This is a genomic window from Actinacidiphila guanduensis (assembly GCF_900103985.1).
Lineage (GTDB): Bacteria > Actinomycetota > Actinomycetes > Streptomycetales > Streptomycetaceae > Actinacidiphila > Actinacidiphila guanduensis.
Genome location: NZ_FNIE01000001.1, coordinates 568448 through 793581 on the forward strand (window position 1 = coordinate 568448; position 225134 = coordinate 793581).

The 225134-nt window shown below is 72.0% G+C and carries 171 protein-coding genes, 5 pseudogenes and 1 CRISPR repeat array (1 of these 177 cut by a window edge); of the genes and pseudogenes, 85 read left to right on the forward strand and 91 right to left on the reverse strand.

Going from position 1 to position 225134, the window contains the following annotated elements:
• Positions 1 to 329, reverse strand: partial view of a hypothetical protein gene (locus tag BLR33_RS02445; protein WP_093782524.1) — the start only. It extends 331 nt beyond the left edge of the window; only the first 329 of its 660 coding nucleotides appear in the window; the start codon lies at positions 327 to 329; its stop codon lies beyond the left edge, outside the window.
• On the opposite strand from BLR33_RS02445, the gene BLR33_RS34965 reads away from it, so the two are divergent.
• A complete protein-coding gene (locus BLR33_RS34965) occupies positions 328 to 495 on the forward strand; it encodes a hypothetical protein (RefSeq protein ID WP_176930079.1) in 168 nt (55 codons plus the stop codon). The genes BLR33_RS02445 and BLR33_RS34965 overlap by 2 nt on opposite strands.
• Before the next feature lie 106 nt (positions 496 to 601).
• On the opposite strand, the gene BLR33_RS02450 is transcribed toward BLR33_RS34965, so the two are convergent.
• Positions 602 to 1195, reverse strand: coding sequence for a YdeI/OmpD-associated family protein (locus tag BLR33_RS02450; protein WP_093782525.1), 594 nt, complete (start codon positions 1193 to 1195; stop codon positions 602 to 604).
• 886 nt (positions 1196 to 2081) lie between these two features.
• Positions 2082 to 3161 carry a Gfo/Idh/MocA family protein gene (locus tag BLR33_RS02455; protein ID WP_093782526.1) on the reverse strand — a complete coding sequence of 360 codons (1080 nt, stop codon included), beginning with the start codon at positions 3159 to 3161 and terminating at the stop codon, positions 2082 to 2084.
• Between the two features lie 330 nt (positions 3162 to 3491).
• Between BLR33_RS02455 and BLR33_RS02460 the strand changes: the two genes are divergently transcribed.
• A complete protein-coding gene (locus tag BLR33_RS02460) occupies positions 3492 to 3995 on the forward strand; it encodes a winged helix-turn-helix transcriptional regulator (protein WP_093782527.1) in 504 nt (167 codons plus the stop codon).
• Positions 3996 to 4023: 28 nt separating this feature from the next.
• Here the strand turns inward: BLR33_RS02460 and BLR33_RS02465 are convergent, their stop codons facing one another.
• Complete coding sequence (locus tag BLR33_RS02465) at positions 4024 to 4713, reverse strand: NADPH-dependent F420 reductase (protein WP_093782528.1); 690 nt, start codon at positions 4711 to 4713, stop codon at positions 4024 to 4026.
• 11 nt (positions 4714 to 4724) lie between these two features.
• Entirely contained in the window at positions 4725 to 5195 is a 471-nt protein-coding gene (locus BLR33_RS02470) for a VOC family protein (RefSeq protein ID WP_176930080.1), read from the reverse strand.
• 229 nt (positions 5196 to 5424) lie between these two features.
• Between BLR33_RS02470 and BLR33_RS36655 the strand changes: the two genes are divergently transcribed.
• Positions 5425 to 5982, forward strand: coding sequence for a TetR/AcrR family transcriptional regulator (locus tag BLR33_RS36655; RefSeq protein WP_093782530.1), 558 nt, complete (start codon positions 5425 to 5427; stop codon positions 5980 to 5982).
• A gap of 188 nt (positions 5983 to 6170) precedes the next feature.
• On the opposite strand, the gene BLR33_RS02480 is transcribed toward BLR33_RS36655, so the two are convergent.
• Entirely contained in the window at positions 6171 to 7766 is a 1596-nt protein-coding gene (locus BLR33_RS02480) for a GMC family oxidoreductase (protein WP_245771098.1), read from the reverse strand.
• Positions 7767 to 8162: 396 nt separating this feature from the next.
• Here BLR33_RS02480 and BLR33_RS02485 point away from each other — a divergent pair, with 396 nt between their 5' ends.
• On the forward strand, positions 8163 to 8861 hold the full coding sequence (locus BLR33_RS02485) for a TetR family transcriptional regulator (protein ID WP_176930081.1): 699 nt from the start codon (positions 8163 to 8165) through the stop codon (positions 8859 to 8861).
• Positions 8862 to 9348: 487 nt separating this feature from the next.
• On the forward strand, positions 9349 to 10881 hold the full coding sequence (locus BLR33_RS02490; protein WP_093782533.1) for an MFS transporter: 1533 nt from the start codon (positions 9349 to 9351) through the stop codon (positions 10879 to 10881).
• A 222-nt stretch (positions 10882 to 11103) separates the two neighbouring features.
• Here BLR33_RS02490 and BLR33_RS02495 read toward each other — a convergent pair whose 3' ends face one another.
• Both BLR33_RS02495 and BLR33_RS02500 read right to left on the reverse strand, forming a co-directional pair.
• Positions 11104 to 13515 (reverse strand): SpoIIE family protein phosphatase, encoded by a 2412-nt coding sequence (locus BLR33_RS02495; protein ID WP_093782534.1) that lies wholly within the window; start codon positions 13513 to 13515, stop codon positions 11104 to 11106.
• A gap of 238 nt (positions 13516 to 13753) precedes the next feature.
• Positions 13754 to 14803 carry an aldo/keto reductase gene (locus BLR33_RS02500; protein WP_093782535.1) on the reverse strand — a complete coding sequence of 350 codons (1050 nt, stop codon included), beginning with the start codon at positions 14801 to 14803 and terminating at the stop codon, positions 13754 to 13756.
• Between the two features lie 122 nt (positions 14804 to 14925).
• Between BLR33_RS02500 and BLR33_RS02505 the strand changes: the two genes are divergently transcribed.
• From BLR33_RS02505 to BLR33_RS02520, 4 genes are all read left to right on the forward strand, one after another.
• Complete coding sequence (locus BLR33_RS02505; RefSeq protein WP_093782536.1) at positions 14926 to 15477, forward strand: TetR/AcrR family transcriptional regulator; 552 nt, start codon at positions 14926 to 14928, stop codon at positions 15475 to 15477.
• A 117-nt stretch (positions 15478 to 15594) separates the two neighbouring features.
• Positions 15595 to 15993, forward strand: a complete 399-nt coding sequence (locus BLR33_RS02510; RefSeq protein ID WP_143031609.1) for a nuclear transport factor 2 family protein — start codon at positions 15595 to 15597, stop codon at positions 15991 to 15993.
• Positions 15994 to 16005: 12 nt separating this feature from the next.
• A complete protein-coding gene (locus tag BLR33_RS02515; protein ID WP_093782538.1) occupies positions 16006 to 16584 on the forward strand; it encodes a TetR/AcrR family transcriptional regulator in 579 nt (192 codons plus the stop codon).
• A 330-nt stretch (positions 16585 to 16914) separates the two neighbouring features.
• A complete protein-coding gene (locus tag BLR33_RS02520; RefSeq protein WP_245771099.1) occupies positions 16915 to 18393 on the forward strand; it encodes a dihydrolipoyl dehydrogenase family protein in 1479 nt (492 codons plus the stop codon).
• A gap of 197 nt (positions 18394 to 18590) precedes the next feature.
• Here the strand turns inward: BLR33_RS02520 and BLR33_RS02525 are convergent, their stop codons facing one another.
• Entirely contained in the window at positions 18591 to 19820 is a 1230-nt protein-coding gene (locus BLR33_RS02525; RefSeq protein ID WP_176930082.1) for an MFS transporter, read from the reverse strand.
• A 343-nt stretch (positions 19821 to 20163) separates the two neighbouring features.
• Between BLR33_RS02525 and BLR33_RS02530 the strand changes: the two genes are divergently transcribed.
• From BLR33_RS02530 to BLR33_RS02540, 3 genes are all read left to right on the forward strand, one after another.
• Positions 20164 to 20694 carry a TerD family protein gene (locus tag BLR33_RS02530; RefSeq protein ID WP_093782540.1) on the forward strand — a complete coding sequence of 177 codons (531 nt, stop codon included), beginning with the start codon at positions 20164 to 20166 and terminating at the stop codon, positions 20692 to 20694.
• Between the two features lie 615 nt (positions 20695 to 21309).
• The gene (locus BLR33_RS02535) at positions 21310 to 21783 is read left to right on the forward strand and encodes a nuclear transport factor 2 family protein (RefSeq protein WP_093782541.1); all 474 of its coding nucleotides are present in this window, start codon (positions 21310 to 21312) and stop codon (positions 21781 to 21783) included.
• Between the two features lie 16 nt (positions 21784 to 21799).
• The gene (locus tag BLR33_RS02540; RefSeq protein ID WP_093782542.1) at positions 21800 to 23017 is read left to right on the forward strand and encodes an epoxide hydrolase family protein; all 1218 of its coding nucleotides are present in this window, start codon (positions 21800 to 21802) and stop codon (positions 23015 to 23017) included.
• A 196-nt stretch (positions 23018 to 23213) separates the two neighbouring features.
• Here BLR33_RS02540 and BLR33_RS02545 read toward each other — a convergent pair whose 3' ends face one another.
• On the reverse strand, positions 23214 to 24260 hold the full coding sequence (locus BLR33_RS02545) for an SDR family oxidoreductase (RefSeq protein ID WP_093782543.1): 1047 nt from the start codon (positions 24258 to 24260) through the stop codon (positions 23214 to 23216).
• 139 nt (positions 24261 to 24399) lie between these two features.
• Here BLR33_RS02545 and BLR33_RS02550 point away from each other — a divergent pair, with 139 nt between their 5' ends.
• Positions 24400 to 24858, forward strand: coding sequence for a MarR family winged helix-turn-helix transcriptional regulator (locus tag BLR33_RS02550; protein WP_093782544.1), 459 nt, complete (start codon positions 24400 to 24402; stop codon positions 24856 to 24858).
• A gap of 92 nt (positions 24859 to 24950) precedes the next feature.
• A CRISPR array of direct repeats spans positions 24951 to 25220; the repeat unit is 27 nt; unit sequence GACCAACCCCGCGCGTGCGGGGAGCAC.
• 547 nt (positions 25221 to 25767) lie between these two features.
• Here the strand turns inward: BLR33_RS02550 and BLR33_RS02555 are convergent.
• The 4 genes from BLR33_RS02555 to BLR33_RS34970 form a co-directional block, all read right to left on the reverse strand.
• Positions 25768 to 27654, reverse strand: coding sequence for a sialidase family protein (locus BLR33_RS02555; protein WP_093782545.1), 1887 nt, complete (start codon positions 27652 to 27654; stop codon positions 25768 to 25770).
• Between the two features lie 968 nt (positions 27655 to 28622).
• A complete protein-coding gene (locus tag BLR33_RS02560) occupies positions 28623 to 29393 on the reverse strand; it encodes a helix-turn-helix transcriptional regulator (protein ID WP_093782546.1) in 771 nt (256 codons plus the stop codon).
• Positions 29390 to 29941 (reverse strand): RNA polymerase sigma factor, encoded by a 552-nt coding sequence (locus BLR33_RS02565; protein WP_176930083.1) that lies wholly within the window; start codon positions 29939 to 29941, stop codon positions 29390 to 29392. Before BLR33_RS02565 ends, BLR33_RS02560 begins: the two co-directional genes overlap by 4 nt.
• Positions 29934 to 30218: a hypothetical protein gene (locus tag BLR33_RS34970; RefSeq protein WP_176930084.1), complete on the reverse strand. Its 285-nt coding sequence runs from the start codon at positions 30216 to 30218 to the stop codon at positions 29934 to 29936. Before BLR33_RS34970 ends, BLR33_RS02565 begins: the two co-directional genes overlap by 8 nt.
• A gap of 339 nt (positions 30219 to 30557) precedes the next feature.
• Here BLR33_RS34970 and BLR33_RS02570 point away from each other — a divergent pair, with 339 nt between their 5' ends.
• Entirely contained in the window at positions 30558 to 30956 is a 399-nt protein-coding gene (locus tag BLR33_RS02570) for an effector-associated constant component EACC1 (RefSeq protein ID WP_093782548.1), read from the forward strand.
• Positions 30957 to 30961: 5 nt separating this feature from the next.
• Positions 30962 to 33640: a caspase, EACC1-associated type gene (locus tag BLR33_RS02575; protein WP_093782549.1), complete on the forward strand. Its 2679-nt coding sequence runs from the start codon at positions 30962 to 30964 to the stop codon at positions 33638 to 33640.
• A gap of 119 nt (positions 33641 to 33759) precedes the next feature.
• Here the strand turns inward: BLR33_RS02575 and BLR33_RS02580 are convergent, their stop codons facing one another.
• A complete protein-coding gene (locus BLR33_RS02580) occupies positions 33760 to 34608 on the reverse strand; it encodes an SMP-30/gluconolactonase/LRE family protein (protein WP_093782550.1) in 849 nt (282 codons plus the stop codon).
• A 440-nt stretch (positions 34609 to 35048) separates the two neighbouring features.
• Between BLR33_RS02580 and BLR33_RS02585 the strand changes: the two genes are divergently transcribed.
• Complete coding sequence (locus BLR33_RS02585) at positions 35049 to 35951, forward strand: universal stress protein (protein ID WP_093782551.1); 903 nt, start codon at positions 35049 to 35051, stop codon at positions 35949 to 35951.
• A 137-nt stretch (positions 35952 to 36088) separates the two neighbouring features.
• Here the strand turns inward: BLR33_RS02585 and BLR33_RS02590 are convergent, their stop codons facing one another.
• The 3 genes from BLR33_RS02590 to BLR33_RS02600 form a co-directional block, all read right to left on the reverse strand.
• Positions 36089 to 36751, reverse strand: coding sequence for a CBS domain-containing protein (locus BLR33_RS02590; protein WP_245771100.1), 663 nt, complete (start codon positions 36749 to 36751; stop codon positions 36089 to 36091).
• 45 nt (positions 36752 to 36796) lie between these two features.
• The gene (locus tag BLR33_RS02595) at positions 36797 to 37699 is read right to left on the reverse strand and encodes a universal stress protein (RefSeq protein ID WP_176930085.1); all 903 of its coding nucleotides are present in this window, start codon (positions 37697 to 37699) and stop codon (positions 36797 to 36799) included.
• Between the two features lie 406 nt (positions 37700 to 38105).
• Positions 38106 to 38975, reverse strand: a complete 870-nt coding sequence (locus BLR33_RS02600; RefSeq protein WP_093782554.1) for a universal stress protein — start codon at positions 38973 to 38975, stop codon at positions 38106 to 38108.
• Positions 38976 to 39676: 701 nt separating this feature from the next.
• Between BLR33_RS02600 and BLR33_RS02605 the strand changes: the two genes are divergently transcribed.
• Together BLR33_RS02605 and BLR33_RS02610 are read left to right on the forward strand one after the other, a co-directional pair.
• Entirely contained in the window at positions 39677 to 40663 is a 987-nt protein-coding gene (locus tag BLR33_RS02605) for a terpene synthase family protein (protein WP_093782555.1), read from the forward strand.
• Positions 40664 to 40787: 124 nt separating this feature from the next.
• Entirely contained in the window at positions 40788 to 41213 is a 426-nt protein-coding gene (locus tag BLR33_RS02610; protein ID WP_093782556.1) for a winged helix-turn-helix transcriptional regulator, read from the forward strand.
• A gap of 307 nt (positions 41214 to 41520) precedes the next feature.
• On the opposite strand, the gene BLR33_RS02615 is transcribed toward BLR33_RS02610, so the two are convergent.
• Positions 41521 to 42804, reverse strand: coding sequence for a nucleotide disphospho-sugar-binding domain-containing protein (locus BLR33_RS02615; RefSeq protein WP_143031610.1), 1284 nt, complete (start codon positions 42802 to 42804; stop codon positions 41521 to 41523).
• Positions 42805 to 43047: 243 nt separating this feature from the next.
• Here BLR33_RS02615 and BLR33_RS02620 point away from each other — a divergent pair, with 243 nt between their 5' ends.
• The 3 genes from BLR33_RS02620 (at position 43048) to BLR33_RS02630 (ending at position 46977) form a co-directional block, all read left to right on the forward strand.
• Complete coding sequence (locus BLR33_RS02620) at positions 43048 to 44052, forward strand: AraC family transcriptional regulator (RefSeq protein WP_176930086.1); 1005 nt, start codon at positions 43048 to 43050, stop codon at positions 44050 to 44052.
• A gap of 201 nt (positions 44053 to 44253) precedes the next feature.
• Positions 44254 to 45366 carry an FAD-dependent monooxygenase gene (locus BLR33_RS02625; protein WP_093782559.1) on the forward strand — a complete coding sequence of 371 codons (1113 nt, stop codon included), beginning with the start codon at positions 44254 to 44256 and terminating at the stop codon, positions 45364 to 45366.
• Between the two features lie 231 nt (positions 45367 to 45597).
• Positions 45598 to 46977 (forward strand): amidohydrolase family protein, encoded by a 1380-nt coding sequence (locus BLR33_RS02630; RefSeq protein ID WP_176930087.1) that lies wholly within the window; start codon positions 45598 to 45600, stop codon positions 46975 to 46977.
• Positions 46978 to 47162: 185 nt separating this feature from the next.
• On the opposite strand, the gene BLR33_RS02635 is transcribed toward BLR33_RS02630, so the two are convergent.
• Positions 47163 to 47927, reverse strand: coding sequence for a DUF72 domain-containing protein (locus BLR33_RS02635; RefSeq protein WP_093782561.1), 765 nt, complete (start codon positions 47925 to 47927; stop codon positions 47163 to 47165).
• 182 nt (positions 47928 to 48109) lie between these two features.
• On the opposite strand from BLR33_RS02635, the gene BLR33_RS02640 reads away from it, so the two are divergent.
• Entirely contained in the window at positions 48110 to 48826 is a 717-nt protein-coding gene (locus BLR33_RS02640; RefSeq protein ID WP_093782562.1) for a G1 family glutamic endopeptidase, read from the forward strand.
• A gap of 83 nt (positions 48827 to 48909) precedes the next feature.
• On the opposite strand, the gene BLR33_RS02645 is transcribed toward BLR33_RS02640, so the two are convergent.
• Positions 48910 to 50382, reverse strand: coding sequence for a glycoside hydrolase family 6 protein (locus tag BLR33_RS02645; RefSeq protein ID WP_245771101.1), 1473 nt, complete (start codon positions 50380 to 50382; stop codon positions 48910 to 48912).
• A 317-nt stretch (positions 50383 to 50699) separates the two neighbouring features.
• A complete protein-coding gene (locus tag BLR33_RS02650) occupies positions 50700 to 51839 on the reverse strand; it encodes a glycoside hydrolase family 99 protein (protein ID WP_093782563.1) in 1140 nt (379 codons plus the stop codon).
• Positions 51840 to 52059: 220 nt separating this feature from the next.
• On the opposite strand from BLR33_RS02650, the pseudogene BLR33_RS02655 reads away from it, so the two are divergent.
• The 3 genes and pseudogenes from BLR33_RS02655 to BLR33_RS02665 all read left to right on the forward strand — a co-directional run.
• Positions 52060 to 52378, forward strand: a pseudogene (locus tag BLR33_RS02655) (transposase family protein); the annotation flags it as partial.
• A gap of 261 nt (positions 52379 to 52639) precedes the next feature.
• Entirely contained in the window at positions 52640 to 53464 is an 825-nt protein-coding gene (locus BLR33_RS02660) for an LLM class F420-dependent oxidoreductase (RefSeq protein WP_093782564.1), read from the forward strand.
• Positions 53464 to 53895: a TIGR03668 family PPOX class F420-dependent oxidoreductase gene (locus BLR33_RS02665; RefSeq protein ID WP_093782565.1), complete on the forward strand. Its 432-nt coding sequence runs from the start codon at positions 53464 to 53466 to the stop codon at positions 53893 to 53895. The genes BLR33_RS02660 and BLR33_RS02665 overlap by 1 nt, the downstream gene beginning before the upstream one ends.
• A gap of 103 nt (positions 53896 to 53998) precedes the next feature.
• Here BLR33_RS02665 and BLR33_RS34110 read toward each other — a convergent pair.
• Positions 53999 to 54079, reverse strand: a pseudogene (locus BLR33_RS34110) (IS5/IS1182 family transposase); the annotation flags it as partial.
• A gap of 350 nt (positions 54080 to 54429) precedes the next feature.
• Here BLR33_RS34110 and BLR33_RS02675 point away from each other — a divergent pair.
• A complete protein-coding gene (locus tag BLR33_RS02675) occupies positions 54430 to 55245 on the forward strand; it encodes a S1 RNA-binding domain-containing protein (protein ID WP_245771102.1) in 816 nt (271 codons plus the stop codon).
• Positions 55246 to 55511: 266 nt separating this feature from the next.
• Here the strand turns inward: BLR33_RS02675 and BLR33_RS02680 are convergent, their stop codons facing one another.
• The gene (locus tag BLR33_RS02680; RefSeq protein ID WP_245771103.1) at positions 55512 to 56810 is read right to left on the reverse strand and encodes an MFS transporter; all 1299 of its coding nucleotides are present in this window, start codon (positions 56808 to 56810) and stop codon (positions 55512 to 55514) included.
• A gap of 172 nt (positions 56811 to 56982) precedes the next feature.
• Complete coding sequence (locus BLR33_RS34975; protein WP_176930088.1) at positions 56983 to 57147, reverse strand: hypothetical protein; 165 nt, start codon at positions 57145 to 57147, stop codon at positions 56983 to 56985.
• 442 nt (positions 57148 to 57589) lie between these two features.
• Here BLR33_RS34975 and BLR33_RS36880 point away from each other — a divergent pair, with 442 nt between their 5' ends.
• A complete protein-coding gene (locus BLR33_RS36880) occupies positions 57590 to 58147 on the forward strand; it encodes an ATP-dependent DNA ligase (protein ID WP_322987087.1) in 558 nt (185 codons plus the stop codon).
• Positions 58148 to 58272: 125 nt separating this feature from the next.
• Here BLR33_RS36880 and BLR33_RS02695 read toward each other — a convergent pair whose 3' ends face one another.
• Positions 58273 to 58686 (reverse strand): arsenate reductase ArsC, encoded by a 414-nt coding sequence (locus BLR33_RS02695; RefSeq protein WP_093782568.1) that lies wholly within the window; start codon positions 58684 to 58686, stop codon positions 58273 to 58275.
• Positions 58687 to 58797: 111 nt separating this feature from the next.
• On the opposite strand from BLR33_RS02695, the gene BLR33_RS02700 reads away from it, so the two are divergent.
• From BLR33_RS02700 to BLR33_RS35800, 4 genes are all read left to right on the forward strand, one after another.
• Positions 58798 to 59112: an ArsR/SmtB family transcription factor gene (locus BLR33_RS02700; protein ID WP_093782569.1), complete on the forward strand. Its 315-nt coding sequence runs from the start codon at positions 58798 to 58800 to the stop codon at positions 59110 to 59112.
• Positions 59113 to 59174: 62 nt separating this feature from the next.
• Complete coding sequence (locus BLR33_RS02705) at positions 59175 to 59948, forward strand: aquaporin (protein ID WP_093782570.1); 774 nt, start codon at positions 59175 to 59177, stop codon at positions 59946 to 59948.
• Between the two features lie 42 nt (positions 59949 to 59990).
• Complete coding sequence (locus BLR33_RS02710; RefSeq protein ID WP_245771104.1) at positions 59991 to 60413, forward strand: hypothetical protein; 423 nt, start codon at positions 59991 to 59993, stop codon at positions 60411 to 60413.
• On the forward strand, positions 60407 to 60583 hold the full coding sequence (locus tag BLR33_RS35800) for a hypothetical protein (RefSeq protein ID WP_245771105.1): 177 nt from the start codon (positions 60407 to 60409) through the stop codon (positions 60581 to 60583). Before BLR33_RS02710 ends, BLR33_RS35800 begins: the two co-directional genes overlap by 7 nt.
• Positions 60584 to 60774: 191 nt before the next feature.
• Here BLR33_RS35800 and BLR33_RS02715 read toward each other — a convergent pair whose 3' ends face one another.
• From BLR33_RS02715 to BLR33_RS02735, 5 genes are all read right to left on the reverse strand, one after another.
• The gene (locus BLR33_RS02715) at positions 60775 to 61653 is read right to left on the reverse strand and encodes a metal ABC transporter permease (protein ID WP_093782571.1); all 879 of its coding nucleotides are present in this window, start codon (positions 61651 to 61653) and stop codon (positions 60775 to 60777) included.
• Entirely contained in the window at positions 61650 to 62573 is a 924-nt protein-coding gene (locus tag BLR33_RS02720) for a metal ABC transporter permease (RefSeq protein WP_245771106.1), read from the reverse strand. The genes BLR33_RS02715 and BLR33_RS02720 overlap by 4 nt, the downstream gene beginning before the upstream one ends.
• The gene (locus BLR33_RS02725) at positions 62570 to 63451 is read right to left on the reverse strand and encodes a metal ABC transporter ATP-binding protein (RefSeq protein WP_245771107.1); all 882 of its coding nucleotides are present in this window, start codon (positions 63449 to 63451) and stop codon (positions 62570 to 62572) included. The genes BLR33_RS02720 and BLR33_RS02725 overlap by 4 nt, the downstream gene beginning before the upstream one ends.
• A 32-nt stretch (positions 63452 to 63483) precedes the next feature.
• Positions 63484 to 64476, reverse strand: a complete 993-nt coding sequence (locus BLR33_RS02730) for a metal ABC transporter solute-binding protein, Zn/Mn family (protein ID WP_093782572.1) — start codon at positions 64474 to 64476, stop codon at positions 63484 to 63486.
• A 262-nt stretch (positions 64477 to 64738) separates the two neighbouring features.
• Entirely contained in the window at positions 64739 to 66838 is a 2100-nt protein-coding gene (locus BLR33_RS02735) for a hypothetical protein (RefSeq protein WP_093782573.1), read from the reverse strand.
• Positions 66839 to 67449: 611 nt separating this feature from the next.
• Between BLR33_RS02735 and BLR33_RS02740 the strand changes: the two genes are divergently transcribed.
• A complete protein-coding gene (locus tag BLR33_RS02740) occupies positions 67450 to 70911 on the forward strand; it encodes an NEW3 domain-containing protein (RefSeq protein ID WP_176930089.1) in 3462 nt (1153 codons plus the stop codon).
• Positions 70912 to 71579: 668 nt separating this feature from the next.
• Positions 71580 to 72449: an alpha/beta hydrolase gene (locus BLR33_RS02745; protein ID WP_218136590.1), complete on the forward strand. Its 870-nt coding sequence runs from the start codon at positions 71580 to 71582 to the stop codon at positions 72447 to 72449.
• Positions 72450 to 72484: 35 nt separating this feature from the next.
• Here the strand turns inward: BLR33_RS02745 and BLR33_RS02750 are convergent, their stop codons facing one another.
• Both BLR33_RS02750 and BLR33_RS02755 read right to left on the reverse strand, forming a co-directional pair.
• A complete protein-coding gene (locus BLR33_RS02750) occupies positions 72485 to 72862 on the reverse strand; it encodes a winged helix-turn-helix transcriptional regulator (RefSeq protein WP_245771108.1) in 378 nt (125 codons plus the stop codon).
• A gap of 93 nt (positions 72863 to 72955) precedes the next feature.
• Positions 72956 to 73501: a MarR family winged helix-turn-helix transcriptional regulator gene (locus BLR33_RS02755; RefSeq protein WP_218136591.1), complete on the reverse strand. Its 546-nt coding sequence runs from the start codon at positions 73499 to 73501 to the stop codon at positions 72956 to 72958.
• Positions 73502 to 73606: 105 nt separating this feature from the next.
• Here BLR33_RS02755 and BLR33_RS02760 point away from each other — a divergent pair, with 105 nt between their 5' ends.
• The 5 genes from BLR33_RS02760 to BLR33_RS02780 all read left to right on the forward strand — a co-directional run bounded on the left by BLR33_RS02760 (position 73607) and on the right by BLR33_RS02780 (position 80273).
• Entirely contained in the window at positions 73607 to 74170 is a 564-nt protein-coding gene (locus tag BLR33_RS02760; protein ID WP_093782578.1) for an NADPH-dependent FMN reductase, read from the forward strand.
• A gap of 6 nt (positions 74171 to 74176) precedes the next feature.
• The gene (locus BLR33_RS02765) at positions 74177 to 75166 is read left to right on the forward strand and encodes an amidohydrolase family protein (protein ID WP_093782579.1); all 990 of its coding nucleotides are present in this window, start codon (positions 74177 to 74179) and stop codon (positions 75164 to 75166) included.
• A 55-nt stretch (positions 75167 to 75221) separates the two neighbouring features.
• Positions 75222 to 76094, forward strand: a complete 873-nt coding sequence (locus BLR33_RS02770) for a dioxygenase family protein (RefSeq protein ID WP_093782580.1) — start codon at positions 75222 to 75224, stop codon at positions 76092 to 76094.
• Positions 76095 to 76357: 263 nt separating this feature from the next.
• Positions 76358 to 77071, forward strand: a complete 714-nt coding sequence (locus BLR33_RS02775; protein ID WP_245771109.1) for a dioxygenase family protein — start codon at positions 76358 to 76360, stop codon at positions 77069 to 77071.
• Between the two features lie 202 nt (positions 77072 to 77273).
• Positions 77274 to 80273, forward strand: a complete 3000-nt coding sequence (locus BLR33_RS02780; protein ID WP_093782582.1) for a SpoIIE family protein phosphatase — start codon at positions 77274 to 77276, stop codon at positions 80271 to 80273.
• 97 nt (positions 80274 to 80370) lie between these two features.
• On the opposite strand, the gene BLR33_RS02785 is transcribed toward BLR33_RS02780, so the two are convergent.
• Positions 80371 to 81294 carry an alpha/beta hydrolase gene (locus BLR33_RS02785; protein ID WP_093782583.1) on the reverse strand — a complete coding sequence of 308 codons (924 nt, stop codon included), beginning with the start codon at positions 81292 to 81294 and terminating at the stop codon, positions 80371 to 80373.
• 249 nt (positions 81295 to 81543) lie between these two features.
• Complete coding sequence (locus BLR33_RS02790) at positions 81544 to 83067, reverse strand: MFS transporter (RefSeq protein WP_093782584.1); 1524 nt, start codon at positions 83065 to 83067, stop codon at positions 81544 to 81546.
• A 105-nt stretch (positions 83068 to 83172) separates the two neighbouring features.
• On the opposite strand from BLR33_RS02790, the gene BLR33_RS02795 reads away from it, so the two are divergent.
• From BLR33_RS02795 to BLR33_RS35805, 4 genes and pseudogenes are all read left to right on the forward strand, one after another.
• Complete coding sequence (locus BLR33_RS02795) at positions 83173 to 83628, forward strand: MarR family winged helix-turn-helix transcriptional regulator (RefSeq protein WP_176930091.1); 456 nt, start codon at positions 83173 to 83175, stop codon at positions 83626 to 83628.
• Positions 83625 to 83780: a hypothetical protein gene (locus tag BLR33_RS34980; protein WP_176930092.1), complete on the forward strand. Its 156-nt coding sequence runs from the start codon at positions 83625 to 83627 to the stop codon at positions 83778 to 83780. Before BLR33_RS02795 ends, BLR33_RS34980 begins: the two co-directional genes overlap by 4 nt.
• A 229-nt stretch (positions 83781 to 84009) precedes the next feature.
• A pseudogene (locus BLR33_RS02800) lies at positions 84010 to 84387 on the forward strand (transposase); the annotation flags it as partial.
• 32 nt (positions 84388 to 84419) lie between these two features.
• On the forward strand, positions 84420 to 84593 hold the full coding sequence (locus tag BLR33_RS35805) for an ATP-binding protein (RefSeq protein WP_322987088.1): 174 nt from the start codon (positions 84420 to 84422) through the stop codon (positions 84591 to 84593).
• A gap of 70 nt (positions 84594 to 84663) precedes the next feature.
• Here the strand turns inward: BLR33_RS35805 and BLR33_RS02805 are convergent, their stop codons facing one another.
• Complete coding sequence (locus tag BLR33_RS02805) at positions 84664 to 85086, reverse strand: nuclear transport factor 2 family protein (RefSeq protein ID WP_093782585.1); 423 nt, start codon at positions 85084 to 85086, stop codon at positions 84664 to 84666.
• 118 nt (positions 85087 to 85204) lie between these two features.
• On the opposite strand from BLR33_RS02805, the gene BLR33_RS02810 reads away from it, so the two are divergent.
• The gene (locus tag BLR33_RS02810) at positions 85205 to 85825 is read left to right on the forward strand and encodes a TetR/AcrR family transcriptional regulator (protein ID WP_218136592.1); all 621 of its coding nucleotides are present in this window, start codon (positions 85205 to 85207) and stop codon (positions 85823 to 85825) included.
• On the opposite strand, the pseudogene BLR33_RS37265 reads toward BLR33_RS02810, so the two are convergent.
• Positions 85811 to 85930, reverse strand: a pseudogene (locus BLR33_RS37265) (IS630 family transposase); the annotation flags it as partial. The gene BLR33_RS02810 and the pseudogene BLR33_RS37265 sit on opposite strands and share 15 nt — an antisense overlap.
• Positions 85931 to 86195: 265 nt before the next feature.
• Complete coding sequence (locus BLR33_RS34985) at positions 86196 to 86357, reverse strand: Rossmann-fold NAD(P)-binding domain-containing protein (RefSeq protein ID WP_176930093.1); 162 nt, start codon at positions 86355 to 86357, stop codon at positions 86196 to 86198.
• A 76-nt stretch (positions 86358 to 86433) separates the two neighbouring features.
• Here BLR33_RS34985 and BLR33_RS37080 point away from each other — a divergent pair.
• Both BLR33_RS37080 and BLR33_RS02830 read left to right on the forward strand, forming a co-directional pair.
• A pseudogene (locus BLR33_RS37080) lies at positions 86434 to 86760 on the forward strand (XdhC family protein); the annotation flags it as partial.
• 319 nt (positions 86761 to 87079) lie between these two features.
• Entirely contained in the window at positions 87080 to 88699 is a 1620-nt protein-coding gene (locus tag BLR33_RS02830) for a GMC family oxidoreductase (RefSeq protein WP_218136593.1), read from the forward strand.
• 42 nt (positions 88700 to 88741) lie between these two features.
• Here the strand turns inward: BLR33_RS02830 and BLR33_RS02835 are convergent, their stop codons facing one another.
• Complete coding sequence (locus BLR33_RS02835) at positions 88742 to 98656, reverse strand: WXG100-like domain-containing protein (RefSeq protein WP_143031612.1); 9915 nt, start codon at positions 98654 to 98656, stop codon at positions 88742 to 88744.
• Between the two features lie 378 nt (positions 98657 to 99034).
• Here BLR33_RS02835 and BLR33_RS02845 point away from each other — a divergent pair, with 378 nt between their 5' ends.
• On the forward strand, positions 99035 to 100453 hold the full coding sequence (locus BLR33_RS02845; RefSeq protein WP_093782592.1) for a dienelactone hydrolase family protein: 1419 nt from the start codon (positions 99035 to 99037) through the stop codon (positions 100451 to 100453).
• Between the two features lie 105 nt (positions 100454 to 100558).
• Here BLR33_RS02845 and BLR33_RS02850 read toward each other — a convergent pair whose 3' ends face one another.
• The 5 genes from BLR33_RS02850 to BLR33_RS02870 all read right to left on the reverse strand — a co-directional run bounded on the left by BLR33_RS02850 (position 100559) and on the right by BLR33_RS02870 (position 107811).
• Positions 100559 to 102733 carry a carbohydrate-binding protein gene (locus BLR33_RS02850; protein ID WP_093782593.1) on the reverse strand — a complete coding sequence of 725 codons (2175 nt, stop codon included), beginning with the start codon at positions 102731 to 102733 and terminating at the stop codon, positions 100559 to 100561.
• A gap of 108 nt (positions 102734 to 102841) precedes the next feature.
• On the reverse strand, positions 102842 to 104575 hold the full coding sequence (locus BLR33_RS02855; protein ID WP_093782594.1) for an amylo-alpha-1,6-glucosidase: 1734 nt from the start codon (positions 104573 to 104575) through the stop codon (positions 102842 to 102844).
• 59 nt (positions 104576 to 104634) lie between these two features.
• On the reverse strand, positions 104635 to 105396 hold the full coding sequence (locus BLR33_RS02860; RefSeq protein WP_245771124.1) for a carbohydrate ABC transporter permease: 762 nt from the start codon (positions 105394 to 105396) through the stop codon (positions 104635 to 104637).
• Positions 105397 to 105512: 116 nt separating this feature from the next.
• On the reverse strand, positions 105513 to 106502 hold the full coding sequence (locus BLR33_RS02865) for a carbohydrate ABC transporter permease (RefSeq protein ID WP_093782596.1): 990 nt from the start codon (positions 106500 to 106502) through the stop codon (positions 105513 to 105515).
• Between the two features lie 64 nt (positions 106503 to 106566).
• On the reverse strand, positions 106567 to 107811 hold the full coding sequence (locus tag BLR33_RS02870) for a sugar ABC transporter substrate-binding protein (protein WP_093782597.1): 1245 nt from the start codon (positions 107809 to 107811) through the stop codon (positions 106567 to 106569).
• Between the two features lie 283 nt (positions 107812 to 108094).
• Between BLR33_RS02870 and BLR33_RS02875 the strand changes: the two genes are divergently transcribed.
• Both BLR33_RS02875 and BLR33_RS02880 read left to right on the forward strand, forming a co-directional pair.
• Positions 108095 to 109147, forward strand: a complete 1053-nt coding sequence (locus BLR33_RS02875; RefSeq protein ID WP_093782598.1) for a LacI family DNA-binding transcriptional regulator — start codon at positions 108095 to 108097, stop codon at positions 109145 to 109147.
• A gap of 524 nt (positions 109148 to 109671) precedes the next feature.
• Positions 109672 to 111921: an alpha-L-fucosidase gene (locus BLR33_RS02880; protein ID WP_093782599.1), complete on the forward strand. Its 2250-nt coding sequence runs from the start codon at positions 109672 to 109674 to the stop codon at positions 111919 to 111921.
• Between the two features lie 133 nt (positions 111922 to 112054).
• Here BLR33_RS02880 and BLR33_RS02885 read toward each other — a convergent pair whose 3' ends face one another.
• Complete coding sequence (locus tag BLR33_RS02885) at positions 112055 to 112816, reverse strand: FadR/GntR family transcriptional regulator (RefSeq protein WP_218136606.1); 762 nt, start codon at positions 112814 to 112816, stop codon at positions 112055 to 112057.
• Between the two features lie 394 nt (positions 112817 to 113210).
• Here BLR33_RS02885 and BLR33_RS35820 point away from each other — a divergent pair, with 394 nt between their 5' ends.
• The 10 genes from BLR33_RS35820 (at position 113211) to BLR33_RS02935 (ending at position 126625) form a co-directional block, all read left to right on the forward strand.
• On the forward strand, positions 113211 to 114578 hold the full coding sequence (locus tag BLR33_RS35820) for an ABC transporter substrate-binding protein (RefSeq protein ID WP_093782600.1): 1368 nt from the start codon (positions 113211 to 113213) through the stop codon (positions 114576 to 114578).
• Complete coding sequence (locus tag BLR33_RS02895) at positions 114575 to 115492, forward strand: carbohydrate ABC transporter permease (RefSeq protein ID WP_407639623.1); 918 nt, start codon at positions 114575 to 114577, stop codon at positions 115490 to 115492. The genes BLR33_RS35820 and BLR33_RS02895 overlap by 4 nt, the downstream gene beginning before the upstream one ends.
• Positions 115482 to 116435, forward strand: coding sequence for a carbohydrate ABC transporter permease (locus tag BLR33_RS02900; RefSeq protein WP_218136594.1), 954 nt, complete (start codon positions 115482 to 115484; stop codon positions 116433 to 116435). The genes BLR33_RS02895 and BLR33_RS02900 overlap by 11 nt, the downstream gene beginning before the upstream one ends.
• 89 nt (positions 116436 to 116524) lie before the next feature.
• Complete coding sequence (locus BLR33_RS02905) at positions 116525 to 118453, forward strand: hypothetical protein (protein WP_093782602.1); 1929 nt, start codon at positions 116525 to 116527, stop codon at positions 118451 to 118453.
• A 79-nt stretch (positions 118454 to 118532) separates the two neighbouring features.
• Positions 118533 to 119450 carry an amidohydrolase family protein gene (locus BLR33_RS02910; protein WP_093782603.1) on the forward strand — a complete coding sequence of 306 codons (918 nt, stop codon included), beginning with the start codon at positions 118533 to 118535 and terminating at the stop codon, positions 119448 to 119450.
• The gene (locus tag BLR33_RS02915; RefSeq protein ID WP_093782604.1) at positions 119447 to 119785 is read left to right on the forward strand and encodes an L-rhamnose mutarotase; all 339 of its coding nucleotides are present in this window, start codon (positions 119447 to 119449) and stop codon (positions 119783 to 119785) included. Before BLR33_RS02910 ends, BLR33_RS02915 begins: the two co-directional genes overlap by 4 nt.
• Positions 119782 to 120837, forward strand: a complete 1056-nt coding sequence (locus tag BLR33_RS02920) for a zinc-dependent alcohol dehydrogenase (protein WP_176930094.1) — start codon at positions 119782 to 119784, stop codon at positions 120835 to 120837. Before BLR33_RS02915 ends, BLR33_RS02920 begins: the two co-directional genes overlap by 4 nt.
• Positions 120834 to 121610, forward strand: a complete 777-nt coding sequence (locus tag BLR33_RS02925; protein WP_093782605.1) for an SDR family oxidoreductase — start codon at positions 120834 to 120836, stop codon at positions 121608 to 121610. Before BLR33_RS02920 ends, BLR33_RS02925 begins: the two co-directional genes overlap by 4 nt.
• 213 nt (positions 121611 to 121823) lie before the next feature.
• On the forward strand, positions 121824 to 124154 hold the full coding sequence (locus BLR33_RS02930; protein ID WP_093782606.1) for an NEW3 domain-containing protein: 2331 nt from the start codon (positions 121824 to 121826) through the stop codon (positions 124152 to 124154).
• A 638-nt stretch (positions 124155 to 124792) separates the two neighbouring features.
• Complete coding sequence (locus BLR33_RS02935; RefSeq protein WP_093782607.1) at positions 124793 to 126625, forward strand: RICIN domain-containing protein; 1833 nt, start codon at positions 124793 to 124795, stop codon at positions 126623 to 126625.
• Positions 126626 to 126718: 93 nt separating this feature from the next.
• On the opposite strand, the gene BLR33_RS02940 is transcribed toward BLR33_RS02935, so the two are convergent.
• The 14 genes from BLR33_RS02940 to BLR33_RS03005 all read right to left on the reverse strand — a co-directional run bounded on the left by BLR33_RS02940 (position 126719) and on the right by BLR33_RS03005 (position 150911).
• A complete protein-coding gene (locus tag BLR33_RS02940; protein ID WP_093782608.1) occupies positions 126719 to 130354 on the reverse strand; it encodes a glycoside hydrolase family 3 C-terminal domain-containing protein in 3636 nt (1211 codons plus the stop codon).
• A gap of 179 nt (positions 130355 to 130533) precedes the next feature.
• On the reverse strand, positions 130534 to 132015 hold the full coding sequence (locus tag BLR33_RS02945) for an arabinofuranosidase catalytic domain-containing protein (RefSeq protein ID WP_093782609.1): 1482 nt from the start codon (positions 132013 to 132015) through the stop codon (positions 130534 to 130536).
• Positions 132016 to 132155: 140 nt separating this feature from the next.
• Positions 132156 to 134561 carry a ricin-type beta-trefoil lectin domain protein gene (locus tag BLR33_RS02950; protein WP_093782610.1) on the reverse strand — a complete coding sequence of 802 codons (2406 nt, stop codon included), beginning with the start codon at positions 134559 to 134561 and terminating at the stop codon, positions 132156 to 132158.
• Between the two features lie 125 nt (positions 134562 to 134686).
• The gene (locus BLR33_RS02955; protein WP_245771110.1) at positions 134687 to 136162 is read right to left on the reverse strand and encodes an endo-1,4-beta-xylanase; all 1476 of its coding nucleotides are present in this window, start codon (positions 136160 to 136162) and stop codon (positions 134687 to 134689) included.
• Between the two features lie 117 nt (positions 136163 to 136279).
• Positions 136280 to 137431, reverse strand: a complete 1152-nt coding sequence (locus tag BLR33_RS02960; protein WP_093782611.1) for an SGNH/GDSL hydrolase family protein — start codon at positions 137429 to 137431, stop codon at positions 136280 to 136282.
• Positions 137432 to 137538: 107 nt separating this feature from the next.
• Positions 137539 to 138957, reverse strand: coding sequence for an arabinofuranosidase catalytic domain-containing protein (locus tag BLR33_RS02965; protein WP_245771127.1), 1419 nt, complete (start codon positions 138955 to 138957; stop codon positions 137539 to 137541).
• A 475-nt stretch (positions 138958 to 139432) separates the two neighbouring features.
• Positions 139433 to 141844 carry a ricin-type beta-trefoil lectin domain protein gene (locus BLR33_RS02970; protein ID WP_093782613.1) on the reverse strand — a complete coding sequence of 804 codons (2412 nt, stop codon included), beginning with the start codon at positions 141842 to 141844 and terminating at the stop codon, positions 139433 to 139435.
• 109 nt (positions 141845 to 141953) lie between these two features.
• Positions 141954 to 143474, reverse strand: a complete 1521-nt coding sequence (locus BLR33_RS02975; RefSeq protein ID WP_093782614.1) for an arabinofuranosidase catalytic domain-containing protein — start codon at positions 143472 to 143474, stop codon at positions 141954 to 141956.
• Positions 143475 to 144099: 625 nt separating this feature from the next.
• On the reverse strand, positions 144100 to 145593 hold the full coding sequence (gtfA, locus tag BLR33_RS02980; RefSeq protein ID WP_093782615.1) for a sucrose phosphorylase: 1494 nt from the start codon (positions 145591 to 145593) through the stop codon (positions 144100 to 144102).
• A gap of 104 nt (positions 145594 to 145697) precedes the next feature.
• Positions 145698 to 146717 carry an aldo/keto reductase gene (locus BLR33_RS02985; protein WP_093782616.1) on the reverse strand — a complete coding sequence of 340 codons (1020 nt, stop codon included), beginning with the start codon at positions 146715 to 146717 and terminating at the stop codon, positions 145698 to 145700.
• A 51-nt stretch (positions 146718 to 146768) separates the two neighbouring features.
• Positions 146769 to 147767 (reverse strand): NAD-dependent epimerase/dehydratase family protein, encoded by a 999-nt coding sequence (locus BLR33_RS02990; RefSeq protein WP_093782617.1) that lies wholly within the window; start codon positions 147765 to 147767, stop codon positions 146769 to 146771.
• Complete coding sequence (locus tag BLR33_RS02995) at positions 147767 to 148651, reverse strand: carbohydrate ABC transporter permease (protein ID WP_407639624.1); 885 nt, start codon at positions 148649 to 148651, stop codon at positions 147767 to 147769. Before BLR33_RS02995 ends, BLR33_RS02990 begins: the two co-directional genes overlap by 1 nt.
• Positions 148648 to 149619: a carbohydrate ABC transporter permease gene (locus BLR33_RS03000; RefSeq protein ID WP_093782618.1), complete on the reverse strand. Its 972-nt coding sequence runs from the start codon at positions 149617 to 149619 to the stop codon at positions 148648 to 148650. Before BLR33_RS03000 ends, BLR33_RS02995 begins: the two co-directional genes overlap by 4 nt.
• A gap of 32 nt (positions 149620 to 149651) precedes the next feature.
• The gene (locus tag BLR33_RS03005) at positions 149652 to 150911 is read right to left on the reverse strand and encodes an ABC transporter substrate-binding protein (RefSeq protein ID WP_245771111.1); all 1260 of its coding nucleotides are present in this window, start codon (positions 150909 to 150911) and stop codon (positions 149652 to 149654) included.
• Between the two features lie 311 nt (positions 150912 to 151222).
• Between BLR33_RS03005 and BLR33_RS03010 the strand changes: the two genes are divergently transcribed.
• Positions 151223 to 152239 (forward strand): LacI family DNA-binding transcriptional regulator, encoded by a 1017-nt coding sequence (locus BLR33_RS03010; RefSeq protein WP_093782620.1) that lies wholly within the window; start codon positions 151223 to 151225, stop codon positions 152237 to 152239.
• Positions 152240 to 152430: 191 nt separating this feature from the next.
• Complete coding sequence (locus BLR33_RS03015; protein ID WP_407639625.1) at positions 152431 to 154074, forward strand: glycoside hydrolase family 27 protein; 1644 nt, start codon at positions 152431 to 152433, stop codon at positions 154072 to 154074.
• Positions 154075 to 154360: 286 nt separating this feature from the next.
• Here BLR33_RS03015 and BLR33_RS03020 read toward each other — a convergent pair whose 3' ends face one another.
• On the reverse strand, positions 154361 to 154963 hold the full coding sequence (locus tag BLR33_RS03020; RefSeq protein WP_093782621.1) for a COG4315 family predicted lipoprotein: 603 nt from the start codon (positions 154961 to 154963) through the stop codon (positions 154361 to 154363).
• Between the two features lie 1203 nt (positions 154964 to 156166).
• Between BLR33_RS03020 and BLR33_RS03025 the strand changes: the two genes are divergently transcribed.
• Together BLR33_RS03025 and BLR33_RS03030 are read left to right on the forward strand one after the other, a co-directional pair.
• Positions 156167 to 157597 (forward strand): non-reducing end alpha-L-arabinofuranosidase family hydrolase, encoded by a 1431-nt coding sequence (locus BLR33_RS03025; RefSeq protein WP_093782622.1) that lies wholly within the window; start codon positions 156167 to 156169, stop codon positions 157595 to 157597.
• Positions 157598 to 158014: 417 nt separating this feature from the next.
• On the forward strand, positions 158015 to 159025 hold the full coding sequence (locus tag BLR33_RS03030) for a hypothetical protein (protein ID WP_093782623.1): 1011 nt from the start codon (positions 158015 to 158017) through the stop codon (positions 159023 to 159025).
• 148 nt (positions 159026 to 159173) lie between these two features.
• Here the strand turns inward: BLR33_RS03030 and BLR33_RS03035 are convergent, their stop codons facing one another.
• From BLR33_RS03035 to BLR33_RS03065, 7 genes are all read right to left on the reverse strand, one after another.
• Positions 159174 to 160193, reverse strand: coding sequence for an ABC transporter permease (locus BLR33_RS03035; protein WP_093782624.1), 1020 nt, complete (start codon positions 160191 to 160193; stop codon positions 159174 to 159176).
• A complete protein-coding gene (locus tag BLR33_RS03040) occupies positions 160190 to 161749 on the reverse strand; it encodes a sugar ABC transporter ATP-binding protein (protein WP_093782625.1) in 1560 nt (519 codons plus the stop codon). The genes BLR33_RS03035 and BLR33_RS03040 overlap by 4 nt, the downstream gene beginning before the upstream one ends.
• The gene (locus BLR33_RS03045) at positions 161749 to 162873 is read right to left on the reverse strand and encodes a substrate-binding domain-containing protein (RefSeq protein ID WP_245771112.1); all 1125 of its coding nucleotides are present in this window, start codon (positions 162871 to 162873) and stop codon (positions 161749 to 161751) included. The genes BLR33_RS03040 and BLR33_RS03045 overlap by 1 nt, the downstream gene beginning before the upstream one ends.
• A 467-nt stretch (positions 162874 to 163340) precedes the next feature.
• A complete protein-coding gene (araA, locus tag BLR33_RS03050) occupies positions 163341 to 164846 on the reverse strand; it encodes an L-arabinose isomerase (RefSeq protein WP_093782627.1) in 1506 nt (501 codons plus the stop codon).
• Positions 164847 to 164860: 14 nt separating this feature from the next.
• A complete protein-coding gene (locus BLR33_RS03055; protein ID WP_093782628.1) occupies positions 164861 to 165574 on the reverse strand; it encodes an L-ribulose-5-phosphate 4-epimerase in 714 nt (237 codons plus the stop codon).
• Between the two features lie 90 nt (positions 165575 to 165664).
• Positions 165665 to 167353 carry a ribulokinase gene (araB, locus tag BLR33_RS03060; protein ID WP_093782629.1) on the reverse strand — a complete coding sequence of 563 codons (1689 nt, stop codon included), beginning with the start codon at positions 167351 to 167353 and terminating at the stop codon, positions 165665 to 165667.
• A gap of 62 nt (positions 167354 to 167415) precedes the next feature.
• On the reverse strand, positions 167416 to 168474 hold the full coding sequence (locus tag BLR33_RS03065) for a LacI family DNA-binding transcriptional regulator (RefSeq protein ID WP_093782630.1): 1059 nt from the start codon (positions 168472 to 168474) through the stop codon (positions 167416 to 167418).
• A gap of 374 nt (positions 168475 to 168848) precedes the next feature.
• Between BLR33_RS03065 and BLR33_RS03070 the strand changes: the two genes are divergently transcribed.
• Entirely contained in the window at positions 168849 to 170516 is a 1668-nt protein-coding gene (locus BLR33_RS03070) for an RICIN domain-containing protein (RefSeq protein ID WP_093782631.1), read from the forward strand.
• A 114-nt stretch (positions 170517 to 170630) separates the two neighbouring features.
• Here the strand turns inward: BLR33_RS03070 and BLR33_RS03075 are convergent, their stop codons facing one another.
• Complete coding sequence (locus BLR33_RS03075; RefSeq protein ID WP_093782632.1) at positions 170631 to 171650, reverse strand: LacI family DNA-binding transcriptional regulator; 1020 nt, start codon at positions 171648 to 171650, stop codon at positions 170631 to 170633.
• Between the two features lie 271 nt (positions 171651 to 171921).
• Between BLR33_RS03075 and BLR33_RS03080 the strand changes: the two genes are divergently transcribed.
• The 4 genes from BLR33_RS03080 to BLR33_RS03095 all read left to right on the forward strand — a co-directional run bounded on the left by BLR33_RS03080 (position 171922) and on the right by BLR33_RS03095 (position 177196).
• Positions 171922 to 173868 (forward strand): glycoside hydrolase family 127 protein, encoded by a 1947-nt coding sequence (locus BLR33_RS03080; RefSeq protein WP_093782633.1) that lies wholly within the window; start codon positions 171922 to 171924, stop codon positions 173866 to 173868.
• A gap of 70 nt (positions 173869 to 173938) precedes the next feature.
• The gene (locus BLR33_RS03085) at positions 173939 to 175177 is read left to right on the forward strand and encodes a sugar ABC transporter substrate-binding protein (protein ID WP_093782634.1); all 1239 of its coding nucleotides are present in this window, start codon (positions 173939 to 173941) and stop codon (positions 175175 to 175177) included.
• A 205-nt stretch (positions 175178 to 175382) separates the two neighbouring features.
• Entirely contained in the window at positions 175383 to 176375 is a 993-nt protein-coding gene (locus BLR33_RS03090; RefSeq protein ID WP_093782635.1) for a carbohydrate ABC transporter permease, read from the forward strand.
• Positions 176372 to 177196 carry a carbohydrate ABC transporter permease gene (locus tag BLR33_RS03095; protein WP_093782636.1) on the forward strand — a complete coding sequence of 275 codons (825 nt, stop codon included), beginning with the start codon at positions 176372 to 176374 and terminating at the stop codon, positions 177194 to 177196. Before BLR33_RS03090 ends, BLR33_RS03095 begins: the two co-directional genes overlap by 4 nt.
• Before the next feature lie 157 nt (positions 177197 to 177353).
• Here BLR33_RS03095 and BLR33_RS03100 read toward each other — a convergent pair whose 3' ends face one another.
• Together BLR33_RS03100 and BLR33_RS03105 are read right to left on the reverse strand one after the other, a co-directional pair.
• The gene (locus tag BLR33_RS03100) at positions 177354 to 178211 is read right to left on the reverse strand and encodes an NmrA family NAD(P)-binding protein (RefSeq protein WP_093782637.1); all 858 of its coding nucleotides are present in this window, start codon (positions 178209 to 178211) and stop codon (positions 177354 to 177356) included.
• Between the two features lie 49 nt (positions 178212 to 178260).
• Positions 178261 to 178881 (reverse strand): TetR/AcrR family transcriptional regulator, encoded by a 621-nt coding sequence (locus BLR33_RS03105; RefSeq protein ID WP_093782638.1) that lies wholly within the window; start codon positions 178879 to 178881, stop codon positions 178261 to 178263.
• A gap of 153 nt (positions 178882 to 179034) precedes the next feature.
• On the opposite strand from BLR33_RS03105, the gene BLR33_RS03110 reads away from it, so the two are divergent.
• Both BLR33_RS03110 and BLR33_RS03115 read left to right on the forward strand, forming a co-directional pair.
• Entirely contained in the window at positions 179035 to 179637 is a 603-nt protein-coding gene (locus BLR33_RS03110; RefSeq protein ID WP_093782639.1) for a TetR/AcrR family transcriptional regulator, read from the forward strand.
• A gap of 54 nt (positions 179638 to 179691) precedes the next feature.
• Positions 179692 to 180825 carry an epoxide hydrolase family protein gene (locus BLR33_RS03115; RefSeq protein ID WP_093782640.1) on the forward strand — a complete coding sequence of 378 codons (1134 nt, stop codon included), beginning with the start codon at positions 179692 to 179694 and terminating at the stop codon, positions 180823 to 180825.
• Positions 180826 to 180904: 79 nt separating this feature from the next.
• On the opposite strand, the gene BLR33_RS03120 is transcribed toward BLR33_RS03115, so the two are convergent.
• Positions 180905 to 181492, reverse strand: coding sequence for a hypothetical protein (locus tag BLR33_RS03120; RefSeq protein ID WP_093782641.1), 588 nt, complete (start codon positions 181490 to 181492; stop codon positions 180905 to 180907).
• 170 nt (positions 181493 to 181662) lie between these two features.
• On the opposite strand from BLR33_RS03120, the gene BLR33_RS03125 reads away from it, so the two are divergent.
• From BLR33_RS03125 to BLR33_RS34995, 6 genes are all read left to right on the forward strand, one after another.
• Positions 181663 to 182523 (forward strand): MmyB family transcriptional regulator, encoded by an 861-nt coding sequence (locus BLR33_RS03125; RefSeq protein ID WP_093782642.1) that lies wholly within the window; start codon positions 181663 to 181665, stop codon positions 182521 to 182523.
• A gap of 173 nt (positions 182524 to 182696) precedes the next feature.
• Positions 182697 to 183815, forward strand: a complete 1119-nt coding sequence (locus tag BLR33_RS03130) for a beta-ketoacyl-[acyl-carrier-protein] synthase family protein (protein WP_093782643.1) — start codon at positions 182697 to 182699, stop codon at positions 183813 to 183815.
• A gap of 525 nt (positions 183816 to 184340) precedes the next feature.
• Positions 184341 to 187337 (forward strand): ATP-binding protein, encoded by a 2997-nt coding sequence (locus BLR33_RS03135; RefSeq protein WP_093782644.1) that lies wholly within the window; start codon positions 184341 to 184343, stop codon positions 187335 to 187337.
• Positions 187338 to 187588: 251 nt separating this feature from the next.
• A complete protein-coding gene (locus BLR33_RS34990; protein ID WP_176930095.1) occupies positions 187589 to 187759 on the forward strand; it encodes a hypothetical protein in 171 nt (56 codons plus the stop codon).
• Between the two features lie 112 nt (positions 187760 to 187871).
• Positions 187872 to 189860, forward strand: a complete 1989-nt coding sequence (locus BLR33_RS03140; protein WP_093782645.1) for a hypothetical protein — start codon at positions 187872 to 187874, stop codon at positions 189858 to 189860.
• 44 nt (positions 189861 to 189904) lie between these two features.
• Complete coding sequence (locus BLR33_RS34995; RefSeq protein WP_245771113.1) at positions 189905 to 191281, forward strand: S53 family peptidase; 1377 nt, start codon at positions 189905 to 189907, stop codon at positions 191279 to 191281.
• Between the two features lie 92 nt (positions 191282 to 191373).
• On the opposite strand, the gene def is transcribed toward BLR33_RS34995, so the two are convergent.
• The 5 genes from def to BLR33_RS03170 form a co-directional block, all read right to left on the reverse strand.
• Positions 191374 to 191988, reverse strand: a complete 615-nt coding sequence (gene def, locus BLR33_RS03150) for a peptide deformylase (RefSeq protein WP_322987085.1) — start codon at positions 191986 to 191988, stop codon at positions 191374 to 191376.
• Positions 191989 to 192265: 277 nt separating this feature from the next.
• On the reverse strand, positions 192266 to 192538 hold the full coding sequence (locus BLR33_RS03155) for a hypothetical protein (RefSeq protein ID WP_093782647.1): 273 nt from the start codon (positions 192536 to 192538) through the stop codon (positions 192266 to 192268).
• Positions 192539 to 192595: 57 nt separating this feature from the next.
• Positions 192596 to 193957: a serine/threonine-protein kinase gene (locus BLR33_RS03160; protein WP_245771114.1), complete on the reverse strand. Its 1362-nt coding sequence runs from the start codon at positions 193955 to 193957 to the stop codon at positions 192596 to 192598.
• A gap of 675 nt (positions 193958 to 194632) precedes the next feature.
• Positions 194633 to 195733: a glycosyltransferase gene (locus BLR33_RS03165; protein ID WP_143031613.1), complete on the reverse strand. Its 1101-nt coding sequence runs from the start codon at positions 195731 to 195733 to the stop codon at positions 194633 to 194635.
• A 1204-nt stretch (positions 195734 to 196937) separates the two neighbouring features.
• Positions 196938 to 197930, reverse strand: coding sequence for a substrate-binding domain-containing protein (locus BLR33_RS03170; RefSeq protein WP_093782650.1), 993 nt, complete (start codon positions 197928 to 197930; stop codon positions 196938 to 196940).
• 99 nt (positions 197931 to 198029) lie between these two features.
• Between BLR33_RS03170 and BLR33_RS03175 the strand changes: the two genes are divergently transcribed.
• Positions 198030 to 198671: a TetR/AcrR family transcriptional regulator gene (locus BLR33_RS03175; protein ID WP_093782651.1), complete on the forward strand. Its 642-nt coding sequence runs from the start codon at positions 198030 to 198032 to the stop codon at positions 198669 to 198671.
• A gap of 132 nt (positions 198672 to 198803) precedes the next feature.
• Here the strand turns inward: BLR33_RS03175 and BLR33_RS03180 are convergent, their stop codons facing one another.
• Positions 198804 to 199781 carry a YihY/virulence factor BrkB family protein gene (locus BLR33_RS03180; protein WP_093782652.1) on the reverse strand — a complete coding sequence of 326 codons (978 nt, stop codon included), beginning with the start codon at positions 199779 to 199781 and terminating at the stop codon, positions 198804 to 198806.
• A gap of 103 nt (positions 199782 to 199884) precedes the next feature.
• Positions 199885 to 200442, reverse strand: coding sequence for a hypothetical protein (locus BLR33_RS03185; protein WP_093782653.1), 558 nt, complete (start codon positions 200440 to 200442; stop codon positions 199885 to 199887).
• A gap of 103 nt (positions 200443 to 200545) precedes the next feature.
• Between BLR33_RS03185 and BLR33_RS03190 the strand changes: the two genes are divergently transcribed.
• Positions 200546 to 201262, forward strand: a complete 717-nt coding sequence (locus BLR33_RS03190; RefSeq protein WP_093782654.1) for a TetR/AcrR family transcriptional regulator — start codon at positions 200546 to 200548, stop codon at positions 201260 to 201262.
• Between the two features lie 60 nt (positions 201263 to 201322).
• Here BLR33_RS03190 and BLR33_RS03195 read toward each other — a convergent pair whose 3' ends face one another.
• Positions 201323 to 204622 carry a discoidin domain-containing protein gene (locus BLR33_RS03195; RefSeq protein WP_093782655.1) on the reverse strand — a complete coding sequence of 1100 codons (3300 nt, stop codon included), beginning with the start codon at positions 204620 to 204622 and terminating at the stop codon, positions 201323 to 201325.
• 411 nt (positions 204623 to 205033) lie between these two features.
• Between BLR33_RS03195 and BLR33_RS03200 the strand changes: the two genes are divergently transcribed.
• Positions 205034 to 205531, forward strand: a complete 498-nt coding sequence (locus tag BLR33_RS03200; protein WP_093782656.1) for an NUDIX domain-containing protein — start codon at positions 205034 to 205036, stop codon at positions 205529 to 205531.
• A gap of 70 nt (positions 205532 to 205601) precedes the next feature.
• On the opposite strand, the gene BLR33_RS03205 is transcribed toward BLR33_RS03200, so the two are convergent.
• A complete protein-coding gene (locus BLR33_RS03205) occupies positions 205602 to 206357 on the reverse strand; it encodes an AraC family transcriptional regulator (RefSeq protein WP_093782657.1) in 756 nt (251 codons plus the stop codon).
• Positions 206358 to 206411: 54 nt separating this feature from the next.
• Between BLR33_RS03205 and BLR33_RS03210 the strand changes: the two genes are divergently transcribed.
• Entirely contained in the window at positions 206412 to 207809 is a 1398-nt protein-coding gene (locus BLR33_RS03210; RefSeq protein WP_093782658.1) for a CynX/NimT family MFS transporter, read from the forward strand.
• Between the two features lie 201 nt (positions 207810 to 208010).
• Here BLR33_RS03210 and BLR33_RS03215 read toward each other — a convergent pair whose 3' ends face one another.
• Entirely contained in the window at positions 208011 to 208544 is a 534-nt protein-coding gene (locus BLR33_RS03215) for a DUF2231 domain-containing protein (RefSeq protein WP_093782659.1), read from the reverse strand.
• Between the two features lie 484 nt (positions 208545 to 209028).
• On the opposite strand from BLR33_RS03215, the gene BLR33_RS35565 reads away from it, so the two are divergent.
• Together BLR33_RS35565 and BLR33_RS03225 are read left to right on the forward strand one after the other, a co-directional pair.
• Positions 209029 to 209835, forward strand: a complete 807-nt coding sequence (locus tag BLR33_RS35565) for a class I SAM-dependent methyltransferase (RefSeq protein ID WP_093782660.1) — start codon at positions 209029 to 209031, stop codon at positions 209833 to 209835.
• Between the two features lie 77 nt (positions 209836 to 209912).
• Positions 209913 to 210908 (forward strand): aldo/keto reductase, encoded by a 996-nt coding sequence (locus tag BLR33_RS03225; RefSeq protein WP_093782661.1) that lies wholly within the window; start codon positions 209913 to 209915, stop codon positions 210906 to 210908.
• Between the two features lie 57 nt (positions 210909 to 210965).
• On the opposite strand, the gene BLR33_RS03230 is transcribed toward BLR33_RS03225, so the two are convergent.
• Positions 210966 to 211283 (reverse strand): hypothetical protein, encoded by a 318-nt coding sequence (locus tag BLR33_RS03230; protein WP_093782662.1) that lies wholly within the window; start codon positions 211281 to 211283, stop codon positions 210966 to 210968.
• A gap of 70 nt (positions 211284 to 211353) precedes the next feature.
• Between BLR33_RS03230 and BLR33_RS03235 the strand changes: the two genes are divergently transcribed.
• A complete protein-coding gene (locus BLR33_RS03235) occupies positions 211354 to 212241 on the forward strand; it encodes a LysR family transcriptional regulator (protein ID WP_093782663.1) in 888 nt (295 codons plus the stop codon).
• Positions 212242 to 212363: 122 nt separating this feature from the next.
• Here BLR33_RS03235 and BLR33_RS03240 read toward each other — a convergent pair whose 3' ends face one another.
• From BLR33_RS03240 to BLR33_RS03250, 3 genes are all read right to left on the reverse strand, one after another.
• Positions 212364 to 213521 carry an alpha/beta fold hydrolase gene (locus BLR33_RS03240; RefSeq protein ID WP_093782664.1) on the reverse strand — a complete coding sequence of 386 codons (1158 nt, stop codon included), beginning with the start codon at positions 213519 to 213521 and terminating at the stop codon, positions 212364 to 212366.
• 306 nt (positions 213522 to 213827) lie between these two features.
• Entirely contained in the window at positions 213828 to 214709 is an 882-nt protein-coding gene (locus BLR33_RS03245; protein ID WP_093782665.1) for an SDR family NAD(P)-dependent oxidoreductase, read from the reverse strand.
• A 67-nt stretch (positions 214710 to 214776) separates the two neighbouring features.
• The gene (locus BLR33_RS03250) at positions 214777 to 215205 is read right to left on the reverse strand and encodes a MarR family winged helix-turn-helix transcriptional regulator (protein ID WP_093782666.1); all 429 of its coding nucleotides are present in this window, start codon (positions 215203 to 215205) and stop codon (positions 214777 to 214779) included.
• Between the two features lie 242 nt (positions 215206 to 215447).
• Here BLR33_RS03250 and BLR33_RS03255 point away from each other — a divergent pair, with 242 nt between their 5' ends.
• Positions 215448 to 215948, forward strand: coding sequence for a hypothetical protein (locus BLR33_RS03255; protein ID WP_093782667.1), 501 nt, complete (start codon positions 215448 to 215450; stop codon positions 215946 to 215948).
• A gap of 565 nt (positions 215949 to 216513) precedes the next feature.
• Here the strand turns inward: BLR33_RS03255 and BLR33_RS03260 are convergent.
• Positions 216514 to 217728 carry a lactonase family protein gene (locus tag BLR33_RS03260; RefSeq protein ID WP_093782668.1) on the reverse strand — a complete coding sequence of 405 codons (1215 nt, stop codon included), beginning with the start codon at positions 217726 to 217728 and terminating at the stop codon, positions 216514 to 216516.
• A 647-nt stretch (positions 217729 to 218375) separates the two neighbouring features.
• On the opposite strand from BLR33_RS03260, the gene BLR33_RS03270 reads away from it, so the two are divergent.
• Positions 218376 to 218636, forward strand: a complete 261-nt coding sequence (locus tag BLR33_RS03270) for a DUF2630 family protein (protein WP_093782670.1) — start codon at positions 218376 to 218378, stop codon at positions 218634 to 218636.
• A gap of 315 nt (positions 218637 to 218951) precedes the next feature.
• On the opposite strand, the gene BLR33_RS03275 is transcribed toward BLR33_RS03270, so the two are convergent.
• Both BLR33_RS03275 and BLR33_RS03280 read right to left on the reverse strand, forming a co-directional pair.
• Entirely contained in the window at positions 218952 to 219662 is a 711-nt protein-coding gene (locus BLR33_RS03275; protein WP_218136597.1) for a GNAT family N-acetyltransferase, read from the reverse strand.
• 256 nt (positions 219663 to 219918) lie between these two features.
• Entirely contained in the window at positions 219919 to 220494 is a 576-nt protein-coding gene (locus BLR33_RS03280; protein ID WP_093782672.1) for a TetR/AcrR family transcriptional regulator, read from the reverse strand.
• A 521-nt stretch (positions 220495 to 221015) separates the two neighbouring features.
• Between BLR33_RS03280 and BLR33_RS03290 the strand changes: the two genes are divergently transcribed.
• On the forward strand, positions 221016 to 221795 hold the full coding sequence (locus tag BLR33_RS03290; protein ID WP_093782674.1) for an SDR family oxidoreductase: 780 nt from the start codon (positions 221016 to 221018) through the stop codon (positions 221793 to 221795).
• Positions 221796 to 221863: 68 nt separating this feature from the next.
• Here BLR33_RS03290 and BLR33_RS03295 read toward each other — a convergent pair whose 3' ends face one another.
• From BLR33_RS03295 to BLR33_RS36660, 3 genes are all read right to left on the reverse strand, one after another.
• A complete protein-coding gene (locus tag BLR33_RS03295) occupies positions 221864 to 223282 on the reverse strand; it encodes an amidase (RefSeq protein WP_093782675.1) in 1419 nt (472 codons plus the stop codon).
• A 159-nt stretch (positions 223283 to 223441) separates the two neighbouring features.
• Entirely contained in the window at positions 223442 to 224029 is a 588-nt protein-coding gene (locus BLR33_RS03300; RefSeq protein ID WP_093782676.1) for a TetR/AcrR family transcriptional regulator, read from the reverse strand.
• A 357-nt stretch (positions 224030 to 224386) separates the two neighbouring features.
• Positions 224387 to 225134 (reverse strand): MFS transporter (locus tag BLR33_RS36660; protein WP_143031614.1); only part of this gene is annotated, 748 nt, incomplete at its 5' end.

Consider the following 225134-nt stretch of genomic DNA (forward strand, 5'->3'; position numbering starts at 1 on the left):
GGGGCGGTGGAGCCGAACAGCTGGTCGTCCAGCCGCCTGACGCCGGCCGGTTCGCGGTAGACGGAGTCCACCCGGGCGAGGTGCGCCGGGTCGAAGTGCCACGTGTGGCCGTTCGGCAGGGCGGTGTTCACGGCGTCGAACAGCAGGTAGAGCGAGGGCGCGGCGGGCCGGCCGACGACGTGGACCTGATCGTCGCCCGCGGTGATCCGGTCGCGCAGGCCCTGGTTGCCAGTGGCCGAGAAGAGCTGGAAAACTGGGAGGACGCCGGTGTCCTCGATGTAGTCGTAGCTGAGCACCAGTTGGACGCCGTGGGCCTTGAGTGCGGTCATGAGGGCGGTCAAGTCGTCCTGGGACGGCGGGTCCTGGGTCGGCGGTGGTGACGTCCGGGGCGAGCAGCACCACTCTGCCCGCGACGTCGCCGATGGCTGCCGGGTCGGTCCGCTCGCCGAGGTCGACCAACTTTCCTGTGACGTCGCCCTCGAAGCCGCCGGGTGAGGTGTCGGTCACGTCGCCGACTTCGTAGGGGTGCGGGCCCGTGGTCGTCACCTGGTTCTGCGGCCTGGCCCACGCCGCCTCACCCGCCCAGGACGCGCTGGCCGGGCTACGGGTGCAGTTTCTCGCCCTTCGCCAGCATCGCCACGTACTTCTCGATCCGGCGCGCCCGGGTCTCGGGCTTCTTGGCGTCCTGGACTCGGTACAGGATGGCGTAGCGGTTCTGCCGGTCCAGTGTCTCGAAGAACTCCGCGGCGGCCGGGTCGGCGGCGAGGGCTGCCGCGAGGTCGTCCGGCACCGTGGCGGTCCTCGCCCCGTCGTATGCCGCCTCCCAGCGGCCGTCCGCCTTGGCGCGGTCGACCTCGGCCTGTCCCGGCGGACGCATCCGGCCCTGCTCGATCAGCGCGGCCGCCTTGTCCCGGTTGATCTTGGACCACTTGCTGCGCGGCGTGCGCGGAGTGAACCGCTGGAGCCACCACTGGTCGTCGAGCGCGGCCTTCTGGCCGTCGATCCAGCCGTAGCAGAGCGCCACGTCGAGCGCCTGGGCATAATCCAGAGCGACGATGCCGGCGCCCTTCTTACGAAGCTTGAGCCAGATACCGGGCGAGACGGCGTGGTTCTCGCCGAGCCACGCCTCGAAGTCTTCGGCGAATTCGAATGCGACGATCTCCAAGTCCTGAGTCACCCGGGTAGCGAACCACACCCGACCGACAGCCACGACGCACGCAGACGCCGGCGCCGAGGCCAGCGCCGGCGCCCGCCGCAGGATGCCCGTGGACTCTTGCTCACGACAAGAAGAAAGCACGCTCACCCTGGACCGCCACGTCGTCCGCGAGGAAGGCCCGGGGATCGACCCTGCGGCGGCGGGGAGGACGGCTTGACCGCCTGCCCCTCGAGGGTCGCGACGGGCCCAAACCCCGCTGGCGCGGGGAGCACTCCAGAGGCAGAAGCGACCAGGACTTGATCACGGGACCAACCCCGCGCGGGCGGGGAGCACACTACGGCCGTGAGCTGTAGGGCGCTTTCGTCGGGACCAACCCCGCGCGGGCGGGGAGCACCCTGCGGTGGGCCCGCGGTGCTCGATGTTGCCGGGACCAACCCCGCGCGGGCGGGAAGCGCACCTCCCGCCCCTGGAGACCGAGGATGCCCACGGGACCAACCCCGCGCGGGCGGGGAGCGCGGAGATCGTCAACCCGCCGCTGCCGGAGGCCTGGGACCAACCCCGCGCCGGCGGGGAGCGCTGTCGGGCAGCATGGGTAATGCTCCTGTTCCTGGGACCAACCCCGCACCGGCGGGGAGCACAGGAGCTGACCTGCGTGTTTGGCGAGGCCTATTGCCGTTTTTGCTCACTTTACTCAACGGCGCACCCTCGGCAGCCCCGACTCGGGAAACCGTGTCGGCGTCATCCGAGGCGGGCCCGTCGGGTGCGTCGAGCGAGTCGAGCTGACCGACGCGTCCTGGCGTGCCCGTGCGGACGGTGGCCGAGGTCCGTGCCTGCTGTGCCCTGCCGAAGTTCCGCACACGACTCGCCAAGCGCTGACTCCCAGCCTCCGCTGCTCCGCCCCAGGGCCACGGCGCCTGCGCGTTCCTTACCCTTCGCTCCCCCTCCGCGCGATCGCGTCGACTGACTCGAGTGAACGGTGAAGCTCCACCGCGTAGTCGAAGCCGGGAGCCTCGGAGGCCCGGCCCGACAGCGCCTCGGCCACCTCCGCGTACAGATGGGCGACGTTGTGGGCCGGCGTTCCGGCCAGCTCCGGGAACCGGTCGTACCCGGCGGGAGGCTTGAGCGGGGACAAGGTCTCCTGGTCGCGCGCCCCTTCGACGGCCAGCGCCGCGCTCATGGGCAGGCCGACATCTCCGGTGATCCGCAGGGATCCCCGTGTCCCGTCGATCTCCCAGACGTACGGCGTCGTCCTCAGCGCGCCGCCCCGGAAGTGCATGCCGGCGACGGCCCCGCCCGGCAGCCGGCCGGTGACGGCGATCTGGTCCGGCGCGGTCTTCACGATCGCCTCTCCGGTGTCGGTGTTGACGGCCTGGGGGCGCACGGTCGCGACCGTCGCTGTGACCGCGGACAGCTCGCCCAGCACGACCGCCTGCATGTCGAGCGCGTGGGCGAAGGGGATGGTCATCATCGTGGCCCCGTTGGCGGCGTCCGCGGTATAGGCGGACCCCGACGTGAACGTCGCCCCGCCGCCGGGGAACGAGCAGATCATCGACGAGGAGAGGACCTCGCCGACATAGCCGTCGGCGACCAGGTCGCGGACCCACCTCGTCGTCGGCGACACGTGTCCCTGCAGGCCGGTGAACCGCGGTCCGGGGCGGCCCGAGTCCCGCAGGAACTCCGCCTCGGCGAGGTCGCGCGCCAGCGGCCACTCGCACAGGACGGCCTTGCCGGACGCGAGCACCGGCTCCAGCAGCCTGCGGTGCTCGGGCACCCGCACCGTGATCGCGATCAGGTCGATCTCCTCACGGCTCGCCATTTCCGCCACCGAGTCGTACCCCGGCACTCCGTAGCGCTGCGCGGCGGCCGCGGTCGACTCCGGCGAGCCGGCCGTCAGTCCCCGCAGCTGCACCCCGGGAACCGCCTCGATGGCCGGCCAGTGGGCCACGGCCCCCCAGTTGCCCTTGGCGCTGAGGCCGACGACGCCGACCCCGATCGTTGTGCCCATGGTTCCGTCCTCCGGAGTCGGTGAGGTGTCTTCGGGCCCGGGGCGGGGACTCCTTCCCGCCTCCTGCCCGTGGTCTCCGATCGCCGTGGCGGGACGCGCTGCGGGCGTGACGCCCGGCCGGGCGGCATGGCGCAGCACCGCTCTCATTTGAGTTGGTTCGGCGAAGCCAGGAGACGCGGTCCACCGTATCAGAGCTGGATTGGCTCAGCAGACCCAAAACGCGCCGGGGCGGCACGCAAAGCCGCGGAACGGCACCTTTGGCGGCACCCGACCCGGCGGCGCCCCGCATCTCACTTCGGGCAGCAGAGCCAGATCGACTAGACTGCCCGCATGAGTCGGAAGGCAGCTGCGTCGGACCCCCTCTGCGCCATCGCCCGCAGCCTCGATGTCATCGGGGAGCGCTGGTCGCTGCTGATCATCCGGGACGCCTTCTACGGCCGGACCACCTTCAGCGAGTTCCGCGCCTCGCTCGGCATCTCCACCGACGTCCTGACCGCCAGGCTCAACACACTCGTCGAGGAGGGGATCCTGGAGCGCCGCCCCTACCGCCCCGAGGCCGGCGGCCGCGGCTCCCGGGAGCGCCACGCCTACCACCTGACGCCGGACGGCCGTCAGCTGCGGCCCGTGCTGGGCGCCCTCCTCCAGTGGGGCAACGCGCACCGCCCCAACGACTACGGCCCCTCCTCGGTGCTGGTCGACACCAGGACCGACCGGCCCGTGCGCCTCGCCTTCGTCGGCGAGGACGGCGAGGAGGTCGACGTGGCGCAGGTGGACAGCGTCCTCGGGCCCGGGTACTACGCGTGGAGGGCCCAGAACCCCGAGGGCGACAGCTGACCGCGTCACGGTCGGGGCGTGGACGGACCTACGCCGTCCGTCCCGCCGCCTGGGCGATGCGCGACCGCCACTCGGCCGTGTGCTGCGGGGTGGCCGCATCCAGGGCCGCGCGGACGCCGGCCGCGTCCAGGTCGGCCGTGTAGACCGGAGTGCCGGGCTGCTGGCGCCAGGAGTCCGCGAGGGGACCGGCGTCCACGGGGTCGAAGCCGGCCGCGTCGACGAGGGCGCGGACGCGGGCGGTGGCCGCCGGGTCGTCCCCGGCGACGGGAAGCGCGATGCGGTCCGCAGCGCCGGCCGGCCGGCCCAGGGAAGCCAGGTGGGTGGCGGTGATCGTGTTGAACGCCTTGATCACGGGCCGCCCCAACTGCCGTGCGGCCCAGGCGCTTTCGGTGCCTCCGTCGTCCAGTTCGCCGATCGCGGCGTCGCGCAGCACGGGCACGTAGTTGCCCGCGTCGACCACGACCGTCTGCTCCGGCAGCTTCGCCAGCGCGCCGGCCAGGTCCGGGATCGCGCCGAAGGGCACGGCGAGCACGAGGACTTCGGCGTCCTCGACTGCGTCGGCGACCGTGCGGGCCGTCGCGCCGGTCTGCGCCGCGAGGTCCGAAAGGGTCTGCGGGCCGCGGGAGTTGGCGACGGTGACGCGGTGTCCTGCGGCGGTCAGCAGGCGGGTGAGAGCGGCGCCGACGTTGCCGGCCCCGATGATGGCGATGTCCTCCATGGGATTTCCTTTCAGTTCGTGGGGAGTTGGGGCGTGCCGAAGTACGGGGAGTCCGGCGGGTACAGGTCCCGCAGGTAGGGCTGGTCGCGGCCGAGGTCGCACGGCTCGACCCGCACGTTGCCCGGGCCACGGGCGATGAGCAGCCCGGGTTCGGAGCGCAGGAAGTCGGGATAGCCGAGGTCGGCCAGGCGCTGCTTCTCGGCGGCGTGGTCGTCGGTCCAGTAGCCGACGTGGTGGAAGTAGCCGCCCGGAGGGGTGGCGAGCGGCGTGCCGGGCAGTGCCTGCCACAGTTCGACGGCGAACGGGCCGCCGAGCGAGAAGGTGACGTGGCAGTCGACGTCGTGGGCGGCTCCGTGCTCGTCCGTCATGGTCATCGACCGGACGACGACGGGCCGCCAGGTCAGGCCGAACAGGGTGCCGAACTCCGCCATCCCCCGTTCCAGGTCGGGTACGGCCAGTCCGATGTGCCAGATCCTGCTCATGCGTGGGTTCCTCTCGTCGGGTGGGGTGCCGGGCTGCCGAAGGGCTCGTCCGGGATATGGGTCGGACCGCGGCCCGTAGCGCGTCCGCGCGCGGCAGCCGGTCTGTTCCATCGCGCGCTTCCTTGTCCTGGACGCGGCTGAAGTGCGCGAAAGCGAAACGGGCACGATGTCCGTTTAACTCCGCCGACGATATGGACACCGTGTCCGGTTGTCAACTAGGGTCGGGTCCATGACCGCGAGATCCGACGCCGAGACCCGCCGCGCCGACGCCGTACGCAACCGCGGGGCCCTGCTTGCCGCCGGCGAACGCGTCTTCGCCCGCTCCGGCGCCGAGGTCCCGATGGAGGAGGTCGCCCGCGAGGCCGGCGTCGGCCGGGGCACCCTCTACCGGCACTTCCCCAGCCGCGAACACCTCCTGGCCGCTCTGATGGAAGGGCAGGCCGCCCAGCTCGACGCCGAGGCCCGCCGCCTGCGCGCGGAAGCTCCCCCGTGGGAGGCGGTCACCGCCTGGCTCCGCCGCTACGACGAAGCGCTCGCCCGCTTCCGGGGCGCCGCCGCCCACGTCGGCGCGGGCTTCGCCGGCGGCACCCCCGTCGCCGCCGCCTGCCACCCCATGCGGACCGCCTTCGCCGGGCTCCTCGACCACGCCCGCAGCTGCGGACAGGTGCGGCCGGACATCACGGCCGAGCAGGTCCTCGCCCTCGTCGCCGGGCTCCCCAAGGACGCGGCCACCGGACGCGCGCAGAGCCAGTGCCTGGACATCGTGCTGCGGGGGCTGCGCGCCTGAACGCCCCCGCCGAGGAGGCCGCCTGCTGACGGGTCGGGCCTGCGGAACGTGTCCGCATGGGGACGGCGCGGTCCGCTTGTGGCGCTCTGCGCGCGGGACTTGCGACGAACGGCCGGCCGCCGCGCCGGCGCCGACCGTTCGGTGCGGCACCGGCGCGGCAGGGCCGGCCGGAGGGGGTCAGCGCGTCGTCACGGCGCGGTGATGAGCTCGGCGGCCCGCTCGCCGATCATCACGGACGGGGCGTGGGTGTTGCCGCGGGGCAGGGCCGGCATGACGGAGGCGTCCACGACGCGCAGTCCGGTGATGCCGTGCACGCGCAGCGCGGGATCGACGACGGATTCCTCGTCGAGTCCCGCACGGCAGGTTCCGACGGGGTGGTTGGTGGAGATGGTGGACGTGCGGGCGGACTCCAGCAGCGAGGCGTCGTCCGTCGCGGCCGGGAACGACGCCGGTCCGATGAGCGCCCGCAGGATCGGGCTGTCGGCGATCTCCAGGGTGCGGCGCAGTCCCTCGACGACCAGCCGCCGGTCGGCTGAGTCGCTGTAGTAGCGGGGGTCGATGACCGGGGCCGCCGCCGGGTCGGTGGAGGCGAGGCGGACGCTGCCCCGGCTTTCCGGGGTGAGGACCGTCACCAGGCACGAGATGCCGGGCATGCTGTTCCCGAGCAGGTCGATGAGCATGGGGGTGAGCTCGATGTCGGGGGCCTCGGCGCCCTCGGCGCAGCGCAGGAAGGCGCCGGCCTGGCCCATGGATGCCTGCAGCCCGCGGCGCTGCTGCGCGTAGAGGGCCTCGTGGTGTTCGTTGCGCGCGTCGAGCCAGGTCTCCCCGCGGTGCACCGGCCAGCCGATCAGGGCCGAGGGGTGGTCCTGGAGGTGCGCCCCGACACCGGGCAGGTGCTGGACCACGTCGATGCCGTGCCGCGCCAGCTCGTCGGCGGGTCCGATGCCGGACAGCATCAACAGCTGCGGCGTGCGTATGGCTCCCGCCGACAGGACCACCGAGTCCGCGTGGACCCGGTGCGTGCCCGTCGGGTCGCTGTATTCCACGCCGGTGGCGCGCGTGCCGGTGAGCAGGACGCGCCGCACGAGCGCGCCGGTGCGCACGACCAGGTTGGGGCGGCCCTCAGCCGGGCGCAGGTAGCCGCGCGCCGCGCTGTACCGCTCCCCTTCGCGGACGTTGCTGTAGAGCAGACCGACGCCGTCCAGCTCTGCGCCGTTGAAGTCGCGGTTCAAGGGCAGGCCGGCCTCGACCCCCGCCGCGATGAACGCGAGGGAGAGCGGGCTGACGTCCTTGGGGGTGGTGACGGGGATGGGGCCGCCGGTCCCGTGGAACCGCGAGGAGCCCAGCTCGTGGTCCTCGCTGCGGCGGAAGGCGGGCAGCACCTCCTCGAAGCTCCAGCCCTTCATCCCGCGCTCGGCCCAGCCGTCGTAGTCGAGCCGGTGACCCCGGTACCAGGCCTGGTAGTTGATGGACCCGCCGCCGCCCAGGACCCGGCCGGCCGACAGGGGGACGGTCCTGCCGCCGAGCTGCTCCTGCGGCGCGGTGTCGTAGCTCCAGTCGTGGTCACCGCGCAGCAGGCCCGCGAACGGACCGTGGGGAGGGGCGATGCGCGGGTCGGTGTCGGCCGGCCCCGCCTCCAGCAGCAGCACCCGGCAGCCCGGGTCGGCGCTGAGCCGGGCCGCCAGCACGCTGCCCGCGGCGCCTCCACCCACGACGATGTGGTCGAACGGAGCCTCGGTTGTGCCGTGGGAGGCTGGTGTGGTCTGTGTGTCGGGAAGGGACACGTGGAACTCCATCACTTCGTCGGGTATTTCGGCGCGCGGCCGCTCCACGCCCGTCGGGCGGAGCCGGGCAGCGCGAGGTGAGCGCGAACGGCAGTGCCGCGTCCACCGTGGCGGCGAGCCTAGCATGAAACGGAGAGTTCTCCGATTCTGTTGTGGCGGCCCATCACGAAGGCGCGCGGTCGCCTCGCTCTCCTTCCTCTACGGACAGCCGGGCCGGTTGACTCACCTGGACCACAGGTTCGCCGCGGCGCAGGTCCTCGTGGCGACGCGAGGGCAGGCGCATACGATGGACGGCACATAGAAGAACAGTGGTCTCTTGTGTACGCTTGTGGCCGGACGGCGATCCTGCCCGCGGGCGCGGGTGGAGGTACGGATCGCCGGAGAGGGAGGACCACGGTGGCCGGCAGTGTCGCGGAGGGGTTCCAGCGGGCCCGGCGCCCGGAGCAGCGCGAGGTGCGCCGCCAGGCGATCCTGGACGCCACGCGGGTCCTGCTCGACCGCGCCGAGGTCGCGGAGGTGAGCCTGCGGGAGATCGCGCGCGAGGTCGGCTGCGCCAACTCCAATGTGCTGCGCTACTTCGGCACCCGGGAAGGGGTGCTGCTCGCCCTCCTCGATCACGAGTGGGGCGACTGGCTCGCCGACCTGGAGCGGGCGCTGCCCGCGGCGGGCACCGGCGCGCCGGTCCACGTGGTCGCGCGCACCGCGGCCGAGACGGTCGCCGCGCATCCGCGCATGTGCAAGCTGATGAGCGCGCTGAGCGGGCTGCTCAGGACCGAGGCGCCGGAGTCGGTCGCAGCCCCGTTCCACCAGGCGTCCGCGACCCGCAACCTCCAGGCCGCCCGGCTGCTCGCCGAGCGCGTCCCCGGCCTGAGCACTCCGCTGGCCTCCGAACTGATGATGATGGCCAGCGCCTACGTGGCGGGCTGGTGGCCCCTCGCACAGTCCGGACAGGACGCACCCGAGCCGCCGCTGGAGGACCCGGATCTCGTCCGCCCGCACACCTTCGTCGACGGGCTCGCGCGCGGCCTGCACCTGATGCTGGCGGGTCTGCTGGTGGAGTCCGCGTTCGTCCCCGGGGCGCCGACGGCACCGTAGAGCGCCGGAACACGCCGACGTTCGCCGGTTCGTCGGTTCGCCGGACCCCGCGTTCATCGGCCCGTCGGTTCGTTCACTCGCCCGTTCGTCGGTCCGTCCGTCCTTCGGTTCACCCGTCCCTCGGTCCGTCCTCCCGGTCGCCGGCGCCGAGGCGTTCCCGTCCGCTTCGGGCGGTCGGGACCGCGGTGGGCTGCCCCGCCGCTTCGGTCCACCGCGCGGTGAAGTCGCCCGCACCTGAGCCGACCGACCTCTCCCCTGTCGCGCCCACGTGACCCTCGGCTGCGCGCCGGCCCGCGGCCGGGATCGCGTTCCGGCCCCGTGCGGGATGCGCCCTCGCGCTCGGCCCCCTTCCCGACACGCCTGACCACTGGGCGGCACGGACCGCCGACCCAGGGCAGGCCCACGACCACCCGGGAAGACAAGAGAGCAGTGGTCCGCTATATTGGAGAGGTCTCCACTTCTCATCCCACCTCTCGAGGAACCGGCCATGACCGCACACGACCTTGAGCCCGCCCCCACGTCGGCGGCGCCCCCTGCCGCCTCCCCCGCCGACCGCCGCTGGTGGGTCCTGGCGGTGCTCGGCCTGGCGCAGCTGGTGGTGGTGCTCGACGCCACCGTCATGAACATCGCCCTGCCGACCGCCCAGCGGGACCTCGGTTTCACCGACGCCCAGCGGCCGTGGGTCCTGACGGCCTACACGCTCGCCTTCGGCAGCCTGCTGCTGCTGTCCGGCCGCCTGGCCGACCGGCTCGGGCGCCGCAGGCTGTTCATGACCGGCCTGATCGGATTCGCGGCCGCCTCGGCGGTCGGCGGCGCCTCCACCGGGTTCACCATGCTGGTCGCCAGCCGCGCGGTGCAGGGCGGCTTCGCCGCGCTGCTCGCCCCGGCGGCGCTGTCCCTGCTGACCCTCACCTTCCCCGACGGTCCCGAACGCGCCCGCGCCTTCGGGGTGTTCGGCGCCGTCGGCGTCTCCGGCTCCACTCTGGGCCTGGTCCTGGGCGGGGCGCTGACCGAGTACCTGTCGTGGCGCTGGACCATGTACATCAACGTCGTCATCGCCATACCCGCCCTGATCGGCGCCCTGAGCATCATCGCCCGCGACACCCGGACCGCTGTGCGCCCGCGCCTGGACCTGGCCGGCACCCTCACCGTCTGCGCCGGTCTGTTCACCCTGGTCTACGGCTTCTCGAACGTCGCGGACCACGGCTGGAGCGCGCCCAGCACCCTGGCCCTCCTCGCCGCCGGCGTGGTCCTGCTGGCCGCCTTCGTCGCCGTCGAGACCCGGGTCCCGGCGCCGCTGCTGCCGCTGCGGGTCCTGGCCGACCGCAACCGGGCCGGCGGCCTGCTCGGGATGTTCGTCGGGATCGGCGCACTGCTCGGCGTCATCCTCTTCGGCGCCTACTACGTGCAGGGCACCATGCACTACAGCGCCGTCAAGACCGGCCTGGCGTTCCTGCCCCAGCCCTTCGCGCTGCTGGTGACGGCCGCCGTGATCGGCCCACGGCTGAACCGGCGGGTGAGCCCCAAGGTCACCGTCCCGGTCGGCATGCTGCTCGGCGCGGTCGGCGTGGCCCTGTTCACCCGCGTCGGCGTCCACGGCGACTACGCCACCGATGTCCTGCCGACCCTGGTCGTCCTCGGTGTCGGGCTCGGGCTCATCTTCGCCACCAGCACCAGCATCGCCACCCACGGCCTGGCCCGCGAGGACACCGGGGTCGGCTCGGCGCTCGTGTCGACCTCGCAGCAGATCGGCGGCTCCATCGGCGTGGCCGTGCTCAACACCATCGCCACCACCGCGGGAGTGCACTACTTCCGCCACCACACTCCCGGCGCCCTCACCCTCGCCCGGGCCACCGTCCACGGTTACACCACCGCCTTCTGGTGGGCCTCGGGCTTCTTCCTGCTCGGCGCGGTCATCACCGCCGTGCTGCTGCGCCCCGGCGTCCCGGAGCACCTGACCGCCTCCGCGCCGTCCGCGGACGACGAGACCACGCCGAAGGCGGCGGCCCCGGCCCACTGAGGCCGTCCCCCGACAACCGCCCGCCGAAGCCTCCTTCGAAGCCCCGCCCGCCGTGCACCGCCACGGCGGGCGGGTCCGTTTCCCGGCCGGCGCCTGTCCTCGTACGGCGTCGCGCGGAACAGCCCTTCAGGCGCCCGCCGTCGTCGGCTTCGGCACGGTGGCCCGGGCCGGGTGGACGATGCTGACGAACCGTCATGTGAACCCGTTACGACGGGTGGCCGGTCAGCTCGGGACGAGGTGCGGGGCGCGGTCCTCCTCACCGCTCAGCGGCAGCTCGGTCCAGATCGTCTTCCCCTTCTGCCCGTAGCGGCAGCCCCAGCGCGAGGTGCACTGGGCGACGATGTACAGCCCACGGCCGCCCTCGTCCGTCTCCGCCGCCCTGATCAGCCGCGGTTGGGTGTTGCTGTCGTCGCCGACCTCGCAGATCAGCGCCCGGCCGCGGATGAGGCGCAAGGACACGGGTCCCTCCGCGTACCGGATCGCGTTGGTGATGAGTTCGCTGATCACCAGTTCCGCCGTGAACGCGAGATGCTCCAGGTGCCAGTCGGCCAGCTGGCGTTCCGCCAGCGTGCGGGCGTCGGCCACGGATGCCGGATCGGCGCGGAACTCCCAGTGCGACACATCCCCGGGATCGACACGGCGAGTTCGCGCGAGCAGGATCGCCACGTCGTCACTCAAGGTGGCCTCGGTCGGCGCCGGCATGAGGCCGTCGCACCACTTCCGCAGCGGCCGGTGCTCCCTCATGCCTGCCCCCAGCTCGTCCTGCACCCGCTGCCAGTCCCACCCGCTGCGGAACTCCGGGGTGCGCAGCAGGCCGTCGGTGTACATGGCGAGGACGCTGCCCGGAGCCATGTCGACCGTCGCCGACAGGAAGGGCGTCCCGCCCGCGCTCAGCGGCGGGTTGTGCGGCAGGTCGAGGATGCGGGTGGTGCCGTCGGGGCCGATGAGCAGCGGTGACGGGTGTCCGGCGGAGGCGAGGACGCACGTGCACGTGGTGGGGTCGTAGACCGCGCACAGGCAGGTGGCACCCACGGTGTCCCATTGCTCCGGACCGGCCTCCGCGGCCATCCGGGCCACCAGCTGTTCCGCCCGGGCGAGGATCTCCGAGGGCTCCAGTTCCAGGTCGGCGTAGGTCTGGATCGCGGTGCGCAGGCGCCCCATGGTGGCCGCGGCCGCCAGGTCGTGCCCGATGACGTCGCCGATGACGAAGGCGGTGCGCATCGAGGGGAGTTCGATGACGTCGAACCAGTCGCCGCTCACGCCGGTCCCGCTGTCGGCCGACCGGTAGGCGCCCGCGGTCTCCGCCGCGGGGGTGTCGGTGAGGGTGGGGGGCAGGAGCCGTTCCCGCAGGACGGCCGCGGCCTGGTGCTCGCGGGTGAAGCGGCGCGCGTTCTCGACGCCGATCGCCGCGCGGGAGGCGATCTCGGTGAGCAGCTCTCCTTCGCCGGCGTCGAACCGGTCCGAGTCCGCGGTGCGCCACGCCGAGACGGAGCCGAGCACACCGCCACCGGCGATCAGGGGCGCGACCGCCAGCGAGGTGGCCGCGGCGGGGACCATTGTGCGCGTCAGGCCCGGGTCCCCCAGGGCGCTCTCCACCTGTCCGCGGTCCAGGACGAGGGTCTCCCCGTGCTGCAGGCGGCGCAGTGCCGGACTGTCGGGCAGCGCGGGGTAGGGCGCGCCCACCTGCAGTAGCTGTTCCGGCCAGGGACCGGCGGCGCGGGCGGCCGCGGCCCTGACGAACCGGGTCCGTCCGCCCTGCCGGTCGGTGGGCGCGCTGTCGCCCAGCAGGACGGGCTCGTAGAGATCGACCGAGGCGTAGTCGGCGAACCCCTCGACGATCACGTCGGCCAGGGCCCGGGCTATCCGGTCCGGGCGCAGGGACGGGCCGATGCGCAGGGCGGCGCGGTGCAGCAGCTCCCGGTCGCGCTGGACGCGTTCCTCCTCGGTGATGTCCCGCACCATCGCCGCGACCCCGGTGGGCCGGCCGTCCGCGTCCTCCAGGCGGAAGGCCGACAGGGAGAACACCCAGTGGTGCTCCGGGGTCACGCGGGAACGGGTCCGCTGCCGGTGCCTGAGCACGGGTTCGCCGGTGCGCAGGACCTCGGAGAAGACCGCCTCGACGGCGGCGGCGTCGGGCGCCGGCAGGTAGTCCTGGAGGCGGTCGCCGGGAGCCACGGGCGCGGTGTGCGGGCCGCCGGCCGTGAGATTGGTCAGCTGCACCCGCAGGTCGTCGCCGTGGATCCCGAAGCCGAGGGATTCCTGGCGCATGATGGCGCGCAGCAGCGACACCGCGTGCCCCCACTCGCGGGCCGCCCCGGCGGGCGCGAGCAGCAGGACGGAGCCGCGGGCCGGGGGCTCCAGCGCGATCAGCCGCAGGCACACCGCCACCTCCCCCGCCGCGCCCTGCCGGAGCCGGACGATCCCCGACGCGGGGAGGGCGGAGGGGGCCGGGTCGCCGGGCGTCGCGATCAGGAGCCGTAGGAACGGGTGGCCGAGCACCGATGCGGCCGGCTGTTCCAGCAGGGCTGCCGCCTCGTCGGACCACGAGGTGACCGTGCCCTCGGCGTCCAGGCCGACCGCGGCGAGCCGGCCGAGACAGTAACCCTGGTCGCCGGGATCGTCTTGGTGGTTCATGCGAACCCCCGCGTTGCCGAAGAACCGGGCAGACCCATCGTGACCTGCCATGGCCTGTCACTTCAGTCTACGTGGCCCGGTCGGCCCGGCGGCCGCCCGCACGGGCCCCGGCGCCCGGCGTCCCCGGCAAGAGATCTCGCCGACGTGCTCCCCCACCGCGGGCCCGGCATCGCGGGGCCCGCGCCAGCGATCCCGGCCGGCCCCGCCCGGTCGGTGACGGCGGCTCCGCTTGTCCGGGTCAGTGGTTGCCGTAGCCGGGGATGCTCGCCTTGATGCGCTCGAGTTCGCGCGTGTCGGAGACGCCCTGGAAGTCGTAGCGGGGTGTGTAGGGGGCTTCCAGGCGGCGGGCCTCCTCGTCGGTGAGGTCGAGGTCCACGGAGGCGACCGCGTCGTCGATCTGCTGGAGCGTGCGGGCGCCGACGACCGGGGCGGCGACGACGGGGTTGCGGTGCAGCCAGGCCAGCGCGATCTGGGCGCGGCTGACCCCGCGGGCCTCGGCGAGGGCGCCGACCTCGTCGACGATGAGGCGGTCGCTGTCGGCGGTTGCCTGGTAGAGCATGTCCGCGTAGGCGCCGTCGGTCGCGGCGCGTTCGCCTGTGTTCGCCTGGTCGAAGGGGCGGGCGAGCCGGCCGCGGGCCAGCGGGCTCCAGATGGAGGTGGCCACGCCCTCGTCCGCGCACAGCGGCAGCATTTCGCGCTCCTCCTCGCGGGCGAGGAGGTTGTAGTGGTCCTGCAGGGTGACGAAGCGGGCCCACCCGTGGCGCTCCTGCAGGTGCAGGAGTTTGGCGAACTGCCAGGCGTGCATGGAGGACGCGCCGAGGTAGCGGGCCTTGCCCGACCTGACGACCTCGTCCAGCGCCTCCAGGGTCTCCTCGAAAGGCGTCTCGTTGTCGAGGCGGTGGATCATGAGGATGTCGACGTAGTCGGTGCCCAGGCGGCGCAGGCTGTGCTCCACCTCGCTCATGATCGCCTTGCGCGACAGGCCGCCGCCGTTCGGGCGGCCGGGTCGCATGACGTGCCGGATCTTGGTCTGGATGACGACGTCGTCGCGGTCCGCGTAGTCCTTCAGGGCCCGGCCGAGGATCTCCTCGCTGGAGCCGTAGGAGTACAGGTTGGCGGTGTCGAAGAAGTTGATGCCCGCTTCGAGGGCGTGCTTGATCAGCGGGCGGCTCGCCTCCTCGTCCAGCGACCAGACCGGGTGGCCGCGGTCGGGTTCGCCGTAGGTCATGGCGCCGACGGCGACCGGGGAGACATCGAGGCCGGTGCGGCCGAGCTTGGTGTAGCGCACAGCGGGGCTCCTACAATGGTGGGGACAAGTAACGGAGAACTCTCCGGGTGACTCTTGCGACGCTAGCGGACACCTCTCCGTTTCGCAACACGAGGATCGCCCCACCCGACCAGGAGGCACCCTTGCCCGACGCCGCACCCCAGCGCTCGGACGCGCTCAGGAACCGGGAGACGATCCTGCAGGCCGCGCACGACGCCTTCGCCGAGTCGCCGGACGCCTCGCTCAACTCGATCGCCAAGCGGGCGGGCGTCGGCCCGGGCACGCTCTACCGGCACTTCCCGACCCGCGAAGCGCTCATCCTGGCGGTCTACGAGCACGACGTCGGCCGCCTCGTCGACTCGGTGCCCGAACTGCTCGCCGCCCACGCCCCGCTGGACGCGCTGCGGTCCTGGTTCACCACGCTCGCGTCCTACGCGCGCATCAAGCACGGCCTCGGCGAGGCGCTGAACTCCGCGGCCGCCCAGGAGGTCACCAGTGCCACCTGGCCTCCGGTCAGCGCCGCCGTCCGCCGGCTCCTCGACGCGTGCGCGGACACGGGAGAGGTGCAGCCCGGGCTCGACCCGACCGACGTCGTCATGCTCCTGAGCTGCCTGTGGCGCACCGCGGACACCCCGGAGGGCGCGCTGCAGGCCGAGCGCCTGCTGGACCTGGCGATCCACGGCTTCCGCCCCTGAGCCCGGGACGCCCGCGGTAAGGCCACGAGGCGAACCCGCCCTCCCGCACCCCTCGATCCACCGGCTTGACGTCGAGGGGTGCAGGCCGCACTGTAGTAAGTAGATATTTACTTACGGATGGGAGCCCTCCTCATGGCCGTCGCCACCACCTTCTTCGACCGCCTCGGCGCGGGGGACGTGCCCGGTGCGCTCGCGCTCACCACGCCCGACTTCACCTGGACCGTCGCCGGCAAGCCCGGGCAGTTCGGCCTCGCCGGCGTCTACGACCGCGACAGCTACGTCGCCATGCTCCAGCGCGTCGGCGCCTCCCTGCCGGCCGGGCCGCGCGTCGAGGTCACCTCGGTCACCGCGGACCAGGACCACGAGGTGATCGAGGCGCATGTCACCGCCGTGTCGGCCTCCGGCGCCGACTACGACAACGCGCTCGTCTACGTCTTCGACCTCGACGGCGGCCGGATCAGGGCCGTCCGCGAGTACCTGGACACCATCCACGCCGCCGAGATCTTCGTCGCGTAGCGGGGCCCGCCCATGACGCAGCCGCCGCCCGGAGCGGCGCCGCGGGACGCGACCGCCACCCGGCAGCGCATCCTCGCCGCCGCGACCGAGGAGTTCGCCGCCCGCGGTCCCGCCGGTGCGCGCGTGGCAACCATCGCCGCCCGCGCACCGGCCAACCCCCGGATGATCTACGCCTATTTCGGCAGCAAGGAAGGGCTGTTCGCCGCAGTCGTCGAGCAGGTGGTGCTGCAGATGCAGGACGCGGTGACCCTCGACGCGGCCGATCTGCCCGGCTACGCGCTGGCGGTCTTCGACGCCTGCAAGGCCCGCCCCCACCTGGTGCGCCTCGCCCTGTGGCAGGGCCTGGAGCTGCCGGGGCTCGCCGAGCGGATCGCCCCCGTCCGGCGGGCCAACGAGGAGAAGGCCGCCGCCATCCGCCGGGCCCAGTCCGAGGGCTTGGTGAACGACGCCCTGCCCGCCGAGCAGTTGCTCGACGCCATCCTCACCCTGGTCTACGGCAACTTCGTGCTGGCGCGGGGCATCGACGACTACAGCAGTACGCGCCGGGAGGCCGTCGCCCGAGCCGTCGAACTGCTCACCGCCCCTCGGTGAATCCCCACCGCGCTCCTGTCCGACCCCGCCCCATCCGGCCGGTCCCGGGCGGGGCGGACGTGGGTGCGGACACCTCGCCCCCGACCTGCGCGGCATGGGCGATTCCGACCCGGCCGGGAGCGACACGTTCGCCAAGACCGGCATCGGGCCGTCCCCGTACGGTCTCGGTGGCACCGCGTCCGGCCGGACCGGCGAGGAGGCGGCCTCCCGCCGATGACTGCCTGCTGCCCGCGTGGTCCGGACGGGGAGCGGCCCCGGGCACGTGGAGGCGGCACGGCAGGGCCCCGGCTGGCTCCTTCGGGAAGGCGCATCCGCCCGGCGGAGGAAACCATGGAGGACATGGACACCTCGCAGCAGACCTCCCGGGACGGCGCCGCCGCGGACACCTACGACGTCATCGTCATCGGCGCGGGCCCGGTCGGGCAGAACGCCGCCGACCGGGCCCGCGCCGCCGGCCTGAGCGTCGCGGTGGTGGAGCGCGAGCTGGTCGGCGGGGAGTGCTCGTACTGGGCCTGCGTGCCGAGCAAGGCGCTGCTGCGTCCCGTCCTCGCCCTCGCGGACGCCCGCCGGGTGGACGGCGCCCACCAGGCCGTGACCGGCACCATCGACACCGGCGGCGTCTTCGCCCGGCGCGACCGCTACGTCACCGACTGGGACGACTCCGGACAGGCCGGCTGGGTCGCCTCCATCGGCGCCGACCTGGTGCGCGGGCAGGGCCGCCTCGACGGTCCGCGGCGGGTGACCGTGACCCCGCCCGGCGAGGAGCAGGGCCGCGCGCGGACGCTGACCGCCCGGCACGCCGTCGCCGTCGCCACCGGCAGCAGCCCGCTCCTGCCCGACCTGCCGGGCATCGACGAGGCCCGCCCGTGGACCAACCGGCAGGGCACCGACTCCAGCCGGGTCCCCGGCCGGCTCGCCATCGTCGGCGGCGGCGGAGTCGCGGTGGAGATGGCCACGCTCTGGCAGGGCCTCGGCGCCCGCACCACGCTGCTGGCCCGCCGCCCGCTCCTGCCCCGGATGGAGCCGTTCGCCGGCGAGATGGTGGCGCGGGGCCTCTCCGAGGCGGGCGTCGATGTGCGCATCGGCGTCTCGGTGACGGGCCTGCGCCGACCCGACCCGGACGGCCCGGTCACCCTGACCCTGGACGACGGCGGCACCTTGGAGGCCGACGAGGTCATGTTCGCCACCGGGCGCACCCCCCGGACCGCCGACATCGGCCTGGAGACCGTGGGCCTGACCCCCGGCTCCTGGCTCGACGTGGACGAGACCTGCCTGGTCAGGGGGGTCGAAGGCGGCTGGCTCTACGGCCTCGGGGACGTCAACCACCGGGCCCTGCTCACCCACCAGGGCAAGTACCAGGCGCGCACTGCAGGCGACGCGATCGGGGCGCGGGCCAAGGGACTGCCCCTGGACGACGGGGCATGGGGCGACCACGCCACTACCGCCGACCACCACGCCGTGCCGCAGGTCTTCTTCACCGACCCGGAAGCCGCCGCAGTGGGCCTGTCCGCCGAGCAGGCCACCCGGGCCGGACACCGGACCAGGACGGTCGACGTCGACTTCGCCCAGGTGCAGGGCGCCAACCTCCACGCGGACGGCTACCGCGGGCAGGCCCGCATGGTGATCGACCTCGACCGCGAGGTCCTGCTCGGCGTGACCTTCGTCGGCCCCGGCGTCAGCGAACTTCTGCACTCCGCCACCGTCGCCGTCGCCGGCGAGGTCCCCCTCAAGCGGCTGCGGCACGCGGTGGCCTGCTTCCCCACCGTCAGCGAGATCTGGCTGTTCCTGCTGAAAGCGGCCCGCGAATGATCCACCTCTGAGCCCCGAGGACACCGCCAGCGGGTCACCGGGCCGCCGACGTTCCGGCAGTGCCACTGGCAGCAGGCACACGGCAGGCACGGCCCGGTGAGCCCGACATCGGCCACGGCTGCGAGCGCGTTGAACGGTCCCGCTGCGGGGCACCGCCGTGCGGTCACGTCGCGCACCTGGCGCCGAGTTCCCCCGGGTCACTCACCCTGGCGGTGGATCTCGATCCGCCGGAGGGCGGGCACCAGCAGCGGCAGGAGCATCGCCACCGCGGCTGTCGCGCCGCCGAGGACCGCGACCGACGCGGTGCCGAAAGCGGCGGCGAGGAAGGGCGTGGACAGCTGGCTGACGGGGATGGGCACGAAGGACCAGAACTCGTCGTGGGCGCCGACCCGGGACAGCAGCCGTTCCGGGATGTGGGTGGTGTTGACGGTCTCCCACACGACGGTGAAGAACTCGGTTGCCACTCCCGCCACGAATGACGCCGCTGCGAGCCAGAGGGTGTCCGCGCCGGCGCCGAGCAGGATCAGGGGGACCGCGGCCAGCGACATCGAGGCCAGCGCCGGCCCCATCGGCCGTCGCACGGTCAGCTTCACCATGACCACGCTGGCCAGCAGCGCCCCGGCACCGCGCGCGCTCAGCACCAGGCCCCACCCCCGGGCCCCGATCGTGCCGTTGGCGACCACCGGGCCGAGGATCTGCCAGACCCCCAGGTTGAAGCCGTTGTTGACGGCGAAGGCCAGCGTCACCGCCCAGATCCACGGCTGGGAGCTGAAGTAACCCCAGCCCTCCCGCAGGGCGCCGAGCATCGTCGGATCGTCCGCGGTGCGCTGCGGCCGGTCCGGCAGCGACATGCGGGCGAAGCACACGGCCGCCAGGAGGAAGGACACGGCGTCCGCGGCGATCGCCCAGCCGCCGCCCACGGAAGCGGTGAGCAGACCCGCCGTTGTCGGACCGATGATCTTCGTGGTGTTCCTGACCGACGCCAGCAGGGAGCTGGCCCGCTGGATGCCGCGTCCTGCCGCGAGATTCGCGACGATGCCGCGCAGCGCGGGCTTGGTGAGCCCCTGGAACACGCCGCTGAATGCGCACAGCGGCAGCAGGAACGCCGGGTGCTGGTGCGTGAGGAGGACGCAGGCGACACCGGCCTGGGTGAGGCCGGCGCCCACGCTGGTCAGGCGGAGGACGCTGTCGCGCCGATGGCGGTCGGCGACACCGCCGCCGAGCAGGAGCGCCGCGACCATCGGGACCAAGGCCGCAGTGGTCACCGCGGCCAGCCAGGCCGCACTGCCGGTGGCCTCCAGGACGGCGAAGGCCAGGGCGACAGGCGACATGGCGCTGCCCAGCAGGGAGATCGACTGCCCGCCCAGAAACCACCGGAAGGAAGCAGAACGAAGCGGCCGCTCGGACGCGAGGCCGGTATCGGCCACCCGCAACTCCCCATCGCCGCCGGACGGTTCGCGCTCTCGGCTCGCGGGCGCATCTGGGGCAGGCACGAGGGGCCACCATGCCAGTGCGGGCAGGGCGCCTCAAGTGGTTTTCACCCAGCGGCGGCGCCGCTTCGAGGCGTGGCCGCAGGCGGTACCGCCCCGTATGCAACCCGGCCCTGATCACCCCGAGGCGGGTACGGCGGACCCTGACGTCACAGGCCAAAAGGCGCCGCTCCACGGGAAGTTCGGCCGGATCGGTGTGGACATCGCCCGCCGCGAGGTGATTAATCGAACTGACAGCCCTGCTCACCGGGGGCGGGACGACCCAGGGGGGCGAGAGCTGGTGTACGGCTTCAGCAAGGGGACCGGCAAGGTCGAGGTGCAACTCAAGTGGGACCCGAGCCCCTTGGGCACGCCGCCGAGCGATCTGGATCTCATCGCCGCGACCTACTTCGCGGCCGATCCGAGCGGGGAACCCGCCTACCTGGTGCACTTCAACAGCAGGTCGCCGGACGGCACCATCATCTACGAACGGGACAGCCGGGACGGCAAAGGGTTTGGTGTCGACGAGCTGATGACGCTGGAACTGGACCGGATCAGCGACGCCTACGGCCGGGTGCTCGTTGGAGTCGCCATCCAGCAGCACGACGGACGACGGGTGTTCGGCGAGGTGCTCAACCCGGAATTCCGCATCCTGGAGGGGTACACGGAGCTGGCGGCAGGCGACTTCTCCGACGTGGCCGGTGCCACGGCCGCAACGGTGGCCGAGTTCACCCGGAACGCGTCCGGCACGTGGGACTTCCACGAACTCGTCCGCGGCTTCGACACCGACCTGAACTCTTTCGCCCGGACGATGGGTAGCGCGCACCGCTGAGGCCCGGCGCCGGGCGGGTCCGGCCCGCACGCGCCCGGCGATGGGACGCCAGGGCCTGGAGCGGGTGCGAGCGCCCTGGCGTCCAAGGAACCAACCCCGCGAGCGCGGGGAGCATCTGACCCACAGCGCCGGGCTCGCCACCGACACGGGACCAACCCCGCGGGAGCGGGGAGCATACGGACATCCTCGCGCAGCTCGACGGGATGCCGGGACCAACCCCGCAGGCGCGGGGAGCACGGCGACCTCCACCGTAGCGAGGTCGGCGAAACTGCCGCTGCTGCCGCTGAACCACCCCACACGTTCGCGGGCCTGTGAGCCGGTGGCGTCCGCTCCGGCCCCGCCACCACGCGGACGCCCCCGACGCCCCCGACGCCCAGGGTGAACGGCGTCTTCCGCGGCACGGCGCCGGCAACGACTACCTCGCACGATGTCTCACTTCGCTCGGTGCCTTCCCGTGAGCCGGATTGCTCATCGTGCGCGGACCATGCCGTGCGGGCAAGCACCAGAACTCCACGGCGGACGTGCAGAAACGCACATCACTTTCTGGGCTTGCCGGTCCATTTTCTTCTCGGCACGATGAAGTGGACCCGCTGGTCCAGTGCACAGGGGAGACCGATGAACGACATCGCCCGGCTGACAGCCACGGAGGAGGTGCGCCGCGTGATGGCCCGCTACGTCTACTGCGCCGATCACCACCGATGGGACGAACTGGCCGCGCTGTTCGCCCCGGACGCCCCCTTCACCGCCTACACCGTGGACGGCTCGGTCCAGGCGCAGATGAAGGGGCGGGACGACATCGCCCGCCAGCTCGCCGAACGCAACCACCCCGACACCGTGCTGGTGCACCACCTGTTCTCCAGCGAGATCGACTTCGACGCCGAGGACTCCGCCTCCGGCGTGTGGGCGATGGAGGACCTCATCAGCATTCCGCCGGGCGGAGAGGGCGGGAAGGGCGACGAAGGCCCCCGCCCCCGGCCCACGGGCATGCACGGCTACGGCCACTACCGCGTGCGTCTCGCCCGGCCGGACGAGCGCTGGCTCATCACCGAACTCCGCATCACCAGGCTCCGCCTGGACTGGACCTACTGAAGCAAGGAGCGACCCCATGGCGGAAAACCTCGAGCCCTTCGTCATCCATGTGGAACAGGAGGTGCTGGACGACCTGCGAGCGCGCCTGGAGGCGACCCGGTTCGCACCCGACCTCGACAACGAGGACGAGGGATACGGCCTCAGCACCGCCTACCTCAAGCCGATCGTGGAGTACTGGGCGGACGGCTTCGACTGGCGGTCCGTCGAAGCGCGGATCAACCGGTACACCCACCACCGCCTCGACGTCGGCGGCACCCCGGTGCACTTCATCCGCCGGCCGGGCAACGGGCCGGCGCCCGTCCCGCTGCTGCTGATGCACGGCTGGCCGTGGACGTTCTGGGACTGGAGCAAGGTCATCGACCCGCTCGCCGACCCGGCGGCCTTCGGTGGCGACCCGGCCGACGCCTTCGACGTCGTCGTCCCCTCCCTGCCCGGGTTCGCCTTCTCCACGCCGGTCACCAACGGCAAGGAAAACTCCGTCAGCATGGCCGACCGGTTCCACACCCTGATGACGGACACGCTCGGCTACGAGCGCTTCGCCGTCGGCGCCGCCGACTACGGAGCCCTGGTCGGCGCCCAGTTGGGCCACAAGTACGCCGACTCCCTGTACGGGCTGCACCTCGGGAACGAGATGCTGCTCACCATCTTCCAGGGCGACCGCTACTGGGACCTGACCGGCGGCGCCCCCATCGACACGATGCCGGCCGACCAGCGGGCCGGCATGGTGAACTTCGTCAACACCTATGTGTCGCACGTGGCGGCGCACATGCTCGACGCCCAGACCCTCACCCACGGGCTGAACGACTCCCCGGTCGGCATGCTCGCCTGGATCCTCAAGCGGTGGAAGAAGTGGAGCGACCAGAACGGCGTGTTCGAGGACGCCTTCCCGGTCGACCACATCCTCACCAACGCGACCATCTACTGGGTCAACCAGGCCATCGGCTCCTCGATCCGCTCCTACCGGAACGTCCATCGCACCCCCTGGCAGCCCTCGCACGACCGCACCCCGCCGATCGAGGCCCCCACCGGTTTCACCTTCCTGCTCGGCGACGCCGCACCCCCCGCGGTCCACAACCGCGAGCAGCGGATCGCCGCCTTCCAGCAGGGAGCGGGCCACTTCTACGCCGACGTCCGCCAGGTCAACGTCCACGACAAGGGCGGCCACTTCGGCCCGTGGGAGAACCCCGAGGCATGGATCGGCGACCTGCGCGCCACGTTCCGCCCCCTGCGCTGACCCCTCCCCGCCGGTCACACCCCCGGGCGGGCGCGCCCCCGACGCGCCCGCCCCGCCGACCACCCGGTGGCACGGGGGCGCCCGCCGGATCCAGACCGCGGCCGGCCGTGCCTGTCGCTGAGCACCTGCCGACGAGTCGGGGGTGTGCGCTCGGGTCCGGCGGACGGGTCGGCGCGGGTGCGAGGCCGGAGCGGGACTACAGGACCGGCTCGTACAGGGTCGGCGGGACCGGGGGCTTGGCGAGGAGGGCGGCGATCCTCGGGATCTGGTCGGCCACGCTCGCGCTGTGCTGCGTGAATGCCTCGATCGAGGCGAACTTCTGGATGATCAGCAGCGGTCCGTCGGCGGCTCCGCGCGGGCCGTGCACCGAGTAGTGCAGGCACCCCGGTTCGGCCCGGATCTGCGGGGCGAGTTCGGCCAGCACCGCGAGAAGGTCCTTGCGGCGCCCGTCCTTGGGCTCCATCGTGGACGCGGCAACGACCGCGCCGGTCGTGGCCGGCTGGTCGCCCTGGAGCATGGCCAGCGCCTCGTCCGCGTCGGCCTCGCTGCGCAGCCGGATCTCCAGGCCGCTCACCGCCGCTGCGGCCGAAGCGGCGACGGCGACCGCGCCGACCTGCTCGGCACTGACCAGTTCCGGATCGCCGGAGTCGGCCAGGCGGGTCCTGACCGGTCCGAGGACCAGGGCGAAGACCCGCTGCTGTCCTGCCGTCTCGGCCGCGGCCACCTGCCGCATCATCAGCAATGCGGCCTGCTCCATGCTGACCAGGCCGCTGCCGGGCACCGGCGTGACCGCGGAATCCCCGACGATCACCGTGTAGGCGCCGCGGGCATTCAGCCTCGGCAGGAAAGCTCGCAGGACAGCGACGTGTGCGGCCGCGAGCCCGACGAAGGCACTCTGCCAGTCGCTCTCGTCGATCTCCCAGAGCCGCTTGCCGCCCCACCACCCACCGATCGGGGCCACCACGTCGTCGACACCACCGAGCCTGCGCTCCATCTCCTCGGCAAGCTGCTCGGCGCCGGCGAACGTCGTGTAGTCGTGCACCACCAGGTGCAGGCGGTCGGTCGCCGCGTCACCGAGCACGCGGCGGAACTCCTCCGCCCGCTCCTGGGTGCGGGTCGGGACGACGACGTCCGCACCCGCGGCGAGGTAGCTGCGGACGACACCCTCCCCCACTGCTCCCGTGCCGCCCGGAACGACGACCCTGCGACCGGACAGATCGGGAAGTGCCTTGCTGCTGTGCATGAGATGACTCCTCGGGAGCGGTGCGGGGACAGTCGGACGGCGGTCCTCCACTGACCTCGCTCACATGTTGGCCAGGCCAACGTTGGTTATCCCAACATAGCAGCTGCGTGTTGGGATGGCCAACGGTTAGGATGGGGACATGGCGGACACGGATCACGCGTTGCAACCACCGGCCCGGCTGCGTGAGCTCGCCAGCTGGCAGGCGAACAAGGTGTCGACGCTCGGCGCCCGGCTGACCGCGCAGCGCATGCCGCTGAGTGCGCGCGCCGATTTCGCCGTCCTGGCGGCACTGGAGGAGTACGGGGCGCTCAGCCAGGCCGAGATCGGCCGCCGCCTCGGCCTCGACCGCAACGACGTCAGCGGCATCCTCACCCGCCTGGAGGGCGGCCGCCAGGTCGACCGGCAGGCCGACCCCGCCAATCGACGCCGCAATGTCGTCACCCTCACCGCGGCCGGACAGCAGCACCTCGAAGAACTCCAGCGGCACGCCGACGCGGTCCAAGCCGAACTGCTCGCCGGCCTGGACGCCGCCGAACGACAACAGCTCCAGTCCCTGCTGGCCAAGCTGCTCGACAGCCACAATCCGCAACCGGCTTGAGAGCCGCCCGAAGAGCGGCGCCCGGGCCGAGGCGCCGGCGCTTCGGCGGCGCGGCGAAGTCCGCCCGCACGGCCGCGCGGCTTCGGCTGCAGGACCACCCCCGCGGGCACGGGGAGCACGAGCCGCCCGGCGGCGTACGGCGTGCCTCCGAAGACCAACCCCGCGCGTGCGGGGAGCACTGGTGTTGCGGTCGGCCAAGTCCGAGGCGACGAGGACCAACCCCGCGCGTGCGGGGAGCACGCGTGGCGCCAGTGCCCATGGGACGCGCAGGGGGGACCAACCCCGCGCGTGCGGGGAGCACACGAAGCCGGCGGAGAGTGGCCGTACGAGGATGGGACCAACCCCGCGCGTGCGGGGAGCACAGGAGATGAGCTGGGGTTTTGGCGGAGCCAGTCGCCGATTTTACTCACTTTGCTCGGGCCGTACACGCCGCTTCGAGGGCGCTGGCTCGGCTGAGGCCGTGAGTGGAGGCTCTGCCACGTCGAGTTGGGCAAGTGCGGCTGCGCGGCACGAGAACCCTCGCCACCTCAGCCCTGCGCCCAGCCCCATTCCGATGGGCCCCGCGGCAGCGGTGCTCGACAGCCGTGGGTTCCACCGCCGGCTACTCGGCTTCCGGGTAGCTGGGGCGCTCGGTGGTGAAGCGCCGGGTCGGCTCCACCTCGGACAGGGCATGGGACAGGTCGGCGGCTTCCCGGGGCCGCGTGATCACGGGAAGGTGCTGGTGATACGCGGCGCAACGGATGGCCACGGCAGCGCACGCAAGGGCTGGAGAGGCCGGTGCAGCCATCTGCACGCAGCCGCCCGTACGCACGCGGACGCTGGAGAAGCCGTGCAGCCGCCCGTACCCAACGCACCGCCGAGGGCCGTACAGGCGCTCAAGAAGTCGTCCTTCGGTGTCGGCCACCCCCGTCAGGCCCGTAGCGCCACATAGTCGAGCTCGATGCCGAGCCCCGCCGACGTTCCGCCCGGCGCGGCACGCACCCCCGCTCCCCCTCCCACCGGTGCCACGGTCAGCGACAGCGTGTGCGGGCCGGGGCCCGCGAATCGGTAACCCCCGCACGGGAGTTCGGTGTACCCCGTGCCGTCCGGGAGCGCCGCGGCGACCGCTGGGCCCACCGCCTCGCCGTCCACGGCAACGCTCAATGGGGGCGTGGAAGGGCTGGCCTTGCAGCGCAGCACCAGCTCGTAGCGACCGGGGCGCTCGACGTCGAGGCGGAAGTCGGCGCTCGCGCCGGGGGTCGAGGCACGCAGGAGGAGGCCGTGGCCCGAGGCGGTGTACGGGTCGGCGACGCGTGCGGTGCACAGGCTTCGGCGCCGTAGGACGGGCAGGGCTGCCGCGTCGAAGCGCTGCTGGTGCCAGGCGGGGCCGGTGCGCAGGCTGTCCCGGCCGCCGGTCAGCCAGGCGAGGTCGAAGCGAGCCAGGGCGACGTGGTCGACGGAGTGACCCGTCGAGGTGTCCTTGCCGTAGAGGAGAAGCGCGGTGCCGTCGGGGAGGTGGGCGAGGTCGGAGTACGTCGACACCCCCGCGTACACGACCCGCTCGTACGGGAAGCTGCGGCCCTCGTCGTAGCTGACGGCCACGGTCATGTTCTCGCGGGCGGTGGTGCTGTCGGGGCGGCTGAACAGCAGGCGGGACACGCCGGGGCGGCCGTGCCCGCCGGTCAGGCGCACCAGCCCGGAGTCGACCGCGGTGTAGCTGCGCACGGCCGTGTCGAACACCGGCGGGGCCCAGCTGCGGCCGCGATCCGTGCTGACCGCCCTGATCCGCGGGTGCACGCCGCCGCTGGAGTAGCGGCCGTCGAGGACCAGGGCGCCGTCCGCGCGCTCGAACAGCCGCGCCTCGTTCACCGGGTGGACCGGGTCGACGGGGATGCGCCCGCCTGCCTGCCAGGTCGCTCCGTGGTCGTCGCTGACCAGCACGCTCGCCCCGTACTGCCGCTGTTCGGCGGGGTGGTCGATGGACTGCCGGTGCCAGACCTGCAGCACGAGGCGGCCGTCCCGCAGCGCGATGCCGTGTCCGGGGCCGGGCAGGTGAAAGGGGCGCCCCGCCGGGTCGTCGGCGAACAGCCCGGTCACTTCCGTGCGCGCCGACCAGGTCCGCCCGTCGTCCCGGCTGCCCCGGAAAAAGACGCGGCTGGTGTCGTTGGCGTCGTTCAGCGCGTAGAAGAGCGTCACCCGGCCGGTCGAGGGGTCTGTGACCAGCGTGGGGTTGGCCCAGCACGCGCCGTTCGTGCTCTCCTCCACGAACTGGGAGGAGGACCAGGTGGCCCCGCCGTCCGTACTGCGCTTGACGGTGATGTGGTGCGCCCCGGTGTCGGCCGCCGCCAACCGCGCCTCGGAGCAGGCGAGTACGGTCCCGCGCGGCGTGACGGCAAGCCCGTAGAGGAAGTGCTCCACCACCCCGTCCTCGCCGGGAGCCCAGACGACGCTCTCGGCGAACTCCCCGATGGACGGGGCGCCTTGGCGGATTCCCCGCGCGACGGCCGGGTGCACGCCGAGCAGCAGCGCTCCGGCCGACAGGCCGCCTGCGGCGAGCAGGCGGCGCCGGGCGAGGCGGGGCGCCGCCGGGAGCACCGGGGCGGTTCGGGGGGCGGCCGGCGAGGCCGCGCCGAATTCGGTGGGCGTCCGGCACGCCGGATCTGCTCGTGCGGGCCGCCCGCCGTCGGGTCTTTCGGCCGCGGCGGCGCTGCCGGGAGCGGCGGTCCGCGCCTGCGCGGCGGACGGTCCTCCGGCTGCCTCGCCGGTACGCGCCTGCCTCGGTGTGCGGTCTGCACCGTCCTCGCGGGGACGTGTCATTGGTGTGCCCTCCTCCGCCCAGGCCACCGCGGGGCCGGTCCTGATGGGCCATAGGGACCGCGCGGCCGGCCGGCCGTCATCGTCGAGGCGCCGTTCGACTCCCGCGACGTGTCAAAGGTTCGGAGCGTAATGGTCCTGCGGCCGCTCAATGACCTGCCTCTCCGTAGCAAACTCCATCTGGCGCCGAGGAGATGGCCCCGACGCTGGGCTCGTCCGACCGTTGACGCCCATTCGGGGCGCAGGGGCCATCCGGGATGGTCAAGGCCGTACGGACGGCCCCTCTGGGCAACCACACCGGCCACCGACCCGGACGGCACGCACGCTCGCACCGGCTTGATTGTGGATCGCGCGGAAGGAGGCCATGTCCCCTGGTGGCGCTCCTCGCCGGAATGCCGCACTGCGCCGGCGGCAAGGACAGCGGCGCCGCACCGACTCAGGAGCATCCCGGCTTCGCGGTCAGCCAGGGAGCCGCGCTGGCGGTGGTCGCCGGGCTGGGGACGAGAGCGGCGGGCATCACCCCTGGCCTGGCCGATTCTCGCCGCAGGTGGGTGCACGGCGCCGGCCGCCGAGTTCGAGGAGGGCGGCAAGGATGACAAAGGCGCCGCTCAGGAACTCCAAGCAGGGCCCGACCGCTCGGCGAGATCCACACAATGCGCCCGGGCCTCCCGGCGATGAGAGCGGCACTTCGCTCCTCAGCCTGCGCTCCCGTCCTACGCCGCCCCGGCTGCCATGTTCCGCCCTGCTCCTCCGACGAGACCACGACTGCTCGCTGTCCTGTCCGATCACGCTTTCGCCGTCGACATGGGCGCCCGCCCTTGCAACCCACCCCCAACCCAAGATCGAAGCCAGGTCGGGCCGTTACCGGGCGCCGGAATCACCCGAGGTCCTTTGGAACGGTGACGAGAACATGCCGGGCAACGTGGTCGGCGCCTCTGCCACGGGTGCGGCTGCGGCCGGCGGACGCCGCGTCACGCGGCAGGAGGGGGTGGAACCGGCTCATGCGGAGCAGGCGGAAGGGGCTCGCCGGACAGATGCGTCAGAAAGGCAAGCATGAAGACCATTTCGGCGAACTCCCTGCGACTACTGCAGTCCACTTTGGCAAAAAGCGCCCTCATGTGCTCACGCACCGTCGACTCCGTCAGATCAAGGCGCCGCGCCATCTCGCCGATGGACAGGCCCAGCAGGATCAGGTAGGCCACCTCGTTCTGACGTCGCGTCAGACCATACCCGCCCAGCAGGTATTCCGTTGCAGTCGCCGGGTCCGCGACGCCGATGGCAACGGCGATCGCAGCGTCCATGCGGCTCCCGCTGTCTCCCCGAGGCACCATCCATGCATGGATGTCGACTTGAGTCCCGTCCTCCAACTGCCGCACTATGTGCTCGCTCGACGGCCCCTCAGGGTCGCCCTCCCGAAGCCGACGGGCGACATCGGTCACGGCGTCCGGCAACAGTGTCCCGGCAGAAGGACTGCGCAGTCGACCGAGCCAGCGTCGCGCCGACACCGACGCCGAGACCAGGGTCAGATCCATGTCCACGAACAGCAGCCCGGGCGAATCGCCGAGAGCCGTCCCGGTAGCGGCGTCGCCCTCGTGGTCCGCCCCGGCGCCGGAGGGAGCTGCATTACGCTCTGCGAGCAGGGCTGCCCGGAATCGCTCGTACTCGCCTGCGGCTGCGGCAGGATCCGAGTACAACTCGTCCACGGCCTGCGCCGCCTCACTGAGGCGTCGGCGGATGCTCATCCTTGTTCCCCCTCACCCAGCAGCATACGAAGCGTCTGGTGCGCCTGATGAATGTGGGCGCGGACGGTAGCGGGCGCCACGCCCATCACCTCCGCGATGTCCTTGTAGCGCAGTCCGAACTGCTCCCGCAGTGCAAGCGCCTCCTGCTGGCGCGGCGGCAACTTGCGGACTGCGGCCAGCACGTCCAAGCGCTGGTCGCTGACGACCATGGGGTCGGGACAGGCTGCTGGAGCGGCCTTGCGCACCGCGTCCTGCACCATGCGCTGGCGTTGATCGCTCTGCCGGACGTCCTGCAGGCGCTGGCCCGCCACCTTGAACAACCAGCCGGTCGGCGGATCCATGTACTGCACGCGTTCCCAGTAGCGGTAGGCGCTCATCATGGTCAGCTGCACGGTATCGTCCAAAACGGCGGTTTCCGCCTCCCGCCACAGCAAGTACCGGCGTACCACGGGCGCGTAGTGGCGGAAGAATTCCTCGAATCCGGCTGGCTCCTCACCTCTGTGACCGGACCCGTCGAGTTCGGCACGACGCCCTCCTGGCTCATTCATCGTCCCGCCTGGGACTCGGCCGGGGGTCGACCTCATAGCAGCGATGCATGCCCGCACCGTCGATCACGCGGATCCGTCCCCCCTCTGCAACACGGTCCAACACGACGACCATGGTCTTACGGTGCGCTCGCTCCATCCACACCGCGCCGAACGAGTGCGCCAACTCCCGCGCCGCCGTCCACAGACCAGGTCCGCGGCCGCGACGCAATCCACCGACAACCATGCCCAGCATCACCAGAAGTCCTGATCCGGAAAGCCCCGCCACCTGATCATGCATCGCCCCTCCCATCCCGATGTCCCGGCGCTCACCATCTGCCAGACATAAGGGCTTCACGGACCGGAACGTGTAGCCGCGACGGCAGACGCCACCGACAGCACACGCCGGTCACCAGGACCGGGGCGGGGGAGTCGCTCTGCGGCGCCCTTCGGAGGACGTCGTCGAGGTCGGGAGGAGGGGGGCAACTGGGGCCGTAGGCTCCGATGTTCCGCGGACTCTGCCCGGGCACCGGCAGTCTCAGCCGTGACCGGCGGCCGAGGGGCGGCGTGATGCTTTGGATGGCACCATGTCTGCAGGCGAGTCGGAGCGCCAGCGGGCCGGAGGCAGGAGCGATTCCAGATGCAGGTGGAGATCCGGGCGGAGAGCGACGAGGACGTTCCTGCCTTGCACGACTTCTTCCGCTGGCTGAAGGACGATCAGGACGGGCCGGAGGAGGTCCGGTTGGGCACGGCCGCCGCTGAACGTCCGGGCGCGATGGGAGCCTTGGAGGTCATCCAGGTCGTTCTCGGCCAGTCGACAGCTGCCGCGGGGCTGGTGATGCAGTTCGTCTCGTGGTATCGCTCGAGAGGCGACGGCCGAGGCGGCGCGGGATTCACCTTTGTGCGCGCCTCCGACGGCCTGTCCGTGACCGTGCGGCACGCCACGGATGACGACGTACGACGCATCCTGGCGGTGCTCGCGGTGCCCCCGCCGGAACCGCTGCCCGCCCCTGACAGCAGTGCGCGGTCCTCCGAGTAACCGCTATGGAACCGAACACGGGCCTGGAGCTGCCCGACCCGCACCGTTCGTACGCGGTCCTCATCGGATGCGCGAGCTACGCCAACGCCTCTCTCGGGGGCCTACCGGCGGTCACGAACAACCTCACGAAGCTGGCAGCGCTGCTCGCCGACGCCACGATCTGGGGCCTGCCGGAGGGGCACTGCGCCTTGCTGCCGGAGCCGAAGTCCCGGGAGCAGGTCCTCGACGCCATTCACGACGCGGCGCAGAAGGCCGAGGACACGTTGATGGTCTACTTCGCGGGGCACGGGCTGGCCCACCCCGACGTCAACGGCCTCCTGCTGGCGCTCCCCGCCACCGATCCCGAACGGTCCTATACCGCACTGGACTTCAGCGCCGTCCGAGGCGAAGTGCTCAGCAGCCGGCGCAATGTCAACCGTGTCGTCATCCTGGACTGCTGCTACGGGGGGCGAGCGTTCGAAGGCGGCATGGGCACCCCCGCCATGGGGGTGCAGGTGGCGGAACAGACCCGGATCGCCGGCTCGTATCTCCTCACCGCGAGTTCGGCGACCCGGCAGGCGCTGTCGCCGCCCGGCGAGACGTACACCGCTTTCACCGGCGAGTTGATCCGTCTGCTGGAGAACGGACTGCCCGACGCCGGGGAGTTGCTCGAAGCCACTCACGTCTACGAGCACCTGTACGGCGAACTCCGTGCCAAGGGGCGTCCGTTGCCGCAGCAGCGCCTCAGCAATACCGGCCGTACGCTCGCGTTCGCCAGGAACAGGTACCTGGCTGACCCGCCGCCGGCCGCCTCCGAGGACGTCGGAGCAAGTCCGCGTGATGCCGAAGAGCCGGTGGCGCTGCCGGCGTGGACGCCCCGCGAACTCGTCCGGGAGGTCGCAGGGTCGAGGAGCGCGGGCGGCGCCGATGCTGCCGACGCCCTCCTGCGGGAATGGGCAAGGCGCCGCCCCGTTCAGGAAGTGGCCGCCGTGGCGGCTCTCTTCAGTGCGCAGGAGGACGTGTCGGCCTCCGACACGGTGAACGCGGCCTTGGCCGGCCGCGGCCCGCAGGCCGTCGCCGACTATCTCGACGCGCTGTATGCCGTGGACGACGAACCGGCGGACGTGGAAAGGGTGTTGCGCCACGCCGCCGTGCAGCCCGTCGATGTCGTCGCGGCCACGTACAGGGCACTGCGTTCCGCCGGTCGTGCACCGGAGGCCGACCGCCTTCTGACCCAGCGGACCGCGCGGCTGCGCAGCACCGAGGACGTCCTCGATCTCGCAGGTGCGCTCTGGTCCGCCGGGCTCGAGCCGGAGGCCGACAGGGTGCTGACCGCCGCGCCGACGGAGTCTGCGGTGGAGTCGGGGCGGTTGGCCGACTCCCTCCTGGCCATCGGCCAGCAGGATCGGGCATTCGCCCTCTACCTTCGGGTCAAGGAGGCCGTGGCGCGACGCCCTGTGCCGGCACTCGTCCGCCTCCTGGAGACCATGCACGAGGCGGGCCACGGCGAGGACGCCGTCGCGATACTCGAGGCGCGGGTCGAGGACGCAATTGCCCCGCAAGCAGCGTCGTCGTCCGCCGCGTTGCAAAGCCTCGCCGAGCTCTGCGCGGAATTGGGGTCTGCGGGTCTGGGCCCCTACGCGTCGGCCGTTCTGCGGCGATCCGGCGTCACACTGCCGCCGGCGGGAGTGATCGAACTCGCCGAGGCCCTGTACCGGCAGGGCCGTGGTGAGGACTGCGTCCCACTGCTCTTGACAGCGACCCGCGCCAATCCTGTCGAGACCGTGGTCGACTTCATCGACAGCCTGCGCGAGATCGGCCGGCCGGTGGATGCGAATGCGCTGCTCGACGAGACGGCCCGGCTGCCGCCGCACGACGTCGCCCGGCTGCTCGAACGGTTGGAGACGGAGGACCGGAAACGTGATCGTGACCGGCTGCTGTCCGTGCTCGCCCGGCAGCCGGCATCGGCTCAACTCGCCTTGCTCAGAGAACCGTTCCTGGCGGACGGGCGCTACCACGGCGCCTTCGCCCTGCTCGGCACCGCATCGGGCGAGGCGTTCGCCGCGCTGCTGGAACAACTGCGCACCACCGGAAGCCATCTGGACCTCATCGCATTGTTCGCCTACGAGGCCGGCAGAGGTTCGGAGGACCTCGCCGCTCGGTCGGCCTGGATGGAGCGGCAGAGAATTCCCGAAGCCCTCGCGCTGCGGGCCTACTTGCTCGATCGCGGGCTCCCGGTCAACGGGCGCGTCCCCACGCTGCGCACATCCGACTTACGGACCGTGGCCCAACGTGCCCCACTCCCCGCTGCGCTGGCCCTCACGCTTGCCGCCTTGCAGCACCTCGGCCGGGGGGACGCGGCCTTGTACTTGGCGGGGCAGGCGGCGCGTTGCTGGTTCGACCCCGCTCAGCGGCTGGAGTTGACGCTGTCCCTTCGCCGCAGGGACCTGACCGACCTCACGCGAGTCGTGATCAGGGGCGGATCGTGGGACGAGATCGACCACCTGGTCGACGCTGTCACCGCTCTGCACGGCGCCGACTTCCCCGACGAGGCCGCGTACGCGTTGCGCTGCTATGCGTTCCGGCTCGGCGGCAGGGCGAGGAAGCTTGCGGAGTCGCTCGGTCTGGAACATCCGCCGGGGGCGGCGTACTTCCCCCTCCTCCGCCGTTCCGGTCTCACGGCAGGCAACGACACCACCGGCTGATCGGCCGCGACCTCCATACCGTGAAGGCAACCGCCGTCGAACGCCGCAGGCCGAACGGGTTCGTCAACCCGGGCGCTGCGACCACTGGTTGCCGTGAGGAGCACAAGGCTGACTGTTCCTTAGGGGCGACGGGCGCCCGGGCGGGGCGCGTTCGTCGCCAGCACTTGGCCGGTGCGTGCCGCGTCCGCCCCGCTTTGCGGTCCCGTCCACCGTGCCGCCGTCATGAACAGGGTCCGGCCGTCGTCGCCCCCGAGTGCGCAGGAGAAGCATCCGCGGTCGAGTTCGACAGTCTGCAGTGTCCTGCCGCCTTCCTCCACCCGGACGCAGCGCTTGTTGGGGACGTCGGCGTACCAGACCGCCCCCTCGTCGTCGAGGCAGATGCCGTCCGGGGCGGCGGCGTCGAGGGCGGCCCAGACGCGGCGGTTCGACAGGCCGCCGTCGCCCTCGATGTCGAACGCGGTGAGCCTGCTCGCGTGGGACTCGGCGAGGATCAGCGTCGATCCGTCGGGCGTCACCGCCATCCCGTTGGGGAACGCGACGTCGTCGGCCACCTGGCGCGCCGAGCCGTCCGGGGTGACGAGGGCGAGGATGCCGGGAGAGGGAGCCTCACCGGCCATCATGTCGTAGCCGATGCTGTTGAGGTAGGCGTTCCCGTTTGCGGCCACGACGATCTCGTTCCACGGGCGGTCGCACAGGCCGGCGAGGTCGACGTGGGGAACCAGCGACCCGTCGGGCTCCTGGCGCAGCAGAAGCCGGTCGCCGCCCGAGACGACGAGCAGGCGGCCGTCCGGCAGCCAGTCGATGCAGAACGGGAACGACGGTACGCGGACGACGACTTCGCTGCGGCCGTGGAGGTCGACGGCCACCACCTCGTGCGCACCCCAGTCGCACAGCCACAGGCGGCCCTCGTGCCAGCGGGGCGACTCGCCGAGGACGAGGCCGGTCGTGAGAGTACGGAGTGCGGACACGGAAGGCTCCTCGATCGACGGGGCGGGCTGGTTTTCGGTCTGCGCGGAGAGGCGGCGGCCCCTTCCGCTTTGAGACGGCCTTGAGACGGCCCCGCACGGCGAAAGTCATCGCCGCGGAATCGTGTCGCCGAGGCGTGCTGCCGTCGGCCCCTCAGCAAGGCGGGGTGCGGCACTTCGGACGGCGGCAGACTGTAACGAAGCGAGGCTCGTCAAAGATCCGGCACGCCGCTGCAGCCGCGTGATCCGCCGGCCGCGTGGCTCTCGGCTCCACCAGCCGCCCGCTCCTGCGCAACGCCGACTGCCGCCCCGGACGGGGGGGTGACCCGGCTCCCCCAGCGCGCTCATGCCGTGTGCGGGGCCGTTCGGCTCTGGGCGGCGGGCCGACACTGTGGTGTCGTGGGGAGAAAGGCCTGGGAAGCCGGTCGGGAGGCGGTGCCGTCATGAGGAATCCCCTGGTCGTCGGTGTCGACGGATCGGACGCGAGCCTGCGGGCCCTCGACTGGACGCTCGCGGAGGCCGCCCGCCGGGACCTGCCCGTCGAGGTCGTGCACGCGTCGCTGTGGGAGTACTACGAGCGGGTCACGCCGCGGTTCGGTTCCGGGCGGCCGTCCGAGCACCTGTTCGCGGAGCACGTCCTCGCGTCGGCGGTCGAGCGGGCCGCCCGCCTGGCGCCGGGGGTGAAGGTATCGGGCCGCATCGTCGGCCGCGACCCGGTGGCGGCCCTGCTGGAGGAGGCGGAGACCGCCGGAGCGGTGGTGATGGGTGACCGCGGCCATGGTGAGGTCGCGGCGATGCTCCTCGGCTCCACCGTCCTGACCGTCGCCGCCCGGGCCGCCTGCCCGGTCGTGGTGGTGCGCGGCACGCCCGCAGCGGTGGCCGGCGGCCGCGGGCGGGTCACCCTGGGGGTGGGTGACCCGGGGCTGAACTCCGCGGCGGCCGGGTTCGCGTTCGAGGAGGCGCAGGTGCGCCGGGCCGCACTGACGGCCCTGCGCGCCTGGCGCCGGCCGGCCGCAGCCAAGGAGGCCGGGGGGATGCCGCCGGAGCAGGTCGGGGCCCGGCGTGTTCTCGACCAGGCGGTGCGGGTGCCGTCGCAGGCGTACCCGGCAGTGGCGGTGGACCGCGAGACCCCCGAGGGACGGGCGCGCGGCTTCCTGATCGACGCGTCCTCGGACAGCGACCTGATGGTCGTCGGGGCCCGGCACCGCGCGGGGATCGTCGGGCTGCAGCTCGGAGCGGTCAGCCACACGCTGCTGCACCACGCCGAGTGCCCGGTGGCGGTGGTCCCGCAGCCGGAGCAGACCGCGGCCCCGGAGTCCGGGACGACCGTTCCCGACGCCGCCTGACGGCACAACTCCCCTGTGGGCGGACGGCGTTGACATCCCCTCTGTGGCCGGCCGACGTCGGCCTCACCGAAGCGGCGGGGCGGTCCGAAGTCCCACGCCTGGCGGCCCGGCCGACCGGACAGGCCGGCGAGCGGCCGTCACGGACCCGCGGTCCCGCGGGGTTTCGCGGTGAGTTCGTCGTGGACGTCCACGACCCCCTCGACCGATTGGGCCATGCGGGCCGCGACCGGCACCAGGCCGATGTCGCGGACGGTGCCGCGCAGGGTGACCCGGCCGTCGTGCACCTGGACCTCGATGCCGGCTTCCTCGGGGAACAGGACGTCCACGACCTCCTCGCGCAATTCGTCGGCGATCTCGCCGTCGGGCCGCAGGAAGACCTTCAGCAGGTCGTGCCGGCCGACCATGCCGACGAGCCTACCGGTCGGGCCGATCACCGGCAGCTGGCGCACCTTCCGCAGGGCGACGATCCGGGCGGCCTCGGAGACGGTGGCGTCGGCGGGGACGCACACCGCGGGCGCCGTCATGAGTTCGCCGGCGGTGCCCGCCTCGGCCTTGGCGAGCGCGTCCTCGCGCCTGTCCCGGTCGGCGGCGGCCAGGCGCCGCGCCCTGAACTCCTCCTTGGGCAGCAGGTCGGCCTCGGAGACGACGCCGATCACCCGTCCGTCGCCGGCGAGCACCGGCAGCGCGCCGACATCGAACCGGTCCATGGTCTCGACGATCGTACGGAACGGGGCGCCCGGATCCAGAGCCACGACCTGGCAGGTCATCACGGATTCGACGGTGGACTTCTTTGCGGACACGCCTGTCCTCCTCATGCTCGCCCGCCTGCGGCGGCTCGGGCGGTCTCAGAGCCGCGGCACGATGGCGACCGGGCACCGGGCGTGGTGCAGCAGGGCATGGGTGACACCGCCGAACGCGGAGATCGCCGGATGGGCCGGGCGCCGCGCGCCGAGCACCAGCAGGTCCGCGTGCTCGGACGCCTCGACGAGGGTGCCGGCCACGCTTCGCGCCCGGACCACCTCCTCGGTGACCTTCACATCAGGGAACTCCCTGCGGACCGGCTCGGCGGTGCGGTGGGTGGCGCCCTGCTCGGCCGCCGCGATGGCGGAGATGTCGTCCACCATCGGCGCCATGCTGCCGACGCTCTCCAGGAACATCCAGGCGCTCAGGGCCCGCACCTCCGCTCCGCGGCACCGCCCGGCCTGGGCCGCGAACCGCAGCGCGGGCCGGTCGCCGTCGTCACGCACGGCCGCGACGACGACCCCGGTCAGCGGACGGACCGGCCCTCGCACCACCACCAGGGGCACCAGGGTGCGGGCCGCGGCCTTCAGCGTGCACGAGCCGAGCAGCAGCGCGGAGAAACCGCCCAGGCCGCGCGAGCCGAAGACGGGCGTGCCGTCCTCCCCCGCGGCCTCCAGGACGCTTTCGGCCGGCCCGCCCCGGCTCAGGACGGTCTCCGTCGCGAGTTCCGGATGGCGCTCGCGCACGGCGCCGGCGCTCTCCCGCAGGATGCGCTCGCCCTCTTCGAGGAGGAAGGCGACACCTTCAGGGGTGACGTGGCGGACGCGGTCGGTCTCCGTGGCATGGACGACGACGAGCGGGCGGCCCCGGCGGGCGGCCTCGTCCGCGGCCCACCGCACGGCGCGCGCCGCGCACGCCGAGCCGTCGGTGCCGACGGCCACCCTTCCGAGTCCGCTCGCGTCCCTGCCCACCGGGGAGAGCGGCGCTGTCGCCTTCGCGGTCTCCATGGCTGCCTCCTCAAGGCCCGCCTTCTCGGCATCCGTCCCGCCCCACCCCTGATCGTGCCGCCCTGCTCCCCGGCGGCACATGAGCCGAACCGGGTACGCGCGCAGGGCCGGACGGCCCACCCGGCACGTCGGCGGGTGCCTCACGGATGCGGCGAGCCGAGGGGACGACTCCACGGGCGCGGTGCGACGACGGGGCTCCCCACGGATACGGCAGATCAGCGCGCTCCGCACGATGGCGGTAGGCCGATGCGGCTCCCCCAACGGAGGCAGCACGACGACGGGGCTCCCATCGATGCCGCAGCCCGACGCGGCTGCCCCTGCGGACGTGCCACGCCGGCACGGCTCCCCCACGAGTGCCGCGGACCGGCACGGCCCCCCTCGGGCGCGGTGCGCAGAGCGCGGCTCCTCACGGGTGCGGTACGACGGCCACCGGGCACCCAGCGTGGTGCAGCACGGCGTGCGCCACCGGTCCCAGCCGCAGGCCGGGCGGCCCGCCGCCGTGCCGGCGGCCCACCACGACGAGTCCTGCGCCCTCGGCCGCCCCGAGGAGTCCGCTCGCCGCGGCGGCCTGCGGCACCTCGACCCGTACCTCCGGAGCGTCCGGCCCCAGCCACGGCCGCAGGCGCCGCCGGAGGTCGGCCTCCGCCTCGCCGCGCAGCTCGCGTGCCGTCTCCGGTTCGAGGGCGGGGGCGCCGTACCCGTAGAGGCGGCGCAGGTCGAAGGCGTGCACCACGCGCACCGCCGTGCCGCGCAGCGCCGCCTCGGCGGCGGCGAAGTCCAGCAGCGGTGCCCACTGGTGGTCCAGGTCCACGCCCACCACGACGTCGGCCGTCTCCGGCGCCGGCCGCTGCTCCCGCACGATGACCACGGGCTTTGCGCACCGTGCCAGCACCGCGAGGCCGACCGAACCGAGCAGCAGTCCCCCTGTCCGGCCGAGGCCGCGGGAGCCCAGCACGAGCAGAGCGGCCTCGTCCAGCGCGTCCAGCAGCGCCTTCACCGGCGTGCCGAACGCCTGGCGGGCCGTCACCGCGAGAGCGGGATGCTCGCCCACCGCCTCGTCGGCTGCCGCGCGGGTACGGCCCTCTTCCCACAGGCGCAGCTCCTCCGGAGCGGGCGAGAACTGGATGTTGCCGGTGGGCGGGTGCCACACGTTCAGCAACTCGAGCTCGGCGCCGCGCAGCGCGGCCTCCCGGGCCGCCCAGGCCGCCGCCGTCAGGCTCGCCTGCGAGCCGTCCACGCCCGCGACCACACGTCCCGTCGCCGGAGGGAGCGCCATGTCCCGCACCGCCTTCCTGATGCCGCGAGGGCCCGGGCCGTCCGGGCGCGTGCCTTCGGCGGCCCCTTTCCGGGTCTCCCCTCCCAGCGTCCTGGATCCGCCCGGCCCCCGCACGTGTCGAAGGACCCCGGCGGCCCGGCCGAAGGGCCCGGTGCCGGCCGGATCGGCAGCACCTTCGCCGCCGGGCACGGCGCGCCTCCCGGCGGTCGTTCCTCGGCCCCGCCGAGCTGCTCACCGTCCGGCCCCACCCCTTGATCACGTGCGGTGCGGGCGAGGCGCGGCGCCCAGTGGTGCGCCGGCCCGCTCCACCCCCGCCACCACTGGCTCGCCCTGCTGCCGGCTCGGCACGGCTGGCCCGCCGCCCGCCTGTCCACCGCGCTGGGCCTGCCCAGCAGGACAGCGGACGACATCGCCGACCACGCCCACCGGATCGCCCTGCACCACGAGCGGACACCCTCTCCATCGCGTCACCCCGGCGACGACGCCGAGGCGGCCGATGACGCGAACTCCGCCCACGGGCCCCCGCACGCCGTGGACGCGCGACCCCGTCCCCCGGCACCAGCCCGACGCCCGCGAGGACTCGCGAACTGCCGCTCTACGAACGGTCGATGGGCACTATCGCCCGGGAATCCGTGGAAAAAGGGGGACAAGGAGCTGTCTGCCGGACATCCCGACAGGCTCCAGCGCATGGAGGTGGCATCGTGACCCGACCGTACGGCGAACCGCCCGAGCTGTTCTGTCCGATCCTCCCGCGGATCAACCCGGCCGCAGCCCGAGCCGACGCCTACGTGACGCAGTGGATGAAGGACAACGGCCTTTTTCTCCACCCGGAGCAGTTACCGAGGTACGGGGCCTCCCGATTCGGTACCTTCGCCGCCCGGGTGTGCCCCGATGTTCCCCTGGACGAGCTGCTGCTGTTCACGCGCTGGCTCGCGTTCGGCTTTTTCTACGACGACGCGTTCTTCGACGAGGGCGACAGCCGCAGCCGTCCGGGAGCCGCCGCGGACGCGGTGCTCGCCATCGTCTCGGTGTTCGCGCCCGAGCGCCTGACCGAGGGCCTACCGCGCTGGGAGGACACCAAGGGCTCGCACCGGCTCGACGTGGCCCGGACCCTGCTGGCGGAGACCCGCGCGATGGCCCACCCGGAGCCGTACGACCGGTTCTGCGCGCAGATGACCCTGTGGTTCTACAGCTACCTCTACGAGCCGGCCGCGCAGGCGGGCCCGGCGGGGCCGGACGTCGCCGCCTATGCCGTCAACCGGCTGTACAACATCGCGGCCGCGCCCTACGTGACGCTGGCGGAGATCGTCACCGGGTGTCCGGTGTCCGCCGACGAGCTGGCCGCGCCGGACCTGCGCCGGCTGAGGGCGCTGGCCGCCTATGAGATGGCGTGGTGCAACGACATCCACTCGGCCGCGCGCGAGGCCGAGGTGGACGGCCGAGTAGCGAACCTGCCCTCGTTGTTGCGCAACCGGGGGCTCGGCCCGCGGGAAGCGCTGCTGCGGGCCGTGGACGTGCACGACGCCGCGATGCACGCCTTCCTCCGCACCGAGACGGCCGTCCGTCCCACCGCGCCCCCGGCCGTGCACACCTACATGGACCTGCTCCGGACCTGGATGCGCGGCCACTACGACTGGTGCCGCACGACGCTGCGCTACGAGGTTGCCGACGCCGCCACAGCGGACTGAGCGGCGGCCTGCGCATGCCCACGTACCAGGCAGGCCGGAGCGCTCCCCGCCGGCAGCGGTTTACAGTGGAAGATCCGCTGACCAGTGCGCCTCGCTCGGAGTCGAGGACGACAAACGGAGTCCCATGCCGACCATCGACGCCGTAGAGGCCGGGCCAGGCCGCGACACGCTTCTGCGGGACGTCATGGACCGCATCGGCGACAAGTGGTCGATGGCGGTGATCTGCCGCCTCGAGGAGGGCCCGCTCCGTTTCAACGCGCTGCGCCGCGCCGTCGACGGCATCACGCAGCGCATGCTCAGCATCACGGTACGCAGGCTGGAACGGGACGGGCTGATCACCCGCACCGTGGAGCCCAGCCTGCCGCCCCGGGTCGAGTACGCACTGACCGAACGGGGCGGGAGCCTGCACCGCGTGCTGGCCGATCTGGTCGCCTGGACCGAGGACAACCTCGACGCGATCCTCCGCGACCGCGAGTCGTACGACGCCGCCCATCCGGAGGGCGCCGCGACCTCCTCCCCCGCGGCATCGCAGGCCCCGCGCGCCTCCTGATCCGGGTCGGGACACGCAGCCGGAATGACGTCCCGGCCTTCTCGGCGGACGGCTCCGAGCCACGCCTTCGCCCCTGTCCGCGGCGCCTGCCCCGCGGCACAGTCCCGGGAATTCCACGGAACCGGCGCCCCAACTTTCGGCCGCGGCGACGCTCTGCCCGCGCGCAAACGCACAGCCGAACCCTTCCCAAGCGGTGAACTCCCCGCGGCGATCCTCCGTAGTCCGTGCGCGCACGAGCGCACCGCCCGGCCCGTGCGGGCGAAGTGCCCGCCGTCACGCGCGAGGGGCCTTGCGGTTGCCGCGCCGGTCAGCCGGTCAGTTCGGCGAGCGCCTTCTCGATCTCGGCCAACGCGTCCACGACGGCGTACTGTTCGGCCAGCCGCCCGGCGTTGTCCCGGTAGGAGTGGGTGCCGGTGATGTCCTCGACCGCCTTGCGGATGTCGGCGGCCGCCGGGTATTCGGTGCCGAGGTTGACCGCGGCGCCGGTGGCGGCCAGGCGCACGTTGTTCTCGTGCTTCTCCTCGCTGGTGCCGGCCGCGACCATGGGAACGCCGTGGCGCAGCGCCTCCTGCACGGCGCCGAAGCCGCCGTTGGTCACCAGGACGTCCGCGTACGGCAGCAGGACGTCGAACGGCACGAACTCCGCCACCCGGGCGTTGGCCGGTACGTCGCGGAGCTGCGCGGGGCGGCCGGTGGTGACGACCACCAGGCCCGGGAAGTCGGCCAGCCCCTCCAGGGCCGGTTCGATCAGCTGGCCGAAGTCCTGGTTGGCGATGGTGCCCTGGGTGACGACCACCACGCGCTCGGCAGCCTCCACCTCCGGCCACCAGGCCGGGAGTTCGGCGGTGTCGGCGGACGGCGGCAGGCTGCCGACGAATCGTACGTGTGCCGGGGTGTCACTGCGCGCGTAGCTCAGCTCCTCCACCGACAGCTGGAGGAACAGGTCGGCCTTCAGGACGGTGGCGTCGAGGAAGAACGGGATGTCCTCGCCGGTGACTCCGAGTTCGGCGAGGGTCTGCTCGAACAGCTCCTGGGCCGGGCCGAGCAGCTGGCCCTTCACCATCGCGTTCGCCTCCCGGTTGCGGGCGCGGCCCTCCTCGCTGCTGTCCGGCGGCAGGCCCATGCCGAACGGAGCGGTGTCGGCGCTGGACAGCGTGAAGGACACCGGGCCGAGGCCGAGCGCGGTCACCGGGCGCGGGCCGGGTGCCCCGAGCAGGGACGGCACGGCACCGAAGAACGCGGTCTCGTACACCAGCACCACCGGCTCGTCCCCGGCCTGCGCCAGCACCCGCTGGACATCGCGGTGCTGGGGGGCCACCGCCTGCACGAAGACGTTGCGCATGTCCCAGGCGAACCGCTCGGGCCCGGCGGGCACCGCGAGCCGCTCCTGCGAGGCGAAGACCGCGTCGAGGTCGGCGCCGGCCGCCCCGGTGAACGCCTCGTACTCGACCCCCTCGCCGGCCAGGGAGCGGAACCGCTCGTGGCTCAGCAAGGTCACGTCGTGCCCGCGTGCGGCCAGAAACGAAGCCACCCGGCTGAGCGGGGCGACGTGCCCGTACACCGGCGACGCGGCCACCAGAATCCTGCTCAAGGAACTCTCCTCATTTTCCATCGGTCCGGGGGGAAGCCTCCTGGGACATCCGGCCTCCCATGAACCCGTGAGGTGACAGTAGGAAGCCGCGGCACCTCGGGCGTGTGCCTGCGTGCCAAGCCGGGTGGACCGCAGTGCCAGATGCCGCCGGCGCCCTTTCGCGGTCAAGGCCGGGCCGGGGGTGAACAGATCCGGTCCCGCGTCCGTATCGGAGGAGGAGCAAAGGCACAGGAGGCGACAGGAATGGACACCCGGGCGGCGGACGGCGGGGCCGCGCGGTCGCACACGGTGGATGTGACGGTGCCGGTCCGGCGGCCGGACGCGTTCGACGTGATGCAGCGGGACTGGGCGCGGCAGGTCGGCAGCGCCATACCGATACCGCCGTCGCGGCCGACCGGAGACGGCGACTACCGCATCCGGATCCGGCAGGCGGCGGTGGACCGGCTGCTGGTCCACGACATCTTCAGCGAGTCGATCGTCGGCGGCAGCGGGGGGCGCTTCAACCACCTGAACGAGAAGGTCGTCGTCCACCTCGTCCAAGCAGGCGGCTGGAGCTTCGCCCGGTCCGACGCGCGCGGCTCGGAGACGCTGCGCGCTCCCGCCGGGGAGTTCCTGATCCGCTGGAACGACCCTTCCTGGGAGTTCGGCGTCGAGCCCGCCACCACCTCCCGCGTCCTGGTCCTGCCCGGCGCCGAGTTGCGCCCGCTGCTGCGCGACCGCTGGGCATCGGGGCCGCTCAGCGCGCCCGCCATGCGGGTGCTGACCGCTCAACTCGCGGGAGTGGACGCCGTCCTGGACGAACTTCCCGAATCCGCCCTGGCCGCCTCCCACCACGCCGTGGTCGAACTGCTCAAGGGTGTGCTCCTCGGCCAGGTCGACGGCGACGAGCCGGATTTCGCCGCGGCCCTCGTGCGGGCCGCCGAACGGCTCATCGCGGAACGGCTCGCGGAGCCCGACCTGTCGCCCCGCACGCTCGCCGCCGAACTCCACGTCTCGGTGCGTTCGCTGCACCGCGCCTTCTCCGCCGGGGGCGGTGAGTCCGTCATGGCCCGCGTGCGGCGGCAGCGCGTGGACCGGGCGCTCAGGGACGTGCGGGGCTCGGGGCTGACGGTCGCCGAGGCAGCGGCACGCTGGGGGTTCGCCGACAGCAGCCACCTGGTCAGGGCCTGCAAGTCCCTGTACGGGGAGACGCCGGCCGAAGGGCGGATCCGTCCGGCGGGTGACGGTGCGGCAGCGGTCCCGGGATAGGCTGCGGCGCACGGCGGGTGCGGTGCGCGGGATTCCCTGAGCAGCGCCGTCCCACAGGGCGTGGACTCGCGCCCCGGAGCCGGTGCGGACCGGCTTCCCCGCGTCGGATCGGGCCGGACCGGACGGCCGTGTTCGTGACATCCCCGCAGCCGGACGGCAGTCCACGGGCACCGTCCGCCTGCTCATCTTCAAGGAAACGGTGTGCAATCTCCTCGCATCCTGGTCGCCGGCGCCGGCATCTCGGGCCTGGCGCTGGCCAAGCTCCTGCTCGACCGCGGCCTGCCCGTCGACGTCGTCGAACGCCGTGCCGAGAACTCGCAGGCGCACGGCAGCGGGCTCTACCTCCCGGCGAACGCGGTGCGCGCCCTGCGTGCCATCGGTGTGGGCGACGAGGTCGCCAAGCGGGCCGAGCCCGTGGCACGGCAGCAGCTGCACGACCACCGCGACCGCCGGCTCGCCGCCTTCGCGGTCGAGCGCATCTGGGGTGACGTCGGCCCGTGCCTGGCGCTCACCCGCGGCGACCTGCACGAGGTGCTGCGCGCCGAGGTCGCCGGCGCCCACAGCACCGCCGTGCGCTACGGCGTCGAGGTGACGGCGGTCGCCGAGGACGGGACCGTCACGTTCGCGGACGGCACCACCGCCGCCTACGACCTCGTCGTCGGCGCGGACGGCGTCAACTCCGCCGTACGGCAGACCCTGTTCGGCGCCCCGCCGCCGCGCTTCCTCGGCCAGCTGTGCTGGCGGTTCATCGCCGACGACACCGCGATACCGGGGATCGCCGACTGGACGGCGCGGTTGGGCAGCAAGGGCCGCACCTTCCTGACCGTGCAGCTCGGCGGCGGCCGGGTCTACTGCTACGCGGACGTCAACAGCAAGGAGCCGACGGCTCCTGCGGGTGACTGGCGCGCCCTGTTCGCCGACTTCGGCGGCCCGGTGCCGCGGCTGCTGGAACAGGGCGAGCAGGCGTACTTCGCGGCGCTGCACGAGAGCGAGCACACCGAGTGGACGCGCCCGCACGCCGTCCTGATCGGCGACGCCGCCCACGCCTTCTCCCCCAGCATGGCCCAGGGCGGGGCCATGGCCTTGGAGGACGTCCAGGTGCTGGCCGAGGCCCTTGCCGCGGCGCCGGACCTGCCCGGCGCGCTCGCCGCCTACCAGGCCCGCCGCACCGAGCGCGTGGCCTGGGTGGTCGCCCAGAACCACCGGCGGGACAAGGCCCGCAACCTCCCCACGCTCCTGCGCAATCTCGTCCTGCGCCTGGGCGCTGAAGGCATGTTCAAGGCCAACCACGCGCCCCTGCACAACGAGCCGTAGCCGCCGGTGGGGCCTGTTCCGGGCAGGCCCCACCGCCCTTTCGCCGACCACACGCGGCACCGCGCACCCGCCGGCGGACCTGCTGCCGAGGGTGCGGTTCCCTCGGCCGTACCAGGGCAAAGAAAAGTGCCTTCTTCCACCTCGGCAGCGCGTCGCGCAAGCTCGGAGGTGGTATCAGTCGTATACCGCCCGCCGTGGCGCATCCCGGCGGGTGGAAGAAGGCAGGGCGCAGTGAACCAGCAGGACCTCTTGATCAGCGGCGGCCACGTCGTCACCCTCGACCCCGCGCTCGGCGACATCGAGGCCGGCGATGTCCTCGTGCGGGACGGCCGGATCGCGGCCGTCGGCCCCACCGGGACCGTGCTCCCCGCCGATGCGGAACCCCACGGCGTGCGCCGCATCGACGCGCGGGGCCGCCTGGTGATCCCGGGAATGGTCGACGCCCACCGCCATGTCTGGCAGGGCGCGCTCGGTGCCGCCACCCCCGACACCTCGCTCATGGGCTATGTCACGCGCGTGGTCCAGGACGTCGCCCCCGGTTTCGATCCCGACGACATCTACGCCGGCACGCTGTGGGGCGCGCTGCAGGCGCTGCACGCCGGGGTCACCACCGTCGCCGACTGGGCGCACAACCTGCGCGGGCCCGGCCACACCGATGCGAACGTCCGCGGGCTGCGCGACTCCGGGATCCGCGGCGTCTTCCTCCACGGCGGCCCGGGCACCGACACCGCCGGCTTCTTCGGCCGGCCCGGCGGGCGCCACCCCGACGACGCCGCGCGCGTCCGCGACGAGCACTTCGCCGACGGTGACGGCCGCCTGCGCATGGGGATGGCCCTGCGCGGTCCGGCCTTCACCGACGAAGCCGCCACCCGGGCCGACGTCGCCTACGCCCGCGAGCTCGGCCTGCCGATCTCCGTCCACGTCGGCATGTCCGGATTCCCCGGCACCGTCGCCGCCCTCGACCGGCTCGGCCTGCTCGGTCCCGACATCAACCACGCCCACGCCAACCAGCTCACCGAGCACGAGTGGCAGTTGATCGCCGACAGCGGCGGCTCCGTGGCGGTGTCCCCCACCGTCGAGCTGCTCATGGCGCTCGGCACCCACCCCGCCAACGGGCCCGCCGCGGGGTACGGCATCCGTACCGGACTCGGCGTCGACACCACCACCAGCGCGGGCACCGACCTGTTCAGCGAGATGCGCCTGGCGCTGGCGGCCGAGCGCTCCCGGACCGCGGCACCCGCGATCGCCCGGGACGAGGCGGTCGGTACCGTCACGCCCGACCCGCGCGACGTCCTGCGCCTGGCCACCGCCGGCGGCGCCGAGGCCTGGCACATGGCCGAGGAGATCGGCACCCTCACCCCCGGCAAGCAGGCCGACCTCGTCCTGGTCGACCTGCGCGCACCCCACCTGGACGCCTTCGGCGACCCCGTGGCCGCGCTGGTGCTCGGAGCGGGCCCCTCCGATGTCGAGACCGTCCTGGTCGGCGGTGACGTCGTCAAGGAGGCGGGCCGCCTCGTCGGAGCGCACGCCGAGGCCGCGCGCGAGCTGGTCACGGCGTCGCGCCGCCGCATCCGCGCGCGGGTCGCCGCGGTGGCCGGAGCCGGGTCGTGAGGGCGCTGCGGCGGGCCGTCGTCGTCCCGTAGCGTCGGCTCCGGTGGTGTCGCGCGCTCGGGCCGCTGCCTCGCCGGCGAGCCCGGTGTCCCGGGCCGTCCCGCCGTGACGGGGCCACCGTGCGGCCGGCCACGGACGGAGGACCGGGGCTCACGCCGGTACGGCAGCGATCGTGGCCCGGGGCGTCAGCCTGCGGCACGGGCGGACGTTCTGGCGGCGGCTGCCGCCGCGCGGGTGAAGGCGTGGGCGTCGGCGATCGCCGCGCCGCCCGTGTCGTTGTTGAAGTAGACGTAGACGTCGTCGGCTTCGCCGGGCCACGCGTCCCTCAGCCGCTCGGCCCAGGAGCGCAGGGCGGTACGGCCGTAGCGGGGGACCGGGGTGGCGCGGCCGCCGTGCAGGCGCAGATAGCCCCAGTCGGCCGTGCACCACAGCGGTGACACGGGGCGCGAGCCGCGGTCGGCCCAGCACAGCGCGCTGCGGTGGCGCTCCAGCACCCTCCGCAGTTCCCGCTCGGCCTGCCACCAGGAGGGGTGCCGCAGCTCGACGGCCACGCGGACCGAACGGGGGAAGCACCGCAGGCAGGCATCCAGGGATTCGGGGTCCGCGCGCAGGTTAGGCGGCAGTTGGAGCAGCACAGGGCCGAGCCGGTCGCCCAGGGCGGCGACGCGGTCCATCAGCCGGTGCACCGGCTCCTCGGGCTCGCGCAGCCGCTTGATGTGCGTCAGGTAGCGGCTGGCCTTGACCGCCATGACGAAGCCGTCCGGCGTGCGCTGCCGCCACGCGGCGAAGGTGTCGGCCGTGGGCAGCCGGTAGAAGGCGTTGTTGTTCTCCACGGTGGCGAACCGGGCGGCGTACTCCTCCAGCCACAGCCGCTGGGGCACCTGCGGCGGGTAGAGCACGCCGCGCCAGTCCCGGTACTGCCATCCCGAGGTTCCGACGAGCAAGACCATGCCGCCATACGTGCCCGGCGGGCGGCGGAACGTACCAGGCGTGCCACGGAAGGGACCGGCGCGGCCCACGAGGCCATGTTGACAGGTGCATGACGGTCGAAGATTCTGTAGTGCCGCCCGACGTCCCGCACACGGCCAAGGGCCGGCGGTTTGAGCATCCTGCACCCCACGAAGGAGCCAGCATGCGCAGATTCCTGACCCGCCTCGCCACCGTCGCGGTGGCCTCGGCGACCCTCGCCGCCCCGGCCGTGCCGGTCACCGCGGCGGCCGCCCCGGGACTGTCCTTCCACCCCCTGCATTACAACATCAACGGCTACAACTGGGGCGGTTATGCCGCCACCGGCAGCAACTTCACCTCGGTTTCGGCCTCTTGGACCGAGGCGAACGCGACCTGCAACTCCAGCAACGACCTCTACGCCCCCTGGGTCGGCATCGACGGGTACAGCTCGTCCACCGTGGAGCAGACGGGCGTGGAGACCGACTGCTCCAGCGGCAGCCCGGTGCACCAGGCCTGGTACGAGATGTACCCGGCCAACCCGGTCTACCTGAGCCGCAGTTCGTACCCGGTCTCGGCGGGCGACCACATCACCGCCTCGGTGAACTACGTCAGCGGCAGCACCTACACCCTGAAGCTGACCGACTCCACCCGCGGTTGGACCTACAGCACCAACAAGTCCCTCTCCTCGCGGCGGGCCAGCGCCGAGGTCATCATCGAGTCGCCGACCGGGGCCTACCCGAACTTCGGCACCCTCAACTTCACCTCGGCCACGGTCAACGGCAGCTCCCTCGGCTCCTACGGCCCGGTCGCCCTCGACCCGTCGAACGGCGCCTACGAGGCCCGTACCAGCGCGCTCGGCTCCAGCGGCACCAGCTTCAGCGAGACGTACCTGCGGGAGTAACCGCCCCTGCACAAAAGGGCGGCGGCCGCCCCGGGAAGTGCCCGGGGCGGCCGCCGCCGCTGTGCCTGGTAGTTGATTCCGCGTCAGGAAACCGCGCACGAGGTGCCGTTGAGGGTGAACGCGGTGGGCTGGGCGTAACTGCCCGAGTAGGTGCCCTGGAAGCCGAAGGACTGGGAGCCGCCGGCCGGGATCCGGGCGTCGTACGAGACGTTGGTGGCGGTGACCGCGCCCGAACTCGGGCTGACCGTCGCGTTCCAGGCACTGGTGACCGTCTGCCCGGAGGGCAGGGTGAAGCCCAGCTTCCAGCCGTCGACCGCGGTCGAACCGGTGTTGGCCACCGTGACGCTGGCGGTGAAGCCGCCGGTCCACGTCTGCGGGCTGAAGCTCACCTTGCAGCCGGGAGCGCCGGTGCCGCCGGTGCCGCCGCCCGTGGTCGAGCCCCCGGTCGTGGCCCCGCCCGTCGTCGTTCCACCGGTCGTCGTTCCACCGGTCGTGGTGCCGCCCGCCGGCGGATCCGAGGCTCCGGCGGACGCCAGCTGGTAGGCCACGTCGGGGATGAAGGTGCCCGCGGGGCCCGCGCAGCCGTCCGCCTCACCCGGCGGCTTCACCCAGAGGAAGGCGTCGATCGCCGGGTCGCCGGTGTCGGCCGTGGGGTAGGCGCCGATCGCCCGGCCGGAGGGGTCGCACCACTCCCCGCCCGAGGCGGGACCGTTGCCGTTGCGGCTGGTGTCCACCACGGCGTGCAGGTTGGCCGGGTTGCCCAGGGCGGCCAGCACGTTCTTGGCGTAACCGACCTCGTTCGCCGTCGTGTTGAAGTTCGAGACGTTGGTGAAGAAGCCGTCGGCGTTCGTCAGGATGCCGGCGCTGCGCAGCCGGTTCGCCTGCTCCGAGGCGCTGTTCCAGGCCGAGTGGCCGCCGTCCATGTACACCTTGGCGTTGGGCGCGGCGGCGTGGATGGCGGCGCCCGCGCGCGAGAGCGAGGCGAACCGGTCGCTCTGCTGCTGCGCGGACAGGCAGGTGGTCAGGGAGACGGAGTCCGGCTCCAGGATGACCACCGAGCGCCCGCTGCCGAGCCCGGCGGCGAAGTTGCGCACCCAGGCGTCGTACGAGGCCAGGTCCGGCGCGCCGCCGGCGGACGCGCCGCCGCAGTCGCGGTTGGGGATCTCGTACACGACCAGCACCGGCACCTGCCCGGCGGAGGCCGCGGCGGTGGTGACCGTCCTGACGTCGCCGGTGATGGTGGAGGGGTCGTAGTTGGCGAACCAGATGCCCTGCGGCTGGGAGGCGATCCGCCGGGAGATGACCGGCTGGCGGGAGTCGCCGGGGTTGGCGGCGACCCAGCGGGCGACCTGTGAGCCGGGGTCCTTGTAGAACTGGGTGCCGGCGGGGAGGCTGCCCTGCGCCGCGGCGCCCGCGGTGTTCTCGGCGCCCAGCACGATGCCGGCCGCGGCGAGGCCGGCCGCAAGGCCGAGCGCCAGGGCGGCGCGCAGGCGCGGCCTGCGCGCGGGGGCCGCAACCGCCGCCGGGGGGCGCGGGGTTGAGGTGGGGGGTGTCACAGTCGTCCTCCGTGCTCTCGTGGGGGGAGAGGGCCGACCGCGGCGGAAACCTATGGGAGCGCTCCCATGCGGCCGGGCCCGAGTCTAACCAGCGCGAGGTGGGTGGGAAATCCCTGTGCACCGCCCATTTCCACACACCAGGGCGGGCCCCTTGGCCTCCGGGAGTATCGCGGGGACGGCCCCTCCGGTAGCCGGCGACGCCCCCGGGCGGCCGCCGCCATGGTGGGCGGTGGCCGCCCGGGGGCCAGAGGTGGTCGGGAGCGGCCGGGGCCTGCGGAGGGCCGACCGGGACGGGGCGAGGGGTGGTCGAGGGGCCGTCAGCCGTGGTGGGCGACGTACTGGGGGACCCAGTAGGCGGTGCGGTCGATGTAGGCGCTCTGCGCGGCGGTTCCGGTCTTTCCGTAGGCGCCGTTGTAGGTCATGTAGGTGACCGGGTTGGTGGGCGGAGTGGCGGAGGCGGGTTCGATCTGGCTGCCCTCGTGCCATTCGTTGAAGGACGTGATGCTCACCCAGGCGGGCGCGGAGCCGCCGTCGCCGCTGGTGATCGCGTGCTGCCAGACCTTGTCGTAGGTGGCGCCGTTCGCCCGGTCCACGGTCGGGGTGGTGTTGCCGGGGACCGCGCGGTCGTCGATGTAGCCGGGGCCGAACGAGGGCGACCAGACGAGCCCGTTGGCCTTGCAGAACCGGTCCACGCCGCTCCAGTCGGGCAGTTGCGCGGCGGCGATGCCGTCGTAGGTGTACATCCCGCCGAAGTGCGCGGCCTTGGAGATGTCGGTGGTCTGCGTGAGCACGATGGCCTGGGACTTGACCGACTCGATGGGCGACCAGTCGCTGATGTACAGGCTCTGGAAGACGTAGAACGCCCCGCGGTTGCCGTGCCGGGAATCCCGGTAGAACGCGGGGTGGCTGCCGTACGTGCTGAGGATGTAGTTCACGTCGGAGACCACGGAGGCCGCGGTGCGGTTGGTGTAGGGCTCGATGTGGAAGCCGACCTTGAGGCCCTTGGCGTTCGCCTGGTCGAGCAGGAGCGGCACGCGCTGGTCCTCGTAACTGCCCTGGCCCCACCAGCTGGTGATCAGCGTGCCGACGCCCGCCTGACGCAGCCAGGTCATGTGCTGGGCGACCACGGCGCTGTCGCCGGAGTCGTACGCGCCCAGCTGCGGGTAGAAGTTCGAGGCGATGCCGTTCGGGGGCGTCAGGCCGCCCTGCGGCCAGTGCCGCCAGGAGCCGTTGACCTGCGGCGAGCCGTACCAGGGGTAGTAGAAGATGTGCACGTCGGTGCTGGGGGTGACCGCGGCGGGCGCGACCGCGGCGTCCGGCCGGGCAGCGGTGCCGTGCGGCGCGGCGGCGGCGAAGGCCGTGCCCGGGCTGACAGCCGCGGCTGCCCCGGCTGCGAGAGCGCCTGCGAGGAAGGCGCGGCGGCTGGTGGACGCGCCGCCGTGGGGGGTTGCGGTCAACGTGTGCTCCTTGTCGGTGCTTTGACGCGTGCGTGGGGGGCGACATCGGTGGTGAGGCGATACCGGAAGTCAGGTACCCGTACTGATGTGACGGGAGTGAAGCCTGGGAGATCTTCGCGCATGAACGGGTACCGGGGAAGACCCTGAGCTGTTCGCGCAGAATATTGGCAAGGGTGTGCAAGACTTGCGGAAAGCCGCGTCAGCCGATGAGCGGCGGCCACGAGCGCCGGGCCTGCTGAAGGTCCCGCGGGAGGCAGGCCTCGAGTTCGTCCTGCTGGACGGCACTCTCGCCGAATGCGACCGCGTCGGCGACAGCCGGGCCGACCACTCGGCCGAGCACCGCCGCCACGGCGTGAACGTCCGGGCCATCACCGACCCGGAAGACCGGCTGCTGTGGGCTCTCACCCGCGCTTCCGGGCCGGGCTCACGGTCTCACCGCCGCCCGCACCCACCGCGTCATCCGCACACGCGAACGCCAGGGCGTCCCCATCCTGGCCGACCTCGCCTACCAGGGCGCCGGTCCCTTGCCGACCACCGGCCACGGCGTCCCGCCGGCCCCGCCCGCGAACGTACCCACCGCACGGCGTCCCGCCCGAGAGCCTCACGTCCCGTCAGGGCCTGCTTCACACGGGAAGGCTCCCGGCGACCGGGGCGCTGGCAGCGGCCCTGGCGTGCCGCACCTCCGTCGTCCCGCGCTCGCGCAGACAATGGACCGCGGGGCCCGCCCCGGCCGCACCCGGGCGGCGTGACCGCACCGGTGGGCTTCGGAGCCCGGCGGGAACCAGCGACGAAGGAGCTGCATGAAATTCGGGATCTCCACCTTCATCACCGATCAGAGCATCAGGCCGGCGCCGCTCGGCCGAGCCCTCGAAGAGCGCGGGTTCGACTCGCTGTTCATTGCCGAGCACAGCCACATCCCGGTCGACCGCCGCTCGCCCTACCCCGGCGGGGGCGAATTGCCTGACATGTACTACCGCACACTCGACCCCTTCGTCGCGCTGGCGGCCATCGCCACCGTCACCGAACGGCTCCTGGTTGCCACCGGCATCGCCCTGGTCTCGCAGCGCGACCCGATCCACACCGCCAAGGAGGTCGCCTCGCTGGACCTGATCTCCGGGGGCCGGGCGGTCTTCGGCGTGGGGGTCGGCTGGAACCGCGAGGAGATGGCCAACCACGGCACCGACGCCGCCACCCGCGGCAAGCTCGTCAACGAGCGGCTGCGCGCCATCGTCGAGCTGTGGACCAAGGAGAAGGCCGAGTTCCACGGTGAGTTCGTCAACTTCGACCCGGTCTACGCGTGGCCGAAGCCGGTGCGCAAGCCGCACCCGCCGATCTTCGTCGGCGGCGGCCCCGGCGCCTTCTCCCGGGTCGCCGAACTCGGTGACGCCTGGCTCGCCAACAGCCTCCCGCCCGAGGCACTGGGGCCGCAGATCGAGGAGATGCGGGCCGTGGCCGGCCGCGAGGTCCCGGTGACGGTCTACGCGGTGCCGGACGACCCCGAGACGATCGAGGCCTACACCCGGCTCGACGTGGAACGCGTGCTGTTCTACCTGCCGTCCGACCCCGAGCCGACCGTGCTGGACACGCTCGACCGGTTCGCCGAGATCGCGGCCCGCTTCCGCTGATGCCCGGGCTGAGCGGGGACGAGGCCCGGGAGCGGTTCGCGGCGTCCCGGGTCGCCCGACTGGCCACCGCCGACGCCGCGGGCCGCCCGCACCTGGTGCCGGTGGTCTTCGCGGTGGCCGGCGACACCGTGGTCATGGCCGTCGACCACAAGCCGAAGCGGTCGACCCACCTCAAGCGGCTGGCCAACATCCACGCCAATCCCGCGGTCTGCCTGCTCGCCGACGGCTACCACGAGGACTGGGACCGGCTGTGGTGGGTGCGTGCGGATGGCCGGGCCCGCGTCCTGCCGCCCGCCGGCCGGTCCGAGGACGCGGCGGGGTACGTCGCGCTGCTCACCGGGAAGTACGCCCGCCAGTACGCCGACCGGCCCCCGGCCGGCGAGGTCATCGAGATTCTCGTGACCGCCTGGACGGGATGGCGGGCCGGCTAGTGGTGTGACCGCATGGGTTCACCGGCTCGCGACGCCTGGTGCGGCACTGGATGAGTGAGCCTCTTCGGCGTTGCCGCTCCAGGGTAAGGATGGGGATGGCAATTCATGCCATGCGGTTGGGGCTGCACCGGGATCGGTGGAAGATCCGCCAGGATTTCAGCCGTACGATGCCGCGCTCGACGGGTTGCTCGTGCTGATGTGCACGTCGGTGCTGTGGGTGACCGCGGCGGGCGCGACCGCGGCGTCCGGCCGGGCAGCGGTGCCGCGCGGCTCGGCGGCGCCGAAGGCCCTGCCTGGGGGGGCAGCGCGTCCGACGGCGAGCAACGGCCACGCCAGTGTCCAGAAGGCCCAACCGCGTGCCGCGCGCATACGGTCTCCCCCGCCACCAGGGGCTGCTCCTTGCGGATTCCGGCTCGCCGCACCTTGTGCATCGGAGACTCCGCTTGGTGATTCGCTGTAGCGGCGGAGCCGGCTCGGAAGTGAGGTCACGAGGAGCCGGAGCCGGTGTGGTCGACGCCGACTAGGCTCGTCTTCATGCCCGAATCCGCCCGTGACCCTCGCCTGCAGTCCTTGGCCAACCGACTCCTGCCAGGCGCGGTGAGGACGGTGAAGGTCGCCGGCTACGACGGAACGGACGTCCTGGTGCGGCTTGCGGATGCCGAAGGAGAGGAAGCCGAGATCGGTCGGATCCCTCGGCATGAGGTGTCGATGCGCCAGGTGGAGCATCCGTCCGAGCTGTTCGAGGTCGGCCAGGAGATCGAGGCCGAGGAGATCGGGCGTTGGCGCGAAGGACAGCTTCACCTCTCCGCCAGGGCCTGCGAGAACCCGGCTTTGCGGTCCTTCCTCCTGGCGTTTGAAGGAGGGCAGGTCGTCACTGGGACGGTGTCCGAGGTCCACGACTTCGGGGTTTTCGTTCATGTCGATGGCGAACCGGAGGGCTTGTGCACCGGCTTCATCCGGGTGCCGGATCTGGCATGGGGCTGGATCGACCATCCCGGCGAGGTGGTGGAAGCCGGCCGGCGGATCACAGCTGAGGTGATCATTGCCGAGACGCGCTCCGGCCAGGTCACGCTCTCGCTGAAGGCCCTCCAGGAAGACCCGCTCATTCGGTTCGCGGATCAGGTCGGCCGGGTTCTCACCGGCCCGATCACCAGGATCGTTCCCTTTGGCGTGTTCGTGCGGCTCGCCCCCGACGTCGTGGGGTTCCTTCACCTCTCGGAACTGACCGACCAGCCGGTCGAAACCCCGGATCAGCTTGCCCATGAAGGCGAGATGATCACGGTGAAAGTCACCGAGGTCGATCTCCAGCGGCATCGGGTGCGGTTGGCTGCCGTGGGCGGAGCGGTCTGAGCCTTGCGTGAACCTCGCCGGGCTCCTGAATGTCGGCACCGGTCCCCTCGCCCCCGCCTGGTCCTGGCCCCGACCGCCCTCCCCCACCCTGGTGGCCCCATGCCTCGATGATGGGCGCCGACGGAAGTGGTGCTGACGCACCGACGGATCGGGCGGCATCACGATGACGATTGCCGCCCGATCCGTTTCCTCAATCGTCGCGGCCAGGCGGCTCCGGACGGAGGTCCGCGGGCGGAAGGCACCGCAGGCGTAAACAGTCCGGGCCTCTACATCTTCGACCCCGAGGCCCGCAGTTGCGGGCCCTCTGCCCTGGGGTGGGGAGAACAGGTACTGTCCATCTGCCTCCAGACCGGGAAGATCACCGGGCACAGTGTGGCGAGCAGATACACGCCGCCAACGGCCAGCAGCGTGGAGGGCAGGCCTGCCGAGTCCACAAGGAAGCCTGCGACCAGTCCGCCAAGCGGAGTGACCAGCTGCACCGAGGCCGTTGTCGCGCTCAGCACGCGGCTGCGCAGGTCCTCCGGGACCGTCTCATACGTCACGGTGGCCGTGATCGGGCCGAGTACACCGAAGGCGAGTCCCTCTACCGCCATCATCAGAGCCAGCGGGGTGAAGGTGTCGGTGAAGGCGGACACAACGAAGCGCGGCAGGCCCCCGATGAGAAAGGCGATCGTGAACAGCGGCCACCGCCGAAAGCGGCTGCCCACCGCCCCGTAGACCAGCGCTCCGGTGAGAGCGCACAGCCCGAACGCCGCTTCCAGCAGGCCGAGATCGACGGCACCATCGAGTTGGTCTCGGGCATGCACGGGCAGGAGCACGGCGCTCCATCCTTGGTCGAGCCCCCTGGTGACCAGTGTCATCAGGCAGAGGCTCAGCAGCAGTGGCGTAGCCGCCGCGAAGCCGTACCCCTCCGCGAGTTCACGACGGTAGGCGGGCAGCGTCACTGGTTCGGCCGGTCGTTGGGCCCGCGCCTCCGGCAGGCCGCACACTCCGACCGCGAACAATGGCGCGGCCACGGCGAAGGTCGCGGCGTCCACCAGCAGGACGTTGACGGCTCCGAGTACGGCGATCAGCACGCCTCCGAGAGCGGATGCCGTCAGCGCCGCACAGCGTGCCGCACCGTCGTACAGCCCGGCGGCCCTGGTCAGCGGTATGCCGGCGCGTTCGGCGAGCGTGGGTAGCAGCACGCCGCGGGCAGTTTCACCCGGCGCACGGACAAGCGCTGTCATCGCCATCAGCACGCACAGCATCCAGAACTGCAGGATGCCGGCAAACTGCAGCAGCGGGATCGCCGCAACGGCAATCCCGCAGGCGAGATCTGAGGCGACACTCACCCGCCGTCGGCCCATCCGGTCGATCACCGGACCGGTGACGAGCGCAGCGAGCACCGCGGGCAGCAGTGTGCAGAACGCCACGACCCCGGCTTTGGCGGCACTGCCCGTGCTCTGCAGCACGAGCCACGGCACGCCCATGTACGTGAGGCAATTCCCCGCGATCGAAACGAGGTTGGCGGCAAGCACCGTTACCAGAGGACGGCGATCAACCGTCAAGAAGTCCTTGGACACTACGGTGGTCTCCCATAAGCGGAAGCGCCCACCGCGAATGGAACAGGTCAGCCGGTGGGCGAAGCGAAGTGGTCGGCGTCTGGCGCGCATGGCGAGGCGCACCGCGATGCGGTGTTCACAAGCAGCGCCTCCAGCACTTCGCCGGGATGACCACCCGGCACTCCGCGCATTCTCACCTCGGACACCGGTCCTCCGCAACGGCGAACCGTTCGGCGGGCGCCGCGTACAGGGAGTCGTCCGAGGAGCGCAGACCGCCGGGCCGAAGTCGTTCGAGGCGGCGGCGGTTCGCGAACTCGCCGAGGAGACCCGTCAGATCGCCGCGGTCGAGGACGCCCATCCGATCGCAATACTCGCGGAGGACACCCACGGCGTTCCGAGGCTGACCGCCGCAGTACGCGTCACCGGCTGATCCGGGCGCCTCGGCAACCCCGAGCTTGTTCGCGCGGTGGGAGTCGCGCGACTCGCACGCCCTGTCGTGCCTCGGCGACCTCTTCGTGCTCACCGCGCAGGCGTGCTCGCGGTCTGGCCCGGACTCCTCCCCGCCCTGCCTTCGGTTCACGCCTTCACGCACTCCGGATTCGTCCCCGCCCAAGGCAGGCCCGCCCGCACGGCCCTGACGGAGACCCTTCTCGACGGCGTTGTGTGACCTGCGAGCCTGTCTCAACGGCTCGGTGTCTCATGCCTTCTGCCTCTTGCGCTTGACTGGTCAGCGGGTCGCGCCTGGGCGCGGAACGTTGGCGTGGAAGGTGTTGATCATGGTGTGGATGCTGCCGGAGCCGATGTTGGCCGCTGCCGTGGACAGTCCCGTGTCACCGGTTGGCTCCGCCGGGGAGCCGAAGTCGGACGGGTACCGGGCTCTCCTGGCCGGGTACGCCGACGGACGTGTGGTGATCCGTTCCCGGCGCGGCCCGGACATGACGGCTGCGTCCCCGGAGATCACTGCCGCTGCGAGGTCTTTGCGGGCGGATGTTGGCGTAGATGGTGAGGTAGTGGTGTCGGTTCGGGCAACGAGCCGGCCGCGTGCCGAGGACATCGAAGGTGGTGCGCCCGGCCGTCCGGGGGGGGCGGAACGGCCGAGCGCTGCCGGGCGGCACTGCCGCCGGTCCCCGAGGGGACATGGGCACCCTTGGGGACCCACGGTTCGCGTGCCCGCGACCGGCGCGCCTACACCCGACGCACCGGCCCTGGCAAAATCAGCATGCCGGGGCGAGCACGGGGCCTTGCCGGGCGGGCGGCGCCGCAGCACTCTGGCTGGGCGGGCATGTGCTCCATCAACTGCAGGCCCTGGATGCCCTGGGGGAAGCCGGGGAAGTTCTCGACCTCGGCGGCGTCAGTGAGACGCCGAGGAAGACGGGGCTGCCGACGATCAGGGGCTTGAGGTCGGCGCGTTCGGTACAGAGGGCGGCGGCGCTTCCGGCCGGGCCGGAGCCGATGACGCCGCGCACCGAGTGCTGGATCCGGCTCACGCCGTGGGCTCGGGGGCGATCTCGGCGATCAGGCCCTCGACCAGGGTCTTGATCTCGTCGCGGATGGGGCGCACGGCCTCGATGCCCTCACCGGCGGGGTCGTCGAGGTCCCAGTCGAGGTAGCGCTTGCCGGGGAAGACCGGGCAGGTGTCGCCGCAGCCCATGGTGATGCACACGTCGGACTCGCGGACGGCGTCGATGGTGAGGACCTTGGGGACCTCGGCGGAGATGTCGATGCCCACCTCGGCCATCGCCTCCACTGCCGCGGGGTTGACCTCCTTGCCCGGGGTGGAGCCGGCGGAGCGCACCTCGACGCGGTCGCCGGCCAGGTGGGTCAGCCAGGCTGCGGCCATCTGGGAGCGGCCGGCGTTGTGGACACAGACGAACAGTACGGACGGCTTGTCGGACATCGTCTTCGTTCTTCCCGGTGGTGGCGGTCGCGGCGGCGCGGCAGAGGCAGCCGGGTATGGTGAGCCCATCCGAACTGGCGTCAGTCCCCGCTGATGTGAAAGTATCATCCCATGCTGACGTCAGTCGACGCTGATCTGCTGCGGGTTCTGGCTGACCCCCTGCGCCTGCAGATCGTCACCCTGCTCGCCCGCGAGACGCTGTGCACCACGCATCTGGTGGAGGAGACCGGTGCCCGTCAGACCAACCTGTCCAACCACCTGAAGGTGCTGCGCGAGGCGGGCGTCGTGGAGACCGAGCCGTGCGGCCGCTTCACCTACTACAAGCTGCGCCCCGCCGTACTGGAGAAGCTCGCCGGATCGTTCGCCGAACTGGCGGCCACAGCGCGGCAGACGGAAGCGAACAACACCAAACGCGCCTGCCCCTGACGGCCGCCGATCCCCTTCCGCCGGCTTCGCGGCCGGCGCCGTTCCCGTACCCGGAGTCCCCATTGAGCGCCACCGACGCCGCTGCCGATGCCGCCCCTGCTCCTGCCGTGCCGCAGCCCACGCCCGGCGCGACCCCGCCCCGCGTGCCGCCGACCCGGCGGGCGACTGCCGAACTGGTCGGTACCGCCGCCCTCGTGACGGTGGTGGTGGGCTCGGGCATCCAGGCCACCGAACTCACCCACGACGTGGCCCTGCAGTTGCTGGCGAACTCCTTGGCAACCGTCTTCGGTCTCGGCGTGCTCATCGCCCTGTTCGGCCCGGTCTCCGGCGCCCACTTCAATCCCGTGGTCACCCTGGCGGAGTGGTGGACCGCCCGCCGCGGCGCTCCCGGCGTCACCCTGCGCGATGCCGCGCTCTACATACCCGCGCAGATCGCGGGGGCCATCGGCGGCGCGGTCCTGGCGGACGCGATGTTCGGCAAGGCGCTGGTGAAGTTCTCCGGCCACGACCGCTCGGCCGGGCATCTACTGCTCGGCGAGGTCGTGGCCACCGCCGGGCTGATCCTGCTGATCTTCGGCCTGGCCCGCACGAACCGGCTGCGCCTGGCGGCGGCCGCCGTCGCCTCGTACATCGGCGCCGCGTACTGGTTCACCTCCTCCACCTCGTTCGCCAACCCCGCCGTCACCATCGGCCGCACCTTCACCGACACCTTCGCGGGCATCGCACCCGGCTCACTGGCAGGCTTCGTCGCCGCACAGCTCGTGGGCGCGGTCGTCGGTCTGGCCCTGGTCACGGTCGTGTTCCCCCCGGCGAGGGCGTCCGCCGCCGCGGCATGACCGCGCACTGACGGCGGTGGGGGCAGCCGGCAGACTCGCCCGGTGAGCGATGCGAAGAAGATCTCCCGCCGAGCCCTGCTGCGCCGGGGCTTCGTGCTGGAGTACGTCACCCTGGCCTGGAACGTGGTCGGCGTCGTCGTGCTGGCGTTCGCGGCCGTTGCCGCAAGGTCGGTGACCCTGGCGGGGTTCGACCTCGACTCCCTGATCGAGATCGACGCCTCGGCGGTGGTGGTCCGGGAGTTGTCCGGCACCGGTGAGGACCGGCAGCGGCGGGGGCTGCGGCTGATCGGCGCCGGCTTCGCCCTGCTCACGGCGTATCTGCTGGTGCAGTCGACGTGGGTCCTGGTCAGCGGCTTCCGCCCGCACCATTCCCCGCTGGGCATCGCGTGGACGGCGGTGACCGCCGCGGTGATGTTCGTGCTGGCCCTCGGTAAGGCCTGGCCGCCTTGGACAACCCGGTGCTGACGACGGAGGGCCGGGTCACCCTGGTCGACGGCGCGCTGGCCGCCGCAGCGCTGCTCGGCCTGATCCTCAACGCGGCGGCCGGGTTCTGGTGGGCGGACCCGGCCGCCGGCTACGTGCTGGTGTACTACGCCGTCCGCGAAGCAAGGGAGATCTTCGTCGGCGACCACTGACCCCGAAGCAGCCGCACTCGCTCCTGGGACCTCGGCGCTGAAGGTCGAGCACGCCGGACATCCCGGCCGCCACCGAGGCCCCGGGCGCCCACGAACTCCCCGCACCCCTCGGCGCGTTCAGGACCGTGCCGCGCCGAGGCGCGCGGCGGCCGGGCAGCCCCGGACCACCCGGCCGGAGCCGTACGCGCCGCTCATGCCGCGTTCGCCGCCGCCGCGGCCCGGCGGCCCCGCGGCTTGCGCAGGAACGTCGCCCCGTAGACGGCCGTGGCCACCGCGAGGATGCCGAAACTGGGCGGGGTCTTGGGCACCGCGTAGCTCATGGCCAGCCCGGCCCACATCTCGGCGACCGCCAGTCCCGCCGACAGGGCCAGCGCCAGGAAGGGACGGACCGTCATCCGCTGGGCCGCGCCCGCCGGAGCCGCCAGCAGGCCCAGGATGAGCAGCGAACCCACCGCCTGTGTGGCCTCGGCCGCACAGGCACCGACCAGGGCGAGAAACACGAAGCCGAGCACCCGCACGGGCACACCCCGCGCCGCCGCCACTGCCTCGTCCACCGACGCGAACAGCAGTGGCCGCGCGACGGCCAGCACGGCCGCGCAGATCCCCGCGCCCACCAGCGCGGCCGTCAGCGCCTGGCCCGACGACAGGCCGAAGATGGAGCCGAAGAGCACCCCGACGCCCGCGTTGCCGTTCCCCGCGCTGCGCGAGGTCGTGTAGAGCGTGAGGAAGAAGGCACCCAGGCCCAGGATCCACGAGAAGACGCTGCCGATGACCACGTCGTCGGCCCTCCCCCGCTTGCCGAGCACGCCGAGCAGCAGCGCGAAGGCGATACACCCCCCGTACAGGCCGATCCGCAGCGAGGCGCCGAGGGCGAACGCGGCCAGCGCCCCGGTGAAGGCGACGTGGCTGAGCGCGTCGCCGGTGAACACCTGGGCGCGCAGCACCAGGAAGTACCCGACGAGACCGGCGGCGGCCGCGATGCCGGTGCCCGCGACCAGGGCGTGCTGGAAGAAGGGCTGACCCAGGGCCGGCGCCCATCCGGGGGCCGCCAGGAGCACAGGGGACGTCATGCCGCACCTCCCGCCGCCGGCAGGGGCGCGGGCGTACCGGCGCGGAGCCGGCCGGCGGCGAACGCCCCGGCCCGGGCCAGGACGTTGCAGCCGAAGGCGAAGGTCGTCACCCAGAAGCCGATCGGGTAGGGGGTGAAGTACGCGACGGTGAGTCCGAGCCAGGTGACGGCGACGGCGACGGCCGCCGACAGCAGCAGGCCCGGCCCGGGGCGGGCGGTGAGTGCCTGCGCGGTGGCCGCGGGCATCACCAGCAGCGCGAAGACCAGCAGGGTGCCGGTGATCTGGCTGGTGCCGGCGGCCGCCGCGCCCAGCAGGACGAGGAACGCGGTGGACAGCGACCGGACGGGCACGCCGCGGGCGGCGGCCACGTCGGGGTCGACGGAGGCGAAGAGCAGTGGCCGGCCGATGACCGCGAGTGCGGCCAGCACCGCGGCCGCCACCGCCAGCAGCACCCACACCTGGCGGGTGGTGATGCCCAGGAAGCTGCCGAACAGCAGCGAGGTCGTGCCGCCGAGCAGCCCCTTGTACAGGGCGGTGAACAGGAATCCGCAGGCCAGCAGGAACGCCTGGACGGTGCCGGTGAGCGCCGACTCCTGCACGCCGCCGCTCCTGCCGCCGCGCGGGACGGCGGCGATGACAAGGGCGGCGGCGACGCAGAAGGCGAAGTAGCCGTAGGTGGCGCCGACGCCGACGAGGACGGCCCCGGACGCGCCGGGGAACCCGACGACGGCCAGGGTGTGCCCGGCGAAGCTCTGCCGCCGCAGCACCATGAACCAGCCCATCACCCCGGCCGTGACCGCGACGATGGTGCCCGCGCGGAAGGCGTTGACCATGAAGGGGAACGCCCACATCTGCCGCAGGTCCTCGGCCGGGTTCCACGACCAGGCGGCGCCGTCGGCCAGCTGCAGCAGCGCGCTCACGCGGGCCCCCCGTCCCGGCCGGTGTGCCGGTCTGCGTGCCGGTCACTGTGGCGGGCCGGCGCCTCGGGCTGGCCGACGACCACGAGCCGGCCGTCGGAGGTGCGCAGCACCTCGACCGGCGTGCGGTACAGGCGGGTCAGGGTCTCCGAGGTGATCACCTCGGCGGGCGGGCCGCTGACGGCGCCGCCCTCGGCGAGGTAGACCACGCGGTCCAGCCGGGACAGGATCGGGTTGACGTCGTGCGCGACCATCACCACCGTGACGCCCTCCTCCCGGCAGATCCGGCCGATCAGCGAGGCGACCGCCGCCTGGTTGGGCAGGTCGAGGCTGTCCAGCGGCTCGTCGAGCAGCAGCAGTTCGGGCCGGCGGACCAAGGCCTGCGCGATCAGCAGCCGCTGCTGCTCGCCGCCCGAGCACTGCCCGATCGGCCGGTGCGCGTAGCCGGCGGCGCCCACCCGCTCGATCACCTCGGCGATCCGCTTCCGGGCCGCCCGGCGGGCGCGGGACCGGGGCAGCGGCACACCCCACCGGTCGCCGTCCCAGCCGAGCCGTACGACATCGGTGCCGCGCATCCGCAAGGAGGCGTCGAAGCTGCGGCGCTGGGGCAGGTAGCCGACGCGCTCGCCGGCCCGGCCCGGGGCGCCGCCCAGCACCCGGACCCGGCCCTCGTGGGCCGGCTGCACCCCGAGCAGCACCTTGACCAGAGTGGACTTGCCGACGCCGTTCGGCCCGAGCACCGCGACGAACTCGCCCGCGCCAACCCGCAGATCGACCCCCGACCACAGGGTGCGCCCGCCGACCCGCACCGCCACGTCCTGAAGGGCCACCACCGGCGCCGCCGCACTCACCGGCTCGGGAGAGGTGCCCTGGCGTGCCACGGCCGCACGCCCCCGAGCCGCCGGACTGCCGGTCACTTGCCGGTGGCTTTCGCGAGCGCCGCCTGCAGGCCCCGCAGTTCGCGGACCTGCCACTGCTGGAAGGAGGCGCCGGCCGGGGTGAGCGTCTCGGTCACGGTGGCCACCGGGATGCCCTCGGCCCTGGCCTCCTTGACCTGCTGCTGGACGTCGGGGGTGGCGTTCTGGCTGTTGTAGACGTAGACCTTGATCTGCTTGTCCTTGATCTGCCGGTCGATCTCGGACTTGTCGTGCGCGGTGGGGTCGGTGCCCTCGCTGATCGCGGACAGGAACGAGTACGGGGTGAGCATCTTCAGGCCCAGCCCGTCGGCGAGCGGGCTGACGATGGACTCGGACGCGCCGATCGGGGTGCCGGCGTACTTCGTTTTGATGCCGGTGATCAGCTGGTTGTAGGTGCCCAGGGTTTTGGTCTCGAAGGTCGAGCGGAGCGTGTCGAAGTCGGCCGCGTCGGCCGGGTCGAGCTTCTTGTAGTCGGCGGTGATCTGCCCGATGACCTGGTGCACGTTCTGCGGCGAGTACCAGCGGTGCGGGTTGCCGCCGGGCGCGATCCCGACGAGGTCGCCGACCTTCAACTGGATCCGGCCGGCGGCCGGGTTGGCGGACAGCAGCTTGTCGGCCCAAGTGTCGTAGCCGATGCCGTTGACGATCGTCATCCGGGCGCCGGCCACGGTGCGGGCGTCGGCGGCGGTGGGCTCGTAGTCGTGCGGGTCGGCGTCGGGGTTGTCGATGATGCTGGTGACCTTGACGTGGCTGCCGCCGAGCTGGCTCGCGATGCTGCCCCAGAAGTTCTCCGCGGCCACCACCTGTATCTGCTGGCCGGAGCCCGAACTCGCGGCGGCGGGCTTGCCGGAAGTGCCGGACCCCGAGGAACCGGAGGAGTCCGACGAGGTCGAGCAGGCCGCCAGCGCGCTCGCGGCGAGGACGCCGACGGTGGCGAGAGCGGCGATGCGCTTGGTACGGGCCTGGGGACGGGACAGGGCAGCCTTCATGGCGCGGGGCACTCCTTGCTCGGCCGGCCCGGGGAGGAACGCGGCACGTACGCGGTTCTGCTGTGGGTGCTCACGCTAGATGGAAACGACTTTCACATCCATCCCCATCGGTCCGCACATGAAAACCGTTACCGTTCCTTGATGCGACGCCGCCCCGCACCGCGCCCCACCGCACTGTACGAAAACGACACGCTCTCGCCCGGGACGCCGAAACCGCGCGCACAGGACTCGTGCGCGCGGTCGGCAGGCCGAAGGACGCGGGTCAGCTGCCCCAGGAGTCGTGGCGCAGCCCGTCCGCCTGGTCCCACCACCAGTGCTGCACGGTCCCGTTCGAGTCGGTCGCCCACACGTGCTGGGCGTTCCCGATCAGCAGGGAGGTCGGGGCGCCGGTGATGCCGGTGCCCCAGGTGTCGTGGTGCAGGCCGTCGGAGGACTGCCAGAAGTAGTGCTCGAGCGTCCCGCCGCTGCCGCGGACGAAGACGTGCTGCTGGGCGCCGTCCTGCAGGAACGTGGGACGGCCGGTGACCCCGCTGCCCCAGGTGTCGTTGCTCCAGCCCGCCGCGGGGCTCCACCACCAGTGCTGGAGACGGCCGGCGCTGTCGGTGAACCACAGGTGCTGCGCGTCCCCGATCTCGGCGACCGCGAGGTCGCTGGCCGCGTCCGCCGGAAGGGTCTCGCTCTGGGAGCCCTGCGCAGCGTCCCACCACACGTGCCGGATCGCGCCTGTGGGCGTGCGGACGAACACGTGCTGCACGTCGCCGACGAGCATGGCGCTGGGGCGGCCGGTGACGCCCGTGGTCCAGGTGTCGTGGTGGGAGCCGCCGGCCGGGTCCCACCAGGAGTGCTCCAGCGTGCCGGCGCTGTCCACCCACCACACGTGCTGCGCGTTGCCGATCATCATCGCGGCCGGGTCGCCGGCGACGCCGCTGGCCGCCCAGGTGTCGTGGAGGGTCGAGCCGGTCGCCGAGTCCCAGAAGTAGTGCTGCAGCGAACCGTCGGAGCCGCGGACGAACACATGCTGCTGGGTGCCGTCCACGAAGGTGACCGGGGCGCCGGTGACCCCGGTGGCCCAGGTGTTCGCCGCGTACCCGGTGGAGGAGTCCCACCAGACGTTGCGCAGCGCGCCGGCGGCATTGGTGGCCGTGAAGTGCTGCTGGCTGAGCGAGAGGTAGACCTGCGAGCCCTCCGCGGTCCAGGTGGACCCGGTGCTGCCGCTGGGCAGCGCCGACGCCTGGCCGACGTACGCGCGGCACTGGTCGGAAGCGTCGAGGTCGGTGGTGATCTGGATGAACGACTTGCCGTCCGCCGAACCGAGCAGCGGCGAGGAGTAGCCGGGGCAGGTGGGGGCCGGGCCGCCGCCCGCGTCGGGCAGCGGCACCGGCGAGGCGATGTCGAACCACGATCCCTGGCCGCCCGCGGCGTTGCCGAGCACCGTCCTGCCGTCGCCGGCGGCGAAGCTGCCGTCCGCGTTGCGCAGGCGCATCGCGGTGAGCAGCACGGTGTTGCCCACCACCGTGATGGTGGGAGTGCTCGCCGGGTAGCGGCCGTCCGCGGTGCGCACCTGGGTGCCGATGTCCGTGGGGGTGCCCCAGTTCCAGCCGTCCGGCGAGCTGCGGACGTACGCCTCGCAGACGTGCGATCCGCCGCACACCTCGTAGCTCATGAGGGAGGACCCGCCGGGCACCCGGCGCACGACGGCCATGCCGGGGCGGGCGGAGGAGTCGGCGAGCGCGACGGTGTCGCTGAAGTCGGTCCAGGTGACGCCGTCGGTGGAACGCGCCCGCTCCAGCTTCTGGCTGTGCGCCGGATCGGTCTCGTCGGAGTAGAACACCACCAGGTGGCCGTCGGACGCGACGGTCAGCTCCGGCTCCCACAGGCCGAGGCTGCTCGACGCCGTGGTCACCGTGGACAGGTACGACCAGCTCACGCCCAGGTCGTTGCTGCGCCACACGCGGATCGACATGTGCCGGCCGCTGCCCGCGTCGGCGCCGAACGACGCCGCCCACAGCAGCGTGCCGGCTGGCATGCCACCCACCGCGCTCGGCAGTTCGTAGAGGGTCTGGCAGCACATGCCGGTGGAGTTGACCGGATCGTTGACGGCGCCGACCTGCGTGTACGTCCGGCCGTTGTCGGTGCTGTGGAAGATGGCGCCGACCCAGTTGCTGTTCTGGTTGGTGACGACCGCAGCCACCACCATGCCGTTCGACGACCCGTTGTGCTCCAGCCGGATCAGCCGCGGGTAGTAGGAGTACCCGGACCACATCTGGGTGCCGCCGCCCGGCACGGCGTGGGCGGCCGGGGCGATCGTCAGCAGGCCGACGAAGCCGAGCAGTACGGCCAGCACCGACAGGACGCGCCTCATGGCATCACCTCGAAGGGGGTCGTGCTGACGGCATCCACGGCGCGGTGGTCCGCGATGTCCGTGCGGCTCGGTCTCTACAACGTTGTAACCGACCCTTCGTGTACCTGTCAACGCGTCAACTCGTGGTCAGCGCGGGCCCTTGGCCGCCTCTCATCCGGTGCGGCCTGGCCGGTCACCGGAGCCGGACGCCGGTGTCCACGACTTCACCGCACAAAGGGGCAACTCCCATGCGTCCGTACGTGCAGGGTCTCGGCCGCCCGGCCCCCGGCGATTGAATCCAGCGGCGCGGGCCGTCGAAGATGCCGAGGAGCACCCGACCCCGGGAATCGGCGACGCGGACCGGGGCCCGTGGGAGAGGGCCAAGAGGGCGCGGGCCTCCTCCCCGGAGCCTTTACAACGATAGAAAAGTTTCGCCCCTGAGGCTTGACGTGACGTAGGTGCTAGTGGCGAAATCTGGTCGTTACATCGTTGTAGAAATCACCCAAGGGCTGAAAATCCGCTCCACCGCGTCCCCCACACGCCGTCGCGGACGCCGCCCTCACGCAACCGGAGGATCCGTTGTGACGATGCGCAGAGCGGGCAGACCAGGAACAGGCAGAGCGGGCAGAGCGGTGGCGATCACCGCCGCACTGGTCGCCATGGCCGCTGCAGCCGGGACGACGGCAGCGGCCGGGACGACCAACGCGGCAGGAGCGAACGAGCAGGTGGCTGGGGGCACTCGGTCCCCCGGCAGCGCACCCGGTGCCGCCGACCCGTGGACCTTCACCAACGCCGCCTATGCGGCCCAGGACATCACCACCACGCCGTTCGTCGGCAACGGTTACCTCGCCGAGCGGCTGCCGGCGGTCGGCCAGGGCTACCAGGGCGAACTGGGCCCGAGCGGCTACCAGTTGGACCAGCAGCCCAAGCAGCGGACGACCACCTCGCTGGTGGCGGGCGTCTACAACAAGGGCCTGACGCCGTCCGTGCCGGGCATGGAGTACATGGCCTCGCTGCCCACCTGGAGCACGATGGCCCTCGGTGTGGCCGGCCACACCCTGGACGCGTCCGTGCCGCAGGATCAACTCAGTGGGTACCGGCAGCGGTTGGACCTCGCCCACGGCGCCGTCACCACGTCGATGACCTGGACGCCCGAGGACGGCAGGGCCACCGGCGTACGGGTCGAGGTGCTCGCCAACCGGGCGCAGGAGCATCTCGCGCAGGTCCGGCTCACCGTCACCCCGCGGTGGACCGGTGACCTCGCGCTGTCCGCGCTGCTCGACGGCGCGGGCGCCCAGGGCATCGACGCCACCTCGCGCGGCGTCAGCACCGCCACCGACACCGCGACCGTCCGGCTCAGCACGCCGGGCGACGGCACCCGCGTGGTGGAGACGCAGCGCCTCGTGGCCGGGCCGGGCACCAAGGTCTCGGCCCGCTCGGCAGCCGAGCCCGCCGACGCGGCGACGGCCGGCGAGGACTGGACCCTCCACGTCACCGCGGGCGCCACGTACACCGTGACCAAGTACGTGGGCATCGCCAGTTCCAACGATGGCGCCACCACCGACCCGGAGCGCACCGCCGACCGCATTGTCGAGAACGCCGTCCGCCAGGGCTGGTCCAGGCTCACCGCGCAACACGACGCCGCCTGGGCCGCGTTGTGGAAGCCCAACATCGAGGCCGCCGGCGACTCCGGTCTGCAGGGCGACATCGACATGTCGTACTACACGCTGTACTCCAGCCTGCGCGCGGGCAGTTCGTGGAGCATCCCGCCGGCCGGCCTGACCAGCCTGGACTACAACGGTGAGATCTTCTGGGACGCCGACACCTGGATGTTCCCCTCGCTGCTCGCCTTCCACCCCGAACTCGCCGAATCCGTGGTGGCGTTCCGCTCGCGCACCCGCGCCCAGGCCGAGGCGAACGCGAAGGCCAACGGCTACGCCGGCGGGATCTGGGCCTGGGACAACGGGCCCGGCGGCGTCTGCGGCGACCTCGGCCACCCCATGTGCGTCACCTTCGAGGACCACCTGGAGAGCGACATCGCCCTCGCCCAGTGGCAGTACTACCAGGCCACCGGCGACACCACGTGGCTGAAGGACGACGGCTATCCGGTACTGAAGGACGTCGCCGCCTTCTGGGCCAGCCGCGTGACGCAAGGGTCCGACGGCAAGTACCACATCGTGGGCGTCACCGGCCCCGACGAGTACCACGAGCACGTCACCGACAACGCCACCACCAACGCCGGCGCGATCGTCGCCCTGAGGGCGGCCACCGCCGCGGCCGCCGTGGTGCACCGGACCCCCGACCCGGCGTGGTCGCGGATCGCCGACCGTATCGCGGTGCCGACCGACGCCGACGGCAGCCACCCGGAGTACGCCGGCTACACGAACCAGACCGCCAAGCAGGCCGACACGGTCATGCTGACGTACCCGCTGGGCTATGTCACCGACCCGGGGTCGGCCGCGGCGGACCTGGACCGCTACATGCCGGTCACCGACGTCAACGGGCCGGCCATGACCTCCTCGGTGGAGTCGGTGGTCGCCGCGCAGATCCAGCAGCCCGGCTGCCTCGACTACACGCTCTTCGAGAACTCCTACCGCCCTTACCTGAAGGGCCCGTTCGACCAGTTCGCGGAGACCCAGGGCGATGTGCCGCTCCAAGGCGGCGGCTACGGCCCGGCGTTCACCTTCGCCACCGGCGCCGGCGGCTACCTGCAGACCTTCGTCCACGGATTCGGCGGGCTGCGGTGGAACACCGGCGGTCTGACGCTCGCCCCGACGCTGCCGCCGCAGCTCGCCTCGGGAATCACCCTGGCCGGGCTCGCCTACCACGGCAGCAGGCTGACCGTGCACATCGGCGCGAGGACCACCACGGTCACCCTCGACTCCGGCCGGCCCGTCCCGCTCACCACGCCGGCGGGCGCAAGGACCCTCACCCGCGGCCGCCCGGTGACAATGAAGACGGCCCGACCGGACCTCGACCCGACCGACGACCTCGCCCGCTGCGGCACGGCGTCGGCCGACTCCGCGCAGCCGGCCATGTACGCGGCCGGGGCCGTGGACGGCAACGACACCACCACGTGGACCGCCGCCGGAAACTCCTCGTCCCTCCAGGTCGCGCTGACGGGCCGCAGCGCGGTGGACCACCTGCACGTGCGGTGGGGCACCACCCGCCCGGACTCGTACACCGTCGAGGTCCAGGACGGCTCGGGCTCGGCCTGGCGGCAGGTGGGCCAGGGCAGCGTCCCGCCGCTGGGTGACCTGGTGGCGCGCTGGAACCGTACCGAGGCCACCGCGGTGCGGCTGTCGTTCACCGGCGCCGTCCCTGCGTCCGTCGCCTCGCTCTCGGTGCCCCGCGCCGAGGCCGCCGACCTCACCGGTGCGCTGACCACCGACGGCACCTCGCCCGGAAAGCCCACCACGGTGCACCTGGCCCTCACGTCCGTGGGCGGCGCCGACGCCCGGCACGTGACGAGCGGCTTGCGGGTCCCGGCGGGCTGGCGGGTCAGCGCGGGCCCGGCACCGGTCACGATCGCCGAGGACGGCCACGCCGACCTGCAGTGGACGGTCACCCCGCCGGCGGACCAGGCGACCACGGCCGCGCGCATCACAGCGACCACCACCTGGGACGGCACCACCGGCCGTGACACGGCGACGGACACCGCGGTCCTCCCTGTCGTGACCCCGTCGCCGCTCGGCTCGACGGTCGAGCTGGAGTCCGGCGCGATGAGCGGCGGCGCCCAGGTGGCCAGTGACCACGGCGGCTACACCGGCAGCGGTTTCACGGCCGGCTGGTACGCCGGGGCGTCCGACACCGTGGCGGTGCACGTCCCGGCCGCCGGGCCCCGCACCGTCACCATCCGCTACGCCAACTCCCTGGGCGGTCAGCGCCCGCCGCTGGAGAACGTCACGCGGACGATCACGCTCGCCGCCGGTGGCGGCCGGCATCAGGTGCAGTTGCCCGTCACCGGCAGCTGGGACACCTGGTCGACCGTCACCGTCCCCGTCGACCTGCCCGCCGGGGACGTCCCGATCACCCTGGAAGTGGGCTCGGCCGACTCCGGCAGCGTCAACATCGACAGCCTGACGGTCAACTGACGGCTGTGTGAAGGACCGCCCCACCTCCGCGCCCGTGCCCCGCCCCCGGGACACGGGCGCGGCCGTGTGGCCGTGTCCGGCCACCGGGAGGCTATGGCCACGCCTCCTTGCGTCCATGTGCAGCACGGCTCGGGGGCGTTCGTGCTCGTCTCGGCCGACCTCACGCAGCAAAGGGCGGCCCCTGACTCGCCGCCAGGATTCGACGCTCGCCCCCGGCGGTCGGCGCGACCGTACCGCCACGGTCCGTCAGTCGGGTATGACGGGCAGGAGCAGGTGGGAGTCGTACCGGCCACCGGTGTGGACAGTCACAGTGCCGCCATAGGTCTGCGCGGCCTGTGGCGCGCGAGGCGGACGGCTCCCGGCCGGGGAGGGCAACGCCCCAGGGGCGGACACTTGGGCGACAGCCGCGGTGAAGTGGGTCACACAGGCTGCCGCTGACATCGGTCCTTTCTCCGGCGTCCGGCCCTGACAAAAAAGTAAGTCCTTCCGGCAGACCAGGAAAATCCATAGCCTTACCGCTGTCCGTGACCTCGGTGCACCCACCGCAGCCATACGCCTGGACGTGCACACGCGCGATCACGCACATCTCCCCATCCACGTCCCTCGAATGGCGGGAATTCACAATGCCGAGCCCCCGTTCAGATGCCCTCCGCGTAACTCTCCGTTCCATGGCCGACCGTATGCACGCCAATCCGGGCATGGATCTGCCGACCTTGCGTGACATGATGGACGAACTGCAGGCGCAGTCCGCGGAACCCACCGCGGTCACGTACGAGGAGGTGGAGACCGGAGGTCGACCGGCCCTGTGGTGCAATCCGCTCGACTCGGCAACCGACCGCGTCATTCTCTACCTGCATGGCGGCGCCTTTGTGGCGAACTCGAAAGACACCCACCGCAAAGTCGCCGCTCACCTCGCGAAGGCGACCGGGTGCCGCGCTCTGGTACTCGATTACCGGCTGGCACCGGAAAATCCCTTTCCGGCCCAACTCGACGATTCGGTGGCGGCCTACCGCCAACTCCTGCACGTGGGCGTCGAGCCCGGCCATATCGCCGTCGCGGGTGATTCCGCCGGCGGAGGACTCGCCACCTCGACCGTCCTGAAACTGCGCGAAGACCGCGCCGCGCTCCCCGCTGGGATCGTGGCGATCTCCCCCTGGTACGACATGGAGGCCAAGGGCGAGACCTTCGACACCAACGCCGCGCACGACGCCTTCACGACCCGGCCCACGACGCTCGCGCTCGCCGCGATGTTCCTCGGCCGGAACGGCTCCGCCATCGATCCGCTGGCCAACCCCTTGTACGCGGACGCCACCGGACTGCCGCCCGTCTACCTGGCATGCGGCGGGTACGAGGCGCTTCGGGCCGACGCGGAACGCTTCGCGAGCCTCGCCGCCGACGCGGGTGTGGACGTCACCCTGGAAGTGAGCGACGGGATGCAGCACATCTACCCGCTCATGGCGGGCCGTGCCCCCGAGGCCGACCTGACCATCGCAAACATCGCGCGCTGGCTGCGTCCCAAGCTGGGCCTGAGCGGCTGAGGGAGCCGGGGGTCACGCGCGCGGCCCGAACCTCGTTACGACGCTGCCGCGTCGTAACGATCCCGCGCCTGCGCCATCGGCTCAATGTGATCATCGACCCAGTCCACAAGGAGGTGCAGCGTCGCGGTCAGATCCGAGCCGAGCGTGGTCAGGCTGTAGGTGACCTGGGGCGGTACGGTCGGGGCCACGCAGCGTTCGATCAGTCCGGCGCGCACCAGAATCCTGAGGTTCTGCGCCAGCATCTTCTCGCTGATGCCGGAGACTTCGGCCGTCAACTCGGAGAAGCGGCGCGGTCCGTCGGACAGGGCGTCGAAGATCAAGACCGCCCACCGGTTTGTCACCCGATCGAACACCGCTCGCGGACACTGCTGGTCCAGCACGCGGACAGCGAGCTGCGGGCGCTCGGCTCCCACCTGGGACACACCTTCCATCGGGACCATGCCGACACAACCGGCGGCAGCCCCCCACCTATTCCGGGTGGTCCACGGCGGGCCGGGCCCCGCCCGTCACTCGGCCCGGGCCCTGTCCTCCGCGGGCCGGTCCGCCGGGCGGGCGCTCGCCGTCCCGCCTTGTGCGTGCTCGATGCGGGCGAGCACCTTCTCGGAAATCCGGTGCAGCGTCCGCAGTTCGTCCGGGTCCAGGACATCGACGAACAGGTCCAGCACCCGGGCCACATGCCCGGGCGCCGCCCCCGCCAGGTAGGCGTAGCCGGCGTCGGTCAGGATCGCCTGCGTGTAACGCCCGTTCTGCGGGTCCGGCTCGCGGCGTACGAACCCGCGATTCTCCAGCCGGCCGATCATGTGGGACAGGCGGGACAGTTCCGTGTTGGCCAGAAGCGCGAGCCCGCTCATCCTCATGCGGCGCTCGGGCTGGTCGGACAGGTGTGCCAGCACGTGGTACTCGATGAAACTGAGCTTCGAGTCCTGCTGGAGCTGCGACTCCAGCGCCGCCGGCAGTCGCTGGAGAAGCTTCATGAACCCGCGCCACGCCGCCAGCTGGTCGCCTGTGAGCCAGCGCGGTTCGGACATCTCGGGCTCCCCTCGGACAGACATGTGCGCAGTCTACTGGCGTCACCGAGGGCTGACTTGAATGTTCACGTGAAGCAGGTTAGGGTCTCACTTGAACATTCAAGCGTGGTGGATCGGAAGGACCGCACCATGAGCAACGTGAAGCTGGCCGTCATCCTCGGCAGCACCCGCCCCGGCCGCAACGGCGAAGCGGTGGCGAACTGGGTGCTGACCAAGGCCAAGGAGCGCCCCCATGCCGACTACGAACTGATCGACCTGCTCGACTACCCGCTGCCGCACCTGGACGAAGCCGTGCCGGCGAGCCGGGGCGTGTACGCGGGCGAGCACACGAAGGCCTGGTCCGCCAAGATCAAGGAGTTCGACGGGTACATCTTCGTCACCCCGGAGTACAACCACTCCACCTCGGGCGTGCTGAAGAACGCCATCGACTACCTCTACACGGAGTGGAACAACAAGGCCGCCGCCTTCGTGTCGTACGGCTCGCTCGGCGGCACACGGGCGGTCGAGCACCTGCGGGCGATCTCGAGCGAGTTGCAGCTCGCCCACGTGCGCCAGCAGCTGTCGTTCTCGTTGTTCACCGACTTCGAGAACTTCTCGGTGTTCAAGCCCTCCCCGGTACACGACGACACCGCGTCCGTACTGTTCGACCAGCTCGAGTCCTGGGCCGGCGCGCTCAAGTCCGTCCGAAGCTGAGCCCTGATGCGCCTCTACGGTCTTGAGGAGCACTTTGTCACCGCCGACGTGATCGAGGCATGGAAGCGGCGCGACCCCCGGCTCACCGAGCCGATGATGAAGTGGGCCGTCGCCAGTGACATCACGCCGGCGTTGCTGGACCTCGACAACGAACGCATCGCCGCGATGGACGACGCCGGGATCGACGTGTCGGTGCTGTCCCTCACGACGCCGGGGCTGCAGAACCTCGACACGGCGGAGGCGGTCGCCCTGCAGGCGCCCACGAACGACGCGATCGCCGCCGCCGTGCGCCGCCACCCCGGTCGCTTCCAGGGCTTCGCGGCGCTCGCCACATCCGCTCCGTCCGCCGCAGCCGCCGAACTGCGGCGCGCGGTCACCGAGCTCGGGCTCAACGGCACGCTGGTCAACGCGAACTCCGGTGGCCGGGCTCTGGACTCACCCGAGTTCTGGGACATCTACGAGGCCGCCGAGGACCTGCGCGCACCCGTGTACCTGCACCCCAGCGCTCCGTTCCCGGCCGTCACCCGTGCCTACTACCGCGGTTTCGGCGCGCCAGTGGACGACATGCTGGCCACCGGCGCGTTCGGCTGGCACTACGACGCCGGCCTGACCGTGCTCCGGATGATCATCGCCGGTGTCTTCGACCGGTTCCCCGGACTGCAGCTCGTCCTGGGGCACTGGGGCGAGGTCGTGCTGTTCTACCTCGACCGCATCGCGGCAATGGACAAGCTCACCGAGCTGCGGCGCCCGATCGCGGACTACTTCCGCTCGAACATCTTCATCACCCCGGGCGGCATCTCCAGCCACAAGTACCTGCGGTGGAGCCTGGAGACAGTGGGGATCGAACGGATCATGTACGCCTCCGACTACCCGTTCAACCGGGAACGCGCCGGATCCGCGCGGCGCTTCCTGGAGACGGCGCCGATCGTCGAGGCCGACCGCGAGCGCATCGCCCATCGGAACTGGGAAGAGCTCATCGCCGGCATCCGGCGCTGACCACCGCCGGCCCTCATGCGACACCCCACCCGACATCGGAAAGGAGCCGAGGCACGTGAGCGAGTCCCAGAGCCGGCTGCAGGTCGTTTTCGCCGATCTGCGCCGCGCCGTCGACGACGTCATCCTCAAACACCAGGTGACCCTTGAGGAATTGCTCACCACCGTCGAATGGCTGCAGCAGGTCGCCGACGCCGGCGAACTTCCGTCCGCGAGCATCTTGTTCTACAAGACCGTCCTGAAAGGAACGGCGGGCGCGACCTATGCCCACCCGGAGAAGGACGGCGCGAGCCACTGGGAGATGGAAGGCCCCGCCCATCGCCCCGGCGCTCCCGTCCTCCACAGCCCGGCTGTGCTGCCCATGCGCCCCGACGAACCCGGCGAACCCCTCATCGTCTCCGGGATCGTGCGCACCACCACCGGCGACCCGCTGCCCGGAGCGGCCCTCGAGATCTGGCAGATCGGCGCCGACAACGTCTATTCCGGCATGGACACCAGCGACTTCGAGCCGCTGAACATCCCCAATGACTCCACCGGCATCCCCGTCGACAACCTCCGCGCCCGGATCATCGCCGACAGCGAGGGGCGCTACGAGTTCCGCACGGTGATGCCCGGCACCGAAACCTTCGGCCTTGCCACGGACGGCCCGCTCGCCGCGTTCACCCGGGCGCTGCAGCTTCAGGGCCTGCGCCCGCTGCACATCCACGCCATCGTCTCCGCCGACGGGTGCCTGCCGCTGACCACCCAGATCTACTTCGACGGTGACCCCCTGGTCGCCGGCACCATCGAAGGCCACGTCCCCGCCGACGCGGTCAAGACGACCGTCCGCCACGACGACCACCGGGCTCGCGGCCTCGACCGGCCCTACCGCACCCTCACCTACGACTTCGTCCTGCGTCCCGCGGCCGAAGCCGCCGTCACTCCTCAGTGAACGGCACGGCGCTTGCACACACATCGGAGCCGGCGAGCGCCCGAAGCCGGCCCCGCCGCTCGAAACACACGTCCGTCTCCCCGAGATACCCAGCGAGGGCACGTATGAATGCTGCTTCCCATACCGCGTCCGCCTACGACCGGTTCATGATCGAGCAGGCTCCCGCGAGTCGCGATCAGCGTCCCTGGACGCCGGCCGATGGTCCGATGCCCGCCCTGTACCTCAGCCATGGCTCTCCGGCACTGTTCGAGGACGCGTTGTGGATGAGTGAGCTGTTCGGCTGGTCCCAGGCGCTGCCCAAGCCGACAGCGATCCTGATCGTCAGCGCGCATTGGGAGTCGGCGCCGCTCACCCTGTCGGCGACGGGCCCGGGCACCCCGTTGGTCTACGATTTCGGAGGCTTTGCGCAGCGCTACTTCCGGATGACCTACCGGACACCGGACGCCGGCGCACTGGCCGCGAGGGTCGCGGCCTCGATGCCGGACAGCGAACCCGTCCACCAACACACCAGCCGCGGCCTGGACCACGGCGCGTGGGTCCCGTTGAAGACCATGTACCCCTACGGCGACGTACCGGTCCTGCAGATGTCCCTGCCCACTCACGACCCCGCCCGGCTGATGGACATCGGCCGCCGGCTGCGGGACGTGCGGGAGGAGGGCGTGCTCGTGGTCGGGTCGGGCTACATGACGCACGGGGTCCCCTTTCTCACCCGGGAGCAGTTCGTGCACAACGTCGTGCCGACTTGGTCGGCCGACTTCGACGCCTGGGCCGCCGACGCCCTCGAGCGGGCCGACGTCGACACCTTGGCCGACTACCGCAGCCTCGCTCCGGCAGTGCACTTCGCCCACCCCACCGTCGAGCACTACACGCCGATGTTCGTCACCCTCGGAGCCGCGACCGACGCCGAAGCACCCGTACGGACGACGATCGAGGGCTACCGTTTCGGCCTGTCCAAGCGATCCTTCCAAGTGGCCTGATGCCGGTGCTGCTGTGCCGCTCCGAGCGATACGGGGGGGCTTCTTCGGCTGCTCGTACCCGCGCCGAAGTCAAGGTGGCCCGCTACGGTGGAATTGATGGACACGTCCGCGGCGTGACATTCCGTCCACCGGCCGTACACAGCGGGTTCCCCGCTCACGACAGGTCAGGCGCCGGTGCAGGGCGGCGGAGGCGAGGGCAGAAGTGGGGTCCGGACGCGGCGATACCGAGGCCGAGGACGGCGTGCGGCTGGCCATGCTGGAGGCCGTCCCCGCAGACGCGGACGTGTCCGACGTACTGGGTACCGCCCTGCTGCACGCGGTTGCGGGCGTGCGCGGGCTGTGTGGACTGGCGCACCTGTCCGGGCGCGAGGAGGGCACGCTGCGCCTGGTGGCGGCCAGCGGCGCTCCCCCGGGCCTGACGGGGGCATGGGAACTGCTCACCGACACACCATCCGGTCTCGCTCCCACCCGCGCGTTCAAGGACGGCAGTGTCGTGTGGTCGCAGGCCCGTCCCCCGGCAAGAGCGGGCCGGCAGACGATCAGCCATCCCCGCGGTGTGCTGTCCGCGCCAATCCTCGCCGGTGGCATCCCGGTCGGCGCCGTCTCGGTCATGGCGACCGACGAACCCCCCGAGGACCGGAAACGGTACCTGTGCGACCTGGCCGCGACGGTCGGAGGCCGACTCGCAAAGGCAGGACAATGGGGCACCGGCACCGCCCCATGGTGGCAGATCCCCACCGACCCCCCGACGATGCGCAAGGTCAAAGCCGCCAAGTGGAGCCGCGACCTGAATTCCGGAACCCTCGACGTCGACGCGGCGAGCGAGCCCCTGCTCGTCCGGGCCGGGCTCGACCCGAACACGTGGGACCGCCACATCCGGACGTGGATCGACCGGATCCATCCCGCGGACCGTGAAGAGGTCATGAAGGAGATCGCCCGCGCACAGCGGGAACGCTCCACGTACGTGGTGGAGTACCGCGTCCTGGACGCGCAGAACCGCGAATCCTGGCTGTTGCTGTGCGGCTGGCTCGTGTACGACACCGACGGGCACGCCGTGAAGATGGACGGCTTCGCCTGGGACATCACCGAACGGCGCAGCCAGGAGCAATGGCTGGCAGGGATGCTTGACTCCTACCCTCAGCCGACGTACGTCCTCAGCGCGGATGATCGAGTCGTGTGGGCCAACGCCGCCGCCCGTGGGCTGGCCGATCGCGAACAGTACGAGATCCTCGGACGCACCCCGTGGGAGTCGATGCCGACTCTGCAGGAGCAGGGCCTTCCCGACCTCCTGGCCGCGGCGCGGGCCGCACCGGGCCGGCCGGCCACCTTGACCGTGACGTCGTGGACGCGGAGGCGCGGAGTGAGTGCGTACTACGAGCTGACCGCCGTCGGCATCAGCGATTTCGTCTCCGTGACGCTGAACGACGTCACGGACAAGACGCAGACCGCCTTGGCGGCCGCTGAGCGCCGCGAGCGCCTGACCGGCCTCAACCAGGATCTGATCAAAGCGCGGACGCCGCAGCATGTGGTGGACGCGGTCATCGGGCACGTGATGCCACTGGTGGGTGCCGACCGTGTCCTCATTCACGACCTGACCGGCGCGGCGCCCGAACTGGCCGGCTCGGTGGGCTACTCGCCCGAATTCCTTGCCGAGCTGGCCCCGATGGGCTGGCCACAGAACCGGGAGGGATCCGCGGTCGACGCCCGGCCGCAATTCGTCGCATCCGCCGACGAGCTCGCAGAGCGCTGGCCGCACCTGGTGCCGCTGGCCCGGCTCGAAGGCGAACACTCCTGGGTGATCCTGCCGCTGCTGACCGCCGAGGAGCAGGTCGGAAACCTGGTGCTCAGCTGGTCCGGCGCCCATACGTTCAGCCCGGACGAAGAGGCCCTCCTCGGCACCGTCGCGGTGGCCATCGCCGCAGCCCTCAGCCGCGCCGCCGAATTCCGGGAGGCACTGCGGTTGCAGGCCGAACTCATGCCGGGCCGACTGCCCGCCCTGACCGCGGTGTCCGCGGCAGCGCAGTACCGCACCGCGTCCGTGGCGGGCCTCGGCGGCGACTGGTACGACGCGCACCGTCTTCCCGGCGGACGGTCCCTGTTCGTCGTCGGCGGCGTCACCGGTCACGGTCGCGGACTCGGCAAGCTCAGCGTGATGGGCATCCTGCGACAGGCCATTGCCGCCATCGCAGCTCTCGACCTCCCGCCGGATGAGATCTTGGCCCACGCGAACGACGTCGCTCTGAGGCTGGGGGCCCGCGCCCAGGAGCCGGTCACGGTCACCTGCCTGCTGGCCCTGTACGACCCGACGACCGGTCACCTCGCTGTCGCCAGCTCGGGCCACCCACCGCCGCTGATGATGTCGCCCGGCCGACAGCCGACCGCGTTGCGCATGCCTGTCGGTAAACCGCTGGGCCTGCCGCACGTGCCACCGGAGGCCACCGAACTCAGTCTCGGCGACGGGACCGTGGTCGCCCTGTTCACCGACGGTCTGCTCGGTCCGGCCGCGCATTCGAACGGCGCGCTTTCCGATCCGGTGCGCCTGGCCGCGCTGATCGCCCGGCACGGCGCCTCGCCCCTGCCGGCCGATCCGGCGCGGCGCGGGCGATGGCTGGAAGCGCTGTGCGAGGCGGCTTTCGGGACCTTGCTCGCCGAGTCGAATCCGGACGATGCCGCGCTGCTGGTGCTGGCCGCCGGGCGGGTGCCCGCCGGGCGCATCGCCACCTGGGAAATGCCGCGCGTACCGGAGTCGGCCGCGGCGGCTCGCGCGGCTGTCGACGGCCAGTTGTCGCGGTGGGGGCTGGACGAACTGTCGTGGAGCGCGGATCAGGTGATCAGCGAGCTTGTCGGCAACTGCGCCCGCCACGCCGTCGGCATAGGAGTCAACGCCACCGACGACACCGCCGGCGCTATCCGGATCCGGCTGCTTTATCTCGACAACGATCTCGTCATCGAGGTGTACGACGGGTCCGAGGCCGCTCCACATGTCCGCCACCCGTCCTACGACCAGGAGTTCGGGCGTGGGCTGCCCATTGTCGCCTTTGTTTCACGCCGCTGGGGCGCCCGTCACACCGGCTCTCGCGACCCGGAGGCCGCCGGGACCGGCCGGCGCACCACGGCGAGCAAGTGCGTATGGGCCTGTCTGGCACTGCCCGACCCCAACGGCCGGCGACCGGGGGATTCCGAAGAGGGCCGCGCGCAGTGATGCAAGAGGGCCGGTCGTGGGTGAAGCGGCTCGGCCCGCCACCGAGCGAGGACGTCCGGCGGCGGCACGGAACTGCGGATCGACTCCGGTCGCGACCTCAGCCGATGAGGGTTGCTTCCGGGTCTGCGGTGCTGGACAGGTGCTGGGAGAGGAATGCGGACGCTCGTTGCAGGGCGGCGTCTGCCTCGTCGAGGAGGGTGGCGACGGCCTGGAAGACATGGTGGACGCCGGGAGTGATGTCGAGGGTGATCGCCACGTTGTCGGTGGCGGCGCGTCCGGCCAGTCCGACGGCGTCGTCGAGCAGGCACTCGTGTGAGCCGGCCTGGATGAGCAAGGGCGGGAGGCCGTCGAAGTCGCCGAAGAGCGGGCTGACGAGCGGGTCGGTGCGGGGTTGGTCGCCGGCGTACTCTCGGGCGCGCAGCTCGAGCGCTGCGCGGTGGATGACCGGATCGGCGTCGGCTTTGGTGTCGATGCTCGCGCCGGAGAGGGTGAGGTCCACCCACGGGGACATCACGAAGGCGGCGGCGGGCATCGCCAGGCCCCGTTGTTTGGCGGCCAGGAGCGTAGCGAGGGCGAGTCCTCCGCCGGCGGACTCCCCGGCAACGGCCAACCGGGTCGGTGCGTAGGTGGCGAGTGCGGCCTGGTAGGCGTCGAGTCCGTCGGTGAGTGCTGCCGGGAACGGGTTTTCCGGTGCCAGACGGTAGTCCACGGACAGGACCGTGACGCCGTTGCGGGCGGAGATCTGGGCCGGCAGTCCAATGGTCTCGGCCGCGGTTCCGACCGCGTACCCACCGCCGTGGAAGTACAGGACAGCTGGCCGGCGTGGCTCCGCCGGTCCGATGGAGATGCGAACGGCCGGCGTGTTGCCGAGTCGGATGTTCTCGGTGACGAGATCGGCCGGGCGCGGACGTGACGCCATCAACTGCGCGAACAGCGCTCGCTGCTCCACCGCCTCGCCGCCGACATCGAGGGGTGAGTCCCGCAGCGTCCGAGCGATGGCTTCGGCTTGTTCTCTGCTCATGAGCGCTCTTTCTGAGGGGGATGGTCGTAGGGTTGGCCGGCTTCCGGCCGGGATCGACTCGGTCGGCGACGCGGTGCGGTCGGCCGGCATGGTGCGTCGCCGACGGAACGCGCTCAGCGAGTGCGTTGAGCGTTCACGGTTCGTCCAGTCGACCGCGCAGCAGCCCGGCCCCAGTAACGACATGACCGCGCGGCGCCGCGGGCGGCACGTTCGAGCGGCTTGCCCCGTTGAGGGGAGCCACGGCCCGGGTCAGGAGGCATCGTCTTCCCCCAGCAGGGTCTTCGCGACGTGCGCTGCCGTGGCGTGGGCAGCCGGCGTGGTGATCGCCAGCCCTATGGCGGTGATGGCGATCCCGCAGCCGAGGATGACCCACCAGCCGGGGTGGCTGGCGTGCGCGATGTCGAGGTGCGTGCTCGCTCCTGTTGCGGCGCCGGCGAGCGCACCGACGATCGCGACGCCGAGTGCTTGGCCGATCTGGCGGCTGGTGGACGCGATCCCGCCGGCGACACCGGCCTGCGCCACCGGCATCCCGGACACGGCGGCGTTGCTGATCGGGGCGTTCAGCACCCCGAACCCGGCGCCGAACAGGACGTAGGCCGGTGCCAGCAGTGCGTAGGAGGTGTGGTCGGTGAGGCCGGCAAGCATCGCGGCTGAGGCGGTGATGCCGAGCCCACCGGCCAGCAGAGGAATACGCGGACCGCGTGTGGCGACGATCCGGCCCGAGATCGGCGCGACGATGATCGTCAGGACGGCCATCGGGAGCGTGTGCAGGCCGGCGTTCAGCGGCGACATTCCGCGGGTCTCTTGCAGGTAGAGGGTGTTGAGGAACAAGAACCCGCCGAGTGAGGCGAACGCACAGGCCGCGACGACGGTCGCGCCGGAGAACGGCAGGCTGGCGAAGAACCGCAGATCGATCAACGGCTCCTTCGGCCGCCGCTCCCACGCGAGCAGGCCACAGGCCGAGACCGCGGCCAGAGCGAACGCGATGACGATCTTCGCCGAGCCCCACCCGGAGCCCGGCCCCTCGATGATCGCGAAGGTCGAAGCGGCGAACAGGGCGATCACGAGCACCTGGCCGGCCGGGTCGAAGCGACGGGCTCTGGGCGCCCGCGACTCGGGAACGAACCGGGCAGTCAAGGCGATCGCGGCCGCGGCGACGGGAATGTTGACCCAGAAGATCGACCGCCATCCCGCAGAGCTGACGAGCACGCCACCGACGATCGGGCCGAGGGCCATGCTGACGCCGATGATCGCTGCCCACACGCCCATCGCCCTCGCGCGCTCACGCCGATCGGTGAACGTGTGGGTGATGATCGACAGCGCGACCGGGTTGAGCATCGATCCGCCCACCGCCTGAACCGCGCGGAACCCGACCAACAGGCCGACGCTGGAGGCGAGGCTGCACAGCAGCGACCCGACGCCGAACACCGCAAGGCCGACTTGGAACACGCGGCGACGGCCGAGCCGGTCGGCCATCGAGCCCGACAGCATCAACAGGCTCGCCAACACCAGCGTGTAGGCATCCATGATCCACTGGAGCCCGGAGACCGCGGTGTGCAGATCGTGGCTCATCGCGGGAAGCGCCACATTGACGATCGTGTTGTCCAAACCCACGATCAGCAGGCTCAGGCAGCAGATCGCCAGCACGCCCCAACGCCGCCTCCCGGTCTGCTCAACGGCGACCCGCGTGGACCGGGTCGCCCCCGGTGTCACACCGGCGCCCGCTCGCACAGCGACATGCCGCTCACCGCCGCGCGCGCGGTCGTCGCTCATCGCTTCGCTTCTGTCGCTCCTGGAAACCACGATCCTCACCGTAGATCAATGCCTTGACTGGCATCAAGTCCTTGATATGGGTCAAGGCAGGTTTACACTGGCGGCGTGAGCCAGCCACCGGACGTCATCCCCGAACAAGCGCTCCAGCGGGTCGGCTGGGCGCTGCGCCGCGCCGACCTCACGCTCCAATCGGCCAAGGAGCCGGCCCTGCGCGCAGTGGGGCTGTCAACCGCCTCGTACTCGCTGCTGATGCACGTCCACGTCTACCCGGGACTCAACGGCGCCGAGCTGGGACGCCGCCTTGGCGTCAGCACCCAAGCAGTTGCGCTGCTGGTGACCAAGCTCGAAGCCGGCGGGCTGGTCGAACGACGCGCCCACCCCCGGCACCGCAACATCCAGGAGCTGTACCTCACCGACGAGGGCCACCGCACCCTTCAGGCCGCCTACCGGCACGTCGGCACAATCGAGGACAAGATCACCGACGCGCTCGGCCCCGAAGAGGCCCAGCACCTCCGCGACCTCCTCGACACGGTGATGGCCGCGCTCGCGGACACCGAATGAACGAGGAGATCGCCCAGGCCCGCAGGCTGGTCGCCGCGTTCGACGAGGCGCAGGCGCGCGGCGCGGTCGCCGTGGACGGAACCATGGTCGACATCGCCTCCGTGCGCCTGCTGCGCAACCCCCTCGATGAGGCCGAGGCTCTCGGCCTGTGAGCACCCTGTGAGCACCAGCCTCAGTCGTGCAGCACAGGAAGCAGCAGGTAGGAGGCGTACTCCGGGCCGGTGTGCAGAGTGACGGTGCCCCCGCAGACAGCGTCGGGCCGGTCCTCGGGACCGTTGCGCACGAAGGGGCCCGAGCCGGTTTTCGGGCTGTCGTGACCGGCGCCGGGCCAGACGTAGTCGTGCGCCTGGACGTGGCTGCATGGAAAGAAGCACTCGCCGGGTGAAGAAGCCTATCGGGTCGTACCCGCGTGTCCGTATCGAGGGCGGCGGCCGGGCGGTGGTCTCGCAGGCCGGGAGCGTGCTGCCGGTCGAGACCGTCCGCAAGGCCGGCTTGGACACCGGGATATCAGCGGCGCTGACGCCGTGGCGGAAGGCTCGGGCGGTGCACGATCCGGGCAGGATCCTGCTGGACGTGGCCTTGGCGGTCGTGCTGGGCGGGGACTGCCTCGCGGATGTCGCCATGTTGCGGGCCGAGTCGGCCGTGTTCGGGCCGGTGGCCTCAGACCCGACCGTCTTCCGCCTGATCGACACCCTGGCCGCATCCGGCGAGAAGGCGCTGCAGGCCGTCCGGTCCGCACGCTCCGAAGTCCGTGACCGCCGAAGCGCTACCGGCGAGGACGGCAGACGCTGATCCGCACCGACTCCGCCGGCGGCACCCACGAATGGGACAAGCCCTTCGGCGACGCCCGGCTCTGCGCGGCCATCGCCGACCGGATCACTTTCCGCTGCACGCTGATCCAGACCGGAACCGAGTCCTACCCCTTCCGGACCACACAGGATTCCCGCTTCGCTGCTGCGGACTGATGCTTGTCGGCCTACGGGTGGAGGACCCGCGACGTTCTCGTACGCCCCCACCAGGTCACGACCCTCATCGTCATTCGCCCTTCGTGTGCAGCTCCCACGGCTGCATGCCGAGGACATGCGCGATATTCCCCTGCATCTCGACAGCGGAAGGCAACGGGCGCCACAGCACGGACAGTTCGATGATCTTGCCGTGCGTGTCGAACCGGGCGTAGTCCATCCCGTTGACCACGGTGTCCTCGATCTGCAGCCGGAAGAATGCAGACTGGTGGGCCTCGCCGCTGAGAACTTCCTCCGTGGTGAGGTCGCCCAGCGCGTAGACGGCCTGCAGGACTTCGGCGACGGCGTCGCGGCCGGTGACCGGCTCATCGAGGATTGGGCTGTTCAGCACCACATTCTCGGCGAGGCACGAAGCGACGGCGTCCTTGCCTGCGCGGCCGTCCACGCACGCAAGGAGGGACTCGAAGGCGGTGCGGTGTTGAGCGGATGTGGTCATGGCTACTCCTTGATGTGCGAGACCAGCGGAAGCGGGCCGGCCTGCCGACTGTGTGAGACAGAGTATCAAGTTGAGAGTCAGTCTCAATCCGCTCAGTCAACGGTTACACTCGAGCGTGATGAACACCTCATCCAACTTGGGCGGTCGCGCGGCCGCGGCAGGGCCGCTGCGGAGTCGGGCCCGCGAGGTCATGAAGTCCGAAGTGATCGCCGTGGCGTCACGGCTGTTCGACAATCAGGGGTTCGACAACACCACCGTCGACCAGATCGCCGCCGAAGCGGGGCTCTCCCGTGCGACGTTCTTCCGGTACTTCAAGACCAAGGAGGACGTCGCGCTCGACGGCCTCAACGAACTGGGCCGGCGAGTCGCCGCCGCGTTCATCGCGCAACCTGACGGAGAACGGCCGTGGACCGCCCTTCGCCATGCGTTCGACGTCATAACCGGAGAACACGCGAGCGACCCCGACCGCTCCCTGCGCTTCTTCAAGATGATGTGTGAGACACCCTCGCTCAAGTCCCGGCACTGGCAGAAACAGCAGCGCTGGCACGAACTGCTGGACCCGGAAATGGGCCGTCGACTCGGCCGGCCGCCCGCCCCGCACGACCCGGCGGCGGCCGCGCTCGTCGGTGCCGGTCTCGCCTGTCTCGACGCAGCCACCGAAGCATGCCTGGCCTGCAACGGAACAGAGACTCTGGCCTCGCTCCTCGACCGATCCATGGGAGCGCTACTGAGGTTGTAGCTGGGATGCCGTCAGGGTGAGGCCGGTACCGGTAAGGCACCCGTCGATGAGGTTGCTGCGGTACTGGATCTCGCGCAGGGCTGTGCGGACGGTGCGCATGAGGTGTACGAGGTCTGATGTGCCCCGACTTGCATGGAGTCGGGGCACATCAGAGCCTCCACCGGACCCGGAACGGTTCAGATGTCCTCCACCGACTCGTCAATCCCGAACGGCGAGATCCGAGGCGAGTCCCCATGGCCACGCAGGTCGACGCGCAGCACGCGGAAGTGCTGCTGCAGGCAGAGCTCAACATCATCGAAGTGTGAAGAGCGGCCCCCTCAGGTGCCGCTGTTGCCCAGCAGATCTGCAAGCCTCCGCGCAGAGCTGCGGGTCAGAGGCTTTGACCGCCGGAAAGGTCGATGATCGCGCCGGTTGTCCATTGGAAGGCGTCGGAGAGGATGGCGGGAACAGCGGCGGTAATGTCGTCGGACGTGGCGATTCGGCCCTGGGCTATCGTGCGGGCGGCAAGCTGCTGCACCTCCGGCGAGCGCATGATGCCTCCGCCGAAGTCAGTCAGGACCGCCCCCCCATGAGCGTGGGCCGCGAGGAAGCGGGAGAACCGGAGGAACGCTCTCGGCTCCCGGGCCACCCCCACGGCCCCCGGCTGGAGCGGTTGCGGCAGGCGGGTGCGCCGGCAGCGCGCCCGGCCACGGGCCCCCATCGGCCTCGGCCTGGGGGCCAGGACGCCCGAGGAGACCGCCGTCGCCGCCGAACTCGTCGCCTGCCGCCGCGGTGGAACGGGCCGGCTGGTCCCCGCGCGTTCGGCCGCCGACTCCAGGCTCAGGTTCTCGTGGCCCTTCTCCAGGAGTTCCTCCCAAGCGGCCGTCAGCAAGGCACGGTCGAGTACCTCGCCCCTGCGGCGGGTCCGCTTGTCCGGCACTGCGTCCCCCATGTGACCGGCCTGCGTACGTGGCTTTCCCGGCGCTGAACGCTCACTATAACCGGCTGTTTCGAGGGAAAGATCCTTCGGCGCCCAGCTCCGGCGAGCGCTGCGACCCGGACCCACAGCACCATGGTCCGTCCTCGATCTTGCCCTTTTGATCCTGCCGTGCCCGGACACCCGGGAAAGCCGCGGCCGCCGCGGTCGGGCCACCGGCCGGGGCCGAACCATCATGGGCAACGGCGGCCTGCCTGCGGCGCGCCCGAGGCGGAGGGGACGGCGGCGGAGCGCCCGTTCGACGGAGCAGGACCCGACGACCCGAGGGGACGATGGACGTGAGCACCGAGCCCGCACACGACGGCACCGAGGCGGCAGCGCATCCGCGGCAGCTCGATCTCGCCGACCGTCTCGACGACGGCGAGACCTTCGACTACATCGTGTGCGGAGCCGGTTCCGCGGGTTCCGTCGTCGCCGGCAGACTCGCGGCCGACCCCCACGTCACCGTGCTGCTCGTGGAGAGCGGCGGCGACGACGACGCCGACAGCGTGCGCGATCCGGACCTGTGGCCGCTCAACCTCGGCGGCGAGCGGACTTGGGACCATGTCACGGAGCCGAACCCGTACCTCGACGGCCGCCGGCTGGCCTACGCGACGGGCCGCGGGCTGGGCGGCGGCGGCGCCATCAACGCCGGCGTGTGGGCCCGCGGGCACCGGACCGACTGGGACTCCTTCGCCGAGGCGACGGGCGACCCCGACTGGGGCTACTCCCACGTGCTGGAGCTGTACCGCAGGATCGAGGACTGGCAGGGCGCGCCCGACCCCGAACGCCGGGGCAGCGGCGGCCCCATGCGCATCCGGCCGGCGCAGGACGTGCACCCGCTGTTCACCTCCTACCTGGACGCCGCCCAGAGCGTCGGACTCCCCCGCTTCGACAGTTCCAACGGCGCCATGATGGAGAAGGACACCGGCTGCGCCGTCCGTGAGGAGAACATCCACGCGGGGCAGCGCCAGACCCCCTTCCGCGCCTACGTGGCCGGTCTGGCGGGCCGGCCGAACCTGACGGTCCTGCCGCACGCGACCGTCTCCCGCGTCCTGCTCGCCGGCCGCCGGGCCGCCGGCGTCGAGATCGTCCACGACGGGAGGACGCTGCGGGCGAACGCCTCGCAGGAGGTGGTCCTCTCGCTCGGCGCGATCGGCACGCCGGCCGTCCTCATGCGGTCCGGGATCGGCGACGAAGCCGAACTGCGCCCCTTCGGCATCCCGGTCGTCCAGCACCTGCCCGGAGTCGGCCGCAACCTCGACGACCACATGCGCCTCGGCTGCGTGTGGGAGGCCACGGACGTGCCGATGCCCCCACCGACACGCAGCCAGGCGGTCTGCATGTGGACCGACGACACCCGTCCCGGGGCGCCGGAATTCGTCATGTACCTCTCCCCCGCCGCCTCGGTCTCCGCCGAGAGCGCCGTCCGCTTCCCGCCGCCGGCCCGCAGTTTCACCCTGATGCCGGCCATGCGCCCGCGCGCCGGCAGCCGCGGCCGCGTGCGACTGGCGAGCGCCGATCCGCTGGCCGGGCCGCGTATCGAGACGAACTTCCTCGCCGACCCCGACGACCTCCGGTCCGCCCTGTCCGCCGTCGCCATGGCCCGGGAGGTCGGCAACACCGCGGCGCTGCGTCCGTTCGCCGTGCGGGAGGTGGCTCCGGCGACGTCCTCCAGGTCCGTCCGTGAGGAGTTCGTGCGGAGCTCCGTCGAGACCTTCTGGCACCAGAGCGGCACAGCCCGGATGGGGCGTGACGGCCTGGCCGTCGTGGACAGCCGACTCAGGGTCCACGGCGTCGACGGTCTGCGGGTCGCCGACGCCTCGGTCCTCCCCCACGTCACGGTCGCCAACACGATGGCCCCGTCCATGGTCGTGGGCGAGCGCGCCGCCGAGATGATCGCCGCCGATCGCAGCTGATCTGCGACTCCGTCAGTGGGTGGGCCGTGGGGACCTGTTCACCTACGCCCCCGCCTGATCCCGCGGCTCCGCCTGTTCCAGGGTCCGGTCCCGGGTGCCGACGGGGATCGGAGGTGGGGGATAGTCGCCGATGCGCCGATGCTGCTCCATCTGGAAGTCGTGCAGGGTGCGGATGTCCGCGGTGTCCAGGTCGGGCATGAGCTCGCGGGCCCGGCTCTCGGCCTCGTCGACGCGGACGGTCGTCTCGTCGGCCCACTGGGTGTGAAGGGCGTCGGGGTGGACGGCCGCCTCGATGCGGGCGCGGTCGAGTTCGTGGAACGCGGCGGCCACCTCCCCCAGACGCTGGACGAGTTGGGCGTCCCGCTCGGGAGTGGGCGCCTTCAGGAACGTCCTGCCCTTGCCCTTGTCGCCGGCGGCGAGGGGTTCGGAGCGGGCCGTCGTGACCGCCGCGGTGATACGGCGCAGGGCGTCGCGGTAGGCCACTTCGGCGGGTTCGTGGCCGATGACCGGCCGGTGGCCCAGCGCCCGCCCCACCAGGCCCGACGCCTGCGAGAACGCCCATCGCACCCATCCGGTGGGCAGGGCGTGCGAGCGCGCCCACTCCGCCAGGGACGCGGGCTCCGGCTCGGCGGCGAACTGCTCGGCGTCCATGACCGCCTGTGCGCCCGTCTCCGCGGGCACCTGCGCGGGCTTCGAGGGCCCGGCGACGGGTGGCGGCTCCAGCGCGTCCACGGTCCCGCGCGTGTGGACGGGCACGGGCGCCGGGGCGACCTCGTCGTCGGGGAGGTCGGACATGTGGACGGACACGACGTCGGCCAGCACGTCGGAGACATCGTCCGAGGTGGCCGAGGCGTCGTCCGACGTGTCGTCGAAGACGCCGTCGGCCAGGTGGTCGGCGACGACGCGGCCGAGGTCGGCAGCGGGGCGGGTCCACTGGTCCGGGGGCAGGGCGATCAGGACGCTGCGGACCTCCGTGTCGTCGATCGGCGGCAGGCCGCGCGCATTCAGGGCCTCGTTGGCGGCCTTCCGTACGGCGAAGCGGTCGGGCATCCCGGTGTGCGGCCGGGCGACCGGGGCGCCGACGGCAGCGATGCGGGCCGCGATCTCCGTGCCGACCGCGTGGTCGGGCCGGCCCCGCCACTGCGGGCCGAGCGACTCCAGGACGGCGCGCACCAGGCCGTCGTGGACGGTCCCGCCGTCCCACCGCATCCGCTCCAGCTCGAAGCCGACCGTCTCGCGCACCAGGGCGGACGGCGGTGGGGCGGGAGCCGCGTGCTCGCCGCGATCGGTGTGGTCGCCGTGGTCGGCGCCGCCGTACCCGCCGTGGGACTGACCGCCGCCGCGGGGGGCCGTGGTGCGCTGGGCGACGTCCAAGGCGGTGGCGTGGGCGGCCTGCGGGCCGCCGGTGAGCAGGGCCCGGGCCACCGCGTAGCGTGCCTGGACCTGCCATGCGCGGGCTGCCGATGCCGCAGGATCGTTGCCGGTCACGGCCGGGAAGCGGACGTACTGCCGCAGGACGCCATCGGCCTGTGCCTGCACCTCCCGCGGAACCGGCTGGGTGTGCGGGGCGGGCGGCGGGACCGGATGGGCCGCGACCGGCGGCGCGTACGGGAACGGCTGCTGGACATGGGGCTGAGGGCGCGGTGCGTACGGGGGCTGCGTGTGCGGGGGCTGCGTCTGGACGGGCGGCACCGGAAGCGGAGCCGTCGTCGGAACGTACCGGTCCTGCGGGGGCACCGCCGCCCGGCGGCCGGAGGCCGAACCGGAGCCCGAACTGCGCCCCGGTGTGGCGAAGTCGGGCGTGGCCGGCCGGGCCGGGACGGAGGAGCGCGACGCACGCGAGGGGCCCGCCGCACGCGGCTCCTCGCGCGGCAACCCGGACATCGGAGCCGAAGACACCGGGCGCCCCCGCTCCTTGGCCGCCACCGCCTGCTCGTACAACCGCCGGGAGACGCCCGCGGCGTCGCCGAAGCGCTGGATCATCTCCTCCGTGGACGCCTTGCGGGAACCGTGCGCGCGCAGCTCCAGCAGCACCAGCGGCACGCGCAACCGGCCCTGGTCGGTGTCGAGTTCGGGGTAGTCGTTCTTCATCCCCGCGCTGCGCGCGTCCAGTTGCTTGGGCGGGTCGTTCAGCAGGGCCGCGTCCAGGACGTCGTAGCTGGTGTTGCCCTGCGCGTCGGGGTCGACGAGCGTGTCGATCTCCGAAGGGTCCATGCCGTACCGGGCGGCGACCTGCGCGCGGTGATCGGGGTAGCGGTGGGCGAAATACGCCTTGACCGTCGACACGATCCGCGCGTGGTTGTCGTTCAGCTTGTTTCGTACCGTCCGCGGCAGTTCGGCGCGGATCGCCTGGAGCGGGGTGCGGGAGGCGACCGCCAGCAGGTGCTTCACGAGCGCCCTGTCGGTCACGGTGTGGTTCAGCACTCGGGCGGCCACATGCGTGTAGAGCAGCGCGAGGTAGCCGCGGGCGGACTCGAAGTCGGGCCGCCCCTGCAGGGTGCCCGCGGTGCGCGGCTCCCTGCCGAACAGCCGCGCGGCCGTCTCGTCGCCGAAGTCCAAGCCGTCGCCGAGGATCTGGGCGGCCATCACGCGCCAGACGGACCCGTGCGCCCAGCCGAGCAGTTCCCGCAGCCCGGTGACGGGCACGCCCACGGTGATGTGCACGTGCAGGTTGATCGGCCTGTTCGGGTCCAGGGACGGCATCAGCACGGCGTGGCGGCCGAGTTCGGTGAATGCGAAGCCGTCGCTTTCGGGGAACAGGTGCCGCAGCGGCACGGCGTCCCGTACCTGGCCGAGGCGCCATTGGATGTCGTGGAAGGCGCCGAAAACGTCGTCCGGGTCACCCCGCTGCTCGTCGGGCAGCACCCGCAGGGGGTCGGTGACGATCTCCACGATCCAGGACCGGATCTGCTGCGGGTCCGGGTTTCCGGCCCTGCGCGCTTCGGCGACCGAGCCGTAGTACAGGCCGTCGCGGTCGCCCTGGGTGTAGGTGGTGGTGTCCAGGACCATCTTCAGGCCGCGGGATGCCGCGGTCATGATCGTGGCGCCCGCCTCGACCTCTTGGTCGTGTCCCTCGGGGAAGGACACCCTGCGCACGTCCTCGGCCTCGACGCCGACCGCGCCGCCGTACGCCTGGTGGGTGCGGACCGGGGCGGGGTTGTCCCCCGCCTCCAGGGCGGGTCGGGTCTCTTCAGCGATGGCCTGCGCGGTCTCGTGCGCGGCGTCGGGGCCTTCGGTGTGCAGGGCGCGGGCGACAGCAAGGTGGGCCGCGTTCTGTCGCGCGCGGGCCGTTTCGGCAGCCCGTGCGGTACCGATCACGGGCGGGAAGTGGACGTGCTGCTGCAGGATGCCGCCGGCCTGCACGATGGTCGAATGCGGCCCCTCGGGCGGCACGGGATCGGTGCCGGGGCGGGGGGTGTGTTCGTCCCGGCGGGGGACGCGGAAGTAACGGGCGAGGTCGTCGGCGGTGGTGCGGGCGGTGTCCTCGTCGTGGGTGTGGAGCTCGTCGGCGACGAGGCGGACCATGGCCTCCACCGCGGCCTGCGGGTGGTGCGCGGCTGCGGGCAGGGTGCCCGGGGCGGGGCGGTCGGCGCCGACGGCGTCCGCGACGACGTCGGCGGCCCGTAGGGTCAGGAACGCCCGCTCCTCGTCGGGCAGTTGCCGCAGCCGCCCGTCGGCGACCGCCGACTCGCCGCGCCAGTACGGCGACTGCCAGGGCTCCTCGGGCCCGGAGTAGGCGGGGTGGGCCGCCAGTTCCCGGGCGATCTCGTCGGTACGGGCCTCGCGGGTGGCGGGGTCGGCGACGTCCCGCTCGGCCATCACCCGCGCGACATCGGCGCGGGCGCGGGCGAACGGGGTGTCGGGGGCCTTGTCCGCACGGCGGGCGGCCGCCTGCTCGGCGGTCATCGGGGCGTCCGCGTCCGGGAGTTCAGCACGTACGGCGGGCGCGCCGGAGGCGGACCGCTCCACCGCCGCAGGCTCTTTCGCGGGCGGCCGCTCCACCCTGCGCGGCTCCACCACAGGCTCTCTGTCCGCGAGTTCGTCACGTACGACAGGCGCGCCGGAGGCGGACCGCTCCACCACCGCAGGCTCTTTCGCAGGCGCCCGTTCGACCGTGCGCGGCTCCACCACAGGCTCCTTCGCTACGGGCCGAGGCCTGGGGGCGGTCTGCCGACGAGGCGCCTGGTCGCGCGGGCCGATCGGGCGATCCCCGGTGCCGCTGCGGCTGCCCGGCAGGCTGCCGGGTCCGGATCCCGTGGAGGTGTCGGAACGGTCCCTGCCGGTACGGGGTTTCGGCCGCGGCCCGGCGAACTGCCGTGCCGCTACAGCATCCCGCTCGGTCCCGGCTTCCGTGACGGCTCCGTTCCGCCGTTCGGCCGCGGTCGCCGCAACTGTCCCGGTCCCCCGCTTGGTCCCGTCCTCGTTCGCTGCCTCGGCCCCTCGTTCCTGCGGCAGTTGCTCCGGCGCCACCTGCTCGGGCCGCTGTTCCGGCGCGGCCGAGGGCTTCCGGGAGCCCTCGGTGTCCGCGGACGACAGCGACGACAGCGTGGAGGACACGGTGGTCGCGCTGTCGGTGGTCCCCTGGCGGTCCTGCTCGCTGAAGCGGCTCACCACGGAGCCCATGGAGCCGGCCGAACTCCGCGTGCCCGCAGTGCTGTTGGTCGCAGTCCGCGCGGCCGCGCTGCGCGGACCGAAGCGGCGCGGAACGACCGGGCCGCGGCGGACCCCCACCGAACCCTGCGGCACGCCCGGTCGGGTTCGTACCGGGCCGCCCTCCACCGGCCGCTCCACCGGAGGCCGTTCGGCCTGCCCGGCACCGGAATCCTCGGGCTGCCGCGCTCCCCCCTCGCGCGGCTCCGCGGCGAGATCCGCGGCAAAGTTCTCCGTCGACGCGGACAGCAACTCGCGGAACCGCTCGGGGTTCAGCCCTTCTCGGCGGGGGTTGCGTACCGGCGGGGCGTAGGTGTCGTGGGCGGGCGGGTCCTGCGGCAGGAGGTCCTCGGGCTCGTGGTAGCGCGGGCCGTCAAGGATGTTCGGCCGGTCCTCGGCCGCCTCAGCCCCGGTGGCCGTGCCGGCGTCGGCATCGGCGTCGTCGAGGTCGTCCACCGGTTCCCGCACCCCCGAAGGGTCGTCACCGCGGATGTCCAGCACGTGGTACGGGTTGAGGACGTCGTAGCCGATGACCAGGCGCATGTCCGGGTCCCACGTCGAGTGCTCCTGGAGTTCCTGCGCCGTCATCGCGCGCGGCTCCCGCCAATCGACCCGCGGCCCCGGCCCGCGCTCGACACGGGCCTTGATCAGGGCGTGCGCCCGTGCGGGCACCGACATCTCCGGCCGCTCGGTCCCCGACGACAGGAACGACGGGTCGACCCCCGGGTGGTACACCAACTGCGCCGTGACCGTGCCGCCCGTGCGGCCGCTCGCCGCATGCACCTCGGCGGCGGCCTCGCGGACGCTGCCGTGCAGTGACGTGCTCTCCACCGGCACCGACCGGGTGCGCCGCACGTACATCGAGCCGGCGTCGCTCTCCGCGGACGCCGCGCTGAGCGCCGCGGACGCCGGGTCGCCCAGCGGGCGGCGGGCCGAGCCCGTGGCCGCCGCGGTCCGGCGCGGTGCCTGGGGCCGCCCGGCCGGGCCGGCGTCGGCGGGATGGCTGGACTGCGCGGCGCCCCGGCCGCCGGGCTGGAAGACGAGCCACGTGCCCTCGTCGCCGCGGGGCCCGGTGCGGATGTTGAGGTGGATCGAGACGTCGTTGGAGGGCGCGTAGACGGTCCGGCCGGTGGTGTCCGCCAGGCGCTGCGCCATCTGCCACTCCGGGACGCGGTACTCGCCGCCGGTCCGGCAGGACACCAGGACGATCGGCGCCTCGGGGGGCCGCAGCCGCAGGCTGGGGCGGCGGTTGAGCAGGTGGCCCAGCTCCCTGGCGTCCACCCTGGACGGTTGCCCGCGGTCCCGGCTGCGAGGCAGTTCGACGTAGTGCTGGTAGCCATGGGCGACCAGGAAGTACGGCCGCGTGCCCGGGGCGTCGGCGATCCAGGGCAGCGGACGCTCGGTGCCGGCCCGCGGATTGAGGCGGCCGTGCTCGTCGACATCTGCCTGCTGGTAACTGGTCAGGGTGCCCAGCCGGGCGAAGGCCCGCTCCCGCATGGCCAGGTCCCGGTCGTTGAGGAAGGCGCGCCCCAGGGACTCGTGGTTGCTGTCCGTCAGCGTCTGGCTGACGAACAGCTCATCCATGTGCGTGCCCTCCCTGAAGGTGGCCACGACCCCCAACTCCGGTCGCACGGACGCCCGTTCGGCGGGGGTCGTGGCGCCGAGGTCGTCTGGCCGGCTGAGGATCCACCGGCCGGCCGGACGCGAACGGTCGCCGGGCAGGACCGTCTCCATGACCGTCCGGCGCGTGCGCGAGTCCGTGGTGGGCCGCAGGTCGCCGCTGAAGCTCCAGACCGGACGGCCGGTCCGCGCCGCCACCAGCCGCGGCAGCTCAAGGCCGCCGCTGCCCCCGTGGTCGGCCAGCAGCACGATCGGCACGTCGCGGACGAGGCGGCCCAGGGCGGGGTCGGCCGCGAGGAAGTCGGCCACCTCGTGGGGCCGCATGACGACGCGGCGATCGTTGCTCTGCACCCGAAAGCCCGTGGACGCGGCCGTCACCGCCACGACGTACGGGGGCCGCGCCAGCGGGTTGGCCGTCCACCACGGCACGCGCTCGGTCGCGCTGCGCGCGGTGGCCGTCCCCTCGGCCCCGGGGAGCCGGGTGACACGGAGGCGCCAGCCGTCCAGGTTGCCGAGCGGCGCTGCCCTCCGGACGTCGGCCGGCCGCAAGTCCAGACCGGAGGGACTGCCGGACACCGTGATGCCCTCCGAGTGCGGCACCGGTGCCGGGCTGTCGGACGGGCGCCCGGTCAGCGGGCCTCGGCCGGGCCCGGGCCCGGCAGGCAGCCCGAAAGAGCTGCCCTGGCCGGCTGCGGACAGCGGGGCGTCACTGCTCCCGGCCTCCTCGCGGACATGCGTCGGCGTCTGCGGCACCCGCAACTCGGGCTGGACGGCGCGGGGTTCAGGGACGCGGGGCGTGCCCGGCCCGGCGGTGCCGGTCGTCGCGGTCCGCTGTGACAGCCGCGCTGCGCCGAGGGGGCTCTGTTCGCCGTGGTCGGCGCGAAGGCCGCGATCAGGGTGGGTGGCGGCGTGCGGCGGAAGCTCGCCGAGGTGCGCGCCCGCCGCGGCCACGGCCGTCTGCGAGCGGCCCGGGGGATACGCTTCGGCATCGGCTTCGCGCCGCATCGAACGCAGCGCCTCCGCTCGCTCCTTCGCGGGATCGCCGGCGGTCTCGACGCGCGCGTCGCCGCTCGCCTTCCCGGCCGCGGTGGGGGCGCCGGCCGTCGCAGCGGCGGTGTCCGGCTTCGTAGGACGCGCGTCCAACCGGGCCGTCAGCCGCGGGCGTTCGGCGGCCCAGGCCGCAACGGCGTCATCCAGGGTGCCGGGGGCCTTGCCCGGCGAGGCTGCCCTGCCGTCGTCGGCACCGTGCGGGTCGGCCTGCGGAGTGAGCTCCCGGGCCGGGAAGAGGCGGTCGAAGAGGCCGCCCACGCGGTCGGTGTGCTCCTGGACGGCGCGCTCGACGGTCTCGGGAGTGCTGCCGGGCTGCTGGCGCGCGAGAGTGCGGGCTTCGTGGGCGGCGTCGTCCAGGGCGGTCGCGCGGGCGACGGCCAGCGCGGTGTGGTGACGTGCGGCAGCGGGGGCGGTGGCCTCCTCGGCGACATGCCGGGCGGTCGGCAGCGCGGCGCCGCCCTCCGGTCCCGCCGCCTCCCGTACGAGGCCCTGCGCAGTGGGGAGTTGGGCGGCCCAGGTGTCGATCCGGGTGTGGGCGTCGCGGGCCAGTGCGAGAGCCGCGGCCTGCTCGGTACGGCTGTCGGCTCCGCGACGGTCCAGGCCGAAAGCCTCGGCGAAACCGTTGCCGAGTGTGGGCAGCGCTTGGCGCCAGGAGCCCTTCGCGGCCTCCCGTACGGCATCCACGGCGTTGCGTGCCGCGGCCTCCTTGGCCAGTTGCACCTCCACCCTGCCGGACAGCGCGTCCAGGCGGGCGGCAACCCGCTCCTGCCACACCTGCTCGGAAGCGACGGCCGTACGGTCCCCATCGGTGACAGCGTCGGCAGTCGCTCCCGCGTCCCTGCCCACCTGCCCCACCTGTACCGGGCCCGACGACTCCAAAGGCATACGGCCGTTCGTCGTCAGATCACCGAACACCTCCCGATGATCCGCGAACACCCGCGCCAGGAACTCCCCGCGCAACTGCCGCACCCCCGCCTGCGACAACACCCCCTCCGCACCCAGCACATGCCCACCCCGCACACCCCGCGGCACCACCCGATCGAACGCACCGACCGCCGCCACCCTCCGCACATCATCAGCCACCGCACGATCCAACAACGCGTGCACCCGCAGCTCCCCCTGCGCGAACACACGATCCGCCACCGCCGCCACCCGCCCCGGCGCACCCTCCAGCACCGACGCCGGCAACCGCTCCACCGACGCCCGCACCTCCCGCTCCACCGCCCGCCACGCAACCTCATGCACCCGCGCAGCCGCCCCCGGCACCCTCAACACATGCCCCCGCGGGGCAACGCCCTCCTCCGGCGTCATCACCTTCTTCTCGCCCCCACCTCCCTCGATCCGCCCGTCGCCCGAAGAACCCGCCCCTGCGAACGAGTCGGCCCACGCCGTGTACACGGCATCGAACCGCTCCCCCGCACGGGAGACGACCTGCTCGACGGCGGCCTGGCGGTCCAACTGCCGCCGCACCTCCACCGGATCGACAACAGTGCGCCCCTCCTCCCCCGCACCGAAAACACGCCCGTCCGCCGCCACCGCCGCAATCGCCGACGCCCGCACCCCCACCGGCAGATCCGACCGCTCCTGCGCCCACGCACGCCGCACCGCCGCACCCGGCGACTCCTCCGGACGCTCCCCGTACGCAGGCGGCGGGTCCTGCCGCTCCCATTGCCTGCGCACCCACGCACCATTGCCGACCTGCCCCGGATCAAGCGGCACCTCATGCGCCCACACACCGCCCCCGGAATCCAGCGAACCCAGATCGGGCACCGCGAAATCCGGCAGATCGGGAAGTTTGAAGTCGGTGTCGGCCAGGTGGGGTTCGTTGTGGGGGCTGCCGCTCTTGCGGCCGCCGTACAGGCCCCCGATGGCGCCGGAGGTGGCGGCCAGACCGTTGGTCAAGGCGTCCCCGAAGTCGCCGTTGATGGCGTCCATGGTGAACGTCGTCGCGATACCCGTCGCCCCACCCACCGCCAACTGCCGGCCCAGCGCGTTGCCGAACTTCGGCGGTACGAACTTCGCCGCCTCCGTGAAGATCCCCGCGAACGCGCCCCCGATCGCACCGCCCTCGGCGGCCTGCAGCGTGTTGCCCCAACTCCACGACGTCCGGTCGCCCTTGAGGAACTGGATCGCCTGCACCGCCACGTCCGTCCCCACCATGAACGCCGTCCCCATCACGACGTTCCGCGCCAGCGCCTGCAGGATCCGCCAGCACACCGCGCGCACGGAGGCGATCACCAGCGAGTCCAGCTCCGGCAGCCCCACCGAGGCCAACTCCCACAGCACGTAAGCCAAGAAGACGAACTGGATCAGCAGCGAGTACTTCGTGTACTCCAACTGCACGGCCGCATTGCGCGACAGATCACCGACCCCCTGCGCCGACTCCGCGACGTTCGGCAGCACCGAGCGCATCTGCCGGGTGAAGTCGGCGAACTGGTCCGCGACGGGCCCGCCCAGGGACCCCAGTACACCCGTCGTCGCCGGATCGATCTCGTCCGTCAGCTTCACCAGGTGCTGCGCCGACTGGTACCAGCCCTGCGCCAGCAGCTGCATCCTGTCCTCGTCGCCCTTCGGCCACGACTGACCCACCGCGAGTTCGGCCACCCAGTCCAGCTCGGGCGGCAGATCGATACTCACGGCAAACCTCCAGCAGCGTTGCCCACACCCGCGCGAGGAGCGTCGCTCCCGCCTGCCCATCCGGCCCACGGTGGCCGCGACGTGCACACGGGATGTCCCCCGACGGGCCGGACGGGGTCCGACGGGTTCCACCGTCCCATGGGCCACGTCCGCCCCAGGCCCACTGCCCGCACCGCACGGTGATCGCGGTGCGCACGCCCGCCCGGACTGCCCGAACGGACATGCGCTCCGTCACATCACCGGCCCGCGACCGCCCACCGCCCGCTCATGCCGAGCGCGGCGCATTTTGGCATGACCATTGACTTGGTAAGACCCTAAAGCCATCCTTGCGGGCGTCCGACGACCGCGTGATCCTCCAGCCGAGAAGGGACACGGTCCATGCCCGCACCCGTCACCATCCCCGGACGGCCACCGAGATCCACCAGGAGGAAGCCCTTCCTCTTCGGCCTCTTCGGTGCCTGCGTCCTGCTCCTGGTCTCTCTGGTCGGCTCGTCCGGATCGGCCGACGCCTCCACTGACTCCGCCTCGGTCTCCGGCGGATACACCACATCAACCGTGCTGCTGGGCAAGGCGCAGGTGATCGGGGCCCTGTACCAGCCGAGCGACCCCGGCCCGAACCGGTCCACCGGCCTGTTCCTGACCCACGAGAACGACGACTTCATCGGCAGCGTCCCCTGCGTCCAGCTGGCACAGCGCGGCTACACGGTGCTCTGCGTGAAGTCCCAGTACGCCGACCAGGCCGCCGCGCACTGGGACGACCTGGCCCTCGACGTCGGCGCGGGGGTGGGGTACCTGCGGAGCCTGCCCACCGTGCGGAAGGTCGTCCTTGTCGGGTGGTCCGGCGGCGGCGCGATCATGTCCTACTACCAGAACGTCGCCCAGAACGGGCTCGCCGCCTGCCAGGCCGCCGCGCGCCTCGACCCGTGCGGTGACGACCTCGCGGGCCTGCCCGCCGCCGACGGCGTCGTCCTGCTCGACGCGATCCCGGGCATCGCCTTCTCCGACCTCACCGCGCTCGACGCCTCGGTGACGAACGAGGCGAACCTGCGGGCGCGCGACGGCTCCCTGGACATGTTCGCCGCCCGCAACGGCTACAACGCCCAAGGGGACTCCGCCTACAGCCAGAGCTTCATCGACCGCTACCTGTCCGGTCAGGCGAGCCGGGAGGACGGGCTCATCGGCCAGGCGCAGCATCTGACCCGGCAGATCGCCGCCGGGAAGGGGCAGTACACGGACGACGCCCCGATGCCGGTGGGCCGCGACAGCGCCCGCCTGTGGGAGGCGGACACCGCGCTGCTCTCCCACACCCGGGGAAAGTACCCCGTCCTCTCCCCCCAGCACCCCGACGGCGGCGCGCCCCAGGTCGTGCACTCCGTGCGGGTGCCCTCGGCCTCCGCGGACTCCAACGGGACCTGGGACTCCAGCAAGGGCGGCTTCACCGCTCAGTCGTTCCTGTCCGTGGGCGCGATCCGCGCCCCGCACCCGCAGATCACGGCGGACTCGATCAGCGGTATCGACTGGTCCTCCACCAACACCGCCACGGTGGACAACGTCCAGGGCATCAGCACCCCGCTGCTGATCATGTCGATGACCGGCCACTACTGGCTGGTCCCCTCCGAGATGTACTACAACGCGGCGACGCACGCGAAGAGCAGGCAACTCGTTTTCGTCGAGGGCGCCACCCACGGGTTCACCCCGTGCACGGCGTGCGCGACCACACCGGGCGAGTTCGGCGACACCGTGGCCGAGACCTTCGACTACGTCTCCTCCTGGCTCACGGCGAACTACGGCCACTGACAGACCGCTGACGGGCCGCCGGTAGGCCACCGGCAGCCCGCATTTCGGCCTCGTGGCCGGGCCGAGGAACCCTCGGCCCGGCCACGAGCGGCAGCCGGCGGACCGTCAGTCCGCGGCCGCGCCGGTGAGGACGAAGTGGTCGATGTTGTACCAGGCCGTGTCGCCGCTGCCCACGGACACCCCTACGGTGTTGAGGCCGGCCGACAGGTGCACCGCGATGGTGGCGTCGGCCCACGTGTCCCAGCTCCCGGTCAGGGGCAACTGGATCTGCCCCTGGGGAGTTCCGTCGGCCGAGACCGTCGCCGTCCGGGTGGTGGCGGGCCCGCTCGGGCCGGCCGAGTACCGCACGTCGAAGGTGTACGTCCCCGCGGCCGGTACGGAGAACTGCTGGCTGACGCCCGGGCCCGTGCTGGTCAGGCAGGCGACGAACCCGGTTCCGGTGCTGCCCGGGTGGTCGTCGGCGAAGCACGCGCCGCCGGTCAGGTTCCCGGTCTCGGCCTCGCACACGTCGCCGATCCCGCACGGGACCGTCAGATCGGCGGAGTTCTGGGCCGTCACCGGCCCGTCGGGGGTCACCGCCGTGGCGCTGCCCGTGAAGCGGTAGCCGACCCTGGCCGCCGTCGCCGGCACGGACACCTCGTAGGTGGCGGTCGTCGAGGCGCCCGGCGGGAGACTCCCGACCGGGGGGCACACCGGCCGTGTGGTGCCCTTGCAGGTGACAGTGAGGCCGGCGGCGTCGGCGGGATCCGACGAGGAGACGGCGAGCTTCGTCCGGACGGCCCGGTCGGTGACTCCGCTCCCGTTGGAGAAGGTCACCGGGATGTCGTAGGTGCCCGGGACCGACAGCGTGTCCGGAGCGGTGACTGTGACCTGCTGGGCGTCGTCCCAGGACAGGTAGACGCCGAAGGCGTCGTGCGCGGACTGGAAGGTGAAGGGCACGGTGACCGAGCCGCTCGCGGCGCTGAGGGTCTTGCTGTACACGACCTGCCGCGCGTAGAGCGGGCTCTGGTCCGGTATCCGGTAGACGGTCACATGGACGTTCCCGTGCCTGACCAGCCACGGTACGGACGACAGTCCGGACAATGTCACCGAGGCCGGCCCGGTGTAGCCGTCCGAGTCGCCGATCATGGCGATCGCCCGTTTGTGCGTCCGGTCCTTCGCGGCGGAGATCGCGGTCGAGCCGACCTCGTGGGAGGTGGACACCAGCGTGCCGGTCATGTCGGCGTACGTGCGCATCGCCCACCAGTTGCCGTTCGGCGCCCATCCGGTGGCCGTCTGGGTGAGCAGCCCGGTCAGGTTCGGGATCTCGCAGCAGACCCAGTTGCCGCGCATCGCGGTCGAGTAGGAGGACTGGGCGAAGCGGGCCAGGTACCAGGCGGTCACGCCGGCGCTCTGGCGGTCGGCGGGCTGGTACTCGTTGGCCGACAGGGGCAGGTGCCCGAGCCCCGCGGCCTGCGCGTCGTCCTCGATGGCCTGGCCAACGGTCACCGGGTCGTCGACGTCGCCCTCGTCGTGGTTGCTCACCACGTCCGGCACGGTGTGCTCCGCATGGACGTGCGCGAACCAGGTCTGCCACTCCTGCGGCATCCGCTGCGGGGTGTAGGCGAAGGACGGCCCGACGATCTTCGCGTCGGGCGCCACCTTGCGGATGGTCCGGTAGGCGGTGTCCCACATCGCGAAGTACTGCGGCGTGTTGACGCCGGGGCCCCAGAAGAACGAGAACTCCGGCTCGTTCCAGATGTCGTAGGAGAAGTCGACGCCGGACTTCTCCAGGGCCTTGATCGTCGTTGTGAGGAAGGTGACGTAGTTCGAGCAGTCGCCGTCGGCGCAGGGCCACTGCGTGTCCGCGGGCTCACCGGCGTTCGCGCCGTAGAGGTCGCTCAGGAGGACCTGGTACTGGAAGCCGGGCCCGTGCGCCTTCCGCAGCCGCTTCGCCTGGTCGACGATGGACGCGATGTCGGCCTTGGTGGCGCTTCCGTAACTGTAGTCGTCCTTGATCCAGCCGCCGGAGAACCATCCGCCGCCCCGGAACGCGTTGAGGTTCAAGGGCTTGAGGTACTGGTCGTCGGGCTGGCTGCCGTCCTGGCTCACGCCGTAGAGCACGCCCAGGCCCACCCCGTCCGCCGGGCCGGCGTTCGAGGACAGGTCGACGCCGAGCGCGCGGACGCCCGGGGTGTCGGCGACGGCCGGCGAGCCGGGCACGCCGAGGAGCGGCAGCGCCAGTGCGACGGCGGCGGCTACGGCCGCGGCCCATCGGCGCGCGCGGGATCTCGCTCTCATCTCATCTGCTCCCAGTCTCCTTGTGGGTGATCGAATCGATTCGACACCGAAGCGACGCCGGTGCGACGCCGAATCCGGTGGTGATCGACGGTGGTGCGGTGCAGGTGGTCAGGCGCGGGCCGTGCGCCGGCGGTGGTCGTCGGCGAGCAGCAGGTAGCAGCTGGCCGTCCACGTGTAGGCGCGGTCCCGCAGTCCGGCGCCGGTCAGGGCGTCGAAGTTCTCGGCGAAGCCGAACTTCTCGCACAGTGCCCGGAAGCGGCGGCTGATCTCGTCGGCGAGACCGGTGTGGCCGGCTCGCCGCAGGCCGTCCTCGATCAGGACCGTGGAGGGCGCCCAGATGGGGCCGCGCCAGTAGCCGTCGGACTCGTAATGCGGCGAGTCGGGGTGTTCGGTGGCCAGGCCGTACGGCGTGAGGTGCCCGGCGATGCGTTCCGCCAGCCGGTCGCTCACCTCGCGGGGCAGCCGCTCCCCGAGCACGATGGGCATCAGGTCCAGCAGGCTGCTGCTGGTGGACTGCTCGCCGGTGTGCGGGGACCGGCCCATGAACCTCTCCCCGGTCCACAACTGCTCGATCAGGGCGTCCTGCAGGGAGCCCGCTGTGCGCAGATGGGCTTCGGCCGCCTCGGACCGTCCCAGCAGATGCGCCAGATGGGACAGCTCGGCCAGCTGGAGGACGGTGAAGGCCGCGAGGTCGGCGGTGATCAGGACCCGTCGCGCGTCGAAGGTCGACGCGTTGTCCCAGCCGCTGTCGTTGCCGTGGTGGTAGTGGGGCAGGAGCCGGCCGGGCGCGCGCCGGGCGGTCAGCCAGAAATCCGTCCAGCGCGAGAGCCGGCCGTAGGTCTCGGCGAGTTCGGCTTCGTCGGGGAGCCGCGCGATCCGCTCGCGGAGCCGCCGCAACGTCCAGCCGTGGATAGGGGGCTTGACGAAGTTGTAGAGGATCTCCGAGTGGGTGATCGAGTCGGGAAGGGCGCCGGACTCGTCCTGGTGGTCGAAGGGGAGCCGGAACTGGTCCCACGCCAGGGCGGGCATGCCGGGTGCCAGCGCGAGCGCGTTGAAGCAGTGGTCCCAGCTCCAGACCTTGTCCATCCAGTGCTTGGACATCAGCACGGCCGGTCTGCCGACGAAGCCCGAGGGCCGGACGGTGGCCGACCACAGCACGTAGGCCGCCAGCTCAGCCGCGGGGGCGTCCTCGGCCGCGTCCCCGGCCACCGCTTCGGCGAACTCGCGGAACGCGAGGGCGCTGCCGGCCGCCGCGGTCGGGAAGTCCGCCGCGGGCGCGTACGGCGGACGGGCGCTGTCGATCTCCTCGATCACCGCCTCCCATCCGTCCGGGCCCGAGAGGGTGACTCCCCTGGTGACCGCCCGCAGCCCCTCGGCCCCGGTCTGGGTGACGACGGACCGGCCCAAGGGGGTGACCCGGTACCGGCGACCGGTCTCGTAGGACGTGAACTGGTAGGAGCCGTCGACGGGGTCGCGGTAGAAGTAGGTCCCGCTGAAGGGCGTCAGCTCCTCGGCGGCCGGGGAGATCAGCAGGTCCAGTCCCTCGCCGCGGACCCGGACGGTGTCGGCGCCCTCGTAGACCATCTCGACCCGTCCCGGGTCACCGATCCAGGCCAGCCGGGAGGGCGTCGCCTCCCAGGCCGTTTCCGCGCGTTCGCCGTTCGCGGGCCGCAGGGGGACGAGCCGCAGGACGGGGTGCATCCCATTCTTGTGGGAGACGAGGTGCAGATCGGCGGCTCTGACGTGCTGGGCGAGGACGGGCGAGATGTTGAACCAGGAGCCGTGGAAGCTGAAGGGTATGTCGTCGATGGAGTACGTGCAGCCGGTGGACGTGACGGACATCGGTGGGGGCTCGATCCTTTGGTGTGGCGGGGCGGCGGAGTGCGCTGGTCCGGCGTGGCTCAGTCCTTGACGGCGCCGGCGGCCACACCGGCGGCGACATAGCGCTGGGCGAGGACGAGGATCAGAGCCGCGGGGATCGACGCGACCACCGCGGTCGCCATGATCGCGTTCCACTCCTGGTTGTTGTTGCCGATGTAGTGGTAGATGCCGAGCGTGATGGGCTCGTGCGCGCCCCCGCCGTCCAGGGTGCTGGCGAAGACGAAGTCGGACCACGACCAGAGGAAGGCGAACAGGGAGACCGTCACGATCGCGTTGCGGCTCATCGGCAGCACGATGGACCAGAAGGTGCGGATGGTCCCGGCGCCGTCGGTCCTGGCCGCCTGCAGCAGCTCGCCGGGGATTCCGGCCATGAAGGCGGTGAAGATCAGGACGGCGAAGGGCACGGCGAGGGTGGAGTCGGCGACGATCAGGCCGGGGACCGACTGCAGGAAACCGAGGGTGAGGTAGATGGCGTAGAAGCCCATCGCCATGATGATGCCGGGGATCATCTGGGCGGCCAGCATCAGGAAGCCGACGACGCCGCCCGCGTACGGCCGCAGCTTCGCCAGCGCGAATCCCGCGGGGGCGGCCAGGACCACGGTGACCGCCACCGTGCCCAGTCCGATCGCCCGGCTGGTGCCGAGGTAGGGCAGTTGTTGGTCGAGGACCAGCCGGTAGCCGTGCAGGGTGCCATGTGTGGGGAACAGGTCCGGCGGGGACTTGCGCATGTCCTGGTCCCGGGTGAAGGACACGTTGATCATCCAGTAGACGGGGAAGAGCATCACGGCGGTGAGGACCAGCCCCACGGCGGTCTTCCACCAGGTCCTGCGGCCTTGCCGCTTGCGGGTCCACCGCGGCACGACGGCGGGCGGGCGGGTGCCAACGTGGCTGTGGGCGCTCATGAACTCATCTGCTTTCGCTGGGCGCGGATGTACACCAGGCCGAAGGCCAGAGCGATGACGACGAGGATGTTGCCGACGGCGGCGCCGGGGCCGAACTGGGGAAGGAGGGTGCCGAAGCCCAGCCGGTAGGACCATGTCGCGAAGGTGGTCGAGGAGTCGCTGGGCCCGCCCTTGGTCATGATCCAGATGATGTCGAAGACCTTGAGCGTGTAGACGAGTCCGAGGAGCAGGGTGACGGCGGAGACGGGGCGCAGGAGCGGGAAGGTGACCTTCCAGAAGCGCTGCCAGGCGTTCGCCCCGTCGAGGGCCGCCGCCTCGTACAGGGTGGCCGGGATGGCCTGCAGGCCGCTGTGGAGCAGCACCAGGTTGAAGGGGATCCCGATCCAGATGTTGGCGATGATCACCGAGGCCAGCGACCAGCTGGGCGAGGTGAGCCAGTTCACCGGCCCGATGCCGGCCCAGCCGAGTGTCGAGTTGACGATGCCCGAGTCGCTGTTGAGCATCCAGGACCAGGTGGACGCCGACACGATCAGCGGTAGGAGCCACGGGACGAGGAAGAGGGCGCGCAGGGTCGTGGAGAGCCTGAAGTGCTGCGAGAAGAACACCGCGAGGGCCAGGCCCGCCGCGTACTGGAAGAGCAGCGAGACCGCCGTGAAGACCACCGTGTGTTCGAGGGCCGGGGCGAAGGTCGGGTCGCGGAAGACCGTGCGGTAGTTGCCGAGTCCGGTGAAGGGCGCGCCGCCCTGCACGAAGGAGCGCACGGTGTAGTCGCGCAGGGACAGGTCGATGTTCCGGTAGAGCGGATAGGCGTAGAAGAGGCCGAGGTAGGCGACGACGGGTGCGAGGAACCCCCAGGCCGCCCACTGCGGGGAACGCGGCCTGCGCGGTGTTCCCCGCCCGGTGCCGGCCGGGTCGCGGCGGGGCTTCGCGGGCCCGTCGCCGCCGGGCGCCGCGGAGGCGTCCGGCATCTGTGCGGTGGTGTTCATGGGTGGTCTGGTCCTTCGGTGAACAGGCCCTGGACGCTGACGGGCCGGGCCCCGGAGCACGGCGCTACCGGGCGGCGGACTGGGCGGCGGACAGGGCGTCCTTCGGCGACTTGGACCCGGTCAGGGCCGCCTGCACCGCGTCCCAGAGCTGCTCGGAGATCTTCGGGTACTTCGTGCCCAGGTTGTCGCTGGTGCGGCCCTTGGCCGCGTGGACCGCCTGCACCCACACCTTCAGCGCGGGATCGGCCGCGACCTGCTGGTCCTGGACCGCGGTGGTGGGGGCCACGTAGGACAGCGTGGTGTCGGTGGCGAGCAGGTTCTTCGCGTCGGTCAGGCAGGACACGATCGCGTCCGAGGTGCTGTACCGGCCGGTGTCCTTCTGGGTGGGGACGGTGACGAACTCGCCCCCGGTCGGGGCCGGCGCGGTCCCTCCGGAGGCTGCGGGGATGGCGATCGTCCCGTAGCCGAAGCCGGCCTTCTTGGCGTTGGCCAGTTGCCAGGTGCCGTTCTCGGCGAAGGCGTACTGGCCGGTGGCGAACTCCTGCCAGCTGGTCGTCTGGGTGTTGTTGATCACCGAGTTGGGCGCGTACCCCTTTTTCAGCCAGTCCTTCCACAGCGTGACCGCCGAGACGGCCCGCGCCGACGCGAGGTCGGTCAGCTGTGCTCCCGCGCCCCAGAACCACGGCAGGAACTGGAAGCTGCCCTCCTCGGTGCCGATCGCGGAGAAGGTGATGCCCTTCTTGCCCGCGGCCTTCACCTTGGCCAGTGCGGCGGTCAGCGAGGCCCAGTCGGTGATCGACGCCGGGGCGACGCCGGCGGCCTTCAGGATGTCCTTGTTGTAGTACAGCGCCAGGGTGTTGGCGCCGATGGGTATGCCGTAGCTCTTGCCGCCGAGCTGCCCCGCGGCCAGGAGGTTCGGCTCCACCTGCGAGGTGTCGATCTTGTTCTCGGCCGTGCTGGTGAGGACACCGGCGTCGGCGAGGGTGGACACGACGGGGTTGTCCACGACCAGGACGTCCGGCGGGTTTCCCTGCTGCGCGGCGAGCAGGGTCTTGTTGGTCAGGTCGGTCGTGTCGAACGCGGTGCGCTTGATCTTCACACCGGCCCGGGTGCCGCAGCTGTCGAGCAGCTTGGCCCAGTCCGAGCTGCCGTCGAACTGCGGGTAGGGGTCCCAGACGGTGTAGGTGCCGCTGCCTCCCGCCGAACCGGAGGACCCGCCGGAGGACGACGATCCGCACGCCGCGGCGGTGGACGCCGCCACCACGACCGCCAGTGACAGGGCGATCCGCCGTCGAGTGGTTCTGCTCATGGCACCCGTCTCCTTCGGTTGGGCTGCCGCCCCGGCCCGCCGGGGCTTCTGACACGCCGTCCATTGATGCGGTGGTGTTGCCCATCGGTTACGCGAATCGGTTCGACCGCGAACCTAGGGCGAACGCCAACTCCCGTCAAGACTGCTGCCTGCACCAGTCCGCACCATCTGCACCCGAGCCCGACAGCACCTCTCACCACGGGGCGGTCCGTGGGGCCACGCCAGGCGAACCGGTTCGCGAGAGGTACGATGACCAGGTGCGGGTGACGTTCTGAGGAGTTGCATGAACATCGGGGAGATCGCGCGGCGGGCCGGGGTGTCGCGCAGCACGGTGTCGTACTCGCTCAGCGGCAAGCGGCCGGTGGCGCCCACCACCCGCAAGCGCATCCAGGACGTGATCGACGAGTTGGGGTACCGGCCGAACGCCACCGCCCGGGCGCTCAAGGAAGGCCGCACGCGGACGATCGGCCTGGTCATTCCGCCGGCCGGCAACCGGCTGAACCACATGCAGCTGGACTTCGTCGCGAGCGTGGTCGACGCCGCGGCACGCGCCGACCTGGACGTGCTGCTGTCGCCGTCCGGGGGCGACCACGACAAGTCGTTCGAGCGGCTGATCTCCGAGCGCCGCGTGGACGGCGTGATCCTGATGGAGATCCGCGTCGAGGACGCCCGCGTGGGCAGGCTCCAGCAGGCCCGGCTGCCGTTCGTCGGCATCGGCCACACGGCCGGCGACGAGGAGATGTGCTGGATCGACGTCGACTACGCCGGGCTCATCCGCCATACGGTGCGCCACCTGGCCGATCTGGGCCACCGCAAGGTGGCCCTGGTGAACCGCTCGCCCGAACTCGTGGCCGCGGGGTACGGCCCGGCGCTCCGGGCGGCGGAGGGCTTCGCCGCCGCGACCGCGGAGCGCGGCGTGACGGGCATCGACGTCCCGTGCGGCGACGACGCCCGCTCCGGGCAGGACCTGCTCGCCGCGCTCCTGGACGCGCACCCGGACCTCACGGCCCTGACCACCATCAACGAGGCCGCGCTGCCGGGTATCCAGCGGGCTCTGGACGACGCCGGTCTCGTCGTGCCGCAGGACTTCTCGGTGACGGGGGTGGCCGCCACGCTGTGGGCCGAGGACTTCCGCCCGCCGCTCACCGCGGCGGACGTGCCGGCGCTGGACATGGGCGACAAGGCCGTGGCGCTGCTGGTCGAGCGCATCGCGTCGCCGTCGACTCCCCCGCGGCACATCCTCCTCGCCCCGCCGGTCTCGCTCCGTTCCAGCACCGGAGCCGCACCCGCCCACCGGGCCGCGCCGGCCGAAAAGGCCGCCGCCACGCGGAGCTAGGGCGGTTTCGCGTACGGGGCCCGGACGCCCTGCCGCATCGCGGCCGCCGCAGCCCGGCGCCGCGGGGAAGCCCGCCGACTGCCGTGCCGTACGGGGCTCTTGACACCGCCCGCGGCCGGGAGCACCGTGGTGGCCGGTCATCCCATGTATCCGCGCCAGAAGCACGAATTCTGTTCCGCACCACGGAAGTGAGCGCTAACAATCGGAGGTGCCGACCGGTTGACACCCGTACGCACGCGTCCCACCGTCCACCCGGACGGGACACCCTGAACAAGGCTTCACCGATCCGACGCTCCAGGTGCACGTACCGCATGACCTGTGTATTCACGGCGCAGGCCGACCGCTGCTGACAGGCGCGCACTCCCCTGCGCTCCGGGCAGGGTCGGCTCGGCCGGAAAGTGCGCGCTCTCATCGAGGCCGTCGCGCTGCCGGGAGCCCGATACGCAGACATCCCCCCACATGCAAGGAGAGCCGGCGCGCCCCTGCGGGTGCGGGGCCCTCCGCTGCTGCCAACGGAGGCCAGCATGTCGATCAGCAGACGCGTCTTCCTGTCCAGTGCCGCCGGCGTGGTCGCCGCCGCCGCGGCGGCCGACTTCACGGCCGGGGCCGCCCCGGCCCTCGCCGCCCCCTCCTCGTACTCGGCCACCTGGGCGTCCGTCGACCAGCACCCGCCGGCGCCGGAGTGGTTCCAGGACGCGAAGTTCGGGATCTACTTCCACTGGGGCGCCTTCAGCGTCCCCGCCTACGACAGCGAGTGGTACCCGCGCAACATGTACATCGCGGGCAGCAACGCGAACACCCACCACACGGCGACCTACGGCGACCCGTCGGTGTGGCCCTACAACAACTTCATCGACGGCGGGCAGGACAAGGCGGGCAACCACGTCCAGTTCGCGCCCAAGCTGGTGTCCCAGGGCGGCGCCTTCGACCCCGACGCGTGGGCCCAGCTCTTCCTGGACGCCGGCGCGAAGTTCGCCGGTCCGGTCTCCGAGCACCACGACGGGTTCTCGATGTGGAACAGCTCGGTCAACGAGTGGAACTCCTACCAGCGCGGCCCGCGCCTGAACCTGCTGCAGCTCTTCCGGGACGCGATCCGGGGCAAGGGGCTGAAGCTGCTGGTGGCCATGCACCACGCGTACAACTTCAACGGGTACTACGACCACGTGCCCACCCAGCCGACGACGAGCCTGCGCAAGCTCTTCGGCCAGCTCGACACGGCCAGCGAGAACCAGCTGTGGTTCGACAAGCTCAAGGAGGTGGTGGACCTGGCCCAACCCGACATCCTGTGGGAGGACTTCGACCTCACCTTGGTCGACGAGTCCCGCCGGCTCGACTTCCTGTCCTACTACTACAACCAGGCCCTCGGCTGGGGCCGCGATGTCGTGGCCACGTACAAGGACGGGTACGACAACAAGGGCGAGGTCTTCGACTACGAGCGCGGCGGCCCGGCGGACATCACCAGCCCCTACTGGCTGACCGACGACAGCATCAGCAGCTCCAGCTGGTGCTACACCCAGGGCATCGGCTACTACTCCACGACGCAGATGCTGCACGCGCTGATCGACCGGATCAGCAAGAACGGCACCATGCTCCTCAACATCGCCCCCATGGCCGACGGCACCATCCCCCAGGGCCAGCGCACCGTCCTGCTCGGCATCGGCGACCACCTCAAGCGGTTCGGCGAGTCCCTCTACGCCACGCGGGCCTGGACGGTGTACGGCGAGGGTCCCACGAAGATGGGCGGCGGTTCGTTCACCGCCCCTGTCGCCGGGACGAACAAGGACTTCCGCTTCACCCGCAACAAGGCCGGCACCGTCCTGTACGCAACCGTCCTGGGCTGGCCGGGCGCGTCCACGACCGTCACCACCCTGGCCGCCGGCCGGATCGACATGAGCTCGCTGGTCTCGACGCAGCTCCTCGGCTCCACCGCGGGCAGCTACATCGCTCTGCCGGCGCCGACGCAGAGCAGCGACGGGCTGCACGTCGCGCTGCCGTCCGCGACGGCCCCCTTCAGCGCCCTGGCGTACGTCCTGAAGTTCACCTTCTCCGGGCAGATCCCGCCACTCGGACAGGGCAGCGGCTCGGCCGGCGGGACCGTGGCCACCGCCTACAGCGATGTCTCCTACGCGGGGACGGCGGCCGCTTTGACGCTGGGCAGCTACACCGCCGCCCAGCTGCAGAGTGCGGGGCTCGCGGCGCGGACGATCTCCTCGCTGCGGGTGCCGGCGGGCCTGCAGGTGACCGGGTACTCCGGGGACGGCTTCTCGGGCACCGCGTGGACCTTCACGGCCGACGCCCCGGACCTGCGCACCTCGGGCAACAACGACGCCATCACCTCGCTGAAGGTCACCTTCGACCCCGCGGCGTACTTCCGGATCACCAATGTCACCGACGGGCTCGCGCTGGACAGCGGCGGCAACGTCGCGGCGGGGAGCACGCTCAAGCAGTGGACCTGGGACGGCAGCACCAATCTGCAGTGGCAGGCGGTCGACCTCGGCAACGGGTACTACCGGCTGGTGAACCGGACCAACGGCATGGTCGCCGACAGCTACGGGGCGACCGCCGACGGAGCGCCCGCCCAGCAGGCACCGTGGAACGGCGGCAGCAACCAGCAGTGGCAGATCACCGACCGCGGCAACGGGCGCTGCACCCTGACGAACCGCGGCAACGGCCGCGTCCTGGACGGCGGCGGCCAGGTCGCCTCCGGCTCTCCCGTCAAGCAGTGGACCTGGGACGGCAGCACCAACCTGGAGTGGACGTTCGCACCCCAATAGGGCGCGTCACCTCCCGCCCGGCCGGGCGGCCCCGACCGCCGGACCCGCGCGTCCGGCGGTCCCCGTCCCCGGCCACGTCCTCGGCCACGTCCTCAGCCGCGGACGCGGTCACCGACGCGCCACTGACGCGGCCTCAGCCGAAGACCCTGCGCTGGATCTCGCGCCTGTAGTCCTCCAGCGTCTTGTCCAGATGGACGCCCGCGGCGGTGGCCGCCGCCTCCGCGTCGCCGCTGCGGATCGCCTGGTAGATCGCCGCGTGCTCCGCGACGGCCTCCTCGGCGTGGCCGCCCACCGAGCCGCGCATCCCGATCGTGCTCGACTGGTGCTGCAGGCGCCGCGCCTCGCGCACGGCCTCGACCAGGAAGGGGTTGTGCGAGGCGGCGGCGATGCTCATGTGGAAGTCCTCGTCGCCCCGGTCGAAGAGCTCCCACCGGCCGCTCGCGAACCCCTCGCGGCAGGCGTCCGCCGCGGTCTCGATGGCCCCCAGCTCCGCCGGGGTCGCCCGCGAGGCGGCCAGACGGCTCGCGGCCGTCTCCTGCACCCGGCGGAACTCGAACAGCCGGTAGACGTGGTCGAGGTCGGTCGGGAGGAAGAAGCTCGCCCACCGCGAGGACCCCAACATGCCCACGTCGTCGGCCACATACAGCCCGCGGCCCTTCTGCGCGCGCACCCGGCCGATCGCGGAGAGGATCTTGATCGCCTCGCGCACCACGGTCCGGCTCGTGCCCAGACGGGACGCCAACTCGTTCTCGGTGGGCATGCGGTCACCGGGCTGGAGCGCCAACTCCGCGATGAGCTGGAGGATGTGCTCGGCCACCACCTCGTACCCGGGCCGGTAGGAGCCGGACGGCGGGGCCGTCTGCTGCCTGGGAGCAGGGACATCTCCTGCCGCCAGTACGGGCTTGCCGTCCAACAGCGGCCTCCTTCTCCATGTGTTCCACCCAGGATATAGCCCTCCTGGATCTCGGCAGGAGCATACACTCACCTCCCTCGCGCACCAGAATGAGTCGTACCTATTTTTCGTGACCGCGCCTCACTATCGGTTCAGAAGCCGCATATCGGGCGCGAATGAGTCGCTGACGTTAAAAGATCTTGAAAATAGGCGTGCTCATCCGTTGACGCCGCCCCTGGTGTCCGCGTCTTATGTGTGACCAAGACGCCGCACGTGCCCCGTGGAGCGCCAGGTCCTGCATACGGCCTGACGTTTCCCGCCGCACGGCCGGCCGCAGCCGGAGCACACACCCGCCGTCCGCCGCGCGGGCGGACATCACACCGTAGTGAGGTCGTTCATGACAGCGAAGGTCCGCGCTCTCCGCGCGAAGGTACAGGGACGGGGCCGCAGACGGGCCGGCTTCCTTGCCGCCGGCTCCGCCCTCCTGCTGGCGACGCTCGCCGCCTGCGGCGGCGGCACGTCCACCGGCGGGGGCAGCCAGGGCTTCAGCCCGGTGAAGCAGACCGGCGGGAAGCTCACCGTCTGGGTGGACTCCTCACGGCTTGCAGCCGCCAAGCTGTACCAGAAGGAGAACCCGTCGGTGAAGATGGACATCGTCACCTACGACGGGGACGCGAACGGCTCCAACTACCTGCGCACCAAGGTCAGCCTGTTCAACCGCACCCGCAAGGGATGGCCGGACGTCGTCTTCAGCTCGCAGAACAACGAGACGTCCTGGGCGGTGCAGGCGGGCTTCACCGCGCCGCTCAACAAGGGCCTCATACCGTCCTCGACCCTGGCCGGATGGGCGAAGGGCGCCAACGACCCCTGCACCGTCGACGGCACCGTCTACTGCCTGCGCAACGACCTGGCCCAGACCGTGCTCTGGTACAACACCGCGCTGATGAAGAAGTGGCACTACACCGTCCCCACCACGTGGGAGCAGTACGAGGCGCTGGGCAAGAAGGTCGCCACCGAGCACCCCGGATACCTGGTGGGCTCGGCGGGTGACCCCTTCACCCCCGAGATCTACATGTGGCCGGGCAAGTGCGGCGCCAACAACGTCACCGGCCCCAAGGCCGTGACGGTGAAGGCCACGGATGCCAACTGCAAGCGGATGGCGTCGCTGCTGGACACCCTCGTGGCGAACAAGACCCTGTCCACCAGCAGCGTCTTCAGCTCCGACTTCGACAAGAACGCCGCGGGCAAGCTGCTGATGATGCCCGGCCCGTCCTGGTACGGCGGCTCCCTCTTCCAGAGCACGTTCAAGACCCCCGCGCACCAGATCGCGGTGGCGCCGACGCCGCAGTGGGCGGGCGACTCCAGCCCCGCGACGGGCGACGTCGGCGGCGGCACCTGGCTGCTGTCGGCGCACAGCACGAACCTCAAGGCCGCCACCAAGTTCCTGACGTGGGTGACCACGTCGAACGACTACCAGGGCAAGATCGCCCCCGGCTACCCCGCCTACGCCCCCGCGGCCAAGGCATGGCTCGCCAACCAGGCCGCGTCCGGCTACTACGCCAACGACATCACCGCCCCGCTGCAGAAGGCGGCCGACCAGGTGTGGCCCGGCTGGGGCTACGGGCAGTTCAGCCAGGAGGCCATCTGGGCCGCCACCGTCACTCCGGGGCAGACCGCCGGCAAGTCGATCGTCTCGCTGCTGCCCGCCTGGCAGAAGGCGATCGTCAACTACGCCCGCGCCGACGGCTACACGGTGAGCCAGTGAGCGCGTCGTCCACCAGGACGGGACGGGCCCGACCGCCGATCGCTCGCAAGGCGTGGCGGCCCGTCCGGGCCGGCCACGGCTTCGTCGCCGCCTACTGCGTCCTCCTCGTCGCCTTCGGTGTCGTCCCGACGGTGTACGCGCTGAAGTTCGCCTTCACCGACGCCGGGGCGCACTTCGCCGGCCTGTCCAACTTCACTTCGGCCGCCGACGACTTCCGGTTCACCCCCGCGCTGGAGCACGTCGGCCTGTACCTGGTCTTCTGGCTGATCAGCCTGGTGGTGCTGGTCGTCGGGCTCTCGCTGCTGCTGCACCGGATGGCCGCGCAAGGGGTCAGCAAGGCGCTGCGCTTCCTCTACTACATCCCGGGGGCCCTGGCCGGCGCGGCGAGCGTCATGGTCTGGCTGTTCCTGCTCGACCCGACGGTCAGCCCGGTCGGCTTCCTGCTGCGCGCCTTCGGCTACGACACCTTCGGTGAGGTCATCGCCCCGGGACACCTGCCGATCCTGTTCACCCTCATCGCCTTCTGGACGGGGGCGGGCGGCTGGATCGTCGTGATGTACGGCGCGCTGAACAACATCTCGCCGGACATCCTGGAGGCGGCCCGCATCGACGGCGCGGGTGCCTGGCAGACCGCCCGCAGCATCCAGATCCCGCTGCTGCGCAAGTGGATCGTCTACATGGTGATCCTCGCCTTCGCCGGAGGCACGCAGCTGTTCGTCGAACCGCAGCTGCTCTCCCAGGCCAGTACCGGAGTCGCGGGCCGGGACTACTCGCTCAACCAGCTCTCCTACGACTTCGCCTTCGAGAACAACAACGTGAACACGGCGGCGGCCATCTCGGTCGAACTGCTGGTGGTGGGCCTGGTCGTCGCGGGGATCTTCGTCGCCAGATCGGGGTTCTTCGATGCAGACTGACACCCGCGGCCCGGCGCCCGCCGGGCTCACCACGACGGGATCGCGGGCACCGCGCCTGCGGTCACGCCCGGGCAGGGCGTCGAAGCGGACCCGCCTCAACCCGCTGCCGCTGCTGGTGCTGCTGCTCTTCCTGGTCTTCTTCGTGCTCCCGGTGCTCTGGCTGGTGCTGGCCGCCACCAAGACCGACGACCAGCTGGTGCACAACAACCCGCTGTCCTTCGGCTCGTTCCACGCGCTGAGGGCCAACTGGGATTCGCTGACCGGCTTCCAGGGCGATGTCATCTTCACCTGGCTGCGCAACTCGGCCGTGTACTCCTTCCTCGCCCTGGTGATCACGCTGTGCGTGGCCGTCCCGGCCGGGTACGCGCTGGCGATGACCGAGTTCGCCGGCCGGCGCGCCCTGCTGGTGGCCACCCTGGTCGTGATGCTGATGCCGAACGCCACGCTGGTGGTGCCGCTGTTCCTGGAGGTCAACGCCGTCCATCTGATCGGCTCGATGTGGTCGATCATCCTGCCGTACGCGTTCTACCCGTTCGGCGTGTACCTGACCTACATCTACTTCAGCACCGCCCTGCCCCGGGAACTCCTCGACGCGGCACGGCTGGACGGCTGCTCGGAGTTCGGGGTGTTCCGCCGGGTGGCCCTGCCCCTGGCGGCGCCCATCGTCGCACTGGTCGGCTTCTTCAGCTTCGTGGCCAACTGGACGAACTACTACCTGCCCTACGTGATGCTCCCGCAGAGCAACCAGTTCCCGGTGCAGGTCGGCCTCGGCACCCTGCTGGACGACGTACCCCAGTTCAACCCGACGGTCAGCGGCCTGGCCGTGCACCGTCCCGAACTGGCGCTCGCCACCCTTCTGGCGATCACCCCGGTGCTCATCGTCTTCCTCTTCTCCCAACGCTTCCTGGTCGCCGGAATGCTCGCCGGCGCGACCAAGGACTGAACTCGGCCTCAGGCCCCCGCAGGACCGCGCCGCACGCCGCCCAATCCCGCCGGCGTGCGGGTCCGCCCTGCCCGAATTGGAGATCCCGGATGTATCCCGTTATCAAGGCTTCGGTACCGCTGCTCGAACCGCCGGGCTGGGCGACGGCGCAGCGCCAGCTGTTCGACCTTCTCGATCGGGCGTGGCGGACGTTCGCCAAGGAGTTCACCGGCCCGGACGGACGGCTGAACTACAGCGGCGAACTCACCTCCCGCGACGGCGTGGACGACTTCTACGAGGTCTTCTTCAACTGGCCGCAGCTCTACCTGCTGGGGGGAGCCGACGACCTGCTCGCGGAGTCGGAGCGCCACTGGGAGGGCGTCACCAGGCAGCTCACCGAGCTGGGCATGCTCAAGGACGAGTACGAGCGCGGCTACGACTGGTTCCACCAGGGCGAGAGCCTGCTGCTGTTCTACTTCCTGTGCATGGCGGCCCCCGAGCGCTGGACCGAGCGGGCCCGGCGCTTCGCCGACCTGTACGTCGAGCCCCGGTTCGGCAACTACGACCCCGAGCACCGCATCATCCGCCGCCCGCACAACGGCAGCGACCCCGACCGCACGGGCCTGTTCGACGGCGCCTCCTACCCGTGGCTGGTCAAGGAAGCCGAGATGTACGGCTTCCCGCTGGACTGGATGCTGCCGGCCGGGGCCGCTGAGCCGCCCAGGGACCAGGATCCGCGGCTGAGCACCGAGATGGCCGCCCGTATGGGGGTGGGCGACACGGCGGTCAACCTCGCCGCGTCCGGTCTCGCGCTCAACGCGTTCCTGCTCACCGGCGACACCCGCTACAAGGGCTGGATCGAGCAGTACGTCGGCGCCTGGCGCGAGCGCGCCGCGGCCAACGGCGGGGTCATCCCCGACAACGTCGCCCCGGACGGCAGGGTCGGCGGGCTGCTCGACGGCCGCTGGTACGGCGGGCACTACGGGTGGTCCTGGCCGCACGGCTGGTACAGCGTCGGGCACGCCGCGATCGTCGGGGCCCTGGCCGGCGCCCTGGTGACCGGCGACGACTCCTACCTCGACATGGTGCGGCCCGCCCTGGACCAGGTCATCGACCAGGGCAAGGTCATGGCCTTCACGGACGCCGACTCCAGCCTGCAGTCGAAGTGGACCGTGCAGCTCGCCGAGGACGTGCGCACCCCCACCCTGCACGTGCCCTTCCGCTTCGCCGACCGGGGCTGGTTCGACTACAACCCGATGCTGATGGCCGTGCCGACGGCGCTCTACCACCACACCTCCTCCGCCGAGGACCGCGAGCGCATCGAGCGGCTGCGGGCGGGCAGCGGCTACGACTGGCGCACCGTGCGGTCCTTCCGCAGCAAGGAGGAGGCCGGCCACGAGGAGCCGTGGCTCGCCTACCTCGCCGGCGACGACCCGGACTACCCGGAGAAGATCCTCGCGGCCGCCCAGGCGCAGGTGCGCCACCGCCTGGCCCGCATGGAGCGCTACCGCGACTGGGACGTGCCGGAGGCCGACATCCACCTGTGGCAGCAGTCGAACCCGGTGGTGACCGAGGCCCTGGTCCAGCTCACCTGGGGTGGACCGCAGGTGGTCTACAACGGCGGCCTGCAGCAGGCCCGTGTGCGCTACTACGACGCCGAGGCCCGCCGCCCCGGCCTGCCCGCGTCGGTCTCGGCGCTGGTCTCCAGCATCGACCCGCAGGCCACGGTGGTGGAGCTGGTCAACCTCGACCCGGAGCAGGCGCGTTCGGTCATCGTGCAGGCGGGGGCCTTCGCCGAGCACACCGTCCGCTCGGTGACGCACACCGTGTGCGAGGACCCGGGCTGGATCGGCGACCTGTACGACTACGGGCACCGCGCGCCCACCGTCACCTCCGCGGAGCGCGAGGTCGGCGGGCCCTGGTTCCAGGTGGACCTGCCGCGCTCCAGCACGGTGCGGCTGACGCTGCGGCTGGACCTGCGCACCGCCGCGCCGTCCTACCGCACGCCCTTCGACCCGCAGCCGCCGGTGGCCTCATGAGGCACGATGCGCCGGGCGGGGCCGGCACCGAGGGCCGGCTCGACGAACGCTCACTGGGCCGGGAAGCGCGGGTGCGGCCATGAGCGCGGCAACCGCGGCGGGCGGTGCGGCCCTTGAGGACCGGGCACCCGTGGACTCCCATGTGCACTTCTGGGACCCGGGCCGGCTGAGCTACCCGTGGCTGGCCGAAGCGCCCGCGATCCACCGGGCCTTCACGCCCGACGACTTCGCCCACGCCGTCCCCGAGCCGGTGGGCGCGGTCTTCGTCGAGGCGGGACGGGCCGACCACCAGGCGGCCGACGAGGTGGCCTGGGTGCGCCGGGCAGCCCTGACCCGGCCGTGGCTCCTCGGCGCCGTGGCGCACGCCCCGCTGGAGGACCGGGCCCGGGCCGAACCCCTCATCCGCGCCTACGCCGAGGATCCCTTCGTGGTCGGCGTGCGGCGCAACATCCAGGACGAGCCGGACGGCTTCACCTCGGGCGCGGACTTCCGTGCGGGCATGGCCGCGCTGGCGGACGCCGGCCTGCCCTTCGACGCCTGCGTGCGCGCCCGGCAGCTGCCGGAGCTGGCCGAACTGGCCGAGTCCTGCCCGCGGAACGTCATCGTCCTGGACCACCTCGGCAAGCCCTCCGCGGCCGCCCCCGACCCGGCCTGGCGGGACGCCGTGCACCGGCTGGCAGGGGCCGGCAACGTCGTCTGCAAGCTCTCCGGCCTGGCCACCGAGACCCCGCCGGGCACCGACCCGCGCCTCCTCGTCGCCCTGCTGCGCGAGGCGCTGGAGGCATTCGGCCCGGACCGGTGCCTGTACGGCGGCGACTGGCCGGTGATGACGCTGGCCACCGAGTACGGGACCTGGCTGGACCTCGTCCGCACCGCCCTCGACGGGTACGCGGACGAGGCCGCCGAGGCGGTCCTGCGCACCAACACCCTCCGGACGTACGGGCTCGACCGCGCGAGCGGCCCACCCGCCACCGGCACACGAGAGGAGCAGGGATGAAACGGGTCGCCCAGACCATCCGGCTGCGGCCTGAACGGCGCGAGGAGTACCTGGCGCTGCACCGCCAGGTCTGGCCCGGGGTCGAAGCGGCGCTGCACCGCGCCCACATCCGCAACTACACGATCTTCCTGCGCGGCGACACGCTGTTCAGCTACTTCGAGTACCACGGCGACGACTTCGCCGCCGACCTCGCGGCGATCGGCGAGGACGCGGACACGCAGCGCTGGTGGCAGCTGACCGATCCCTGCCAGGAGCCGTGGCCCGACACGGGCGCCGGTGGGCAGTGGTCGGACCTGACGGAGATCTGGCACCTGAACGAGGAGTCGCAGACGTGAACGCACGACGTGTCGCCTACACCGGCGCGAGGACGCTGACGGTCGAGAAGGTCGAACAGGCCGAAGTGCCGCCGCTCGGCGCGGGCGAGGTCCGCATCGATGTCGCCTACACCGGCATCTGCGGCACCGACCTGCACGTGTACCACGGGGCCATGGACGCGCGGGTCGGCACGCCCGCCGTGATCGGGCACGAGATGTCCGGCCGCGTCGGCGAGGTCGGCCCCGGCGTGACCGGATGGCAGGCCGGCGACCCGGTCACCGTCATGCCCCTGGCCTGGTGCGGACAGTGCCCCGCCTGCCTGTCCGGCCAGAGCCACATCTGCCACCGCCTGGTCTTCATCGGCCTGGACGCCCCGGGATCGCTGCAGACCGGCTGGACCGTGCCGGCCGACACCCTGGTCCGGCTCCCCCACGACCTGCCTCTGGACCACGCGGCCCTGGTCGAGCCCACCGCGGTGGCCGTCCACGACGTGCGCCGCGCGGAACTGCGCGCCGGGGAGAAGGCGCTCGTGGTGGGCGGCGGCCCGATCGGCCTGCTCATCGCGGTGGTCGCCCGGCGCACCGGCGCGGACGTCCTGCTGGCCGAACCCGACGCCTACCGCCGGTCGGTCGCCGAGTCGCTCGGGCTGGCCCATGTGGACCCGACCACCGAGGACGTGGCCGCCGTCGTCGCCCGGTGGTCGGGTGACGCCGGGGCCGCGGTGGCCTTCGAGGTCTCCGGGGCGGCCGCCGGGGTGGACACGGCCGTCGAGGCGCTGGCGACCCGGGGCCGGCTGGTGCAGGTGGCGATCCACCCCACCCCCCGGGAGATCAGCCTGCACCGCTTCTTCTGGCGCGAGCTCACCCTTGTCGGCGCGCGCCTGTACGACCGCGCGGACTTCGAGACCGCCGTGCGCCTGATCGCCGACGGCGAGATCCCCGTCGACACGCTCATCTCCCGCGTCGAACCGCTGGACCGGGCGGCCGAGGCGTTCGAGGCGCTGGAGTCCGGCGCCGGGGTGATGAAGGTCCTCATCGACTGCCAGGCCGAAGAAGGGGCGGACGCCCGATGAACAGCACTCCCCCGCCGTCGTTCGACCTGCACGGCAAGCTCGCCGTCGTGACCGGGGCCCGCCGGGGCATCGGGCTGGCCATGGCCGAGGCGCTGGCGGCCGCCGGCGCCGACATCGTCGCGGTCAGCGCGAACCTGGAGACCTCGGGGAGCGAGGTCGAGAAGCGGGTCACGGCCGCCGGCCGCACCTGCCTGGCGCTGCGCACCGACTTCGCCGACCGCGCCGCCGTCATGGACCTGGCCGCGACGCTTCAGGCCCTGGACCGCCCGGTGGACATCCTCGTCAACAACGCCGGCACCATCGCGCGCACCCCCGCGGCCGAGCACTCCGACAGCGACTGGGACCACGTGCTGTCGGTCAACCTCAGCAGCCAGTTCGTCCTCAGCCGCGAGGTGGGCCGGGGCATGCTGGAACGAGGCCGCGGCAAGATCGTCTTCACCGCGTCGCTGCTCAGCTTCCAAGGCGGCATCACCGTCCCCGGGTACACCGCGGCCAAGTCCGGCCTCGCCGGTCTCACCCGGGCTCTGGCCAACGAATGGGCGGGACGCGGGGTGAACGTCAACGCGATCGTGCCCGGTTACGTGGCGACGGACAACACCCAGGCGCTGCGGGACGACCCGGACCGGTACGCGGCCATCCTCGACCGGATTCCGGCCGGGCGCTGGGCCGAGCCGGCCGACTTCGGCGGCATCGCGGTGTTCCTGGCGTCCGCCGCCTCCGACTACGTGCACGGTGCGCTGATACCGGTCGACGGAGGCTGGCTGGGGCGCTGAACCGCAGGAATGCCGAACGGCCGGGCGCGCGGCCCGCCGCGCGCCGACGTCCACCGGACGCAGACCGCAGTACACCGCAGTACCGCAAGCACCGGCCCACCTGGCACCGACCGGACGACGGGTGCCTCCGTCCTCGCTCCTGCAGAGCTCCGACGCGGCACCAGGCGGGCACCGGCACCCTCACCCATCGGTTCGCACAGATGAAGGACACCAATGTACCGCTACCCAAGAGGTGCGGCCGCGGCGGTAGCCGTGGCCGTCACCGCCCTCGCCGGAGCCGCGCTCGCCGCGGCGCCCGCGCAGGCCGCGAGCGGCAGGACCGCCACGATCGTCGTCGATCCCACCGGCGGCGACCACCACGCGACCGGCCACCGGGTCGCCACGATCGCCCAGGCCCAGCAGCTCGCCCGCACGCTGTCCGGCACGGCCGACGTGTCCGTCGAGCTGGCCGGCGGGACCTACCACCTCTCCAAGCCCTGGACGCTCACCGCCGAGGACTCCGGCCGCAACGGGCACACCGTCACCTGGGGCGCCCTGCCCGGTCAGCAGCCGGTCGTCTCCGGCGGCCGCCAGGTCACCGGGTGGAGCCTGAAGGACGCCGGCAACAACATCTACGTCGCCCACGTGCCGAAGGGCAGCGACTCGCGCCAGCTGTACGTGGACGGCTCCCTCGCCCCGCGCGCCGCCGTCACCATCGCGCGCAGCGACGTCAAGGTCACCGCCTCCGGCATGGAGATCGTCAACCCCGCGCTGGACTACCTCGCCTCGCTGCCCGACCAGAACCGGATCGAGGTGGAGAGCCAGAACTCGTTCACCGACCGGTACGCCCCGGTCCAGAGCATCAGCGGCACCACCATCACCATGCGGCAGCCGGCGTGGAACAACAACAACTGGGGCTACGACGACATCGCCCGGCCCTTCGCGGGCGGCACCCTCCAACTGGAGAACTCCTACGCGTTCCTGAAGTCCGCCGGCCAGTGGTACCTCGACCCGCAGGCCGGACTGCTCTACTACAAGGCGCCCGACGGCTCGACTCCTGCCGCCAGCGACATCGAACTGCCGCAGCTCACCTCCCTGCTGCAGGTCAACGGCACTTACGCGCACCCGGTCCGCAACGTGGCCTTCCGCGGCATCCGCTTCTCGTACTCCACGTGGCTCCAGCCGGGCACCTCGATCGGCTACGCCGACCAGCAGAACGGCACGTTCATCCCGTCCGCCTACGCCCAGCCCGCCGACTTCCTGACGTCCTGCCAGAGCGGCTGCCCGCTGTTCGAGGCGACGCGCGGCGGCTGGAACCAGATCCCGGCCGCCGTGCAGGTCTCGGCGGCCAGCGGCATCACCTTCTCCGGTGACACCTTCACGCACCTGGGCCAGGTGGCCCTCGGCATCGGCAACGACGCCGACGCGCACGCCTCCGGCGTCGGCCTCGGCGCCTCCGACATCACCGTCTACCACAACACGTTCACCGACGACTCCGGCGCGGGAGTCGTGGCCGGAGGGGTGAAGGCCGACGCCCACCACCCGTCCGACCCCGCGATGGTGAACAAGGACATCACCATCAAGGACAACCTCGTCACGAAGGTCGCCGAGGACTACAAGGACATGTCGGGCATCCTGTCCACGTACGTCACGCACGCCGTGATCGAGCACAACGAGGTGTCCGACCTCGCCTACGACGGCATCGACGTCGGCTGGGGATGGGGCGCCAACGACCCCGGCGGCAGCCAGGACTACGCCAACCGCGGGCTCTACGCCTACCAGCCCGTCTACACGACTCCGACGACACTGAAGGACACCGTCGTCCGCTACAACCTCATCCACGGCACCAAGAAGGTGTTCCACGACGGGGGCAGCCTGTACAACCTGTCCGCGAACCCGGGCAGCGACCTCTCCGACAACTACATCTACGACAACCACAACACCGTCGGGCTCTACCTCGACGAGGGCTCGCGCTATGTGACGCTGCGCAACAACGTCGTGCAGGACGCGGGCGTGTGGGCGTTCACCAACTCCAGCTCCACCAACAACACCAGCGACAACACCTTCCAGCAGACCTGGTACAACAGCGGCGCCACCCAGGTCGCGACGGGCGCTCCGCACAACAACGTCCTGGACGGCAACGTGAAGGTCAGCGGCGACGACTGGCCGCTGGCCGCGCAGCAGGTCATGTACCAGGCGGGCATCGAGCCGCGGCTGCGCACCACCGGGGACTCCCAGCCCGCCCCGGCCGGCATCCAGCTGACCGCGGCGCCCGCGACCGTGGCCTCCGACGGAACCACCACGGTGACCGCCACCGTCCAGGACTTCTCCGACCGTCCCGTGGCCGGTCTCGCCGTCTCGCTCTCGGTGCCGGCCGGCTGGACGGCCAAGCCGCTGGGCACCCCGGACAGGAGCCTCGGCGCAGGGCGCAGCACGAGCGTCTCGTGGGAGGTGACCGCGCCGGCCACCGGTACCGGCGCCGCCACCTTCACCGCGCAGGCCTCGTACCGCAGCGGGCCGCAGTCCTGGACCGCCTCCGCCTCCGTGGGCGTGACGGGTAGCTGAGCCACCGGACCGGCCTCGGTCGGTCCACCCGCCGATCACCGCACATGACGCGGGCCCCATATGACGGAGGGGCCCTCGTCACCCGGGGCAGCGGCCGCACCCTGCGGCCGCTGCCCCTCGGGCATCTGTGGACAGCCGCAACAGCCGGCGCGCACACACCGGATGCCTATGACTCTCTCGCGTGATGCAATCGATTCGACGCCTCGACCCCGCTCAGCGGACTCCCCCACACCGTACCCGGACACCTGCGGCCGCACCGGCTTCCACCACCCGCGCCCCTTGTCCGAATGACGGCGGGCAGGCGCCCATCAACCTGCGGGAAGGGCAGTCCCGGCGCCAGCTGCCGCCCCGGTTCCGCCACGTCCTGCGGCGTGCCCGTCCATTGACCGTGCGGACATCCGGCCGTAACATCTCCTCGATCCTCGTTGCGAATCGGTTCGATGCCTCATCTCTCCTCCCGCGAGACGCGCGGTCCGCGCCGCGGTGGGGGCGAGCCGATCGCTCAGCACTGCGCACCACCGGTACGTCGACTCCGTCCATGACGCAGCCCACCGCGGGCGACACCCGGGGGCCTCATCCGTCCCGCCTCGGCCGCCGCCCCGCGCCGCGGCAGCGTCCCACCCCCCACAGGAGACCGGATGAGCAGGAAAAGCAGATACCGCCGCATTGCCGCCGCCGCTGCCTCGTTGGTGACGGCCGCCGTGGTCCTCATGGCACCGGCCCGAGGCGAGGCCGCGTCAGGAGAGGCACTCGCGGTGCACCTCGCGTCGGCGCAGGGCACGGCGACCGGTGTCGGCGAGGGCTTCCTCTACGGCATCAGCGAGGACGGCACCCAGCCCGCCGACCAGTACCTCCAGCCGCTCGGCATCACCGCGTTCCGCGGCGGCGGGTGGTTCTCCGGCGGCTGGATCAAGGACGGCTACACCTACGGTTCCGCCACGAAGGCGGACGTCAACTCGATCATCTCCCAGGCCAGGCGGTTGACCCAGCCGCCCTACCACGCCCAGTACCAGGTGCTCGTCAGCGACATCTACGGCAACAACGGCGGCCAGCCCTCCAACACGATGTACCCGTGCGACAACGGCAACTGCTCCAACTGGATCAGCTTCATCGACTCCACGGTGGGCGCGCTGCAGGCGAGCGGGCTGCCCTTCGCCTACGACATCTACAACGAGCCGGACATCTCCGTGTTCTGGACCCGGGGGATGAACAGCACCCAGTACTTCCAGATGTGGGACACCGCGTACAAGGAGATCCGGCGGATCGCCCCGAACGCGCAGATCGTCGGCCCCTCCCTCGCCTACACCCCGCAGCGGAACCCGGGCGAGTGGACCACCTGGCTCAACCACGTCAAGGCCGCGGGCACCGTCCCCGACATGATCACCAACCACGACGAGGGCGACGTCGACGACCCGGTCACCGTCGGGCAGGCGATCAGCACCGATCTCGCCAACGCCGGCATCTCGCCGCGGCCGCTGTCGGCCAACGAGTACCAGCCTGCCGACCGGCAGACCGCCGGTGTCACGGCCTGGTACCTGGCACGGTTCGCCCAGTCCGGATACACCAACGCGATGCGCGGCAACTGGGTCTGCTGCGTGACGCCGAACCTGACCGGAGTCCTCACCCAGAGCGGCGGAACGTGGCAGCCGAACGGCAACTGGTGGGCCATGCGCGCCTACGCCGACATGACCGGAACACTGGTGGCCACCTCGGGCCAGGTGGGCAGCACGGCCATCTCCGCGGCGCGGGACAGTACGAACAAGCGGGCCGTCGCCGTCATCGGTGACAGCAACGGATACACCGGCGCCGCCTCGGTCACCTTCGACGGGCTGTCGTCGGTGCCGTGGCTGCAGAACAACGGCGCCGTCCACGTCACGGTGGAGCGCATCCCGGACCAGGCCCCGCTGAGCGCGCCGCAAGTGGTCTCCAGCCAGGACCTGTCCGCTTCCGGCGGAGCGGTCACGGTACCCCTCACCTTCCAGGCCGCGCACGACGCCTTCGCCGTCTACGTGACACCGGCCGCCTCGTCCGGTGGCGGTGTCCCGAGCGGCTACCACCGCTTCACCCTGAGCAGCAACGGCCTGTGCCTGGACGTCTACGGCAACAGCACGGCCGGCGGTGCGGCCGTCGACCAGTGGACCTGCAACGGCCAGGCGAACCAGCAGATCCAGTACCTTCCCGCCTCCGGCGGCTTCGGCGAGCTCCGGGTGAGCAGTTCGGGCCTGGACGTGGCGGTGGCCGGCGGTTCGACCGCGGCCGGCACACCCGACATCATCCAGCAGGCGCCGGGCTCGTCGCCGGGCGGCCTGTGGCAGCCGGTCCAGCAGTCCGATGGCTCCTACTCCTTCCGGAACCAGAACAGCGGCCTGTGCCTGGACGGCTTCGGCGACAACGCCACGCCGGGGCAGCAGCTCGACCAGTGGGCGTGCAAGAACGCGCCGGGCACCAACCAGGACTTCGTCCTGAGCTGACCCGGCGGCGGGCGGAGGGAGGAACCGCCCGCCACGAGCACAGCAGAGGGGCCCGCCGGCGCCGCGGACGGCACCGGCGGGCCCCGGGCGGGATCAGCCGACCGCGATCGCGAAGATGTGCATCGCGGTCTGGTTGTTGCCCGTCCCCTGGCTGATGTTCGGGAGCGTCAGGTAGTCGATGGTCTTGCCCGCCTGGATCGGCACGGTCACGCCGTAGACGCTGACGGGCTGGTCGACCTTGCCTCCGTTCTGGTTGAGGTAGGGCAGCTTGACGAGGGTGTCGCCGCCGGCTGCGGGCGCGTTGTCCCACCAGTCGGAGAAGGCGAGCGAGAAGGACTGGGTCGTTCCGTCGGTGTAGGTGATCGTGCCGGTGCCGGACGCGGTGCCGTTGTTCGCCGTCCCCAGGAAACCGAGGGTGGTGCCTGCGGCGCCGAGCCGGATGCTCTGGCCGCCCGCCACGATGTTGTCGGGCGCGCCCTTGCCGGTGGTGGGCCAGGTGAAGGTCAGTCCGTCGTGGGTGACGGTGCCGCCGGAGGTGATCCCTGCGGCCGCCAGGGCCTGCTGGGACAGGCTGCGGCCGCCGCCGTCCAGGTCGGCGGTGCCGGTGCTGCCGTCGTCGCTGATCGCGGTGTTGCCGAACGCGGCGGGCACGCTGCCGTACGGCACGGATGTGTCCGCGGCGGCCACGTCGTCGCTCTTGGCCCCCCGGTAGGTGGCGCTTGCGGACAGTTCGAAGCTGCCCTGGCCGGCGTCGGCCGGCGCGGTGACCGACCATGTGGCCTTCACCGAGGCGCCCGGGGCGATGGATGCGAAGGTGGTGGCGGAGGTGGCCTTCGCGGTCCACCCGCTGGGCACGGTGAGCCCGACGGAGGCGTCCGGCAGCGCCGTCGGCCCGTTGTTGGTGTACGTGGCCGTCACCGTCTGGGTCTCGCCGGGCGTGACCACTGCCTTGCTGTCGAGCGTGAGCGGGTGGTGCACGGTCACGACCGCCGAGCCGGTCACCCCGCCGACGGTGGCGCTGATGGTGGCCACGCCGTTGCCGACCGCGGTGACCAGGCCCTTGCCGTCCACCTTCGCCACCGAGGGATCACTGCTGCGGTAACGCACCTTGGTGTGTGCCAGGTCGACGAACGAACCGTCGTTGTCGACCGCCTCCACGACGTGGTCGGCCTTGACCGACATGTTCCGGCCGGGCTCCTGGGCCGGGTCGGTGTCGTCCTTGATCCACTGGTTCCTGCCGGTGAGGTCGATGGTGTCGCCCGCGCTGTACTCCACGCTCTCCGGCTGCACCGTCACGTACTGGACGTGCTCGGACAGCGTGCCGTGGACGTCGACCCGGACCGCGCCCGCCGGGTCGGCGGAGTCGGGGCCGACCTGGAACCGGTAGGTGCCGTCGTGGACGACCTGCTTGGCCGCGGCCCCGTCCCAGAAGGCGAGGTCGGGTACGGCGACCTTCAACTCGATGTGCTGGGTGGCGCCGGGCGCCAGGAGCCGGGTCTTCCGGAAGCCCTCCAGCTGCTCCTTGGGCACCTCGCCGCCCGCGGTCTGCGGGGTGGTGACGTAGAGCTGGGCAACCGTCGCCCCGGCAGTGGAGCCGGTGTTGGTGACATCGAAGCCGACCTCCACCGTGCCGTCGGCGGACACCGAGGACCGGTCGGCGCGCAGGTGGGAGTACCGGAAGCGGGTGTAGCTGAGGCCGTATCCGAAGGGGTAGGTGGGCGTCCCGGTGAAGTACTGGTAGGTGCGGCCGAGTCCGCCGGTGCCGCTCGGGGTGAGGTGGTAGTTCGAGATGTCCGGAAGCTGCGAGTCGTCCTTGTACCAGGTGAAGTTCAGGTGACCGCTGGGGTTCTGCTTCCCGAAGAGGACGTCGGCCAGAGCTGTGCCCTGGCTCTCGCCGTTGTAGCCGGCGAAGACGACGGCCGAGACCTCGCCGCGGGTCCTGTCGATGGTGACCGGGCCGTCGGACTGGATGTCCAGGACGGTCCTCGGGTTGCCGAGCGCCGCCACCTGGTCGATCAGGCTGTTGTAGTTGCCGGGCATGGCGAGGCCCGTGCGGTCGTGGCCCTCGCCCGCCGTGGCGTCGTCGGTTCCGACCGCGATGACGACCAGGTCCGCGTCCTTGATGTCCGCTTGCGTCTGCGCGCTCAGCACCGCGTCGCCGGTGGCGGTGGTGGAGGTGCCGGCGGCGTCGTAGACCACGTCGGCCGCGGGGTTGGCGGCCTTCAGCTCGCTGGTGATGCCCTGGACGGCGTCCACCCGCAGCGCGGGATCACCCGAGTATCCGCCGAGGGTGACCTTCCCGGCCTGGTCGCCGACGATGACGACCTTGCCGGTCGTGGCCGGGTTCGCGGGCAGCAGGCTCCGGCCGCCGACCTTGTTGTTCTGGAGCAGCACCACGGCGTTGTCCGCGACCTTGGCCGCGAGCGCCTGGTGGGCCGGCGACTGGATGACGTCCTTGGTGATCCGTGTGTAGGGCACCTTGCCGGCGGGGTCGAACTCACCGGTCTCCATGCGGACGGTGAACAGGTGCACCAGGGCGTTGTCGACCACGCCCTCGCTGAGCACGCCGGCCTTGATGGCCGCCCGGATGTTCAGCGAGGTCGCCTCGGTGCCGGTGCAGTTGGCGTCGGTGCCGGCGCGCAGTGCGTACGCCTGGCCGCCGGCGGCTCCGGAGACCTGCTGACCGGTGGCGGTGTCGGTCCAGGTGGCGCTGCCGCCCTTCCCGTCGGTGGTCCACCCGGGCGGAGCCCAGTTGTGACCGTTCGGGAAGGTCTGGTACGTCGTGCCGACGGCGCCGCAGTCCGAGGTGATGTACCCGCCGAAGCCGTAGGTGCGCTGGGCGATCTGATTCGTGGTGTAGGTGTCGGCGACCGAGGGGGTGCCGTTGATGGCGTTGTAGGAGGTCATCAGGCCGGCGACGTGCGACTTCTCGATCAGGCTCTTGAACTGCGCCGTGTAGTAGTCGTACAGGTCGTTGTCGTCGACGTCGGAGCTGATGCCCGTGCGGTTGTTCTCGACCTCGTTGAGAGCGTAGTGCTTGGCCGTGGCGGCGACCTTGAGGTACTTGCTCGTGGGCGTGCCCTCGGGGGTCTCGCCCTGGTAGCCGTCGACGAACTGCCCGGCCATCTGCGCCACCAGGTAGGGGTCCTCGCCGAACGCCTCGTCGGTGCGGCCCCATCGCGGATCGCGGTCCATGTTGACCGTCGGGGCCCAGTACGTGAGGTCGCCGTAGTCGTCGGGCGAGGGGCCGAGGTTGTTCTGGCCCTTGCCCCACAGCGACTTGTCGAGGAACCCGCGGGCCTCGTCCGAGATCGCCGTGGTCTCCTGGTACATCAGGCTCTTGTCCCACGTCATCGACGCGGCGAAGTTCGTCGGGAAACTGGTGGCGTGCACCCCGCCGGTGACGGTGCCCGGATCGGTGTCCGCGAAGAGCGCGTTGACGCCGTGCTGGCCCTCGCTCCAGTAGGTGTACTGCTGCACACCCAGCCGCGGGATCGCCGGCGCGCTGTTCGTCTTCAGCTGCGCGGCCTTCTCGTCCAGTGTCATCCGGGACACCAGATCCGCGGCCCGCTCCTGGAACGAGTACGCCGTGTCGAGGTAGATCGGCACCTTGGGCGCGGCGCCGTGCGCGGGTGCCGCCCCTGCGGTCGCCGCCAGGGTGCCGACCAGCCCGATCGAACAGACCGCCGCCAGGGCGGTGGTGCGTAGTGGTGCGCTGAACCAGCGCATTGCTCCACCTTGCGCTCGGAAATCCGGTGCAGCGGCGCCCCCCCGGTGCCGCGCGGGAGCGCGGTGCCGGACCTCGGGGCGTGGCTCGGTGCTGATGTACGGCAGGCCGCGACGCCGCTCCGGAACCCGGTGGGGTCCGCAGCGGCGTCGCGGCCTGGGGTCGGGGGGTGGTCAGGGGGTCATCCGAGGGTCCATTGCTGGTTGCTGCCGCCGTTGCACGTCCACAACTCCGCCAGCGCACCATCAGCCGTCGACGCACCCGTCACATCCAGGCACAACCCCGACTGCACACCCGTCACCGTGCCATTGGAGTTCACCAGCCACTGCTGATTCGCCCCGCCATTGCACGGCCACGTCTCCACCTTCGTGCCCGCAGCCGTCTGGTTGTCATACGCATCCAGACACAACCGCGTCCCACCGAGCGTCACCGACAACTCATTCGCCGACGACCGCGTCCACGTCTGGTTCGCCTGACCACTGCAGTCCCAGATCTGCACCTGCGTCCCCGACGCCGTCGACGAATTCGGCACATCCAGGCACTTGCCCGCACCCACCGCACGCAACGGCCCCGACGACCCACCCGAACCGGTGGACGAACCCCCGTAGTTCACCGACGTGATGTTCGCCTGGACCGCGTTGTCCGTCGCGTCGGACGGATAGCCGGCCACGATGGCGCCCTCGTAGAAGGTGCCCTGCGACAGGTTGGTGTTGCCGTTGCAGCAGTCCCCGCCGCTGCCCAGCACGATGGCGCCCTGCTTCTTCATCGGGCTGTAGCCGGGCGGCAGTGCTCCGTCCCACAAGGTGGTCAGGGCGCCGGATTGAGCGTTGGCCCCTTTGATCGCCATTCTGGACGTGCCGTTGTTCTTGAGCATGGCGGTGACGTACTTGCTGGTGAAGGCGCGCTGGCCGGAGTTCCAGGACTGGCTGCCGCCGGAGTACAGGCCGTATTCCAGGTCCGCCTGGACCCAGGGACCCGAGCCCGAGCAGCCGCCGAACCAGCAGCTGGTGCTGAAGTTGATGGCGTCCATGGCGCCGGCGCCGTCCGCGTGACGGTCGGTCTCGCTGTTGCCGTAGTCGAAGCAGCAGCCGCCGTTGACGTGGGTGCCGCTGGTCACCATGTACGTGCCCTCCGGGGCGCTGCCGGTGGGCACGCCCGAGAGGTGGCCGTCACGCCAGTAGCTGTTGCCGGGGTTGATGTAGAGCGAGTACACCTTCCCCCCGCCGACCGTCAGCGCCTCGGCGGCGGCGTTGGCGGCGGTGTCGGAGCCGCCCGCTCCCCCGGGCCCCTGGAACTTCATGTCGTTGCCGTGGCCGGACTGGTCGTACACCGTGGTGATCACGCACGTCGTCCCGGCGCAGAAGGAGTCCTGCGCCGCGGCGTTCGCCCGGCCCCCCGCGGCAACCACGCCGATGTCCTTGCTCGTGCCGTCCGACGAGCGCCGGACCTGGTAGAGGCTGCCGCTGTAGGAGGCGTACAGCGCGCGGGTCGTGCTGTGCGCCGCCACGCACGGCGTGCCGCCCGCGGCGTAGATGTCGCACGGCGCCTGGGACGCGGCGTGCGACGGCGCCGCCGTTCCGGTCAGGATCCCGGCGGCGAGCGCTGCCGTGGCGCCCGCCGCGAGGAGTGTGCGCCGTAACCGGCGCGCCCACATGCGGATCATGGCTCGTCTGCTCCTTCTGGTCGGGCTCTGGTCGGTCCTTGGGGATGCCGCCGGGGGCGGGGTGGCGCCCCCGGCGGCATCCATTGGTCACCGATGACCGAAAGGGCGGCAGGCGTCGGGGGACGGCCGCCGCCGCGCGGTCAGGTGTGGGTCCACTGCTGGTTGGAGCCGCCGTTGCAGGTCCACAGCTCCAGCAGGGTGCCGTTGGCGGTGCCGTTGCCGGTGGCGTCCAGGCACAGGCCCGACTGGTTGCCCGTGATGGTGCCGTCGGCGTTGGCCGTCCACTGCTGGTTGCTGCCGCCGTTGCAGGCGTAGATGTCCACCTTGGTGCCGGGGCTGGTGCCCTGCCCCGCGGCGTCCAGGCAGTCGCCGCCGTACACGCGCAGCTCACCGGCCGCGGTGCGGGTCCACTGCTGGTTGGAGCCGCCGTTGCAGTCCCACAGCTCCACCTGGGTGCCGTTGGTCTGGGACTGGTTGGGCACGTCCACGCACCGGCCCGAGGCGACACCGGTGATCGGGCCGCTGGTGCCGCCCGATCCGCCGGGGCCCGGGGTGATGGACAGGTTGTCGAACTGCGCCGTCTCGCCCTGGCTGGTCGCGTAGCCGACCTGCCCGCCGGCATAGGTGTAGTCGTTGGCCGAGCCCACGGTGGCCCCGTCGATCGAGGCGGTGATGGTGCTGCCGGAGAAGGCGAGGGACAGGCTGTGCCACCGGTTGGTGCCCAGGGCCGCGGTGGTGCCGTGGGCCAGGGTGGAGACCGTGCCGCCGGTGTTGGAGCTCAGGATCGACCAGGCGCCGGTGTCGCTGACCCGCAGGTGGTAGGCGTTCAGGCCCGCGGCGCCGCTGTAGCTCTGGCCGTTGGCGCGGCCGAGCAGTTCGGCGTACCCGGACTTCTCCAGCAGCACGTCGGAGGAGACCGTGTAGTTGCTCCAGCTCAGGTCGCCGAGCAGGGCGTGCGGGTCGGTGAGCGGGTCCCAGGTGATGGGGGCCTGGGGGCTCATCTGGCGCACGCACTTCCCGCTGCGGCCGCCGCCGCAGGCGGCGACCTCGAAGGCGCCCTGCCAGTCCATGAGGTACTTGGCCTCGGCGCCGGTGGTGTAGCCGTCGAAGTCGTCGCTGTAGGGCAGGGACATGCTCTTCGAGGCGGGGCCGGCCGCAGTGCCCTTGCCCTGGCCGGTGGTCGTGGTGAGCGTGTACACGCGGCCCGGCTGCACGGTGAGGCTGAAGCTGCCGCCGGAGGGGGTGATGTCCGCGGTGTGGGCGAGGTAGTCGGCCGGGTTGCTCGAGTTGACGTTGGTCGACCAGACGTGGACGGTGCCGGTGGACAGCCCGCCGGTGACGTTGAAGTTCAGGGTCTGCGCGCCGCTCGCGTCCATCGTCTCGATGACCGTGGAGTAGTCGGTCTTGTCGGTGGACTTCAGGGAGACGTAGCTGCCGTTGTTGCGGTTGCCGCCGATGTATCCGCTGGAGGAGTCCAGGTACTGCCAGCCCGGTGCGGTGAACTGGCTGGTCTGTGCCATCACCCAGGTGTTCTTGCCGATCGCGTAGGAGCCGGACCACGGCTGGGCGGCCAGGGCGAGCCCCATGGTGGGGTAGGGCAGGTTGGGCGTGATGGCGGCGACCACGGGCCAGTTGATGTACGCGGTCATCTTCCCGTCGATGTAGCCGCGGTTGATGCCGCGCGCCATCGCCGGGGCCCCGGCGTTGTAGTCGTCGGAGCCGTTCTCGCTCGCCCACAGGGGCTTGCCCGAGGACGTCGCGGCCGACGGCACCGAGCAGTCGGTCTGGGCCGACCGGTAGCCGCAGGGGTAGTGCGTGCCGATGATGTCCACGGACGAGGCGAACGCCTGGTTGGCGTCGATGTCGTTGGCGACCGACCAGTCCGAGTCGGCAGCCACGATCTTGACGCCGCTGTAGCCGTCGGCGTTGAGCGTGCTGCGCAGCTGCTCGTACCAGGAGATGTTGTAGCCGCGCTCGTTCCAGCCGCCGAGGTAGTCGATGGTCAGCCCGTGCTGTTTGGCGCAGCCCAGCCAGGAGACCAGGTAGTTGATCATGTCGGTGGACCAGAAGTTCCCGTTGCCGATCCAGCCGGGCGCGCCCCACGCGAGGCCGTAGAGCTTGATGTTCGGGTTGCGCTGCTTGGCCTGCTCCATCAGCCACCACTCGTAGCCGCGGTTGCAGTTCAGGTCGGTGCGGGTGTGCTCGTGGCTCGGCTCGGCGCCGGAGGTGGAGTTGGTGTCGCCGCCGATCTCGGCCTTGAGGATCTGCAGGGAGGCGCCGTAGCCGGGCCGGAACAGGTAGTCCAGGATCTGGCTGCGCTGCGGCTCGGGGTAGTCGATCAGGAGCCGGCTGTTGCCGCCGCCGCCGCTGATCGCGCCCACCCCGTCGAAGGTGCGCCCGGCGGAGGAGCCGTTGATCGTGATGGAGGTGGCGGCGTGGGCCGGCTCGGCGCCGGTGGCCACGATGCCGCCCGCGGCCAGGAGGAGGCCCGCGCAGACGGCCGCCGACGTTCGCAGGCGCCGGACGAACCGGCTGAACAGGGGCATGGTGCACTCCTTGTCTCGGAAGGGGGGCGTGCGTACCGCACCGGGCGCCGGGACGGCGTGCCGTTCCGGCGCCCGGTGGCCTTCAGGGGGTGGTCAGGGTGTTCGGGGGGGGGACGGTCAGGGGGTCATCCGAGGGTCCACTGCTGGTTGCTGCCGCCGTTGCACGTCCACAACTCCGCCAACGCACCATCAGCCGTCGACGCACCCGTCACATCCAGGCACAACCCCGACTGCACTCCAGTGACGGTGCCGTTGGAGTTCACCAGCCACTGCTGATTCGCCCCGCCATTGCACGGCCACGTCTCCACCTTCGTCCCCGCAGCCGTCTGGTTGTCATAGGCATCCAGGCACAACCGCGTCCCGCCGAGCGTCACCGACAACTCATTGGCCGACGACCGCGTCCACGTCTGATTCGCCGCACCACTGCAGTCCCAGATCTGCACCTGCGTCCCCGACGCCGTCGACGAATTCGGCACATCCAGGCACTTGCCCGCACCCACCGCACGCAACGGCCCCGACGACCCACCCGTACCCGTGGACGAACCGCCCAGCGCGGTGACGGTGGCGTTGTACGCCGGTTTCGGCTGGTAGTTGCTGTCGTACATGGTGGCGGCCCCGTAGCCGGGGAAGGTGCCGGGGATCCAGGAGTGGCCGTCGTCCACGCCCCACTGGCTCACGCCCACGCAGCGGGAGACCGCCAGGCAGTCCTTGACCACGGTGCTGTAGTCGGTGGCCTGCTGCTGCAGGTTCGCGCTGGAGGCGGGGAGCTGGATGCGGTCGTCGAGTTCGGTCACGGCGACGTCGAGGCCGAGGTTGGCGAAGCGCTGGATGTTCGCCTGCATCGTGGAGGGGACCTGGCCGAGAACGAAGTGGCTCTCCAGCCCTATGCCGCCCAGGGGCACTCCCTGGGAGAGGAGCGACTGGGCGAGGCTGTAGAGCGCGTTGCTCTTGGCGTTCTCGCCTTCGATGTTGTAGTCGTTGATGTACAGCTTGGCGTTCGGGTCGGCGGCGTGCGCGGTGCGGATCGCGTCGGCGAGGTATCCGGAGCCCATCGCCTTGTAGAACACGTCCTGGCGCAGGCTGCCGTCCTCGTTGAACGGCTCGTTGATCACGTCCCAGGCGTAGATCTTGCCCTTGTAGTGGTTGACCTCGGTCGTGATGTGGGACTCCATCGCGCCCTGGACCTGGTTGAGCGGCAGGCTGCTGACCCAGCCGGGCAGTTGGGAGTGCCAGACCAGGTTGTGCCCGCGCACGCGCTCGTTGTGCGACTGCGCCCAGGAGACGATCTGGTCGCCGGGGCCGAAGTTGTAGGACCCGTTGGACGGCTCGGTGGTGTCCCACTTCATCTCGTTGCCCGGGGTCACCATGTCGAACTGCGTCCCGGCGATCGCCGTCTCCTGGCTGACGTTCAGGTCTCCGGTCGTCAGCGCCGTGCCGAAGTACTTGCCCTTGCCTTCGGCCAGCGAGCGCAGCGGAGAGGCGGCCTGTGCGGGGGTGGCCGCCAGCAGGGCCAGGACCGTCGTGGTGGTGACCGCCATCGTGGCGGCGAGCGCGGCCGTCCGGCCGTGCCGTGATCGGAACCGCGGTATGCCCAGGGGCATCGGGAACCTCCCATGTCGTGAACGTGTTGTCGGCTGCGGCCGTCGCCCGGCGGGTAGGCGGCGGGGTTCGTGGCGGATGTGCGGGGCCGGGCGCGGCCCGGCCCCGGGCTTCGGGGGTCAGGAGACGGGCAGCGCCGTCCACTGCTGGTTGGCGCCGCCGTTGCAGTCCCACAGGACCAGTTGGGTGCCGTCGGTCGCCGACAGGCCGGGGTCGTCGAGGCAGCGTCCGGACGCCGGGTTGCGGTAGCCGCCGCCGGTGGCCTGCCACTGCTGGTTGGCGCCGCCGTTGCAGTCCCAGATCTCGATCGGCGTCCCGTTGGCGGTGCCGCGCGCGGTGGCGTCCAGGCACTTCCCGAGCGCCCGCAGGGTGCCGTCGGAGTGCGCGGACCAGGTCTGGCCGGTGGAGCCGTTGCAGGTCCAGATGTCCGCCGGGGTGCCGTCGGCGCTGCTGCCGCCCTTGACGTCCAGGCACTTGCCGGTGATCCCGGAACGCACCTGGCCCTGGGGCGCGGTGGCCGGCGGCACGATCCAGCCGGCGGCGTCCGCGGCCTGCACGGCGCCGTTGAAGGCGTCCGCCATCTTGCGGTAGCCGTTGTCGTTCGGGTGGAGGGAGTCGGCCAGATCCGCGGTGGTCACGGCGCTCATGTCCACCAGACGCACGTGCTTGCCGGCGTTCTGCTCGCCCTGGACGATGCCGGGGAGCCGGGCGTTGAAGGCGGGCCGGCTGGCTTCCTCGGTGGGGCTGGTGGAGACGATCAGGGTGCCGACGAGGACGGTCGCGGTCGGGAGGTCCCCGGTGATCTGGTCGAGGAGCGACGTGAGCCGGTCGGCGGCGGTGGCGACCTGGTAGTTGCCGTTCAGATCGTTGGTGCCGATCTCCAGCGTGATCACGTTGGGCCGGTAGGTGGCCAGGACGGAGTCGGCGATGCCGGCGATCTGGTCGATGCGCCAGCCGGAGTGGCCTTCGTTGTCGGGGTCCTGCATGGTCCCGTTGCGCAGGGAGCCGACGAAGTCCGGGGAGTGCCCTTCGGCGGACAGGTCGTCCCACAGGGGGCCGCGGTAGCCGTTCCCGGAAGGGCTGGCGTAGCCCCAGGTGATCGAGTCGCCGAGGGGCATCAGCCGCAGTGCGGTGGGCGCGGAGGCCGCCGCGGGCGCGACCACCCTTGCGGCGCCGTCCGCGGGAGCGGCGCTCGCCGTCGCGGGCATCGACGCGCCCACGCCCAGGGCGCATGCCAGTGCCGCACCCAGCGGCGCGAGGTACTTCTTCATGTGCGTTCCTCACTGGTGGGGGACAGTGATGGGGGTGGTGTCGGGGCAGGGCGCCGGGACGGCGTGCCGTTCCGGCGCCCGCCGGCCTTCAGGCGGTGGTCAGGGGGTCATCCGAGGGTCCATTGCTGGTTGCTGCCGCCGTTGCACGTCCACAACTCCGCCAGCGCACCATCAGCCGTCGACGCACCCGTCACATCCAGGCACAACCCCGACTGCACACCCGTCACCGTGCCATTGGAGTTCACCAGCCACTGCTGATTCGCCCCGCCATTGCACGGCCACGTCTCCACCTTCGTCCCCGCAGCCGTCTGGTTGTCATAGGCATCCAGGCACAACCGCGTCCCGCCGAGCGTCACCGACAACTCATTGGCCGACGACCGCGTCCACGTCTGATTCGCCGCACCACTGCAGTCCCAGATCTGCACCTGCGTCCCCGACGCCGTCGACGAATTCGGCACATCCAGGCACTTGCCCGCACCCACCGCACGCAACGGCCCCGACGACCCACCCGTACCCGTGGACGAACCCCCGTAGTTCACCGACGTGATGTTCGCCTGGACGGCGTTCTCGGTGGCGTCGGAGGGGTAGCCGGAGGTCATGACGCCCTCGTAGAAGGTGCCCTGGGCGCCCTTGCTGTTGTCACCGCCGGTGCCGAGGATGATCGCGCCCTGCTTCTTCATCGGGTTGTACCCCGACACGTTCGGCCGCACCCCGTCGTAGAACGTGGACAGCCCGCCGGACTGCGCGTTCCCGCCGCGGATGGCCCAGTGGTTGGGGCCGCCCTTGATGATGGCCGTCGTGTAGCGGTAGTTGATCGTGGGGTCGTTCGCGTTGTAGTGCTGGTTCACCCCCGAGAACAGGCCGTTCTCCAGGTCGGCCATGATCCACGGGCCGTTCCCGGAGCCGTAGCCCCACACCTTGATGTTGCCGAAGTAGATGGCCTCCATCGTCCCGTTGCCGTCGTCGTTGCTGTTCGTCTCGGCATTGCCGTAGTCGAAGCAGCAGCCGCCGTTGTAGTGGGTGCCGTCGAAGATCGCGTACATGCCCTCCGGGTTGTCCCCGGTGGCGATCCCGTTGGTGTGGTTGTTCCGGTAGCCCGTGCCGGGCGCGACGAAGACGCCGTACGCCTTGTGGCCCCCGACCGTGGTCGGCGCCGCGGTGGCGTTGGCGAGGTTGTCCGGGCCACCGGCCGCGCCGCCCGCCGGCGCCTGCGTCAGATTGTTGTTCCGGCCCGACTGGTCGTAGATCACCGTGATCACGCAGGACGTCCCGGCGCAGAAGGAGTCCTGCGCCGCCGCGTCCGCATACCCACCGGCGCTGAGCACGCCGATGTCCTTGGTCGCGTTGTCCGACGCGCGACGCACCTGGTACAGCGGACCGTTGTAGGCGGCGTAGAGCGCACGCGTCGTACTGTGCGCCGCCACACACGGCGTACCACCCGCCGCATAGATGTCGCACGGCCCGGACGTCGCCGCTCCCGCCGAACCCGCGGTGGCCGTGGCGCCGATCAGGGCGCCGGCCACCAGCGCGACCGCGGCGCCCGCGCGTGCCCACGTCGTGACCGCGGAGCGGCGCCGGCCCGCCGGGGCAAGGGCGCCCGGCCGGTTCCGCTCGCCCTCTCCCCCGTCGCGGCGCTTGGCCGCCGTGAGCAGCCTTCGAAGACCGCGGCCTGCACGTGGCAGGCGGTGTCCTTCAGGTGCCGTTGTCCATCTCATTCGGTCTCATCTCCCGTGCCGTTGGCGCGATCCCCGGCGGGGATCGCCTTGTTAGCGCTAACAGATGGGTCCCGCGAGAGGGCCCTGTTGCGCCGGTGTTGCCGAGAGGTTTCGGGGGGAGACGGTGCTCCCCATTGCGCCTCCCTGTCAAGGGTGTGCGGCCGCCCTCGTGCCGCGCGCGGCCGGCAACCGATGCTGATCGGCCACTCCCACCGCTGCGGAAGACGCTCGGGTGAGCGCTCACACTGCGGGCCCGGCCGCGCGCCGACCGCCTGGTTCACGGCGGTCACGAAAGGCTCCACTGCTGGTTGGCGCCGCCGTTGCACGTCCACAGCTCGACCAGGGCGCCGTTGGCCGTGGAGGCGCCGGTCACGTCCAGGCACAGGCCCGACTGCACCCCGGTGATGGTGCCGTTGGCGTTCACGGTCCAGTGCTGGTTGCTCTGGCCGTTGCACGTCCAGGTGACGACTTCGGTGCCCGGGCTCGTGCCCTGGCCGCTGGCGTCCAGGCAGAGCTTGCTGCCGCCGCTGTAGACGGTGAGCTGCCCGTCGGAGGTGTGGGTGAAGAGCTGGTTGGCACCGCCGGCGCAGTCCCAGATCTCCACCTGGACGCCGGGAGTGGTGGAGGAGCCGGGCACGTCCAGGCATCTGTTCGCCGCCAGGGCATGCACTTCCGCGGGGGTCCCGTCGCTGCCCTGGCTGCCGCCCTGCACGCCCGCCTGGGCGATCACCTGCTGGGCGCCGGACGGCCAGTTCGTGCCGCTGACCTGGACGTTGCCGGTGAGGACGTTGTTGTGGGGCGAGCCGGTGGCGACCTGCGTGGCCCCGGAGTTGTACCAGTTGCCGGAGAAGGTGTTGTCGTTGGTGTTGTTGGTGCCGCTCGCGTTGGTGAAGGCCCACACCCCGGAGTCCTGGACGACATTGCCGCTGAGGGTCACATAGCGCGAGCCCTCGTCGAGGTAGAGACCCACGGTGTTGTGGTTGTCGTAGATGTAGTTGCCCTGGAACACCGCGCCCGGGTCGGCCGACAGGTTGTACAGGCTGCCCCCGTCGTGGAACACCTTCTTGGTGCCGTGGATGAGGTTGCCGGTGACCTGGGTGTTCTTCAGGGTGGTGGGGGTGGTGTAGACGGGCTGGTAGGTGTAGAGCCCGCGGTTGCGGTAGTCCTGGCTGCCGCCGGCGTCGTTGGCGCCCCATCCCCAGCCGATGTCGATGCCGTCGTAGGCGAGGTTGGAGACCTCGTTGTGGCTGATCACCGCGTGGGTGACATAGGTCGACAGGATGCCGGCCATGTCCTTGTAGTCCTTCGCGACATCGCTGATCCGGTTGTTCGCGATGGTGATGTCCTGGTCGGTCATCGCGGTGTTGGAGGGGTGGTGGGCGTCGGGCTGGACGCCGCCGACGACGATGCCGGCGCCGGAGTCGTCGGTGAACGTGCTGCCGGAGACCGAGACGGTCGAGGCGCCCAGGCCCACACCGGAGGCGTGCGCGTCGGCGTCGTTGCCGATGCCGAGCCCCACCTGGCCCAGGTGCGCGAAGGTGTCACCGGAGAAGGCGATGCGGCCGGCCGCCGAGACCTGCACGGCGGCCGGCACCTGGTTCCAGGTGTTCCGGGTGGCCTCGAACAGCTGGCACCCCGACTGGCAGGAGGTCAGGAAGTCCGAGGGCTGCGTGTAGGAGCGCGCGAGGAACGTGCCGCTCTGCTGGTCGGCGTAGCCGGTGCTGGTGCTCGGCTGCAGCCAGGTGGTGTGCTCGAAGGCGATGCCCTTGACGGCGATGTCGTGCGCCGGGGCGGCGTAGGTGCCGCCGATCTGCAGCAGCGAGGTCAGCCGCGGCAGCTCCACGTCGTGGGAGGCGGGGTTCCAGCCGGAGGGCGCCTTGTAGTACAGCTGCCCGGCCTGCGGGTCGAGGTACCACTGGCCGGCCGACTTCAGGAACGAGTAGGAGTTCTCCAGCTGGAGGCTGCCGCCGGCGAACGGGCTGGCCAGGGTGTCGTACCCCCAGTTGTTGTTGTTCCACGCCGGCTGCTGCATGGTGATCGCCGACCCGCTGATCGACTGCACGGGGGCGAAGCGGTCGGTGAAGGAGTTCTGGCTCTCCAGCTCGATCCGGTTCTGCTCCGGCAGCGAGGCCAGGTAGTTCAGGGACGAGTTGAGGATGGTCAGCCCGCTCGAGGTGACCTTCACGTCGCTGCGGGAGATGCCGATCGCCGCCCGCGGGGCGAGAGCGCCGTCGACGTACAGCTGCCGTGAGTCGGCTCCCGTGGGCACCGGTGCCGCGTAGATGTTGTTCGCGGAGTCCTTCAGCGACCACCCCGTCACCTGCTGCCCGCCCGAGAGCACCGGGCTCGCCCCCGGGGCCGCCTGCCAGCTGACGGTGTACCCGTTGCTGCCGGAATCGGCGGCGGTGAGCTTCAGCGGTTCGGTGAGCCGGTAGGTGCCCCCGGCCAGCTGCACCACGATGTCCCCGCTCATGCTGCCGTCGGCGGCCTCCACGGAGGACTTGGCCTGCGTCAGCGAGCAGGGTGCCGACGCCGAGCAGGAGGTGCCGCTGCCGGTCGGCGAGACGTACAGGGTGGTCGTCGTTGCCGCGTGGGCGGCTGTCGCCGGTACGGCGAGGGCTGCGGCGAGCACGGCGACGACGGCCGCGCCCCTCAGCGGCCGGGAGCCGTGCGGGCGTCTGTGCGGGATGAGGCTCATCGGTGCTCTCTTTTCCAAAGGATGGGTGCGGACCGGTGCGCGGGACGGCCGGGCGGACCGTCCCCGGCCCGTGCGGGCCGGGGACGGGGCCGGCGGATCACCCGGCGGATCAGCCGCGGGTCCACTTCTGGTTGGTCGCGCCGGTGCACTGCCACAGCTGGACCAGCGTGCCGTTGGCCGTGCCGTAGCCGCTGGCGTCCAGGCACAGGCCGGTCCTGACGTTGGTGATGCTGCCGTCGGAGTTGAGGTTCCACTGCTGGTTGGTGCCGCCGTTGCAGTCCCAGATGATCGCCCGGGTGCCGTTCGCCGTGCCGTTGGCCTCGTCGTCCAGGCACTTGGTGCCGTAGACGCGCAGTTCCTTGGCGCTGGTGGGCGTCCACTGCTGGTTGCTGCCGCCGTTGCAGTCCCACAGCTCGGACTGGGTGCCGTTGGTCTGGCTGGAGTTGGGGATGTCCAGGCAGCGGTTGGCGTTGGTGTTGCGCAGGGCGGTGGCCTGGCCGCCGGTCGAGCCGCCGCCGTAGCCGGCCGCGGTGATACTGGCCTGCACCGCGTTCTCGGTGGCGTCGGAGGGGAAGCCGGCGGTGATGGCGCCCTCGAAGAACTCGCCCTGGCCGGAGACGCTGTTGTCGCCGCCGGTCCCCAGCAGCAGGGAGCTGTCGGTCTTCATGGGCGAGTAGCCGCTCGGTAAGGCGCCGGAATAGGTGGTGGTGAGTCCTCCACTGGCCGCGTTGCCGTATTTGAGTGTGAAGTTGCTCGTGCCGTTGTTCTTCTCCAGGGCGGTGACGAACGGGTAGTGGACGCCCTGGTTGTTGGGGTCCTTGTTCGAGCCGCTGCCGGTGTGGTACATGCCGTTCTCGAGGTCGGCCTCGACCCAGGGACCGCTGCCGACGCAGTTGCCGAACCAGCAGGCGTTGCCCCAGTAGATGGAGTTCATGGTGGCGTTGCCGGTGTCGGTGTGGGTGTTCTCGCCGCTGCCGTAGTCGAAGCAGCACCACTGGTTGGTGTAGTTCGACGAGGTCACCATGTAGATGCCCTCCGGCTGGGAACCGGTGGGGGCGCCGCTGGCGTGGTCGATGCGGTAGCCGGTCCCGGGGGTCACCTTGACGCCGAAGACCTGGTGGCCGCCGGCGGTGACGGGCAGCGCCGCGGCGTCGGCGCCGATGTCCGCGCCGTTCGCGCCCGGCCCCTTCCAGTAGCCGCCCCACGAGATGGGCAGGTCGTTGTGGCGCGTCGTCTGGTCGTAGATCTTGGTGATGGTGCAGGAGGTGCCGGCGCAGAACGACGTCTGGGACGCCGCGTCGGCGTAACCGCCCGCCGACAGCAGGCCGACGTCGTGGTAGGCGTGGTCGGAGGCGCGCTGGACCTGGTACAGCGGTCCGTCGTAGGCCGCGAAGAGCGCCCTGGTGGTGGAGTGCGCGGCGATGCAGGGCGTGCCCCCGGCCGCGTAGATGTCGCACGGCAGCGAGGAGGCGGCGGCCGCCGCCGGGCGGGCCGCGGCCTTCGCCGGGTGCGCGGACGGGGCGCTCGCGGTTGCCCGCCCGCCGAAGAGGACCGCCGCCAGGGCCAGGGCCAGCAGGACGGCCGCGATCGGTCTGGCGCGGCTCAGCCCGGCAGGTAAGGAAGAGAACATCGGACCTCCTTCAGGGACGTACGGGGACGTGCGGGGACGTGCGGGGACGCACGGCATTGCGCGGGGAGGAGCGGACGGCGCGGCGCCGCCCGGGGAACGCCCGGGGAACGCCCGGAGCACCGCGGGCGCGTGGGGTCCGCCGGGGGACGCGGTGGCAACGCCTGTCGCGCGACAGGGGGCGTCGTGCCGGGGCGTCACCCCAGGACGGGGCAATGGGTCAGGCACATGTGCGGGCCGGCGGGGGTCCGCATACACCTCGCCGGCATGTGGCCGGCGGGGGTGATGTCCGGGTGGTCGCCCGTGGAGCGCTGCCGCTACCGCGGAACCCTCGGCGCGCCCCTGGCGGCACGGGGATGGTGTGGCCAGGTCAGAGCGATTCCATGGGTCACGGCAGACGCTCCTGAGGAGAGGAATGCGATCGCCCGGCGAAAATGTGAGCGCTCACATCCGGCGTGGGGGGTCAACAGGTGTGCGTGTGGCGCCGACACCGGAACTCGATGACGCCGAAATGAGACTGACATAAAGGGCCGTCAGATCTCAAGGGGTGTGACACAAGGCGTTGCGGGGGGAGATACGTGACGGGGCGGGCAGGGCCTCGGGAGGCACCCGGCCCGCCCCCGGGCGCTCAGGCCGCGGAGCCGGACCGCAGTGCGAGGCGGTCCGGGCCGGACGCCTCCACCGTGAACGCGGAGGTCGCCACGTCGGCGGACAGGACGGCTTCGTGCTCGCCGAGCTGCCAGCGCAGCTCGATCGTCGTGCCCTCGGTCCGGTGGGTGAAGGCGCCGCCGAAGGCGGGGTGCGCGGCGCGGAAGCGCAGCGCGGCGAGCAGGGACTTCACGAGCGGGCGCCGCAGCGCGGACGTGATCTCCCCGGCGGTGAAGCGGTGGCGGTTCACGTCCCGGCCCACGCCGGTGCGGGCCAGGAGGTCGAGGTCGTTGCGGCCGGCGAGCAGGCCGACGTAGTAGATCTGCGGCGTGCCGGGGACGAACAGCTGGATCATGCGGGCCAGCAGGTAGCGGTCGTCGTCGGCGCCGAGGGCGTCGTAGAAGGTGCAGTTGACCTGGTAGAGGTCGAGGTTGGACGCCGCCGCGCCGGTGGCCGCGCGGCTGCCACCGCCGCTCGCGGTGTGGATGGCCTCGACCAGCTTGTCGATCTGGTCCTCCGTCAGCAGCCCCTCCTCCCCCGGCCGCAGGACGCTGGGGCCGACGTCCACGATGCCGATGCCGTCATGGGTGTCGAGGACCGTGAAGCTGTTGCCGGGCCGCACGGCCAGCCAGTTGTGCAGCGGCACCGGGTCGCCGGCGTGCAGCGCGTGCAGGACGAGCGGCGGGAGGGCGAAGTCGTAGACGTGGTCCACGCTCCGGGCGATCTCCAGTTGCTGCCGGTAGTGGCCGTGCACCTCGACCAGCACCTCGGCGCCCCGGGCCCGCGCGTGGTCCCTGATCCGGCGGATGAAGCGCATGCAGTCCTCGGTCAGGAAGCAGTCGGTGCCGGCCCGCTTCCCGGCGTAGCCGACCGCGTCCAGCCGGAGCAGGCGGACACCCGCGCCGGTCAGGCGGTCGACGACGGTGGACAGGTAGGTCCATGTCGCCGGGTGGTGGATGTCGAGGTCGATCTGCTGCTCGGTGAAGGTCGTCCACACCAGCCGGCGCTGGTCGCCCAGCCGCAGGGCGGTGAAGGGCAGGCCCGGCCGCGGCCGGTAGATGCCCAGCAGGTCCTCCTCGGTGGCGCCGTCGGGGAAGACCGTGCTCATGGTCAGGAACATCCCCGCGTACGGGGAGGCGTCGCCGCGGGCCAGGACGTCCTGGAACTGCGCGGACGCGCTCGACATGTGGTTGACGATCACATCGGCCATGACCACCCGGTCGCGGGACAGCGCGCGCACGTCGTCCCAGGTGCCCAGGCGCGCGTCGACGCAGGTGTGGTCCTCCGGGTCGAATCCGGCGTCCGCTCCGTCGAACGTGCGGTAGAAGGGCAGGAGGTGGACACCGCCGAACGCGCCCTCCAGCGGCCCGGACAGCAGGTCGTGCAGCCCGGCGATCGTGCCGCCGAGGCGGTCGGCGTAGGTGATCAGCTGGGGTGCGGTGGCGAGGGTGCCGGACTCGGCGTGCTGGCTCATGGGATCGCTGTCGCCTTTTCTCGCAGGGTTCGTCTCGACGTGACCGGGTGCGGCCGTTCGCGCACCGCCGCCGGGCCCGCGGCCCGGTACCGCTCGCGCGGCGGTCAGTCGACGGTCCGGCTGCGCTGCTCCAGGCCCGCGGCGCCATAGGGATAGGGGGCGGCTCCCGGGTCGCTCGCGGCGTCCAGCAGGGCGATCTCGTCGTCGCCGAGCGCCACCTCGATCGCGCCGAGGTTGTCCTGGAGCTGCTCGACGGTGCGTGCCCCGAGGACGATGGAGGCCACGCCGGGCCGGGTGTGGAGCCAGGCGAGCGCCACGCGGGACATCGACACGCCCCGCTGCGCGGCGACCGCCTCCACCGCGGCGAGGGTGCGCCAGGTCCGCTCCTCGGCGCTGCGCAGGTCGTAGGCCTCGACCCCGCGGTTCGGGTCCTCGCCCAGGCGGGTCGCGCCGGTGGGGCGCTCGTCGCGCCGGTACTTGCCGGTGAGCCATCCGCCGCCGAGCGGGGACCAGGGCAGCACGCCCAGGCCGGTGGCCCGGCAGGCGGGAACGATCTCCCATTCCACCTCCCGGACCAGGAGGTTGTACTGCGGCTGCATGGAGATCAGCGGGAAGCGCCCCTTGGCCGTGGACGCGGCGAGCGCGATCTGCCAGCCGGTGAAGTTGGACAGCCCGGCGTAGGAGATCCGGCCGGAACGGACGGCGTCCTCCAGGAAGCCCATGCTCTCCTCCAGCGGGGTGAGCGGATCCCACGCGTGCACCTGGTACAGGTCGATGTGGTCGCGGCCGAGGCGGCGCAGGGAGGCGTCGAGGGCGCGGGACAGATGCCGGCGGGACAGACCGGAGTCCCGGGGCTCGACGCCGACCGGGAAGCGGCCCTTGCTCGCGAGGAAGACGCGGTCGCGCTGTCCTGCGGGCTTCTTGGCCAGCCAGTCGCCGATGATCCGCTCGGACTCGCCGCCGGCGTAGACGTCGGCGGTCTCCACGAAGGTCCCGCCGGCCTCGGTGAAGACGTCCAGCTGCCGGTGGGCCGTCCCGGGCGGTGTCTCGGCGCCGAAGGTCATGGTGCCGAGCGCGTGGGCGGACACGACGGCGCCGGATCGGCCGAGGGTGGTGTACTTCATGGTGGGCTGGCTCCGGGGGTTCGGGGTACGGGCGGTGGGTTGCGCGGGGGTTCAGCGGGGCGGGACGCGGAAGGTCGCGACGAGACCGTCCATCAGGGCGTCCATGCGGGCGTCGACGACCTTCGCCTCCGGGTGGGCGTCGTGCCAGGCGATGATCTCCTCGGCGCCGCGCTCGAAGGGCACGAAGTGGTCGAAGTCCGGGACGAGGCGGCGGATCTTGCTGTTGTCGAACACCATGGAGTTGGCCTTGTCGCCGAGCAGGGCCGCTCCCCACTCCTCGTCCAGGGCCATCACGGCGTCGGACGGCACGTGGACGAGGTCGGCCGTCACTCCTGCCGCGCGGGCGACGGCCGTGTAGATGCGGTTCCAGGTGGGTGCCTCGTCCGAGGTGATGTGGAAGGCCTCGCCGATCGCCTCGTGCCGGCCGAGCAGACCGACGAAGCCGCGGGCGAAGTCCTCGTGGTGGGTGATGGTCCACAGGGAGGTGCCGTCGCCGGGGACGACGACCCCTTTGCCGTCGAGCATCCGCTGGACGACGGTCCAGCCGCCGTCGAAGGGCACCATGGTCGGGTCGTAGGTGTGCGAGGGGCGTACGACGGTGACCGGGAACCCGCTCTCGCGGTAGGCCGCGGTGAGGAGGTCCTCGCAGGCGATCTTCGCCCGCGAGTAGGCCCAGTACGGGTTGCGCAAGGGGGTCGACTCGGTGACCGGCAGCCGGGCGGGCGGCGTCTGGTAGGCGGAGGCGGAGCTGATGAAGACGTACTGGCCGGTCCGGCCGGCGAACAGCTCGACATCGGCCGCGACGTGCTCGGCGGTGAAGGCCACCCAGTCCACGACGACGTCGAACTCCTCGTCGCCCAGGGCCTCCCGCACCGTATCGGGGCGCCGGATGTCGCCCAGGTGCACCACGGCGCCGGTGGGCACCGGGCGCGGCGATGTCCCCCCGCGCTTGAGCAGGTGCACCTCCATGCCGCGGGCGAGGGCGAGCCTGGCGCACGCGGTGCTGATGATGCCGGTGCCCCCGATGAAGAGGACCTTCAGGGCCGCCACTACTTCACCCCTCCCGCGGTGAGCCCGCTGACGATGCGCCGCTGGAAGATCAGGACCAGCACGATCAGCGGCACGGTGACGACGACGCCGGCTGCCATCTGCGTCCCGTAGGGCTGGTCGTACTGCGACGCCCCCGAGAACTGGGCGATGGCCACGGTCACCGGCTGGGACGCCTTCGTCTGCGACATGGAGTTCGCGATCATGAACTCGTTCCAGGCCGAGATGAAGATGAGGATGGCGGTGGTGAACACCCCCGGCGCGGCAAGGGGGAGGATCACCATGCGGAACGCCTGGGCCTTGGTGGCGCCGTCCACCCGGGCGGCCGCCTCCAGCTCCCAGGGCATCGCCCGGAAGAAGCTCGCGAGGATCCAGATGCCGAGCGGCAGCGAGAAGCTGATGTCCGGGATGACCATCGACTGATAGGTGTCGATCCAGCCCAGGTTCGCGAACAGCTGGAAGAGCGGGGTCAGGATGGCCACGCCCGGGAACATCGACGTGGCCAGGAACAGCCCGAGGACCAGGTTCTTGCCGCGGAACTCCAGCCGGGCGAGGGCGTAGGCGGCGAAGGTGCCGAACAGCAGGGCGATCACCGTGACGGCGCCGGCGATCACCAGGCTGTTGCGCAGGGCGTAGACGAAGGTGTTCTGGCTGCCGAAGACGGCGGAGTAGTTCGCGAGGCTGAAGTGGCGCGGCCACAGCGAGTTGTCGAAGACCGCCTTCGGGCTCTTCAGGCTGGTGACGACCATCCAGTAGAAGGGCAGCAGGCAGAACAGCACGATGGCCACCAGGGCCGCGTACAGCCACGGACTGGTCGTGCCCGTGCGCCGCCGGCGCCGGGCGGCGGCCCGGCCCGGGACCGGGACGCGCAGCGATGCGGTACTCAACTCCTGGCCTTTCTGCTGTCGCGGGTGTGCGCCTCGGTCGCGTCGACGCCGAGCAGCCGGACGAAGGCGTAGGCCGTGACGAAGATGAACAGGAACGTCAGGGTGGAAAGGGCCCCGCCGTACCCCGGTTTGAGTTCGCTGAGCGTGGACTGCACCACGAGGATGGACAGGGTCGTCGTGTCGTTGGCGCCGTGGGTGAGGATCGCCGGCAGGTCGTACATGCGCAGGGCGTCCAGCAGCCGGAAGAGGACGGCGACCAGCAGGGCCGGCCGCACCAGCGGCAGGGTGATCAGGCGGAAGCGCTGGAAGGCGCCGGCGCCGTCGAGTTCGGCCGCCTCGTAGACGTCGTGCGGGATGACCTGCAGGCCGGCCAGGATCAGCAGGGCGATGAACGGGGACGTCTTCCAGGTGTCCGCGACGATGATGGCGATCCTCGAGGGCCAGTCCGCCCCCGTCCACACCACGTGCGAGCCGGTCACCGCGTTGATGATCCCGACCGGGTTGAAGCTCCACTTCCACAGGACCGCGGCCACCGCGGTGGGCACCGCCCACGGCACGAGCACCACGCCCCGCAGCAGGCTCCGGCCGCGGAACGCCTGGTTCATGACGAGGGCCATGCCCAGCCCGATGGCCGTCTCCAGCACGATGGTGATCGCGGCGAACAGGTACGTGACCTCCACCGAGTCCCAGAACTGGCCGCTGCGCGCGCCCCACAGCGCGTCCGCGTAGTTGCCGAACCCCACGAAGTGCGGGCTCTCGCCCAGGGTGTCGCTCGACAGCGACCGGATCAGGGCCGCGACGATCGGGTACCCGATGACGGCCGTGAGGACCAGCATGGCCGGTACGACGAGCCAGAAGGCGAACCTCCCGTCGCCGCCCTTCCGCACTGCCGGCGCCTTGGCCCGCCGCCGGGCGGCGGGCGCGACGAGCGGGGGCGGCTCGTCGGTTGTCGAAGACCTGCTGGACACGGCTCACCTTCCTCGGCTGCTGCTGGACTGCGTCAATTGCTCTGGATGGCCTGCTGCAGATCGCCTGCCAGGTTCTTGATGGCGCCGTCGACCGAGACCTTTCCTTGCAGCGCCGCGTAGACGTCCTTCTGGATCGCCAGGCTCACCGCGTTGTAGGCGGGCGTCTTCGGCCGCGGCACCGCCGTGAGTTCGGCCTTCTGCAGGGTCGGCAGGTAGGGGGACGCCTTGGTGAGTTCGGGATCGGTGTAGAGCTTGCTCAGCACGGAGGCCTGGTTCATGACCTTGACCAGGATCTTCTGGCTCGATTCCGACTGCATCCAGGCGACGAAGTCCTTGGCGGTCTGCTTGTGCTTGGAGAAGGCCGACACGCCGAGGTCGATGCCGCCGAGCGACGCCTTGCCCGGACCGTTCGGGCCGGGCAGCTGGGCCATGCCGAACTTGCCCTTGATCTTGGAGTCGGCGGCGCTCGCCGCGGTGTACACGTAGGGCCAGTTGGCGAGGAACATGGTCTTCCCGCTGAGGAAGGCGTTCGCGCTCTCCTGCTCCTGGTAGGTGAGCGCGGCCTTGGGGATGTCGCCGTTGCGGAACATGTCGACCAGGTGCTGCAGACCCGCCCTGGCCTGCGGCGAGTCCACGGTGACCTTGGTGCCGTCCGGGCTGAGGAACGACCCGCCGGCCGAGGTGATCGCCTCCGCGGCGTTCACCGTCAGGCCCTCGTACTGCGCGAACTGACCGGCGTAGCAGTCCATGTGGTGCGCCTTGGCGACGGCGCAGTCGGCCTGCAGCTCGGCCCAGGTGGTCGGCGGCTTCGGGACCAGGTCGGAACGGTAGTACAGCAGCGCGCTGTTGGTCATGAACGGGGCGCCGTACATGGTGCCCTTGTACGTGGCGGTGTCGACAGCGGCGGGCAGGACACCGGGGCCGCCCACCTGGGCCTTGTCCAGCGGCGCCAGCCAGCCGTGGGCGGCGAACTCCGAGGTCCACACCACGTCGTCCCACATCACGTCGTACTTGCCGCTGCGGGCCTGGAGGTCCTGCACGAAGGAGTTGCGCTGGTCGTCGGGGGACGCCGACAGCTCGATGAACGTGACCTTCTGGTCGGGGTGGAGCTTGTTCCACTGCGCGAGCAGCTGGGGCATGGCGCCGGTGAGGTCCTTGCCCGACGCGAAGGTGATGGGGCCGCGGGCGTCGCCGCCGCTCCCGCTGCCGCTCGCACCGCATCCGGACAGGCCGACCGTGGCCACCGTGGCGGCGGCCACGGCGGCACCGGTCCATGAAAGTCGTCTCCGCACTGTGTCTCCCCAATGAGTCAGCCGTGCTACGTACGGGCGTCGGGCCCGCGGCACGCGGGCCCGGCCGAGCCGGTTCCTTCCGACGTTGGCGGTCAGCATGCGCCCCCCGGTGCACCGTGTCAATAAAGCGCTTGCACACAATCCGGCAACGGAGACAGGGGCGAACGAGCACGTCATCGCCTGCCGGTTCACCGCGGCGCGGCCTTCGGAGAACCTGTGTGCCGAGCGCTTGCACAACTGCTGGTGCCAGGGCGATACTCTGTGCGCTCGGCAGTCGACGGGCGCTGGACAGCAAGGCAAGAGGTGGCACAGTGGCGGGAATCGAGGATGTGGCGAGGCTCGCCGGTGTCTCGGCGTCGACGGCTTCGCGCGCCCTCAACGGCCACCCGCGCATCTCCGCCGAGACGGTGCGCCGGGTCGCCGAGGCGGCGCAGACCCTGGGCTACGTCGCCTCCTCCAGCGCCTACACGCTGGCCACCGGCCGCAACCGGAACATCGGCGTCGTGCTGCCCTACGTCGAGCGCTGGTACTTCGGCACGGTGCTCGCCGGCATCGACTCCCGGCTGATGCAGGCCGGGTACGACCTGTCGCTGTACAACTTCAACGGCTCGTCCGAACAGCGCGCTTCGGTGTTCACCGACTTCCTGCTGCGGCGCAGGGTCGACGCCCTGATCACGGTCGCGGTGAAACTCGAAGCCGGCGAACTCGACGTGCTGCACCGCCTGGGCAAGCCCGTCCTCGCAGTCGGCGGGCCGGTGCCCGGCGCCTCGACCCTGCGCATCGACGACTTCGGCGCGGCGAAACTGGCGACGCTCCACCTGCTCTCGCTCGGCCACTCCCGCATCGCCCTCATCGGCGGCGACGCGGCCAGCGAGATGGACTTCCGGCAGCCCGAGACCCGCCACGGCGGCTACCTCGAAGCGATGGCGGACCACGGGATCGACGTCCCCGACAGCTGGTTCTTCCCCGCCGACTTCACCGTCGGCGGGGGTTACGCGGCCGCCAAGACGGCACTGAGCGACCCCCGGCTGAGCTTCACCGCCCTCTTCGCCGCCTCCGACGAGATGGCCATAGGCGCCGTCCTCGCGGCGAGGGATCTCGGCATGAGGGTGCCCGAGGACGTCTCGATCGTCGGTATCGACGGCCACGACCTGTCGGAGTTCTTCGGGCTCACCACGGTCGCCCAGGCTCCGCGTGACCAGGGCGCCCGGGCCGCGGACCTCATACTGGAGGCGCTGTCGGGCGGGGAAGCCGCCGAGGCCACCGACACGGTGTGGCCGATCGAGCTGGTGGTCCGCTCGACCACCACGCGCAACCACGGGGCCTGAGGAGCTACCGGCCGCGTGAACAGCCGTCTGCTGAACGGGGCTTGACACCATGAGCGGCGAGGCGCACCGTGATGTCCCGCACCCGTTCCCCATCCGCACTCCGGCCTGCGACCGAGATTGTTAGCGCTAACAGGCTGGGCTGAGCAGCACTGGCGCCATCCCCCCACCCGTACGACCGAGGAGGCAGGACCGTGCTCGACCGCATCCGCGAAGCCGTGCACCTCCATCGTCGACGAGCCGCCGCCGTCTCCACCGCCCTCGCCCTCTGTGCGAGCGGGGTGCTCGTGGCCGCCGCGTCGTCCGCAACCGTCCTGGTGGCCGCGCCACCGGCGGCGGCGCTGGACAACGGGCTGGCCCGGACCCCGCAGATGGGCTTCAACGACTGGAACGCGTACGGCTGCAACGTCAGCGAGTCGCTGATCGAGTCCACCGCCCAGGCCATGCACACCGACGGCATGCAGGCCGCCGGCTACACCTACGTCAACATCGACGACTGCTGGATGACCCACAGCCGGGACTCCGCCGGCCGCCTGGTGCCCGACCCGGCGAAGTTCCCCGACGGCATCGCGGGCACCGCCGCCTACGTCCACTCCCTGGGGCTGAAGCTCGGCATCTACGAGGACGCCGGGACCGCCACCTGCGCCGGCTACCCCGGCAGCCTCGGCCACGAGACCACCGACGCCCAGACCTTCGCCTCCTGGGGCGTGGACTACCTGAAGTACGACAACTGCAACAACAACGGCGTCCCGGCGCAGTCGCGGTACACCGCCATGCGGGACGCCCTGGCCGCCACCGGCCGGCCGATCCTGTTCAGCCTGTGCAACTGGGGTCAGGAGAACGTCTGGACCTGGGGCGCCGGAGTGGGCAACAGCTGGCGCACGACCGGCGACATCAACGCGAGCTTCTCCAGCATGCTGTCCATCTTCCACAGCAACGCCGGCCTCGCCGCCTACGCCGGACCGGGCCACTGGAACGACCCCGACATGCTGGAGGTCGGGAACGGGTCGCTGACGCAGACCGAGGCCCGCTCGGAGTTCAGCCTGTGGTCGGAGATGGCGGCCCCGCTCATCGCCGGCACCAACATCGCCTCGGCGAGCTCCGCCACGCTGTCGACGCTCACCAATACGCGCGTGATCGCCGTGGACCAGGACCCGCTGGGCAAGCAGGGCGTGCTGGTCTCGTCGGCCGGCGGGCTGGATGTCCTGGCCAAGCCGCTGTCGAACGGTGACGTCGCGGTCGCCCTCTTCAACGAGACGGGCTCCACCGCCACGATCAGCACTACGGCGGGGGCGGTGGGCAAGACGGGGGCCTCCTCCTACACCCTCACCGACCTGTGGTCGGGCGCGGTGTCCTCGACAAGCGGGACGATCTCCGCCTCGGTCCCCTCCCACGGAACGGTCATGTACCGCCTGTCGGGCGGCAGCAGCACGGGATCGGACCCCTCGGGACCGATCCGCGCGGTGGGCGCGGGCAGGTGCCTGGACGTGCCCGGCTCCACCTCGACGGCCGGCACCCAGGTCGACATCTGGGACTGCAACGGCGGGGCGAACCAGCTCTGGACCCGGACAGCGTCCGGGCAGCTCACCGTCACCTCCGGCGGCGCGCGGATGTGCCTGGACGCCTACGACAACCGGACCGCGCCCGGCACGAAGGTGGAGATCTGGTCCTGCAACGGCCAGGCGAACCAGCAGTGGCAGGTCAACGCCGACGGGACCATCGTGGGCACGCAGTCGGGCCTGTGCCTCGACGTGACGCAGGCCGCCACCGCGAACGGCACACCGGTGGAGCTGTGGACCTGCAACGGGGCGAGCAACCAGCACTGGACGCTGTCCTAGCCGTATTGCCCTGCCGCGGGCGTAGCCGGGCCCGGCCGCGCGAGCGGTCCGGCGCGCGCGTCGGGCCGCAGCCAGGGAGAAGTCCACCGCACGGGTGCGGCGGCCGCCCGCGGCAGCGGGCACCCCGACCGGACCCCGCACCCGTGCGGCAAGGTCGGCCTTCAGGACCGCGACCGGGTTCTGAAGGCCGACCTCACGCGGGGGTGTCTGGCCGGCTGGACCGTGGGCCATGGTGCTGTGCGCGTTACGGGCATCCCCGCCGGGGACCCGTACGGCACGGCGCCCGCTACCAGCCGCCGCCCGCGTCGGAGCCGCTTGCCGTACCGGTACCGGAACTGCTGGAGGGAGCGGCGGCGGCCTTCGTGATTCCCGCGCCGGTCGGCGACAGGACGTACCACTTGCCGCCGAATCCCTGCCCGTTGACGTCTCCAGTGCTGGTGTCGCCGGAGTAGTAGTACAGCGGATGGCCGTTGTACGTGACCTGCTTCGTGCCGTCGTCGCGGGTGATCGTGGCGAGCTTGCCCGCCGCCACGCCGGAGCCGGCCTTCGGCATGTCGGTGCTGGTCAGCGGCGGCCACGTGGTGGCGCAGGCGCCGTAGCAGGCCGACTTGCCGGAGGAGTCCGCCGTGAAGAGGTAGAGCGTCCGGCCCGAGCCGCTGGTGAGGAACGGGCCCGGGCTCCTGTTCGTGGTCGTGACCTCGACGGACGCCGCCCCGGCGGGATGGGGCGTACCGGTCGCCGGGGCGGCCCCGGCCGCGGCGGACGCCGACGGGCTGGAACTCGCCGACGTACCGCCGCCGCCACATGCCGCGGCGAACGCCGCCAGCGCGACCGCGGCCAGGCCGAGTCCGGCCGTGGAGGAGAACGTTCGCTTGCCTCGGACCTTCATGGAGTTTCTCCCGTCGTGAGAGGGTCTTGTCCTTGCGTTTCCTGGAGCGCGTCCGCTGGACGCGTCTGCAGGCCAGTACGCGGACGCGGCACGGGCCGCTCAAGGACCGGCCCATGCGGGGAATCACACAGGGCGGCCTGAACGCGGACGACCGGTCGCACGTAGCCGGGGCGGCTCCGCACGGCCGGCGCGCGGCCGGGCGTCGCGGTGCCGGGTGTCGGGGTACGAGGTGCGAGGCGTCGCGGTGCGAGGCGTCGCGGTACCGTCCGCCGCCTGGCGCTGACGCCGACGGCCTTCGCGGGCCCGCTCCGGACAGGCTCGCTCGGGGTCGCTCGCCACCCGCGCCCCTGGAACCGGCCGGGCGCCTGTTTGGACCGTGCACGGCCCTTGAGTTGCACCTGTTCCCTGTGTCACCCTCGTGCCACCGGCCGCCTGGTGCACAGGCGGTCCGTGTGGTGCCTCCTCTCCATGCGATCCCCCCACAACGAGGCTTGTTAGCGCTCACATTTACGCTGACGCCCTCACGCAGGAGTGCTCATGACCACAGCAGTGCGTCCGCGTTCACGTCGGCGACATCCGTGGCGCGAGAGCGCGCGTCATCTGACGGCGCGGGGCAGACAGCGGTCGGCCACCCCCACTGCCGACCGGGTCGACGCCGGCTTCCCTCCCGGTCGTTGACGTCCCGCTGACCGGTTCGGCCGCGGCCTCGGTGGACGCCGGTGGCCCGGCAGGGCTGCGTAGCCACGCGCCGGTGAGCAGCGACGGGTTCCCGCCGTCGGGGTCGCTGTTGCGGCGGCATCGGCGAGGACCGGCCCGAGTGGCCCGGTAGCGCCGCAGGGTTCCCCCGCGAAGCCGCGGGAGTGCCGAGGCGGACACGGCCGCCGCCGGTCACTGCGTGCTGCCGTCCGGGGCGGTCACGACGGCTGATTCCGCGGGAACCGCCGGCGTCGCGTGTCCGACCGCAATCGTGGCCGGCTGCGCCCGTCGCCGCGTTCAGGCCGCGGCCGCCGCAGCGCCTCCTGCTGCCCGCGGGACCTCACCTCCGGACCGCCGTTGCCCGTCGCGTTCACCTCGACGGTGCCGCCGTGCCGCGGGGCCCGTCCGGGAACCCCGGGCGTGCACCTCACACCGCACCACACCGACAGTCCGGGAGGCCCTGGGCGGGGCCGCCCGGAACCACTTGCTCAAGGATCAGGAGTTCCCATGCGCAGACGAAAGTTCCGCCGCGGGCCGCTGTCCGCGGTGCTCGCCGCGGTGATCACGTGCCTTCTGGCGGTCGCGGTGACGCTCGTCGCGGGCCCGGCCCAGGCGGACACCAGCGGCGCCCTGCGCGGCACCGGTTCCGGCCGATGCCTCGACGTACCCAACTCCAGCCAGACGGACGGCACCTACCTGCAGATCTACGACTGCTCCGGCGGGACGAACCAGCAGTGGACGCTGACGTCCGGCAACGAACTGACCGTGTACGGCAAGTGCCTGGACGTGCCGGGGCGGGCCACCGCGCCCGGCACCCGGGTGGAGATCTGGACCTGCAACGGCGGGGCCAACCAGCAGTGGCGGGTGAACTCCGACGGCACGGTCGTCGGCGTGCAGTCCGGCCTCTGCCTGGACGTCACCGGAGCCGGCACGGCCAACGGCACGGCGGTCGAGATCTGGACCTGCAACGGCGGCAGCAACCAGCAGTGGACCGGCCTGTCCGGCACGTCGAGCCCGCCGCCGAGCGGCGGCACATGCTCCCTGCCCTCGACCTACCGGTGGACGTCGACGGGCCCGCTGGCCCAGCCGGCGAACGGCTGGGTCTCCCTGAAGGACTTCACCAATGTGGTGTACAACGGCAAGCACCTGGTCTACGCGTCGAACGTGTCGGGGTCGTCGTACGGCTCGATGATGTTCAGCCCCTTCACGAACTGGTCGGACATGGCGTCGGCCGGGCAGACGGGGATGAGCCAGGCCGCGGTGGCGCCCACCCTGTTCTACTTCGCGCCCAAGAACATCTGGGTGCTGGCCTACCAGTGGGGGGCCTGGCCCTTCCTCTACCGCACGTCGAGCGACCCCACCAACCCCAACGGCTGGTCGGCGCCGCAACCGCTGTTCACCGGCAGCATCCCCAACTCCGGCACCGGCCCGATCGACCAGACCCTGATCGGCGACGGCCAGAACATGTACCTGTTCTTCGCCGGCGACAACGGCAGCATCTACCGGGCGAGCATGCCGCTGGGGAACTTCCCGGGCAACTTCGGCTCGTCGTACACGACGGTGATGAGCGACTCGACGAACAACCTGTTCGAGGCGGTCCAGGTCTACAAGGTCCAGGGCCAGAACCAGTACCTCATGATCGTGGAGGCGATCGGGGCGAACGGGCGCTACTTCCGCTCGTACACCGCCTCCAGCCTGAGCGGTTCGTGGACCCCGCAGGCCGCCAGCGAGAGCAACCCCTTCGCGGGCAAGGCCAACAGCGGTGCCACCTGGACCAACGACATCAGCCACGGTGACCTGGTGCGCAGCAACCCCGATCAGACCATGACCATCGATCCCTGCAACCTGCAGTTCCTCTACCAGGGCAAGTCCCCCTCCGCAGGGGGCCCCTACGACCAGCTGCCCTGGCGGCCGGGCCTGCTCACCCTCCAGCACTGAGCCCCGGGCGGACCGCCGCCCATCGCGTCACGGAACCCCGGTCGGCATCCGACCGGGGTTCCGCCGTCCTCACTGCGACGGCGGAAGCGGCCGCCGGGGCCAGGCCGGCGGGACCGAGACGGCCCCCGGGGACGGTGCCCGATCCGGCGGCACGCTCGGCCGTCACGCGCTGTGACGATCATCACGTGAATCTTCCGCGCTGCCGCCCGTAATTCCAGGTGGGGGCGCACTCGGCGAACGCCACGGCGACACAACGGTGCGCTCCAGTCCGCGGAGTGACCACAAGAGAAGTTGATGACCGGTGAACGAGTGTCCGACCGTCTGGCTGCCGTACCACCCGAAGGAGATGAGCGACCTCCCGAGCGTGCTCTCCCGCCTCGCGCGGGGGAACGTGGCGCCGGCCACCGGGAGCTGCCGATGACCGGGCCCTCGCGGGAGATCCCGTGGCCGGGCGGGCGCGCCCGGCGGCTCCACCGCCCGTCCGCCGGCCGCCCCGGGCCGCCGAGTCCGTCGCCACGGCTGTTCGAGGGCTACGAGCACCGGGGCCACACCGACCCGGCCGCCGCGTGGACGTCCTTCACCATGACGTGGGACTGGGCCGCGCAACTGCCTCGTGCCCTTCCCGCCGACCGCGGCGCCGTCTGCCTCCCCGCCGAGGCGGGCTACCTGATCTCCGGCACGTGGCACGTGACCGACGAGGCACGCAGGCACCGCTGGCTGACCCTGACCACCTCGTCCGGCGGGTCCGGGGACCGTCCCGCCGCCATGGATCAGCCGGACACCTTCGTCGTCGCCACCCGGGCACTCCCCCGTCCCTCCGGCCCGGCGCCGGAGGTGGTGCGGCTGGACGGGCTCCATGTTCCGGCCGGGTTCGTCACCGGTTCGGCGGCCCGGCCGCTGGGTGACCGCGACGCCCCCTTTCTGTGGATCGCCGTCACGGCAATGGCGCTCGGCGCGGCACGACGCCTCGCCGAGAGCCTGCCGGGCCTGGCCGCGGGCGCGCCGCTCGCGGACCGGCCGGGCTTCCCCGTACCGCCGCAGTCGGCGGCCGCCCAGCTCGGTGCGCTGACCCGCGCCGAGTACGCGGCACTCACCGCACGGCTGCGCGACGGCGGCGCGTCCTGCGCGCGACCGGCGGAGTTCGACAAGGTACTGGCCGCGCAGATCCGCCAGGCGGGCCTGAGGGTGCATCAGGTGGCGGTGGCGGCCTACGAGTACGCGTTGTCCGTCACGGAAGGCAGCGGACCCGGCCCGCTGGAGCCCCTGTTCTCCGACTGCACGGCTCTCCTCCAGCACATCCGGTACACGACCGAGTTCCTGCCCTGCCCGCCAGGCGACGACGCCGGGTGCGCCGATGGACCACACCCGGCGATCAGCAGCTCCCGCGGGCCGGAGCCGGCTTCCGCGGCGCCCTGTCCTGTCCGGTGACGGACCCGGAGACGCCGACGGGCCCCGGCGCGGGCGACGCCCGCAGGGTGAACGACCCCGCCGGGAGCGGGTCCGCCCGCCCCGGGGGCAGGAGTGCCGCGGAACCGTCTACAACGGTCCGCGGCACCCGCACTCCCCCGTTCGCGGGTCAGCTGCGGCGGGCGACGCTTCTGGCCCGCAGCCGGTCGGCGGTGATGGCCAGGCCCAGGACGCAACCGAGCACGATGTTGGTGTAGTTGGAGTTGATCTGCAGGGTCGTCAGGCCGTTGTTGATGAGTTCGAGCAGCACCGTGCCGGCCACGATGCCCAGGATGCGGCCCTGGCCGCCGACGAGGCTGACGCCGCCGATGACCGCGGCCGCGATCGCCGACAGCTCCCAGCCGACGCCGACGCCGCTGGCCGAGCCGACCCCCATCCGGCCCAGGACCATGATCCCGGCGAACGCGGAGAGCAGCGAACTGGTGACGTACATGGACACGATCCGCCGGTCGCCGCGGATGCCGGCCAGCCGCGCGGCCTCGGGGTTGCCGCCGACCGCGTAGACCTGCCGGCCGGCGTAGGTGCGCTCCAGGAAGAACCAGGCGATGACCGCGACCACGACGAACAGGATGAGCGGCAGCGGGATCTGGGCGACGTAGGTCTGCCCGAGGTCGCCGAAGGTGCCGCCGATGCCCGTGATCGAGGTGCCGGAGGTGATGGCGAGGGTGACGCCCTGCGCCACGGTGTACGTCACCAGCGTCACCACGAACGGCGCCATCTTCAGCCGGGTGACGGCCAGTCCGTGCACCATCCCCACCAGCCCGGCGATCACCAGCGTCAGCAGGATGGCCAGCACCGGCGGCATCCCGGCGCGCACGTTGAACCAGGACATCAGGATCACGCTCGTGCCCAGCAGCGCGCCCACCGACAGGTCGATGCCGCCGGTGAGGATCACCAGCGACTCCCCGATGGCGATCAGCCCGTACTGGGCCAGGTCGAAGCCCATGCCCTGGAGGTTCACGGCGCCGGCGAAGGACGACTTGTCCAGGGCCAGGGCGACGAACACCACGACGCAGGCGGCCACCACCCCCACCTCGGGGGTCTCCAGCAGACGGCGGACGACCGAACCCCGCCCGTTCCCCTCGGGCGCCGCTTCCTTGGCCGGCGCCGCGGCCGTACGGGTATTCATGCGCTTGCCTTCCCCTCGGGCCCCGTGCCGGCTCCGGTTCGCGACCCGGCCGCGGCGCTCATGATCTTCTCCTTGCCGAACTCCGCACGCGGGAGGTCGGCCACCACCCGGCCACCGGCCATGACCACGATCCGGTGGCAGATCCAGAGCAGTTCCTCCAGCTCCGAGGACGCCACCAGCACGGCCAGGCCGTCCTGGGCGGCGGCGTCGATCAGGGCGTAGATCTCCGCCTTGGCCCCCACGTCGACGCCGCGGGTGGGCTCGTCGAGCAGGAGCAGCCGCGGCTCGGCGGCCAGCCACCGCCCGAAGACCGCCTTCTGCTGGTTGCCGCCGGACAGGGCCGAGATGGGCTGCTCCTGCGTACGCAGCCGCACCCCGAGGTCCGCCACGATGCCGGCGGCGTGCTCCTTGTCGGCACGCGGCCGCAGCACTCCGTGCCGGCTGATCCGGCGCAAGGTGGCGAGCGTGACGTTCCACCGCACCGAGTGCGCGGGCAGCAGCGACTGCACCTTGCGGTCCTCCGGGACCAGCCCGACCCCGGCGGCGACGGCGTCGGCCGGGTGCCGTGGGTGGAAGACCGCACCGTCCAGCAGGACCTCTCCACCGGTGCGGGGCTGGGCGCCCATGACCGTGTGCAGCAGCCGGCTGCGGCCGGAGCCCATCAGCCCGGCGACCCCGACGATCTCCCCGGCCCGCACGTCCAGGTCCACCGGGCCGAGTCCGTCGGCGGTCAGCCCGCGCACCGACAGCGTGGTGGTCCGCTCCACCGTGGAGGGTGGGGCGAGGTCGGCGCGGGCCAGTTCGCTGCCGACCATCTCGCGGATCATCCGCTCCTCGGTCGCCTCGGCCGGTGTGAGGTCGGCGACCAGAGCACCGCTGCGCAGGACCACGACCCGGTCGGCGACGGCCTGGACCTCGTCGAGCCGGTGGCCGATGAACAGCACCGCTCCCCCGGCCGCGGCGTGCCGGCGGGCCAGGGCGAGCACCCGCTCGGCCTCCACCGGGCCGAGCGAGGACGTCGGCTCGTCCAGGATCAGCACCACCGGGTGGTGGCCCCACGCCTTGGCGATCTCGATCATCTGCCGCACCGGGACGGGGTAGCGCTCCACCGGCCGGTCCACGTCGACCTGGGTCACTCCCACTTCCGCGAGCAGCGCCTTCGCCTCCGCGCGGGTGCCCCTGCGGTCGAAGACGGTGCGCGACAGGAGGGTGGTCCCGCTGCTCTCCGGGCGCCGCCCGAGCAGCAGGTTCTCCGCGACGCTCAACTGCCCGACGAGCGGGAACTCCTGGGCCACCATGGCCACGCCCAGCTCCTGGGCGTGGTCCGGGCGCCCGGGGACGAGCTGCTGTCCGGCGACCTCGATGGTGCCGGTGGTGGGGGTGACCGTGCCCGAGAGCACGCCCATCAGCGTGGACTTCCCGGCCCCGTTCTCTCCCACCACCGCGACGATCTGGCCGCGTTCGAGATCCAGCCGCGGGATGTCGAGGACCTTCACCGGTCCGTAGGACTTGGTGACGTCCCGCAGGCAGGCCGCGACGTCACCCCCACCCGCCATCAGCTGATGCCCATCTGCTTGAGCTTGGCCTGGTAGTCGGCCAGGTTCGCCTGCGTGACCAGGCCGACGCCGGAGCTGAGGGTGGTGCCGTCGGACTCCAGGTAGGGCTGGACGAGTTTCAGCGTGGCGTCCTTGCCCAGCACCTTCAGGGCGGCCAGCAGGTAGGCGCCGGTGTAGCCCTGCTGGAAGGGCTGCTGCAGGACGGTGGCCTGGATGACCCCGGACTTGATGAACTTCAGCGTCTGGGCGTCGCTGTCGTCGGAGATCACCTTGATCTTGCCGGTCTTGCCGGCCGCCTGGACGGCCTGGCCGGCGGACGGGCCGTCGTAGGAGTAGACCCCGTACAGGCCGTTCACGTTCGGGTTGGTCTGGATCGCGGTCTGGGCGTTCGACAGCGCCTTGGAGGCGTCGTTGTTGTCGGCGAGCTTCTGCACCACCTTGATGCCCGAGCTTTTCAGGGCGTCCTCGAAGCCCTGGATGCGCTCGACCGCGTTGGAGGTCGTCAGCGATCCGACCAGGACCACGACCTGGCCCTTGCCGCCCAGGGCCTGCTTCATCGCCGCGCCGGCCTTCTGGCCGGCCTGGTAGTTGGGGGTGCCCAGGTAGAGCGCGGCCCCGTCGTCCTTCGGCAGGGGCGAGTCGATGGCGAGTACGGGGATGCCGGCCCGGTTCGCCGATGCGATGGGGGCCTTGATGGCCGTCGGGTCGATCGCCGAGACGCTCATGGCGGTGATCCCCTGGCCGCGCAGCGTCTGGATGATGGACAGCTGCTGGTCCAGCCGGCCGTTGGCCGGGGCCTGGTAGGTGCCCTTGACGCCCAGTTCGCCGATCGCCTTGTTGAACCCCGCCTTGCCGGCGTTCCAGTAGTCGGTGGCCACGTTGACGACCATGGCGAGGTCCTGGTGCGACAGGTCCTTGCCCTTCAGCGCGGCCTTCAGCGCCGCGTTGAGCTTGGCGAGGTTGGCGTCGTTGAAGGCGATGTCGCCCTGGATCGTCACGCCGCTCCCGCTGGACGCCGTGGAGCCCGAGCCCGAGGAGCCGCTGCCGGAATCCGAGGAGCCACCGCCCGCGCCGGACTTGCTGCAGCCGGCCGCCGCCAGCACCACCACCGCGGCCAGCCCCACCGCGCCCCACCGGAGCCTGCGTCCGCCGACCGGCCTCACCGCCCGTCCCGCAGCCGTCCGTTCACCCGATCGCACGCCATGCATGGTCCACTTCCCGTCCAGAAAGAGCCTCGCGGCCTGTGAGCGTTAACACGAAGCCGGCAGCGGGATGACCCGACGACGGGGGAGCGCCCGCGGCCCGAAGGCCCGCCCGCTCTGTCCGCGTCACACCACGCCGGGGGAGATTCCACAGGGTTCCGATCGCACCCATTCCGGTAAGACTCCCCCGGCGTCGACAACAGCCGCCCGCCCGCGACTACTTGGCAGAGATTGTTAGCGTTCACTGACCCGGCGTCAAGATGTCGCGCAGGGCCGGCGCCATCTGTGTCCGGAACGTCATCGCAACATTCGAAGGACGGCAGGCCGTCCCGCCCGCTCGGGCCCGGCCGGGTCACCGGGGCGGGGCGGGAGACCGCGGTGCCCGTGTGTCAGAGCCTGCCGGCCAGCCGGTAGTACGCCTGGTTCCAGCGGATCTCCTTGGCGAACTGCCGAAGGTCGGTGTCCTCGTCGACGACCAGCAGCTCGGTGCTCAGCATGTCGGCGAGGTCGGCCAGTTCCTCCGTGCCCACGGCCGAGGACAGCACGGTATGGTGGGGGCCGCCGGCGGTCAGCCACGCCTCGGTGGACGTGCGCAGGTCCGGGGCCGGACGCCAGACGGCGCGGGCCACCGGCAGCCGCGGCAGCGGCTCCGGCGGCGGCACCACCTCGATCCGGTTGGCCACCAGCCGGAAGCGGTCCCCGACGTCCGCGAGGCCCACCGTGACGGCGGGACCGGGGGCCGCGTCGAAGACGAGCCGCACCGGGTCCTCGCGGCCGCCGATGCCCAGCGGGTGGATCTCGCAGCTCGGCCGGCCGGCGGCGATACTCGGGCAGACCTCCAGCATGTGCGCGCCGAGGATGACCTCCTCACCGGGGACCAGGTGGTAGGTGTAGTCCTCCATGAACGAGGTGCCGCCGGGCTGCCCGGCGCCGGCCGCCTTCAGCGCGGCCAGCAGGGCCGAGGTCTTCCAGTCGCCCTCCGCGCCGAACCCGTACCCGTCGGCCATCAGCCGCTGCACCGCGATCCCCGGCAGCTGCCGCAGGCCCCCCAGGTCCTCGAAGTTGGTCGTGAAGGCGCCGAAACCGCCCTCCTCCAGGAAGGACCGCAGCCCGAGTTCGACCCGGGCCGCGTACCGCAGCGCCTCGTGCCGGTCGCCGTCCGGTGCGAGAGCGGGGTCGGTCCGGTAGGTGTCGGCGTACTCCGCCGCAAGCGCGCCCGCCTCGGTGTCCGGCACCGCGTCCACGGACGCCACCAGGTCGTTGACCCCGTAGGTGTTGACCGAGACGCCGAACCGCAGCTGCGCCTCGACCTTGTCGCCCTCGGTCACCGCGACATCGCGCATGTTGTCGCCGAACCGGGCCAGCCGCAGGCCGCGCAGGACCCCGTACCCGATGGCCGCGCGCATCCACGCGTGGACCCGGGACACGACGCGGGGGTCGGAGACGTGGCCGGCGACGGTCTTGCGGGGCACCCCGACCCTGGACTGGATGTAGCCGAACTCGCGGTCGCCGTGGGCGGCCTGGTTGAGGTTCATGAAGTCCATGTCGATGGTGGCCCAGGGCAGCGCGACATTGGCCTGCGTGTGCAGGTGCAGCAGCGGCTTGCGCAGCATGTCGAGCCCGGAGATCCACATCTTCGCCGGGGAGAAGGTGTGCATCCACGCCACCAGTCCGACGCACGCCGGATCGGTGTTGGCCTCCAGGACCACGGCGAGGATGGACGCGGAGTCGGTCAGCACCGGTTTCCACACCACCCGGGCGGGCCCGCCGGGGGCGGCGCCGAGCTGGTCGCAGATGGCCCGCGACTGGTCGGCCACCTGCCGGAGCGTGTCCTCTCCGTAGAGGCCCTGGCTGCCCGTCAGGAACCAGACTTCGGGCGCTGCAAGCGGTGTCATGGCGGTCGGACTCCTCACTGGGCGGACGGCCCGGGCTGGCCGTACACGTTCTGGTAGCGGTCGTAGAGCCGGTCGACGGCGCCCGGGTCGATGGGCAGCGGGTCGCCGAGCTGGCGGGAGATGTGCACGCTGCGGGCGACGTCCTCGCACATCACGGCGGCCTTCACCGCGGCCCTGGCGTCCCGGCCGATGGTGAAGACCCCGTGGTTCTGCATCAGCACCGCGGGCGAGCGGTGGCCGGCCAGCGTCTCCACGATGCCCCTGCCGATGGAGTCGTCCCCGATGAGGGCGAAGGGGCCGACGGGGATCTCGGCGCCGAACTCGTCGGCCATCGCGGTCAGGACGCACGGCACGGGCTCGCCGCGGGCCGCCCAGGCGCAGGCGTAGGTGGAGTGGGTGTGCACCACTCCACCTACCTGCGGCATGTGGCGGTAGACGTAGGCGTGCGCGTCGGTGTCCGACGAGGGGGACAGGTCGCCGGCCACGACGCGGCCGTCCAGGTCGCACACGATCATCGATTCGGGGGTGAGCCGGTCGTAGTCCACGCCGCTGGGCTTGATGACGAACAGGTCGTGCCCCGGCACCCGGCCGGACACGTTCCCGGCCGTCCAGACCACCAGGTTGTAGCGGACCAGTTCTTGGTGAAGGGCGCTCACATCCTCGCGCAGCGCGGCGACCGCCGTGGCCGCGTCCGCTGGGAGGGAGCCGGAGCCGGTGTTCAGGGCCATGCCGACCTCTTCGTGTGGTGGAAGGGAGCAGGAACGGAGCAGGCAGGGAGCTGCGCCGGGACGAGAAGGCGAGCGCTCACACGTGAGCGCTCACATCGAGGGGACGCCGGTCTGCTCGGCCGCGGACAGCCCTTGCGCCCGGATCGCCCGCAGCCGGTGCATCACGTCGCTGCCGCCGCGGCCGAAGTGGTCGTGCAGGGCGAGGTATTCGGCGTAGAGCCGGTCGTAGGCCGCGGACCGGCCGGGGTCGGGTGTGTAGGCGTTCTCCTCGCGGCGGCCCATGGCCGCCGAGGCGGCGCGGATGTCCGGGTAGGCGCCGGCGGCGACGGCGGCGTGGATCGCGGAGCCGAGCGCGGGGCCCTGCGCGGAGGAGAGCAGGTGGACCGGGCGGCCCAGGACGTCGCTGTAGACCTGCATCAGGAACCGGTTCTTCAGCAGCCCGCCGGCCGCGGTGAAGTCCGCGACCGGCACACCCGCCGCCTCGAACGCCTCGACGATGACCCGGGTGCCGAACGCCGTGGCCTCGACCAGGGCCCGGTAGATGTCCTCCGGTCGCGTGTCGAGGGTGAGCCCCACGATCAGGCCGGACAGGTGGTGGTCGACCAGGACCGACCGGTTCCCGCTGTGCCAGTCCAGCGCCACCAGGCCGTGCCCGCCCACCGGCTGGCTCGCCGCGAGCTCGGTCAGCAGTTCGTGGACGCCGGTTCCGGCCGTGCGCGCCCGCTGCGCGTACTCCTCGGGCACGGCGGTGCGGGCGGCCCAGGCGAAGATGTCGCCCACCCCGCTCTGGCCCGCCTCGTAGCCCCACAGTCCGGGCACCACACCGTCGCCTACGACGCCGCACATACCGGGGACCTCGGCGAGCACCTCGGAGTTGAGGACGTGGCAGGTGGAGGTGCCCATGATGGCCAGCAGCCGGCCGGCCTCCAGGGTGCGGGCCGCGGCGGCCGTCACGTGGGCGTCGACGTTGCCGGTCGCGACCACGGTGCCCTCGCGCAGCCCGGTGAGCGCGGCCGCTTCCGCGGTGAGCTTGCCGGCGGGGGCGCCCAGCGGGGTGAGCGGGTGCTCCAGCTTGGCGGTGAAGTCCGCGAAGCCGGGGTGCAGCGAGGCGAGGAACGCGGCGTCGGGGTAACGGCCGTCCTGGTACATGCCCTTGTAGCCGGCCGTGCACGGGTTGCGGCTCTCGGACCCGGTGAGCTGCCAGACGATCCAGTCGGCCGCCTCGATCCAGCGGTCCGCGGCCGCGTAGGCAGCCGGGTCCTCGCGCAGCATCTGGAGCGCCTTGGCGTACTGCCACTCGCTGGATATCCGGCCGCCGTAGCGGGCCAGCCACGGCTGCCCGGTCTCCAGGGCCCGCTCGACGATCAGGTCGGCCTCCGGCTGCGCCGCATGGTGCCGCCACAGCTTCGGGAAGGCGTGCGGCCGCCCGCCGAAACCGGGCAGCTCGCACAGCGGCGTGCCGTCCGCGGTCACCGGAAGCACCGTGCAGGCGGTGAAGTCGGTGGCCACGCCGATCACCTGACGCGGGCTCACCCCTGCCTCGCGCAGCGCCGCGGGCACCGCCAGCCGCAGGACGTCGCGCCAGTCCTGCGGGACCTGCAGTGCCCAGTCCGGTGGCAGCGGCGTGCCGTCCGGCAGTTCCCGGTCCACCACCGCGTGGGTGTACTCGTGCACGGCGCTGCCGAGTTCCCGGCCGTCCTCCACGGCGACGACGAGAGCGCGCCCGGAGAGCGTCCCGAAGTCGATGCCCACTGTCACGGCGGGACCGTCGATCGTCATAACCTCTCCATCCCCGTGGACCACGGCCGGGCCACCGGCCGTCCCGGGCGCGATAGATGCCTTCAGGTGGGTTTGCTGCTGCTGCGCACGATCAGCCGCGGCTCGATGACGACCCGTTCGGCGTCGTCCGCGGTGCCCGCGCCGCCCGACTCCAGCCTGCTCAGCAGCAGCCGGATGCTGGCCTGGCCGACGGCGGCGAAGTCCTGCCGGACCGTGGTGAGCGGGGGCGCGAAGAACTCGGCCTCGGGGATGTCGTCGAAGCCCGCGATGGCCACCTGGCCGGGCACCGACAGGCCCGCCTCGCGGAACGCGCGCAGTACGCCGAGCGCCATCTGGTCGTTGGCGACGAACACCGCCGTCACGTCGGGGGTGCCCCGGCGGGCCGAACTCGTCGCCACCCGTCCCGCCAGTTCCTGGCCTGCCCGGTATCCCGACAGGGGCGTCCAGTCGCCCTGCAGCGGTGGCGGTACCACGGCCCCCGCCTCCTCCAGGGTGGCCCGCCAGCCGTCCAGCCGGGCCTCGGCCTCCAGCCAGTCCGGGGGTCCGGCCACGTGCCAGACCGTCTCGTGGCCGGCCGCGAGCAGGTGGCCGGTGACCAGGCGGGCGCCCAGCTCCTGGTCCACCGAGACGCCCGGTATCGGCAGGCTGTGGCCGCCCTCCACGGTCACCACCGGGAAGGGCAGCCGCAGTTGCGCCAGGGCGCTGACCGCCTGCCGGTGCGGGACCATGACCACGATGCCTTCCACCCCCCAGTCGCTGAGGTGGTCGATCGCCTCCTCCAGCGCCTTTTGCGTGTAGCGCCGCAGGGTGACCGCGGAGACCATGTAGCCCTCGTCGCGGGCCGCCTCCTCCAGGCCGAACAGCATGCTGGAGGGGCCGAAGAGCGTCGGATTGCAGGCCACGACCCCCAGCGTCAGCGTGCGCCGGGTCACCAGCGCCCGCGCCGAGGAGTTCCGCCGGTATCCCAACTGCTCGATGGCGCGCAGCACTTCCGCGCGGGTGGACTCGCGGACGTTGGGGTGGTTCGCCAGCACGCGCGATACGGTCTGATGCGACACGCCTGCCACCTGGGCCACGTCCGCCATCGTGGGGGCCCGACGGGGGCCCGTGTTCTGCGACATGCTTCTCCGATCGGTTCCAGCGTTATTGTTAGCGTTCACAGAGTGCCCCGTCAAGGTTGGCGGCGCCGCGCCCGGGGACCGCCCCGCGCACACTCCCCGGCGCGTTTTACTTGCGCACTCCCCCGCGCACTCCTTGCGCACTCCCTTGACCCGCCTCTGGGCGACACCTACGGTGTGCGCCGGGAAACCCATTGCTCTGTTGCGCAGAGCACTCCCCGCGCGCCGGCAGCCCCCGGGCCGTAGGACGGACGGCCCCCGCTCGACGGCGCGCCCGTCTTTCCAACCCACCAGAAGGGCACTTCGCCATGCGTGGATTCACGCGCCCACGGCGCGGCCGGCCGCTCGGCCGCGCCGCCGGGGCGGGAGCCGCAGTGATGATCGCCGCCACGGCCGCGCTCTGCGGCTCACCCGCCCAGGCCGCCTCTCCGTCCACGACCCTCGTGGTCAACGCCAACCAGGTGCTGCGCCCGGTGACGCACGTCGCCACCGGCTCGCTGTACGGACTCGCCAACGCGACCACTCCGGCCGACAACCTGGTCCAGGCGATCAAACCCAACACCTTCGTGCAGAAGCCGCAGGGCGGGCACCAGCAGCCCACCGGGGACATCCTCACCGTGGCGCCGAAGGCGGCCCGCGCCGGCGCCAAGGTGGTGGACCGACTGTCGGACTACTACGCCGGCTGGCCCTACCAGTTCAGCTGGAGCAACTGGCTGAGCGTGGTGGACGACCAGATCGCGCAGAACAAGGCGGCCGGCATCACCAACCTCGCCGCCTACGCGCCCTGGAACGAGGCCGACAACACCTGGCAGTCCTCCAACGGCACCTTCGAGGACTTCTGGACCACGACCTACCGCGAGATCCGGTCCAAGGACGCCACGACCCCGATCCAGGGGCCGAGCTTCTCGGACAACATCAGCGACATGCAGAACTTCCTGCAGCACGCCGTCGCCACCAACACCGTGCCGGACATCATCGCCTGGCACGAACTGGAGCGGTCGTCGAAGATCGCCGGGGACGTCGCGACCGTCACCTCGATCGAGAAGAACCTCGGGATCACGCCGCGGCCGATCGCGATCGAGGAGTACGCCGCGCCCTCCGAGGTCGGCGTCCCGGGGGCACTCGTCGGCTACATCGCCAAGTTCGAGCGGCTCGGCGTCCACGACGCCGAACTGGCCTTCTGGAACCAGTCCGGCGCCCTCGGCGACCTCCTCACCGGCCAGGGCGGCAGCCCCAACGGCGCCTACTGGCTCTACAAGTGGTACGCCGACATGAGCGGCAGCATGCTGGTGACCACGCCGCCCGCGCAGACCGGCATCGACGGCGCCGCCTCGCGCACCAGCGCGGGCAACGAGGTGGACGTCATCTTCGGCGGCAGCTCGGGCTCCTCGGCCGTCACGGTCAACGGGCTGGGCTCCCTGCCGGCCTTCGGCTCGTCGGTGCACGTCAAGGTCGAGTACACCCCCTCGCCCGGGCGCACGACCGCGGTCTCCGGGCCCACCACCCTCTCGGAGGGCAACTACGCCGTGAGCAACGGCTCCGTCACGATCCCGGTGACGGCCACCAGCACCTACGGCTACCACCTGGTGATCACCCCCGCGACCGGCGGTTCCACCACGCTCGACGGCACCTACCGGATCACCAACAAGAACAGCGGGCTCGCCCTGGACACCCAGAACGGCGGCACCGCCCAGGGCACGCTCGTCGACCAGGCCGCGCCCGGCTCCTCGGCCACGCAGACATGGACACTGGTCTCCGCCGGCTCCGGCCTGTACAAGATCCGCAACCAGGCGAGCGGCCTGCTGCTCGGCATCACCAACGCCAGCACCTCGGCCGGCGCCACGGCCCTGATCTGGGGCGACAACGGGACAGCCGACCACCTGTGGTCGCTGCAGCCCGACGGGTCCGGCTATTACAAGATCGTCAACAGCAACAGCGGCATGGACCTCGGCGTGACCAACATGAGCACGGCCAGCGGCGCGCAGGTCCTCCAGTGGACCGACAACGGCACCGCCGACCACCTGTGGCAGCTCACGCCCAGGTGACCCCGTAGGCGCGAGTACGGCGTGACCCGTCTGCCGCCGCCCCGCCAACCGGGCGGCGGCAGACGGCCGTTCCCGGAGCAACCGCCGCGGTGGGGCGCCGGCGGTGCCGGCCGATCAGGCCGAGTCGCGGACGACCAGCCGGCAGGGCACGGTGGTCACGCCCGGCGTCCCGCTGCCGTCGATGGCGTCCAGCAGGCGCAGCGCGGCGATGCGGCCGACCTCGTTGAGGTTCATGTCGACGGTCGTCAGCGGGGGCCGCGCGGCCAGCGCCATGATGTCCCAGTTGTCGTAGCCGACCACGGCGATGTCCTCGGGGACGCCCCGGCCCTCCTCGCGCAGCGTGTCGGCGACACCGCGCGCGATCTGGTCGTTCCCGCAGAAGAAGGCGTCGGTGTCCGGTGCGGCGCGCAGCACCGTGCGGGCCGCCCTCCTCCCCCACGCCTCGCTCCAGTCCCCGAAGTACACCTGCCCGCCGGACAGTTCGTACCCGGCCCGGCCCAGCAGGTCCTGGGTGAGCCCGGCCCGGCGTTCGGCCGCCGCGTGGTGGGCGGGGCCGGAGACGTGGGCGATGTGCCGCCGGCCGGAGGCGATCAGGTGCTCGACGGCCAGGCGGGCCCCTCCCTCGTCGTCGGAGGCCACCGAGGTGTCGGCGGGGTCGGTCGAGGGGGACAGCGCGTACACGGTCGGGACGTCGCGCAGGCCCTGGAGCGGCGGCCGGGGGTCGGTGCGCCGGCCCGTGACGATGATGCCGTCCACCCGGCGGGCCAGGAGCGTCTCGACGTAGTGCCGTTCCCGGATGGCGTCGCCGCGGGTGTCGCACAGCAGGACGGAGATCCGTCCGGCGCCCAGCGCGTCTTCGGCCCCCAGGAGCACCGGGGTGCTGAACCGGCCGATGCCGTCCGTGGTGATGAGCCCGACCGTCCAGGTCCGGCCGCCGAGCAGCGAGCGGGCCTGCTCGTTGGGCTGGAACTCCAGGCGCTGTGCCGCCTGCAGGACGCGCTGGCGTGTCTCGGGGCGCATCCGGCCGCCGCCCCGCAGGGCCTTCGACGCCGTCCCCACACTCACGCCCGCCAGGACGGCCACATCGGCCAGCGTCACCCTCCCCGCCGACGGGCGCCGATCAGTCTCTGTCACGGGCAATCCTTTGCTCAATTTCCGGTCCCCCCATCCTGCCAGCGCCGGACCGGTATCCCAAGGGCCTCATGGAGCGGGATTCACCGGTGCACGCGTCTTGACGTACCGGTGAGGCCGCTTCTAGGTTCTCGGTGAGAAAAACCGTTGCTCATTTTTTCTCACAGCGGCGTCGCCGTACGGGCAACGGCGCATCGTTCCTGGCTCCCCGCCGTCCGGCACCGCCGCTGCGGCAGCGAGTTCGCCCTTCGCCCCTCGCGACCCAGGGAGATCCATGTCCCACCGCACTTCGACTCCGCCGGAGGCCGCCGGTCCGGTCCGGCCCGGCCCCGGCGCCCGGACGGCGCTGCGCCCGACCGTCGCGGCCGAGATCCTGGACGGCTTCTGGCACACCCGCCGCGAGGTCAACGCCCGCGTCGGCATCCCCCAGGGCCCGAGCCTGCTGGAGTCCGCCGGCAACCTCCACAACCTCCGCCTGGCCGCGGGTGCCGCCGAGGGTGTCTTCCAGGGGGACTACCCCTTCGTGGACTCCGACGTCTACAAATGGCTGGAGGCCGCCGCCTGGCACCTCGGCCGGACCGGACCGGCCGCGGACGACGTCCTGACCGGCGAGGTCGAGCGGATCACCGCGCTGGTGACGGCCGCTCAGGAACCGGACGGCTACCTCAACACCTGGTTCCAGGTCGCCAAGGGCGGCCGCCGCTACGAGGACCTCCGCTGGGGCCACGAGCTGTACTGCGCCGGGCATCTGATGCAGGCCGGCATCGCCCTCCATCGCACGACGGGCCGCAAGGAACTGCTCGAAGCCGCCGTGCGGTTCGCCGACCACCTGACCGCGGTGTTCGGGCCGGACCGGCAGATCGACGGTTTCGACGGCCATCCGGAGGTCGAGACGGCGCTGGTGGAGCTCTACCGGGAGACCGGGGAGCGGCGCTACCTGGAGCTGGCGGGGTACTTCGTCGACCGCCACGGGCACGGGCTGCTCGGCGGGGAGGCGTACTGCCAGGACCGGGTGCCGCTGCGGCGGCAGGAGAACGTCGAGGGCCACGCGGTGCGGCAGCTCTACCTGCTGGCGGCGGCCGCGGACCTGGCAGCCGAGACCGGGGACGGCGAACTGCGCGCCGCCTGCGAGCGGTTGTGGTCGGCGATGGTGGCGAGCAAGACGCACATCACCGGCGGGCTGGGGGCCCACCACGACGAGGAGGACTTCGGCGACCCCTTCGAGCTGCCCACCGAGCGGGCCTACTGCGAGACCTGCGCGGCGGTCGCGTCGGTCCACTTCAACTGGCGCATGGCGCTGCTGACCGGCGAGGCCCGCTACAGCGACCTGATCGAACGCACGTTGTTCAACGGGCTGCTGGCCGGGGTGTCCCTGGACGGCGAGAGCTGGCTCTACGTCAACCCGCTCCAGGTGCGCGACGGGCACACCGACACCGGCGGCGACCAGTCCGCCCGGCGCACCCGGTGGTTCCGCTGCGCCTGCTGCCCGCCCAATGTGATGCGGCTGCTGGCCGGACTCGAGCACTACATCGCCACCACCGACGACCGCGGCTTCCAGCTGCACCAGTACGCCGCCGGCCGCTACACCGGTGCGGTGGGCGCCGACCAGGTTGTTGTTAGCGTTCACACGGACTACCCGTGGAGCGGGGCCGTCCGGCTCGTCGTGGAGGACGCCCCCGAGGAGCCCTGGACCCTCTCGCTGCGGATTCCGCAGTGGTGCGCCCGGCACCAGGTCTCCCTGGCCGGCGGCGGCCACCTCCCCGCCACCGTGGAGGACGGCTGGCTGCGGATCGAGCGCGCCTGGTCGCGCGGCGACGAGGTGGTCCTCGACCTCGGCATGGAGGCGCGCCTGACCGCGGCGGATGAGCGGGTCGACGCCGTACGCGGCTGCGTGGCCCTGGAGCGCGGGCCGCTCGTCTACTGCCTGGAGGCCGTCGACCACCCCGGCGGCGGCCTGGACGACGTGCTCATCGACACCGGCCGGACACCGCGGGAGGAGTTCCGCCCCGACCTCCTCGGCGGCGTGGTCGCCCTCACGGCCGCCGGGTACCGCCGGCCGGCCGCGGAGGAGGGCTGGTGGCCCTACCGCACGTTCCGGAGCTCCGCCGGGGCCGGGCCCGCCCGCGAGCCGGGGAGCGCGCTGCCCCTGACCGCCGTCCCCTACTACTCCTGGGCCAACCGGACCGACGGAGCCATGCGGGTGTGGCTCCCCACCCGCTGACCCGGCCCGGCCGGCCGGGCGGCAGCACCGCTCACGCACGCATCCACCCACCGCACGAGCAAGGACCGTCATGAGACACACACGCATCGCCATCGTCGCCGTTGCGGTCTGCACCGCGCTCGCGGGCGTCTCCGCCTGCGGCGGCTCGGGCGGCGGTTCCTCCGCCGCCTCGGGCACCTACACGTTCTGGGACCCCTACCCGCAGTTCGACGGCTCCTCCCCCTGGGCGAAGCTCGTGGCCGCGTGCGGCCGCCAGGCCGGTGTGACCGTGAAGCGGACCGCCTTCGACACCACCGACCTCGGCAACAAGGCGCTGCTCGCGGCCCAGCAGGGCAACCCGCCCGACATCATGCTGGTGGACAACCCGGTGGTCTCGACCCTGGTCCAGGCCGGCGTCCTGAACAAGATGAGCGACGTGGACGTCTCCACCACCTCCATCGAGCCCAACATCATCGGTGCCGGAACACTCGACGGCAGCGCGTACGGCGTCCCGATCGGCGCCAACACCCTTGCCCTCTACTACAACAAGAAGGTGCTCGACGCGGCGCACGTCGACCCGTCCTCGATCACGGACTGGGCCTCGCTGACCGCCGCGCTGCAGAAGGTCAAGGCGTCCGGCGGCAAGGGGATCACCTTCTCGGCCATCAACACCGAGGAGGGCAGCTTCCAGTTCCTGCCCTGGTTCTGGGGCGCCAAGGGCGACCTGACCAAGCTCGACGACGCCGGCGGGCAGGCCGCGCTGTCCCTGTGGAAGGGCTGGGTCGCCAAGGGCCTCGCGCCCAACGACGTCCTGTCCAACACCCAGACCACCAGCTGGCAGGAGTTCGCCACCGGCCGGTACGCCTTCGGCGAGAACGGCACCTGGCAGCTGGCCAACGCCCAGAAGGCCGGCTTCCCCTTCGGCGTCATCAGCATCCCCGCGGAGCACGGCGGCCAGGCGCCGGCGCCCACCGGGGGCGAGTTCGTGACCGTGCCGGTGCAGAAGGACAGCTCCCGGTACCCGACGTCGGCGAAGATCGTGGACTGCCTGACCGACGACGGCAACCTGCTGTCGACGGACACCACGCTGTCCTACATCGCTCCCACGCTCGCCGTGCAGAACCAGCAGGTGGCCAAGAACCCCGCGCTCAAGCCCTGGGTGACCGCGGTGGGCTCGGCCCGCGGCCGCACCAGCAACGGTCTGGGCACGCGCTATCCGGTGATCTCCGAGCAGCTGTGGAACGCCGTGCAGGCCGCGCTCTCCGGGGGCAAGAGCCCGCAGGCCGCGCTGGCGGCGGCCCAGAAGGCCGCACAGGACCACAAGAGCTGACCCTCCCCCGCCCCGGCCCTGGACGGCGCCGGAGGCCGGGACCGGAAGGGTCCACAGCCCGTCACGTCGCCGACCGTCCCGGCGGCGTGACGGCCCGAACCGCCGCCGCGCATCCCGCACACCGGGGCCGCGGCGGCGCCCCGGGCGGTCCGTACGCAGGGCGCGCGGGCCACCGCAATACCAGCCCACCGACCGAGGAGCACGCATGACCACCGCCCACGCCGACGGCCTGGAGCGGCCGCCGGCCGTCACGGGGGCGACCCGTCAGGAACCGCCCGCTCGCGGCGCGGTGCGGCCCGGCCGCCGCCGGGCCCGCAGCCGCGGGTCCCGCCAAGCCGCCGCCTGGGGCTTCCTGCTGCCCGTCGTGGCGTACCTCGGGGTGTTCTACGCCTACCCGCTCTACCGCAACGTCGACTTGTCGGTTCGCCACTACACCGTGCGGTCCTTCGTGCAGGGCGGCGCCCCCTTCTCCGGGTGGGCGAACTTCCGCCAGGTCGTGCACGATCCGGCCTTCGCCACGGCGATGCGCAACACGGTGGTCTTCACCCTGGTGTCCATCGTCTTCCAGTACGCCCTCGGACTCGCCCTCGCCGTCTTCTTCAACCACCGCTTCCGGCTGGCCCCGACGCTGCGGGCGCTGTTCCTGATCCCCTGGCTGCTGCCGCTCATCGTGTCGGCCTCCACCTGGTCGTGGATGCTCAACAGCGAGTCGGGAGTGGTGAACTACGCCTTCCATCTGGTGGGGATCGGCCGGGTGGACTGGCTGACGTCGCCCCACTGGGCCCTGGTCTCGGTGATCGTCGCGAACATCTGGATCGGCATCCCGTTCAACCTGGTGATCCTCTACAGCGGGCTGCAGAACATCCCCGCCGAGCTGTACGAGGCGGCCGCGCTGGACGGCGCGAACAGCTGGCAGCAGTTCCGGCGCATCACGTTCCCGCTGCTGCGGCCCGTCTCCGCGATCACGCTGCTGCTCGGTCTGATCTACACCCTCAAGGTCTTCGACCTCATCTGGATCATGACCAAGGGCGGCCCCGGCGACTCCTCCACCACGCTCGCCACCTGGTCCTACCGGCTCGGGTTCGGCAACCTGCTGCCGGAGTTCGGGCCGGGCGCGGCCGTGGGGAACATTCTCATCCTCATCGCCCTGGTCTTCGGCCTGTTCTACATCCGCGTGCAAAGGAGGCAGGCGGCATGAGCAAGCGCCCTTCCCGGTCCCGCCGCCACACGGTCATCGGCGTGGTCCTCACCGCGATCATGCTCTTCCCGGTGTACTGGATGGTCAACGTCTCCCTGACGCCTCAGGGCGACATGCGCAAGGACCCGCCGGACCTGCTCCCCCTCCACCCGGACGTCAGCGGCTACCGGGCGGTCCTGAACGACCAGTTGCCGTACCTGTGGGTGAGCCTCCTGGTCGGCCTCGGCACCGTGGCCCTCACCCTGGTCCTGGCCGCCCCGGCCGGGTACGCGCTCGCCAAACTGCGGCCGCGCGGCGGGGGCCTGGTCGGGCTGCTGCTGCTCATCGCCCAGATGATCCCGGGCATCGTCATGGCGATGGGCTTCTACGGGATCTTCCTCAACCTCGGCATCATGAACACCTGGTGGGGACTGGTGGTGGCCGACTCCACCATCGCCGTGCCGTTCGGCGTGATGATCTTCACGGCCTTCATGTCCGGCATCCCGGACGAGCTCACCGCCGCGGCCCGGATCGACGGGGCGGGCACCTGGCGCACCTTCGTCTCGGTGGTCCTGCCCGTCAGCCGCAACGCCACCGTCACCGTGGCCCTCTTCAGCTTCCTGTGGGCCTGGTCCGACTTCGTCTTCGCCAACACCCTGGACAGCGGCGGCTCGCTGAAGCCCATCACGCTCGGCATCTACAAGTACATCGGCAACAACAACCAGGAGTGGAACGCCATCATGGCCACCGCGGTCGTCGCGTCCGTCCCGGCCGCCGTCCTCCTCGTCCTCGCCCAGCGCTACGTGGCCGCGGGCGTCACGGCGGGAGCCGTCAAGGACTGACGGTCCGCGCGGCGGGCGGTACGGCACCCCTCGGTTGCGGCCTCCGCCCCCGAACGTCCACCCGCCGCGGGGCGCGCGGTCCCGCGCCGAGCTGGGCCGGCGGATACGGGCTCGCCCGCCCGCGACGCGTGCACCCCGCGGCCGTGCACCGCTGCCGTCAGGCGGTGTCCGCGGCCGCGAACTGGTCGGCGACGCCGCGGGGTTCGCGGCCGAGCAGCTCGGCGAGGAGCGGGTCGACGCCGGCGAAGCGGCCCTGCCGGGCGGCCTGGAAGGTGGTGAGCATCATCCGCGCCATCGCTTCGGGTATCCCGCCGCCGGCCTTGTCCGCGACCCATGCCTCGTCGTCGAGTGTGACGCGCTCGACCTCGCGCCCGCCGGCCTTCGACGCCATGGCGGCGATGTCGTCGAAGGTGACGGCCTGGCGGGCGGTGAGCGTGACCGGGCCTTCGAAGGTCCGGTCGCCGGCCAGGATGACCGCGGCCGCCTCGGCGGCGTCCGCGCGGTCGGTCCAGGAGACGGGCCCGTCCGCCGGGGCCGCGATCGTGCCGGTCTGCTGCCATGGGCCCAGCAGCCAGGCCAGGCTGTGGGCGTAGAAGCCGTTGCGCAGCGCGGTCCAGGCGACGCCGCAGTCGGCGAGGAGTTGCTCGGTGGCGGCGTGGTCGCGTGCCGGGGGGAAGGGGCTGTCGGCGCCGGCGCCCTGGTGGCTGGTGTAGAGGATGCGCCGGGCGCCCGTCTCGGCGGCGGCTTCGATGCCGGCCCGGTGCAGGGCGACCGCGTCGGCGTGCGGGTCGTTGGAGGAGACGAGCAGGACCTGCTCGGCGCCCTCGAAGGAGTGCCGCAGGGCGGCCGGGTCCTCGTAGGAGCCCTGGCGCACCCGCACACCGCGGTCGGCGAAGTGCCGCGCCTTGGCGGGGTCGCGGACGCTGACGCCGATCCGGTCGGCGGGCAGGCGGGTGAGGAGGTGCTCGACGGTGGCCCCGTTCAGGGCGCCGGTCGCACCGGTGACGACGATCATGGGTCTACCTTTCGTTGCGTGGCACGCCCGCCGCTTGCGGACCGCCCTGTCAGTGGGCGCGCAGCAGCGGCAGGAGGATGTCGTCCACGAGGTGCTCGACGAAGGGCTCGTCGCACGGCTCGCCCGCGATGACGACGCGGTGGACGATCACCGCGGGAGCGACCTCGGCGAAGAGCTCTGCGGCCCGGGGGGTCAGCCGCTCGCCCTGCCGGACGGCGTTGCGCAGCGGCCCGTCGGTCATGGCCGCCTCGTCCCGGCGCAGGATGCGGCGCATCTCCTCCGCGAGCCGCGCGTCGCTGCGCATACCGGCGAACAGCGCGCCCAGCAGACCGATCTCCTGCTCGGCGATCTGCCGGGCCAGCCAGGTGACGAGTGCGAGGAGGTCTGCGCGCAGGTCGCACGCGGTGGCCTCGGGGGGCGTGGCGGGCGAGCGGTGGTCGACCGCGGCCGCGACCAGAGCGGCCTTGTCCCGGTAGCGGCGGTAGATCGTGGTCTTCGCCGCCCCCGATCGGCTCGCCACCGCCTCGATGGACAGGTGCTCGTAGCCCACCTCGGTCAGCAGCGAGAGTGTTGCGTCAAGAATGGCCAGGTCACGGCCGGTGTCCCGCGGCCGCCCGGTCGCGGGTGGCCGGGCCCCGCCGCTCGGTGATGCATCCGTCGGGCGTGTCATGCCCCCCTACTTTCGCTACGCTACCGTTGCGTATCGAAAGTACCGCGGACAGGCCGGTCCCGGCAACTCGGGCGCCACTGCCGACGACACGCACGCCGTGGGCGGAAAGCGGGATAAGAACATCCATTCCTTACGTAGTGTACGTTTGTTCTTATGCAGGAGCAGGAAGACCGAGGGACAGCGGGCGGCGAAGGCCGTCGCACACGCCGGCACGACCCGCGGCGCAGGGAGCGCGTGCTGGACGCCGCGCTGGATGTGCTCGTGGACGAGGGGGTCGCGGGGATCACGCACCGCAAGGTCGCCGCCCGCGCGGATGTGCCGCTGGGCTCGGTCACCTACCACTTCGCGACCCTGACCGACCTGTGCGCGCAGGCGTTCGCCCGGTACGTCGAGCAGCGGACCGCCGAGTACGAGGCGCTCTTCACCCAGGTGGCGTCCCGCGACGACCTGGTCGACGTCCTGGTGGAACTGGTCGAGGCGGGACCCTCGCGGCACCGCAGCGCGGTCCTCGGCTTCGAACTGCACCTGGCGGCGCTGCGCGACCCGGCGCTGCGCGCGCTGACCGGCCGGTGGACCAGGTCCAGCCGGGCGGTGCTGGCCCGCTTCACCGGACCCGGGGCCGCCGCCCGCCTCGACGCGCTCCTGGAGGGGATGATCATGCACAGGCTGCTGTCCGACGACGGCGAAGCGCGTGAGGCGACCCGCGCGGCCATCGAGCAGACGCTCGGCCCCCCGCAGCCGCCCAGGTCGGGGTGATCAGCCACCCAACCGCGCCCGCACTCCGCGTACCGCCGCACCGAGGAGCCCACTGTGCCGAGCACCGCACCTCTCATCGCCGTCAGTGACACCGACCTGGCGGACCTTCGCGCCCGGTTGCGCGCCACCCGGTGGCCCGAGCCGTGGCCGGTAGGCCCCTGGGAGGCGGGTACCGACGCCGCCGAACTGCGCCGCCTCGCCGGCTACTGGGCCACCGGGTACGCCTGGCGCACCCACGAGGCCGCCGTCAACGCCCTGCCCTCCCACGTCGCCGACATCGACGGCACACCCGTGCGCTACCTGCGCTACGACGCCGAACGTCCGGACGCCCCGGCGATCGTGCTCACCCACGGCTGGCCGAGCACCGTCCTGGAACTCACCGCCCTCGCCGAACGATTGGCCACGCCCTCCCGCCACGGCGGGGACGCCCGCGACGCCTTCACCGTGATCGTCCCGGCCCTGCCCGGCTTCCCGTTCTCCCCGCAGCGGCCCGCCCTCACCGGGGCCGAGCAGACCCACGACCTGTGGCACCGGCTGATGCACGACCACCTCGGCTTCCGGCGGTACGCGGCGCACGGCGGGGACCTCGGCGCGGGCGTCACCTCACGGCTCGCCGAAGCCCACCCCGAGGCGGTCATCGGCATCCACCTGCTGGCCGTGGCCGCCCCGGCCGACCACGACCCGGCCTCCCTCACCGCGGAGGAGGAGGCGTACCTCGCCTCGGTCGCGGCCTGGCAGGCGGAGGAGGGCGGCTACATGCACCAGCAGAGCACCCGGCCCCTCACGCTCGCCCCCGCCCTCGCCGACTCACCCGCCGGGCTGCTGTCCTGGATCCTCGAGAAGTACCGCGCGTGGAGCGACTGCGGCGGCGACCTGTCCACACGCTTCAGCGACGACTTCCTCCTCACGCAGGCGTCGCTCTACTGGTTCACCGGCACGATCTCCACGTCCTTCCGCCCGTACTACGAGTACGCGCACCACCTGACCCGCCGGGTGCGGCGGGTGGACGTCCCCACCGCCCTCGCCCTCTTCCCCGCGGACCTCAGCCGGCCGCCGCGGAGCTGGGCCGAGCGCACCTACCACCTCACGCGTTTCACCCGTATGCCCCGCGGCGGCCACTTCGCCGCCCACGAGGAACCCGGCCTGCTCGCCGACGACATCACCGCGTTCTTCCGCGACCTGCGCTGAGCCCGGCGAGCGGCCGGGACCCGCGCGGAGAGGGCCGTGCGACGGCGCCAATGACCGGTTCGGCCCCGTCCGGGCGGCTTCACCCCATGAGTCCGGGGGCCTGCGGCGAGTCCGGAGCCGTGTCGGCGGGGCGGCGGGCGGCGGCGCACACGGCAAGGAGCTGCTGTGCGGCCACCGCGACGGGCGGCCGCCGGCGTGCCAGGTCGCTTGCCGCGAGGTCGAGGAGGGCGTCGAGCGTGCCGGGCCCGGGAGCGCCCGTGGCGTCGAGGGGGATGTGCAGGGCGGAGGGCGCCGGCGCGGTGAGCGGATGCGCGGAGAGCCGGATCCAGACCGGCCCGGCACCGGGCGCGGAGGTGCGGCGGGCGAGGCGGGCGGCGACGAGGGCGCCGGCGGCGTGGTCGACGGCGGGGTGGGACCAGGCGGAGACGATCAGGGAGGCGCGGTCGAGCGCGGCGACGGCGTCGGCGTACGGATCGCCGGTGGCGGCGGGCACCATGGCGGCGGCCACGGACAGGCCGGCCCCGCGCAGGGCCTGGGCGATCGGCAGCGCGGTGCCCGGGTCGATCAGCACCGCCGCGTCGCGCCGCGGCCCGGGGCATGACGGTGTCTGCCAGGCCGGGGCGGGGATCGGGGTCACGGCGGGGCCGTCGCGGTCGCAGATGTCCATGTCTCCAGGGGAGACCCCGGCGGCGGACTGCGGAAGGGGTCGTCCGTGACCCGGGTCCGGCTCGACCCGGGTCGGCGCCGACCCGGGCGGCTCCCGCCGGGCGGCGGGCCGCGACCCTTCATAAGCTGGCCACAGTCCGCTGTGCCGGTCATGGGACAAGGGGGTCGCCGATGGTGGACCCGGGTCAGCGCCCGCGCCTCGGCACGGACCTGCTGTCCAGCTGGCGGGCCCGCGTCAACCCGCGGGACCTGCCGGAGGCCGCCGGCATGGACCCGCTGCCCGAACGGCTGACGGTGGCGCTCATGGCCCGTCTGGTCCACACCGACGAGCGGCACTACCGGCGGATCGAGCGCGGCACCGCGCACGGCGTCAGCACGCAGCTCATCGAGTCCATCGCCCAGGTCCTGCGCCTGCAGCCGCACGAGACACGGCTGCTGTACGCGTGGTGCGGGAAACCGCCGCCGCGGGCCCAGGCGAGCGACGCCGCGGTGCCGGAGGACCTGCTGGGGGTGCTCGATGCCGAGCAGCACGGCGCCTACTGGTGCTCGGCCGGCTACGACGTGCTCGCCGCCAACGCCCGCGCCCTGTGCAACTGGCCGTGGATGGCGGAGCCGGGCACCAACGTCATGGTCGCCCTGCTGAGGGGGCCGGGGCGCGAGCAGTGCGCCGAGTGGGACACCCGCTGGGCCCCGCTGCTCCTGGCCCAGCTGCGAAGGGAGCTGATCCAGGCCCCCGAGAGCGACGAGCTGCACGAACTCGTCGACCGCGTGGTGACCGGCGACCCGCTCGTGGAGCGGATCTGGCGCGCCACCGCGGAGGTGCAGCCGCCCGCCTACGGGACCACGCGCCCGATGTACATGCCGCCGTGGCGGCCCTACACCAGTGATCCGGTCGAGATCACCGTCACGGCGCTGGTGCCGATCAGCAGGCCCGACCTCCGGCTGGTCGTCGGGGTCCCGGCCGCCGACGTCACCCCCCGGCTGCCGGAGCTGCCGGACCGGCCCCGCACGGCGCGGCACCGCCCGCGGTGAGAGAGCCGCGTCACATCGGAGCGCCTTTCCCTCAGGTGAGCGCGACGCTCCCCGGGTGTGGCGGCCCTCACTGCGGGATCCCGGTCCCCCGGCCGCCGTTCCTCGGGCACGATGGAGTCAACCCGGGCATACCGGGGCCATATTGGGCGATCACCGAGGAATGGGGGGGCGGCATGCGGATAGCGGTGGGCAAACCGGTGGTGGTGCGGGCGCCGTACGAGGTGTCGACGGACGCGATCGAGGCGGACTGGCTGGCGCGGTGGCCGCTGGAGGAGCAGCCGCCGCAGCGGCGGCGCCGGCTCGCCACGGGCCTGCGGATGGTGCGCTCCACAGGTGTGGTGTCGCGGCCCTGGGTGGCGCCCTTGGACGTCGTCGGCGACGCGGGGCGCGGCGCGCGCGAGGTGTACGCGGAGGCGTTCGCCGCGGTGGTGGACATGGCGGCCGCGGCGGCGGGCGGCGCGCTGGAGGCGGCGGGGCTGGAGCCGGGGGATGTCGACTGCGTCGTCACGACGCACACCACCAGCTGGACCGTGCCGGGCCTCGACGTGGCCCTGGTCAACCGGCTCGGACTGCGGCGGGACGTCTCCCGGGTGCCCGCCTCCACCCTGGCCTGCGCGGGCGGCGCCCACTCCCTCGTCCAGGCCGTGCGCTACCTGGCCCACCGGCCCGACGGCGTGGTCCTGGTCGTGGCCGGCGAGGCCCTGTCGATCCTCCACACGCCCTGGCGCGAGCCGACCAGGACCTCCGTCCTGTACGGCGCCCTGTTCGGGGACTCCGCGGCAGCGACGGTCGTGGTCGGCGCCGACCCGGCACACCAGGCCGACGCCGACCGGCTGGTGGCCGCCGGCGGAGGTCTGGTCGCCGAGGTCGACACGTGGGAGTGGCAGCAGTACGGCGAGAGCCCCTACTGGGGCGAACTCCTGCCGCCCGGGGCGCCGGACGCCGGCCGGATCGTCTTCGAGTCGAACCGGGACGCGGCCAAAGCGGCGCGCGAGACGGTCCCGCAGCTGGTCAAGTGGCTCGACGGCCGACGCGTCGAGTGGGCGATGGTCCATCCGGGCGGGCCGTCGATCATCACCGACACCGTCGACGCCCTCGGTCTCCCGCCGGAGGCCGGCCGGCACTCGGCCGCGTCCCTGGCCGGCGGCAACCTCGGGGGCGCGGCGGTCCTCGACGTCCTGCGCCGCACGCTCGGCAACGGGCCCGTCCGGGGCCCGGGCGTCCTGGTGGGTTACGGGCCCGGCTTCGTCGCCGGCGCCGTGTCCCTCGACGTCCTGGACTCCCCGGCCTGAACTCCGCGCCGGGCCACGGGGACCGGCGTCCGCAGCGGTCGGGAAACAGCGGTCGGGAAACGGGGCCCGGGAGACGGGGCGAGCCGACGACCGGCCGACGCGGCGGCAGTTGCCGGTGGCTTCCGCCCATGAAGCGCTCGACTCGCGGCCTGCCCCACGGGCTTCCCCGGCGATCCCGGAAGCGATCCCGAGCCACCGCGGGCCTCGGCTCCTCGTGCCGGGGCTTGGTCTGCGGGACGCCTCGGGACAGAATGGTTGGGCTTTGAACGAGATACCCACCGTCGCCCGGGCCGGGCCCGGTGCTCTCCGTACGCGGCGGGCGGCGGCCCCCTGTCGGTCGGTCGGGCTCCTGGCGCCGGGCGGGGCGCGGGTGATGGTCAACCAGGGCGCGGGTGGTGCGCGGGAAGGGGAGGCACGGCCTTGGCAGCGCAACCCGCGCGACCCGTGGACCCGCAAGCGGCGCGAGCCGCGGACCCGTATCCCACGGGGCCCACGGACCCGTATCCCACGGGACCCGCGGACTCATTGCCCACGCGACCCGCGGGCCCGGCTCACCCGCAACTCCCGCGATCCGCGGGCCCCGATCGTCCCCGACTCCCGGACCTCCAGCCCACGGACCCGCAGCCGCCGGCCCCCGTCCGCGGGCCCCGGCTGGTCGGGCGCTCCGAAGAACTCGCCGCCCTCGTCGGCGCCCTGACCGCGGACGGCCCCGCGACCGTCCTGGTCGAAGGCGAGGCCGGCATCGGCAAGACCCGGCTGCTGCAGGAGGCGCTGGCCGACCCCGCGCTCGGCGGCGTGCTGGTCGCCGGGTGCCTGCCCTTCGGTGAAGCGCTCACCCTGGCGCCGATCGTGGACGCCGTACGCCAGGCCCGCACTCGGGCGGACGAGCTGGACCTCTCGCCCCTGGGCGGCGCCCTGCGCCCGCTGTTCCCCGAGTGGGCCGACGCCCTGCCGCCCGCTCCCGAACCGCTCGACGAGGCCGGCGCCGCACGGCACCGGCTCTTCCGCGCCCTGGCGGAGCTGCTCGCCCGCTGCGGCGTCACCGCGCTCGCCGTCGAGGACGCCCACTGGGCGGACGAGGCCACCCTGGATTTCCTGCTGTTCCTCGCCGGCCGCCCGCTCGCCGAGCGCGTTGGCCTGGTGCTCACCTACCGCCCCGAGGACGTCCCGGCCGGCTCCCAGCTGCGGCGCATCGCCGCGCGACCCGTCCCCGGCAGCCACCGCACCCGGATCGCGCTGAGCCCGCTGACCGTCGCCGGCACCGCGCAGTTCGTCTCCTCGATGCTCGACGACGAACACGTCTCCGACGCCTTCGCCGCCTTCCTGCACGGGCACACCGCCGGACTCCCGCTCGCCGTCGAGGAGTCGGTGCGCCTGCTCGGGGAGCGCGCCGACCTGGTACGGCACCGCGGCGAATGGCGGCGCAGGACCCTGACCGAGATCGGCGTGCCGCCCACCATCCGCGACGCGGTGCTGGAGCGCTGCTCGCGACTCGACCCCGACAGCCGCCAGGTGCTGCGCGCGGCCGCCGTCCTCGCCGAGGCCGCCGGTCCGGAGGTGGTCGCCGCGGTGGCCGGGCTGCCCGCTGCCCGCGCCGATGCGGCCGTGGCCGCCGCCGTGCGGGCCAGGGCCCTGGTCGAGGACGCCGACGGCCGCGTCGGCTTCCGCCATCTGCTGGCCGCCCGCGCCGTCTACGACGACATCCCCGGCGGTGAGCGGCGCGCCCTGCACCTGCGGGCCGGGCGCGCACTGGAAGCCCTCCACCCGCTTCCCATCGCACGGCTCCCGCACCACTTCGGCGCCGCGGGCGACACGGACGGCTGGCGGCACTACACCGAACTGGCCGTCGACCTCGCCCTGGCCACCGGCGACCAGCAGACGGCGGTCACCGCCCTGCACGCGCTGCTGTCCAGCGGCGACCTTCCCGCCGGAGCGGTCGTCCGGCTGTGCCGCAAGTTCCCCGTCTTCGCCTTCTCCGGCCACCTCGGCAGCAGCGACCTGCTGGAGGTGCTGCGCGGCCTGCTCGACGGCGGCGCCCTCGCCCGCTCCGAACGCGGCGAGGTCCGCGCCCAGTTGGGCCGGATGCTGATGCACGCCGGCCAGTACGCGGCAGGCGCCGCCGAGTTGGAGCGGGCCACCGCCGACCTCGGCGAACGCCCCTACGAGGCCGCCGCCGTGATGAGCGCGCTGGGCCGCCCCGCGGGCGCCGACTGGCCGGTCGCGGCCCACCGGCGCTGGCTCGACAGGTCCGTCGCGCTGGTCGAGGCACGGGTCCCCGCCGACCGCCACCTGCCCTTCCTGATCGACCGGGCCACCTCGCTGCTGGAGATGGGCGACCCGGCCGGCTGGGAGGTCGCCGCCCGCATCCCGCAGACCGCGGACGGGCCCACCGATCCGCTCGACGTGATCCGCGCCGGCCTCAACCTCGGTGACGCCGCACTTCGTTGGGGCTACGGCGAGGACGCCCGGCACCGCCTGCTCCGCGCGATCGGCCTCGCGGAGCGCCACGGCCACCTGAGACTGCGGGACATGGCCGCGACGACCCTCGCCCACCTCGACTGGCACACCGGCAACTGGCAGGGGCTCGCCGAGCGCGCGGCCACCCACGCCGCGATCGAGAACGAGCCGCTGATCGTCATCGACGCCACCTTGGTCACCGCCCTGCTCACCGCGGCGACCGCCACCGCGCCGGAGCAACTCGCCCAGGCGGCCGCCCTGTTCACCCACGTCATCGCCGAGGCGCGCCGGCGTGGCTTCGCCGACGTGCCGCTGGAGGCGACGGCCGGGCTCGCCAGGATCAGGCTGGAGGAGGGCCGCGGCGAGGAGGCGCTGGAACTCACCGAGGCCGGCATGCGGGTCGTGGACCGCAAGGCCATCTGGCTGTGGGCGGTGGAGATCGCGCCGGTCCGGGTGGCGGCCCTCGTCGCCGCGGGCCGTACCGCGGAGGCCGCCGCTCTGGTGGCCCGTTACGCCAGGGGGCTGCGCGGCTGCACCGCCCCGGCGGCCGCGGCCTCGCTCGCCGAGTGCCGGGCGCGGCTCGCCGACGCCGAGGAGCCGGCCGAGCGGGCGGCAGAGCGCTGGGATGCCGCCGCGGCGGCGTGGGAGGCGCTCCCCCGCCCCTGCCCCGCGCTGCTCGCCCGGGAGCGGCAGGCCCGGGCGCTCGGCGCCGCGGGCCGCGAGGCGGAGGCGGCCGCGCTGCTCGCCCGTACGGCGGCCGCGCTGGCGGACCTGGGTGCCGAGCGCGACGCCCGGCGGGTCGCCGCGAGCGAGGCCCGTCGCCCGGCGGGTGGCCGCCGCGGCTACGGTGACCGGCTCTCGCCGCGCGAACTGGAGGTCGTACGGCTGATGCTGACCGGCTTGTCGACGCCCGACATCGCGCGCTCGCTGTCGCGGTCGCCCAAGACCGTGGCGGCGCAGCTGACGTCGGCGATGCGCAAGCACCGGGTCAACTCCCGTACGGCGCTGGCGGTTGCCGCGCTCAAGGCCGGCATCACCCCGGCGGACCCGGCCCCCGGCATCTGAAACCGGGCACTTACCACTCCCGGCCCTGCCGTTGCCGGGAGGAACCGTCCTCACGCCGGGAACTTCCGGCGAACTTTAGGTCAGTTGCCTCATCGCCCGCCGAGCCGGGCCGTCTCCATACTCGCCGTGCACCTGTTCCACGACAGCTACGGAGAGCAGCACCAGTGAGCCGATCCGGTGAGGACGCACAGCCTGATGGGCGCCCGGACGACACCGATTTGCCGGGACACGACGACCCCGAAGAACGCGCCGTGTCAGACGGGGAGTTCGCCGTCCTCGCCGAACCGGAAGGCGCGCTCGCCGACTCGGCACCGGCCGGGCCCGTACGCGTCCGACCCGCCCCCACCGAGCCGACGCGCGTCGAGCCCCTCACCGCCGAGGAGGCGGACGACGGCCCCTTGCCGGGCTACGAACCGCTCTGACCGCCCGTACTCGCCACCCGTAGCCGCCGCCCGATCCCGCGGACCGGTTCCGCCGTCCCATCACTCCGAACCCGACCCTCCGAAAGGCCAACTCCCCTCCATGGAGCCCTCCTTGAGGCACCTGCCGAAACGTCTCCTCCCCCATCGCCGCCGCAGCGCGCTGTGGGCCCTCGCCCTCACCGCCGCCTGCGGGCTGTTCGTCGCCCCCTCCTCCTCCGCCCAGAACAGCCCTCCGGCCGCCTTCACGGCCGCGCCCGCCGCTTCGGCCGCCGCCGCGCACTGCCAGGTGCGGCTGCCCGGCGGCCTCACCGCCGACGTCACCGCGGCCGGCGCCCGCCTCGCCGACCCGGCCGCCGCCTCCGGCCGGCTGATGCTCGCCTTCCGCAGCAACGGCCACCAGTACCTCGTCCCCGCCGACGCCGCCGCCCGCGCCGGGACGGCCGGCCTGGCCGCGTACGACACCACCGCGCTCGCCCAACAGCACTGCGGCGGGGCCGCGTTCGCCCCCGCGAGGACCCGCGGCGCCACCGGCGCCGGCTCGTACACCATGGCCCGCCTGACCGTGCACCTGGTGAACCCCGAGGGCCAACCCGCCTTCCAGGGCCTGGTGTTCCTGATCGGCGCCGACCACACCACCTACGCCGACCAGCTGTTCGGCGTCACCCGCGGCAGTTTCAAGATCGCGGTCCCCGCCGGGCACTACGAGGCCGTGTACGTCGACGGCTCCCACATCACCGTCGCCCCCGAGGTGGCCGTGGCGGACGGCACCGCCCTCACGATGGACGCCCGCACCGCCACGCACACCATCCCCGTCCCGGCCACCCCGCGGGCCGCGCAGCTCACCAACACCGAGCTGTCGCTCTACCGCAGCGACGGCACGCCCTCCGGTGACGCCGCCGGCCCGGTGCTCCAGCTCCAGCAGATGGGCTCCGCGCCCTCGGGCATCACGCTCAACACCACCGACCCGGTGCGCCACGGCAGGTTCGAGGCCGTCGCCACCTTCGACCTCGCCTCCCCCGCCGGCGCGCCGGAGCCGTACGCGTACCACGTCGCGGACGCCTTCGACCACCTGCCGGGCTCCTACCCGGACCGGGTCAGCCCGTCCTCGCTGGCCACGGTCACCCGCACGTACTCCGCGCCCGCGGGCGCGAGCGGCATCGACCTGCTGGTGGACAACGTGACCCCGGTGTGGGCAGCGACGGCGGGCGTGCAAACCACGACCGGCTTCGAGTTCCTCACCCCCGGCACCGTCCGCACCGAGTACTACAGCTCGCCGGCCGGGCTCAACTGGCGTACCCAGGTGGAGGACGAGCAGACGTTCACCACCCTCACCGGCGCCGACACCCGCTACCTGCCCGGCACCCGCACCGCCGAGACCTGGGAGGGCGGCGTCCCGCACCCGGGCGGGCAGAGCGACCGCGGCACCGGCGCCGTCTACTGCGCCGCCTGCGCCTCGGCCGACACCATGGTCTTCGCCATCGGCCCCGACGGCGACAGCACCCCCGGCACCCTCGGCACCGGCTTCGACCAGACCGACAGCGTCTCGCTCAGCCGCGACGGCGAACTGCTCGCCACCGGTTCCGACGGCCTCTTCGAGACCAGCGCGCCCGTGCCCACCGGCCGCGCCGACTACCGGCTGGAGGAGCACAGCGTCCGCGGCGGCGGCACACTCTCGCCCCGCACGGACACCGTGTGGAGCTTCACCGCCGACCCCGGGCACGGCCCGGCCCTCCCGTCCCGCGTGCACTGCGCCGGGCCGGTCGACTCCTGCGCCCCGCTGCCGCTGCTCTACGCCTCGCTCGACGCGGGCGGGGACGTCCAGCACCAGCTCGCTCCGGGCCGGAACACCGTGCACCTCACGGTGACGCGCCAGCAGTTCGCCACCGGACCCGCCGTCTCCGGTGCCCGGCTCCAGGTCTCCTACGACGGCGGCTCGACCTGGCAGCCCCTGCACCTGACGGGCACCGGCGGCAGCTACCGCGCGGACCTCACCGTCCCCGCCGCGGCCGAGGGCGGCACCGTCTCCTTCCAGCTCGCGGCCTGGGACAGCCAGGGCAGCCGGATCGACCAGGTGCTGCCGAGCGCCTACCGGGTGCGGTGACGACCGTGACGACCGTGACGAGCCCAGCCTCCCAGGAGCCCCCAGTGACACCCTCGACCGGCGTGCCCGCGGGCACCGCCACCCCCTCTCCCGCCTCCCGCCGGCGACTGCCGCGGCGACTGGCGGCGGCAACCGCCGTCGCCGCGGCCGTACTCGGCCTCCTCACCGCCGCCTCCCCCGCCTCCTCCGGAGCCGACAGCCCGCCGGACACCGGCACGGCGGCCGCTCCCGTGGCCGTCTGCACCACCCCGCCGCCCGGCCAACTCGCCTGCCAGGCCGAGGTGATACCCACCGCGTCGACGGAGCGCGCCTTCACCGCCCGCGACAAGGCCGCGCTCCCGGCCGGCTACGGCCCCGCGGACATCCAGTCCGCCTACAACCTGGCCGCCGCGGTGCGGGCCCACGCGGGCGCGGGCCGCACCATCGGCATCGTCGACGCCTACGACGCGCCGACCGTGGAGGCCGACCTCGCCGTCTACCGCTCCACCTACGGCCTGCCACCCTGCACCGGCGCCGACGGCTGCTTCCGCAAGGTGAACGAGCAGGGCGCGGCGGCGCCGCTGCCCGCGGCCAACCCCAGTTGGGCGGTGGAGATCAGCCTCGACGTCGAGGCCGTCTCCGCGGCCTGCCCCGACTGCCGCATCCTGCTGGTCGAGGGTGACGGAGCGGACACGGCGTCGCTCGCCGACAGTGAGGACACCGCGGTGCGGCTGGGCGCCGACGCCGTCTCCAACAGCTACAGCGCCCCGGAGACGGCCGTCATCGACAACGACCTGTCGGCCACCGACGGCCTGCCGGCCCGTAGCGCCTCCTACGACCACCCGGGCGTGCCGATCCTGGCCGCCTCGGGCGACTCGGGCTTCCAGCTGGACGCCCCCTACCCGGCCGACCTCACCTCGGTGATCGCCGTCGGCGGCACCTCGCTGGCCCGCGACAGCAGCCGGCGCGGCTGGAGCGAGACCGCCTGGGGCCCGGACCAGCGGCCCAGCGGCGCCGGGGCGGCCTGCTCGGCGCACATCGACAAGCCGGCGTGGCAGCACGACGCGGCCTGCCCCGGCCGGACCGTCGCCGACGTCTCCGCCGACGCCGACCCCTTCACCGGGCTCGCCGTCTACGACAGCACGCCCGACCCGGCCGACCAGCTGCCCGGCGGCTGGCTGCGCGCGGGCGGAACCTCGGCGGCCACCCCGCTGGTCGGGGCGATGTACGTGATGGCCGGCCCGGCCGCGGGCATCGACAGCGCCGCGGGCCTGTACGCCCACCGCGCCGACCTCAACGACGTCGTGGGCGGCCCGAGCGTCAGCATCCCGGGCAGCGGCCAGGAGTGCCCGGCCACCAGCACGATGTGCGCGGCCGTCCGCGGCTACGACGCCCCCACGGGCCTCGGCTCCCCGAACGGCCTGACGGCCCTGCGCTTCTAGGGTCCCGCCCCGGGTGCCCGGACCCAGCGTCCGGGCACCCGGGGCCGATGGCCGGGGTTGCCCTGCGGGGCGCGGGGGCCACTCCGCGGGAGTTACGGTTCGACGACCTCCACGCCGAGCTTCGTGCCGTTCTCGCGGCGGCGGGCGTACACCTCTTCACGGAGGGAGCCCATCTGGCGCAGGGCGTCCTTGCGCTGGCGCTTGTCGAGCCGACTCAGGTAGAGGTGGCCGTCGAGGTGGTCCGTCTCGTGCTCCAGGCACCGGGCGAAGTAGCCGGTCCCCTCGATGACCAGGGGGTTGCCGTCGATGTCCGATCCGCGGACCACCACCCGTTCGGGGCGCAGCACGTTCTTGCGGGCGCCGGGGACCGACAGGCACCCCTCGGACTCCTCCAACAGGTGGCGGCCGCCGGTCGGTTGCTCGTCGAGGACCGGGTTGACGATGTGGCCGACGTGCCGCACCCCGTCGTCGTCGGGGCAGTCGTAGACGAACAGCCGCAGCGGCACGTCCACTTGGTTGGCGGCCAGCCCCGCGCCCTCGGCGATGTACATGGTGACGAACATGTCGTCGATGAGCGTGCGGAGTTCGTCGGTCCCGAACTCGGTCACGGGGTGGCAGGGCCGGTCCAGCACCTGCTCGCCGACCACCGTGATACGGCGGTACCTGCCGCGTGCGGCCTCGGGCGCGAGGTCCGGGTACGCGTCCACCGGAACCCCCTGGACCCGCACCCTGCGGTCCACTGCGGAAGCCGTCTCACCCGACACCGTTCACCCTCTTCTCCCGGACCCGCACACCCCACGGGCCCAACCGGCCACCAAGCGTATCGCCTGCAACGGCCCCGGAGACCGCGCCAACGCCGTCTCAGCGGGGGGCCCGCCGATCGCCGCCGGCGCGGCCTCCCCCCGGCGTCAAGACACCGCAACCGCCCGCACGGAGGCCGAGCACACACCGTTCCCAGCCTTCGCTGCCGAACGCCGACCCCGATCACGGGAGTTCGGCCATGATCCGCTCCAGCTGCATCATCGACGCGTCGACAGCTTGAAGCTGTGACTCGGGCAGGTGCGTGAAGCGGATGACCTCCAGCGCGTTGACGATCCCCCGCAGCGCCCGGTCCTGATCCCGATCGACACCGCTGAGCTGACCCAGCAGGGACTCAAGCCGGTACTCGAAGTCCTCCAGGCTCAGGTCCCCTCGCCGGTAGCGCGCCACGAGGTCCCGTACGCGCATGCGCACATCGTCATTCTCGGTGGTGTCCATAGCAGCAACATCATGCCCGCTCCGGTGGCCGCACGTGGGCCCGGCACGGGTGCTGTCTCAGCGGGCGGGGCCGGGGGCGGCGGCGGGGGCGTGCGCGGGGCCGCGTGCCGATGCGTGCGCGGGGTCCTGCGCCGATCGATGGGCGGGGCCGTGGTCCTTGGGGGGTTTGGGAGGCTTGGGCTTCTTCGCGTGGCCGGGGCCGGGACCGGCCGCGGGCTTACGGGGAGCCGACGAGGTGGCCGGAGGGGACGACGATGCGGCGGCCGAGGTGGTCGAGGCCGGTGACGCCGTCGTGGGGCGGGCCTTGGGGGACGCGGACGCCGTCGCGGGGGCCGTGGTCGACGCCTTCGGGGGCAGGGTCGCTGAAGTGTCGTGCGTGAGGAGTGCCGCGCCCGTTCCCGCCGCCGCGGCGAAGGCGGCCAGGCCCCCCACGAGGAGGAGCTTCTTCGTCGCGCCCGGCCGTCTCGCCCGGTCGGGCGCCGCCGCGTGGTGGGCCATGGGCAGCGTGGGCCCGGCCACGGACGGTGTGGCGGCGGGCGATGGGGGCCCGGGCGGTGCGGCCGCGGCCACCGGTGGCGCGGAGAGGAGGATCGGTGCCGCGCCGTCCGGCGCGTTGAGGCGGGCGCGGTCCAGCCAGGCCGCGGCCTCCTCCGCGGTGGGGCGTTCGGCTGGGTCCTTGGCCAGCATCCGCACGGTGAAGTCGGCGAGCGGAGCCGGGATGCCGGGGCGTAGCAGGGCCGGCGGCGGCGGGGCGGCCTCGACCTGGCTCCGCAGGACGGACAGGACGGTGTCCCCGGTGAACGGGGGCCGGCCGGTGAGCAGTTCGTAGAGCACGCATCCCAGCGAGTAGATGTCGGAGGCGTCCTGGGCCGGGCGGCCCATGGCGCGTTCGGGCGGCAGGTAGGCGGCGCTGCCGACGATCTCGCCGGTGGCGGTGAGGGTGGCCGCGGTCTCGTCGGCGAAGCGGGCGATGCCGAAATCGGTGATCTTCACGGTGCCGTCGACGGCGACCATGACGTTGGCCGGCTTGATGTCGCGGTGGACGACCCGCCGGCGGTGCGCCGCGGCCAGCCCGGCAGCCGCCTGCGCGGCGATGGCAGCGGCCTTGCGGGAGTCCAGCGCCCCGCGCATCCGCCGCTCCTCGGCCAGGCTGCGGCCGTTGACGAGTTCCATGACCAGGTAGTGCCGCAGCGCGTCGGACCCGAAGTCGTACACGGTGACGACATTGGGGTGACTCAGCTGCGCCGCTGTCTGCGCCTCCAGCCGGAACCGCTCGGCGCCGACGCCCGCCGCCTGGCTGCTGCGCAGGAGCTTCACCGCCACCGGGCGGTCCAGCATGAGGTCGAGGGCCCGCCACACCTCGCCCATCGCGCCCTGCCCGAGCAGGCCGTCCAGCCGGTACCGATCCGCCACGAGCACGGGCCCACCACCCCTCACCATTTGGGACACGACACGGGTCGTCTGCCCCGCGCACCGCCTCGCAAGCAGCGCGGCCGGACGGAGCCGCCCCGATCGATGCTCCCGCCCCCGAGAGCGGCCGCCGCCCGCCGAAGCCTCGCCGCCCCGCCGCCCCTCAAAGCCGGGGCCGACTGCCGCCCACGCAGCGGTGGATGCGCGAGCGCATGCTTCCTCTCTCCCCCCGCGGCACCGGCGGGTGATTTCGCCCGCGGTGGTTGCGGCTGGTACTCCAGCAGTATTTCGCGTCCTGACCTGCGGGTTCAGCTGGGCGGGCGGAGTATGGCGGGGCGTCGAATGGTCAGGGGCGGTCTCCCGGAGACTGCCCCTCGATCGTGCGACCGCGCCGCGGACAGTGACAGCGGCGGGCGATCGCTTGGCGTCGTCTGCGCCAGTTCGACCAGTTCATCGCATGATGCCGGCCGCGGTGCCCCGGCAGATGCGGGGGCTGGGGGCGACAAGCTGCCAGGAGTCGCCGAACCCCCGCCGCTGTGAGCCTGATTGCCCCGGTTGCGTCACCGGTTCCACCCCTCTGATCAGCGGCCTCGCCCTGCTGCGGCGTTCCACCGAAGCAGGGCGAGCCGCCGGTGCCGTTCGGTGCGTCGTCGTCCGCTCGGCACCCGTCCGGCAGATGGTCGCTCAGAGCCGGGCCAGGACAATCTTGAGCACCTGGTCCGCGTCATCGAGGTTGACGAGTTCCCTCGCGATCGCCTCGGCCTTGCGAGAGTACGACGGATCGTCGATCACCTGACGCGTCGCGACCCCGGCTGATGTGGGGTCCTCGATCTGGACCGCGATGCCCAGGTCGGCCGCACGCCGCGCGTTCCAGGGCTGGTCGGCGATGAAGGGCCGGATCACCTGGGGCTTCCCCAGCGCCAGAGCGGCCAGCAGCGTGCCCGATCCTCCCGCGCTCACCACAACGTCCACCCCGGGCAGCAGCCGGGCGAGCGGTACGAAGCCGACCTCGTGCACCATGTGCCGGACGCTGTCGTCGACATCGAGCGTGCCCGGCTCGACCGTGGCGAGCACGGATATCTCGGAACTCGCGATCGATTCCACCAGCGACTTCATCGCGGCGGTGTCCTGGACCGAGGTACCGAGCGTCACCGCGGCGACCGGCCCGTCAGGCTCGGGCAGGGGGCGTTCGGCGCCCGACGCGCTGTGGGGTTCCGGTCGGAGCGGGAGGCGTCCGGGGGTGTCGTCGCATTCTGCTTCCGTGAGAAGTGCGTCCGGATACGGGTCCACCACCGCGATCGGCGCAGGGCGAGCGACGTTGCGTGCCGAGTACTCGGCACTCGCACGATCCGCAATCGCCTGCAGCAGTTCCTTGGGCATCGGGCCGGTGATGCGATGCTCGGTCAGGGGGACACCGAGCACCGCGGCGATCAGCGGTCCCACCGTGTCGACGGTGTCGTGCACGATGAGATCTGGCGCGAACCGGCGCGCGACCTCGACTGCTTCGTCCACGACACCGCTGAGGCGAACCGCGCCGAACAACTCCGCCGCTCCGGGACCGGGCTTGGTCCCGTCCTGGTCGCCACCGAGGCGACGACCGGTTTCCGCGATCGCTTCGAAGATGGACGGACCGACCTCGAACACGTCCATGGACGGCAGGATCGCTGCGGCACCCCGCCCCGAGAGCAGCCCGACCGTGTGTCCGGCCCGCTCCGCGGCATCGGCCAGCGGAAGCAGGGGGAGCACATGACCCGAGGCCGGAACGGCACTGAACAAAATACGCACAAGGAGCTCCCTGGCTCTTGACTATTGAAGAACGATCGGAACAAGGGCCGTGGAGTTCTCCGGATTCCCTGTCCGTCGGATCGTCAGAAAATCGGCCAGTGGGCGGTGTGGATCCCCGTAGCAGTGTTCAACCTTGAGTGGCGGTCGTGGAGTTGCCCGTGACCAGCATCGGCACCGGCCCCGGCGTGCACATCGGGTGGTGGCAGGTACGGTCGCGCGGCTGCGGGGGTTCTGCGCCGTGCAAATCCGCCGGGAGACGCGTGACGACATCCGCCAGGCTGTCGTCAGCATCGGCTGCGCCGTCGTCTGCCGGCGAGTGGCCGCTGCCCGCCGCCGTGGAGCTGTCCTGGGCCGACGGCGGCTACCCCGGCGGCCTGCTGCGGCCATCTCCTGACAGGTCAGCGGTCCTTGACGAAATCGGTGACGGTCCGCGAGGACGGCAAGGACTCGGTGGTGGTCCACCGGCAACGCTGACGGGCCAAGCCCTTCACACCACGCAGAGACCTGCGACCTCGGCTTCACCGCCTTCCGGGCGCCGACACATCCGCGTCCAGCGGACCTGCGGTTCCCTCGGAGCCACCGCCGTCGGCGATCTACGGCGCGAGGCCACAACTCCCGAACGTCACGACGAGGTCGGGACGACAACAGCGACTTGCCGCAAGCCGTGAGCACGTCCGGCCATCTCAATCGACCCCCAGCTTCTCCTTGAGCTCGGCCGGCGGAATCAGCGAAGCGCCCCGACGGTACGGCGCCTCGACGATCTCGTCCCACTCCTGGTCCACGTCCGGGCGTTCGTCATGCACTTCAACCCGGAAACCGACCCGGCCGTAGTGCAGTCCGATTGCCGGTCACAGTGTGCCCGGCCATGCCGCACCGCACAGCCCGTTGCTTTGGCCGCCGAAGGCGTCGGTCATGTCACCGGACTGGGCCGCGTCCTCGCGTGACCGAGTACATCCGGTGGGAGCGCTACCGGACCCGCGCCAGCGTCGGGGCGGGCAGCAGGTGCGGTGGCTTCCCCGGGACCAGGCGACGAAGTTTGCCTGCCGGGCACAGACTGCTGGGTGTTCGACAGGGCCTCCGTATCCCGCGGTGGGGATGCAGAGGGCGCCGGCCTCGGCGATCGGTTTGCCCAGGAGATCGACCAGGGCCGCCGGAATGCTCGCGTTCCTGACGCCGGAATCGGCAAGGAAGCTTCGTCAGTCTTCTAGGTGTCGAGGAACTCGGGGACGAAGATGTCCCGGCTGGTCAGCAGGCGCTCGGAGAGGCCCTGCTCGTGGTGGTAGCGCAGGAAGGTGTCGACCGCCTTGCGGTTCGCGCGCAGGCCGTAGGGCCACCAGTCCTCGCCGAGCAGGCTGCGGTTGCGCTCGAACAGGCTGCTGAACCAGGGGGTCACCAGGCTCATGTGCTGCTTCGCGGCGTCCTCGACGTAGGCGCGTGCGGCCAGCTCCTTGGCCTCGGCGAAGGCGCGGTACACCGAGCGCAGGTCCTCGGTGCGGTGCACCAGCTCCTTGCGGACGGCGACGAGGTGCATCGGGGGGAAGATCCCGGTGCGCCGGTAGTAGTCGCGCTCGACGTTCTCGTAGTCGGGGAAGAGCCGGGCGATCTTCGTGGATCCCCGCAGCATGGCCTGGGGCACGTCGACCGAGATGAGCGCGTCGATCTCCCCGGATTCGAGCATGGCGCCCAGGGTCCGGCCGTCCTCGGCGTGCCGCACGTCCACGCCGTCCGGCACCGGCTGCGGGAGCCAGTCGAACGCGGGGATGGGGTGGTCGGTGCCGCCGATGACCCAGCGGCACTGGTCGACGGTGACGCCGTACTCGTCCGACAGGATGCCCTTGGGCCAGACCCCGGCGTCATGTCCGAAGAGCGCGAACTCGCCGACCGTCCTGCCGGCCAGGTCCTGCGGCTTCTCGATCCCCGCCTCGGTGTTCACGAAGACGGCGGAATGCCGGAAGTTGCGGTTCGGGAAGATCGGCAGCGCCATGAACGGCGCGTCCTGCAGGTCGAAGGTGCGCAGGAAGTAGGTCAGGCCGAGCTCCGCTATGTCGTAGCGGCCTTCGAGCATCTGCCGGAAGAGGTCCGAGACCAGGGCCTCCGTCTCAAGGGTGGCGTCCACCCCGTCGATCGTCACGCGGCCGTCGAAGAGTGCCTCGGTGTGCTCGTACCGGTAGGTGCCGATGGTCAGCTCGCTGCTCATCACGATCCTCGCTTCCGTGAATGACCTTTCACTTTTACGGTGGACCCGATAGAGTTCCCTGTCAAGGTGAACGATCATTTACGTTGAGGGAGGCCGGCCATGCCGCGCATCACGCCCGAGCGCCGGGAAGCCAAGCGCGCCGAGATCGTGGCGGCGGCGCGCCGGTGTTTCGCGCGGGGCGGCTTCCACCAGACCTCGATGCCGGACATCGCCGCCGCGGCCGGTGTCTCCGCGGGCGCCCCCTACCGCTACTTCGCGAGCAAGGAGGAGATCATCCTGGCCATCGCCGCGGACGCCTTCCGGCTGATCTTCGAGCCGATGGAGCAGGTGGCCGCGGCCGCTGACGCCCCTTCCCTCGGCGACCTGGTCGCCGCCTCCCTCCGAGCGCTGGGCGCCGGGACCGTCACGGACGCCGCGGGGCAGGTGGTGCCGGTCGAGGAACTGCTGCAGTGCGTCGTGCAGACCTGGTCGGAACTGCTGCGCAACGACGGCCTGCACGCCCGCGCCGCGGAAGGCTTCGAAAGGGTCCGTCGCAGCATCGCCGACGCCCTGCGCCGCGGACAGGCGGCGGGCGCCGTCCCCACCGTGGACCCGGAGAGCGGCGCCCGGGTCCTGATCGCCCTGCTGCACGGCTTCCTCCTCCAGCGCGTCGCCTTCGGCCTGACCGACACGGCGGGATTCAACGACGCGGTCCGGGGTTTGCTCGACGGCGCCGAGCACCCGGACGGCACGGGGCGGTGAACGCCCGGTCCCGCCGGGCTTCGCGGGAGCTGACCGGGTTCGCCGCGGGGCCCGCCCTGCGGCACCGGCCGGCGCCGCGGGACAACATCGCGCGCCTCTACGGCTGACGGGCAGCACCACGGCCGCCGCCGCTCAGAGCTTGCGGTCGTCCCGCGGCTCCACGTACGGCTCCTTCCCCTCCGGGTGGCCGCCCGCCTGCGCCCGGGCCCGCTCCGACTCCGCGCTGTACTCCAGCCCGAGCAGCAGCGCGATGTTCGAGATCCAGAGCCAGACCAGGAAGATGATGATCCCCGCGAAGGTGCCGTACGTCTTGTTGTAGCTGCCGAAGTTCGCGACGTAGACGGCGAAGAGGGCCGACGCCACGATCCAGAGCAGGACGCTGAGCAGGCTGCCCCGGGTGACCCAGGGGAAGGTGCGCCTGACGTTCGGCGCGGCCCAGTGCAGGACGGCGACCACCAGGGCGAACAGGACGATCATCACGGGCCACTTGGCGTAGTTCCACACCGTCACCCCCGTGTCGCCCACCCCGATGACGGAGCCGGTCCTGCGGGCCAGGGTGCCGGTGAAGACGATGCCCACCGAGATGGCCGCGAGCACGATCACGAGGACGACGGTGATCGCGAATCGGATGGGCAGCGTCTTCCACGCGGGGCGGCCCTCGCCGATGTCGTAGACGGCGTTCCCGGCCCGCATGAAGGCCGCCACGTAGCCCGACGCCGACCACAGCGCGACGGCGACGCCGAGGATCAGCGGGATCAGGGACCTGTCGCCGCCGGCCTGCGCCTGGTGGACGATGCCGGTCAGGGTGGGACGGACGGCGGCGGGTGCCACGCTGGTGATGTTGTCGGTCAGCGTCTTCGCGGTCGGCTTGTTCAGCAGGCCGATGATCGAGACGAGGGCCAGCAGCGCGGGGAAGACCGCCAGGATCGCGTAGTACGTGAGCGCGGCCGCCAGGTCGGCGAGGTTGTCGGCCTTGTACTCCTTGAGGGTCCGCTTGAGGATCTCCCGCGATGACCCGCTGGGCAGGTCCGAAGGCTTCCGGGGTGCCCGCCCGGTGCCGCCGGCGTCGTGCGCGGTCGCACCGGAGCGGTCCGGCTCGCGGTCTTCCATCGTGCTCCTCCTGGCTGCGCGGGTACCTTTTTGCCCGTTTCGCCAGTATGGTGCGGCCGCTCGCGCCCGGCTCGACACGCGGGGCCGATCGGCCCCGCCGCGGTCAGCCCTTGCGGGCCGGGCGGGGAAGGCGGACGGCCGAGACGAGGAAGAAGATCCCGCCGAGGGCGGCGTAGCCGGCGAGGGCGGTCAGCGAGGGGTTGTCCTGCGCGCCGCTGCGGATGAAGCTCGCGCCGGCCAGGACCGAGATGCCGCCGCTGAGGATCATCGCCCACTGGCCGCCCATCGGCCGGCGGGCGACGCCCACCAGGAGCTGGACCAGCCCGGAGAGCACCGCCCAGGCGCCCCAGACGCGCAGCACGTCGGCGACGCCCGAGGCGCCGGCGACCGCGACACCGACAGCGGCGAGCGAGCTGATCGCGATGTTGACGTACAGGCCCTTGACCGGCCCGTCGCTGTGCGCGGACCGGGCGTCCAGCACGGCCGCGGCCACGTCGAAGGCCGGGTAGACGACGAGCAGCACCTTGGTGGCCGCGGTGAGGTCGGAGCCGGACACCAGCAGGAGCACCGCCCACGCGGCGGCGAAGGCGAACCGGACGACGTAGAGCCTGCGCAGGACGGGCGTGGCGGCGAGGTGCTCGGGTGAGGCGGCGGATGCCATGGGGGTCTCCAAGGGAGGCGAAAGGAGAGAGAACGTTCTCTCTATATGAGCAGCCTGACACAGACCGTCCGCGAAAACAAGAAAGAGCGTTCTACCGACTACCATGGGAGACATGGCACAGACGGACATCGACGCAGGCACGGGCAGGAGGACGTCCGCGGCCCGGGAGCGGCTCCTGAGGACCGCCGGGCAGCTCTTCTACGCGGAGGGCATCCACACGGTGGGCGTCGACCGCCTGGTCGCCGAGGCGCACGTCACCAACGCGACCTTCTACCGCCACTTCCGCAGCAAGGAAGATCTCTCCGTCGCCTACATCGGCAGCGTCGACCGTGCGGTCCGCGCCCAGATCGGCGCCCTGACCGCCGCGGGGACGTCCGCCGACGGCATCCTGCGCGGCATCGGCGCGTCCCTGGCCGAGCAGATCCGCTCGCCCGGGTACCGCGGCTGCGCCTTCCTCAACGCGGCGGCGGAGTTCCCCGACCCCGGCCACCCGGTCCACCGCGCGGTCGTCGAGCACCGCGCGTGGTTCCTGGAGACGGTCACCGGGCTGTTCGCGGAGATCACCGCCGCGCAGTCCGAGCACGCCGGGCGGCACTTCGTCATGCTGCGCGACGGCGCGATGAGCGGCGGCTACCTCGGTGATCCCGTCCTGGCCGGCGAGACCCTGACCCGCGGCATCGACGGCCTGCTGCGCATCCACGCCGCCCGCGGGACGGACGAGGAGGCCGCCGCCGGGCAGGCCCCTACGGCGGTGCCGGCAAGCGCGCCGCCCACGGCGTTCCCCGGCATCGAGTGCGCCCCGCCGGGCGCGAGCGACTGAAGCACGCGGCCGGCCGGACCGAGGCGGTCCGGCCGGCCGGTGGCCGGGGCGGCTCGCGGCTCAGAAGCCGCCGTACGCCTGCAGCTCGTAGATGCTGCCGCCGTTGTAGCTGGAGCCGGTGACGGTCAGCCGCAGGTAGCGGGCGGAGACCGGGGAGTCGCCGGCGAAGGAGTAGTTGGTCTGCGCCGTGGTGGCGCTCGCGGTGTGGTCGTCCAGGGTGGACCAGTTCAGGCCGTCGGCGGAGTACTCCAGCAGGTACTGGTAGCCGCCCGACTTCTCGAAGGTGGTGACCACCGCGCTGACCGGGGTGACCGCGCCGAGGTCGACCTGGATCCAGGACGGGTCGGGCAGGCCGAGCCCCTGCGCCCACCGCGTGCTCAGATCGCCGTCCACCGCCAGCTGCGGGGTGTTCGGCTCGGAGTACGAGGAGACGGTGACCGGCTTGCCCTGGGCGAGGTCGTGGTCGGACGGGGTGGTGACGTCCAGCGCGGGGCTGGGCTGCGAGGCGTTGAGCGCGGCGTCGCGGGCGACCACGGTGAACGTGTAGGCGGTCTGCGGGGTGAGGCCCGGCACCTTCAGGGTGGTGGCGTCGGTGACGGCGATGCGCTTGCCGTCCTGGTAGACCGCGTAGCTGGTGACGCCGGTGTCGTCGGTGGCGGCCGGCCACGACAGCTGGAGCAGGCTCGGCAGCAGCGCGGTGGCCGTGGGTGTGCCGGGCGCGCTCGGCGCGGTGTGGTCGGTGCTCGGCGGCAGGGCGCTGCCGTAGACCTGGAGTTCGTAGATGCTGCCGCCGCTGTAGTTGGAGCCGGTGACGGTCAGCCGGACGTAGCGACCGTGGACGGGCGTAGTGGCGCTGGAGTAGTTCGTCTGCTCGCTGGTGGGGTCCGCGGTGTGGTCGTCCAGGGTGGTCCAGTGCGCCTCGTCCGGGGAGACCTCGATGCGGTACTTGTAGCCGCTCGCCTTCTCGAAGGTGGTGATGGCGCCGGTGACGTCGTACTGGGCGCCGAGGTCGACCTGGATCCAGGACGGGTCGGGCAGGCCGAGCCCCTGCGCCCACCGCGTGCTCAGATCGCCGTCCACCGCCAGCTGCGGGGTGTTCGGGTCGGAGTAGGAGGAGACGGTGACCGGCTTGCCCTGGGCGAGGTCGGTGCCGTCGGGCATGGTGACCGTCAGCGGGCGGCTGGCAGCCGACTCGTTGCCGGCGGCGTCGCGGGCGGTGACGGTGAAGGTGTACGTGGCGCCGGCCGTCAGGTCGGGGATGCGCACGGAGGTGGTGCCGGAGGCGCTGACGAGCTTGCCGTCCTGGCGGATCGCGTACCCGGTCACGCCCGTGTCGTCGGTGCTCGCGGGCCAGCTGAGGTCCGCCACGGTCGGGAAGTCGGTGACGGCGGTGGGGGTGCCGGGGGCGGTGGGCGCGGTGTGGTCGCTGCTCGCCGGGTCCGGGTCGAGGTGCCGGTACTGCGGCTGCAGGCCGGCGTTGTCGACGATCGAGGCGGGCAGCTGGTCGCAGCCGCCGACCACGGTGGTGCCGGTGATGGTGGAGTCGGTGCTGTTCGCCTGGGTGCTGAAGGCGGAGGTGGTGGTGAAGTTGTCCGACACCTTGATGTTCATGCCGTGATTGAGGAAGAGCCACTGGTAGCCCACGTTGCACAGGGCGTTGCCGGTGTTGGTCCAGTAGCGGCTGCCCTCGTCGTGGTAGATCGCGCCGTAGGCGGTGGGCGTGGTGCCGTTGATGTAGTTGCCGGCGACCAGGCCGCCGGGGTCGGCGCTGAGGGTGTAGATCGCGCCGCCGTCGGCCTGCGACTTCATGATGTCGCCGATCTCGTTGTCGGTGACGATCGTGTCGCGGCTGATGGTCGGGGTGTCCCAGATCGGCACGCCGGAGTTGCCCGGGTAGTTGGTGTCGCCGCCCTTGTCGGTCAGGCCCCAGCCCCAGCCGACGGAGATGCCGCTGTAGGGCAGGTCGTAGATCTTGTTGTGGGTGATGACGGTGTGGTCAGTGTAGCCGGCGAAGACGCCGAGCGAGCCGTTGTACTGGTCGGCGACGTTGGTGACGACGTTGTTCGCGACCGTGTTGTCCTTGGTGATGTCGCGCGGGTCGCTCGGGTGGGCGTCGACCACGTCGGTGCCGCCGACCTGGACGCCGGTGGCGGCGATCTCCTTGAAGACGTTGCCGGTGATGTCGGTGCCCTGGGTACCGGTGTTGAGGTTGAGCCCGACCGCGCCGAGGTGGGTGAAGGTGTCGCCCTCGAAGCCGATGCCGTGCCCGTGGCTGACGTTGACCGCGCCGGGGGTCTTGACCCACTTCAGGCGGGTGGAGTCGAAGTCGGGGTTGTCGTTGCCGACGATCCGGAAGCCGGCCTGGCCCTCGATCATCCCGTCGGGCGAACTCGGCGCCAGCCAGGAGGAGTAGGAGAAGGTGATGCCGCGGAAGGAGATGCCGCTGACCGGGTGGGCGGCGGTGCCGTCGAGGTCGACCAGGTCCTGCAGGCGCGGCACGGTGACGGTGGCGGTGCGCAGGTCCTGCCCGGACTCGGGCATGTAGTAGAGGTCGCCGGCGCTCTTGTCGAGGTACCACTCGCCGGGAGTGTCCAGCAGCTCACGGGCGTTCTCCAGCCACGTGGGGTTCTGGATCTCCTCGCCCTGGTGCAGGTTGGCGTTGTGGAAGCAGGGCTGCTGGATCGTCATGGTGGTGCCGACGATCGACTGCACCGGGCAGCGCATGAGCATCCAGCCCCAGGCGCTGACGACTTCCATGTCGGACTGGTTCTTGTACGCGTCCAGGCTGGTGTCGGTGATGGTGTAGCCGGTGGCGGTCTTGGTGAACCCGGCCGGGTTCTTCCCGCTGCGGGCGCGGGTCTCCAGCTTGCCGTCCACCCACAACTGGCGGGTGTCGATGTCGCCGACGTGGGCCTTGTAGACGTGGTGCGCGGGGTCGGCCAGGCTCCAGCCGGTGACCTGACGGCCGCCGCTGACGACGGGGTGGGCGCCGGGCGCGGCCTCGTAGGTGATCCGGTGACCGTCTGCCGCGGAGTCCTGCGGGGTCAGGGTGAAGGTGCTGCTCAACTGGTAGGTGCCGTCGAGTAGTTCAACATCGATGTCGCGGTCCGCCGGGCGGTGCAGCTGCCGGATGTGGTCGCGGGCCTGCTCCAGGGAGCCGAAGGGGTGCTTCAGGGTGCCGTTGCCCGTGGCGCGGCCGGTGGGCGAGACGTAGAGGGTCAGCGGGGCGGGCCCGGGGTGGGCCTGCGCGGGGACAGCGGCGAGCGGGACGGCCGCGGCGGCCAGCGAGAAGGCGGCCAGCGCGGTCGCGGCGGCTCTCAGGCCCCGGGGCAGGCGGAGCCGGAGGGGTGGGATCGACACGGAGTTCCAATCACTTGCGAGGAAGGGGCCGGCGGCGGTCCGGCGCGGCCCGGGCCGCGGTCGGTACGGCCGACCGCCTCGTGGTGGCCCGCGCCGGAACCGGCTCGTCGCCCTCCGAACGCGGCGAACCCGCCTCCGACATGATGAGTCGGATTCATCTGAGCGGAAACTATGACAGCCGCGTTACAGGAAGGGAAGACCTCTGATGAATCTCCCGCTCAACGGCCGTTGGTATCCCATCAGTTCACCACAAGCCGGACACTATTCATCTGACACATCCCCTGTCGCAGAAGGCGATTGATCTGGACCATGAGCGGCGGGTGCCCGGTCAACGCGGGCTGGGGCGGGGCCCTTTCGGCCTTCCCTCGCGCATCTCCGGTGGGAGGGCCGCGGGGCGGATACCGTGGCCGGATGCCCCCAGTGCACCTGCGGCACGCCGTCCGCGCGATCGTCCTCGACCACGACGACCGCGTCCTGCTGTGCCGGCTCGTCATCCCGAAGCCGTACGGGACGATCGTCGTCTGGGCAGCCCCCGGCGGCGGCGTCGAACCCGGCGAGAGCCCCCTTGCGGCGCTGCGGCGCGAACTCGCCGAGGAGGTGGGCCTCGGCCTCGACGCCGACCCGCCCCACGTGTGGCACCAGGAGGTCGTCGATCCCGGGCACGCCCCGGGCTACGACGGTGTGGTCAACGACTACTTCCTCGTCCGCACCGCGCACTTCACTCCTCGCGGCGCGCTGTCCGACGCGGAGCTCGCGGCCGAGAACGTCACCGGGGCCCGGTGGTGGCTCCCGCGGGACATCGCCGCGTACGACGGCAGCGACCTCTTCTCCCCCCGCGACCTGTCCGGTCCGCTGACGGACCTCCTCACCACCGGCCTTCCCGGCACTCCGGTGCACCTCGGGCTGTGAGTCCCCCCGGGCAGAGGTCCCCAGCGGCCCGTGCGGACGGGGGCCTCGGGGCGCGGGTTCAGGACGGGATTCACGGCGGGGGCAGGTTGCGGCGGTAGCGGCCGGGGGTCTGGCCGACCAGCGCGGTGAAGCTGTCGATGAACGTGCTCGGGTTGGACCAGCCGCACGCGTGCGCCGTCTCCAGCACGCCCGCCCCCGTCGTGAGCAGCACCAGGGCGTGGTGGACGCGCAGTTGGGTGCGCCAGCGGGTGAAGCCCATGCCCAGCTCCTCACGGCAGAGCCGGCTGAGGGTGCGCTCGCCGACCCCGATCGCCCGCCCCAGCTCGCCGAGCGTCGCCTTGCCCGCCGGGTCCTCCCCCATGATCCGGGCCAGCTCGCGCAACCGCGGGTCCTGCGGCTCGGGCAGGTGCAGTGGCTCCTCGGGGGCCGGTCCCAGCTCGTCCACGACGACGTGCCGCAGCCGGTCCCGGGCCTGCGGCGAGCGCGGCGCCGGGTCCGGGGCGGTGAGCGCCAGCAGCGCCTCGCGGGCCAGCGAAGTGGTCGACAGCACCGCCGGTCGGTCCGGGAGCTGGACGGCGAGCGCCGCGGTGACGAAGACGATCCGCATGTCGGTACGGCCGTGCGCGCGGTGGTAGTGGTCGAAGTGGGCGGGGATCCAGGCGGTGCGGTTGGCCGGGATGATCCACGTCCGCCCGGACGCGGAGGCGGACAGCACTCCGCGCGCCGGGTAGATCAGGTGGCCCTGGCCGTGCCGGTGGACGGGGGTGCGCTCGCGGTGTTCCAGGTCGTGGGTCTGCTCCCCGGCCTGCTGGCGGAATATCGGCACAATGAGTCAGAATAACGGTCGACGGCCGATCGTGCGGTTGAGTGAACTGGTCGCATGCACGAACAGCTCCCGAACCCCGAGCCCCCGGCCGGCACCTTCGGCCCGTCCGCCTCCGCCACCGCCGCCGCGGCCCCGCCTGTACGGGCCGCGCCTCCCCCGCCTGGGGCCGGCCGCGCCGGACGGAGCGGCCCGGTGCTGCTGGCCGCGGGGCTGCTGCTGGTCGCGGTCAACCTGCGCATCGCCGTCGCGAGCGTCGGCCCGGTCCTGGACGACATCGAGCACGGCCAGCCGCTGTCCTCGACGGCCGCCGGAGTGCTCACCACCATCCCCGTCCTGTGCTTCGGCGGCTTCGCCTTCGCCACCCCGGCGCTCGTCCGCCGCTGGGGCATGCACCGGCTGCTCGGCGTGACGATGCTGCTGCTCGCGGCCGGCGTGCTCGCCCGCCTCCAGCCGTCCACGGCCGCGCTGTTCACCGGGACCGTTGTCGCCGGGGCCTCGATCGCGGTCGCCAACGTGCTGATGCCCGGCCTGATCAAGCACGACTTCGCCCACCGTTCCGGCCTGATGATGGGCCTCTACACCACCGGCCTGTTCCTCGGCGCGGCGGCGGCCTCCGGCCTGACCGTCCCGCTGGAGCACGTGCTGGGGACCGGCTGGCGGCACATGCTCGCGCTGTGGGCGCTGCCCGCGCTCGCCGCCTTCCTGCTCTGGCTGCCGCAGACCGGCAGCCGCCGGGCCGCGCAGGCGGCCGACCACCGGCTCGCCGCGAGCAGCGCGGCACCGGGTCCCGTACCGGCCGGTCCAGCAGCGCGCGGCGGCAGCGGTACGGGGCTGCGCGGGCCCGGCGTGCGCGCCCTCGCCCGGGACCGGACCGCCTGGGCCGTGACCGTCTTCATGGGCGCCCAGAGCCTCGGCTACTACGCGCTGCTGTCCTGGCTCCCCTCGCTGCTCCAGGACTCGGGCATGTCCGACGGCCGGGCGGGGTGGATGCTCTCCTTCTCCACCTTCCCCGGTTTCGCCGCCTCCCTGCTCACCCCGGTGCTGGCCCGCCACCCGAGCCGCCGCCTCCCGGTGGTGATCGCCACCGTGGTGCTGTGCGGGGCGGCCTACGCGGGGCTGGCCGTGGCCCCGGTCGGCCCCGCGTACCTGTGGATGGTGCTGCTCGGGCTGGGCCAGGGCGCCGCGATCAGCCTGGCGCTGAGCCTGATCGTCTGGTGCGCGCCCGACGCCGCCCACGCCTCTGCGCTGTCCACCCTGGCGCAGGGCACCGGCTACCTCGTCGCCGCGCTGGGCCCCTTCGGCTTGGGCGCGATCCACAGCCTGACCGGCGGCTGGACGACACCGATGGCCGCACTCGGGGCGGTCCTGGTGGCGCAGCTCGGCGCCGGCCTGCTGGCCTCGCGCGACCGCGTGGTCCTCGCCGACGCCCTGCCCCGCAAGGCTGCGGTGTAGGGCTCGCCGAGGCGGAGCACATCGGGCGTTGCCGGTGGGGCGACTGCGGCTCCGGCACCTGCCCGACCGCGTCGGCACAGTCGGCACGCCCGGCGCGGAGCGTGATCTGCTGGCCGTCGAAGGACCCGGCCGTGGGCGCGCCCGCCGCCGGGTCCTCGATGCGGCCGGCTCCCGCCGGCTGGAGGAGCCGCGCACAGGCCGTCAGTGGTGGCTCACCGGGTGCGCGGAGAAGTTGTCGTGCCAGGCGGCCTTCGCGCCGGAGTCACCGATCCGGTACACCTGCACCACGGCGCCGACGGCGACGACGAGGGCCAGCACGATCACGGTGACGCGGACGGGAACGCGGGCCAGCAGGCCCTGGGCGGCGCCCTGCTGGTCACCCGTGGCGGCTGCGGCGGTGCTCGCGGGGGTGCGCCGGTCCAGCCACCAGACGGCGACCGTGACCACGAACAGCCCCAGCACCCAGGGCAGCAGGGTGTCGCCGAGCTCGGCGTGCCTGCGGACCAGGGGGTCGCTGTCGGTGTGCTTCTCCAGCCACTCCCCCGCGTGCGTGGTCAGCGGCACGCTCACCAGGGTGACCAGGGCCAGGACGGGCAGCAGCCACCCGAGCCGTTTGATCCAGGCAGGCCGGACGGCCACGGCGACCAGGGCGAGCGCGGTCAGCGGCACCAGGATGACCACGACGTGGACGAGCAGGATGTGCGCGGGCAGACCGTTGATGAGGGTGGGACCCATGGGGACTCTTTCGCGACGGGAGCGCACGCTCACGGGGAGCGGGCCCGGGGTGAGGGGATGCACGGCAGCACGGCGCCCCGCGGTCCAGCGACACCTCGACCAGCGGCGAACCGCGGCCGAACACGCCCGCCGGCCGCACGGAGCGTCCCTCCTGCCTCACCACCACCCTGACCGCCCGGGCATAACACGCCGGTTACGCGGGGAAGTTCCGACCGCGACGGCGAACAACGGGACGAATCGCCCCGGTCGTCACCTGGTTTCGGGGTGCCTCGGACCGGCGGTCCCCGAGCCGCGCGGGTCACGCGCTTGCGCAGACGAGGGCGGTGGACCCAACTCGCTCCGGGGCCGGCGCCGGCCGACGCGGCAGCGGGGACCGGGACTTCCCGCCCGGGGACCGTCCGGCGCGGGGCGACCGCACGCGGGTAGGGTCGCGTGGGAGCCGGTCCCTGACGGCCGGGGACGTCGACGAGGGGAGCCCGCGGGCGTGTTGGACTTCGACGCGGAGGAACGGCGGATCTGGTCGGGGCGCGCCGCGGCCTTCCGGGACGGTTTCGCCAAGCTCTGCGCCCACACGGCGCCGGCGCTCCTCGACGCGGTCGGGGCGGGACCCGGCACCCGGCTGCTCGACGTGGGCACGGGTGTCGGCACCGTCGCGGCGGCGGCGAGCGCCCGCGGTGCCCGGGTGACCGCGGTCGACGCCGAGCCCGGCATGATCGAGCTGGCCCGGCAGCAGGTACCCGACGCCGAATTCCACCTGGCCGTACTCCCCCACCTCCCCTTCGCCCCGGACAGCTTCGACGCGGTGGTGGCGAACTTCGTGGTCAACCACGTCGGCCGGCCCGCGGCCACCGTGGCGGCCATGCGCGGCGCAACCCGCCCCGGGGGCCGCGTCGCCGCGACGATCTGGTCCAGCCCGGCCGGTGCGGGCCACGAGTTGCTCGACCGCGCGGTCGAGGCGGCCGGTGCCCGACGGCCCGCGGACCAGCCCCGGCTCGACCCGGCGGAGGAATTCCCGCGCACCGCCGAGGGGTTCGGCGCCCTCTTCACCACTGCCGGCCTCACCGACGTCTCCTGCGAGCCGGTGTCCTGGGATCACGTCACGACCCCCGAGGAGTGGTGGAACGGCGCGGCGGCCGGCGTGGGCATGATCGGCCAGGCGATCAGCCGCCAGAGCCCGGAGACCATCGCCCGGATCAGGGCCGCCTACGACGAGTTGGCCCCGCGTTACTCCGCCCCGGACGGCCGCCTCCTGCTCCGCTACCACGCCCTGCTGGCCACGGGCCGCGCCTGAGGAGCGCCCGGCGGGCACCCGGCGGACGAAGGGCCGCGCTTGCCTTCGTGCGTACTCCAGCTTCTAGGGTGCGCACCATGGGAACGACAGCTCACACCAGGGTGCTCGGACGCAGCGGGATCGAGGTGAGTGCCCTCGGCTTCGGCTGCTGGGCGATCGGCGGCGAGTGGCAGGACACCGGCGGGCAGCCGCTGGGCTGGGGCCGGGTCGACGACGAGGAGTCCGTACGGGCGGTGCGGCGCGCGTTCGACCTCGGCGTCACGTTCTTCGACACCGCCGACACGTACGGGGCGGGGCACAGCGAGCGGGTGCTCGGGCGGGCGCTGGGCAAGCGGCGTGACGAGGTGGTGATCGCCACCAAGTGGGGCAACCTCTTCGACGAGGGGACCAGGACCGCCTACGGCGTGGACGATTCACCCGAGCACGCCCGCCGCGCCCTGACGGCCTCGCTGCAGCGCCTGGGCACCGACCGGATCGACCTCTACCAACTGCACATCGCCGACGGCGACATGGAGCGGGCCGCGCAACTGCGCGACATTTGCGAGGAGTTCGTCCGCGAGGGCCTGATCCGCGGCTACGCCTGGAGCACCGACGACCCCGAGCGCGCCGCCGTCTTCGCGCGCGGCGCGCACTGCACGGCGGTCCAGCACCGGCTGAACGTCCTCCAGGACGCGCCCGGGATCCTCGCGCTGTGCGCCGAAGCGGGCCTGGCGAGCGTCAACCGCAGCCCGCTGGCGATGGGGCTGCTCACCGGGAAGCAGGCCCCCGGGCGGACCCTGGCGGCCGGCGACATCCGCAGCGCCCCGCCCGCCTGGCTGCCCGGCTTCACCGCGGCCGCCGGCGCCGACCCCGCGTGGCTGCGCCGGGTCGAGGCGCTGCGGGAGATCCTCACCGCCGAGGGCCGCACCCTCGCCCAGGGCGCCCTGGCCTGGATCTGGGCCCGCAGCCCGCACACCGTCCCGATCCCGGGCTTCCGCACGGTGGCCCAGGCGGAGGAGAACGCGGGCGCGATGGCCAAGGGGCCGCTGAGCGCTGGGCAGTTGGCGGAGGTGGAGCAGGTGCTCGGGCGGTGACGGGCGCGAGCGCGGGGGTGCCCCCGGCGGCGGTTCCGCCGGGAGCACCCCGCCCGCTCACCCCAGCGGCTCGTGGTTCACCCAGGCGACCTTGTACGGATGCCTGGCCTGCCAGTGGTGGATGACCTCCTCCGCGCCCGGTGCCGCGAAGGCCGCCGCGAGGGCCTTCTCGTCGGCGACGCCGAACTGCAGGACCGCCGTCGCGATCAGCGCGGGGATCTCCTCCTCGCCCGGGACGGGGATGTGGCGGCGGGTCGAGGAGGTGAGGACGTGGCCCGAGTCGAGCATCACCTTTTCGATGTCGGTGAGGAATCGGTCGAGGTCGGCGTCCGGGATGGGCTCGTTGAAGGAGACGAGCATCGTGTGGTGAATCATGTGGCCATCGAAACAGGGAGCGAGGGGGCACGTCCAAGATCTGTTGGGCCTCGGGCGATAACCTGCAGGCATGGCCGAGCTGGAGACGCGGGAGATCGAGTACGTGGTCGCGGTCGCCGAGGAGCTGCATTTCGGCCGGGCCGCGCAGCGATTGCGCATCGCCCAGCCCGCGCTGTCGAAGGCGGTCCGGCGGGTGGAGAAACGGCTCGGGGTGCAGCTGTTCGTACGGTCCAGTCGGCAGGTGGCGCTGACGGCCGCCGGTGGGGCGCTGCTGCGGCACGGGCGGTACGCGCTGGACGCGGTGAGCGCGGCGGCGGACCGCACCCGGCGGGCCGGCGGCGCGGGGCAGCGGTTGCGGCTGGTCCTCAAGCCGGGGGGCGACGCCGGGCTGCTGTCGGCGATCCTCGCTGCGTACGCCGGGGAGCCCGACGCGCACCGGGTGGAGATCCTGTTCAGCGGGCCCGCCGACCGGGTGGACCACCTGCGGGCGGGGCGGGCCGATGTCGCCCTGCTGTACGTGCCGTTCGACGACCTCGACGGGCTGGCCCACGAGACGCTCTGCGTCGAGGAGCGCGTCGCGGTCCTGCCCGCCGGCCACCCGCTGGCCTCCCGCGGCGAGCTGCGCCTGGCCGACCTGGCGGACGAGACGCTGCCGCGCTGGAAGGACGTGCCCGACGACATCGCGCGGGGCCACGGCGGCAGCGGCCCCGAGGTCGCGGACATCGCCCAGCTGTACTCACTGGTCGCCGTCGGCCGCGTGGCCGCCCTGCTGCCCCGCTCGCTCGTGCACCCCGCACCGGCGGGCGTGGTGTGCGTGCCGGTCGCCGACGCGCCGCCCAGCCGGATCGTCGTGGCATGGCCCCCAGGGGAGGAGGCCCACCCGCTGGTGGGCTCCTTCGTGAGGGCGGCGATCGCAGCGGCGACGGCCCACAACCCCCAGGCCGATCCGCATGGTTGACGGTCCCCACATACGAGCCGCCACCGGCCGCGCCCCGCACACGCGTGAAGGGCCCCTGCATCCCGGCGAATTCGAGGGACCCTTCCACTGCGGGCGGCGAGGTCCGTGCGGGAGGACAGCGCCTACTCGCCGAGCCACTTCATGAAGTTCGCGGCCTGGGCCTTCCAGATGTCCGGGTGTTCCATGGCGCTGTGCCCGAGTGCGTCGACAGAGGCGGGCAGGACGACGTACCGCCCGTTGGGCACCTTCGGCATGTCCTGCTCGAGGATCTGCAGGCTGTCGGGATAGAACTCGTCGGCGCCGAGGTTGACCGCGTAGACCTTCGCTTTGATAGTGCCCAGAAGCGGCTCGGCGTTGAAGCTCCGGGAGGCGTTGAACGCGTAGATGAAGTCGTTCGCGTCGAAGCCGGTGGCCGCCGAGTCCACGCCGTGGATGTAGCCGTCGACCTGGGCGGGCGAGGTGAATTCCGTCTGCAGGTTGGACACCCCGTTGATCATCATCAGTTCGACGTTCAGGGCTTCGGCCAGGGCGGGCGGTTGCTGCGTGTAGTTCCCGTCGTCGTAGGCCGGATCGGACTCGATCCCGTCCACCAGAATGCGCCGCCACAGCAGGTTCCGGCCGCTGATGGGCGCGGGGAAGCAGGCGATCGGCATGATGCCGTCCATCGCGTCCGGGTAGTCCTCCGCCCACTGCCAGGCGTTCATACAGCCCATGGACATGCCGACGACGGCCTTCAGGTGCGGGATGCCGAGCGTCTCGGTGACCAACTTGTGCTGGAGGTCGACCATGTCGTCGTAGCTGTACTGCGGGAAGCCGGCCTTCAACCCGTTGCTGGGTTTGCTGGACCGGCCGTGCCCGATCGCGTCGGGGATGATCACGAAATACCGGTTGACGTCGAACGGCGCGCCCGGCGCGAACAGGGCTTCCTGGAACTCGGGCGACAAGAGGTCCTGGCTGCTGGAGAACGTCCAGTGCAGCAGGAGGACGGCATTGTCGACCTGGCCGTTCCGGTCGAGGTGGGGGGTGCCGAGCAGCGCGTAGTGCAGGCGCAACTGCGCGAGCGTCTCGCCGTCACGGAACGTGTAGTTGCTGTAGGTGACGTCCTCCTCGCGCGGGTTGACCACGGTGGTGCTCTTGGAGCCCGCGGTGCTGGTGGGGGTGGCCGCGACGCCGGCGGTGGCCAGCGGCTGGGCGTCGATCGGCGGGGCGCCGCCCAGCGCGATGCCGCCCAGTGCCAGCGTCATGGCCACGACCAACGACGTGTGAAACCTCAGCCTCATGGAAACCGGATTCCTCTCCTCGATGACGGCCCCGACGACCGCCCCGGCTGCCGACGGCGACACACGCGGGCGGCTCTTGGGTGGTGGGGAGCGTCTTCTGTCCACCGTGATCTCCCGGGCTCGCGCGACCGCACGGCCGTGACACGGCTGCTCACAGGCGCACACTATCGAGGAGTCAGTTGAGAATCAATACCAACCGCTTGAGAAAGTAAACCTAGGTCGTCTCTGCCGCGCCCGTAGCCGGGCCCCGGCCGTCCGGTCGGCCGGGATCGCCTCATCTGCAGGCGATGCCGGTACTGGGGCGGCTCACCCGGCCGTCGTGCCGGTCGTCCCGGCTTGGCGGCGGAGCACCTCGTGGTAAGTGCGGCCGTCGCTCATTCCGAGAGCCCGGGCGATGGGGCGCTTGGCGAGGGCGGCGGCGATCAGGTCGCCGATCCGGGGCGAGAGGGCCTCACCGAGCAGAAGCGCGCCGGCCATGCGGGGCAGGACGACACGCCGTTTTCCGTGCCGGACCGCGGCCACCACGGCGCGTCCCACGTCGTCGGGCGACAGCGGGGTCATGTGCCGGAAGGGGGGCGGCATTTCGTCCTCCTTGGCCTCGCGCAGCAGTTCGGTGGCGGTGAGGCCGGGGTGGATGACCGACACCCGGATGCCGGAGCCGGCCACCTCCTGGCGCAGGCTGTCGGAGAAAGCGGAGACCGCGTGCATCACGATGGCGTAGGAGCCGAACCGGGCGAATGCCTTGCGGCCCATCACGGAGGACATGTTGACGATCGCACCGGTCCGCTGCCGCCGCATGAGCGGAAGGACCCGTTGGGTGACGTCGACCATTCCGAACAGGCTCGCCTGCAGAGTGTCGCGGACGTCGTCGGCGAAGGACTCCTCCTCGACACCGCCGACCTTCCCGATACCGGCGTTGTTCACCAGGACGTCGATGCGCCCGAACCGGTCCGTCGCCGCCTTCACCAGGGCCGTCACCGCCTCCGGTGAGGTCACGTCGGTCGGTGCCGAGAGCGCTTCCCCGCCCACGGAACGGACTTCTCGCTCGACCTGGGCCAGCCGGTCCGCCGAGCGCGCCGCGAGGACCAGCCGTGCGCCCTCCTTGGCGAACGCCAGCGCGACAGCTCTGCCGATCCCTCCTGAGGCGCCGGTGACCAGGACCACCTTGTTCGCAAAGACCGCGGTCATGCGTTTCTCCTTTGTTGTACATGCAACATTGCATCCCAGGGGTGCCACCCGTTCCTCCAACGGGTGATCAGAGGCCCATGCCGCCCGCGATCTTCCGGACGGCGCGCACGCCGGCCGCGCCGAGCATCTGAGCGGCCTGCTGCTGGGCCTGTCGCCAGGCGGGCATCACGGACTCGATCTTGGCCTGGCCGGCGCGGGTGAGGGCGATCTCGCGGATGCCCTTCGCGTCCGACGACAGGATCTCCACCCAGCCGCGCTTGACGAGCAGGCTCAGGTTGCGGCTGACCGTGGACCGTTCCAGTTGCAGCACCTCGCCGAGCCGGGTGGGCGGGCAAGGGCCGACCTTGCCGAGCGCGGCCAGGAGGTCGACCTGCGCGATCGTCACATCGTGCGGGTCGAGGGCGCCGTCGTACAGGCCCGTGATGGCCCGGGCGATGAGCCGGGCGCGCGCCGCCAGGCAGTCGCCCGCTATCTCGTCGATGTACGAAACGCTCACATCTCCAAAGTTGCGTATACATCACCGGGCTGTCAATCCGACGCCTCGCCCCGGGCGGAGCAAACAGCCGGGCGGCGCAAGCAGCCGGCCGGGACAACGCGGACCGGCGCCCAAGTCTTGATGTTGTACCTGCACCAGCAGGCGCATAGTGTAGGTACAACAAACCGCGGGGGCGGGCGTGGTCCGCACGACAACGGGGCCGCGCCTCCTGGCCGCTGGAGCACATGAGGGGAACCCTTGCCATGCCGATTCAGGTGACACAGACCCCGTACGAAGCCGTCCTGCTGACGATTCGTTCCGACAAATCCTTCGCCGAGGTCACCCAGGCCATCGAGGCACGCCTGCAGCGCTGCTCGATCCCGACACTGAAGGAATTCGTGGAGAACGGGGATCGCGCCGGCTTCGAAGCGTACGTGGACGGAGCCGCGAAGCCGACGGGCTTCTCCATCTTCTGGGACTTCGAGCAGGGCTCGGCGATGAGACTGGCCGGCATCCCCGTCGAGTCCAAGTTCTACCTGGTCGGCAACGCCGTCACCGCGCGCGGCCTGTTCGAGTTCAGCGGCGCGGCCGGCCTCGGCGCCCCGGTCCGCGTCTGCGTCTCACGGCGTGAAGGCGAACCGACGCGTATCGACCTGGACCAGGTCACCGCCTTCTTCAGCAAGTTCCCCGAACTCGCGCCGTCGCGCGTTCCCCAGGTGCTGGACGAGCGCATCGTCAAAATCCTGCAGGAAGCCGCCGCCTGACACGCTCATGCAGGGCGGGTATCAACTCTGTCCCTGGGCCGGCATGGGGACTGCACTTCAGCAGGCGCATCCAAGTCCGCTGCACCTGCGATGTCGGTCCGCGGACCTCGTCGCCGCCGCGCGCTCCGCGGCTTCGACCCACTCGGGGTCGGCCGGTCCGGGCCGACCCCGAGTGGGTCAGCTTGCCGCGAGGCCCTCGCTACGTACGCGCCTGAGGGCCGCGCCGAACTTCCGTGACCCGTCCGTACGGTGTGCCGCTCGGTAGCCCGGCTGAGCAGCACCCCGCGGCCTGTTCCTGGCGCCCCCAGGCCGCGGCCGCCTCAACGAGGCGAACGAACAAAGCGACATCCTCGAAACCCAGCGGAAGCCGCATCGCCCCGGCGTCACACAGAGGGAGCGTTCCCGGAGTGACGATCTCCACGATCAGGCGCCAGGTGTGCAGGTCGAGGTCAGAACTCCCGTTCCCGCAGGACGAGAAGTTCGAGGCCGCTCCACTCACCCCGGAATTCACGACCCGCCACGTGACCGCTGGATGCTCGAAGTGCCGGGGCCGGCCCCGTGGGGATCAGCCTGCCGCGATGCCCTCGCCGCCGACGGCCCCAGGCACGGTCACCGAGCCGATCGCGGTCAGCGACCCGTCGCCCTCCACGCGGAACTCGTCGACGATCCCGACCGCGCCCGTCTGGGCGTAGAGGAAGTGCCCGTCGGGGGAGGCAGCGGCGTCGACGGTGCCGGCGTCGGTGCTCGTCGTGCCGAGCGGGGTCAGGGCGCCACCGGCGGCGGCGTAGCCGGAGAGGGTGCCGCTGCCGGCGTTCGAGGCGTACAGGTGGCTGCCCGCGGTCGTGATCCAGCAGGTGGCCTGCTGGCCGGTGGGGAGTTCGCCGGTCTTGGTGAGTTTGCCGTCGCGGCCGAGCGTGAAGGTGGCCACGGCGTTGGGACCCGCCTCGGTGACTTGCAGGCGTCCGGCCCGGTCGAAGACGAAACCGAAGGGCACCGCGCCCGGAAGGGGGGTGAACACGGTCGGGCCGCCGGGCCCACCCGTGCTGTCCAGGGGGGTGACGCCGATGGCGCCGCCCTTGGCGGCCTTGGAGGTGACCACGAGTGCGGTGCCGTCCGGGGTGAAGGAGATCTGGCCCGGCGTGTGGGTGAACTGGGGTGTGGCCGTGGGGTCGATGCCGGGCGAGCGGTTCCACTCGGGCACGGTGACGAGGCGGTCGCCGACGCGCACGAATCCCTGGACCGAGGCGCCGTCCAGGGCGTTGAGGACGTACACGAGGTTGCCGTGGAAGGTGATGCTCACGGGGAAGGAGCCGCCGGAGCCCAGTATCTGGAGTCGCTGGAGGCGGTCGCCGTGGACGGCGAAGACGGTCACGGTGTCGCTGCCCGCGTTGACGGCGTACAGCAGGCCCTGCCGGCTGTCGTACGCCAGCGAGCCCTGGGAGGCGAGGTGGTCCACGACGGAGCCGTCCAGGACGCCGCCCCTGCCGCCGGTGGGGTAGATCCCGTCGCGGGTGAGGGTGCCGTCGGCGGCCCGGTGGTAGGCGACGATCGCGTTTCCGTCGGGGTTGTCGGTCTGCACGAACACCGGGCCGGTGCTCGCCTCGTGGTCCGAAAGCGCCCGGTCGCCCTGGTGCTGGGCCCGGCCCTGCGCGGTGTCGCCGGGCTGGGTGGCGTGTGCGGCGGGGGCGGCGGCGAAGAGAGCGGCGCAGGCGAGGGCGGCGGCCCCGAAGCCGGCGGTGCGGCCGAGGGCGCGGCTGCGGGTACGGCGGATGGCGGACATGGGCGGTGACTCCTCCTGCGTGGGACGGGGAACCGGTCCGCAGGGCACACCGCATCAGCCGTCAACTCCCGTGAAAATCAAGGGAGTTGACGGCCATGCGTGCTCTGTGACCGGTCCTCACGCTAACGCGCCGAATGAGGAGCCAAAGGGATGGATACGGCAAATCGTCATCCCTGTCCGGGGTCCGTAAGAAACGCTGCCGGGGCCGCTCTGGGGCGCCGCCGGGGTCAGGCGGCGCAGCGGCGGACGACCTGCGCACCGTCGTCCACGACGACGGCGAGGTGACGAAGGTGGTCTTCAGGGACCCACGCCTACTCGGTGACGACTACGCCCTGGGCGAGGTGCAGGACGGGCTTGGCTCCTTGTTCCTCGTGCTGGACTCGGTCACCGACGAGGCAGTCGGAAAGACACGTGACGGCCGTGACACGCCCTCGGAGCGCCGGGCAGTCTGTCCGGTGGCCGCCCCTTGGGTCACGGATCGATCCGGTCGCGAGCAGTCGGAAAGCCGCCCGGCCGCCGGGTGACTGCGCCTCATCAAACTGTCCGGGGCAGGTCCCGTTCCCACCCGCTGACGTGAGACGGCGAACCTGCGACGCTACGACAGCCGTGCTCGTGGCAAAATGACGCACCCCGATCTGGAGGCTCCCATGACGCAACCCGACGACGCCGAACACACCATCCTCGGCCGCATCGGCAAGATGGTCGCCGACGAGAAGATCCTGCGCGAATTGCTGTCGTCCGGCGACATCGACGCCGAGACCGAGAAGGAGCGGCTGAGCGCCCTGGAGCGTGAGCTGGACCAGTGCTGGGACCTCCTGCGGCAGCGGCGTGCGCTCACGGACTTCGGTCAGGACCCGAGCACGGCGCGGGTCCGTCCTTCTTCCACGGTCGAGCACTACCTCTCGTAGACGCTGGATCCGGGGCGGACCGAGCCACGGAAGTAGCCACTCGACCCCGCTGGGCCGCCACGAGCGGACCTGGCCGGGCAGGGCAGCAACTCCCACTGGATCCCGGCGCCCAGAGCGCCCGGCCAACCAACCTGCACCGGCTGGGCCTCGCCCCGACGGAACCAGCCCGCTCACGACCAGCGCACCGTGCGGCACCACCATGGACGTCCCCGATCCCTCGGTCGCCGACCTGGACCGGCACTTGCGTCGGCTGAGCGAGCGGCGAGATCGGGTCGGACCGCGAAGCGGTGAGCCGTCGGCGCCGACGGGGAACGGTCAGCGGCGCGGGGTGAGTCGGGTGACTTCGACGGTGGACAGCGGTTCGAATCCGAGGCGCTTGTACAGGGCGGTGGCAGCGGTGTTGGTGTCGACGACGTGCAGGAAGACCTCGTCGCCATGAGCCCGGATGCCGGCCGCCAGCGTGCGGATCAGGCGGGTGGCCAGGCCCTGGCCCCGGAAGGCGGGGTCGGTGCACACGGCGCTGATCTCCGTCCAGCCCTGCTGGCCGCCGGTAGGAGCGGAAAAGCGCCGGCCCGCCATGGCGGCGAGAACACCGTCGCGCATGATGCCGACGTACCCGCCGAGCTCGATGGTCCGTTCCCCGAACGGCCCCGGCCTGGTCCGGTCGGCCAGGTCCCGCATGGCCGGGACGTCCGAGGGGGTCAGCGCCCGGACGTCCGGGTCGTCGGCGTCGGCGGCGGATGCCCGGAGCCCGGCCCCGGAGAACTGCAGCACGGTCATCCGGTGGACGTCGATCCCGTGCGCGGCGTCCCAGCCCGCGGGCAGGGCTCCCGGCTCCCGATGCAGGGCGAGACCGCCCGTGCGGTGCGCCAGGACGGCCAGGTCGTCCCAGTCCCGGCCCGACGGTTCGTCCGGAACCGCCGCGAAGGGCGCCACCGCCGCCGTATACCGCAAGGCGCGCCCCTCGGCCTCCGCCAGATGCGCGTGCCGGGTGCGCAAAGCGGCGTGCACCACGTTCACCAGCACCGACGGATCGGGGCCACACGTTTCAGGCGACGAAGGGGTCATGGCACAGGACTCCAATAGGGACCAATAGGGACCGAAGGGACACAGCACTCCCAGGACCCCACGGCAGCTCACCGGGAGAAACCGGCGGCACCGCCGAACCGACAGGGTCGGCGGAATCCAGGGAACGAGCGCAGGGCACGGACGAATTGCAGGGATGGGCCGGTGCGCGCCTACGACAGCCCGGTGCGCGCCGAGGGCTGCAACCGCGCCGGCCTCAGCCGTCGGCGCGGTCGGCGTTTCCGGGGGACACTGCCGCGGCGTGGCTGACCAGCGCGGCGCGCACGGACTCGTACGGGGCGGGGCTGCGCAGGGCGCGGGAGGTGATCATCGCCCCCTGAACACCGGCGATCACCGCGTCGGCGAGCACCTGTGCGTCACCGCTCCCCATCCCGAAGGCCACGAAGTGGAAGGCCAGCCGGTCTGTCATCTCGGCGAACGCCCGGCGCCCGGCCTCGGCCATCTCGGCCGACTCCTGCGTGGCTCCCTCGGTCACCAGCGGCGCGACACCGCAGCCCCTCCCGTAGTCGCCGGCGATCATGCCGTCACGCCCCATGTCGACGTAGCACTCGATCAACCGGCGTGTGTCGGTGGCCTGATCGGCGGCCCGGTCGATGATCCCGATCTGCTCCGCGGCGTGGGCCTGGGCGGCCTCGATCGCCAGCTGCGTCTTCCCCCCAGGGAAGTGGAAGTAGACCGAGCCGCGGGACGCGCCGCTGGCCTGGAGTACATCGGCGAAGGACGTCGCGTGGTAGCCCCGCTGCCGGATCAGTTCCTTGGCAGTCTGCACCATATTCCGCCTCGTGTCCGTCCGCTTCCCCACTGCGCGTGCTCCCCGGATGCCCGAATACTATGTATGTTGACCTACATACTATCCGACGGGAAACCGAGGCCGAGCCCATCTCCCGACGCGCAGAAGGAGGGACCTCCGGTATGGCCCTGCCCGCTCTCGTCCTCGTCCACGGCGCCTTCGACCGCAAGGAGGTGTGGGACGGCACTGACCCGGGCGGCCCGGCAGGGCAGCGCGCACGCGTACGTCATGGGCGAGAAGGACGCCGGCCTTCCCCGGGCCATGCGCGAGAAGTTCGACGCGCGAGCGGGAAATGTGCGCCGCACGGACACCCCGCACTCCCCTTTCCTCTCACGCCCTGCCGAGACCGCGGCACTGCTCCGGGAGGCGCTCACCGGTGAGCCGGTGAGCCGGTGAGAAGAGCGCAGGGGCCGGAACAGCCGGAAAGCCGCGCCCGACACGGCGCTCGGCGTGCCATCGCCGGGCCGACCCCGCCCTCGCACGACCACTTCGAGGAGATCGTCATGTCATCCGTACTCATCACCGGCGCGTCACGAGGCATTGGAAGGGCCGTCGCCACCGAACTCGCGGCCCGCGGGCACCGGGTCGTCGCCACCGCCCGGCGGCCGGAGGACCTGGCCGGGCTGCCCGTCGACCAGGCGCTGCGCCTGGACGTCACCGACCCCGAGAGCATCGAGCAGGCCCTCCGGGACGCGGGCGAGATCGACGTGCTCGTCAGCAATGCGGGGGCCACGGTGCGGGCGCCCCTGGAGAGCGTGCCCATGGCGGAGGTGGAGGCGCTGTTCGACCTCAACACCTTCGGCGCGCTGCGCGTGGCGCAGGGGGTGCTGCCGGCGATGCGCCGGCGTGGTGCGGGCCGCCTGCTGTTCGTCTCCAGCGTCCAGGGCCGGATCACCGTCCCGATGATCGGCCCCTACGCCGCCAGCAAGTGGGCCCTGGAGGCGCTGGCCGAGACACTGGCCGTCGAAGCCGGCCATTTCGGGGTCAAGGTCTCGCTCCTGCAGCCGGGTTCCGTCTCCTCCGGGGGCCCCGAGCGCGCCAAGTCCTTCTTCGCCGAGGACGACCCCTACCTCCCCCTCTTCCAGCAGTTCGGCCCCCTCCGGGGCACCGGCATCTTCGAGCCCATCACCCCGGAGGAGGTCGCCGTCGCGGTCGCCGACACCGTCGAGCGCCCGGATCCCCCGCTGCGCGTCCCCGTGGGAGCGCCGGCCCGTACGGCACTTGAGGCCCGCAAGGCGGCGTCCGAGACCGCGCCCTTCGTGCCCGTGGCCATCGACTGGTAGCCGCCCCCGCCCAGGCGCAGAAGAGGGCCCCGGCGCCACGCGGGCGGCGCCGGGGCCCTTCGCCCTGCTCAGGACGCGGAGGCGAGGTCGGGGTACTGGCCGCGGACGGGGCTGAGGGACTCCAGCAGTGAGGCGGCGTGCAGGATCGTCGACTCCGCGTGCAGGTTGGCGGTCAACTGGACGGCGATCGGCATGCCGTCGCTGCTCGTGCCGAACCGCATCGCCAGGGCCGGATTTCCTGTCAGGTTGAACGGGACGGTCGTCGAGCTCACGTGGAAGGCACCGACCGTCCGGCCATCGACAGTGAACTCCTCGAGCCGGTGCTTGTGGGCCGGGATCGTCGTCACCGGGAGCAGCAGGAGGTCGTACTGGTGGAAGAACCGCGCCACGCCGTCCCGGAGCCTCTCGACGGCCTGCTCGGCCAGGACGAATTCCTCCACCGTCGTGTCGGGCATGGTGGCCACGAACTTCGTGTAGTCGAACATCTGCTCCTCATGACCGGCTGTGACTTGGCGGAAGGCCGGCTTCACCTCCATGGTGCTCAGCTTGGTCCACACCTCGAGAGGGTTGTCCCGCTCGAAGGCCGGGATGCTCACGGCGTCGACCCGGGCCCCTGCGGTCCGCAGGGCGTCGGCGGCTGCCCGGACGGTTGCCGCGACCTCCGGGTCGGTCGGGCCCAGTCCCGAGTCGACCAGCCACCCCACGCGCAGGGGCCGGTCCGGTGCCGTACCCAGACCGGTGTCGAACCGGGGCGGGGTGGTGGAGAAGCCGTCGGCGCCGTCGGGACCGGCCAGCAGACGGTAGGCGAGCGCGAGGTCGCGGACGCTGCGCGCCATGGGGCCGACGTGCCAGTTACGGCGGGGCTCCCGCGGCCAGATCCCCGTCATGGGGATGCGCCCGTGTGTCGGCTTGAAGGACGAGACTCCGGTGTCGGCGGCCGGGCCCCGCACCGAGATGGACAGGTCGGTGGCGAGTCCGAGCGGTGACATCCCGGCGGCGATCGCCGCGGACTCGCCGCCGCTCGAACCGCCGGGCGAGCGATCGAGGTCCCAGGGGTTGTTCGTCCTGCCCGTCAGGAGGTTGTCCGACTCGATCCAGTACGAGAACTCCGGGAGATTGGTCTTCGCCAGCAGGATGCCTCCGGCCTGCTTCAGGCGTGCGACGGCGGTGGCGTCCGTCTCCGGGACGCGCCCCGCGAAGATCGGCGAACCGCGCTGGGTGAGCACCCCGGCGGTGTCGAACGAGTCCTTGGCAGTGAAGGGCACGCCGTGCAGCGGTCCCACCTCCACCCCCGAAGCGAGCTGCTCGTCGGCAGCCCGCGCGGCGTCCAGCGCGCCGTCGGCGAGGGTGACGACGGCGTTGATGCGGGGGTCGACGGCCTCGATGCGGTCGAGGTGCGCCTGCACCACCTCGACCGAAGACGTCTTACCCGTACGGATCAGTTCCGCGAGTTCGGTCGCGTCCGACCTGGTGAGGTCAGTGGTCATGATGATTCCTTTCCTGGGCCGATCGTGAATTAGACCGGTCTGTTTTTAGGAAGCGCTGTTCGGACCGGGACGAACACCGGTCCGGGGCCGGAAGGCCCGGTGAGCGGCGGGCCCCGGCGCGGGTGGGTCTGGAGTGGGTGTGGAGGAGGAGCGGTCCGCTCAGACGTGCAGGACCTGGCGGGTGACCGCCAGGGCGCGGTCCAGGTGAGCGGGGTCGGCGTGGATCTTCGCGATGACGCTCGCCCCGAGCCACATGTCGTACAGCGCCTCGGCCGTCGACCGCGGTGTGTCGTCGACCGTCACGGAGCCGTCGGCGACGCCGGCGTCGATCATGGCCTCCAGGCGGTCGATGATCGCCGCGGTCCCGGCCTTGGTCGTGACGCGCATCGCCTCCGACAAGTCGGCGATCTCCGCGCCCAGTTTGACGACGAGGCATCCGCCCTGGCAGTCGTCGGCGGCCTGGGTGTCGTAGAAATACTGCCAGTACCTCATCAGCCGCTGCGCGGCCGTGCTGTGCGGGTCGCCGGCGATGCCGTCCATGGTCGCGAAGTAGTCGTCGAAGTAGTCCTTCATCAGCGCCTCACCGAAGGCGTCCTTCGAATCGAAGTAGTGGTAGAAGGACCCCTTCGGAACGCCGGCCTCGGCGAGTACCTCGTTGATACCCACCGCGGCATACCCCTTGGCCACGACGACGCGTCGTGCCGCGTTCAGGAGACTCCGCCGCGTTTCCACCTTGGTGACTGCCATGCTGCGACCGTACACCCGAATAGACCAGTCGTCTAGAGCTGGGGTGTCGTGCGGACCGGGCCCGGGCCCTCCGTGACGGTGACCTCGCCCTGGCGCACCACGTGGCCGTGGTCGCGGCCGATGTCCGCGCGGAGGTGGCGCCGCACCCGGTGTGGGTGGCGGGCCAGGGGGCACCCTGCTCGTCGGCGGCCCAGGTGTCGCCCCCCGCCCCGCCGCGGCCAGCCGCCCGGTGGCGAGGAGGGCTCCGGCGGTGGCGATGGTACCTGTGGGCCTGATCGTCCCTCCCTGGGATGATCCAGGAAGACGGGCCTGCCTTTCCGCCGGGCCCCCACGGTGGCTGTGACCTCCCCTGTGACGCTAGTCGGCGGGGGCGGGGGCCGGCCGCGGGGCGTCGGCCGGGTCGGGGGTGGCCGGGTCGGGGGTGGCCGGGTCGGGGGTGGGCTGGCCGGAAGATGCGGTCGTCGAGGTCGCGGTGACGGTGGGCACGGAGGGAAGGGTCAGGGCGAGGAGTGCCGCGGCGACCAGGCCCAGCCCCGCGATGAGGAAGGCCAGCGCGTAGCCGTCGGTGAAGGCGGACGGCGGGTGTTCGGTGGTGAGGTGGTGGCGGGTGAGGGCCGTCGCCGCGGTGGACATGACCGCAAGGCCGATCGCGCCGCCGACCTGGCGGGTGGTGTTGATCAGGGCCGAGGCCAGTCCGGCCTGATGGGGCGGCATCCCCTGGGTGCCGGCCATCGCCATGGGCACGAAGGTCATACCGGTCCCGACGCCGAACAGGACGAGCGGCACCAGCAGATGGGCCGCGTACGCGCGGTCGGGCGTGACAGTGAGGGACATCCAGATCAGACCGAAAGCCGCGACCGCCGGCCCGAGAACGAGCTGGTTGCGGACGCCGAGCCGGGCCACCAGGCGCGTCCCGAAGAACGCCCCGAGGAACGCGGTCAGCCCGATCGGCAGGAAACCGAACCCTGCTCGCAGCGGCGAGTACCCCGTCACCTGCTGGAGGTAGAGGGAGAGGAAGAAGTACCCGCCGAAGTTCGCCGAGCCGATGGCGACGGTGACCCCGTTGGCCACCGTCAGTGCCCGGCGGCGGAACACCGAGAACGGG

Coding starts and splice junctions, on each gene's coding strand:
- BLR33_RS02520 (WP_245771099.1), top strand. CDS start 16,915: ATGGAGGACATGGACACCTCGCAGCAGACCTCCCGGGACGGCGCCGCC.
- araB (WP_093782629.1), bottom strand. CDS start 167,353: ATGACGATCGACGGTCCCGCCGTGACAGTGGGCATCGACTTCGGGACG.
- BLR33_RS36880 (WP_322987087.1), top strand. CDS start 57,590: ATGTTGGCCGCTGCCGTGGACAGTCCCGTGTCACCGGTTGGCTCCGCC.
- BLR33_RS02570 (WP_093782548.1), top strand. CDS start 30,558: ATGCAGGTGGAGATCCGGGCGGAGAGCGACGAGGACGTTCCTGCCTTG.
- BLR33_RS02515 (WP_093782538.1), top strand. CDS start 16,006: ATGACGCAGCCGCCGCCCGGAGCGGCGCCGCGGGACGCGACCGCCACC.
- gtfA (WP_093782615.1), bottom strand. CDS start 145,593: ATGAGCCAGCACGCCGAGTCCGGCACCCTCGCCACCGCACCCCAGCTG.
- BLR33_RS34975 (WP_176930088.1), bottom strand. CDS start 57,147: ATGGGCGTCCTCGACCGCGGCGATCTGACGGGTCTCCTCGGCGAGTTC.
- BLR33_RS03040 (WP_093782625.1), bottom strand. CDS start 161,749: ATGGCGGGTGGGGGTGACGTCGCGGCCTGCCTGCGGGACGTCACCAAG.
- BLR33_RS02805 (WP_093782585.1), bottom strand. CDS start 85,086: ATGACCACATCCGCTCAACACCGCACCGCCTTCGAGTCCCTCCTTGCG.
- BLR33_RS03120 (WP_093782641.1), bottom strand. CDS start 181,492: ATGGACATCTGCGACCGCGACGGCCCCGCCGTGACCCCGATCCCCGCC.
- BLR33_RS03090 (WP_093782635.1), top strand. CDS start 175,383: ATGACCACCGCCCACGCCGACGGCCTGGAGCGGCCGCCGGCCGTCACG.
- BLR33_RS02665 (WP_093782565.1), top strand. CDS start 53,464: ATGCCCGGGCTGAGCGGGGACGAGGCCCGGGAGCGGTTCGCGGCGTCC.
- BLR33_RS03240 (WP_093782664.1), bottom strand. CDS start 213,521: ATGAGGCTGAGGTTTCACACGTCGTTGGTCGTGGCCATGACGCTGGCA.
- BLR33_RS03095 (WP_093782636.1), top strand. CDS start 176,372: ATGAGCAAGCGCCCTTCCCGGTCCCGCCGCCACACGGTCATCGGCGTG.
- BLR33_RS02495 (WP_093782534.1), bottom strand. CDS start 13,515: ATGAACCACCAAGACGATCCCGGCGACCAGGGTTACTGTCTCGGCCGG.
- BLR33_RS02935 (WP_093782607.1), top strand. CDS start 124,793: ATGAGCAGGAAAAGCAGATACCGCCGCATTGCCGCCGCCGCTGCCTCG.
- BLR33_RS02560 (WP_093782546.1), bottom strand. CDS start 29,393: ATGAGCATCCGCCGACGCCTCAGTGAGGCGGCGCAGGCCGTGGACGAG.
- BLR33_RS02850 (WP_093782593.1), bottom strand. CDS start 102,733: ATGAGAGCGAGATCCCGCGCGCGCCGATGGGCCGCGGCCGTAGCCGCC.
- BLR33_RS03290 (WP_093782674.1), top strand. CDS start 221,016: ATGTCATCCGTACTCATCACCGGCGCGTCACGAGGCATTGGAAGGGCC.
- BLR33_RS03105 (WP_093782638.1), bottom strand. CDS start 178,881: ATGACACGCCCGACGGATGCATCACCGAGCGGCGGGGCCCGGCCACCC.
- BLR33_RS03100 (WP_093782637.1), bottom strand. CDS start 178,211: ATGATCGTCGTCACCGGTGCGACCGGCGCCCTGAACGGGGCCACCGTC.
- BLR33_RS02635 (WP_093782561.1), bottom strand. CDS start 47,927: ATGGTCTTGCTCGTCGGAACCTCGGGATGGCAGTACCGGGACTGGCGC.
- BLR33_RS02510 (WP_143031609.1), top strand. CDS start 15,595: ATGGGAGCCCTCCTCATGGCCGTCGCCACCACCTTCTTCGACCGCCTC.
- BLR33_RS03255 (WP_093782667.1), top strand. CDS start 215,448: ATGCCGATTCAGGTGACACAGACCCCGTACGAAGCCGTCCTGCTGACG.
- BLR33_RS03020 (WP_093782621.1), bottom strand. CDS start 154,963: ATGAAGGTCCGAGGCAAGCGAACGTTCTCCTCCACGGCCGGACTCGGC.
- BLR33_RS02640 (WP_093782562.1), top strand. CDS start 48,110: ATGCGCAGATTCCTGACCCGCCTCGCCACCGTCGCGGTGGCCTCGGCG.
- BLR33_RS02855 (WP_093782594.1), bottom strand. CDS start 104,575: ATGTCCGTCACGTCCACCGGCTGCACGTACTCCATCGACGACATACCC.
- BLR33_RS34970 (WP_176930084.1), bottom strand. CDS start 30,218: ATGCATGATCAGGTGGCGGGGCTTTCCGGATCAGGACTTCTGGTGATG.
- BLR33_RS34985 (WP_176930093.1), bottom strand. CDS start 86,357: ATGCGCTCGCCGGAGGTGCAGCAGCTTGCCGCCCGCACGATAGCCCAG.
- BLR33_RS02555 (WP_093782545.1), bottom strand. CDS start 27,654: ATGACACGTCCCCGCGAGGACGGTGCAGACCGCACACCGAGGCAGGCG.
- BLR33_RS03110 (WP_093782639.1), top strand. CDS start 179,035: ATGCAGGAGCAGGAAGACCGAGGGACAGCGGGCGGCGAAGGCCGTCGC.
- BLR33_RS02715 (WP_093782571.1), bottom strand. CDS start 61,653: ATGACGTCCCCTGTGCTCCTGGCGGCCCCCGGATGGGCGCCGGCCCTG.
- BLR33_RS02865 (WP_093782596.1), bottom strand. CDS start 106,502: ATGAACACCACCGCACAGATGCCGGACGCCTCCGCGGCGCCCGGCGGC.
- BLR33_RS02880 (WP_093782599.1), top strand. CDS start 109,672: ATGTCGATCAGCAGACGCGTCTTCCTGTCCAGTGCCGCCGGCGTGGTC.
- BLR33_RS03025 (WP_093782622.1), top strand. CDS start 156,167: ATGCGCAGACGAAAGTTCCGCCGCGGGCCGCTGTCCGCGGTGCTCGCC.
- BLR33_RS03035 (WP_093782624.1), bottom strand. CDS start 160,193: ATGAATACCCGTACGGCCGCGGCGCCGGCCAAGGAAGCGGCGCCCGAG.
- BLR33_RS03230 (WP_093782662.1), bottom strand. CDS start 211,283: ATGATTCACCACACGATGCTCGTCTCCTTCAACGAGCCCATCCCGGAC.
- BLR33_RS03260 (WP_093782668.1), bottom strand. CDS start 217,728: ATGTCCGCCATCCGCCGTACCCGCAGCCGCGCCCTCGGCCGCACCGCC.
- BLR33_RS03235 (WP_093782663.1), top strand. CDS start 211,354: ATGGCCGAGCTGGAGACGCGGGAGATCGAGTACGTGGTCGCGGTCGCC.
- BLR33_RS02875 (WP_093782598.1), top strand. CDS start 108,095: ATGAACATCGGGGAGATCGCGCGGCGGGCCGGGGTGTCGCGCAGCACG.
- BLR33_RS03180 (WP_093782652.1), bottom strand. CDS start 199,781: ATGGAAGACCGCGAGCCGGACCGCTCCGGTGCGACCGCGCACGACGCC.
- BLR33_RS34965 (WP_176930079.1), top strand. CDS start 328: ATGAGGGCGGTCAAGTCGTCCTGGGACGGCGGGTCCTGGGTCGGCGGT.
- BLR33_RS02620 (WP_176930086.1), top strand. CDS start 43,048: ATGGACACCCGGGCGGCGGACGGCGGGGCCGCGCGGTCGCACACGGTG.
- BLR33_RS03300 (WP_093782676.1), bottom strand. CDS start 224,029: ATGGCAGTCACCAAGGTGGAAACGCGGCGGAGTCTCCTGAACGCGGCA.
- BLR33_RS02845 (WP_093782592.1), top strand. CDS start 99,035: ATGCCCGCACCCGTCACCATCCCCGGACGGCCACCGAGATCCACCAGG.
- BLR33_RS03065 (WP_093782630.1), bottom strand. CDS start 168,474: ATGTCGCAGAACACGGGCCCCCGTCGGGCCCCCACGATGGCGGACGTG.
- BLR33_RS03210 (WP_093782658.1), top strand. CDS start 206,412: ATGCACGAACAGCTCCCGAACCCCGAGCCCCCGGCCGGCACCTTCGGC.
- BLR33_RS02470 (WP_176930080.1), bottom strand. CDS start 5,195: ATGAGCAGGATCTGGCACATCGGACTGGCCGTACCCGACCTGGAACGG.
- BLR33_RS02950 (WP_093782610.1), bottom strand. CDS start 134,561: ATGCCCCTGTTCAGCCGGTTCGTCCGGCGCCTGCGAACGTCGGCGGCC.
- araA (WP_093782627.1), bottom strand. CDS start 164,846: ATGACACCGCTTGCAGCGCCCGAAGTCTGGTTCCTGACGGGCAGCCAG.
- BLR33_RS02545 (WP_093782543.1), bottom strand. CDS start 24,260: ATGCACAGCAGCAAGGCACTTCCCGATCTGTCCGGTCGCAGGGTCGTC.
- BLR33_RS02700 (WP_093782569.1), top strand. CDS start 58,798: ATGCTGACGTCAGTCGACGCTGATCTGCTGCGGGTTCTGGCTGACCCC.
- BLR33_RS36655 (WP_093782530.1), top strand. CDS start 5,425: ATGACCGCGAGATCCGACGCCGAGACCCGCCGCGCCGACGCCGTACGC.
- BLR33_RS03215 (WP_093782659.1), bottom strand. CDS start 208,544: ATGGGTCCCACCCTCATCAACGGTCTGCCCGCGCACATCCTGCTCGTC.
- BLR33_RS02760 (WP_093782578.1), top strand. CDS start 73,607: ATGAGCAACGTGAAGCTGGCCGTCATCCTCGGCAGCACCCGCCCCGGC.
- BLR33_RS02575 (WP_093782549.1), top strand. CDS start 30,962: ATGGAACCGAACACGGGCCTGGAGCTGCCCGACCCGCACCGTTCGTAC.
- BLR33_RS02460 (WP_093782527.1), top strand. CDS start 3,492: ATGAGTCGGAAGGCAGCTGCGTCGGACCCCCTCTGCGCCATCGCCCGC.
- BLR33_RS03175 (WP_093782651.1), top strand. CDS start 198,030: ATGCCGCGCATCACGCCCGAGCGCCGGGAAGCCAAGCGCGCCGAGATC.
- BLR33_RS02565 (WP_176930083.1), bottom strand. CDS start 29,941: ATGAATGAGCCAGGAGGGCGTCGTGCCGAACTCGACGGGTCCGGTCAC.
- BLR33_RS03080 (WP_093782633.1), top strand. CDS start 171,922: ATGTCCCACCGCACTTCGACTCCGCCGGAGGCCGCCGGTCCGGTCCGG.
- BLR33_RS02970 (WP_093782613.1), bottom strand. CDS start 141,844: ATGAGCCTCATCCCGCACAGACGCCCGCACGGCTCCCGGCCGCTGAGG.
- BLR33_RS03280 (WP_093782672.1), bottom strand. CDS start 220,494: ATGGTGCAGACTGCCAAGGAACTGATCCGGCAGCGGGGCTACCACGCG.
- BLR33_RS03185 (WP_093782653.1), bottom strand. CDS start 200,442: ATGGCATCCGCCGCCTCACCCGAGCACCTCGCCGCCACGCCCGTCCTG.
- BLR33_RS03170 (WP_093782650.1), bottom strand. CDS start 197,930: ATGAGCAGCGAGCTGACCATCGGCACCTACCGGTACGAGCACACCGAG.
- BLR33_RS03245 (WP_093782665.1), bottom strand. CDS start 214,709: ATGACCGCGGTCTTTGCGAACAAGGTGGTCCTGGTCACCGGCGCCTCA.
- BLR33_RS02540 (WP_093782542.1), top strand. CDS start 21,800: ATGGCGGAAAACCTCGAGCCCTTCGTCATCCATGTGGAACAGGAGGTG.
- BLR33_RS03030 (WP_093782623.1), top strand. CDS start 158,015: ATGACCGGGCCCTCGCGGGAGATCCCGTGGCCGGGCGGGCGCGCCCGG.
- BLR33_RS03295 (WP_093782675.1), bottom strand. CDS start 223,282: ATGACCACTGACCTCACCAGGTCGGACGCGACCGAACTCGCGGAACTG.
- BLR33_RS02905 (WP_093782602.1), top strand. CDS start 116,525: ATGTATCCCGTTATCAAGGCTTCGGTACCGCTGCTCGAACCGCCGGGC.
- BLR33_RS02870 (WP_093782597.1), bottom strand. CDS start 107,811: ATGAGCAGAACCACTCGACGGCGGATCGCCCTGTCACTGGCGGTCGTG.
- BLR33_RS02975 (WP_093782614.1), bottom strand. CDS start 143,474: ATGTTCTCTTCCTTACCTGCCGGGCTGAGCCGCGCCAGACCGATCGCG.
- BLR33_RS02915 (WP_093782604.1), top strand. CDS start 119,447: ATGAAACGGGTCGCCCAGACCATCCGGCTGCGGCCTGAACGGCGCGAG.
- BLR33_RS03070 (WP_093782631.1), top strand. CDS start 168,849: ATGATCGCCGCCACGGCCGCGCTCTGCGGCTCACCCGCCCAGGCCGCC.
- BLR33_RS03225 (WP_093782661.1), top strand. CDS start 209,913: ATGGGAACGACAGCTCACACCAGGGTGCTCGGACGCAGCGGGATCGAG.
- BLR33_RS02785 (WP_093782583.1), bottom strand. CDS start 81,294: ATGAGCAGAGAACAAGCCGAAGCCATCGCTCGGACGCTGCGGGACTCA.
- BLR33_RS34980 (WP_176930092.1), top strand. CDS start 83,625: ATGAACGAGGAGATCGCCCAGGCCCGCAGGCTGGTCGCCGCGTTCGAC.
- BLR33_RS02490 (WP_093782533.1), top strand. CDS start 9,349: ATGACCGCACACGACCTTGAGCCCGCCCCCACGTCGGCGGCGCCCCCT.
- BLR33_RS02790 (WP_093782584.1), bottom strand. CDS start 83,067: ATGAGCGACGACCGCGCGCGCGGCGGTGAGCGGCATGTCGCTGTGCGA.
- BLR33_RS03055 (WP_093782628.1), bottom strand. CDS start 165,574: ATGGCCCTGAACACCGGCTCCGGCTCCCTCCCAGCGGACGCGGCCACG.
- BLR33_RS02910 (WP_093782603.1), top strand. CDS start 118,533: ATGAGCGCGGCAACCGCGGCGGGCGGTGCGGCCCTTGAGGACCGGGCA.
- BLR33_RS02960 (WP_093782611.1), bottom strand. CDS start 137,431: ATGAAGAAGTACCTCGCGCCGCTGGGTGCGGCACTGGCATGCGCCCTG.
- BLR33_RS02745 (WP_218136590.1), top strand. CDS start 71,580: ATGGCCGACCGTATGCACGCCAATCCGGGCATGGATCTGCCGACCTTG.
- BLR33_RS02600 (WP_093782554.1), bottom strand. CDS start 38,975: ATGGCGCTCCCTCCGGCGACGGGACGTGTGGTCGCGGGCGTGGACGGC.
- BLR33_RS03085 (WP_093782634.1), top strand. CDS start 173,939: ATGAGACACACACGCATCGCCATCGTCGCCGTTGCGGTCTGCACCGCG.
- BLR33_RS02765 (WP_093782579.1), top strand. CDS start 74,177: ATGCGCCTCTACGGTCTTGAGGAGCACTTTGTCACCGCCGACGTGATC.
- BLR33_RS02595 (WP_176930085.1), bottom strand. CDS start 37,699: ATGGAGACCGCGAAGGCGACAGCGCCGCTCTCCCCGGTGGGCAGGGAC.
- BLR33_RS02810 (WP_218136592.1), top strand. CDS start 85,205: ATGAACACCTCATCCAACTTGGGCGGTCGCGCGGCCGCGGCAGGGCCG.
- BLR33_RS02955 (WP_245771110.1), bottom strand. CDS start 136,162: ATGCCCCTGGGCATACCGCGGTTCCGATCACGGCACGGCCGGACGGCC.
- BLR33_RS03130 (WP_093782643.1), top strand. CDS start 182,697: ATGCGGATAGCGGTGGGCAAACCGGTGGTGGTGCGGGCGCCGTACGAG.
- BLR33_RS02940 (WP_093782608.1), bottom strand. CDS start 130,354: ATGCGCTGGTTCAGCGCACCACTACGCACCACCGCCCTGGCGGCGGTC.
- BLR33_RS02675 (WP_245771102.1), top strand. CDS start 54,430: ATGCCCGAATCCGCCCGTGACCCTCGCCTGCAGTCCTTGGCCAACCGA.
- BLR33_RS02900 (WP_218136594.1), top strand. CDS start 115,482: ATGCAGACTGACACCCGCGGCCCGGCGCCCGCCGGGCTCACCACGACG.
- BLR33_RS02535 (WP_093782541.1), top strand. CDS start 21,310: ATGAACGACATCGCCCGGCTGACAGCCACGGAGGAGGTGCGCCGCGTG.
- BLR33_RS02695 (WP_093782568.1), bottom strand. CDS start 58,686: ATGTCCGACAAGCCGTCCGTACTGTTCGTCTGTGTCCACAACGCCGGC.
- BLR33_RS03270 (WP_093782670.1), top strand. CDS start 218,376: ATGACGCAACCCGACGACGCCGAACACACCATCCTCGGCCGCATCGGC.
- BLR33_RS02730 (WP_093782572.1), bottom strand. CDS start 64,476: ATGAAGGCTGCCCTGTCCCGTCCCCAGGCCCGTACCAAGCGCATCGCC.
- BLR33_RS02735 (WP_093782573.1), bottom strand. CDS start 66,838: ATGAGGCGCGTCCTGTCGGTGCTGGCCGTACTGCTCGGCTTCGTCGGC.
- BLR33_RS03125 (WP_093782642.1), top strand. CDS start 181,663: ATGGTGGACCCGGGTCAGCGCCCGCGCCTCGGCACGGACCTGCTGTCC.
- BLR33_RS02610 (WP_093782556.1), top strand. CDS start 40,788: ATGCCGACCATCGACGCCGTAGAGGCCGGGCCAGGCCGCGACACGCTT.
- BLR33_RS02550 (WP_093782544.1), top strand. CDS start 24,400: ATGGCGGACACGGATCACGCGTTGCAACCACCGGCCCGGCTGCGTGAG.
- BLR33_RS02585 (WP_093782551.1), top strand. CDS start 35,049: ATGAGGAATCCCCTGGTCGTCGGTGTCGACGGATCGGACGCGAGCCTG.
- BLR33_RS02860 (WP_245771124.1), bottom strand. CDS start 105,396: ATGCTCTTCCCCGTCTACTGGATGATCAACGTGTCCTTCACCCGGGAC.
- BLR33_RS02945 (WP_093782609.1), bottom strand. CDS start 132,015: ATGATCCGCATGTGGGCGCGCCGGTTACGGCGCACACTCCTCGCGGCG.
- BLR33_RS02755 (WP_218136591.1), bottom strand. CDS start 73,501: ATGTCTGTCCGAGGGGAGCCCGAGATGTCCGAACCGCGCTGGCTCACA.
- BLR33_RS03155 (WP_093782647.1), bottom strand. CDS start 192,538: ATGGACACCACCGAGAATGACGATGTGCGCATGCGCGTACGGGACCTC.
- BLR33_RS03190 (WP_093782654.1), top strand. CDS start 200,546: ATGGGAGACATGGCACAGACGGACATCGACGCAGGCACGGGCAGGAGG.
- BLR33_RS02925 (WP_093782605.1), top strand. CDS start 120,834: ATGAACAGCACTCCCCCGCCGTCGTTCGACCTGCACGGCAAGCTCGCC.
- BLR33_RS02660 (WP_093782564.1), top strand. CDS start 52,640: ATGAAATTCGGGATCTCCACCTTCATCACCGATCAGAGCATCAGGCCG.
- BLR33_RS02775 (WP_245771109.1), top strand. CDS start 76,358: ATGAGTGAGCTGTTCGGCTGGTCCCAGGCGCTGCCCAAGCCGACAGCG.
- BLR33_RS02455 (WP_093782526.1), bottom strand. CDS start 3,161: ATGGGCACAACGATCGGGGTCGGCGTCGTCGGCCTCAGCGCCAAGGGC.
- BLR33_RS02465 (WP_093782528.1), bottom strand. CDS start 4,713: ATGGAGGACATCGCCATCATCGGGGCCGGCAACGTCGGCGCCGCTCTC.
- BLR33_RS03200 (WP_093782656.1), top strand. CDS start 205,034: ATGCCCCCAGTGCACCTGCGGCACGCCGTCCGCGCGATCGTCCTCGAC.
- BLR33_RS35820 (WP_093782600.1), top strand. CDS start 113,211: ATGACAGCGAAGGTCCGCGCTCTCCGCGCGAAGGTACAGGGACGGGGC.
- BLR33_RS02930 (WP_093782606.1), top strand. CDS start 121,824: ATGTACCGCTACCCAAGAGGTGCGGCCGCGGCGGTAGCCGTGGCCGTC.
- BLR33_RS02985 (WP_093782616.1), bottom strand. CDS start 146,717: ATGAAGTACACCACCCTCGGCCGATCCGGCGCCGTCGTGTCCGCCCAC.